At 70.7% G+C, this 176,177-nt stretch carries 132 protein-coding genes, 1 tRNA gene, 1 rRNA gene, 3 pseudogenes and 1 riboswitch; of the genes and pseudogenes, 45 read left to right on the top strand and 92 right to left on the bottom strand.

Translation table 11 applies throughout. The features are described 5' to 3' along the window. Positions 1 to 337: 337 nt before the first annotated feature. From ACIBK3_RS40500 to ACIBK3_RS40465, 8 genes and pseudogenes are all read right to left on the bottom strand, one after another. Positions 338 to 877, bottom strand: a pseudogene (locus tag ACIBK3_RS40500) (transposase); the annotation flags it as partial. Further along, positions 766 to 1,206 (bottom strand): helix-turn-helix domain-containing protein, encoded by a 441-nt coding sequence (locus ACIBK3_RS40495; protein WP_399373064.1) that lies wholly within the window; start codon positions 1,204 to 1,206, stop codon positions 766 to 768. The gene ACIBK3_RS40495 and the pseudogene ACIBK3_RS40500, both read right to left, overlap by 112 nt. Positions 1,207 to 1,492: 286 nt before the next feature. Next, on the bottom strand, positions 1,493 to 2,869 hold the full coding sequence (locus tag ACIBK3_RS40490; RefSeq protein ID WP_399373063.1) for an IS1380 family transposase: 1,377 nt from the start codon (positions 2,867 to 2,869) through the stop codon (positions 1,493 to 1,495). A gap of 274 nt (positions 2,870 to 3,143) precedes the next feature. After that, entirely contained in the window at positions 3,144 to 4,046 is a 903-nt protein-coding gene (locus ACIBK3_RS40485; protein ID WP_399373061.1) for an SDR family NAD(P)-dependent oxidoreductase, read from the bottom strand. Between the two features lie 74 nt (positions 4,047 to 4,120). Continuing rightward, positions 4,121 to 4,684 carry a TetR/AcrR family transcriptional regulator gene (locus tag ACIBK3_RS40480; protein ID WP_399373060.1) on the bottom strand — a complete coding sequence of 188 codons (564 nt, stop codon included), beginning with the start codon at positions 4,682 to 4,684 and terminating at the stop codon, positions 4,121 to 4,123. A gap of 212 nt (positions 4,685 to 4,896) precedes the next feature. After that, positions 4,897 to 5,188, bottom strand: a pseudogene (locus ACIBK3_RS40475) (IS1380 family transposase); the annotation flags it as partial. Between the two features lie 1,227 nt (positions 5,189 to 6,415). Then, complete coding sequence (locus ACIBK3_RS40470; protein ID WP_399373058.1) at positions 6,416 to 7,768, bottom strand: class I SAM-dependent RNA methyltransferase; 1,353 nt, start codon at positions 7,766 to 7,768, stop codon at positions 6,416 to 6,418. Positions 7,769 to 7,868: 100 nt separating this feature from the next. Then, entirely contained in the window at positions 7,869 to 9,917 is a 2,049-nt protein-coding gene (locus ACIBK3_RS40465) for an APC family permease (RefSeq protein WP_399373056.1), read from the bottom strand. Between the two features lie 557 nt (positions 9,918 to 10,474). Between ACIBK3_RS40465 and ACIBK3_RS40460 the strand changes: the two genes are divergently transcribed. Then, a complete protein-coding gene (locus tag ACIBK3_RS40460) occupies positions 10,475 to 11,146 on the top strand; it encodes a TrkA family potassium uptake protein (protein WP_030680944.1) in 672 nt (223 codons plus the stop codon). Then, a complete protein-coding gene (locus ACIBK3_RS40455) occupies positions 11,146 to 11,823 on the top strand; it encodes a potassium channel family protein (protein WP_399373055.1) in 678 nt (225 codons plus the stop codon). Before ACIBK3_RS40460 ends, ACIBK3_RS40455 begins: the two co-directional genes overlap by 1 nt. A 183-nt stretch (positions 11,824 to 12,006) precedes the next feature. Here ACIBK3_RS40455 and ACIBK3_RS40450 read toward each other — a convergent pair whose 3' ends face one another. The 7 genes from ACIBK3_RS40450 to ACIBK3_RS40420 all read right to left on the bottom strand — a co-directional run bounded on the left by ACIBK3_RS40450 (position 12,007) and on the right by ACIBK3_RS40420 (position 18,567). Beyond that, positions 12,007 to 12,774 carry a DUF3159 domain-containing protein gene (locus ACIBK3_RS40450; protein WP_399373053.1) on the bottom strand — a complete coding sequence of 256 codons (768 nt, stop codon included), beginning with the start codon at positions 12,772 to 12,774 and terminating at the stop codon, positions 12,007 to 12,009. 3 nt (positions 12,775 to 12,777) lie between these two features. Beyond that, the gene (locus tag ACIBK3_RS40445; protein WP_399373052.1) at positions 12,778 to 13,176 is read right to left on the bottom strand and encodes an OB-fold nucleic acid binding domain-containing protein; all 399 of its coding nucleotides are present in this window, start codon (positions 13,174 to 13,176) and stop codon (positions 12,778 to 12,780) included. Positions 13,177 to 13,221: 45 nt separating this feature from the next. After that, complete coding sequence (locus ACIBK3_RS40440; RefSeq protein WP_399373050.1) at positions 13,222 to 13,905, bottom strand: response regulator; 684 nt, start codon at positions 13,903 to 13,905, stop codon at positions 13,222 to 13,224. Continuing rightward, entirely contained in the window at positions 13,902 to 16,448 is a 2,547-nt protein-coding gene (locus ACIBK3_RS40435) for an ATP-binding protein (protein ID WP_399373048.1), read from the bottom strand. Before ACIBK3_RS40435 ends, ACIBK3_RS40440 begins: the two co-directional genes overlap by 4 nt. Positions 16,449 to 16,659: 211 nt before the next feature. After that, positions 16,660 to 17,424, bottom strand: coding sequence for a DUF3710 domain-containing protein (locus tag ACIBK3_RS40430; RefSeq protein WP_399373047.1), 765 nt, complete (start codon positions 17,422 to 17,424; stop codon positions 16,660 to 16,662). A 1-nt stretch (position 17,425) separates the two neighbouring features. Further along, entirely contained in the window at positions 17,426 to 17,986 is a 561-nt protein-coding gene (dut, locus tag ACIBK3_RS40425; RefSeq protein ID WP_399373046.1) for a dUTP diphosphatase, read from the bottom strand. Continuing rightward, positions 17,983 to 18,567, bottom strand: a complete 585-nt coding sequence (locus tag ACIBK3_RS40420) for a PaaI family thioesterase (RefSeq protein WP_399373045.1) — start codon at positions 18,565 to 18,567, stop codon at positions 17,983 to 17,985. Before ACIBK3_RS40420 ends, dut begins: the two co-directional genes overlap by 4 nt. 285 nt (positions 18,568 to 18,852) lie before the next feature. On the opposite strand from ACIBK3_RS40420, the gene ACIBK3_RS40415 reads away from it, so the two are divergent. Further along, positions 18,853 to 19,314 (top strand): DUF3093 domain-containing protein, encoded by a 462-nt coding sequence (locus ACIBK3_RS40415; protein ID WP_399373044.1) that lies wholly within the window; start codon positions 18,853 to 18,855, stop codon positions 19,312 to 19,314. Positions 19,315 to 19,375: 61 nt separating this feature from the next. Here ACIBK3_RS40415 and ACIBK3_RS40410 read toward each other — a convergent pair whose 3' ends face one another. From ACIBK3_RS40410 to ACIBK3_RS40395, 4 genes are all read right to left on the bottom strand, one after another. After that, complete coding sequence (locus ACIBK3_RS40410; protein ID WP_399373043.1) at positions 19,376 to 20,284, bottom strand: hypothetical protein; 909 nt, start codon at positions 20,282 to 20,284, stop codon at positions 19,376 to 19,378. Positions 20,285 to 20,297: 13 nt separating this feature from the next. Then, positions 20,298 to 20,594: a DUF4193 domain-containing protein gene (locus ACIBK3_RS40405; RefSeq protein WP_005481602.1), complete on the bottom strand. Its 297-nt coding sequence runs from the start codon at positions 20,592 to 20,594 to the stop codon at positions 20,298 to 20,300. 405 nt (positions 20,595 to 20,999) lie between these two features. Continuing rightward, on the bottom strand, positions 21,000 to 22,232 hold the full coding sequence (locus tag ACIBK3_RS40400; RefSeq protein ID WP_399373041.1) for a sensor histidine kinase: 1,233 nt from the start codon (positions 22,230 to 22,232) through the stop codon (positions 21,000 to 21,002). A gap of 4 nt (positions 22,233 to 22,236) precedes the next feature. After that, positions 22,237 to 22,890 (bottom strand): response regulator transcription factor, encoded by a 654-nt coding sequence (locus ACIBK3_RS40395; protein ID WP_030605557.1) that lies wholly within the window; start codon positions 22,888 to 22,890, stop codon positions 22,237 to 22,239. A 426-nt stretch (positions 22,891 to 23,316) separates the two neighbouring features. Here ACIBK3_RS40395 and ACIBK3_RS40390 point away from each other — a divergent pair, with 426 nt between their 5' ends. Further along, entirely contained in the window at positions 23,317 to 23,487 is a 171-nt protein-coding gene (locus ACIBK3_RS40390; protein ID WP_399373040.1) for a hypothetical protein, read from the top strand. A 78-nt stretch (positions 23,488 to 23,565) separates the two neighbouring features. Here ACIBK3_RS40390 and ACIBK3_RS40385 read toward each other — a convergent pair whose 3' ends face one another. Next, on the bottom strand, positions 23,566 to 24,381 hold the full coding sequence (locus tag ACIBK3_RS40385; protein WP_399373039.1) for an inositol monophosphatase family protein: 816 nt from the start codon (positions 24,379 to 24,381) through the stop codon (positions 23,566 to 23,568). 8 nt (positions 24,382 to 24,389) lie between these two features. Next, on the bottom strand, positions 24,390 to 25,517 hold the full coding sequence (locus tag ACIBK3_RS40380) for a ferrochelatase (protein ID WP_399373038.1): 1,128 nt from the start codon (positions 25,515 to 25,517) through the stop codon (positions 24,390 to 24,392). Between the two features lie 224 nt (positions 25,518 to 25,741). Between ACIBK3_RS40380 and ACIBK3_RS40375 the strand changes: the two genes are divergently transcribed. The 3 genes from ACIBK3_RS40375 to sepH all read left to right on the top strand — a co-directional run bounded on the left by ACIBK3_RS40375 (position 25,742) and on the right by sepH (position 29,830). Further along, positions 25,742 to 26,980: an MFS transporter gene (locus ACIBK3_RS40375; protein ID WP_399373037.1), complete on the top strand. Its 1,239-nt coding sequence runs from the start codon at positions 25,742 to 25,744 to the stop codon at positions 26,978 to 26,980. Beyond that, complete coding sequence (locus tag ACIBK3_RS40370; protein WP_399373036.1) at positions 26,940 to 28,259, top strand: D-arabinono-1,4-lactone oxidase; 1,320 nt, start codon at positions 26,940 to 26,942, stop codon at positions 28,257 to 28,259. The genes ACIBK3_RS40375 and ACIBK3_RS40370 overlap by 41 nt, the downstream gene beginning before the upstream one ends. 530 nt (positions 28,260 to 28,789) lie before the next feature. Then, positions 28,790 to 29,830, top strand: a complete 1,041-nt coding sequence (sepH, locus tag ACIBK3_RS40365) for a septation protein SepH (protein ID WP_399373034.1) — start codon at positions 28,790 to 28,792, stop codon at positions 29,828 to 29,830. Between the two features lie 78 nt (positions 29,831 to 29,908). Here the strand turns inward: sepH and ACIBK3_RS40360 are convergent, their stop codons facing one another. Next, positions 29,909 to 30,760 (bottom strand): sulfurtransferase, encoded by an 852-nt coding sequence (locus tag ACIBK3_RS40360; RefSeq protein ID WP_399373032.1) that lies wholly within the window; start codon positions 30,758 to 30,760, stop codon positions 29,909 to 29,911. A 360-nt stretch (positions 30,761 to 31,120) separates the two neighbouring features. Here ACIBK3_RS40360 and ACIBK3_RS40355 point away from each other — a divergent pair, with 360 nt between their 5' ends. From ACIBK3_RS40355 to ACIBK3_RS40345, 3 genes are all read left to right on the top strand, one after another. Further along, complete coding sequence (locus ACIBK3_RS40355) at positions 31,121 to 31,978, top strand: VOC family protein (RefSeq protein ID WP_399373031.1); 858 nt, start codon at positions 31,121 to 31,123, stop codon at positions 31,976 to 31,978. A gap of 311 nt (positions 31,979 to 32,289) precedes the next feature. After that, entirely contained in the window at positions 32,290 to 33,213 is a 924-nt protein-coding gene (locus ACIBK3_RS40350; protein WP_399373029.1) for a hypothetical protein, read from the top strand. Between the two features lie 133 nt (positions 33,214 to 33,346). Then, positions 33,347 to 35,950, top strand: a complete 2,604-nt coding sequence (locus ACIBK3_RS40345) for an NACHT domain-containing protein (protein WP_399373027.1) — start codon at positions 33,347 to 33,349, stop codon at positions 35,948 to 35,950. A 4-nt stretch (positions 35,951 to 35,954) separates the two neighbouring features. Here the strand turns inward: ACIBK3_RS40345 and ACIBK3_RS40340 are convergent, their stop codons facing one another. The 10 genes from ACIBK3_RS40340 to ACIBK3_RS40295 all read right to left on the bottom strand — a co-directional run bounded on the left by ACIBK3_RS40340 (position 35,955) and on the right by ACIBK3_RS40295 (position 51,078). Then, positions 35,955 to 38,204 carry a hypothetical protein gene (locus ACIBK3_RS40340; protein WP_399373026.1) on the bottom strand — a complete coding sequence of 750 codons (2,250 nt, stop codon included), beginning with the start codon at positions 38,202 to 38,204 and terminating at the stop codon, positions 35,955 to 35,957. A 3-nt stretch (positions 38,205 to 38,207) separates the two neighbouring features. Continuing rightward, the gene (locus ACIBK3_RS40335; protein ID WP_399373025.1) at positions 38,208 to 39,638 is read right to left on the bottom strand and encodes a hypothetical protein; all 1,431 of its coding nucleotides are present in this window, start codon (positions 39,636 to 39,638) and stop codon (positions 38,208 to 38,210) included. Between the two features lie 5 nt (positions 39,639 to 39,643). After that, positions 39,644 to 40,732 (bottom strand): hypothetical protein, encoded by a 1,089-nt coding sequence (locus ACIBK3_RS40330; protein WP_399373024.1) that lies wholly within the window; start codon positions 40,730 to 40,732, stop codon positions 39,644 to 39,646. A gap of 11 nt (positions 40,733 to 40,743) precedes the next feature. Beyond that, positions 40,744 to 43,371: a hypothetical protein gene (locus ACIBK3_RS40325; protein ID WP_399373023.1), complete on the bottom strand. Its 2,628-nt coding sequence runs from the start codon at positions 43,369 to 43,371 to the stop codon at positions 40,744 to 40,746. A 28-nt stretch (positions 43,372 to 43,399) separates the two neighbouring features. Next, complete coding sequence (locus tag ACIBK3_RS40320) at positions 43,400 to 44,974, bottom strand: Hsp70 family protein (RefSeq protein WP_399373022.1); 1,575 nt, start codon at positions 44,972 to 44,974, stop codon at positions 43,400 to 43,402. Positions 44,975 to 45,083: 109 nt separating this feature from the next. Next, positions 45,084 to 45,578, bottom strand: coding sequence for a nucleotide exchange factor GrpE (locus ACIBK3_RS40315; RefSeq protein ID WP_399373020.1), 495 nt, complete (start codon positions 45,576 to 45,578; stop codon positions 45,084 to 45,086). A 111-nt stretch (positions 45,579 to 45,689) separates the two neighbouring features. Then, the gene (locus ACIBK3_RS40310) at positions 45,690 to 46,340 is read right to left on the bottom strand and encodes a thymidine kinase (RefSeq protein ID WP_399373018.1); all 651 of its coding nucleotides are present in this window, start codon (positions 46,338 to 46,340) and stop codon (positions 45,690 to 45,692) included. 49 nt (positions 46,341 to 46,389) lie between these two features. Further along, on the bottom strand, positions 46,390 to 47,592 hold the full coding sequence (locus ACIBK3_RS40305; protein WP_399373017.1) for an alkaline phosphatase family protein: 1,203 nt from the start codon (positions 47,590 to 47,592) through the stop codon (positions 46,390 to 46,392). Beyond that, positions 47,592 to 48,188 (bottom strand): DUF5998 family protein, encoded by a 597-nt coding sequence (locus ACIBK3_RS40300; RefSeq protein ID WP_399373015.1) that lies wholly within the window; start codon positions 48,186 to 48,188, stop codon positions 47,592 to 47,594. Before ACIBK3_RS40300 ends, ACIBK3_RS40305 begins: the two co-directional genes overlap by 1 nt. A 52-nt stretch (positions 48,189 to 48,240) precedes the next feature. Further along, positions 48,241 to 51,078: a GNAT family N-acetyltransferase gene (locus tag ACIBK3_RS40295; RefSeq protein ID WP_399373014.1), complete on the bottom strand. Its 2,838-nt coding sequence runs from the start codon at positions 51,076 to 51,078 to the stop codon at positions 48,241 to 48,243. Positions 51,079 to 51,264: 186 nt separating this feature from the next. On the opposite strand from ACIBK3_RS40295, the gene ACIBK3_RS40290 reads away from it, so the two are divergent. Continuing rightward, positions 51,265 to 51,546, top strand: a complete 282-nt coding sequence (locus tag ACIBK3_RS40290; RefSeq protein ID WP_016432192.1) for an HPr family phosphocarrier protein — start codon at positions 51,265 to 51,267, stop codon at positions 51,544 to 51,546. 145 nt (positions 51,547 to 51,691) lie between these two features. On the opposite strand, the gene ACIBK3_RS40285 is transcribed toward ACIBK3_RS40290, so the two are convergent. The 4 genes from ACIBK3_RS40285 to ACIBK3_RS40270 all read right to left on the bottom strand — a co-directional run bounded on the left by ACIBK3_RS40285 (position 51,692) and on the right by ACIBK3_RS40270 (position 56,497). After that, complete coding sequence (locus ACIBK3_RS40285; RefSeq protein WP_399373012.1) at positions 51,692 to 52,387, bottom strand: GntR family transcriptional regulator; 696 nt, start codon at positions 52,385 to 52,387, stop codon at positions 51,692 to 51,694. 188 nt (positions 52,388 to 52,575) lie between these two features. After that, a complete protein-coding gene (locus ACIBK3_RS40280) occupies positions 52,576 to 53,340 on the bottom strand; it encodes a M23 family metallopeptidase (protein ID WP_399373010.1) in 765 nt (254 codons plus the stop codon). 13 nt (positions 53,341 to 53,353) lie between these two features. After that, a riboswitch (cyclic di-AMP (ydaO/yuaA leader) is annotated at positions 53,354 to 53,520 on the bottom strand. Between the two features lie 191 nt (positions 53,521 to 53,711). Beyond that, positions 53,712 to 55,100, bottom strand: coding sequence for a M16 family metallopeptidase (locus tag ACIBK3_RS40275; protein WP_399373008.1), 1,389 nt, complete (start codon positions 55,098 to 55,100; stop codon positions 53,712 to 53,714). Beyond that, positions 55,097 to 56,497, bottom strand: coding sequence for a M16 family metallopeptidase (locus ACIBK3_RS40270; protein ID WP_399373076.1), 1,401 nt, complete (start codon positions 56,495 to 56,497; stop codon positions 55,097 to 55,099). Before ACIBK3_RS40270 ends, ACIBK3_RS40275 begins: the two co-directional genes overlap by 4 nt. 820 nt (positions 56,498 to 57,317) lie before the next feature. Between ACIBK3_RS40270 and ACIBK3_RS40265 the strand changes: the two genes are divergently transcribed. Continuing rightward, on the top strand, positions 57,318 to 59,774 hold the full coding sequence (locus ACIBK3_RS40265; RefSeq protein ID WP_399373006.1) for a DNA topoisomerase (ATP-hydrolyzing) subunit A: 2,457 nt from the start codon (positions 57,318 to 57,320) through the stop codon (positions 59,772 to 59,774). Between the two features lie 7 nt (positions 59,775 to 59,781). Here ACIBK3_RS40265 and ACIBK3_RS40260 read toward each other — a convergent pair whose 3' ends face one another. After that, positions 59,782 to 60,870, bottom strand: a complete 1,089-nt coding sequence (locus ACIBK3_RS40260; protein WP_399373074.1) for a CobW family GTP-binding protein — start codon at positions 60,868 to 60,870, stop codon at positions 59,782 to 59,784. A gap of 501 nt (positions 60,871 to 61,371) precedes the next feature. Between ACIBK3_RS40260 and ACIBK3_RS40255 the strand changes: the two genes are divergently transcribed. Then, a complete protein-coding gene (locus tag ACIBK3_RS40255) occupies positions 61,372 to 61,926 on the top strand; it encodes a DUF6082 family protein (RefSeq protein ID WP_399373004.1) in 555 nt (184 codons plus the stop codon). Positions 61,927 to 62,123: 197 nt separating this feature from the next. Continuing rightward, positions 62,124 to 62,360: a hypothetical protein gene (locus ACIBK3_RS40250; RefSeq protein WP_030931634.1), complete on the top strand. Its 237-nt coding sequence runs from the start codon at positions 62,124 to 62,126 to the stop codon at positions 62,358 to 62,360. A 174-nt stretch (positions 62,361 to 62,534) separates the two neighbouring features. Here the strand turns inward: ACIBK3_RS40250 and ACIBK3_RS40245 are convergent, their stop codons facing one another. Further along, on the bottom strand, positions 62,535 to 62,783 hold the full coding sequence (locus ACIBK3_RS40245; protein ID WP_399373002.1) for a hypothetical protein: 249 nt from the start codon (positions 62,781 to 62,783) through the stop codon (positions 62,535 to 62,537). A gap of 105 nt (positions 62,784 to 62,888) precedes the next feature. On the opposite strand from ACIBK3_RS40245, the gene ACIBK3_RS40240 reads away from it, so the two are divergent. The 3 genes from ACIBK3_RS40240 (at position 62,889) to ACIBK3_RS40230 (ending at position 66,385) form a co-directional block, all read left to right on the top strand. After that, positions 62,889 to 63,860 carry a sucrase ferredoxin gene (locus ACIBK3_RS40240; RefSeq protein WP_399373001.1) on the top strand — a complete coding sequence of 324 codons (972 nt, stop codon included), beginning with the start codon at positions 62,889 to 62,891 and terminating at the stop codon, positions 63,858 to 63,860. A gap of 174 nt (positions 63,861 to 64,034) precedes the next feature. Next, positions 64,035 to 65,708, top strand: coding sequence for an ATP-binding protein (locus ACIBK3_RS40235; RefSeq protein ID WP_399373000.1), 1,674 nt, complete (start codon positions 64,035 to 64,037; stop codon positions 65,706 to 65,708). Next, positions 65,705 to 66,385, top strand: coding sequence for a response regulator (locus tag ACIBK3_RS40230; protein WP_399373072.1), 681 nt, complete (start codon positions 65,705 to 65,707; stop codon positions 66,383 to 66,385). The genes ACIBK3_RS40235 and ACIBK3_RS40230 overlap by 4 nt, the downstream gene beginning before the upstream one ends. Positions 66,386 to 66,533: 148 nt before the next feature. Here the strand turns inward: ACIBK3_RS40230 and ACIBK3_RS40225 are convergent, their stop codons facing one another. From ACIBK3_RS40225 to ACIBK3_RS40200, 6 genes are all read right to left on the bottom strand, one after another. Further along, a complete protein-coding gene (locus ACIBK3_RS40225; RefSeq protein WP_399372999.1) occupies positions 66,534 to 68,126 on the bottom strand; it encodes a cation acetate symporter in 1,593 nt (530 codons plus the stop codon). Next, positions 68,123 to 68,683 carry a DUF485 domain-containing protein gene (locus ACIBK3_RS40220; RefSeq protein ID WP_399372997.1) on the bottom strand — a complete coding sequence of 187 codons (561 nt, stop codon included), beginning with the start codon at positions 68,681 to 68,683 and terminating at the stop codon, positions 68,123 to 68,125. The genes ACIBK3_RS40225 and ACIBK3_RS40220 overlap by 4 nt, the downstream gene beginning before the upstream one ends. A gap of 69 nt (positions 68,684 to 68,752) precedes the next feature. Then, complete coding sequence (locus ACIBK3_RS40215; RefSeq protein WP_399372996.1) at positions 68,753 to 69,433, bottom strand: response regulator; 681 nt, start codon at positions 69,431 to 69,433, stop codon at positions 68,753 to 68,755. After that, positions 69,430 to 70,581 (bottom strand): sensor histidine kinase, encoded by a 1,152-nt coding sequence (locus ACIBK3_RS40210; RefSeq protein ID WP_399372995.1) that lies wholly within the window; start codon positions 70,579 to 70,581, stop codon positions 69,430 to 69,432. Before ACIBK3_RS40210 ends, ACIBK3_RS40215 begins: the two co-directional genes overlap by 4 nt. Further along, positions 70,578 to 71,102 (bottom strand): DUF1453 domain-containing protein, encoded by a 525-nt coding sequence (locus ACIBK3_RS40205; protein WP_399372993.1) that lies wholly within the window; start codon positions 71,100 to 71,102, stop codon positions 70,578 to 70,580. The genes ACIBK3_RS40210 and ACIBK3_RS40205 overlap by 4 nt, the downstream gene beginning before the upstream one ends. Before the next feature lie 905 nt (positions 71,103 to 72,007). Beyond that, positions 72,008 to 74,131, bottom strand: a complete 2,124-nt coding sequence (locus ACIBK3_RS40200; protein ID WP_399372991.1) for a type IIA DNA topoisomerase subunit B — start codon at positions 74,129 to 74,131, stop codon at positions 72,008 to 72,010. 439 nt (positions 74,132 to 74,570) lie between these two features. Between ACIBK3_RS40200 and ACIBK3_RS40195 the strand changes: the two genes are divergently transcribed. Further along, on the top strand, positions 74,571 to 74,801 hold the full coding sequence (locus ACIBK3_RS40195; protein ID WP_030670407.1) for a hypothetical protein: 231 nt from the start codon (positions 74,571 to 74,573) through the stop codon (positions 74,799 to 74,801). 99 nt (positions 74,802 to 74,900) lie between these two features. Here ACIBK3_RS40195 and ACIBK3_RS40190 read toward each other — a convergent pair whose 3' ends face one another. The 7 genes from ACIBK3_RS40190 to ACIBK3_RS40160 all read right to left on the bottom strand — a co-directional run bounded on the left by ACIBK3_RS40190 (position 74,901) and on the right by ACIBK3_RS40160 (position 86,250). Next, a complete protein-coding gene (locus ACIBK3_RS40190; protein ID WP_399372990.1) occupies positions 74,901 to 75,773 on the bottom strand; it encodes a S1 family peptidase in 873 nt (290 codons plus the stop codon). A 151-nt stretch (positions 75,774 to 75,924) separates the two neighbouring features. Continuing rightward, entirely contained in the window at positions 75,925 to 77,463 is a 1,539-nt protein-coding gene (locus ACIBK3_RS40185; RefSeq protein ID WP_399372989.1) for an RNA polymerase sigma factor, read from the bottom strand. Positions 77,464 to 77,888: 425 nt separating this feature from the next. Then, the gene (locus tag ACIBK3_RS40180; protein WP_399372988.1) at positions 77,889 to 78,776 is read right to left on the bottom strand and encodes a FadR/GntR family transcriptional regulator; all 888 of its coding nucleotides are present in this window, start codon (positions 78,774 to 78,776) and stop codon (positions 77,889 to 77,891) included. Positions 78,777 to 78,938: 162 nt separating this feature from the next. Continuing rightward, complete coding sequence (locus ACIBK3_RS40175; RefSeq protein ID WP_399372987.1) at positions 78,939 to 80,813, bottom strand: ATP-binding cassette domain-containing protein; 1,875 nt, start codon at positions 80,811 to 80,813, stop codon at positions 78,939 to 78,941. A 161-nt stretch (positions 80,814 to 80,974) separates the two neighbouring features. Beyond that, on the bottom strand, positions 80,975 to 81,733 hold the full coding sequence (locus ACIBK3_RS40170) for an NUDIX domain-containing protein (RefSeq protein WP_399372986.1): 759 nt from the start codon (positions 81,731 to 81,733) through the stop codon (positions 80,975 to 80,977). Between the two features lie 129 nt (positions 81,734 to 81,862). Next, a complete protein-coding gene (locus ACIBK3_RS40165; protein ID WP_399373070.1) occupies positions 81,863 to 83,779 on the bottom strand; it encodes a glycogen debranching N-terminal domain-containing protein in 1,917 nt (638 codons plus the stop codon). A 794-nt stretch (positions 83,780 to 84,573) separates the two neighbouring features. Then, positions 84,574 to 86,250 carry a DUF4192 domain-containing protein gene (locus tag ACIBK3_RS40160; protein WP_399372985.1) on the bottom strand — a complete coding sequence of 559 codons (1,677 nt, stop codon included), beginning with the start codon at positions 86,248 to 86,250 and terminating at the stop codon, positions 84,574 to 84,576. Between the two features lie 142 nt (positions 86,251 to 86,392). Between ACIBK3_RS40160 and ACIBK3_RS40155 the strand changes: the two genes are divergently transcribed. Both ACIBK3_RS40155 and ACIBK3_RS40150 read left to right on the top strand, forming a co-directional pair. Beyond that, positions 86,393 to 88,564 carry a RecQ family ATP-dependent DNA helicase gene (locus ACIBK3_RS40155; protein WP_399372983.1) on the top strand — a complete coding sequence of 724 codons (2,172 nt, stop codon included), beginning with the start codon at positions 86,393 to 86,395 and terminating at the stop codon, positions 88,562 to 88,564. 299 nt (positions 88,565 to 88,863) lie between these two features. Continuing rightward, positions 88,864 to 89,499 (top strand): hypothetical protein, encoded by a 636-nt coding sequence (locus ACIBK3_RS40150; protein WP_399372982.1) that lies wholly within the window; start codon positions 88,864 to 88,866, stop codon positions 89,497 to 89,499. 418 nt (positions 89,500 to 89,917) lie between these two features. On the opposite strand, the gene ACIBK3_RS40145 is transcribed toward ACIBK3_RS40150, so the two are convergent. The 3 genes from ACIBK3_RS40145 to ACIBK3_RS40135 form a co-directional block, all read right to left on the bottom strand. Beyond that, positions 89,918 to 90,559 (bottom strand): hypothetical protein, encoded by a 642-nt coding sequence (locus tag ACIBK3_RS40145; RefSeq protein WP_399372980.1) that lies wholly within the window; start codon positions 90,557 to 90,559, stop codon positions 89,918 to 89,920. Positions 90,560 to 90,627: 68 nt separating this feature from the next. Then, the gene (locus tag ACIBK3_RS40140; protein WP_399372979.1) at positions 90,628 to 91,329 is read right to left on the bottom strand and encodes a ribonuclease HII; all 702 of its coding nucleotides are present in this window, start codon (positions 91,327 to 91,329) and stop codon (positions 90,628 to 90,630) included. Between the two features lie 82 nt (positions 91,330 to 91,411). Continuing rightward, positions 91,412 to 92,032 carry a TetR/AcrR family transcriptional regulator gene (locus tag ACIBK3_RS40135; RefSeq protein ID WP_399373068.1) on the bottom strand — a complete coding sequence of 207 codons (621 nt, stop codon included), beginning with the start codon at positions 92,030 to 92,032 and terminating at the stop codon, positions 91,412 to 91,414. A 184-nt stretch (positions 92,033 to 92,216) separates the two neighbouring features. Between ACIBK3_RS40135 and ACIBK3_RS40130 the strand changes: the two genes are divergently transcribed. Next, complete coding sequence (locus ACIBK3_RS40130) at positions 92,217 to 93,764, top strand: MFS transporter (RefSeq protein ID WP_399372977.1); 1,548 nt, start codon at positions 92,217 to 92,219, stop codon at positions 93,762 to 93,764. 376 nt (positions 93,765 to 94,140) lie between these two features. On the opposite strand, the gene ACIBK3_RS40125 is transcribed toward ACIBK3_RS40130, so the two are convergent. The 3 genes from ACIBK3_RS40125 to ACIBK3_RS40115 form a co-directional block, all read right to left on the bottom strand. Next, positions 94,141 to 95,046: an ADP-ribosylglycohydrolase family protein gene (locus tag ACIBK3_RS40125; RefSeq protein WP_399372976.1), complete on the bottom strand. Its 906-nt coding sequence runs from the start codon at positions 95,044 to 95,046 to the stop codon at positions 94,141 to 94,143. 12 nt (positions 95,047 to 95,058) lie between these two features. Further along, positions 95,059 to 95,718: a histidine phosphatase family protein gene (locus tag ACIBK3_RS40120; protein ID WP_399372975.1), complete on the bottom strand. Its 660-nt coding sequence runs from the start codon at positions 95,716 to 95,718 to the stop codon at positions 95,059 to 95,061. A 115-nt stretch (positions 95,719 to 95,833) separates the two neighbouring features. After that, positions 95,834 to 96,439 carry a YdbC family protein gene (locus tag ACIBK3_RS40115; protein WP_399372974.1) on the bottom strand — a complete coding sequence of 202 codons (606 nt, stop codon included), beginning with the start codon at positions 96,437 to 96,439 and terminating at the stop codon, positions 95,834 to 95,836. A gap of 152 nt (positions 96,440 to 96,591) precedes the next feature. Between ACIBK3_RS40115 and ACIBK3_RS40110 the strand changes: the two genes are divergently transcribed. Then, complete coding sequence (locus tag ACIBK3_RS40110; protein WP_399372972.1) at positions 96,592 to 97,125, top strand: TerD family protein; 534 nt, start codon at positions 96,592 to 96,594, stop codon at positions 97,123 to 97,125. A gap of 272 nt (positions 97,126 to 97,397) precedes the next feature. Here ACIBK3_RS40110 and ACIBK3_RS40105 read toward each other — a convergent pair whose 3' ends face one another. Both ACIBK3_RS40105 and nrdR read right to left on the bottom strand, forming a co-directional pair. Continuing rightward, positions 97,398 to 100,301, bottom strand: a complete 2,904-nt coding sequence (locus ACIBK3_RS40105) for a vitamin B12-dependent ribonucleotide reductase (RefSeq protein WP_399372971.1) — start codon at positions 100,299 to 100,301, stop codon at positions 97,398 to 97,400. A 161-nt stretch (positions 100,302 to 100,462) separates the two neighbouring features. Continuing rightward, complete coding sequence (gene nrdR, locus ACIBK3_RS40100; RefSeq protein WP_399372970.1) at positions 100,463 to 101,038, bottom strand: transcriptional regulator NrdR; 576 nt, start codon at positions 101,036 to 101,038, stop codon at positions 100,463 to 100,465. A 563-nt stretch (positions 101,039 to 101,601) separates the two neighbouring features. On the opposite strand from nrdR, the gene lexA reads away from it, so the two are divergent. Continuing rightward, positions 101,602 to 102,381 (top strand): transcriptional repressor LexA, encoded by a 780-nt coding sequence (lexA, locus tag ACIBK3_RS40095; protein ID WP_030670359.1) that lies wholly within the window; start codon positions 101,602 to 101,604, stop codon positions 102,379 to 102,381. Positions 102,382 to 102,535: 154 nt separating this feature from the next. Here lexA and ACIBK3_RS40090 read toward each other — a convergent pair whose 3' ends face one another. The 4 genes from ACIBK3_RS40090 to ACIBK3_RS40075 all read right to left on the bottom strand — a co-directional run bounded on the left by ACIBK3_RS40090 (position 102,536) and on the right by ACIBK3_RS40075 (position 110,674). Then, positions 102,536 to 104,530, bottom strand: a complete 1,995-nt coding sequence (locus ACIBK3_RS40090; RefSeq protein ID WP_399372969.1) for an ATP-dependent DNA helicase — start codon at positions 104,528 to 104,530, stop codon at positions 102,536 to 102,538. A gap of 418 nt (positions 104,531 to 104,948) precedes the next feature. Continuing rightward, on the bottom strand, positions 104,949 to 105,776 hold the full coding sequence (locus ACIBK3_RS40085; RefSeq protein ID WP_399372968.1) for a GNAT family N-acetyltransferase: 828 nt from the start codon (positions 105,774 to 105,776) through the stop codon (positions 104,949 to 104,951). Positions 105,777 to 106,054: 278 nt separating this feature from the next. Then, complete coding sequence (locus ACIBK3_RS40080; protein WP_399373067.1) at positions 106,055 to 108,277, bottom strand: IucA/IucC family protein; 2,223 nt, start codon at positions 108,275 to 108,277, stop codon at positions 106,055 to 106,057. A gap of 846 nt (positions 108,278 to 109,123) precedes the next feature. Then, positions 109,124 to 110,674, bottom strand: coding sequence for a diaminobutyrate--2-oxoglutarate transaminase family protein (locus tag ACIBK3_RS40075; protein WP_399372966.1), 1,551 nt, complete (start codon positions 110,672 to 110,674; stop codon positions 109,124 to 109,126). Positions 110,675 to 111,279: 605 nt separating this feature from the next. Here ACIBK3_RS40075 and ACIBK3_RS40070 point away from each other — a divergent pair. Continuing rightward, a complete protein-coding gene (locus tag ACIBK3_RS40070) occupies positions 111,280 to 112,503 on the top strand; it encodes a trypsin-like serine peptidase (protein WP_399372964.1) in 1,224 nt (407 codons plus the stop codon). A gap of 129 nt (positions 112,504 to 112,632) precedes the next feature. On the opposite strand, the gene hflX is transcribed toward ACIBK3_RS40070, so the two are convergent. From hflX to miaA, 6 genes are all read right to left on the bottom strand, one after another. Continuing rightward, the gene (hflX, locus tag ACIBK3_RS40065) at positions 112,633 to 114,126 is read right to left on the bottom strand and encodes a GTPase HflX (RefSeq protein WP_399372962.1); all 1,494 of its coding nucleotides are present in this window, start codon (positions 114,124 to 114,126) and stop codon (positions 112,633 to 112,635) included. A gap of 195 nt (positions 114,127 to 114,321) precedes the next feature. Beyond that, a complete protein-coding gene (locus ACIBK3_RS40060) occupies positions 114,322 to 115,812 on the bottom strand; it encodes a M1 family metallopeptidase (protein ID WP_399372960.1) in 1,491 nt (496 codons plus the stop codon). A 161-nt stretch (positions 115,813 to 115,973) separates the two neighbouring features. Next, positions 115,974 to 118,187, bottom strand: coding sequence for a RelA/SpoT family protein (locus ACIBK3_RS40055; RefSeq protein WP_399372958.1), 2,214 nt, complete (start codon positions 118,185 to 118,187; stop codon positions 115,974 to 115,976). Between the two features lie 209 nt (positions 118,188 to 118,396). Continuing rightward, positions 118,397 to 119,266 carry a diaminopimelate epimerase gene (dapF, locus tag ACIBK3_RS40050; RefSeq protein WP_399372957.1) on the bottom strand — a complete coding sequence of 290 codons (870 nt, stop codon included), beginning with the start codon at positions 119,264 to 119,266 and terminating at the stop codon, positions 118,397 to 118,399. A 364-nt stretch (positions 119,267 to 119,630) separates the two neighbouring features. Beyond that, a complete protein-coding gene (locus ACIBK3_RS40045; RefSeq protein ID WP_399373066.1) occupies positions 119,631 to 120,149 on the bottom strand; it encodes a hypothetical protein in 519 nt (172 codons plus the stop codon). A gap of 108 nt (positions 120,150 to 120,257) precedes the next feature. Further along, a complete protein-coding gene (miaA, locus tag ACIBK3_RS40040; RefSeq protein WP_399372956.1) occupies positions 120,258 to 121,196 on the bottom strand; it encodes a tRNA (adenosine(37)-N6)-dimethylallyltransferase MiaA in 939 nt (312 codons plus the stop codon). A gap of 183 nt (positions 121,197 to 121,379) precedes the next feature. Between miaA and ACIBK3_RS40035 the strand changes: the two genes are divergently transcribed. Both ACIBK3_RS40035 and ACIBK3_RS40030 read left to right on the top strand, forming a co-directional pair. After that, positions 121,380 to 121,688, top strand: coding sequence for a hypothetical protein (locus ACIBK3_RS40035; RefSeq protein ID WP_399372955.1), 309 nt, complete (start codon positions 121,380 to 121,382; stop codon positions 121,686 to 121,688). Positions 121,689 to 121,711: 23 nt separating this feature from the next. Beyond that, positions 121,712 to 122,008: an antitoxin gene (locus ACIBK3_RS40030; RefSeq protein ID WP_399372953.1), complete on the top strand. Its 297-nt coding sequence runs from the start codon at positions 121,712 to 121,714 to the stop codon at positions 122,006 to 122,008. 128 nt (positions 122,009 to 122,136) lie between these two features. On the opposite strand, the gene ACIBK3_RS40025 is transcribed toward ACIBK3_RS40030, so the two are convergent. The 3 genes from ACIBK3_RS40025 to rutA all read right to left on the bottom strand — a co-directional run bounded on the left by ACIBK3_RS40025 (position 122,137) and on the right by rutA (position 126,108). Beyond that, positions 122,137 to 122,898 (bottom strand): class III extradiol dioxygenase subunit B-like domain-containing protein, encoded by a 762-nt coding sequence (locus tag ACIBK3_RS40025; protein ID WP_399372952.1) that lies wholly within the window; start codon positions 122,896 to 122,898, stop codon positions 122,137 to 122,139. Positions 122,899 to 123,067: 169 nt separating this feature from the next. Then, positions 123,068 to 124,597, bottom strand: coding sequence for a tRNA (N6-isopentenyl adenosine(37)-C2)-methylthiotransferase MiaB (gene miaB, locus ACIBK3_RS40020; protein WP_399372951.1), 1,530 nt, complete (start codon positions 124,595 to 124,597; stop codon positions 123,068 to 123,070). Positions 124,598 to 125,025: 428 nt separating this feature from the next. After that, positions 125,026 to 126,108 carry a pyrimidine utilization protein A gene (gene rutA / locus ACIBK3_RS40015; RefSeq protein WP_399372950.1) on the bottom strand — a complete coding sequence of 361 codons (1,083 nt, stop codon included), beginning with the start codon at positions 126,106 to 126,108 and terminating at the stop codon, positions 125,026 to 125,028. A gap of 168 nt (positions 126,109 to 126,276) precedes the next feature. Here rutA and ACIBK3_RS40010 point away from each other — a divergent pair, with 168 nt between their 5' ends. Then, positions 126,277 to 129,192: a SpoIIE family protein phosphatase gene (locus ACIBK3_RS40010; protein WP_399372949.1), complete on the top strand. Its 2,916-nt coding sequence runs from the start codon at positions 126,277 to 126,279 to the stop codon at positions 129,190 to 129,192. Positions 129,193 to 129,247: 55 nt separating this feature from the next. Here ACIBK3_RS40010 and ACIBK3_RS40005 read toward each other — a convergent pair whose 3' ends face one another. Both ACIBK3_RS40005 and ACIBK3_RS40000 read right to left on the bottom strand, forming a co-directional pair. Beyond that, the gene (locus ACIBK3_RS40005) at positions 129,248 to 129,901 is read right to left on the bottom strand and encodes a response regulator (RefSeq protein WP_399372947.1); all 654 of its coding nucleotides are present in this window, start codon (positions 129,899 to 129,901) and stop codon (positions 129,248 to 129,250) included. Further along, a complete protein-coding gene (locus ACIBK3_RS40000; protein ID WP_399372946.1) occupies positions 129,901 to 130,851 on the bottom strand; it encodes a HAMP domain-containing sensor histidine kinase in 951 nt (316 codons plus the stop codon). Before ACIBK3_RS40000 ends, ACIBK3_RS40005 begins: the two co-directional genes overlap by 1 nt. A gap of 305 nt (positions 130,852 to 131,156) precedes the next feature. Here ACIBK3_RS40000 and ACIBK3_RS39995 point away from each other — a divergent pair, with 305 nt between their 5' ends. The 3 genes from ACIBK3_RS39995 (at position 131,157) to ACIBK3_RS39985 (ending at position 134,005) form a co-directional block, all read left to right on the top strand. Then, on the top strand, positions 131,157 to 131,642 hold the full coding sequence (locus ACIBK3_RS39995; protein WP_399372945.1) for a cation:proton antiporter regulatory subunit: 486 nt from the start codon (positions 131,157 to 131,159) through the stop codon (positions 131,640 to 131,642). A 4-nt stretch (positions 131,643 to 131,646) separates the two neighbouring features. Beyond that, complete coding sequence (locus tag ACIBK3_RS39990; protein ID WP_399372944.1) at positions 131,647 to 132,879, top strand: cation:proton antiporter; 1,233 nt, start codon at positions 131,647 to 131,649, stop codon at positions 132,877 to 132,879. A 127-nt stretch (positions 132,880 to 133,006) separates the two neighbouring features. Next, positions 133,007 to 134,005 (top strand): TAXI family TRAP transporter solute-binding subunit, encoded by a 999-nt coding sequence (locus ACIBK3_RS39985; RefSeq protein ID WP_399372943.1) that lies wholly within the window; start codon positions 133,007 to 133,009, stop codon positions 134,003 to 134,005. Positions 134,006 to 134,153: 148 nt separating this feature from the next. On the opposite strand, the gene ACIBK3_RS39980 is transcribed toward ACIBK3_RS39985, so the two are convergent. Beyond that, positions 134,154 to 135,545, bottom strand: a complete 1,392-nt coding sequence (locus ACIBK3_RS39980; RefSeq protein WP_399372941.1) for an ATP-binding protein — start codon at positions 135,543 to 135,545, stop codon at positions 134,154 to 134,156. 9 nt (positions 135,546 to 135,554) lie between these two features. Further along, the gene (locus ACIBK3_RS39975; protein ID WP_399372940.1) at positions 135,555 to 136,241 is read right to left on the bottom strand and encodes a response regulator transcription factor; all 687 of its coding nucleotides are present in this window, start codon (positions 136,239 to 136,241) and stop codon (positions 135,555 to 135,557) included. Between the two features lie 321 nt (positions 136,242 to 136,562). Between ACIBK3_RS39975 and ACIBK3_RS39970 the strand changes: the two genes are divergently transcribed. The 8 genes from ACIBK3_RS39970 (at position 136,563) to ACIBK3_RS39935 (ending at position 143,429) form a co-directional block, all read left to right on the top strand. Then, entirely contained in the window at positions 136,563 to 137,339 is a 777-nt protein-coding gene (locus ACIBK3_RS39970; protein WP_399372939.1) for an amino acid ABC transporter ATP-binding protein, read from the top strand. A 76-nt stretch (positions 137,340 to 137,415) separates the two neighbouring features. Next, complete coding sequence (locus tag ACIBK3_RS39965; protein ID WP_030670274.1) at positions 137,416 to 138,330, top strand: glutamate ABC transporter substrate-binding protein; 915 nt, start codon at positions 137,416 to 137,418, stop codon at positions 138,328 to 138,330. Positions 138,331 to 138,479: 149 nt separating this feature from the next. After that, positions 138,480 to 139,127 (top strand): amino acid ABC transporter permease, encoded by a 648-nt coding sequence (locus ACIBK3_RS39960; RefSeq protein WP_399372938.1) that lies wholly within the window; start codon positions 138,480 to 138,482, stop codon positions 139,125 to 139,127. Next, positions 139,124 to 140,071: an amino acid ABC transporter permease gene (locus ACIBK3_RS39955; protein WP_399372937.1), complete on the top strand. Its 948-nt coding sequence runs from the start codon at positions 139,124 to 139,126 to the stop codon at positions 140,069 to 140,071. The genes ACIBK3_RS39960 and ACIBK3_RS39955 overlap by 4 nt, the downstream gene beginning before the upstream one ends. Positions 140,072 to 140,541: 470 nt before the next feature. After that, positions 140,542 to 142,167 carry an FAD-dependent monooxygenase gene (locus ACIBK3_RS39950; RefSeq protein WP_399372936.1) on the top strand — a complete coding sequence of 542 codons (1,626 nt, stop codon included), beginning with the start codon at positions 140,542 to 140,544 and terminating at the stop codon, positions 142,165 to 142,167. A 98-nt stretch (positions 142,168 to 142,265) separates the two neighbouring features. Next, positions 142,266 to 142,352 carry a putative leader peptide gene (locus tag ACIBK3_RS39945; RefSeq protein WP_398661230.1) on the top strand — a complete coding sequence of 29 codons (87 nt, stop codon included), beginning with the start codon at positions 142,266 to 142,268 and terminating at the stop codon, positions 142,350 to 142,352. 79 nt (positions 142,353 to 142,431) lie between these two features. Beyond that, positions 142,432 to 142,974, top strand: coding sequence for a cysteine dioxygenase (locus ACIBK3_RS39940; RefSeq protein WP_399372934.1), 543 nt, complete (start codon positions 142,432 to 142,434; stop codon positions 142,972 to 142,974). Positions 142,975 to 143,003: 29 nt separating this feature from the next. Continuing rightward, positions 143,004 to 143,429 carry a rhodanese-like domain-containing protein gene (locus ACIBK3_RS39935; protein ID WP_399372933.1) on the top strand — a complete coding sequence of 142 codons (426 nt, stop codon included), beginning with the start codon at positions 143,004 to 143,006 and terminating at the stop codon, positions 143,427 to 143,429. A 166-nt stretch (positions 143,430 to 143,595) separates the two neighbouring features. Here ACIBK3_RS39935 and recX read toward each other — a convergent pair whose 3' ends face one another. Both recX and recA read right to left on the bottom strand, forming a co-directional pair. Further along, complete coding sequence (gene recX / locus ACIBK3_RS39930; protein ID WP_399372931.1) at positions 143,596 to 144,495, bottom strand: recombination regulator RecX; 900 nt, start codon at positions 144,493 to 144,495, stop codon at positions 143,596 to 143,598. Positions 144,496 to 144,497: 2 nt separating this feature from the next. Beyond that, positions 144,498 to 145,625, bottom strand: coding sequence for a recombinase RecA (recA, locus tag ACIBK3_RS39925; protein WP_399372930.1), 1,128 nt, complete (start codon positions 145,623 to 145,625; stop codon positions 144,498 to 144,500). 314 nt (positions 145,626 to 145,939) lie between these two features. Here recA and ACIBK3_RS39920 point away from each other — a divergent pair, with 314 nt between their 5' ends. Together ACIBK3_RS39920 and ACIBK3_RS39915 are read left to right on the top strand one after the other, a co-directional pair. Next, on the top strand, positions 145,940 to 146,332 hold the full coding sequence (locus tag ACIBK3_RS39920) for a hypothetical protein (RefSeq protein ID WP_399372928.1): 393 nt from the start codon (positions 145,940 to 145,942) through the stop codon (positions 146,330 to 146,332). A 71-nt stretch (positions 146,333 to 146,403) separates the two neighbouring features. Further along, positions 146,404 to 147,138, top strand: coding sequence for a hypothetical protein (locus ACIBK3_RS39915; protein ID WP_399372927.1), 735 nt, complete (start codon positions 146,404 to 146,406; stop codon positions 147,136 to 147,138). 56 nt (positions 147,139 to 147,194) lie between these two features. Here ACIBK3_RS39915 and ACIBK3_RS39910 read toward each other — a convergent pair whose 3' ends face one another. Both ACIBK3_RS39910 and ACIBK3_RS39905 read right to left on the bottom strand, forming a co-directional pair. Beyond that, on the bottom strand, positions 147,195 to 148,535 hold the full coding sequence (locus tag ACIBK3_RS39910; protein WP_399372926.1) for an AI-2E family transporter: 1,341 nt from the start codon (positions 148,533 to 148,535) through the stop codon (positions 147,195 to 147,197). A 93-nt stretch (positions 148,536 to 148,628) separates the two neighbouring features. Next, complete coding sequence (locus ACIBK3_RS39905; RefSeq protein WP_030670239.1) at positions 148,629 to 148,823, bottom strand: DUF3046 domain-containing protein; 195 nt, start codon at positions 148,821 to 148,823, stop codon at positions 148,629 to 148,631. A gap of 80 nt (positions 148,824 to 148,903) precedes the next feature. On the opposite strand from ACIBK3_RS39905, the gene ACIBK3_RS39900 reads away from it, so the two are divergent. From ACIBK3_RS39900 to ACIBK3_RS39885, 4 genes are all read left to right on the top strand, one after another. Next, entirely contained in the window at positions 148,904 to 149,848 is a 945-nt protein-coding gene (locus ACIBK3_RS39900; protein WP_399372925.1) for a hypothetical protein, read from the top strand. 381 nt (positions 149,849 to 150,229) lie between these two features. Further along, positions 150,230 to 155,308 carry an ATP-dependent helicase gene (locus tag ACIBK3_RS39895; RefSeq protein WP_399372923.1) on the top strand — a complete coding sequence of 1,693 codons (5,079 nt, stop codon included), beginning with the start codon at positions 150,230 to 150,232 and terminating at the stop codon, positions 155,306 to 155,308. 136 nt (positions 155,309 to 155,444) lie between these two features. Continuing rightward, positions 155,445 to 156,338: an Fpg/Nei family DNA glycosylase gene (locus ACIBK3_RS39890; protein WP_399372922.1), complete on the top strand. Its 894-nt coding sequence runs from the start codon at positions 155,445 to 155,447 to the stop codon at positions 156,336 to 156,338. A 36-nt stretch (positions 156,339 to 156,374) separates the two neighbouring features. Then, positions 156,375 to 157,139, top strand: a complete 765-nt coding sequence (locus ACIBK3_RS39885) for an SDR family NAD(P)-dependent oxidoreductase (RefSeq protein ID WP_399372919.1) — start codon at positions 156,375 to 156,377, stop codon at positions 157,137 to 157,139. A gap of 184 nt (positions 157,140 to 157,323) precedes the next feature. Here the strand turns inward: ACIBK3_RS39885 and ACIBK3_RS39880 are convergent. From ACIBK3_RS39880 to ACIBK3_RS39840, 9 genes and pseudogenes are all read right to left on the bottom strand, one after another. After that, positions 157,324 to 157,554, bottom strand: a pseudogene (locus ACIBK3_RS39880) (hypothetical protein); the annotation flags it as partial. Between the two features lie 311 nt (positions 157,555 to 157,865). Then, entirely contained in the window at positions 157,866 to 158,246 is a 381-nt protein-coding gene (locus ACIBK3_RS39875; protein ID WP_030683643.1) for a helix-turn-helix transcriptional regulator, read from the bottom strand. Positions 158,247 to 158,355: 109 nt separating this feature from the next. Next, a complete protein-coding gene (locus ACIBK3_RS39870; RefSeq protein ID WP_399372917.1) occupies positions 158,356 to 158,913 on the bottom strand; it encodes a CinA family protein in 558 nt (185 codons plus the stop codon). Continuing rightward, the gene (gene pgsA, locus ACIBK3_RS39865) at positions 158,910 to 159,860 is read right to left on the bottom strand and encodes a CDP-diacylglycerol--glycerol-3-phosphate 3-phosphatidyltransferase (protein ID WP_399372916.1); all 951 of its coding nucleotides are present in this window, start codon (positions 159,858 to 159,860) and stop codon (positions 158,910 to 158,912) included. The genes ACIBK3_RS39870 and pgsA overlap by 4 nt, the downstream gene beginning before the upstream one ends. Beyond that, the gene (gene rimO / locus ACIBK3_RS39860; RefSeq protein ID WP_399372914.1) at positions 159,857 to 161,353 is read right to left on the bottom strand and encodes a 30S ribosomal protein S12 methylthiotransferase RimO; all 1,497 of its coding nucleotides are present in this window, start codon (positions 161,351 to 161,353) and stop codon (positions 159,857 to 159,859) included. Before rimO ends, pgsA begins: the two co-directional genes overlap by 4 nt. A gap of 87 nt (positions 161,354 to 161,440) precedes the next feature. Continuing rightward, a complete protein-coding gene (locus ACIBK3_RS39855) occupies positions 161,441 to 162,283 on the bottom strand; it encodes a helix-turn-helix domain-containing protein (RefSeq protein WP_399372912.1) in 843 nt (280 codons plus the stop codon). A gap of 234 nt (positions 162,284 to 162,517) precedes the next feature. Beyond that, positions 162,518 to 165,238 carry a DNA translocase FtsK gene (locus tag ACIBK3_RS39850; protein WP_399372910.1) on the bottom strand — a complete coding sequence of 907 codons (2,721 nt, stop codon included), beginning with the start codon at positions 165,236 to 165,238 and terminating at the stop codon, positions 162,518 to 162,520. Positions 165,239 to 165,450: 212 nt separating this feature from the next. Beyond that, positions 165,451 to 166,137, bottom strand: a complete 687-nt coding sequence (locus tag ACIBK3_RS39845; RefSeq protein WP_399372908.1) for a two-component system response regulator — start codon at positions 166,135 to 166,137, stop codon at positions 165,451 to 165,453. Positions 166,138 to 166,455: 318 nt separating this feature from the next. Further along, positions 166,456 to 171,945 (bottom strand): HAMP domain-containing protein, encoded by a 5,490-nt coding sequence (locus ACIBK3_RS39840; protein ID WP_399372906.1) that lies wholly within the window; start codon positions 171,943 to 171,945, stop codon positions 166,456 to 166,458. 376 nt (positions 171,946 to 172,321) lie between these two features. Here ACIBK3_RS39840 and ACIBK3_RS39835 point away from each other — a divergent pair, with 376 nt between their 5' ends. Further along, a complete protein-coding gene (locus ACIBK3_RS39835; RefSeq protein WP_399372904.1) occupies positions 172,322 to 175,075 on the top strand; it encodes a SpoIIE family protein phosphatase in 2,754 nt (917 codons plus the stop codon). Between the two features lie 69 nt (positions 175,076 to 175,144). On the opposite strand, the gene ACIBK3_RS39830 is transcribed toward ACIBK3_RS39835, so the two are convergent. From ACIBK3_RS39830 to rrf, 3 genes are all read right to left on the bottom strand, one after another. Then, positions 175,145 to 175,220 (bottom strand) — tRNA-Thr (locus tag ACIBK3_RS39830). 95 nt (positions 175,221 to 175,315) lie between these two features. After that, positions 175,316 to 175,978 carry a DegT/DnrJ/EryC1/StrS family aminotransferase gene (locus ACIBK3_RS39825; protein ID WP_399373065.1) on the bottom strand — a complete coding sequence of 221 codons (663 nt, stop codon included), beginning with the start codon at positions 175,976 to 175,978 and terminating at the stop codon, positions 175,316 to 175,318. 114 nt (positions 175,979 to 176,092) lie between these two features. Then, positions 176,093 to 176,177, bottom strand: a 5S ribosomal RNA gene (gene rrf / locus ACIBK3_RS39820); the annotation flags it as partial.

The following is a 176,177-nucleotide window of genomic DNA, read 5'->3' as shown; positions in this document are numbered from 1 at the left end:
AGCCTGGCTCCATCACTACAATCACCACCGCCCCCACACCGCGACCGGCGGCAAACCGCCCATCACCAGGTTGACCAACCTGCCTGGGCAGTACACCTAGTAGATCGTCGCGGCTTAATTTTGCTGTGTGGTTGGGTAGAGGTGGCGCAGTTTCACGCGTCGTCGTCGGTGGTGAAGTGCCAGTCGACTTGGCGCTGGTTGCTGTTGGTGTGCTGCTGGCAGGCGGCGAGTTCGGTGTTGAGCACGGCGAGGTCGTCGATGCGGCGGTCCAGGCACTGGCGATGTTGAGCCAGGACCCGTGCTTGGGGGTGTAGTGGATCTCCAGGCGCTGGGCCAGTGCGAAGGCCTTCCCCGGGTCGAACGCCTCGTAGAGCGAGGCGGTGGTGTGGGTGTTGAGGTTGTCCATCACCAGCACCACCGTGGCGGCGTCGGGATAGTCCACGGTCAGCAGGTGCTCGACCTGGCGCGCCCGGTCGACCCTGGTCCGGCGGGGCCGGGCGTCCACGCGCCGCCATCCGCGCAGCGGCTCGACCCAGCAGAAGATCGAGCAGGTCCCCGAGCGGACGTACTCGTTGTCCTCGCGCCGGTCACGGCCCGGTCGCGCGGGAAGCGGATCGCGGACGTGGCCGAGCAGTTGGTAGGGCTTCTCGTCCATGCACACCACCGGGCGGGCCGGGTCGAGGGGGCGGCGGTAGACCGCCAGGACGTCCTCCATCGCCGCGGCGAAGGCCGCATTCGCAGCGGGCGGGATGGTCCAGCACTTCTTCAGGTGAGGACGCAGTTCCGTTTTTTTAACACCCGGCCGATCGTGGAGTGGTCCAGATCCGGGATGTCCTCGACCAGCGCGACGTGCTTCTCCAGCAGTCGTAGCGACCACCGGGCATGTCCCTTGGGCGGCGCCGAGCAGGCGAGCGCGATCAGCCTCGCCTCGACCTCGCCGGTCACCGGGGAGGGCACCGGCGGGCAGGCGCGTTCCTTCCGGCCGACCGTGGCCCCCACATCGCCGCCGGTCTCCGCGTACCGCTTCGAGATCAGGCGGACCGACTCGCACGAGACCCCGACCCGCTCCGCGATCACCGCCCGCGGATCGACCTCGCCGACCGACGTGTCCAACGCGAGCAGCACCTGTGCCCGCCTGATCATCGACGCGCTGCGGACCCCCGTCGTCGTCACGCCCACCAACGCCAGACGATCTTCGGCACTCAACGCAACCGGATACTTCTTCTGTGAGGACACGGCACCCCTGCCCGGCCGAACGGAAGCGACAAGGGGAGCTTGCCCGACCCCAACTCCACCAACCAGAACAACACTTAGCCTCGACGATCTACTAGCCTCGAAGTTTCGTGACGGTCCGCCGACGGAGTCGGTGGACCGTTTTCGGGCCGTGGGCTGAGGCTGTGCAGGCCGAAGACCCGAGTGTCGCCTCGGGATGGCGCCGGGTTCCACTGCTCCGGGTGTTGAGGTGCTGTCGTAGGGACGGGGAATCTGCTGGTCAGCCAGGGTCGAGCAGTTGGGTGAGCCGGTCGAGGGCTGCGATGATGTGACCGGTCCAGGGCCAGTGGCGCGCCAGGCGGAGGATTCGCCGACGGCCGGTGGTCACGAGCTGTCCGGCCGCGCTGAACAGGCGGAGCCGTAGTCGGCGGGGCTCCCAGAGCCTGGCATTGCCGGTCAGGGCGAGCATCGGCATCCAGGCCAGCAGGTCGAGAGCGATCTGGACGATCTCCAGCCAGATCCGGTTCTTGGCGGTGCGGTGCAGGGGCAGGTTGCGCAGGCCGGTGGCCCGGGCGGCGCGGATGCGGTCCTCGGCCCGGGCCCGCAGCCGGTGACGGAGCTCGAGCTCGGCGATCGGCCGGCCCACGGTGTTGGTGGCGAAACAGGTCAGCCGCATGCCGTCCGCGTCCGTGAGCCTCAACTGGGCCCCAGGGTGTGGTCGTTCCTTCCTGACGATCAGCCGCATGCCCTTGGGCCAGCCGTCCAGAACGTTGCCGGTGAGTTCGGCGACCCAGGCTCCGTCGCGGATCTCGCCGTCCGCCTCGACGGCCGCCGTCCAGGCCGATGCGGGAACCTTCAGCACATGCTGGTGGATCGCCTCGGTGACTACCATGCCGACCGAGTAGGACAGCCACCGTCCCCGCTGGGCGAGCCAGGCGACGAAGTCGTGGGTGCCGCCCGCGGAGTCGGTGCGGATCAGGGTCCGGCGCCCGCGCCGGTACTTCTTCGGCAGCTGAGCCAAGGCCAGTTGGGCGGCGGTGATGTGGTCGGTGGCCGTGTTCGATCCCGCGTTGCCTGGTCTGAGCAGGGCCGCGACCGGTTCACCCGTGCCGCCCGGTCCGTGGTCGACGAACCCCATCAGCGGGTGGTGGCCGTAGGTTCGCTTCCACGTGGGTGCGGCGTCCTCCTTGTGCGAGTGCGCGATCACCAGCACTCCGTCGAGGTCCACGGTCACCGTCCCGCCTGCATCAGGCGCTTGTCCGTGGGCCAACCGCCAGACTCGCTCACGTACTTCGGCCCGCGCGGCACGGATGGCCCGCAGGGCCTTCTTGCCGGAGGCTGCGAGGGTGTCGATGAGGCGGGAGACCGTCGGGTCGGAGGCCACCGGCCCGAACACGGCCGGCTCGGCCCGCAGCATGGCGACATCCGCGAGGCAGTCCCCGCCCAGCGCGACTGCCAGGACCACGTCCAGCGGGATCTTGCCCGGGTCGTGCACCGCCCGAGACTTCCGCCACGGCGTCAGCGCCGCTGATATCGCGGTGTCCAAGCCGGCCTTGCGGACGGTCTCGACCAGCAGCGCGCCGCCGGCCTGCGAGACCACCGCCCGGCCGCCGCCCTCGATGCGGACACGCGGGTACGACCCGATACGCTTCTTCACCTGGAGAGTGCTTCTTTCCTGCGACGACCTGGACCCTGGACACGTCGCACCGTTGCAGGCCACGAGCACTCCTCGCGTTTTTGATCACCCACCCGACACCCTGCCGCGTAAAAGCGCGTGGCTAACAGGTGTTGCTGGACCGGTTGCGGGAGGCTCACCGGCTGGACTTCTCTCGCGACACGCTCGATGCCTTGCAGGTGCAGGCCAAGCGGGGGCGAAGCCATCCGAACGGTGGCCCGAGTCCGGTTGCCCGGGGGCCACCCGAAGTCCTTCCTCAGACGTGCACTGTCCCCAGTAGTGCACGGGTCTCGGCGACTACCCGCGCGTTGAACGCCGGGTCGTGCACCTGTGCGGAACCCCGCATTGGCCGTCCTTTCTCGTCGTAGTAGACGCCGGTGGTGTCCGATTCGTCGGTGAGTATCCGGGTGATCATGCGAGCAGCGGTGCCCGGGTTGGTCCAGTACTTGATGAGCGGGGCCAGTGGCGAGAGCACGTACTTCGACAGCAGACGCAGGAACAGGCTGGCGTCACGGCCGAGATTCGTGCCGGGAGCGAAGCCGGGCTCGATGGCGTTGAACCGCAGTCGGGGTGTTTCGCGGGCGAAGGCAAGCACCGTTGCCAGGTTGCACTGTTTGGACGTGGCGTAGGCGTCTCCGCCGGGCAGTTTCGAGCCGCCGGGCTTCCACTCGCCACGGGTGCTCGCCTCGGCGGAGATGTACCGGGCGCCGCGGAAACCGGACATGGTGGCGGCCTTGCGCTCCGGATCCTCCACAGCCGAGACGATGAACACCACCTGTGTGCCGTCTTCGAGGTGGGGCACGAGCGTCTCGGTGAACACGAAAGGCCCGATGTGGTTGGTCGCGTAGGCGATGTCCCAGCCGAGGGCGTTCGTGCCGGGACGGTTGGGGAATATCCCGGCGTTGTTGAGCACGCCAGTGATCGGAAGGCCGAGCTCGGTGATCTGAGCGACGGCGCGTCGCACGCTCGTCAGGTCCGAGAGGTCGCAGAGGACGGACACGGCCTTTCCACCTCTGCCTTCGATGCTGCTGCGCACGTCGTCGAGCTTGGCGGCGTTGCGCCCGACCAGCACGACGGTGCCATGCTTGGCCAGTTCGATCGCGGTGCGGCGGCCGAAGCCGGAGGTCGGGCCGGTGATGACGTACACCTTGTCGGGCATGACGCTCCTTAGCTGTCTGACTAGTCAGTCATTAACGGGTGTGCGTGAGTGCGAGGAAGTGGGCCCTGGGCGGGTCAGCCGATCATGCGCCAGAGTGCGTCGAAACCGGACTGCTTGTGCTCGTCGGCGCGGTCCGGGTCGCTGATGATGTAGTCGATGGTGCCCTCGGCCAGGGCATTGGACAGCGTGAACACCAAAGCCGCCGGGGCATCGCGCATCGGGCCGTTCGCCCGGCTGCGCTCCAGGATCTCTCCGATGCCTGTCATGGTCCGGTTTGCGGACTCATGGGTGGACGCCGTGATCTCGTCGGAGACCTGGAGCTGGGCCAGAGTGCGGCGCTTCAGGGGATTGGCCGTTGCCCAGTCCATCCATCGTGACCACATGTGCAGCATCTGGGTGCGCGCATCGGCTGCGGGCAGGTCGCCGAGTGCGGCTGCCCCCATCTCGCCCTTCAGCTCCAGGTAAAGCTGGTTCAGTAGATCCGCTTTGGTGTCGAAGTAGGTGAACAGTGACCCGTTCGAGACGCCGGCCTCCTTCGCGATCGCCGCCGTCGCCGCCCCCAGCCCCTGAGCAGCGATGATCCGCGTGGCGGCGGCCATGATCGCCGCGCGCTTGTCGTCGCTCCTCGGTCTGGGCATGAGGACAGCATGTAGGAGAGTGATCGGTCAGTCAAATATAGGGGGTCACTCTTCCCTCGACGTATACCGCAGCAGGTATCCACGCAGCCACCCGCTTGAGCTTCGGTCGGCTCAGGGCGGTTGGTCTTGGTCACGGCCGAGACCAAGGACCGCCCACCTGCCGCCGCCGGACCTTCAAGCAAGGGGAACCGGGTTCTTATTTCCTTGTCGGTGTCGATGAGACGGGAGACGGTCGGGCAAGAGGCCACCGGCCCGAGCCGGTCCCCCACGCCGACGTCGGCCAGGCAGTCTCGCCCGAGTGCGACGGCCAGGGCCGCGTCCAGCAGGATCTTGCCCGGATCGTGCACGGCCTGCGGTTTGCGCTACGGCGCCAGTGCCGCAGACATCGCGGCATCCAGGCCGGACTTGCGGACCGTCTAGACCACCAGCACCGAACCAGTCCAGCCCCCCATGGCCGCCGCCTTCGGCACGGACAGGCGGGTACGACCCGCTGCCCTTCTTCATCTGGAGAGTGCTTTCCCGTTGCAGCTGACAGGACCCTCGACAAGTCCTGTCGTTGCAGTTCAGGGGCACTCTCCGTTTATTTGATCCAGCATCGGACAACGCGCCTCGTGAAAGCGCGAGGCTAGGGCCTGTTGCGAAAGTGGCCTCGTCGCCCGGAGGGCGGCCGCGCGGCGTCCGGTGCGTGCTCTGGGGGTCCCCCCGGCCGAAGGCTGGGGGAGTGCCGCCCGGAAGCCCTCGTACTGGGCGTACTCGGGCTTTCGGGCGGTGCGGCGAGAGTGCGTGCCGGGCGTCGCGCGGCAGAGGCCACTTTCGCAACAGGCCCTAGGCCCGTCCACACCGGCCACTGCTCGGCCGCCTGCCACAGACCGCTGACCCCGGCCAGGGCAGCCACGCCCCACACCCACCAGGGAAGCGCAGCCCATCTCCCTGACTCCGCCAGCGCCGCATCAGATTCCCGACCCGAAAAGCGCCCACATACCGAATGCAAGACCGAACAACGCAAGTCCCGCCAGGTCGGTGATCGTGACCAAGGTGAAGGCATGGTCTCGGCAGCGCGCGAACAGCCCCCTGCATCTGCGGCGACACGGCCGGTGTAACGCTGTCGGCCCCCCGCAAGGCGACACCAGCGTGACCCCACCGATCACGAGTAACGCCATGACAAGCAGCATCGGGCCCCCGTTCCCCGACCAAGCCTTTATGAATACCGGGAAAGCTTCCGTCCCGACCACTACCTCTTCGGCCGAACCATCTGAGAAGCAGGGCACAAAAGGAGTGTTGACAACGGTCGCCCATTCCTCGTGTGTCGTGTCCCCTCGGGCCGACGGATGCGACGTAGTGGCCGGTGCTGCGCGCCCTCGTCGGTCGTACCGTGCGCGCCGATGGGGAAGGCGCCTCCCCAGCTCGCCTCCCGCATCCGGGCAGCCGCGTGACGGACATGTCGGAGCTGCACACGCGACTCATGACGGATGTGGTTGACGGCCGACCTGACCGGACCGAGCGCGGTCGACACTGTTCTGACAGACCATCAGAGCGAGCGTCATCCGAGCGTCAAGACAACCTGCCGCCGTGCTGGCCTGCACCGAACGAGGCGCAGCCGCCGTCCCCGTAGTGCTCGCAAAGCAGCAGGTCAGTGACGCTCAGGCGCATCGGACGTGGTTCACGTCATGCATTCCGGGAAACTGATCGAGCGCACAGGTCACGCCTGAGGAATCTACAAGAACCCGCAGGTCAGAGCCCCTTCGCCGCAGGCTCTAGAATCGCCACGCACTCCACGTGTGACGTCATCGGAAACAGGTCGAACACCCGCAACGTCCGCACCCGGTACCCCCCGTCCCGGAAGTACCCCAAGTCCCGCGCCAGCGCGGCGGGATCGCAGGCTACGTACGCGATCCGGCGCGCGCCCAGGGTCGACAGGTGCGCCACCGTCTTCCGGCCGGCGCCCGCGCGCGGCGGGTCCAGGACGATCAGGTCGACCTCGGTGATCCCGGTGCGCGGGAGGACCGATTCCACCTTGCCCTGTTCGATCCGTACCCGGTCGAAGTCGGCGAGGTTGTGCCGGGCGTCCTCGACCGCGCGCTTGCCGGACTCGATTCCGAGGACCGCGCCCTGCTCGCCGAGGCGGTCGGCGAGGGCGCCCGCGAACAGGCCGACGCCACAGTACAGGTCCAGCGCCATGTCGCCCTTGCGGGGCAGCAGGCCCTGCATGACGGCCGTCACGAGGGTGTCGGCCGCCTTCGGATGGACCTGCCAGAAGCCGCCGCTGCCGACGCGGTGGGTACGGCCGTCGGCACGCTCGCGCACGAACGCGCGGCCGTGGACGCGGTGGATGCCGCCGTCCTTCTCCTCGACCCGCATGACGGAGACGGGCCGGTCGAGTTCGACCAGGGGCAGGCGGGCACCGGGCCGCGGCTCCAGGATCACCATGCGGTCCTGCGAGCCGGTCGCCGCGATCGCCTCGACGGAGGCCATGCCCGTCCAGTCCCGCTTCTCGATGCCCAGTTCGCTGACGCCCTCGGCGGCGATCATGCAGTGGTCGATCGGCTCCACCTCGTGCGAGCGGTGCCGGCGCAGCCCCGCCTGCCCGTCCTCGGTCACCGCGTACTGCACGCGCGTCCGCCACTGCGGAACCTGGCCCGCCGGGACCTTGTCGCCCTCGGCCGGCATCACGGTGCCGTCCCAGCCGGCCTCCTCCGGGGTGAGACCGGCGAGCCGCTGGAGCTGCTCGGCGACGACCTCGCCCTTGAGGCGGCGCTGGGCGCCCGGCTTGGCGTGCTGCCAGTCGCAGCCGCCGCAGCGGCCCGGACCGGCGTACGGACAGGGCGCCTCGATCCGGTCCTTGGAGGCCGTCAGCACCGACACCGCGTCCGCCCGCAGGTACCGCGCCCCCTCCTCGCCCTCGGTCACCCGCGCCACGACCCGCTCACCGGGCAGCGCGTGCCGGACGAACAGCACCTGCCCCTCGTCCGTGCGGGCGATGCAGTGACCGCCGTGGGCGACGGGGCCGACCTCGACCTCGTACTCCTCCCCCACCAGCGACACCGCCGACGGACCCGCCTGCGGTTGGTTCGGTTCTGCCTGCATGGCGGGGTGACTCCACAACGTCAAAGAGATACGGCCGGACAACAGCCCACCAGTCTACGTGCTGAGCAGACAGACCAGTTCTACGTGCTGAGCAGACAGGTCAGTTCTTCGCGCTGGGCTCCTTCGGCCGTTCCTGCGCCGGCCCGCGCCGCACCGCACCCGGAGCGCTCCAGTCCTGCCGCCTGCGCGCCCGGTTCCGCGCCACCTCGGAGGACTCCAGCTGGTAGGGCACCGACGTCACCATGACACCCGGCGTGAACAGCAGCCGGCCCTTGAGCCGGAGCGCGCTCTGGTTGTGCAGCAGTTGCTCGTACCAGTGGCCGACCACGTACTCGGGGATGATCACGGACACCGCGTCCCGCGGCGACTCCTTGCGCAGGCTCTTCACGTACTCGATGACCGGCCGCGTGATCTCCCGGTACGGCGAGTCCAGCACCTTCAGCGGTACGTCGATCCCGCGCCGCTCCCACTCCTCGCGCAGCGCCTTGGTCTCCGCCGGGTCCACGTTGACGCTGAGCGCCTCCAGGGTGTGCGAGCGCAGCAGCTTGGCGTACGCCAGCGCCCGCAGGGTCGGGCGGTGGATCCTGGAGATCAGCACGACGGAGTGCACCCGGGACGGCCGTACCATGTCGTCGCTCGGTCCCTCGGGAGCGGCGATCTCCTCGGCCACCCGGTCGTAGTGCTTGCGGATCGCCGTCATCGTCGCGTAGAAGATCATCATGCCGAGCAGCGCGACCCACGCGCCGTGCGTGAACTTGGTGACCAGGACGACCACCAGCACCAGACCCGTGAAGAAGGCGCCGAAGGTGTTGATCGCGCGGGAGCGGACCATGTGGCGGCGCTTGACCGGGTCCTTCTCGGTGGCCAGGTGGCGGTTCCAGTGGCGGACCATGCCGGTCTGGCTGAGCGTGAACGACACGAACACACCGACGATGTACAGCTGGATCAAGCGGGTCGAGTCGGCGCCGTAGATCACGACGAGCATCGTGGCCGCGCCCGCCAGCAGCACGATGCCGTTGGAGAAGGCGAGCCGGTCGCCGCGGGTGTGCAGCTGGCGCGGCAGGTAGCGGTCCTGGGCGAGGATCGAGCCGAGCAGCGGGAAACCGTTGTACGCGGTGTTCGCGGCCAGGAACAGCACCAGCGCGGTGGCGGCGGCGAGCACGATGAACAGGAAGCTGCCCTTGCCGAAGACCGCCTCGGCGACCTGGGAGATCACCGGGTTCTGCACGTAGCCGGCGCCGAGCGGGCTGCCGTTGTGGACGAGGTCGACGGCCGGGTTCTCCGCCATGCGCACCTTGGACACCGCGGCCAGCACGATGATGCCGCAGAACATGGTGACGGCGAGCAGGCCCATCATCGCGAGCGTGGTCGCCGCGTTCTTCGACTTGGGCTTGCGAAAGGCCGGGACGCCGTTGGAGATCGCCTCGACGCCGGTGAGCGCGGCACAGCCGGAGGAGAAGGCGCGCAGCAGCAGGAAGACCAGGGCGAAGCCCGCCAGGCCCTGGTGCTCGGCCTTGATGTGGAAGTCGGCCGTCGGTGCCCGCAGGGTGTCGTCGAGCACCAGTCCGCGGAACGCACCCCACGCGATCATGAGGAAGACGCCCGTGACGAAGACGTACGTCGGAATCGCGAACAGCGTGCCCGACTCCCGTACACCCCGCAGGTTCATCAGGGTCAGCAGCACGATCACCGCGACCGCGCAGAGCACCTTGTGCTGGACGACGAAGGGAATCGCGGAGCCGAGGTTCTCGATGCCGGAAGCGATGGAGACGGCGACGGTCAGGACGTAGTCGACGAGCAGGGCGCTGGCGACCGTGAGGCCCGCCTTGGGTCCGAGGTTGGTGGTGGCCACCTCGTAGTCGCCGCCGCCGCTCGGGTAGGCGTGCACGTTCTGCCGGTAGGAGGCGACCACGGTGAACATCAGCACGACGACCGCGAGCGCGATCCAGGGGCTGAAGTGGTACGCCGACACGCCCGCGATGGAGAGGACCAGCAGCACCTCTCCCGGCGCGTACGCCACGGAGGACAGCGGGTCGGAGGCGAAGACCGGGAGGGCGATGCGCTTCGGCAGGAGCGTTTCCCCTAGCCGATCACTGCGCAGTGCGCGCCCGATCAGGATCCGTTTGGGCACGTCGGTCAGTTTGGACACAACAGAGGATCGTAAGGCGTCGAACAGGCAAGCGCCCACCCTCCCCCACCCTCAATACGCGAACGCCGCGGAACCCCGTCCGCCGTCTGCTTCTCATCGGGCTCGGATCTGCCTCTCATCGGCCCCGGATCTGCCTCGTATCTGCCGCTGCCCGGCCCCTGACCGGCCTCTCATCTGCCTCACGGGTGAAATAACAGGGGAAATAGCAAGGAGCACGCTGCGGATTCCGCCCCCGCGACCGTCCCTATGTCTATATGACAAACCCCGATGGCAAACCCGATGCGAGACCCCGATGACGAACCCGCCTGTTGCCGCCCCTCACCGCCCTGGAGGTTCCATGCACGCGACCGCAGAGCTGATCGGCGCCGCAGCCGCCCTCGTCGGCCTCGGACTCCTGACGCTGGCCAGCGTCCGCAGCATCGGCCGCCGCTGACCCTCTCCGCGGGCAGGCAACCGTGCACGGGGGTGCCGTCGTCCTACCGCGCGTGTGTAGCTTGGGCGTCGGTCTGAGACCCTGATGTGGCTGGGCAGTAACTATTGACACCGGAAGGACGGTCGTGCACATCGTCATCATGGGCTGCGGCAGAGTGGGTTCCGCTCTCGCCCAGACCCTGGAGCAACAGGGGCACACGGTCGCCGTGGTCGACCAGGACCCCACCGCCTTCCGACGACTGGGCTCCGGGTTCGGGGGCCGCCGCGTCACCGGCGTCGGCTTCGACCAGGACACCCTGCGCGAGGCGGGCATCGAGGAGGCCGGCGCGTTCGCCGCGGTCTCCAGCGGCGACAACTCGAACATCATCGCCGCGCGCGTGGCCCGCGAGATGTTCGGCATCGAGAACGTCGCGGCCCGGATCTACGACCCCCGGCGGGCCGAGGTGTACCAGCGCCTGGGCATCCCGACGGTGGCCACGGTCCGCTGGACGGCCGACCAGATGCTGCGCCGGCTGCTGCCCTCGGGCGCGGAGCCGCTGTGGCGCGATCCCACCGGTGGGGTGCAACTCGCCGAGGTGCACGCCTCGGCCGCCTGGGTCGGCCACAAGATCAGCAGGCTGCAGGAGGAGACGGGCGTCCGGGTGGCGTTCCTGACCCGGCTCGGCGAGGCGATCCTGCCCAGCTCGCAGACGGTGCTGCAGGAGGGTGACCTGGTGCACGTGATGATGCGCACCGACGAGGTCGACAAGGTCGAGGCGGCGTTCGCCAAGGGTCCCGAAGAGGAGGGCGGTCACTGATGAGGGTCGCCATTGCCGGTGCCGGCGCGGTGGGCCGCTCGATCGCGGGCGAACTGCTGGAGAACGGCCACGAGGTCCTGCTGATCGACAAGGCGCCGACCGCGATCTCGGTGGAGCGCGTACCGCAGGCGGAGTGGCTGCTCGCCGACGCCTGCGAGATCACGTCGCTGGACGAGGCCGCGCTCCAGCGCTGCAACGTCGCGATCGCGGCGACGGGGGACGACAAGGTGAACCTCGTCGTCTCCCTCCTCGCGAAGACGGAGTACGGCGTCCCGCGCGTCGTCGCCCGCGTGAACAACCCGAAGAACGAGTGGCTGTTCAACGAGTCGTGGGGCGTCGACGTGGCCGTCTCCACCCCGCGTCTGATGTCGGCCCTGGTCGAGGAGGCGGTCAGCGTGGGCGACCTGGTCCGCCTGCTCCGCTTCAGCCACGGCGACGCCAACCTCGTCGAACTGACCCTGCCCGAGGAGTCGGCCCTGGCCGGCACCCAGGTCGGCGACGTGGAGTGGCCGGAGGACACGTCCCTCGTCACGATCATCCGGGGCACCCGCGTCCTCACCCCGTCCCAGGAGGACTCCCTGGAAGCAGGCGACGAGCTGCTGTTCGTGGCCGCCCAGGCCCGGGAGGAACAACTGGAGGACCTGCTGTCGGTCCGGCGCGAGGAGGCGCCGAGCTGAGCCCTGCGGGGCGTGTGACGGCGAAGGGCGCCCTGAGAGTTCAGGGCGCCCTTCGCCGTCACACGGGGTCGTATGTCCCCGCCGTGCGGGGTCGTACGGCGTGAACGCGGGCCTCGCCGCCCTCGGCCGGCCCCGTCAGGACCCGGCGCGCCGCCCGATCGGCAGGATGCGCACCTGCCGACGTCAGGCCTCGCGGCGGTGACGTCCGGCCGTCTGGGACTCTCCCTGTTCCCTGGGGTCCCTGGCCTGCGCCGCCTTCCGCTCCTCCTCGGCCTTCTCCTCCGCCTCCATCTCGGCGAACACGTCGATGGGCGCCGGCGCCTTCGCCAGGAAGACCCAGGTCAACCACACGGCCAGCAGGAACGGCGGGATCTTCAGGGCGATCAGGACCCAGCCCAGCTGTGCGGTGTTGGCCCACCAGTACAGCGGGAAGAGGATCGCGCACTTGGCGAGCAGGATCAGTCCCCAGGCCCAGCTGGCCTTCGCGTATGCCTTCTTGCGGCCCGGGTTGCGGGTGCGCCAGGAGAGGTTCTCCTTGAAGACGGGGCCGAGGATGAGGCCGATCAGCGGGACGCCGCACAGCGTGGTGATGATGTACGCCAGCCCCAGACCCAGCGTGTAGAGCATGCCGGGCAGATAGAAGTCCTTGGCGTTGCCGGTCATCATCGCGAAGACGACGCCGAAGGCCACGCCGAAGACACCGCTGAAGGCGTGTTTGACGGTGTCGCGCATCACCAGGCGGACCACGACCAGCAGCAGGGACACCCCGAGCGCGGCGATCGCCGACAGGTGCAGGTCCTTGTTGATCGTGTAGATGGTCACGAACAGGAGGCCCGGCAGCACCGTCTCGACCATGCCCCGCACGCCGCCGAATGCCTCGAACAGCGCGGCCTCCGTCACCGCCCGGGCATCCTGCTCCGTTTCTTCGGTCGGCTTGTCGAGCGACGTCACCGGCTACTCCCTACCGAGGGGTCTCAGTTCGTATTTCGGGTTGAACAGCACCCGGCGGCCCCGGCTCATCGAGATCCGGCCCGATGCGATCAGCTTGCGCCCCGGTTCTATCCCCACGATGGAGCGCCTGCCGAGCCACACCACGTCCAGTGCGGCGGAGCCGTCGAACAGCTCGGCCTCCAGGGCCGGGACGCCCGCGCGCGGCCGCAGGGTGACCGTGCGCAAGGTACCAGTAACCGTGACGACCTGGCGGTCGTGACAGTCACCGATCCGAACGCAGCCGGTGGTGTCCGCGTCCTCGCGCAGTTCCTCCGACTCGAGGTCCTCCTGCGACGAGGAGAGCCGCTCGAGCATGCGCCGGAACCGGCCCACCGGCTTCTCGGAACGAGGAACAACACTCATGTCTGAAGCGTACCGGGGCCCACCGACAGCTACGTACCCGCGCTGCTAGCGCTCGAACCGGTAGCCCATCCCGGGTTCGGTGACGAAGTGCTTGGGATGCGAGGGGTCCGCCTCCAGCTTGCGTCTGAGCTGGGCCATGTAGACCCGCAGGTAGTTCGTCTCCGTCCCGTACGACGGCCCCCACACCTCCTGGAGCAACTGCTTCTGGCTGACCAGCCGCCCGGTGTTGCGCACCAGCACCTCCAGCAGATGCCACTCGGTGGGCGTCAGCCGTACGTCCTTCCCGTGCCGCTGGACCTTCTTCGCGGCGAGGTCGACGGTGAACTCGTCGGTGTCCACCAGGACCTCGTCCTCGCCGCCCCCGGTGGGCTCGGCGCGGCGGACGGCGGCGCGCAGCCGGGCCAGCAGTTCGTCCATGCCGAAGGGTTTGGTGACGTAGTCGTCGGCGCCCGCGTCGAGTGCCTCGACCTTCTCGTCGGAGGAGTGCCGGGCGGACAGCACCAGGATCGGTACCCGGGTCCAGCCGCGCAGTCCCCGGATCACCTCGACGCCGTCCATGTCGGGCAGGCCCAGGTCGAGCACCACCACGTCCGGGTGGCGGGCGGCGGCCAGCTGGAGGGCGGTGGCGCCGTCGTGCGCCGCGTCGACCTCGTACTTGCGTGCCCTGAGGTTGATCACGAGGGCGCGCACGATCTGCGGCTCGTCGTCGATCACCAGCACCCGGGTCATGTGACCTGCCTCTCCGGTCGTACGGGGTGGAACGGTTCCTCGGGGCGGGGTCCCGCCGCCCGGAGGGTGAGCACCATGGTGAGGCCTCCCCCGGGCGTGTCCTCGGCGTTGAGTGTGCCGTTCATGGCCTCGGCGAAGCCACGGGCGACCGCGAGGCCCAGCCCCACGCCCGCCCCGCGCGGAGCGTCACCGTAGCGCTGGAAGGGCTCGAAGATACGTTCCTTCGCTTCGTCGGGGACGCCGGGTCCCCGGTCGACCACCCGGACCTCGACCCGCTCGGCGATGGCACTGGCCGACACCAGGACGGGCCGGCCGTCCGGACTGTACTTGACGGCGTTCTCCACCAGGTTGGCCACCGACCGCTCCAGCAGCCCTGGGTCCACCGCGACCATGGGCAGCGTCTCGGGGATGTCCAGGTCGGCGGTGCCCTCTGGCACCCCGCCGAGCGCCATCGGCACCACCTCGTCGAGGTCGATCTCCCGGATCAGCGGGGTGACCGTGCCGGTCTGCAGCCGGGACATGTCGAGCAGGTTGCCCACCAGGTGGTCCAGCCGGTCGGCGCCCTCCTCGATGCCCTCCAGGAGCTCCGCCTGGTCCTCCTCGGACCAGTCCACGTCGTCGGAACGCAGTGAGGACACCGCCGCCTTGATACCGGCGAGCGGGGTGCGGAGGTCATGGCTCACGGCGGCCAGCAGCGCCGTACGGATCCGGTTGCCCTCGGTCAGCGCCCGCGCCCGGTCGGCCTCCTCCTGGAGCCGGCTGCGGTCCAGTACGACGGCGGCCTGGGCGGCGAACGCGGCGAGCACCCGGCGGTCCTCGGCGGGCAGCACCCGGCCGGTCAGCGCGAGCGCCATGTGGTCGCCGACCGGCATGTCGACGTCGGCCTCCTCGGGCCGCTCCACGGGCCGCCCGAGCCCGACCCGGCCCGCGCAGGTCCACGGGTCGACGTCGCTCGCCCGTTCCAGCAGGGCCGCCGACTCCATGCCGAAGGTCTCCCGGACCCGCTCCAGCAGCTCCTCCAGGCCGGTCTCGCCGCGCAGCACGTTGCCCGCGAGGAAGGAGAGGATCTCCGACTCGGCGCGCAGCCGGGCGGCCTGGTGGGTACGGCGGGCGGCGAGGTCGACGACGGAGGCCACCGAGATGCCGACACCCACGAAGATCACGATGGCGACGATGTTCTTCGGGTCGGCGATCGTCCAGCGGTGCAGGGGCGGTGTGTAGAAGTAGTTGAGCAGCAGGGAGCCGACGGCCGCCGAGGCCAGCGCCGGCAGCAGCCCGCCGAGCAACGCCGCCGTCACGGTCACCGCGAGGAACAGCAGCATGTCGTTGGCGAGGCCGAGGTCCACCGTGCTGAGCAGGAACGCCATGGCCGCCGGGCCGATCACGCCGACCAGCCAGCCCCACAGGATCCGGGCCCGGCCGAGCCGCGCGCCCCGGGTGACGGGCAGTCCGCGCCCCTTGGCGACCTCCTCGTGGGTGACGATGTGCACGTCGAGGTCGGGCCCCGACTCCCGGGCCACGGTCGCGCCGACGCCCGGACCGAAGACGTACTGCCAGGTCTTGCGGCGCGAGGAGCCGAGGATGATCTGGGTGGCGTTCACCCCGCGGGAGAAGTCCAGCAGCGCGGCCGGTATGTCGTCGCCCACCACATGGTGGAACGTTCCGCCCAGGTCCTCGACGAGGGCGCGCTGGACGGCCAGTTCCTTCGGGGAGGCCGAGGTCAGCCCGTCGCTGCGGGCTATGTAGACCGCCAGCACCTCGCCGCCGGCGCCCTTCTCCGCGAGCCGCGCGGCCCGCCGTATCAGCGTCCGTCCCTCCGGACCGCCGGTCAGCCCGACCACGATCCGCTCGCGCGAACCCCAGATCTTCGAGACGCGGTGCTCACTGCGGTACTGCTGGAGGTACTCGTCGACCCGGTCGGCCACCCACAGCAGCGCCAGCTCGCGCAGCGCGGTGAGGTTGCCGGGCCGGAAGTAGTTCGACAGGGCCGCGTCGACCTTGTCGGGCTGGTAGATGTTGCCGTGCGCCATCCGCCGGCGCAGCGCCTGGGGCGACATGTCGACCAACTCGATCTCGTCCGCCCGCCGCGCCACCTCGTCCGGCACCGTCTCCCGCTGCCGTACGCCGGTGATCGACTCGACGACGTCCCCCAGGGACTCCAGGTGCTGGATGTTGACCGTCGAGACCACGTCGATCCCGGCGGCCAGCAGCTCTTCCACGTCCTGCCAGCGCTTGGCGTTGCGGGAGCCGGGGATGTTGGTGTGAGCCAGTTCGTCCACGAGGGCGACGGCGGGCGCCCTGCGGAGTACGGCGTCGACATCCATCTCGGTGAAGACCGAGCCCCGGTACGCCGGCTCCGCGCGCGGGATCTGCTCCAGCCCGTGCAGCATCACCTCGGTACGCGGCCGGTCGTGGTGCTCGACGAAGGCCACCACACAGTCCGTACCGCGTTCGACACGGCGGTGTCCCTCGGACAGCATCGCGTAGGTCTTGCCGACGCCCGGTGCCGCACCGAGGTAGATCCGAAGCTTGCCGCGTCCCATGGCCTCATTGTCTTCCGGTCTCCGCTGCCCACGCAGCGTCGACCCTACGGCCCACAATGGCGACAAAGGGGGCTGTGAGCACCCGGGGGCCGACTTTGACGCAACCCTGACGCCGGGTCAGGCGCCGGGCACACGAGAAGGGCCACACCCCAGAGGGTGCGGCCCTTCTCGTGTGCTGTCGTGCTGTCTTCGCGAATGCTGTCGTGCTGCCTCAGCGGACCTCGGTGATCTCCGGTCCGCGCTGCAGCTGACCCATGCCGCCGGCGAAGCGGGAACCCTCGTCCTGCTGCTGAACGCCCTCGGGAACCATCTGCGCGTCGTTCGGCAGCTTCAGGACGATCGGGTCGCGGGGCGCCATCGGGCCCTCGCCGCGCACCACGACCGTGTCCCGGAAGATCTGCTCCAGCAGACCGGCCGCCTGTGGCTGCACCGCGCCCTGACCGGAGATCACCCCGCGCAGGAACCAGCGGGGACCGTCGACACCGACGAACCGCACCACCTGGAAGCCGCCCGTGCCGTCCGGCAGCTGCACCGGAACCTGCGCGCGCAGCTCCCAGCCCAGCGGGCCCTCGACCTCGTCGACGATGCCGCCCTGCTGGGTGATGCCGGAGCCGATCTCCTCGCGCACCTCGCCCCAGATGCCCTCGCGCTTGGGCGCGGCGAAGGCCTGCAGCTGGATGGCGCTGTCGCCCAGCACGACCGTGGCGGCGACGATCGCGTCGCCCGCGACCTCGACCCGCAGCTCCATGCCGTCCACGCCCGGCACGAACAGACCGCCCAGGTCCACCCGGCCCTCGGCCGGGTCACGGACCTCGGTGCTGTCCCAGGGCCCGTCCGGCCGCGGCTCCGGTTCGAGCCGCACGCGCTCACGCGTGTCCTCTGCCTCGTCCGCCTCAGTGTCGACACTGTCGACGACCTGCTCGGCCTCGCCGGCCGCGTCCTCGGCGGCACCCTTCTTCTTGCGACGTCCGAACACGTCACTGTCCTTCCCGGTCGGATACGACCGAAGCGTATCGATTCCCACCCGTCGCGCCGCCCATGGCGGCATGACCGCTTGCGCCGCCTCCGTCGTCCACCGCGGCATGGCCGCCGGTGGACCCGAAGCCCCCCTCGGCCCGTGCCGAGCCGGGAAGCTCCGCGACCTCCTGGAAGCGGACCTTCTCGACCTGCTGGACGACCAGTTGGGCAATCCGGTCGAAGCGCTCGAACCGCACGGTCTCGCGCGGATCGAGATTCACCACGATCACCTTGATCTCCCCACGGTACCCGGCATCAACCGTCCCCGGGGCATTCACGAGAGCGACACCGCAGCGGGCGGCGAGACCGGATCGTGGGTGCACGAAGGCCGCGTACCCCTCCGGCAGCGCCACAGACACCCCCGTGGGCAGCACGGCCCGCTCGCCCGGCTTCAGTTCACAGCCCTCGGTGGTCCGCAGATCGGCTCCCGCGTCACCGGGGTGCGCGTACGACGGAAGCGGTACGTCCGGGTCGACGCGCCGGATCAGGACGTCGAGCTCTTGGCGGGGCTCACGGCTCACGGGTTCACCTCGAAGGCACGGGCACGCCGGACCTGGCCCGGGTCGTTCATGGCGGCCCGGATCTCCTCCGGGCGGCCGTTGTCGATGAAGTGGTCGACCTTCACCTCGACGAAGAGCGCGTCGGCGCGGACGGCGACGGGCCCGTCGGGGGCGCCGATCCGGCCGGTGGCGGTGGAGTAGATCTTCCGCCCGGCCACGGCCGTCACCTCGGCCTCCAGATACAGCACGGTGCCCACCGGGACCGGCCGCATGAAGTCGGTCTCCAGCCGTCCGGTCACCGCGATGCTCCGCAGCAGCCTGTTCAGCGAGCCGATGGTCTCGTCGAGGGCGGACGTGAGCACCCCGCCGTGCGCGAGGCCCGGGGCCCCCTGGTGGGCGGGGCGCACGGAGAACTCGGCGGTCACCGTCACCCCCTCGCCGGCCCGCGCCTGGAGGTGCAGTCCATGGGGCTGCTCGCCGCCACAGCCGAAACACTGGCCGTAGTGCGCACCGAGCAGCTCACCGGGCGCGGGGGCGTCAGGATGACGCACCGGTTTCACGGCGTCGGCGGGCGGCTCAACGCCGGCGGAAGTACGACTCACAGGCGCAGACCTTACCCGCCCACCCGTCTCCCACCGCCACCCTGCCCGACAGCGCTCCGCGCCGACTCCCCCTGATCCACCCGTCTCCCACCGCCACCCTGCCCGACAGCGCTCCGCGCCGACTCCCCCTGATCCACCCGTCTCCCACCGCCACCCTGCCCGACAGCGCTCCGCGCCGACTCCCCCTGATCCACCCGTCTCCCACCGCCACCCTGCCCGACAGCGCTGCGGCACTGACTGCCCCTGACAACGGCCCGATACCGACACCGTGCCAAGCTTGGATCCATGCAGCTCTCCGCCGCCCCGTACGAAGAACGTCTCACCACCCCCCGCACCTGGTGGCTGATCTCCTTCCTGGTCGGGGTCTCCATGGCCCTGATCCTGCTGCCCTTCGGCACACTGCCGATGCTCGGCGGCCTGGTCGGCGGCACCGCCGTGGCGGCGATCGTGGCCAGCGCGTACGGCGCGCAGCGGATCCGGGTCGTGGGCGGCTTCCTGATCGCGGGTGAGGCGAAGATCCCGGTGTCGGCGCTGGGCGAGGCGGAGGTGCTGGACGCGGAGGAGGCGCGCGCCTGGCGCACGTACAAGGCCGACACCCGCGCCTTCCTGCTGCTGCGCGCCTACATTCCCACCGCGCTGCGCGTGGAGGTCACCGACCCCGAGGACCCGACGCCGTACCTGTACCTGTCGACCCGTGAGCCGGAGCGGCTGGCTCAGGCGCTGAAGACCGCGCGGACGGCGGCCTAGCCACCGGGGCGGGGCGTCCTCCGAGTTCTCGTCACCCGAGTCCTCTTGTCCGGAGTTCTCGTCACCCGAGTTCTTTCGGGCCGTCCCCCAGGGTCAGCGGATCCGCCGGTTTCTCCAGCGGCGGCAGGGCGGGCAGGGCGTCCCACGGCACCTGGACCCGGCGCAGGTCGGCCCGGATCCGCTCGGCGAGGCGTCTGGTGTCCCGGCGGTTCATGACCGCTCCGACGGCCGCGCCGACCATGAACGGCATCAGGTTCGGCAGATCGCGCACCACGCGCTTCATGATCTGCTGCCGCAGCTGCTGCTTCATGCGGCTGTTCAGCGCGCCGCTCACCGTCGACGGCTTGCTCACGTCGATCCCGCGCTCCCCCGACCAGGAGTTGAGGTACGCGGTGGAGCGCTGCTTGAGAGTGCCCGGCGGTCGTACGCCGTAGACCTCGTGGAGTTCCGCGATCAGCTTCAGTTCGATCGCCGCCACGCCGGTGATCTCGGCGGCCAGCTCCGTCGGCATCGCGGGCGGTACGGGCATCATCGCCGCCGCGCCGATTCCCGCGCCGACGGTGGCGGTGGCGGTGGCGGCACCCGCCACGAGTTTGTCCGCGAGCTGCTCGGGCCCGAGGCCGGGGAACTGCCTGCGGAGCGCCGCGAGGTCGCGTACGGGGATCCGCGGGGCGATGTCGATGATGCGGTCGGCGAGGTGCCCCAGGGCGGCCCTGGCGCGGTTGCCGCCCTTGCGGACGCCTTCCCGGGTCCTGTCCCGGATCACCGCGACCCGCCGCCGTGCGACGGGCGCGGGCGTGTCGGCCCGCACCGGGAGATCGGCCCGGTCGGCCGCCGGTTCGAGCGAGGCCGACCCGGAATCGGATGAGCCCCGCTCGTCGTCACGCGCGCCGTGCCGTCGTTGGGACGGCACCGAGTCCGCTTCCCCTTTCAGGAAGCGGCGCTTCCGGGGAGGGGTCGAGCCAGTCACGGCCGACCCGTCCTCAGTCGCAGTCGCGGCAGATCGGCTGACCGTTCTTCTCCCGGGCCAGCTGGCTGCGGTGGTGTACCAGGAAGCAGCTCATGCAGGTGAACTCGTCCTGCTGCTTCGGCAGCACCCGGACGGCCAGCTCCTCGTTCGAGAGGTCCGCGCCGGGCAGTTCCAGGCCTTCGGCGGCCTCGAACTCATCGACGTCCACGGCGGACGTCGACTTGTCGTTCCTCCTGGCCTTCAGTTCTTCAAGGCTGTCCGAGTCGACGTCGTCGTCGGTCTTGCGTGGGGTGTCGTAGTCGGTTGCCATGTCGCTCTCCCCCTCTGGGTGTCTGTGGTGTCTCCAGCGCACGTAACGCGTGAGAGGCCGGACTTGTGCCCGACCTGAGGCGGAGATTTTGCCTCACATCAAGGTCTGTTACTCAATCGACACTCAACCGGACCCCTCATGAGTGATCGGGTTGGATGGCGATCGGGACCGTACACGGTCCGAATCCCGCACTTCAAAGGCGTCTCACCGTGTACTTCCCGTGATCAAGACCCCGGAAAACCCGGATTTTCCCGGCTTTCCGGTCGTATCCATGATCACGGAGAGTAGATGGCTGGAAAATCGTCCTTGTGATCGATCACACACGGGGTCGGTCGGTCGGCGCCTCGAAAATTCCGCGCAAAGCGAACATCCCTGTGTGTCGATCCGTGTGCGGGGGTCATGGTCTCAGACAGGGAGGGTCACCCGCATCACGAGCCCACCTCCTTCACGCGGTTGGGCCGAGATATGGCCGCCGTGCGCCCGCGCCACGGACCGCACGATGGACAGGCCGAGGCCCACTCCCTTGTCGCTGCCGGTGCGCTCGGTACGCAGGCGCCGGAACGGCTCGAAAAGGTTGTCGATCTCGTACGCCGGCACCACGGGGCCGGTGTTGGAGACCACGAGCACCGCGTGGCCGTGCTGGATCTCCGTGGTCACCTCGACCCAGCCGCCCTCGGGCACGTTGTACCGCACGGCGTTCTGCACCAGATTCAGGGCGATCCGCTCCAGCAGCACGCCGTTGCCCTGGACCACCGCGGGCTTCTGCTCGCCCCGGATCAGTACGCCCTTGGCCTCCGCCTCGGCGTGCACCTGGTCGACGGCCTGCTCGGCGACCTCGGCAAGATCCACCGGCTTGCGCTCGACGATCTGGTTGTCGCTGCGGGCGAGCAGCAGCAATCCCTCGACGAGCTGCTCGCTGCGCTCGTTGGTGGCCAGCAGGGTCTTGCCGAGCTGTTGCAGTTCCACCGGCGCGTTCGGATCGGACAGATGCACCTCGAGGAGCGTGCGGTTGATCGCGAGCGGCGTCCTCAGCTCGTGCGAGGCGTTGCCGACGAAGCGCTGCTGGGCGGTGAAGGCCCGCTGCAGCCGCTCCAGCATGTCGTCGAAGGTGTCGGCCAGCTCCTTGATCTCGTCGTCCGGGCCGTCCAGCTCGATACGCCGGGACAGGTCCGAGCCCGCCACCGCGCGCGCGGTGCGCAGGATGCGGCCCAGCGGCGACAGGACACGGCCGGCCATGGCGTAGCCGAAGGCGAACGCGATGATCGCGAGGCCGAGCAGGGCCAGGAGCGAGCGGCTGAGGAGGTTGTCCAGGGCGTGCTGGCGCTGCTGGTTCACGCACTCGTTCATCGCGTGGTTCATCTCGGTGGGCGACATCTGGGGGGAGAAGTTGCAGATGTCGCTGGCCACTTGCCCCGAGAGGACCTTGAAGGGCAACTCGCTGCCCACGTTCAGCGCGTTCGCGGCGAGCAGGTAGATGATCGACAGCAGCAGGATGCCCGCGATCAGGAACATCCCGCCGTACAACAGCGTCAGCCTTATCCGGATGGTCGGGCGCAGCCACGGGAAGGGCGGCTCCGGCCTGCGGGGGTCCCAGGTGGGCTTCGGGGGCGCCTGGGGAGGCGCGGGTGTCGCGGCCATGGGATCAGATCCGGTAGCCGGAGCCGGGGACGGTCACGATCACCGCGGGCTCGCCCAGCTTGCGCCGCAGGGTCATGACGGTGACGCGTACGACATTGGTGAACGGGTCGGTGTTCTCGTCCCAGGCCTTCTCCAGGAGCTGCTCCGCGGAGACGACGGCGCCCTCGCTGCGCATCAGGACCTCCAGCACGGCGAACTCCTTCGGCGCCAGCTGGACCTCCTTTCCGTCGCGGAAGACCTCGCGGCGGTTCGGGTCGAGCTTGATCCCGGCGCGCTCCAGGACCGGCGGCAGCGGCACGCTGGTGCGCCGGCCGAGGGCACGCACGCGTGCCGTCAGCTCGCTGAACGCGAAGGGTTTGGGGAGGTAGTCGTCGGCGCCGATCTCCAGACCCTCCACGCGGTCGCTGACGTCGCCGGACGCCGTGAGCATCAGCACGCGCGTGGGCATGCCGAGCTCGACGATCTTGCGGCAGACGTCGTCGCCGTGCACGAGCGGAAGGTCCCGGTCCAGGACGACCACGTCGTAGTCGTTGACGCCGATGCGCTCCAGGGCGGCCGCGCCGTCGTACACGACGTCGACGGCCATGGCCTCCCGGCGCAGTCCGGTGGCCACCGCATCGGCGAGCAGTTGCTCGTCCTCGACGACGAGTACGCGCACGTCGCTTGTCCTTCCTGTGTCCACCCGCGTAGCGCTTCGTAGCCGATCTCGGCCACGCGAGCAGGGGGTTTCGTTGAGTGTGTGATCCCCATCCTGCCCTTTTCGGCCATAAGTCGGCTGTAAGGCGGGTGAGCACCGTCTGAAGGACAGGTGTGAGGCCCGGGAATGCGAGATTTTCTCGCCGGGTTGAGGTTTCCGTGGAAGGGAGCGGGGGGAGGACGGCTTTACACCCCGCGATCACGCTCTGCATGTGCCGCACCACCATGCGGCACTTCGCGATCCGCTTCCGCAGAGTGGGCGTGGGTGTCCGGCACCGTCGCCGCCCAGCAGGGCAGCGCGCTGGGCATCTGCAGGAGACGTGATCGCCCCTTCCGAACGGCACACCCCCGTGCCACCGACCCACGACCCAGGACGAGGGGGCGCAGCATGGACGCATTCACCGCAGGACTTCTGCAGCGCATAAAGGCGACCGAGTCCGATCTGACGCGGGCTCGCGACGAGGGCGACGACTTCCTCGTCGAGGTGGAGCAGGCCGAGCTCGACGACCTGCGCCGCCTCGCCGCCGAGCACGGTGTGGAGGTCAGCGCGAGCGTCTGATCAGGAGCGTTACGCGGCACGGCGGGACCCCCGGCGAATCCAGCGCCGGGGGTCTCGCTGTGTGCCGGTACGGCCGGGTCAGTCGTGCCAGGCGCCGAAGTCCTCCAGGAGGCGCTGGAGGGGCTCGAAGACGCCCGGAGTACCGGCGACCGTCAGAGCATGTGCGGGACGCTCTGAGGGGCGTCCACCGGTCAGGGCGCCCGCCTCACGGGCGATGAGGTCGCCCGCCGCGAGGTCCCAGGGGTGCAGACCACGTTCGTAGTAGCCGTCGAGGCGGCCCGCGGCGACGTCGCACAGGTCGACCGCGGCCGAGCCGCCCCGCCGGATGTCGCGCAGCAACGGGATCAGCTTGCGGACCACCTCGGCCTGGTGGACGCGGACCTCGGTGACGTAGTTGAAGCCCGTCGAGACCAGGGCCTGCTCCAGGGGCGGCGCGGGGCGGCAGGCCAGCTCGCGCTCGCCGTCCCAGGCGCCGGTGGCCCGGGCACCCTCGCCGCGGACCGCGTGGAACGTCTCCCCTCGCATCGGGATCGCGACGACGCCGACGACGGTCTCGCCGTCCTGCTCGGCGGCGATGGAGACGGCCCAAGTGGGCAGGCCGTACAGGTAGTTGACCGTGCCGTCGAGCGGGTCGATCACCCAGCGGACGCCGCTGGTGCCCTCGGTGGCGGCGCCCTCCTCGCCCAGGAAGCCGTCGTCCGGGCGGTGTGCGGAGATCAGGTCGGTGATCAGCTTCTCCGCCGCTATGTCCATCTCGGTGACCACGTCGATCGGACTCGACTTGGTCCTGGCGACCGCGAGGTCGGCCGGACGGCCGTCCCGCAGCAGCGCGCCGGCGCGCCCGGCGGCCTCCTGGGCGAGGGCGAGCAGTTCCGAGTGCAGGGGGTCGGTCACGGGGTTCCTCACGCGTAGGGGCTGTCGGCGCCCGCGGCGGCGGGATGCGGGGCGCGGGCCGGGCAGCAGCCGACCGGGCAGAGGTGGTGGCTCGCGCCGAGCGCGCCCCGGGCGCAGGGCGTGACCTGCTCCGCGCGCTCGACGGCGGCGCGCTCCAGCACGAGGTCGCGGACCGCGGCGGCGAACCGGGGGTCCGCGCCCACGGTGGCCGAGCGGCGCACCGGCAGGCCCAGCTCCTCGGCCTTGGCCGTTGCCTCCGTGTCGAGGTCGTACATGACCTCCATGTGGTCGGAGACGAAGCCGATGGGCGCCATGACGACCGCCGGGGCCCCGGCCGCGTGCCGCTCCTCCAGGTGGTCGCAGATGTCGGGCTCCAGCCACGGGATGTGCGGGGCTCCGGAGCGGGACTGGTAGACGAGCTGCCAGGGGTGGTCGACGCCGGTGCGCTCACGGACGGCGTCGGCGACCAGCCGCGCCACGTCCAGGTGCTGCTTGACGTACGCGCCGCCGTCGCCGTGTTCCTCGACCGGGCCGGAGGTGTCCGCGGAGGCGATCGGGATCGAGTGGGTGGTGAAGGCGAGGTGGGCGCCGTCCCGGACGTCCTCGGGGAGGCCGGCGAGGGACTCGATCACCCCGTCGATCATCGGCTCCAGGAAGCCCGGGTGGTTGAAGTAGTGCCGCAGCTTGTCGACGGCGGGCGGCCGCAGGCCCTCGGCCTGGAGGGCGGCCAGCGAGTCGGCGAGGTTCTCTCGGTACTGACGGCAGCCCGAGTACGAGGCGTAGGCGCTGGTGGCGAGGACCAGGACGCGGCGGCGGCCGTCTGCGACCATCTCGCGCAGGGTGTCCGTCAGGTAGGGGGCCCAGTTGCGGTTGCCCCAGTAGACCGGCAGGTCCAGGCCGTGTCCCGCGAAATCCTTGCGCAGGGCGTCCAGCAGAGCGCGGTTCTGGTCGTTGATGGGGCTGACCCCGCCGAACAGGAAGTAGTGCTGCCCGACTTCCTTCAGGCGTTCCTTGGGGATTCCGCGCCCGCGCGTCACGTTCTCCAGGAACGGGACGACGTCGTCCGGCCCCTCCGGGCCGCCGAACGAGAGCAGGAGCAGGGCGTCGTAGGGGGTGGCATCGAGCGCGTCTGGCATGGATCGATCCTGTCATCAGGTACTGACAGCCGGGAAACGGCGGGGTGACCACCCGGGTTCCCGGCCCGTCCGTCGGGTGCGTCAGGGCCACCTGACTCGTAAGCTGTATCGGCGATGTACGCGCCTTACTGAGCCGCCGCGTCCACGCTGTGCCGAGCCGGTCGACGAGCCCGGCCACCGAGCCGACCACCGAGCCGACCCGCTCCCGCCCGACCGGAGACCCCGTGCCCAGCCCCTACCGCGCCCTGTTCGCCGCCGCCGGCTCCAGGGGGTTCTCCGCCGCGGGCCTCCTCGGCCGGATGCCGCTGTCGATGATGGGCATCGGCGTCGTGACCATGGTGTCCCAGCTGACCGGGAGGTACGGACTGGCCGGCGCGCTGTCGGCCACCATGGCGCTGGCCGCGGCGGTCGCTGGACCACAGGTCTCGCGGCTGGTGGACCAGTACGGCCAGCGGCGGGTGCTGCGGCCGGCGACGATGATCGCCCTTGTCGCGGCGGCGGGACTGCTGTGCTCCGCGCACTACGAGTGGCCGGACTGGACAATGTTCGTGTTCAGTGCCGGCGTCGGCTGTGTGCCGAGCGTCGGTGCCATGGTCCGGGCCCGGTGGGCGGCCCTGTACCGGGGCACCCCGCAGTTGCACACCGCGTACTCCTTCGAGTCCGTGATCGACGAGGTCTGCTTCATCTTCGGGCCGATCATCTCCATCGGCCTGTCCACGGTCTGGTTCCCGGAGGCCGGTCCGCTGCTGGCCGCGTGCTTTCTGGCGGTCGGCGTCTGCTGGCTGACCGCCCAGCGCGCCACCGAGCCCGCGCCGCACCCGCGCGCGCAGCACGGCGGTGGTACGGCCCTGCGAGCGGCCGGTCTCCAGGTCCTGGTGGGGACCTTCGTGGCGACCGGAGCGATCTTCGGGGCGGTCGACGTGGTCACCGTGGCCTTCGCCGAGGAGCAGGGCCACAAGGGCGCCGCGAGCGTGGTCCTCGCGCTGTATGCCGCGGGCTCCTGCCTCGCGGGGATCGTGTTCGGACTGCTGCACTTCACGGGGGCACCCGAACCTCGCTGGCTGCTGGGCATATGTGCGATGGCCGTGAGTATGATCCCCCTCCTACTGGTCGGAAACTTGCCGTTCCTGGCCGTGGCGCTGTTCGTAGCGGGCCTGTCCATCGCTCCCACGATGATCACGACGATGTCCCTCATCGAGCAGCACGTACCTCGCGCGCAACTGACCGAGGGCATGACCTGGGTGAGCACCGGGCTGGCGGTCGGGGTCGCGCTCGGCTCCTCCGTGTCCGGCTGGGTGATCGACGCCGTCGGCGCGCGGGCCGGGTACGGGGTTCCGGCGGTGTCCGGGGCCGTCGCGGTCGCGGTCGGTTTCCTGGGGTACCGCCGGCTCAGCAGGCCGGCTCCGCGTCGGGGAGGCGTCGTTGAGCAGCACAGCGAGCGGGAAGAACGGCACGTGGCGTAACTGGGGAGGCAACGTCGCCGCCCGTCCCGCGCGGGAGGTCACGCCCGCCTCGGTCGAGGAACTGGCGGACGCCGTCCACAAGGCCGCCGAGGACGGGCTGAGGGTGAAGGCCGTCGGCACCGGGCACTCCTTCACCGCGATCGCCGCGACGGACGGTGTGCTGATCCGCCCTCAACTGCTGACCGGCATCCGCGGCATCGACCGGGACGCCATGACGGTCACGGTCGAGGCCGGGACCCCGCTCAAGAGGCTCAACATGGCCCTGGCCCGGGAAGGCCTGTCGCTGACCAACATGGGCGACATCATGGAGCAGACGGTCTCCGGGGCCACCAGCACCGGCACGCACGGCACGGGCCGCGAGTCGGCCTCCATCGCCGCCCAGATCAGGGGCCTGGAACTGGTCACCGCCGACGGCGCGCTCCTGAGCTGCTCGGAGAAGGAGAACCCGGAGGTCTTCGCCGCCGCGCGGATCGGCCTGGGCGCGCTCGGCATCGTCACCGCGATCACCTTCGCCGTGGAGCCGGTCTTCCTGCTCACCGCTCGCGAGGAGCCGATGTCCTTCGACCGGGTCGTAGCCGAGTTCGACCAACTCTGGGCCGAGAACGAGCACTTCGAGTTCTACTGGTTCCCGCACACCGGCAGCACCAACACCAAGCGCAACAACCGCAGCGCGGGCCCGGAGCAGCCGGTGGGACGGCTGGCGGGCTGGTTCGAGGACGAGTTCCTCTCCAACGGCGCCTTCCAGGTGGCCCAGTGGGTCGGCCGCGCGGTCCCGGCCACCGTCCCGGCCATCGCACGGATCTCCAGCAAGGCCCTGTCCGCGCGGACCTACACGGACATCCCGTACAAGGTCTTCACCTCTCCGCGCCGGGTGCGCTTCGTGGAGATGGAGTACGCCGTCCCGCGCGCTGCGGTGACCGAGGCGCTGCGCGAGCTGAAGAAGACGGTCGACCGCTCCGGTCTGCGAATCAGCTTCCCGGTGGAGGTGCGCACCGCCCCGGCCGACGACATCACCCTGTCCACGGCCTCGGGGCGGGACAGCGCGTACATCGCCGTCCACCTCGTCAAGGGGACGCCCTATCAGGCGTACTTCAGCGCGGCCGAGCGCATCTTCACGGCGTACGAGGGCCGGCCGCACTGGGGCAAGGTGCACACCCGCGACGCCGAGTACTTCGCCGGCGTCTACCCGCGCTTCGCCGAGTTCACCGCGCTTCGGGACCGGCTCGATCCGGACCGGCGGTTCCAGAACGACTACCTGCGGCGGGTGTTGGGGGCGTAGCGGAAGGGCTCCGGGTGAACTCGCCGGGAGCGGAGGGACGTACGCGAGTCGGTCCAGGAACACACGGGGGAACGTACGGGACATCTGCCGACGAAGCGGACGAGACCAGCGGGCTGAGCCCGGACCGGTCCATTGGTTCCGTGTCCGGCGACTGCCTGGAACACGCCACGCCCGAGATCCCGAAAACCGCTCGAGGACGGCCCAGCGCCGCGGGCCGGAAGAAGTCGGACGGCGTGGCCATCCACGCACGTGGCCCGAATGGAGTACTGTTGCGAGCCCTGGGTCAGGTCTCCCGCCAGGGCGTCCGTGACCTTCAAGGACCGCCGGGAGGGGGCTAGTTGCACAGGGTGACGGAGTTGGTCACTTAGCGTTGCGAATAGGTAACCGTGCCATAACGGCGATCCAGGGCCCGTGCCCGACACGCCGGGCAACTCGGCAAGGTTGTGGCAGGCTGCACCCGGGCAGGCCACACTCGACTAGCGGAAGCAGCGACGCACGTGACGTCGGCAGGCACCACCCGGGAGGTCCCCATGCCCGAACTGCGTGTCGTGGCCGTCTCCAATGACGGCACACGGCTGGTGCTGAAGGCTGCCGACGCGACGGAGTACACGCTTCCGATCGACGAACGCCTGCGCGCCGCCGTGCGCGGCGACCGTCCCCGTCTCGGCCAGATCGAGATCGAGGTCGAGAGCCATCTCCGCCCCCGTGACATCCAGGCGCGTATACGCGCCGGTGCGACCGCGGAAGAGGTCGCACAGATGGCCGGCATCCCCGTCGATCGCGTACGGCGCTTCGAGGGCCCCGTGCTCGCCGAGCGCGCCTTCATGGCCGAGCGGGCCCGCAAGACCCCGGTTCGCCGCCCCGGCGAGAACGCCGGACCCCAGCTCGGCGAGGCCGTACAGGAGCGGCTGCTGGTGCGCGGCGCCGAGAAGGACACCGTGCAATGGGACTCCTGGCGCCGCGACGACGGCACCTGGGAGGTCCTGCTGGTCTACCGGGTCGCGGGCGAACCCCACTCGGCGAGCTGGACGTACGACCCGCCCCGGCGGCTCGTCCAGGCCGTCGACGAGGAGGCGCGCTCGCTGATCGGCGAGTCCGACGACCTCGCCGCCGCCCCCGAGCCCAGCTTCCCCTTCGTCCCGCGCATCGCACGTCTGCCGCGCGACCGGCCGCTGGACCGCGCCCTCGACCGGGAACGGCCGAGCCTGCCCGGGCCGTCGCTCGACGAGCCCGCGGAGGAAGAGGCCGGTGAGCGGGACTCGCTGACCAGCCTCCTGGAGGCGGTGCCGAGCTTCCGGGGCGACCTGGTGGTCCCGGAGCGCCCGGCGGAGACCGACACGGAGGAACCCTCCCCGGAGCCCGAGGAGGAGGAGCCCCCGGCGCCCGCGGCTTCGGCGGGTTCCGCCTACGCGGACGTCCTGATGCCCCGTTCCGTCGGCAGCCACCGTGACCGGCTCATCGGCGCCACCGACCGTCAGGCCGAGGCGGACGGCGTCCGCCCGGGCCGCCGGGCGGCGGTCCCGAGCTGGGACGAGATCGTGTTCGGGACGCGGCGGAAGAAGCAGGAGTAGTCCGTCGTACGACATCAGGAGGGGCCCGGGCGTGCGGTGCGTCGCCGGGGCCCCTCCTGTCGTGTGTCTGGTGTGTGCCTACTGAGGGTCCGGTCCCACGGCGACCGGCCGTTCCGGGTCCGACGACCACTCCGACCAGGAACCGACGTACAGCGCGGCCGGAATGCCCGCGACCGCCAGGGCCAGCACCTCATGGGCGCCGGAGACGCCGGAGCCGCAGTAGACACCGACGGGCGAGGCGTCCGAGACGCCCAGTGCCTTGAAGCGGGCGGCCAGTTCCTCGGCGGGGAGGAAGCGGCCGTCGGCCCCCACGTTGTCGGTGGTGGGCGCCGACAACGCGCCGGGGATGTGTCCGCCGACCCGGTCGATGGGTTCCACCTCACCCCGGTAACGCTCCCCCGCGCGGGCGTCCAGCAGCACTCCGGAGCGGGCCAGCGCCGCCGCGCCGTCCGCGTCGAGGAGCCCCGCCGCGGCCGGCGCGGGCTGGAAGTCGCCCTCGGCCGGTTCCGGAACGTCCGTCGACAGTTCGCCCTGCCAGGACGTCAAACCACCGTCGAGGACTGACACGTTCGGGTGACCCGTCCAGCGCAGCATCCACCAGGCACGGGCAGCCGCCCAGCCCTGTCCGCCGTCGTAGACGACCACCGGGGTCCCGGCCGAGACACCCGCGCGGCGCATGGCGGCGCCGAACTCCGCGAGGCCGGGCAGCGGGTGCCGGCCGCCGCGGCCGGGGGTGGCGGCCAGCTCCCGGTCCAGGTCGACGAAGACCGCGCCGGGGATGTGCCCGGCCGCGTACTCGGCCCGGCCGTCGAAGGACGGCTCCCCGGTGGCCTTGGCCACGCTCAGCTGCCAGCGGACGTCGAGCAGGACCGGCGGGTGAGCGCCCGCCAGATCGCTCGCCAGTTCGGATGCGGAGATGATGGCGTTCATGGCCACCATCCTCGCGCACGGGGTGGCCGCATCGCCCACCGACGGCTACTCTGCTCCGCCGGGCAGGCCCGATCACGAGGTGTACGGGATCGGGCACCTGCTGTACAGCCGATCGACGCCCGTCGGCCGTCGCACGGCAACGGACGGGACGGCGCACCACGGGCATTCTCCGGACCGGGGAGCCACCGCGCGGCGGGGCGCCCGGAGCGCGCGGCGCCCAGGGGGTGCGGGAATCGGCACGGGCCCGTGAGAACGGGGCCGTACGCGCGGAGTCCGACAGCACGAGTCCGTCCGCACGAGGGCCCGTCGGAGCGGAAGCGAACGACACGGCCACGGTGAGCGGCCGAGAAGAGGGTGACGATGACCGAGGCAAGGGGGCCGGCCGGCCCGCCCGCCCGGCGGGCACCAGGAGCACCGTGCTGGGTGAGCCTGATGGTGCACGAGGTGGCCGCGACCCAGGAGTTCTACGGTGCGCTGTTCGGCTGGGAGTTCCGGGCCGGCCCGCAGCAGCTCGGTCCCTGCGTTCGGGCCCTGCTCGGCGGGCACGAGGTGGCGGGCATCGGCCAGTTGCCGGCCGACCGTCGTCTCCCCGTCGCCTGGACGCCGTATCTCGCCTCCGACGACGTGGACCTGACCGCCGAAACGGTACGCCTGTGCGGCGGCACGGTCGGGGTGGGACCGCTGGACGCGGAGGCGAGCGGGCGGTTGGTGATCGGCTCCGACCCGTCCGGCGCGGTCTTCGGCGTCCGGCAGGCGGCCACGCACCTCGGAACGTCCCCCTCCGGGACGCCCGGCACACCCGCCTGGCACGAGCTGCTGACCTTCGAGACCGCGAGCGTCGCCAAGTTCTACGAAACGGTGTTCGGCTACGACGAGGAGCCAGTGGTCTCCGCCGACGTCGACCACGTGACGCTGCGCCTCGGTGACCGCCCCGTCGCCGGCATCCACGGTGTCGGCAACACCCTGCCCCGCGACCGGGGCCCGCACTGGATGACGTACTTCGAAGTGGCCGACACGGACCAGGCGGTCGCCCTCCTCGTCGGTCTCGGCGGTCATGTCCTCAGGCCTCCGCACGACTGCGAGCACGGAAGGGTGGCCACCGTGACGGATCCCGAGGGGGCGTGGTTCTCCCTCATCCAAAGTCCGCGCTGGAACGGTGAGGAGGGCGGCGGCCGAGGGCGGACGGGCCGTTTCCCGAGGGCGCCCAGGTGGTCGTAGGCGACGTCGACCAGTCGGACGCCGTCGGCCACACCGCCCACCGGCGCCGCCATCGGCCGCCGCACCCGTCAGACTGCCTGACGTCAGGCAGGAGATCGGCTTCCAGGGCCGCGCGGGCGCCGATCTCCAGCGCATCGCAGCCCATGCCGGCATGACAAGCGCGCGTTGTTCAGAACACCGAGCAGGGGCTGAACCTCAAACCCCGCTCATCTCCGACCAGTTGAGCGTCGCACACGCATGCCGCACCGCTTCGTCCGCGCTCAACCGCGCACCGTACGCGAACGCCTGGTCCGGGACTATCGTTACTGACCATGTGGTTTCGAGAGCCGCCACGGGACGATCAGAACCTTCACGGCCAGAACCCCTACCAGCAGCCGAGACAGCCGCAGCCGCCCGGCGGCGGGGGCCACGGGAATCGGGCGAAGGCCGTCGCCGTCGCTGCCGCCACGACCGTGGTCGTCGCCGGCGTCACCGGTGTCCTGATCCTGGGCGGCGGCAAGGACGACAACGCCGACGGCGGCAGCGGGAACACGAAGGCGTCGGCGAGGGGCTCGAAGAGCGCGACGGCCTCGGCGCCGGCGTCCGACAAGCCGCCCGGCGGCAAGGCCGAGCGGCCGACCGTCCGGGGTTGGAAGGTCGTCGTCAACCCCGACTGGGGCACGGCCTTCGACGTGCCGCCGGACTGGGAGGTCGAGTCGTCGGACCTGCTGCTGGGCTTCACGGACGACAGGCTCGACTCCGGCGATCCCAAGAACTGGGGCAAGACCATCACTGTCATAGGCGCACCGGCAGTCCTCAAGGACGGCTGGTGCCTGGCCGACGACAACAAGGACGGGCTTGTGAACAACACCCCTCTCGCGGCGGTGGGCACCAAAGGCGAAAACGGCGCCACGAGCACCGGGTATGCCGCCCTGAGCGAGGTGAAGCGGTTGGTGTACGGCGGTTACACGCAACCCGACAAGAAGAGCATCCTCCGCGACAGGACGGCGAAGCCGTACACGACGAAGTCCGGCGTCAAGGGCAGCATCGCCTGGGCCCGGTCCCGGAACACACCCCGCGAGGGCAAGTGCGCGACCGACGGCAAGGCCATCACGTTCGGCTTCAAGAACTCCGCGGGCGGCTTCGTCGCGTGGTGCCTCGTCGGCGCCACGGGCGTGAAGGACGAGCTGCCGGACTCGACGATCATGAAGATCCTCAGCACGGTGCGCCTCCACGGGGACCCGACGGAATCCTGAGCCGGGCAGCCGAAGTGCCTTGACACGGCTCCGTGTCCGAGGCGGGCCCGGCCGCACCGGAGCGGTTGGTCCTGGGCTGCGGCCGCGGGACGGATGCGTACAGTGGGCAGGGCGACAACGGGGGCGGACACACATGACGAGGGACTCCGGCGGTGGGCCGCACATCACCAACACCGCGGTCGACTGCACAGCCGATTATCTGATCCAGATCGGGATCCTCGAAGGCGATCTGAATGTGACGCTGTCCGTGGGGCAGCCTCCGCCCGATGACGACGCTCCGCTGGCCGCAGCCGAGCGGAGGCTCGCACGGAGTCTCCTGTTGCGATGGCGGGCCGAGGCCGACGCCTGGGACATGGCGGATCCGGAGCCGCTGCCCGTGCGCTGGACGCCCAGCCGACGCGTGGCGTCGGCAGGGGAGTACGTGCCCGTGGGCTCCGGGGCCGACACCATCGCCGGGACCTTCCTCAGGCTCCGGCCCCGTCGGCGGCTGGTCGTGCTGGGCAACGCCGGGTCCGGCAAGACCGTGCTCTCCGTGCTGCTCACCCTCGAACTCCTCGCCCGGCGGCTCACCCAGGGCGAGAACGACGTGCCGGTCCCGCTCGTGCTGTCGCTGGAGTCCTGGGACACCCGGCGGCAGTCGCTCACCGAGTGGCTGGTGGACCGGCTGCGCCAGGACCACCCCGGTCTGCCGCCGGTGGACGGTGTCCACCCGGCCCGCCGGCTCGTCCTCGAACGGCGGGTGCTGCCTGTCCTCGACGGCCTCGACGAGCTGCCCGGACACCGCCGCGCCGAGGTCCTCGACGCGCTCAACGCAGGCCTCGGCGGCACGGGAGACGCGGTACTGGTGTCCCGTACGGCCGAGTACGAGCACCTTGACCAGGAAGGCAAGGGGCTGCGGCACGCGACGGTGATCGAGTCGCTGCCGCTGCGCCCCGACGAGGTGGCGGACTATCTCCGCCGGGCACGGCCTCCGGCCCGCGCCGCCGTCTGGGCCCGCCTGCTGGAGACCCTCCGGAACAAGCCCTCCGCACCGGTCGCCTGGGCCCTGACCAGTCCGCTGATGGTGTGGCTGGTACGCCGGACCTATGAGCGGCATCCGGCGGATCCAGGAGAGTTGGCGGACCGGGAACGGTTCCCGACCCGTCATGCCGTCGAGGCCCACCTGCTCGACCGGATCGTGTCCGCCGCGTTTCCTCCGCGCCCCCCGGACCCCGGCCGGCTGCACCCACCCCGCACCTGGGACGCCGAACGAGCCGGTGCCTGGCTGTCGTACCTGGCACTGCTGCTGAGCCGTCGCGAGGAGTCCGAACTGGCCTGGTGGCGGCTGTACACGGCACCGCTGCCCCGGCTGCTCGCCGGACCCGCGCTCCTCGTGACCGGCATCCTGCTCTCCCTCGTCATCAAGGCGGGCATGTCCGGCTACGCGGAGGACGCCGTGCTGGGCGACCTGAGCGTGACGCTCGATGTGAGCGCGGGGGTGCTCTTCGCCGCCCTCGCACGGTCGGTGACCGCGTCCTGGTTCGGCCAGCGGCTCGCCGAGCCGCGACGCAGCGCCAACCCGCTGTTGTTCATCGGCGCCCTGCGCTCCCTGGACCGGCACACGCGGGTGGGTCCTCTGGTGCGACTCGCGGCTCTCGGGGGCGGTCCCGCCCTGGTCGTCCTCCTCCTCTTCCTGTACGTCTTCGTGACGCCGGACCCCCTCCTGGTCTGGCTCTCCGTCGGCGGCGTGCTGCCCATCCTGCTGATGATCGTGTACGCGGCTCCCGCCGACACCGTGGACGCCGCCACCCCCGACGAACTCCTGCGCGGCGAGCAGAGTGCGCTCGTCACGACGCTGACACTGGTGGCCCCGCTCATCGGGGCCGGCGCGGGAGCGTTCTTCTGGCTCGGCCGCGGCAGTGGCGACTGGGGCGCGGCAGTCGGCGCCTGGGCGGGCGCCTCCGCGACGCTGGTGCTGCTCAGCCCGTGGAGCCGCTGGGTTCTCGCCAAGTGCTCCCTCGCGGCCACGGGCCGGGTGCCCTGGTCGCTGATGACGTTCCTCAAGGACGCCCGCACGGCGGGGCTGCTGCAACTGTCGGGCGGCACCTACCGTTTCCGCAACCGCAGGCTCCAGGAGCATTTCGCGGGGCGGCACGCTCAGGAACAGGGAAGGGCTTCGCCCGGCCCCGAGGCGACCGCCGTCCCCGCGCTCCTGCAGTCCCGTGACGTCACGGTGGAACACACCGCGGACCACTACCGCCTCAGCGGCCGGTCCCGGAGGCTGCCGCTGGCCCACTGGGCCGTGTTGGGCACGATCATGGGAGTCTTCGTCGTCCGGTTCAGCGTGACCGGACAGTGGCAGGACCCGGCCGTCTGGCTGGCCCTGCTCGTCTGGCCCTTCATCGGCGCCGTGATCACCGTGACCGGGTTCCTCATGCCGCCGCGACGGCTGGAACTGGAGCTGACGCGGGACGGCGTCACCTCCGTGATCGGACGCAGACAAGTCTGCTACGCGTGGCGGCACGTCGAGGAGATCACCGTGCGCCGCGCGATCGTCCGGGGCCGGGACGCGCGCTTCTACGCGCTCCAGGTCCGGCTGCTCGCCGGCGCCCCGCGCCCGCCGCGCCGCTCGCGTATGGGCGAGGGCTGGTTCTACGTCCTTCCGCTCGGCTTCTCCTCGCAGGTGGATCCGCAACTGGGCGCGGCCCTGGCCGACTTCGCGGGGCCGCGCTGGACAGCCTCCTCCGGCGGCCGTTGAGCCCTCAGCACAGCGGCCGGGTGTCCGCGGAGACCGTGAGGAGGGCCAGACAGCGTGCCGTCACGGTCCGGTCGTCCTCGCTGATGTCGACGGCGTAGGCGATGGGAGCGCGGGCCCTGGTCCCCCGGGGAGCCGTGATCCGCCAGCGCGCCTCGTACGTGTCGTGCGCCCTGAGTGTCCGGGACGGCCGTCCGACGAGGGTGGCCCGCCAGCCCGCGGGCAGCAGAGGCGGCCGTACGGTGATGGCGAGGTCGCGTGCGGTGGCGTTCTCCACGGCCAGCCGGCCGCCGTCCGCCGGGTGCAGGCGCACGGCGTCGGAACTGAACCAGCGGACATTGAACTCGCGCAGCTGAAGCTGCTGTTCGTCGTCGTCCTTGTCGAATGAGGAGCCCAGGCCGATGCGGACGGAGTCGACGGGCTCCGGGACAGAGATGTCGTAGCCGTACGTCTTGCTGAGAAAGGCGCCTTGCTGCTGCTCGTGAAGGCGCCCCGTCGGCAGCCGGACCTCGCGGGCGCCGACCTGGCCCTGGAAGTCGACACCCGGCGCGAACGTCGACTTGACGCTGTCAGGGTCGAAGTCCACCGACACCTCACTCAGCGGCAGCGGCATTCCGAAGTCCATCCGCAGCCAGTTGCTCTTGCGCGGGGATCCCTTGACCGACCAGTAACCCGCGTGGCCCGGCAGAGCGGCGGACGGCGGATGTCCCGGCGCCGAGTAACTGGTGCTGAGCTTCGGCCAGTCCCGGGTGGCGGCCGCGGTGAGGTCGACCTGGCGGACCGAACCGGTCAGCGGATGCCGCCACTTGTCGTACCTCCCGGGCAGGCCGAAGAAGGCGGACGGCGGCAGCACACCCGCCTGCAGGAGAACCAGGACGAGCGGTACGACCAGGTACCCGGCGAGGTGGGTGAGCAGGAGCGAGTGCCGGGCGACGCGGTGCCGGGGGAGGTGGAGCGTGGCGTTCCCGGGTCGGCGCGCGGGCTCAGGCGCCATGCTCTCCCCGGAGCCCGCGACACCGGGCATACCGGCCAGCCACCACGCCGTCCCCGCGAGAGCCGAGGCCGGAACGCAGCGCACCGCCATGCCCGTGGCGTCGAGCGCGCGCAGCAGATGGCCGCCGCCGGCCGCCTCCAGCCGCGCGCGCACGGCGGTCTCGTCGCCCTGTACGGCTCGGGTGTACAGCAGTGCGAAACGGTGCCGCCGGCGGCGCGCGGGCAGGGCGGTGAGCACGTGCAGGACCCGGGTCACGGCGTGCACGGTATCGCTGTGCGCGGCGGGGTCGTCCACCACCAGCAGCAGCCCGTGGGCCCGGCGCACCACGTCCAGCGCGCTCACCGACTCCTGACTGCCGTACGCCCCGGCAGGCGGGTCGGACACCAGGACGGGCGTCTTGCCGATGCGTACGAGCGGCGGCTCCGCCCCGGACGTGCCGCCCAGCTCGGCCAGCACCTGGGCGTGCACGGCGGCGCGTTGCGTGCCCGCGCCCCCGACCAGCACGACGACCCGCGCCCGTTCGTATCCGGCGGGCAGCGCCTTCCCGCAGTGCGGGCAGCACGCCTCCAGGCGGCGCACGCCGAGGACGGCGGGCAGGTGGGTGCCGCAACGGCAGCGGTGGGAGAAGGCGCCGTACCGGTTGGGCACCAGCTGCCGGTGTCCGGCCCGGCACGTCGGGCACAGCCTGAGCGGGCGGTGGATGGTACGCCCGCAGCCGGTGTACGGGCACGGCGCCGGCCCGCCGCGCACCGCACGCCCCGTCCGCGCGACGGCCGCCCAGACCGCCCACCACGCGGCCCACAGGGCACAGCCCAGCGCCCATGCCAGCAGCGCGAACAGAAACGGAAGGATGGTGAGTGCGGTCGCGGTCAGTACGACGGCGACGGCCGTCAGCAGGAAGGCCGGGCGCAGGAAGAGCATCAGGCAGCCCTGCCCGCCGGTCCCGTGCTGTCGCGACCGGCGGAACGCGTCGCTCACCCGGTCGACCAGGAACCGCTCGGCGTCGCCCATCAGCCGTTCGTGCCGCTCGAGTCCGTCCCACCAGGTCGCACGCAGGTCGCGGGCGGCTGTGACGCGGAGGTAGGCGGGGGTGGCCGGCTCACCGTGCGGGTCGGGTGGCGTGGCCGCCGCCCGGCCGAAGGTCCGCCAGACGGTGTGCAGTTGGGTCCACACCAGCTTGGGCAGGGTGATGAGGACGCCGTGGCCGACCACCAGGACGACGAACAGGACGATGGCGAGGAGCAGCATCACGGGGTTGGCCACGGCTCACTCCCGCTCCCGGGCCGGCCCGCGTCGCCACAGCAGCCGTGGCGTCCGTTCCGGCTCCTCGGCCCGCATCAGGTCGCGCAGGGCGTCGTAGGTCTCCGTCTCCTCCCACAGCCCTTGCCGGAACAGCCGCAGGATCCGCAGCGCGGCCGGCCGCGGCTTTCCGGGGGCCCGGCGCAGCACGTGCAGCGCGGTGGCGGGGGTGGCTGCGAGCACGTCCGGGGTTTCGTCCGCGAGGGAGACGAGACAGGCGCACGCCTGCGCGTCCAGGGCGGCGGTCCGCAAGCCGGCGGAGGCTTCGAGGGCGGCGAGCAGTCCGGCGAGGACAGCCGCCCGGTACGGTTCGGGCAGCGGAGCGAGCGCGGCCCGTACGTCGCCGAGGGGTGCCGTCCCCTCGGCGAGATGGCGTGCGGCGGCGTCCCTCAGGTGCTCGGGCGCCAGTCCCGCCTTCTCCGGCCGCAGCTGGGCGAGCGCACGTACGAAGCCGGCGAACCCGGCGCCCTCCCCGCGGAAGGCTTCCGCATCGCCGTCCGGCGCGAGCAGCGCGCACCCGGCCCGCAGCCGCCGTACGCCTGCCTCGACGCCGTCCGCGGGGACCGCGTCCCACAGGTCCGCGACGGCGTCCAGGACGTCGAGGCGCCCGTTTCCCAACGCGCCCGCGAGGAACCGCGCCGTCGCGCTCGGCTCCGGACAGCCGTCCCCGGTCAGTCGGTCGAGGTGGAACACCGGGCCCGGTGCCCGCTCCCCGGTCTCCGGCAGGGTCCCCGTCAGATGGCGGTGGTCGTCCTGCGGCCGCGCGGTGTACGTCGTGAACGTCAGCCGGGCGGCCAGTCCGGCGGGCAGGGTGTAGGAGACGGCGGCGATCCAGTCGACGACACGGTCCGCGTCCGCGGAGACCAGGGTGGCGCCGGGACCCTCGCCGGCCAGCGCCCGCAGGGCCGTGGTGAGCAGCCGCTCCAGGAGGCGCACGCCAGGGTCGCCCAGGCCGGCCAGCGACCGGGCCACCCGGTCGGGTCCGACGGCGCTGCCGGGGACGAGTGGGGTGAGATCGGGCAGGTCATGGCCGTCGTCGGGCGCCGGCGTCGGGGCCCAGTGAGGGGTGTCCCACAGCTCGACGGGGCGCAGACCGGCCAGTTCGTCGGGAGTGGCGTACAGGACGTGGCAGAAGTGGTTGCCCCAGCGACCGGTGTAGTCCTGGCCGGACAGGCGGGTGCGGGTCAGCACGGCCGCGCCGTCGTCGGGGCGGTCGTAGGCGAAGGCCACGGGCAAGGGGCGATCGCGGTCCATGCCCGCGGGCAGCGGGTACCCCGTCAGCGGGCGCAGGGCATCGAGTGCGGGGCGGGCCGTCGGGGAGACGGCGGTGAAGCGGAAGCCGCCGTGGGGTGCGTCGGCCGCGGGCGGGGCGGACGTGTAGTGCGCCTGTCCTGCCATACGCGTCACCCCCGTCCCCGGTCGAGGGCGCCGAAGCGGTGCAGCAGCCACATCAGGGGATCCTCCACCCGGTGCGGGCGTACCACGCCGCCGAGTCCGAGCTCGCCGCCCTGCCGGGGCGCGGTGCCGAGCGTGGACAGCGCGAACAGCTGGTAGTCGGTGCAGAACTGGTCAAGCCGCGCGTCGAGTTGGTGTTCCTGCCAGCGCCGCAGCAGGGCCCGCAGCTCGGCGTGGACGGCCGCTCGGTCGTCGGCGTCGAAGACGGGGCCGGGACGGCGGGTCCGGTGCAGCGGGGAGTTGTCCGGCAGGTGCGGCCACAGGAGGTCGGCCTTGGTGAGCGCGACCGCGACCGGCACGGTCACCTTCCCGCCTCCGCCCACGTGGCCCAGCACCCGGGCCAGTACGTCGCCCGACCGGCCCGGCACCCCGTCGCCGCCCTTCACCGGTGCGCCGGGCAGATCCTGCGGGTCGACGAGGACGACGACGGCGTCGGCCGCGAGGAAGTAGCGCAACTCGGTCTCCATACGGTCGCGCGAGGCGAAACGCTCCCCCGCGGTGTCGAGGAAGACCAGGGTCAGCACCCGCTTGCCTGCGCGTCCGAAACGGCCCCGCCGGGTGCGGCTGAGGCGATGCACGAGGGGGCGGCCCGCGTCGTGCTCGGCGGTCTTGGGGACGGTCTGCTGCTCGTCGTACAGGTGCCGTTCGTAGCGTTCGTGGTAGTCGGCCATCGTGTCGTCGTCGCAGGGCAGCAGCGCGGCGTCGAGTTCGGCGCCGAGCCGGTGCAGCAGTTCGTGCACGAGGACGCCGATGTAGGTGCTCTTGCCGGAGCTGACCGGTCCGGCGAGCGCCACCAGCTTTCCGGGAGTGCGCAGATAGCCTTCCGGCAGCCTGCCCGCGCAGGCGGTGCAGCGCAGCCGGGTGGTGGTGCGGCCGCAGGTGCCGCACTCCGCCGAACCGGCCCGTGGGTTGGCGGAGGCGAGGCGTCGGTCCTCGGCACAGGCGGCGCCGCTCGCGCAGACGTACGCGATCTGCGCCCTGGAGATGCGCCGGAAGCAGTGCGGGCACACCCAGGTGCGACGCCACGGCAGTCTCACGTCCACTCCCCCTAGGTGACCTTGAGCGTGTGCTGCGGCGGATCGCGCAGCACGAGTGCCTCGCCGACGGCGAAGCAGCGCAGCCGGCCGCTCCGGCCGCGGGCCAGGCGCGCCGACAGCTTCATGTCCCGCCCCGGGGCGAGCGTCACGTCGGCGGCTTCCGCGAGGACGTCCCCGTCGGCGGGCTCCAGCGGCCAGAGGGAGCCGCGTGAGCGGACCAGCAGCAGCCGCTCGGCTCGTACGGTGGTGCGCGCCGTGAAGACAGCGGTGACCGTGCGACGTCCAGGCAGGCCGTGCCGCTCCAGCCGGTAGTCGACCTCGGCACGCGGCGGCAGTACCGCCGTGCTCGGCGGACCGTATGCGGGCAGCCCGCCGAGCAGGGCGATCGGCCGCACCTCGACTTCCACCCCGGCGCCGTCCGCGACCGGCAGCCGTACTCCAGCCTCGTGCCGGTATTCGGCACGGGTGACGGTGCGCCGCCGCTCGCCCGCCCCGCCGGGGGACCGCCAGGTGACCTCGACCTCGTCGCCGCTGTCCGGCGGCCAGTCGAAGAGAACGGCCACGCCGGTGCCGCCGTGCCGGGTGAACGTGGGGGTGCCGAGCGCCTGCGCGGCGGCCACGGCGTGTGCGCCTGTGACGGCCCGGTCCCCGGCGACCGTGACCGCGAGCACCAGGGTGGGCCGGCCCGGCGGCGGGAACCGCAGCCCCTCCGGGGCGGGTTCCACCACGATCGGACGCCCGGGGAGTTCCGCCGTGCGCAGCCGGGTGCCGGCCGGCCACGGGGGCGCGTCGTCGAAGCCGTACAGGCGCACCTCTGTGTCGGGCAGCGGGTCGAGTCGGGCCAGGAGGTGATCGTCCACGAAGCGGATGTCCAGGTCGGTGACAGGCTCGGGCGGCGCGAGGGGCGTGGCGGTGCGCCGGACGCCCTCCGTGCGCACGAGCGCTCCGTCGTCGGTGCGGTAGACGGCGCGGATGCGGTAGCCGTACGTCGCCCCGTTGGTGAGCCCGTGGTCCGTGAAGCCGTCGCGGCGGGTGGCGATCGGCACCGCCTCGCCGTCCGCAGCGGTGCGGAGGACCTCGACGGACCGGGCGCGGTCCGGGCAGGTCCAGTCGGCGGTGATCCGGCGGTCCCCGGGGCGCAGGTGGGCGTCGGCGACCTCGGGCCAGTACACGACGGGCCCGGCCACGGCGAGCGGCGAGGTCGGGCTGCCGGGTTCGGCGGCCCGGCGCACGGCGACCGCGTAGTGGAGCGGGACGCAGGGCGGGGGCGAGCCGTCCACGTACGAGGTGGCACGCGGCGAGGCCAGCGGCAGCGCCGTGCCGTCGGCCACGCCGCGGGGCGGGCGCCGCTCGGTCCGCAGCAGCACGTACTCGGGCTCGCCCCTCGTGGACGGTGAGTGCCGCCACTGGACGGTGACGCCCGCGCCGTCCGGGGTCGTGGTGAGGCCGGACACCGGGTGGACCGCGAGGCTGCGGCGCACGGTGTCGATTCCCGGCAGGTCGCGGACTGCCGCCTCCGCCTGTTCCAGCAGGTCCCAGGCCCGGTCCGCCTGGGTCGGCGGCAGTCGGCGCGCATGGTCCACCAGGCCGCGCGCCTCGACGAGTTTTCCGCGCACATGCTCGGCCAGTGCGCGCACGTCGTCGGCGAGCGAGCCCGTGGGCAACCGGTCCGCCACGGCCGCGGCCTCGGTGAGCCGCCCGTCCGCGGCCAGGCGTCGCAGCCGCTCCGACACCGGGTCCCCGGCCGCCTCGTGCAGCACCGCGAAGACCAGTCGGCGCGCGTCGTCCTCGGCGACCGACAGTTCCTCCACGGCGTGGGCGAGGAGCGTGGCCGGGGTCGCGCGGGCGGCATGCCGCGTCCGGAGAGGCACCGCCAGTTCATGGAGCAGGATTCGGGCGAGTCCTTCCGGGCCCTGCTCGGTCAGCACGCCACGGACGGCGGCGATCACGGCCTGGGCCGCTGTGTGCGCGGCGCCGTGCGGCAGCCGTCCCCAGCGGCGCGCCGCCGCCTCGACGCGCGGCCGGTCGGCCGGGTACGCGTCGAAGACGTGTACGGGCCGCTCGGTCCGCCCGCCGAGTGTGCCCGTCGCGAAGAAGTCGCCCAGGTGCCGCAGCCCCAGCACCTCCAGGTGGCCGGCGCAGCGCGCGTACGCGGGGTGCGGCACCGACCGGGGCAGTGGGTCGGGCTCGGCGACACGCAGCCCGAGGGCGGGCAGCAGGTCCCGTACCCGTTCCTCGTTGACCCGGTGGGCGGCGGCGATCTCCGCGACCGTGGACTCGGCGAGCATGCCGAGCCCGCCCGTGGCCTCCTCCAGGGCCGCGCGCAACCGGGCCCGATCGGATTCGGCGCGTCGGCCGTGCGCTTCGAGGGCGGCCCGCAGTGGTCCCGGATCCCCGGCGGCGGCCGCGTCCAGCAGTGGCCGGTGGATGAGGTACCCGGCCTCCAACTGCTCGATGACGGCACGGTACTTGAGCCTGGACCGACTGCGGCGCCAGCAGGCGCGGACCGCGGCGACCGCCTCGGCGACCGTCGGCCCGTCGAGGCGCTGCGGCAGCTGGTAGCGCGTGCGCAGGTCCTCGGTCACGGGCAACCCGGCGTCGAGCACCTCGCGCCGGTAGCGCGCCTCGTCGAAGGCCACCTGCCTTGTCCCCCCGTCCTGCCCGTGATCAGCCGATCCGCTGGCGGCTCATCGCGACCCGCGCCTCGTCCACCGCCTCCTGGGACAGGCCTCCGATCTGAAGGGAGATCTCGATCTGCTCACCGCTCTCCCGTTCGGTGGCCACGACGGTGAGCAGTCCGGAGGAGTCGAGCGTGAACACGCATTGGAAGGGCCAGCGCGCGGGTTTCGCGGGCGGGATCTTCAACGTGCCTTGCGCGACCTCGGTGTTGTGCTGCAGCTCCTCCGACTCCACCGCGCCCGCCTGTTCCATCACCCGGATCCGGACCAGTCGCTGGCCGTCGCGGATGGTGTAGAAGTCGTCCGTCACGGACGCCGGCAGGGTGTCGTTGGCGTGCACGAGATGGGTGACGTAATCCCGGCCGGTGTCGACGTCCGTGACCTGGATGCCGTAACCGCGTGAGGCGACGGTGGAGATTTCGTACGGGCGGTGGGTGAGGCCGGTCTCCGGCACGTCCGGTTCTTGTTCGGCCGGGAGTTCGCCGCTGGAGAGGATGTACGTGGCCCGGTCGAGGGCGTACAGCGCGGCGCCGCGGGCCACCGCGAGGTCGGGGTTGTGCAGCCTGGGCTCGAAGCCGAACTGGGCGCGCAGGGCTGCGGCGACCGCGGGCATCTTGGTGGCGCCGCCGACGAGCAGCACATCGTCGAAGGACGACACGCCCCGCTCCGCGGCCAGTTCCACGGTGCGGCGGGTGATGTCTACGGTGCGGTCGAGCAGGTCACGCGTCAGCTCCTCGATCAGCTCCCGGGTCAGCTCCACCGGTTCGACCATGCCCTGGTGCATGACGCGGACGACGTAGCGCTCGCGGAAGGACAGCGCCTTCTTCGCCTCCTCGGCGTCCTTGCGCAGCTGTGTCTCGGACTGGGGGTCGGACAGCGGGTCGTCGACGTCCGGGAAGCGCTCACGGAACCGCTCCGCCATGTGCGCGACGATGCGGTCGTCGAAGTCGCTGCCGCCCAGCTCCTTCGCTCCGTCCGTGCACAGCACGGTCAGCTCGCGCCCGCGCAGGGTGAGCACAGTGGTGTCGAACGTGCCGCCGCCCAGGTCGTACACGAGGATGGAACGGTCCCCGCGCTCCTCGTCTCCTTCCAGGGCCCCGTAGTCGAGTGCGGCCGCGATGGGCTCGGCGACAACGTCGAGGACGCGCAGTCCGGCGATCTCGCCGGCCTTGCGGGTGGCGTCCCGTTCGGCGAGCCCGAAGTAGGCGGGCACGCTGATCACCACGTCGTGCGCCTCGTCGCCGCTGACCGCCTTCGCGTCCTCGACGAGTTTGCGCAGGATGCGGGCGGAGATCTCCTCGGGTGTGTAGGTGCGGCCGTGGAACTCACGCGGCACCACATCGCCCATGTCCCGCTTGATGAGCTGCACGACGTGCTCGGGGTCGAGGACGGTGGCGTCCTTGGCGCTCTGCCCCACGACCACGCTGTCGGCGCTCTCGAAGTAGACGACGGACGGCGTGGTGTCCGCCCCTTCGAGGTTGCGCAGCACCGTTGCTCTGCCGACGTCGTCGATCCGTGCCACGCACGAGTAGGTCGTCCCCAGGTCGATGCCGTATACGGCCATACGGTCTCCCGCCGCCGGGACGGCCGCGCGTCGCGCCCGTCCCGCTGTTGTCCCGCCAGTTGTCCTTGCTGTAAGCCATGCACTTGGAGCCCGCCGGAGACGGCGACGTTCATGGCGTATCCGGTTCCCACCGGGAAACCACGACGTCGGCCTTGCGTACGACCCGCTCCCCCTGAACGAATCCGGCCGCCACGACGCGCGCCACCGTCCGGTCCGCCTCAGGCCCTTCCGCGGCGACGCGGCCCACCGGGCGCTGCGACGCCATGTCGAAAGCCTCGCCGGGCCGGGGGACGTACCGCTGTACGCCGGTCCTGGCCACGGTGTCCGCCGCCTCGTCGGCCAGCGCGGTCAGCAGAGCCCGAAGTTCGTCGACGTCGAGCGGGCCGGTGACGTGTTCGGCCTGGCGCAGGATCTGGTCGTGGAGCCGGATCAGGGAGTGGCGCACGAGATCGAGCGCCATGTCGAACTCGCCTCGGCGCAACCGCTCGACCTCGTCGTGCAGCCTGGTGACGATCTCCTCACGGCGCTCGGCGAGTTGTTGCTGACGAGCGAGTGCTGCAGTGAACTCACCTGCAAGCGAACAGGGTTCGACGCATTCCGGCACAGCGCTCACAGTAGAGCAAAGAGGGGCGGGGTGTCAGCGGAGCGTGCCGCGGTCATCTGCCGGGCTGGAACAGCCGCGTTGCCCGGCTCGTGCTCGGGAGGGATCTCGCCGTCAAGCGGATGTGACCGGCAGGACGTCGGGGGACAGCGCGCCCGCGCGGGCTGAAGCAGCAGTCATCCGGCGGAGGTGGTGCCTGCGGCACAGGACCTCGTAACCGATCTCCTCCGCCGGGCGGTTGACGTCCCCGACGACCACCTGAGCACCCTCGACCACCATCTCACCGCCCACCGTACGGGCGTTGTGCGTTGCCCGGGCGCCGCACCAGCACAGGGCCTCCACCTGGAGGGCCTCGATCCGGTCGGCGAGCTCGATCAGCCGCTGCGAACCAGGGAAGAGCCTGGTGCGGAAGTCGGTGGTGATACCGAAGGCGAAGACATCGAGGCCGAGGTCGTCCACGACACGGGCCAGTTGGTCTATCTGATCGGGCGCCAGGAACTGCGCCTCGTCGGCGATCACGTAGTCGACCTTGCCGCCCTTGGACAACTGATCGACCAGGTACCCGTACATGTCCATCCGCTCGGTGACCTCCACAGCCTCCGTGACCAGGCCCAGTCGCGAGGACAACTTCCCCTCGCCCGCCCGGTCGTCCCGCGTGAAGATCACGCCTTGGAGCCCCCGGGCCGAGCGGTTGTGTCCGATCTGGAGGGCCAGAGTCGACTTCCCGCAGTCCATCGTTCCTGAGAAGAACACCAGCTCGGGCATGGTGGGTCGAGCACCTTTCGATGTGCGGACGGAGAGGGGCCCTCAGGCGTCAGGAGCGTACTTCGAGGAGCGGGACCAGCTGTTCGGCGGGGGTCATCGAGCCGTGGTTGCCGACCATCGCCGACTCCTTGGGCTCCCGCTCCGAGGCGATGATGAGGACGTCGTCGCGCGCTGCCGCGACCACGTCGCCGATCCGGTCGTACACCCGCCGCTCGACCTGCTCGGGCGGTCCGAACCAGCCCGCCGCGATCGCCTCGTCCCGTGACGCCACCCAGAACTGCTCGCCGAGGACCTCGCGCCAGCAGGTCAGCACGTCGTTCTCGGCGCCCGGCACCGCGTAGACGTGGCGGGCGCGGCCCTCGCCGCCCAACAGAGCGACCCCTGCGCGCAGTTCCCAGTCGGCGTCGAAGTCGATGCGGTGGTCCTCGTCGAAGGGGACGTCGATCATGCCGTGGTCGGCGGTGACGTAGAGCGCGGTGCGCGGGGGCAGTTGCTCGGCCAGCCGCTGCACCAGCCGGTCGACGTACATGAGGCGGCCGCGCCAGGTGTCGGAGTCGATGCCGAAGCGGTGGCCGGCACCGTCGACCTCGGCGTAGTACGTGTAGACCAGGGAGCGGTCGCCGGCGGCCAGTTGCCCCGCCGCGAGGTCCATGCGCTCCTCACCGGTCTGCCGCCCGTGAAACGTTCCTCCGCTGAGCGCGACCTTGGTCAGCGGGGTGCTCTCGAAGGTCGGGGAGGAGACCTGGGCCGCGTGCACACCCGCCTGTTGGGCCCGCTGGAAGACGGTGGGGTACGGCTGCCAGGCAGCCGGTGACGTCCACGGCTGCCAGCGCAGCTGGTTCATCAGCTCGCCGGTGGCCGGATTGCGCACGGTGTAGCCGGGCAGGCCGTGGGCGCCCGGCGGCAGCCCGGTGCCCACGGAGGCGAGGGAGGTGGCGGTGGTCGCCGGGAAGCCGGTGGTCAGCGGCTGTCCGGTGCCGCCGCGCGAGCTGCCGAGGAGCGAGGTCATGAACGGGGCCTCGTCCGGGTGCGCCTTGAGCTGCTCCCAGCCGAGCCCGTCGATCAGGAACACGCAGTTCCGGTCGGCGGGGGTCAGCTCGGGGAGGGTCGCGGTGGTCCCGGGCACGGCCATGCCGGCGGCCAGGGTGGGCAGCAGGTCGGCGAGGGACCCGGAGCCGTACGCGGGGACGGGCGCGGAGTCGAGGGCGAGGGGTTCCGGATGGTGGTCCCAGGCGGAGGCGGGATGCGCCATCAGCGGGTGACGTCCGCGGTCGCCTCGGAGATGGCCTGCGCGAAGGCGAGCGCCTGGCGCACCGTGTCCGGGCCGTCCCCGGCCTCGCTCACCCGGAGGCTGAGGTCGTCCGCCGTCGAGCTGCCGGTGTAGCCGTGGTCGGCCTCGCAGTTGGGGTCGCCGCAGGCGGCGGGCTCCAGGTCGATCCGGGAGACGGCGCCCCAGCCGATGGTCAGCACGACCTCGCGGGGCAGGGTGCCCGGCCGGTACTGCTCCGGGTTGGCGACCACCCGGCTGACCACCACCGAGGAGATCCGGCCGATCTTCACGGACTCGGTGGAGGTGGTGGCGTACGGCGTCGGGGAGGTGGTGTCCTCGGCCTGCTCGTCGGTGTGGCTGACGATGAAGCGGGTGTCGGTGAGGACGAGGACGGTCACATGCCGCCGCACCTCGTTCTGGTCGAACGTCGTCTCCTGATGGACCAGGTACGACCGGATGGGCTCGCCGCCCACAGCGGCCTCCACCGCCTCGGCCACGAGGGCCGGGTAGTAGCCGCTGCGCTCGATCGCCGCTCGCAGCCCCTGGGTCGTCGTACTGGTCTTGGCCATGAAGTCCATCCTACGGTGGCGCACCGACTGCGAGGCACGCTCACGGGGGTCTCGGTTCGTCTCAGTACGCGGGAAGCGTCCGCGGGCCGAGATCGTCGCGGGCGGGCGGGGGTGCCAGGCGCACGGAGGCGCCGAGGACGCTCAGGCCGCGCGGGGCGACGACGACCGGCTCGAGGGTGACGGCGACGACCTCCGGGTGGTCGTCGACCAGCCGTGACACCCGCAGCAGCAGTTCCTCCAGCGCGGGGGTGTCGACGGGGGTGGAGCCGCGCCACCCGAAAAGGAGGGGCGCCGTCCGGATCGACCGGACCAGTGAGGTGGCCTCCCGGTCGGTGACGGGGACGAGCCGGTGCGCCATGTCCCCGAGCAACTGGGAGGCGGCCCCGGCGAGCCCGAACGACAGGACGGCTCCTGCCGCCGGGTCGATGACGGCCCTGACGACGGTGTCGACTCCCCGCGGTGCCATCCGCTGCACCACCGGCCGCAACTCCTCCGGCGTCCCGAACAGCTCGGTCAACTCGGCGTACGCCCGCCGCAGTTGCTCCTCGTCCGCGAGATCCAGGCGTACGCCGCCCAGGTCGGCGCGGTGGCGCAGGTGCGGGGCGGTGGCCTTGAGGGCGACCGGGTAGCCGAGGTCGCGGGCGGCCCGGACGGCGTCGTCGGGGGCGGGGGCGGACAGCGCCCGGTGCACCCGTACGCCGTACGTGCCGAGCAACTCGCAGGTCTCCTCGGTGCCGAGGGTGAGCCCCTGCCCACGCGCGAGCAGCCCGTGGATCAGCGCGGCGGCACCCTTCTCGTCGATGTCCTCGTAGGCGGGCACCCTGCCGGGCTCGGCGGCGTCCCGCCGCCACTGCGCGTACCGGACCACTTCGGAGAGGGCTCTGACGGCACGTTCGGCGGCCGGGTAGGCGGGGATGAGGCGGGAGCAGTTCTGGGGGGCGGGCACCTCGTCCGTCGTCTTCGTCGCCAGCCTGTCCAGGGGGCGGAGCGGGTGGGGGCGTACGGCGGCGCCGGACGTGGTCGAACCCGCCTGCGGTGCGGTGCTCGCCGCGGCCGAGAGGGCTTCCGCCAGCCCCCCGAGTTCCACGTGGACCACCAGCACCGGCTTGCCGGGGGCCCGCTCGGCGGCGGTCCTGAGGGCTTCGGCCAGCTCCCCGTCCCCGGCCGAGCCCTCCCCCACCGCCGGGATCGCCGTCACCACCACCGCGTCGCACGCGTCGTCCGCCAGCGCCCTCGCCAGGGCCCCGTGGAAGTCCGCCGGCGAGGCCGCCGTCGTCAGGTCCAGCGGGGGCAGCGGTCGCAGGCCCTCGGAGAGACAGGCGTCGTACGTGAGCAGGCCGAGCGACTCGGAATTGCCGAGGATCGCCACTCGGGCGCCGCCCGGCAGCGGCTGCCGGGCGAGCAGCAGCCCCGTGTCCACCAGTTCCGTGATCGTCTCCACCCGGATCACCCCGGCCTGGCGCAGCAGCGCGGAGACCGTGGCATGCGGCAGCCGCGTCGCCCGTACGGCGTGGCCCTGCGGAGCGGAGCCCGCGCCCTGCACCACGACCAGCGGCTTCGCCGCGGCCGTCCGGCGCGCGAGGCGGGTGAACTTGCGCGGGTTGCCGATGGACTCCAGGTACATCAGTGCGACGTCGGTGTCCGGGTCGTCGTACCAGTACTGAAGGACGTCGTTGCCGGAGACGTCCGCCCGGTTGCCGGCCGACACGAACGTCGACACACCGGTCACCCCCGTGACCCCGCCGCCGCGCCGGTGCAGCCGGGACAGCAGGGCGATACCGATGGCGCCGGACTGGGAGAACAGCCCGATACGGCCTGGCCGGGGCATCTCGGGGGCGAGGGAGGCGTTCAGCCGTACCTGAGCCGAGGTGTTGATGATCCCGAAGGCGTTCGGACCGATGATCCGCATGCCGTACGCGCGCGCGTGGCGGACGAGTTCGCGCTGGCGCTCGCGTCCCTCGGGTCCACCCTCGGCATATCCGGCGGAGAGCACGACGAGCCCCTGCACGCCGTGCCGGCCGCATTCCTCGACGACCTGGGGGACGTGCTCGGCGGGCACGGCGACGACGGCGAGGTCGACCGGCCCGTCGATGTCGCGCACCGAGCGGTGGGCGGGTACCCCGTCGATTTCCTTCTGTCCCTCGGGCAGGGACCTGTTCACGGCGTGCAGGCGACCCGTGAAGCCGGCGCCCCTGAGGTTGGCGAGGACGCTGCGGCCGACCCCGCCGGGCGTACGGCCGGTCCCGACGACGGCGACGGATCCGGGCATCAGCAGTCGCTGCACGGACCGCCCCTCGGCGCGCTGTTCGCGCGCGTACTGCACGGCGAGCGAGCGGTCCGTCGGTTCCAGGTCGAACTCCAGGCGTACGACGCCGTCCTCGAAGCTGCGCTTCTGGGTGTACCCGGCGTCCGTGAACACCTTGATCATCTTGTTGTTGGCGGGGAGGACCTCGGCGGCGAACCGGCGGATGCCCCGCTCGCGGGCGACGGCCGCGATGTGTTCGAGCAGGGCGGAGGCGACCCCGCGCCCCTGGTGGGCGTCCTGGACGAGGAAGGCGACCTCGGCCTCGTCGGCCGGCGCGGAGGCGGGCACTCCGTCGGGGCCGATGCGGTCGTAGCGTACGGTGGCGATGAACTCGCCGCCGATGGTGGCCGCGAGTCCCACCCGGTCCACGAAGTCGTGGTGCGTGAAGCGGTGGACGTCCTTGGCGGACAGGCGAGGGTAGGGCGCGAAGAAGCGGTAGTACTTCGACTCGTCCGACACCTGCTCGTAGAAGCTGACGAGGCGATCGGCGTCATCGACGGTGATGGGCCGGATGCGCGCGGTACCCCCGTCGCGCAGCACCACGTCGGCCTCCCAGTGGGCGGGGTACTCGTGCCGGTCCGACGAGGTCTGCATGGGCCCCAGAGTACGGCTCGCGTACGACAACGGCGCGAGGCAGTCTGTGGAGGACGACGTCGGACCGAGGCCGCGGTCCGACGTCACGAAGGGGCGGGACGAAGGACCGCTCCGGCATGCCTGGGCATGCTTCATGCTATGGAAAACTGGTCTAGACAACCTTGATACACCGAAGGGCATCATCACATGGCTGAGCGCCGCGTCAACGTCGGCTGGGCCGAGGGTCTCCACGCCCGCCCCGCTTCCATCTTCGTCCGGGCCGCCACGGCCGCAGGTATCCCGGTGACGATCGCCAAGGCCGACGGCAACCCCGTCAACGCGGCCTCCATGCTGGCCGTTCTGGGCCTCGGCGCCCAGGGCGGCGAGGAGATCGTCCTCGCCTCCGACGCCGAGGGCGCGGACGCCGCCCTCGACCGTCTCGCGAAGCTCGTTTCCGAGGGCCTCGAGGAACTTCCCGAGACCGTCTGAACGCAGCTGCCGTAACGCACGACAGAAGGGCTCGTCCGAATTATCGGGCGAGCCCTTCGCATTTCCCGGTGACGCACATTTCCCGATGGCGGGCAGCAGAAATAATCCCCCGCGAATTATCTTCTCTTTGTATACGGCGCCCGTGTTAATGCCGCAGACTCGGCATGTTTACGGGATGTTGCGAGTTCCTCACACGGTCCGGGCGATCCGGCTGCGCAGGAAACCGCAGCCGGTGCACGCCCGTCGAGCGCTCGGTGTGCAGCGCCGTGACCGCCCGCGCGCGTTCGCTGTCGCCGCGCGCCACCGCGTCCACGATCGCGCCGTGCTCCGCCCAGGACTCCACCGGGTTGGCCGGCGCGTCCACCGCGTACATCCAGGCGATCTTGTGGCGCAGCTGGGTCAGCATCGACGTCATCGCGGGGCTGCCGGAGGCCTGGGCGAGTGTCTCGTGGAACCAGCTGCCCAGCGAGCGCAGATCCTCGCTGTTGCCCCGCCTGGCCCGCTCCTGGCCCAGCCGGACCAGGCCGCGCAGCACCTTGAGATGGGCCTCGGTGCGCCGCTGGGCGGCCCGGGAGGCGCCGAGCGGCTCCAGCAGCATCCGCATCTCCAGGAGGTCGGTGCCCTCCTGTTCGGTGGGTTCCGCGACGCACGCGCCCGCGTGTCGCCGGGTCACCACGAAGCCCTCCGCCTCCAGCGTGCGCAGGGCCTCGCGGACGGGGACGCGCGAGACGCCGTAGCGGCGCGCGAGCAGTTCCTCGGTGAGCCGGCTGCCGCGCTCGTAGACACCCGCGACGATGTCGTCCCGGATCGCCGTGCATACCGAGTGCGCCGGAATACGCATGACCGACCTCCGCCTTAATCCCCGTGAAACGTCGACGATTGACGTGTGTTCAGTGACTCTATTGCAATGAGCCGGAATTTCCGATGGCGGGCCGGAATCCATGGATATTTTTTGGACAGGCGGGCTTCTGAAACGCCGAAAGCCCCGGCTCGGGGAGCCGGGGCCGCAGCTTGTCTCGCCGTCCGTCGTCAGACGTTCACGCCGTGCGAGCGGAGGTAGGAGACCGGGTCGATGTCCGAGCCGTACTCCGGGCTCGTGCGGGCCTCGAAGTGCAGGTGCGGGCCGGTGACGTTGCCGGTCGCCCCGGAGAGGCCGATCTGCCGGCCCGGGGTGACCGTCTGGCCCACGGAGACAGCGATGGACGACAGGTGGCCGTACTGGGTGTACGTGCCGTCGTTCATCCTGATCACGATCTGGTTGCCGTACGCCCCGCCCCAGCCGGCCTCGACCACGGTGCCGGAGCCGACCGCGTGGACGGACGTGCCGGTCGAGGCGTGGAAGTCGATGCCGGTGTGGCTGCCGGAGGACCACAGGGAACTGCTGGACTGGTAGCCGGTCGAGACGTACGAGCCGGAGATCGGGGCGACGTAGGCGTTGAGGCGCCTGCGCTCCTCCGCACGGGCGGCGCGCGCCTCGGCCTCGCGGGCCTTCTTCGCCTCGGCGACCGCCTTCTTGTGCGCGGCCTCCTCGGCCTTCTTCATCGCCTCGGCCTCGTCGGCGGCCTGCTTCTGGGCCGCGGCCTGGGCGTCGATCTCGTCGGCGATCGAGTCGCCGATGGTGATCACGGGGGTGAGACCGGTCTGTTCGGCCGCGGGCTCGGCGGCGAGGGCCGGGGCGGCCAGCGCGCCGAAGACGCCGGTGGTGGTGAGGGCCGCGACGCCGGCCGCGCGGGCGGTGCCGCGCTTCATCCGGCTGGGACGACGGTGCTTCCCGGTGGCGCAGGTGAACGCCATGTGGTGGCTGATCCTTTCCTTCCTTCTCGCCTACCGGGTTAGCTGACGGGTTCGGAGCAGGAAGGTCTCCTACGGACCCCCTCGCGGTGCGCGCGGGCGTCCGATTCACCCCAGGGACTTCTGGTGTGGGTCCCCGGCTCCCCTGGCTCGCGCCATGTGGGGACTCGGCGATGACTGTCCGGTGCCGCTGGTGCGGCGCGGTGCCTGACGGACAGCCCGGATGACGCTAAACGTGGCACGTTTCAATCCCCAAACCGATCACAGCTTTTGTAGCGCACACCACAGGGCAGACAGGCAACCTCTCCCTCAATTCGGACATCAGGGAGCCCTGGTGACTCACCGGTCACCAGGGCTCCCGCGCGCGCGTGCCGCTACTCGGCCGACACGACCGTGACTTGGCCGATGCCCAGGGCCTCGACGGGCTCCTTGATCTGCGCCGCGTCACCGACGAGGACGGTCACCAGACGGTCCACCGGGAAGGCGCTGACGACCGCCGCGGTTGCCTCCACGGTGCCCGTCGACGCGAGCTGCCGGTACAGCGTCGCCTGGAAGTCGTCGGGCAGGTGCTGCTCGACCTGGTCCGCCAGCGTGCCCGCGACGGCCGCCGCGGTCTCGTACTTCAGCGGCGCCACCCCCACGAGGTTCTGGACGGCGACATCGCGCTCGGCGTCGGTCAGGCCCTCCGCGGCGAGCGTGCGCAGCACCGTCCACAGGTCATCCAGGGCGGGACCGGTGTTCGGGGTGTCGACGGAGCCGCTGATGGCGAGCATCGCGGCGCCCGAGCCGTCGGGGGCCGAACGCAGGACCTGCCCGAACGCCCGTACGCCGTAGGTGTAGCCCTTCTCCTCGCGCAGGACGCGGTCCAGACGGGAGGTGAGGGTGCCGCCCAGGCAGTACGTGCCGAGGACCTGCGCGGGCCACACGCGCGCGTGCCGGTCGGGACCGATGCGGCCGATCAGCAGCTGCGTCTGGACGGCGCCGGGACGGTCCACGATGACGACCCGGCCGGTGTCGTCGGCGGTCACCGGAGGCACCGGGCGGGGCTGGGACGAGGAACCGGTCCAGGCGCCGAGGGTGTCGCCGAGCAGCACGTCCAGCTCGACACCGGTGAGGTCGCCCACGACCACGGCGGTGGCCGTGGCCGGACGGACATGCTTCTCGTAGAAGGCACGTACGGCCGCGGAGTCGATGCTCTCGACCGTCTCCTCGGTGCCCTGGCGCGGACGCGACATGCGTGAGGTCGCCGGGAACAGCTCCTTGGAGAGCTCCTTGGCGGCCCGCCGGGAGGGATTGGCCAGCTCGTGCGGGATCTCGTCGAGGCGGTTGCGGACGAGCCGCTCGACCTCGCTGTCCGCGAACGCCGGTGCCCTGAGGGCGTCGGCGAGCAGCGCCAGGGCCTTGGCCAGACGGGAGACCGGGACTTCGAGGGAGAGGCGCACCCCGGGGTGGTCGGCGTGCGAGTCGAGGGTGGCGCCGCAGCGCTCCAGCTCGGCGGCGAACTCCTCGGCGGAGTACTTGTCAGTGCCCTCGGAGAAGGCCCGCGCCATGATCGTGGCGACGCCGTCCAGGCCGGCCGGCTCGGCCTCCAGCGGCGCGTCGAGGAGCACCTCGACGGCGACGACCTGCTGGCCGGGGCGGTGGCAGCGCAGGACGGTGAGCCCGTTGTCGAGCGTTCCGCGCTCGGGGGCGGGGAAGGCCCAGACCTTGGGCTCGCCCGCCTGCGGCTGGGGGTGGAATTCCATCGCGGCGAGCTCGGTCACTTGGCCGCCTCCTCGTTCTCGTCGGTGGCTTCCACGGTGGCCGCGGACGCCGGGTCGTCGGCTCCCTCGGCGTCCTCCGCGCTCTGGGCGATCTCGGCCGGGGTGGTGGGCTCGTAGACGAGCACCGCGCGGTTGTCGGGGCGCAGGCGGGCCTTGGCGACCTCCTGGACCTCCTCGGCGGTCACCTCCAGGACGCGCTTGACGGCCGTGAGGGCGAGCTGCGGGTCGCCGAACAGGACGGCGTACCGGCACAGTTCGTCGGCGCGGCCCGCGACCGTGCCGAGCCGGTCCAGCCACTCACGCTCCAACTGGGCCTGGGCGCGCTCCATTTCCTCGGCGGTGGGGCCCTCCTCGGCGAACCGGGCGAGCTCCTCGTCGATGGCGGTCTCGATGACCGGCACCTCGACGTCCCCGGAGGTCTTCACGTCGAGCCAGCCCAATGAGGGCGCCCCGGCCAGCCGCAGCAGGCCGAAGCCCGCCGCGACGGCCGTACGGTCACGCCGCACGAGCCGGTTGTAGAGGCGGGAGGACTCGCCGCCGCCGAGGACGGTGAGCGCCAGGTCGGCCGCGTCGCACGCGCGCGTGCCGTCCTCGGGCAGCCGGTAGGCGGCCATCAGGGCGCGCGCCGGGACCTCCTCCTCGACGACCTCGCGCAGCTGCTCGCCGATGACGTCGGGCAGCGAGCCGTCCCGCGGGGCGGGCTTGCCGTCGTGCGCCGGGATGGACCCGAAGTACCTCTCGATCCACGCGAGTGTCTGCTCCGGGTCGATGTCGCCGACCACCGACAGGACGGCGTTGTTGGGCGCGTAGTACGTACGGAAGAACGCCCGCGCGTCCTCCAGGGTGGCCGCGTCCAGGTCGGCCATCGAGCCGATCGGGGTGTGGTGGTAGGGGTGGCCCTCCGGGTAGGCGAGCGCGGTCAGCTTCTCGAACGCCGTGCCGTAGGGGACGTTGTCGTAGCGCTGGCGGCGCTCGTTCTTGACGACGTCGCGCTGGTTCTCCATCGACTCGTCGTCCAGGGCGGCCAGCAGGGAGCCCATGCGGTCGGCCTCCAGCCAGAGGGCGAGCTCCAGCTGGTGGGTCGGCATGGTCTCGAAGTAGTTGGTGCGCTCGAAGCTCGTGGTGCCGTTGAGCGAGCCGCCCGCACCCTGGATCAGCTCGAAGTGGCCGTTGCCCTTGACCTGCCCCGAGCCCTGGAACATGAGGTGCTCGAAAAGGTGAGCCAGACCGGTACGCCCCTTGACCTCGTGGCGCGAACCGACGTCGTACCAGAGGCACACCGCCGCGACCGGGGTCAGGTGGTCCTCGGAGAGCACCACGCGCAGGCCGTTGGCCAGGCGGTGCTCGCTCGCTGTCAGGCCCCCGGAGCCTGCCTGGGCTGTGGCCGTGTGACCCATGGGCATGTACGTCCCTTCCATCGGGGTCGCGGTCCTGGAAACCGCGGTTTTCCTGCCGGTCCTGCCACTGTATGCAAGCGTGCGGACCCTCGGCGAAGTTCCCGGACGACGTACGCCCTGAGCGAGACCGGGGCGGGCGGGGACTGGGGGGAGACCGGAGGCTGAGGAAGGGTGCGGAAGGACAGGTTGGGGCGGGCGGGGCGGGGCTGGCGGCGGGTGGGTGTCGGAGGGGAAACCGACGCGGGCGGCAGGCCGGGGCGAGGAGAGGCCGAAGCCGACGGCAGGCGAGAGGCCGAGACGCGGACCGAAGACGACGGCAGAAGAGAGGCCGAGACGCTGCACGGCTGCGGGCAGGCGTCGGAGCAGAGACCGAGAATCGGCCGCGGCACGGTCGCGGGCAAGCGCCGGAGCGGAGATCAAGAAGCGGCCGCGGCACGGCTGCGGGCAGGCGCCGGAGCGGAGGCCGAGCACAGAGGAAGGCCGGCGCCGGAGCGGAGACCGGAGCGGGCAGTCGGCGCGGTGCCGTAGCCTGCGGGCAGTTGTGCCGCCGGGGCGGCACACAGCGGCGCGGGCGGCACCGTGCCGGCGCCGGGCCAAGCGGCTTATGTCGGGTCCGGTCCGTCGTTGTCAGTGTCGCGGTCCACAATGGTCCGCGTCAGATCCCGTTCACGCTTCAGCAAGCAAGAGTGAGCCGGAGGGGCGCGTCGGTGCCGAGAGGGCGATCGCGCGAAGGCCCGCAGGGCTGAGCACGGTCGCCCTGTCGGCACCGACGTGAGCACCCCGCAGGCGAGCGACCAGCAAACAGGAGGAGCCGGCAGCGATGGCCCGCCGCAGCACGAAGACCCCGCCGCCCGACGACTCGTACGAGGAGCGGATCCTCGACATCGACGTCGTGGACGAGATGAAGGGCTCGTACCTCGAGTACGCGTACTCGGTCATCTACTCCCGCGCCCTCCCGGACGCCCGGGACGGCTTGAAGCCGGTACACCGGCGCATCGTGTACCAAATGAACGAGATGGGCCTGCGCCCCGACCGCGGCTATGTGAAGTGCGCCCGCGTCGTCGGCGAGGTCATGGGCAAGCTGCACCCGCACGGCGACGCGTCGATCTACGACGCCCTGGTGCGGATGGCCCAGCCCTTCTCGATGCGCGTCCCCCTGGTCGACGGCCACGGCAACTTCGGATCCCTCGGGAACGACGACCCGCCGGCCGCCATGCGGTACACCGAGTGCCGGATGGCCCAGGCCACGAGCCTGATGACGGAGTCCATCGACGAGGACACCGTCGACTTCGCCCCCAACTACGACGGCCAGGAACAGGAGCCGGCGGCCCTGCCCGCCGCCTTCCCGAACCTGCTCGTGAACGGCGCGTCGGGCATCGCGGTCGGCATGGCCACGAACATGCCCCCGCACAACCTCTCCGAGGTCATCGCGGCCGCCCGCCACCTGATCCGCTTCCCGAACGCGGACCTGGACGCCCTGATGCGGCACGTCCCCGGCCCCGACCTGCCCACCGGCGGCCGGATCGTCGGCCTGACCGGCATCCGCGACGCGTACGAGACGGGCCGCGGCACCTTCAAGATCCGTGCGACGGTCACGGTGGACAACGTGACGGCGCGCCGCAAGGGCCTCGTCGTCACCGAGCTGCCCTTCTCGGTCGGCCCGGAGAAGGTGATCGCCAAGATCAAGGACCTGGTCGGCTCGAAGAAGCTGCAGGGCATCGCCGACGTCAAGGACCTCACCGACCGAGCGCACGGCCTGCGCCTGGTCATCGAGATCAAGAACGGCTTCGTACCGGAGGCCGTCCTGGAGCAGCTCTACAAGCTGACGCCCATGGAGGAGTCCTTCGGCGTCAACAACGTGGCGCTGGTGGACGGCCAGCCCCTCACCCTGGGCCTCAAGGAACTCCTGGAGGTCTACCTCGACCACCGCTTCGAGGTCGTCCGCCGCCGCAGCGAGTTCCGCCGCACCAAGCGGCGCGACCGGCTGCACCTGGTTGAGGGCCTGCTCACGGCGCTGATCGACATCGACGAGGTGATCCGCCTCATCCGCTCCAGCGAGAACTCCGCCGAGGCGAAGCAGCGCCTGATGGAGACCTTCTCGCTGTCGGACATCCAGACCCAGTACATCCTCGACACGCCCCTGCGCCGCCTCACCAAGTTCGACCGCATCGAGCTGGAGGCGGAGAAGGAGCGGCTCAACGAGGAGATCGCGGAACTGACCCGGATCCTGGAGTCGGACGCCGAGCTGCGCAAGCTGGTCTCCGCCGAACTGGCTGCGGTGTCGAAGAAGTTCGGCACCGAGCGCCGTACGGTCCTGCTGGAGTCGGCCGGCGCCCCGGCGGCCGCTGTGCCGCTCCAGGTGGCCGACGACCCGTGCCGGGTGCTGCTGTCCTCGACGGGTCTGCTGGCCCGTACGGCGAACGGCGAGCCGTTCCCGGAGGACGCCGACGCCAGGCGCACCAAGCACGACGTGATCGTCTCGGCGGTGCCGGCCACCGCACGCGGCGAGATCGGCGTGGTGACATCCGGCGGGCGCCTGCTGCGGGTGAACGTGGTCGACCTGCCCCAGCTCCCGGACACGGCGGTCGCGCCGAACCTCTCCGGCGGTGCTCCCATCGCGGAGTTCGTCTCCCTGGAGGGGGATGAGACGGTGATCTGTCTGACCACTCTCGACGAGTCGTCCCCGGGGCTCGCGATCGGCACCGAACAGGGCGTCGTCAAGCGCGTGGTCCCTGACTACCCGGCCAACAAGGACGAGCTGGAGGTCATCACCCTCAAGGAGGGCGACCGGATCGTCGGGGCGGTCGAGCTGCGCACCGGCGAGGAGGACCTGGTCTTCATCTCGGACGACGCGCAACTGTTGCGCTTCCAGGCCTCACAGGTCCGCCCCCAGGGCCGTCCGGCCGGCGGCGTGGCGGGCATCAAGCTGGCGGAGGGCGCGAAGGTGATCTCCTTCACGGCCGTGGACCCGGCGGTGGACGCGGTGGTGTTCACGGTCGCCGGCTCGCGCGGCACGCTGGACGACTCCGTGCAGACGACGGCCAAACTGACCCCGTTCGACCAGTACCCGCGCAAGGGCCGCGCCACCGGCGGTGTCCGCTGCCAGCGCTTCCTCAAGGGCGAGGACTGCCTGTCCCTGGCCTGGGCGGGCGCGACCCCGGCCAAGGCGGCCCAGAAGAACGGCACCCCGGCCGACCTCCCCGAGATGGACCCGCGCCGCGACGGCTCGGGCGTGTCGCTGGGGAAGACGGTGGCGGTGGTGGCGGGACCGGTGTAAGCCCGGTTCAGGCCGGCCCAGGTTCGGGGCTCTCCTGGAAACCCTCCTCCTGCGGGTCCTGTACGTAGCGCAGGACGCCCCACATGCCGTATTCGTCGGCGTGTGGGGCGTCGCTCTCGCACGCCTCCAACTCCTTGCCGAGCGCGGCGGCGTCGATGCCGGAACCGATGAGCACGAGCTGCGTGAGGCGGGCGTCGGCGGCAGCCCACGGCTCCGGACAGAACCGGAGGAACCGCCCGACGGCATGCACGGCGTAGCGGTTGCGGACGTCGTACGGCCCGAAGTCGACGTACCCCTTGATCCGGTACAGCCCTTCGGGCCTGCTGTCGAGGAACCGCATCAACCGGCGCGGGTCGAGGGGGACTTCGGAGGTGAAGGACAGGCTGTCGTAGCCGGTGTGCAGATGGCCGGCGTGTTCGTCCCCCTCCCCCTCCGGATGAGCGCGCAGATCGTCGAAGGACAGCTGCCCGACGCGCTCCTCGCTCGGCCTGCAGTCGAACAGGAACTCGGGGTCGATACGGCCGTAGCGGGCGGGCACGACGGCGGCCCGGTCGGTCAGCGAGCGGACGAGGTCGAGGACGCGTCCGGCATCCGGAGCCCTGTCCAGCTTGTTGACGACGACCAGGTCGGCGAGGGCGAGGTGCCGGTCGATCTCGGGATGCCTGGCCCGGGTGTTGTCGAACTCGGCGGCGTCGACGACCTCCACGAGCCCGCCGTACACGATGCCGGGATGCTCGCTGGCGAGCACCATGCGCACGAGTTCCCGGGGCTCGGCGATCCCGCTGGCCTCGATGACGACGACGTCGATACCGGCGGCGGGGTGAGCAAGCCGTTCGAGATGGACATCGAGCTCACTGGTGTCGACGGCACAGCACAGGCACCCGTTGCCGAGGGACACGGTGGAGTCCCCGAGCGCGCCCGCGACGGCCATCGCGTCGATCTCGATGGCCCCGAAGTCGTTGACGATGGCGCCGATACGGCTGCCGCCGCTGTGGTGGAGCAGGTGGTTGAGGAGCGTGGTCTTGCCGGAACCCAGGAACCCGGCGAGCACGATGACGGGAATCTGACGCGGGCGCGGGCTCGGGCTCGGGCAGATGCTCGTCCCCTGGTCCAGGTCCAGGTCCGGGCCGCCGTACGACTCCGCGGCCGCGGTCGGGTGCGGGGCGGTGCCTGTGCCGGCGCCGCCGGCGGGACCGGCACAGGTGCCCGTGTGAGGTGGGATGCCGGTTCCGGGATGCTGGCCTGCGCTCGGATGCGGGCTCGGCTGGCTCAACGTGCGACCTCTCTCACACCTGCGCGCGCACCGGCTCACGGCTCGGGCGCACGTACGAGGATTGAATGCCGCCCCAGGATACGAGCCGGAAGAATCACCGCGAAGTGAACGATTGTTAGCAGCATTTAAGGGGCAGACGTTGGGCAAGGCGCCGGTTCGTGCGACCCTCGCTTCACTCCGGGCGCCTCCTCTCCGCCTCCCCTGCCGATCAGAGCCGCTCGGCAGCCTGGGAGACGGCAAGCGCCGCCCACCGCTCGCCGGTCCCCTACAGTCGACCCGCACCCCGACGACCGGCGGACGCCGCCTGATTCGGGGGTTGTTGACATGGCCGCACGGAACTTCGGAGTACAGAGCCTGGGCTCCGTCGCGGCGGCGGGCCTGATGCTCGCCACCGCCACGCTGACTCTGGCCTCACGTCAACGGCGCCTCGAAGAGGCACGCCTGCAGATGAAGCGCCTGGAGTTGGAGGAGCGTGCATCCCGGCGCCGAGCGCTGGCGCATCAACAGCGCATGCACTGGGAGTTGCTGGTCAAGGCGATCGACGATCCCTCCCTCGCCGAGGTGATCGACACCTACGACAAGAGCATTCCCGCCGCGAAACGGCGCCAGTACTTCTACGCCAACGCCTGGTACGTCAATCTGTACCACCTCTACCGCGCGGGCATCCTGGACCAGGAGGAGCTGTACGGACACCTGCGCGAGCTGTTCCAAAGCCCTCTCCTGCGGGAGTACTGGGAAGCCTCGAAGGGCCAGCGCGCGACGCTGAAGAACGCCTCGGACGAGGCCAGTATCGGGCGTATGGTCGACAGTCTCATCAAGGACCTGGACGAGGCCGACACGGACGAATGGTGGGTGGTCGGCAATCCGCCCACCACGTGATCGCCGGCGCTCGCGCACCCGGCCTCGACCTCCGACGACCCGGCCCGGAGACGGCGGCGGCCGTGTCCACGCGGTCAACACCGTCCCGGAAAACGACACGGCCAGGTGGTCTTTACAGATGCGGCCCCGTATGCAACACAGGCCCCTATACGCTGCTGCCACCACTCTGCCCACATCATCGTTAAGGACCCGTACCCTTGAAGATCGTGCGCCGCATCGGTGTGCCTCCGAGTGCCCGCGGCAGTGCCTCAGGAGCCAACTGCCCGGACCTGTTCGAGCTGAGCGACGGCAATTTCGCCGTCATCGGCACCGAGGCCACCGAGGCGCTGGAGCGTGAACTCCCCGCCGATGCCTCCCGTGGCGACTACGAGCGCATCGTCATCGTCAGCCGGGAGACCCTGATCCGCGCCAAGGCGGACATCCCCGACGCCTGACCTCCTCCAGCGGGCACGCGTCGACCACCGGACTCGTCCCGTCCAGCCGCTCCCGGCCGCCCAGAACCGCTGAGCGCGCCGGGCACCGACGAGCGAGCAGGCCGTCACCCCGTCCCCTGCTCGGTCACCACCCGATGAGGCCTGGCGCCAGAACGGCACCAGGCCACACGCATGTCAGACAGCCTGCGGGACCTTCGGCACCGACCAGTACCACTTCCGGGCGTCGACGCGACCGAGCCTGCCGCCCGCCACTCCTACGAGGAGGTCGCCGGGCGGCCGTGGACCGGGCAGCCGCGCCGCGGCGCCGCCTTCACCGCACCGGAGGCCGCCGTCACCGCCGCCCGAGACCGTCTTCGCGGTGGGCCGTACTGCGGGCCGGCTCGCGCCCGCCCGGGAGGAGTACGGGAAGCGTCCGCCGCGCATGCGCGCCGGCCACCACGTGGGCCCGAGGACACCACAGCCACTGCCGGAGCAGCACGCGTGCCCCGTCAGAAGGCGCCCGCCCGAAGTCAGGTTAGGCTCACCTCTGTGAGTACGTGCTCAACCGTCTCCCGGGACCTCGACGAGCCCATTTCCGGAACAGCGGCCACGGCGACGACCTGGCTGCTGCTGGAACAGCCCGGTCCCTGGGGTGCCAAGGCGCTCACTTCGAGCCACCTGGACCCCGCGCTCGGCCGTGCCCTGGAGGCAGCGGCCCAGGACACGGGGGTACGGATCGCACTCATCCGCCGCCCCGGCCGGCACGCCGACAGCGGCACTCCGACCGCGCGCCAGGTGTACGTGGCCCACACCGTGCCCGGGAACGTGTGGCTGCGTTCCGCCATGATCTGCGACCCGCGCCGACTCCTCGACGTCGACTTCACCGCGCTCGGCCGCGGGGACCACGGCAGCTTCGACTCGGCTGTCGGCGGGCGGCCGCACACCGGTGATCCGCTCGCGCTCGTGTGCACCAACGGCAAGCGCGACCGCTGCTGCGCCCTCCTGGGCCGCCCCCTCGCGGCGGAGCTGGCCGCCTCCGGCGTCGAGGGCGTCTGGGAGGTCACCCATCTGGGCGGTCATCGCTTCTCCCCGACGCTGCTCGTCCTGCCGTACGGCTACGCCTACGGCCGGGCCGAGGCCCACGCGGTCAAGGAGGTACTGCACAGCGTCAAGGAGGGCCGGATCGTCGTGGAGGGGTGCCGCGGGAGCTCCGCCTGGGAGCGACCCGGCCAGGCGGCCGAGCTGGCCGTACGCAGGGCCGCGGGCGAGTACGCCGCCCAGGCACTGACCGTGATCCGTACGGAAGGCGCCGCACCTCGCTGGGAGGTGACCGTCGCCCACACCGACGGACGCCGCTGGCGCGTCGTCGTGACCCAGGGTGCCTCGCTGCCGGCCAGGCCGGAGAGCTGCGGGGCCTCGGTGCTCGGCGCACCCGCACGGATGGACGTGGTGTCGGTGCACGAGCCGGCGACCACGACGGCGCTCGCGGGCCGAGGCCACCGCCGTACACCGAAGGCCTGAGGTTCGTCCGCTCACGCTCACAGGCCCGCGTCCCGGGCGGCTGGTTGGACTGCGTCCCCGGGCGGCTGGTTGGCCTGACGTCCCCGGCGACCGGCCGGCGTCTCATATGTCGATCAAGTAATCCATGCCACACCCCCTGCGGCAGTTCCGGTCTCCCCACGTACCGTCATGGGTATGCGCCCCACTCCCCCCGCCCGCCGCCTGCGCCTCGGACTACCGCGGCGCATGTTTTCGCAGGTGCTGCTGATGCAGCTGGCGATCGCCGCGGGAGTCGCGGTGCTCGCGACCGGACTGTTCCTCGCTCCGCTCAGCGACCAGCTGGACGACCAGGCCATGCGCCGCGCGCTGGCGATCGCGCAGACGGCCGCCGCCGAACCGGGGATCGCCGAGGAGGTCAAGGCCACGCAGCCGACGGCCGGCGGGCCCGTCCAGCGGGAGGCGGAGCGGATCCGCAGGGCCACCCAGGCCGAGTACATCGTGGTGATGGACCGGCGGGGTGTGCGCTGGTCGCACCCCACCGCGAGCGAGATAGGCAGGACCGTCTCCACCGACCCCAGCCAGGCCCTGGCCGGCAAGGAGGTCATGGAGATCGACAACGGCACCCTGGGCCGCTCCGCCCGCGGCAAGGTTCCACTGCGTGACAGCGAGGGGAAGATCGTCGGCGCGGTCTCGGTGGGCATCGCGTACGACAGCGTGCGGGCGCGGCTGATCCACGCGATCCCGGGACTGCTCGCGTACGCCGGCGGCGCGCTGGCCGTGGGCGCGCTGGCCGCCTGGCTCATCTCCCGCCGGGTCCAGCGGCAGACCCGGGACCTCGCCTTCTCGGACATCTCGGGGCTCCTCGCGGAGCGCGAGGCGATGCTGCACGGCATCCGGGAGGGCGTTGTCGCCCTGGACCGCACGGGCCGCGTCCGCCTGCTCAACGACGAGGCGCAGCGGCTGCTGGGTATCGGGGACGAGGCCGTCGGCCGCACCCCCGACGAGGCGCTCGGCGAGGGTCGGACCGCCGACGTCCTGGCGGGCCGGGTGACCGGCACCGACCTGCTCACCGTGCGCGGCCAGCGCGTCCTGGTCGCCAACCGCATGCCCACCGACGACGGGGGCGCCGTCGCCACCTTGCGCGACCGCACCGAACTGGACCAGCTCGGCCGCGAGCTCGACTCCACGCGCGGCCTGATCGACGCCCTGCGCGCGCAGGACCACGAGCACGCCAACCGCATGCACACGCTCCTCGGACTGCTCGAACTGGAGATGTACGACGACGCCGTGGAGTTCGTCGGAGAGGTCGTGGGCGACCACCGAGCCACGGCTGAACAGGTCACGGAGAGGATCCAGGACCCCCTGCTCGCCGCGCTGCTGGTCGGCAAGGCGACCGTCGCCGCCGAGCGTCAAGTGGCGCTGTGGGTCTCGGACCGGACGCATCTGCCGGACCGGCTGGTCGACCCCGGCGGACTGGTCACCATCCTCGGCAACCTGGTGGACAACGCGCTGGACGCCGTCGCGGGGACCCCGCACGCGCGCGTGGAGGTCGAACTGCGCACGGAGGGCCGTACCGCCGTCCTCAGGGTGCGCGACACGGGACCGGGAATCCCGCAGGAACACCGCGAGTTGATCTTCACCGAGGGGTGGTCCACGAAGAAACCGCCCGCCCACCGGGAGCGCGGCATCGGACTCTCGCTGGTCCGCAGGCTCGCCGAGCGGCAGGGGGGAAGCGCGACCGTCGACGACGCGGGCGGCGGGGGCGCGGAGTTCACCGTCGTCCTGCCCGACGCCCTGGAACCCGAACCGGAGCCCGCCCTGACCGCGCCGCGGACCGCACAGCCCGCCACCGAGGAGGAGTCGTGTTGATCGAGGTCCTGATCGTGGACGACGACATCCGGGTGGCGCGCGTCAACGCCGCCTATGTGGCGAAGGTGGCGGGCTTCCATGTGGCCGGTGAGGCGCACAGCGCGGCGGAGGCGCTTCGGCAACTGGAGGTGCTGCCGCACGTGGACCTCGTCCTCATGGACCACTACCTGCCCGACGAGACGGGCCTCACGGTCGTCCAGGAGATGCGCCGGCGCGGCCATCAGACCGACGTGATCATGGTGACGGCGGCCCGGGACGTCTCGACCGTGCAGGCGGCGATGCGGCACGGCGCGTTGCAGTACCTGGTCAAGCCGTTCGCCTTCGCGGGCCTGCGCGCCAAACTGGAGGCGTACGCCGAGCTGCGCCGCACCCTCGACGGCGGAGGCGAGGCGGAGCAGGCCGAGGTGGACCGCATCTTCGGCGCCCTGTCCGCGCCCTCGGAACCCGAACTGCCCAAAGGCCACTCCCCCACCACGGCGGAGCTGGTCCGCCGCTCCCTGATGAACGCCGAAGGCCCCCTGTCGGCCCAGGAGATCGCCGAACGGACCGGCGTGAGCCGCCAGACCGCCCAGCGCTATCTGAAGCTCCTGGAGCGCACGGGACGGGCTCGCCTGACGCTCAAATACGGTGACGCGGGCCGCCCGGAACACCGTTACGTGTGGGCGACCCGCGCCTGAGGACACGGCCCGTGACGGCGGGGAAGGAACCGTGCCCGCCCTTGCACACGGATGTCGGCCCGCCTTCTTCGCGAACTCGGTCGTGCAGGTCTTCGGCAGGGCATCCGGGTCCCGTACGACGATGACGGCCTCGGCCTGTTACGTGGGCCTATGCGGCCCCCGCCCCGGTCAGCGACCGCACCTCGGTTTCCGCGTGCTTGGCCTCGTCGGGCAGTTCCGCCGAGGTGACCGTGCCGAGCCAGCCCGCGAGGAAGCCAAGCGGGACCGAGACGAGCCCGGGGTTCTGCAGGGGGAAGTACTGGAAGTCGACGGTGGGAAACAGTGACTCCGGGCTGCCGGACACCACCGGTGACAGCACCACGAGCAGCAGGGCCGGGATCAGCCCGCCATAGACGGACCAGACGGCGCCGCGTGTGGTGAAGCCGCGCCAGAACAGCGAGTACAGCAGCACCGGCAGGTTGGCGGACGCGGCGACCGCGAAGGCCAGGCCCACCAGGAACGCCACGTTGAGATCCCGCGCCAGCAGGCCCAGGGCGATCGCCACCGCGCCGATACCGACCGCGGCGGCACGTGCCACGGCCACCTCGCTACGCGGCTTGGTGTGCCGGCGACGCAGCGAGGCGTACAGGTCGTGGGCCACCGACGCCGAGGAGGCCAGCGTGATCCCGGCGACCACGGCGAGGATCGTTGCGAAGGCGACCGCGGCGACGACGGCGAAGAGAACCGCTCCTCCCGTGGAGTCGGCCCCGCCGCCCAGGTCGAGCGCGAGCAGCGGAACGGCCGTGTTTCCGGCCGCGTTCGATCCGCGTACCGTGTCCGGCCCCACGATGGCCGCCGCACCGAACCCCAGGACGATCGTCATCAGGTAGAAGCCCCCGATGAGCCCGATCGACCAGATGACCGAACGCCGTGCGGCCCGCGCGGTGGGCACGGTGTAGAAGCGGGACAGGATGTGCGGCAGCCCGGCCGTCCCCAGCACCAGCGCGAGGCCCAGACTGATGAAGTCGAACCGGGCCGTCCAGTCCCCGCCGTACCTCAGGCCCGGCGCCAGGAAGGCCTTGCCATGACCACTGCGCTCCGCCGCCGTGAGCAGCAGCTGGTCGAAGTCGCCGTGAAAACGCACCAGGACGAGCACGGTCAGGGTGACGGTACCGCCGAGCAGCAGGACCGCCTTGACGATCTGGATCCAGGTGGTGGCCCGCATCCCGCCCAGCGACACGTAGATCACCATGAGCGCGCCGACCACGACGACCGTCCAGGACTGCGCCGCCTCGCTGGTGCCTCCGAGAAGCAGTGCGACCAGGCTGCCCGCGCCCACCATCTGCGCCACCAGATACAGAACGGACACGGTGACCGAGGAGGTTCCCGCCGCGATCCGCACCGGACGCTCGCTCATCCGTGCCGCGACCACGTCGGCGAGCGTGAACCGTCCGCAGTTGCGTACCAGTTCGGCGACAAGGAACAGAACCAGGAGCCAGGCCACGAGGAACCCCACCGAGTACAGCAGCCCGTCGTACCCGAACAGGGCGATGAGTCCGGAGATGCCGAGGAAGGAGGCCGCGGACATGTAGTCACCCGCGATGGCAAAACCATTTTCCATCGGAGAGAAGAGCCGTCCGCCCGCGTAGAACTCCTCCGCCGAACCCTGGCGGTGCCGACTCACCCACGTCGTGATGCCCAGGGTGACGGCGACGAACGCGCTGAACAGCAGCAGCGCCAGCGGCTGATGGTTGCCGGTCATGATGCACCGCCCCTGATGCCGCGTGTCAGTTCCTGGGTGTCCCACCGCAGTTCGAGCGCCGCCCGGTCCCGGCGCAGCCTGGCATGCCGTGCGTACGCCCAGGTGAGCAGGAAGGTCGTGAGGAACTGACCGAGCCCGGCCAGCATCGCCACGTTCACGGCGCCCGCCACAGGCCGCGCCATCAGAGCGGGCGCGGTGGTGGCGGCCACCACGTAGGCCAGGTACCAGAGGGAGGACCCCGCGACCGCCGGCACCACGAACCCTCGGTAGCGCCTGCGCACCTCCTGGAAGGCCTCGCTGCGCTGCACCTCCAGGTACACCTCGGCCGCGGCCGCCGCCGGGGCGTCGTACTCCCGGCGCGCCGACGACTCCGCGGACACGGGCGTCCGGGTACCTGCCGACTCGCCCCAGCCGGAGGCGAGTGCGTCGTACCAGGGGTCCTCGTACCTCACGCCTCCGGCCACCTCCGCGGACACCGGATCATGAACGTCATGGTTGTCGGCCGAACTCTCGGCACCACCGCCGCCTCCGCGGGGGCGACCGTTGCTTGACTGCATGCCCAAGGATGGACAGAACGGGAAGATCCGTGACTCTTCTTCTCCCTGCTCTTCACCCCATCAGGTGACTCAGCCGGTCGGCGGCCGCACCAGCCCCTTCGCGTATGCGTAACGCACCGCCTGTGCCCGGTCCTTGAGCCCCGTCTTGGCGAAGAGATTGTTGATGTGGGTCTTCACGGTCGCCGTGGACACATGCAGCTTGCGAGCGATCTCCTGGTTGCTGAGTCCGTCCGCGATCAGCAGCAGTACCTCCGTCTCCCGTGTGGTGAGCCCGTCCGGCGCTTCGATGGGCGCCGGCGGCTGCGGCTCGGGATCCGACAGTCTCTCCAGCAGCCGCCGTTGGATGCTCGGTGCCAGTCCCGCGTCCCCGGACAACACACTCCTCACGGCCCGTACGATCTCTTCACCTCCCGCGTCCTTGGTCAGATAGCCACGCGCGCCCGCTCTCAGCGCGGGGAACAGCGACTCGTCGTCCGCGAAGGTCGTGAGCACCACCACCTGCGTCCCGGGGTGCTCCGCCCGGATGCGCCGGGTCGCCTCCAACCCGTCGCAACGGGGCATGCGCAGGTCCATCAGCACGACGTCCGGAGCGAGTTCGGCGACGAGTCGCACCGCCTGGTCCCCGTCCCCCGCGGAGCCGACGACGTCGATTCCGGGGAGCAGCCCCAGCAGCATCACGATTCCCTCGCGGACCACGGTCTGGTCGTCCACGACCACCACGCGCGCCGGACTCTGCTCATCCTCCGTCATACGGGCACCTTCAGCGACACCACGAATCCCTCCTCGTCCGGCCCGGCCTCCAGCGAGCCGCCCAGCAGTTCGGCACGCTCGCGCATGCCCAGCAGACCGTACCCGGCGCCCGCCGCGCCGAGTTCGCCCGGCGACCCTCCCGAGTCACGTACGACCAGCGTCACTTGATGCTCGCCGTAGTCGAGCCGTATCCGTACATTGGCCCCGGGAGCGTGCTTGCGGACGTTGGTCAGCGCCTCCTGGGCCACCCTGCGCACGGCCTGGGACGCCTCCGCCGGCAGGGGCCTGCGGTCACCCGTAATGGTGGCCTCGGCACCGTCGGCCGTACTGACCAGCTGGGTCAGGAAGTCCTCCAGCGGAGTCAGCTCGCCGCGCAGTGCCGACAGTGCCTGCCGGGTCTCGGAGAGACCATCGCGGGCCATTCCACGTGCCGCCACGACCCGTTCCAGGATCTGCTCCCGGTCGGCACCCCGCTCGATCAGCAGCCGGGCCGCCTCCAGGTGCACGAGCTGTGCCGAGAGGCTGTGCGCCAGCACGTCGTGGATCTCCCGCGCGATGCGAGCCCGCTCCCCCAGCGCCGCGGACTCCGCCTCAGCGGCCCGCGCGGCGCGCTCCTGGGCGAGCAGCCGCTGGGCGCTGCCCCGGGCCTCGGCGTCCAGCCTCAGCACGTATCCGGCGAGGGCGAGGCCGCCCGTCGTGGCCGCGGTGGTCAGCCATACGTCGTCGTTGACCGCGGCGTACGAAGCGAGGGCGACCGACGCGACCGGCAGGGCGGCCGCCACGGGCAGTCGCTCCAGAGCGGTGATGGCGCACCCGCACCAGATGACCAGAGCGGGGACTCTGAAACCCACGGCCTGGGCGACGACCGCTATCGCCAGCAGCGCGGTCATGAGCGCCAGAGACGGCAGGAGCCGGTGCTCGAGGGTGCTGCGATAGAGGGCCCAGGCCAGGAAGGCGGCCAGCACAAGCCCCGCCACGGCCGCGACCGCGCCCCAGCCGTGCACGTGGCGGCCGGTGAAGGCACTCCACAGCAGCATGCCGAGGACCAGCCCTCGCACCACCCAGCCGAGCAGTCGCCGGGCGCCCGAGGACTCCGCGCGCCCGAGAGCCTCGCGTGAGGGCCAGCGTGTCCAGGCGTTCTCCGTCACACCCGTTCCTTCCACGTGGGCCGGGACATGCTGTCACCGTATGCCGTGCCCGTCGCGGCAGCCGGGCGCAGGAACTTGGCCCGCCAGGCCAGGATGCCGGAGCGCACCAGCAGCGTGGCCGCCAGAGCCAGCAGCAGCGCGGAGGAGTCCTGGTGGAGGCCGAGCGCCGCGCCGAGCGCGAAGAGGCCGACGCGCAGTCCGACGCCCACCGCCCAGACTCCACCGCTCGCCTTGGTGCTTCTGCTCCACACCGCGCCGTCCGGCTCCACCCATATGCGCGTCGTCCAGGCCCAGGCGGCTCCAGTGGCGAGGCCGGTGAGCAATTCGGCAATCAGCAGGACGACCGACGCCGTGTGGTGGTGGGCGTCCACTATCGCCGGCTCACGAAGCGCCACGACGGCCAGGATCACGGGCAGCAGCCACCAACGCCTCTCGGTGTCGATCCGGCTCGCACGGAACTGCCGGACGATCACCAGGACGAGCACAGCCGCGATCACCAACGTGTTGACGAGCCCGGGCATCAGAGCCTCCGTAGCGAAGAGGGCGAGGCCGACAGCGAGCGCTGCCGACGCCTATGAAGCTACGGAAATCCGCAGGTCGACAGATCGGAGCGGGGGTGGATCACGGGTGGATCCTCCGCCGTCGGTGATCTCCACCCCCGGGTGGAGACACCCAGTCCCACCGGGACAGGCGGACAGGCGACGTGGACAGCGGGCCAGCGGACAGGTGATGGGGTACGAAGCGGGGCCGAGAACGGCGGCGTGGGCCGGGCCACTGGACAGGCGACGCAGGCCCATGATGCCGACAGGCGGTGGGGTCCGGTCTGCGAGCCGGCGGACGACCGGCGACGCACGCCCAGTGCCGGACAGGCGGTGCGGGTCCGGTCGGCGGCACCGATCGGCGCCCGGCGCCCTGAAGCCGAGAGGTGGAACCGGCGTCGACAGACCCCGGAGCCGGATCTGCCTTCCTCCACATGCGTCCTTCTCGGACCCCTCCGCTGCCCGTCCCAACCGGCACCGGCACCGGCGCGCCGTCCCCCGTCAGACGCCGACCACGGCCCATCCCACGCGAAAGGTCGCCGCGACCCCAGCCGCTCGGGCCCCAACCACTCACCCGGCCACATCGTGACCCGAGACGCACGCCCCGTCGCGGCCCGAACCCGGCCGAACACACCACTGCCGGTTGACCCGAACCTGGCTCCACCAGGCACGGTCCATGCCACACCACTGCCTGAGCCCGACTCGAGCCATCCGCAGCCCACCAGCCCATGAGACCCAGCCGGAACCAAACGCCTCCGCCCGCGCCGGCCGGCTGCCTCGCCCGAGCGCAACCGAGCCAGAACGAGCCAGAGGGAGCGGCCGCGACCGGACCCGCCCGGCATCCGCCCCGCTTCCGCCCCCGCCTCGCCCAAAGCCGAGCGCTGCGGCTACGCGTCGATACGCGACCGGTCCAGCGTCGCCGCCGAGCCGGAGATGAACTCCTTACGGGGTGCCACGTCGTTGCCCATCAGCAGGTCGAAAACCTGCTCTGCGGCCTCCAGGTCGGCGAGGTTGATCCGGCGCAGGGTGCGGTGACGCGGATCCATGGTGGTCTCGGCCAGCTGGTCGGCGTCCATCTCACCGAGACCCTTGTACCGCTGGATGGAGTCCTTGTACCGGACCCCCTTGCTCTGGAACTCCAGCAGCTTGTCGCGCAGCTCACGGTCCGAGTACGTGTACACGTACTTGTCCTGGCCCTTCCTCGGCTGGACCAGCTCGATGCGGTGCAGCGGTGGCACCGCGGCGAACACCCGGCCCGCCTCGACCATGGGCCGCATGTAGCGCTGGAACAGCGTCAGGAGCAGGCACCGGATGTGCGAACCGTCGACGTCGGCGTCGGTCATCATGATGATCTTGCCGTAGCGAGCCGCGTCGATGTCGAACGTGCGGCCGGAACCGGCTCCTATGACCTGGATGATCGCGCCGCACTCGACGTTCTTCAGCATGTCCGTGACGGACGACTTCTGGACGTTGAGGATCTTGCCGCGGATCGGCAGCAGGGCCTGGAACTCCGAGTTCCGGGCGAGCTTCGCCGTACCGAGCGCGGAGTCGCCCTCGACGATGAACAGTTCGCTGCGGTCCACGTCGTCGCTGCGGCAGTCGGCGAGCTTGGCGGGCAGCGACGAGGACTCCAGAGCCGTCTTCCGGCGCTGTGCGTCCTTGTGCTGACGGGCGGCGATACGCGTCCGGGCGGCGGAGACCGCCTTCTCCATGACCACCCGGGCCTGTGCCGCCGCGTCGCGCTTCGTGGACGTGAGAAACGCCTTGAGCTCCTTGGAGATCACGGTGCTCACGATCCTGCGCGCGGCGGACGTACCGAGGACCTCCTTGGTCTGACCCTCGAACTGCGGCTCGGCGAGGCGGACGGTGACGACCGCGGTGAGCCCCTCCAGGGCGTCGTCCTTGACGATGTCGTCCTCGGCGACGCGCAGCAGTTTCTTGGCGCGCAGCACCTCGTTCATCGTCCTGACGACGGCCTGCTCGAAGCCGGCGACATGCGTACCGCCCTTGGGCGTGGCGATGATGTTGACGAACGACTTGAGGGTCGTGTCGTAGCCGGTGCCCCAGCGCAGCGCGACGTCCACGCCGAGCTCACGGGTGACCTCGGTGGGCGTCATCTGGCCGTCGTCGTCGAGGACCGGGACGGTCTCCTTGAAGGTGCCCTGGCCGGAGAAGCGGAGAACGTCGCAGACCGGCTTGTCGGTGGCCAGGTACTCGCAGAACTCGCTGATGCCGCCGTCGAAGCGGAACGACTCCTCGCCCTTGCTGCCACCCTCACCGAGGCCGTACTCGTCGCGGACGACGATGGTCAGCCCCGGGACCAGGAAAGCGGTCTGCCGGGCTCGCTGGTGCAGGTTCTCGAGGGAGAGCTTGGCGTCCTTGAGGAAGATCTGCCGGTCGGCCCAGTACCGCACGCGGGTGCCGGTGCGGGTCCTGGGGATCTTCTTTGCCTTGCGCAGGCCGCCCTTGGCCTCGAACTTGGCGTCGGGGCCCATCGCGGCGAAGGCTCCCGGGACACCACGCCGGAAGCTGATGGCGTGCGTGTGGCCGCTGCGGTCCACCTCGATGTCCAGGCGGGCCGACAGAGCGTTCACCACCGACGCGCCCACACCGTGCAGGCCGCCGGAGGCCGCGTAGGAGCCACCGCCGAACTTGCCGCCGGCGTGCAGCTTGGTCATGACGACCTCGACACCGGAGAGGCCGGTCTTGGGCTCGACGTCGACCGGGATGCCCCGGCCGTTGTCCCGGACCTCGACCGAGGCGTCGTCGTGGAGGATCACCTCGATGTGGTCGCAGTAACCGCCCAGGGCCTCGTCGACGGAGTTGTCGATGATCTCCCACAGGCAGTGCATCAGGCCACGGCTGTCCGTGGACCCGATGTACATGCCCGGGCGCTTGCGCACGGCTTCGAGCCCTTCAAGGACGAGCAGGTGCCGCGCGGTGTAGTTGGAACCGTCCCGGTCTGCTCCTGCCAGCAGCGCTGTGGACGGCACGGACGTCTCGGCGGTCACGCGGTTCGCTCCTCGCTGAATTTCAGGTGGGGCCCTTGTGGGTAAGGGCACGGCTTCGGTCGCCGCTCAGAGGGTACCGAGGCCTGGTAGAGCCGATGTAACGCCACCCTCGTCTGAAACTCACACTAGTCCACTGTCGTATACTTGTTCGATCCCTCGATGGAGTGAAGTACACATCACGTTCCCTTCCAGGCATGAACCATTTAGGCTCCGGGCACGTCCTCATGAACAACCGGCAACCCAGCCGGCGGACCGACCCCCGACCGACAGCGCGAACCCGTAAGACACAAAGACACGCAATACGGCACATTCGCCGCCAACCGGCAGCAGCCAGCCGCCCGGAGAGATTTTTCCAGGAATAGCCACGAGCGGGAACGTTTTCGGGCTGCTTGGATGTTGACCCTGGTACGACAGCTCGTCGAGCTAGAGAAGAGGCGACGTGACTACTGTTCTGACCCCCGCGAGCCACCTGACGGCCGCCGATCGCTGCGACCGCTGCGGCGCCCAGGCATACCTGCGCGTCGTCCTGCTCAGCGGCGGAGAACTGCTCTTCTGCGCCCACCACGGCCGCAAGTTCGAGCCGGAACTCAAGAAGATCGCCGCTGAGATACAGGACGAGACGGAGCGACTGACTGCCGCTCCCGCATCCGCCTCCGAAGAAGAGCGCTGATACTCGCGTCCCACGACGAGCCAGCTCCGGCACAGGCCGGTTGACGGGCGGGTGCCCCTTTTTCCAGGGGCACCCGCCCGTGCTCGTACCACGCGCCCGTCAGCCGCCGGACGCGGTCCCGCGGCTTCCGGCGTCGGCGCCCCCGCGGTCCCCGTTCAGCGCCGGGAGGGCGTCGGACACCCGCGTATAGACGCCAGGGCTGCCCGCGCGGCCACAGCCGCTCCCCCAGGACGCGAGGCCGATCAGCTTCCCCCGGGCGACCAGCGGCCCCCCGCTGTCCCCCTGGCAGGCATCGTGGCCCCCCTCCTCCTCCCCCGCGCACAGCATGGTCTCGGCGAGGTACATCCCGCCGGTACTGCCGGGGTAGGCCTGTTCGCACAGCGCGTCAGGCAGCACATGCACCTGTGCGGCCCGCAGACTGCGCACATAGTCCCCGCCGCCGGTGGTGTCACCCCAGCCGTACACCACGGCCCCCGTCCCCGGTTCGTACGCCGGATCGCCGGCCGCCGCCATGGCGAGAACCGAGCCCTGTGGCAGCGGCTCGGCGAGGGTGAGCACAGCGAAGTCCCCGGAGTTGCTCACCTCGTCGTAACCCGGATTGACCCAGGCGTCCCGTACGGAGACCTCCTGCCCCTGGTTCGAAAGGAGATCCGTCCGACCCGCGATGACCTTGAGATCGCGCACGGTGTCCGGTGTACCGTCCAGGACGTCCTCGCTCAGGCAGTGGGCAGCGGTGAGCACGGTGGACCGGCCGACGGCCACACCAGCGCAGAACTGCCCCGCGCGTGTACCCCCGAACCGGTCACGACTGGACAGCGCCACCGTCCACGGGCTCTCGGACACATCGACCGGGAACCCACCGACGACGATGCTGTCGGCGGCCGCAGGGACGGCGGAAACGAGCGGTATGGCGGCTACGGCGGTCACCAGGACCAGCGGCCGGGCCAGGGCCCGGGCAATGCGACATCGCATGCGTGCTCCTCACTCCGGGATATTGATCGGATACCCAGAGTCACGCACGCCACTGTTCCTCGCAGCACGAAGCAGGCCGGTCGCCGCGGGCAGCACGAAGGCCCGGTCCCTCGCGGTGGGGGCCGGGCCTTCGACGTCGTACGACAGCGACCTAGTCGAGGTAGTCGCGCAGCACCTGGGAACGCGACGGGTGGCGCAGCTTCGACATGGTCTTGGACTCGATCTGGCGGATGCGCTCGCGCGTGACGCCGTACACCTTGCCGATCTCGTCGAGGGTCTTCGGCTGACCGTCGGTGAGGCCGAAGCGCATCGAGACGACACCCGCCTCGCGCTCGGACAGGGTGTCGAGGACAGAGTGAAGCTGCTCCTGCAGGAGCGTGAAGCTGACCGCGTCGGCCGGGACGACGGCCTCAGAGTCCTCGATGAGGTCACCGAACTCGCTGTCGCCGTCCTCGCCCAGCGGGGTGTGCAGTGAGATGGGCTCGCGACCGTACTTCTGGACCTCGATGACCTTCTCGGGGGTCATGTCGAGTTCCTTGGCCAGCTCCTCCGGGGTGGGCTCGCGGCCCAGATCCTGGAGCATCTGGCGCTGCACGCGCGCCAGCTTGTTGATGACCTCGACCATGTGCACCGGGATACGGATGGTGCGGGCCTGGTCGGCCATGGCGCGGGTGATCGCCTGACGGATCCACCAGGTGGCGTACGTGGAGAACTTGTAGCCCTTGGTGTAGTCGAACTTCTCGACAGCGCGGATCAGACCGAGGTTGCCCTCCTGGATGAGGTCCAGGAAGAGCATCCCGCGGCCCGTGTAGCGCTTGGCCAGCGAGACCACCAGTCGGAGGTTGGCCTCCAGGAGGTGGTTCTTGGCGCGGCGGCCGTCCTCGGCGATGATCTCCAGCTCGCGCTTGAGCTTGGGGGCGAGCTTGTCGGCGTTGGACAGCTTGTCCTCTGCGAACAGACCGGCCTCGATGCGCTTGGCGAGCTCGACCTCCTGCTCGGCGTTGAGCAGGGGGACCTTGCCGATCTGCTTGAGGTAGTCCTTGACCGGGTCCGCAGTGGCACCGGCGGCCGCGACCTGCTGCGCGGGCGCGTCGTCCTCGTCCTCGTCGGAGAGGACGAAACCGGCGCTCTCGGTGCCCTCGGGCTCCTCGCCGGGCTTGGCGGACTCCTCGAGGACCTCTTCCTCGACCAGCTCGGCGTCGTCCTTCTTGGCGGCCGTCTTCTTGGCCACCGTCTTCTTGGCCGCGACGGTCTTCTTCGCGGCGGTCTTCTTGGCGGGCGTCGCCTTCTTGGCGGCGGCCTGCTTGGCGGCCGTCTCGTCCTCGATGGAGGGCTCGGCGGCAGGCTCCGCAGGCGTGGCGGTGGCGGTGGCCTTCTTGGCAGTCACCGTCTTCGCCGCGACCGTCTTGGTGGCGGTGCGCTTGGCCGGACTCTTCGCTGCGACGCTCTTTCGGGTGCGCTTGGGCTCCGCGGCACTGACCATCAGCGTCACACCCTCTTCCTCGAGGATCTGGTTGAGGCTGCGCAGTACGTTCTTCCACTGAGTGGCCGGAATCTGGTCAGCTTCGAAGGCCCGACGCACGTCATCGCCGGCGATCTGCCCCTCAGCCTTTCCCCGCTCAATGAGCGCCATGACAGAGACGGACTCGGCGATCTCCGGCGGGAGCGTACGGGATGTGCTGGCCGACACGAACAACCTCTCGGAACGTTGGAAAACGGCTTCCGGCCCCGTCCACGGCGGACAGGAGCCGACCACCGGCCTGGGGATGGACCGACGGTGCGGGCGGGGGCCGGGAAGATGCACAGCGCCTTGAACGGCGTCCGTATTCCCTCCGCGGCTGTCACCTCTTAGGTCATCGCGCTGCTCCCACGAGCGTTACGCCCAATCTGCGTGGCCCGAGTCACATCCCGTAAGCACTCAAAAACGGTCAGATGCGGGCAGAGGCGGCCAGCCACAGCCTCGACCTGGACGCGTCAACGAGCCCGTCGGCTCGTCGTGCCGCCGGACCCCACAGGATCCCTGAAGATTCCGCGAGGCCCGACGGGAGGCGGTTCGGCAGCCGGACGCCACCCCCGGAGAGGGAGATGTTCTCGGCCGCACCGCCCATGGTGCGCTCAGTGCTCGCGCGGCGCGGGCACCACGCGCTCCACCTCGGGATGGACGGTGAGCAATTGACGCATGGCCGCCTCGGCCGCCGGGCCGTCACCGGCGGCGAGGGCGTCGGCGATCCGGCCGTGGTGCGCCAGTGAGGCCTCGGTCGGCCGGTCGCAACCTGCGACCGGGCCGCCGGAGACCTGGAGGGCGGCCGACACGATCCCGGAAAGGTGCTCCAGCATGCGGTTGCCCGCGACCTGGATGAGCAGGGAGTGGAACTCCGCGTCGGCGCGCGAGAAGGTGAGACTGTCACCCTGCGCCATGGAGTGGCCCATGATCTCGACCATGTCGGCAAGCCGCTGCTGGACGTCCTCACGCCCGTGTCCCGCGGCGAGCCGGGCGGCGAGCGGCTCGATCGTCCAGCGCAGCTCGCTCAGCTCGCGGCGCTGGTCGTCACGCTGCGGACCGAAGGCCCGCCACTCGATGATGTCCGGATCGAGGAGATTCCAGTCGCTGACGGGGCGCACCCTCGTGCCGACGTTCGGTCGGGCACTGACCAGGCCCTTGGCCTCCAGGACGCGGAGCGACTCGCGGACGACGGTACGGGAGACCTCGAAGCGCTGGCCGATCTCCTCGGGCACCAAGGGACGGTCGGCGCCCAGGTCGCCGGAAACGATCATCTGGCCGAGCTGTTGGACGAGTTGGCCGTGCAGTCCGCGTCCGCGGTTGCCGGCGGCGCGGCGGCCCACGCGGCCCATCTCGGGGTCCACGCCGTCCCAGACGGGGGCTCCGACGCGGTCGACGGCGGCGGCCTCCGCGTAGGGGTAGCGGTCGAGTTCGCCCGGGCCGGCGAGGCCGGAGTCTGCGGAGCGGGCGGCGGTCATCATGGTGTGCGCAAGGGTACTCACGGATCCTTTGTCGGCGCCGTCTCCAACTCCCTTGAGGTCTTTGGTGAAAAGCACACGAAAGGGTGATCGCTCACCCCGTCGCAATTGACGCCTTATCGGAAAGAAATGGGCTTTCCCCGGGAAGTTGTGTGCAGGGCGGGACCGGAAGGGCCTGGACGGTCGTCAGCGGGCCCTGCTGCGCAGGGTCGTGAGCAGATATGCGCAGAGCAGCGCGCTGAGCGACAACGTCAGCGCGCTGCCGACGGGTTGGACGAGCACGCGCGCGACGGCGGACAGATAGCGCTCTCCACCGAAGGGCCACTGCAGCAGGAAAACTTGGCGCAGCCGCATGGGAAACCCTGCCGCGGCCCGCACGGACGCCCCCTCCAAGGCCTTTTGTACGAGAGGCACGACGACAACGGGTACGGCAACCACCGCGGCGAGCCCGGCCGTGGTGGACCTGAAGACGCCGGCGGCCAGCACACCCGACCATGCGCATCCGACAACGAGCCCGATCCAACCCACGCTCAGGGAAAGCCAGTCGGCGGGAACATCCGCCATCTCTCGTCCGTAGACGAGATAGAGCACTTCGGCGTCGCAGCCCACCGTGAGAAAGGCCAGCGACAGCGCGGTAGCCCCGGTGACGAGAAGTTTCGCGGCAAGCAGTCCCAGTCGGCGGGGCACGGTGCCGCGGTCCGCCGCCAGGGCGGGGTGGCGGAACTCGTCGCCGAAGGCCAGCGCCCCGAGCAGTCCCGCCCCGAGGGCCGCCGGCGGCAGTGGCAGTTCCCGCGGCCACGCGGCCAGCAGCCGCGGCTGCGGGGTGTGTCCGACACGGGCCAGGAGTACGGCGGTGACGGCGGACGTGACGAGGACTGCCGCAGCGGTGAGGAAGCCGGTACCGATTCCGGCGGCGCGGCGCAGTTCGTAGCGCAGCGGGCGCAGCGGGCTGGGTGCGGAACGGACAGAAATGGGAGGCGGGAGGGGGGACGGCGGATCGGCGGCCTTGAGCTCTTCGGCGGAGCGTGCGTCTTCCCGGGCGCGCCCCTCGGCCTGGACCACGGCGACTGGCGGCTCGGCGTCATCGGCCGCGGGAACAGCGCTTCCGGTGGATTTCGATGCCGCCGCACCGGGCTGCGTCTCCTCCGGCGCGTGCCGGGCCTCCCAGGGGAACAGTCCGGCCGCCGGCCCCATGTCCCCCGTCTCCTCCGCGAGTTGATGGACGAGGACGCCGTGCCGGAAGGCCGTCTCCCCGACTTCGGCGCACGTACTGCCGTACACGGACAGGCGATTGCCGCCTTCCCGTACGACCTCGACGGAGCGCTGGGCGGTGCGGGCCTCCTTGGCGATCAGGGCCGCGAGGCGGGCGGCGTGGGGGGTGCGGACGGCAACCCGGGGGCGCAGCCGGGTGCGGGCGAAGTCCGTCGCGTCCTGGTCGGCCACGAGCCTGCCCTTGTCCAGGGTGACCACGTGGTCGGCGGTGCGTGCGGCTTCCTTGGGATCCGCCGTGGTGAACAGGACCGTGCCGCCGTGAGCGGCGTGGGAACGCAGCATGCCGTGCAGCCAGTGGCGCTCGCGGGTGGAGAGTCCGTCGGTGGGATCGTCCAGCACGAGTGTGTGGGGGTCCGGCAGCAGCGCGCAGGCCAGGCCGAGGCGGCGGTCCATGCCGCGCGAGAGGGTGCCGAGCCGTTCGTCGCGCAGGCCGACGAGGCCTACCACTTCCAGGACTTCGTCGGCCCGCCGGACCGGGACGCCCGCCGCGGCGCACAGCATGCGCAGGTGGCCGCGCACGGTACGGGCGGGATGGCCCGGCACGTCGCCCAGCAGCACGCCGACTTCGCGTGACGGATGGGCGATGCGGTGCAGTGGACGACCTCTGAAGTAGGTGATGCCACGGCCCTGTTGCATCTCGAGCATCAGCCTGAGCGCGGTCGTCTTGCCCGCGCCCGCAGCTCCGAGGAGTGCGGTGAGTCTGCCTGCGCGCGCTTCGAAGGACAGGTCGTCGACAGCGGGCGGAAGATCCTTGCGGGAGTTGCTGGTCAGTCCGAAGGCCTGGATCACCTGAAGCAAGATAGCGCCCTATGTCCGGTTTTCCAGGCATTCCAAGGCCCGCTCGGCGGCGGACGAGCGTCGCCTCCGGATCCCTGTTCGCCCGTTCGGAACAGAGGTCGCCTCATGGCGACAGCACGGGCGGCCGGCCGCCCGTCGCATGTGCGCCGGCGTCACACCTCGGGGCGCAACATCGGCGGGTTGAGCAGGGTCGCTCCGCCCGCGCGGAAAAGCTGGGCAGGTCGTCCGCCCTGACGCGTGGTCGTTCCGCCTGTGGGGACGAGGAAGCCGGGGGTGCCGGTCACCTTGCGGTGGAAGTTGCGAGGGTCGAGCGCCACGCCCCACACCGCCTCGTAGACGCGGCGCAGCTCGCCGACCGTGAACTCGGGCGGGCAGAAGGCCGTGGCCAGCGAGGAATACTCGATCTTCGAGCGGGCCCGTTCCACGCCGTCCGACAGGATCTGGGCGTGGTCGAAGGCAAGAGGCGCGACCGGCTCGCCGTCACGGCCGTAACCGCCCTGCTGCAACAGTTCCTCGACGGGTGCCCAGCGCGCGTTGCTCGCGTCACCGCCCGCCCGGGGAGCCGGCAGGTCGGGAGCGAGGGCGAGGTGGGCGACGCTGACCACGCGCATCCGGGGGTCACGCTTGGGATCGCCGTAGGTGGCGAGCTGTTCCAGATGGGCACCGTTGCCCTGGACGGGGACGGACGGGTCGTGAGCGCGCAGCCCGGTCTCCTCCGCCAGTTCCCGCGCCGCCGCCTGCGCCAGATCCTCGTCGGCCCGCACGAAGCCGCCGGGGAGCGCCCAGCGCCCCTGGAACGGTGGTTCCCCCCTGCGCACCGTCAGCGCGCACAGGGCGTGGCGGCGCACGGTCAGCACGACCAGGTCCACGGTGACGGCAAAGGGCGGGAAGGCTGACGGGTCGTAGGGCATGCGGCGATCATAGTCGTCTGCTTGACGATAAACACTCCCTTCGTCGGCCGTGCGCGGGCGTGGCCCACTGCGGTCCGGCAGCGCTTCCTGGTCGCTCACGGGCGTCGTCCGGTGGCATGTCGTCCGAGGTCACGCCCCCAGCTGCAGTCCCTCGGCCGCCTCCTCGACCATGGCGAGGCCGAGTCGGCTTACCCGTACGGAGAGGGGGGCACCCGCGATCCTCAGTCCGGTCAGTCCGAGCTCGCCGAGGGGAGCGCTGCGCACCGGGCGCAGGGTGACCTTGCCCGCCGGGGCGTCCGGACGGATGCCTGCGAGCGTCGTCAGCAGCAGGACTCCGGCGGCCGCTGCCGTGGCCGAGGGACGACAGGCAGCCGGATGGGGAAGTGGCGCACTGCCCTCGGTGCGCTGCTCTCCCGCGTACATCTCGGGAAGCCGGTGACCGAAGGTCTCGGCGGCCGCCAGGACCCCCCGCAGCAGCGAACTGGCCTCCTTCTCGTAACCCGCGGCGGTCAGTCCGGCCACGGCGACCGCCGTCTCGTGAACCCGTACGGCTCCGGAGCGGTGGCCGAACGGGCTGTAGCCCGGCTCCTTCACACCGAGTCCGCGCAGGCCCCAGCCGGAATCCAGCGCAGGGCTCCCGAGCAGCCGGGCGAGCTGTTCGGTCTGCACCCGGTCGAGCAGACCTGGCGCCTGGTCGCCTCCGCCCAGCAGCCCGGTGTCGAGCAGATGGGCGGCCGCGGAGCCGAGGTGCGGCACGAGGCATCCGTCGGGGGCGAGGGCTGCCGCGGGCCGGCCACCGCCGCGGTCCTCGACCCAGAACTCCTCACGAAAGGCTGTCCGCAGTTGCCTGGCCCAGTGCCGCAGCTCCGCACCGCCCGGTCGGCCGCACGTGTCGAGCAGATCGGCCCCGAGGAGCGCCGCCCGGTGGGCGTGGGCCTGTGTCTCGCAGCGAGCGAGGCCACCTGGGTGGGTGTCGCCCAGATACGTGCCGTCGCCCACAGTGGTGCGCAGCCAGGTCAGACAGCGCTCCGCCGCCGGCAGCAGTTCCTCCGTCTCCTGCTGGGAAAGACCCCAGCGGCGAGCTTCCGCGAGCAGCACGGGAAAAAGCAGGGTCGCCTCCGCGCCTGTACAGCTGGGCGGCAGATGCGGTCCGGCGTCCCGTCGCGGGCCGGGAATCATGCCCGCCTGGGGTACCGGGCCTCTGAGTTGCGTACGTGCGAGGGTGCGCAGTGTGCCCGCCGCGAGGCGGGTGCCCAGAGGCAGCGTCATCCGGGATGCGGCGAGCGCCTCGGCGGGGGCCATGCCGCAGCGCCAGGGCACTCCGGCCGCCAGGTGTGTGTCGTCCGGGTGTGCCGGGTCGCGCAGCAGCAGGGCCTGGAGGTCCTCGACGCTCGTGTGCAGCAGCGCCCGGACGCCGGGGTGGTCACCGATCGCGCGGGCCGTAGCAAGGGGGCTCATCGCCACCCGCCGCGCGGCCCGCACAGGTCCGGCGCCCTCGACCTGTACGCGCAGTTCCACACCTGCAGTGCCGCCCGGGGGCAGGTCGAACTCCCAGCGCAGCAGCCCTGCGGAGGCCAACGCGTCCATGGGCGGCGGGTCGGCCGCCACCGACGCGCTGCCGCCGAGACCGGACCACCGCAGGCCGGAGCGGTGGACGCTGGCGGACAGTTCGGGCCCCGCACGGCCGGACGCTATCGCTCTCAGGTCCGCCAGGTCCGTGCCCAGCGCGACCTCCACCGGTAGCCGGAGCGGGCGGGGAGCCGTGCTGTGCAGGGTGATGCGTTCGGTACCGTCCGCGTGCCGGATGCGTTCGACCACGACATCCGGATCCGGGCCGGCGCCGGGCGACGCGCTCAGCGTTGCCACGAAGCGGGCGCGGTCCGCCGCGGTCGTCCGGGCCTGGATGGGGGTCGGTTCGCGTCCGGCGACGCGGACCTGGCAGCGCGAGAGCACGCGTCGCCCCGCGCGGTAGAACCCCTCGAGTCCCTGCCCGGTCAGTTGCCCCTGCTCCGTGGAGATGGCGAGGCCGGGGAGCGCGACGCAGATGAGGACGGTGTGGGCCGGGGGGAAGCAGCCCGAACGGTGGGGAGCCGGGACAGGCACCGGGTGGCCCTGCACGGCGGATGGAGGTGGGCGGCGCCCCACGGTCCTGGTAGGAGAGGGAGCTCCTTCCAGGGGCGTCAGCGAGCCGCCCTGGGCCCTTGGCGACCGCCCCTGAGCGGTCGGCGGACTCGGTCGGCGAGACTGGTCCGAGTGCGGGGGCTGGTTCTGGCCCGTGGGCACGGACGGGCGCCGCACCGGCTCCTCCCAAGGGGGCGGCCGCTGAGCCTGCCCGGTGGGCAAGTGCCCCTGATTCACAGGCTGATCCGCCTGCGGCCGCCTCGCCTGGCCTGAGGGCAGGCAGGTGGACTCGTCCGGCGGGGTGCTGCCTCCTTTCCGGGGCGGTGCCGGCGTACCGACGGGCGGACGGTCGTTGCCGATTGCGGAGGGCGGAGTCGGCTTATGCACGGGCGGCTTCCTCTGCGCTCTGTGGGCCTCGTGGGTCGTAGGCACGGGGGCTTTCGAGGGACAAGGGCGGTTCGGCGGACCGGTACGGTCAGGCGTTCCGCCACTCAGGTGAACGGGAAGCACCTCCGCGGAGTCACGCCCCCGACCCGGGAAGCCGACCGAATGGCGGCGGGACGGACGGCTGCGGATTTTCTCGCCGCCGCCCGCTGTCGGCCTGAGTCCACTGCCCCCTGCACGTTGGCGCTCGCCCGCGGTCTGTCGTTGTCCACACACCGCGTGCCGCAGCCGGCAGACGACCCGGTCGAGCAGGCCATTGCTCCACCGGAGGCCGATCACGGCGTCCCCTCGGTGTCGTCACCTCCCGACACCACGCCATCGGAGCAGGATCCCGAGCGCCGCGGGTTTTCCCTTTCCGAGGGCCGGGGGCGTGTCCCTCCCGCACGCCGGGCGCCGGGATGTGTACCGGCCGTCGGGCGGGTACGGCCTCGGGACTCGTCCGTGCCGAACGGTCGTCCTCCTGCTTCCGCGAGATGAGGGCGGCCTTCCGGACGTGAACCGCCACGTGCCCGTCGTCGGCGACGGGAGGCCGCGTCCGGTGCAGGCGACGAGGTCTCCGCGTCGCCGTGGCCGCGGGAGACAACCTGCTGCGCGACGGTCTGGGGTTCTTGATCGCCGGTTACTTCGGTACGCCCACGGGGTGGTACCTCAGCTTCCCCCGCAGAATTCGTCTCTCCTTCGGCGGTGCGCGCACGCTCCTTCCGCGCCTCGCGTTCCGTGCGGAGGCAGGAGCGGATCGACTCCGGGTCCAGGCCCTCGTTGCAGGCCTGGTGCAGGAGCCGGGCGAAGAGGTAGTCGGGGTCGGCGCCCAGCGCCATGGCCAGGGCTTCCCTTGCCTCGATCTCGTCACCGGCCGACCATGCGACCCAGCCGACGAGAGTGAGCAGGGCCGCCGCGTGTTCGCCGTACGGCCCGACGCAGCGGCGGGCCAGGGCACGCCACAGACGAAGAGCGGGGCCTGCTTCGGCACCCTCCATCCACTCGGCTGCCCGATCGCGGGTCGTGCGGTCCTGGAGGCCGAGGATGAGCGTGGCTGCTTCCTCGTGTCCGAGCAGCTCGTCGTCACGCAGGTCCGCCTGCAGGGTGCCGGAGACGGGCGGAGCCTCCGCGAGCCGGGTCATGATCCGCCCGGCGAGCTCCACCGTCTCCTCGGCCACTGCCAAGCGGCCGGCTTCGTCGAGCATCCTGGGAACCTGCGCCATGCTCGCGGTGTCCAGAACGATCTCCTGTTCCAGCGCCGCCGCGGTCTCCCAGGGCTGCAGCCTGGCCCGCAACTCGCGCAGTGTGCCGCGCACTTGCAGCCCGGCATAGGTCGCGGCAGCCGCCAGCACGGACGTGCCGGGCAGCCCCATCGGGACTCCCTCGACGGGGCAGCATCCCTCGCTCGGGCAGCAGTACGACCAAAAGCGCCCGCCGGAGATGCACAGCGCCTCGATCACGGGCACGTCGAGCCGGCCACACTCCCTGCGCAGTTGCCCGGCGAGGTCGGCCAATCGCTGCATGACCTGCTGTCCGGACTCGCCCTGCGCCGGTTCCTGGCAGAGGTAGGCGACCATCTGCTCCGGCTTGCCGCCCCTCCGCTCGCTGCCCGTGATCAGGCCGTGGGCGAGCTGCCGTGCCGCGGACTCCCAGTCGTCCTCGTTCGTGGGAATGCCGAGCCGGGCCCGTCCACCGAACCGGCCGCGCCCGCCCCGGTCATGCAGGGCGACCAGGACGATGCTGTCCTCGGGCCGGTACCCGAGGAGATACGGCAGGGCATCGGCCAGTTCGCCCGGCGTACGCAGGGTGATCTGGTGATCGCTGCCGTGCGCGTCGTACGTGACGCACTCGACGTGCTCGCCGGCTCCGGTGCTTCCGCCGCCGGAGTCCCGCGCTCCGTGGGCCTTGTATCCGTCTCGTCCGCCGATGTCGCCGTTACCGGCGGATCCAGTCGTTTCGCTGTGATTCGTCATGCGCAGACGATCTCGCGGATCGCGAGGTTGCGCTTGGGCCTGTGGATAACTCCGATCAGGGGCACGTCAAACAGAGCTCGCGGCGCTGACCTTTCCACAGGCGCGGATCCGGTCTGTCAGAGCCGTCCTGTTGTATGGACGCATGACGCACACGAGCAACGCGGAACTGCACGCGGCAGCCGATGCGGTCCTCGCCCGACTCGTCGGGGACAGCACCGGCTCGGCCCGGCTGCGCGAGGACCAGTGGCGGGCGATCGAGGCACTGGTCGCCGACAAGCGCCGGGCCCTCGTCGTGCAGCGCACGGGCTGGGGCAAGTCCGCGGTGTACTTCGTGGCGACCGCCCTGCTCCGGGAACGCGGAGCAGGGCCGACCGTGATCGTCTCTCCGCTGCTCGCGCTCATGCGCAACCAGGTGGAAGCGGCCGCCCGGGCGGGCATCCGCGCCCGGACGATCAACTCCTCCAACACCGAGGAGTGGGAGACCGTCCGCGCCGAGGTCGCCGCGGGCACGGTCGACGTCCTGCTGGTCAGCCCCGAGCGCCTGAACAACCCGGACTTCCGCGACAACGTACTGCCCGAGCTGTCCGCCGCCACCGGGCTCCTCGTCGTCGACGAGGCCCATTGCATCTCCGACTGGGGCCACGACTTCCGGCCCGACTACCGGCGGCTGCGCACCATGCTCAGCGATCTCCCCTCGGGCGTTCCGGTGCTCGCCACGACCGCCACCGCCAACGCACGGGTCACCGCGGACGTGGCCGAGCAACTGGGCACGGGCACCGGCTCCGACGCCCTGGTACTGCGTGGCCCCCTGGACCGTGAGAGCCTGAGCCTCGGGGTGCTACAACTGCCGGACGCGGCCCACCGGCTGGCGTGGCTCGCCGATCACCTGGGCGATCTGCCGGGATCCGGGATCATCTACACCCTCACCGTGGCCGCCGCCGAGGAGGTCACCGCCTTCCTTCGCCAGTGCGGGCACACGGTCTCCTCGTACACGGGCAAGACGGAGAACGCCGAGCGGCAGCAGGCCGAGGAGGCCCTCCTCGGCAACCGGGTCAAGGCCCTGGTGGCCACCTCCGCACTGGGCATGGGATTCGACAAGCCGGACCTGGGCTTCGTCGTCCATCTCGGCTCACCCTCTTCCCCCATCGCCTACTACCAGCAGGTCGGCCGCGCCGGACGCGGCGTCGAGCACGCCGAAGTGCTGCTGCTGCCCGGCCGCGAGGACGAGGCCATCTGGGCCTACTTCGCATCCGTGGCATTTCCGCCCGAGGAAACCGTCCGTCGCACTCTCGACGTCCTCGCTCGCGCGGACCGGCCGCTGTCGCTGCCCGCGCTCGAACCGCTCGTCGAACTGAACCGAACACGCCTGGAGACCATGCTCAAGGTCCTCGACGTGGACGGCGCCGTCCACCGCGTCAAAGGAGGCTGGATCGCCACAGGCACCCCGTGGTCGTACGACACGGAGCGCTACGCATGGGTCGCCAAGCAACGCGCCACCGAGCAGCAGGCCATGCGTGACTACGTCACCACGACCGGCTGCCGGATGGAGTTCCTGCGGCGGCAGTTGGACGACGAGGAGGCCGCTCCCTGCGGCCGTTGCGACAACTGCGCCGGTCCTCGCTTCACGGTGGACGTCTCCCCCACCGCCCTGAACACCGCCGACGGCTCGCTCGCACGGGCCGGCGTCGTGGTGGACCCGCGCCGTATGTGGCCGACGGGTCTGCCCGCCATCGGCGTCAACCTCAAGGGCCGTATCCCGCCGGGCGAACAGGCCATGCCGGGCCGGGCTCTGGGCCGGCTCTCGGACATCGGCTGGGGCAACCGCCTCCGTCCGCTGCTGGCGCCCCGGACTCCGGACGTCCCCGTCCCTGACGACGTCGTGACCGCCGTGGTCACGGTCCTGAGCGACTGGGCCAAGTCACCGGACGGCTGGGCTTCCGGTTCGCCGGACGCCCCGCCGCGCCCCGCGGGGGTGGTGACCATGCCCTCCCGCACCCGGCCGCAGCTGATCCAGTCGCTCGGCGCCAGAATCTCGGCGGTCGGCCGTCTCCCCCTCCTTGGATCACTGGCGTACACGGACGACGCCGCGGATCTGGCGCTGCCCCGCTCGAACAGCGCCCAACGCCTCCGGGCCCTCAGCGGGGCGCTCACGGTGCCTCCAGCGCTGCAGGCGGCCCTCCAGACAGCCGAGGGCCCCGTGCTGCTCGTCGACGACATGACCGAGACCGGCTGGACCCTGGCCGTGGCCGCCCGCCAGCTCCTGAGGTCCGGCGCGCAGGGGGTGTTGCCACTGGTGCTGGCGGTACGAGGCTGAGTCCTCGCCCCAGTCGGCAGTCCCGCACCGTCTCTCGAGTGCCGTCCCGCCGGACGGACGTGCCGTGCTCGCATGTGCCGTGCGTCGCCGTCCAACCCACTGGGTAGGGATATAGAGAGCAATTCGTTCAATAAGGGTCGACGGGCCCAATTGCTCGTTGCCGCAACGAAGTTCGACAGGAAGAATTGAAGTCCGCTCCCCGCACGGCTCGCCCGTGGTCCGGTAGGGCTTCGCTGCGGTGCGCGCTCCCCCGAATCCGACCCTGCCCGCAGTGCGGGCGCGTAGCCGAAGGGAGGACCGTGACCTTCGGATTCGCTCCGTCCTCGGCGGCGTCGACGTCGTCCTCTGCCGATCTGTCCGCCGCACCCGCCAACCCTCTGGCTCGTCTGCTCGAACCCTCGGAGTGGGCCGCGGCAGGGATCCCCCTGCTGCGCAACCCTCGTGAGGTCGTCAGCGGGCTGCACACCCGGCACCACCCCAAACCGGCGACGGCGGTCGTGGCGGTCCTCGATCCCGACGAGCGGCTTGCGGCGAGCGCATCATTCACCCGCCGAGCGGCACCAGCGGACGGCTGGATGTTCCGCAACGTGCTGCTCGCCCAGCTCCGCCGGGTGATCCCTCATGACCTGCGGCGCCGGACACCGGTGCGCACCGCCGTGCTGCTCTACTGCCGCGAGGGCGACGCGCGTTGGACGGAGGAGGACGGCGCGTGGATGTGGGGACTGCGTGACGCCTGTACCTTGCACGGACTGCGCTGTGGGGCGTACATCACGCTGACCCGAGACGGTTGGCAGGTTCTGGGCGAGGGTCGAGGCGGGCGCCGCCCGAACGCGGACTCCGCACCCGAACCCTTCGGTCTGTCCGAGGCGCCGCCGCCGGTACCGCGCACGGGCGGCGCCGCGTCGGAGGTCCTGCGCCGCGCAGCGGCCCGCTGACGCCGACAGGGATCGCCGCTCGAACTGGCCTTGACGGTCGCGCTCCCCCGCAGTCCCGCGGCTCTCCATGGCGACGCGGGCACGGTCCCACGGCGGCTCGGGCACGGTGGCGGCTCGGGCCGTTCGCCAGTACGGGCTTGATTCGGCCGTCACGCCCTTGATCCAGCCCTACGGCAACCAGTTCGCCCCCGCGACGGCCCCGTGCGCCGCACGCACGGGAACGCCCCGCCTGCCTCGCGACGGCGGGGAGTTCCGCAAGGGGCCAGCCCTCCACGATGCGGACTCAAACCACCCCGCCTTCCGCCCGCACCAAAGCACGGACGGAGCGCATGCGCGCAGGCCTGAGCATCCGCCGTGCAGGTGCCGCCGTGACGGCACCTTCGTCGGCCCCGGCGCCTGCGGACGTACCGGTTACGGGTCAGACGCCCGCGCCCAGCACCGAGTTGATCTGCTGCGGGTCACCACAGACGATCAGCAGGGCACCGGCCCGGGCGTGAGCCAGCGACAGGGCGTCGGCGGCAGCCGCACCGGGACCGCCGTTGACGGCGACCACGACCACGGGCCGGGACGTGGCACGGGAGGCGACGGCGGCGTCCGTGTAGAAGACGTCGTCACCCGCGTCGTGCTGCGCCCAGTAGGAGGTTTCACCGAAGGACAGTTCATGGGCGGCCCACGGGTGCTGTTCGCCGGTGGTGATCACCAGCACATCACCGGGGGCACGCCCGGAGTCCAGCAAGAGGTCGACGGCTTCTTCGGCAGCATCGAGCGCACCCTCGGCGGAGGCCGGGATCAGCTGGATCTGCGGGGCAGTCGCAGCGGGAGCGGCGGCGGCAGGGGCGGCGGGGCCCGACGGTGCGGGCTTGGCCACGGCCACGTCACGCGGCGTACGTTGCACCGGCGGCGTCGGCCGCAGCGGGCCGGGGCGACCGGGGCGAAGGTGAGCCGCGGGGCGGGGACCGGGTACAGGACGGGGGGTCGGCGCGGTACGGCCACTGGCCGGGGTCGCGCGGGGACCCTGGGCACTCTCGTGAATCTGAGGCTCCTCGGGAATGAGAGGCATGGGCTGATATTTATCAAACGCTGGTACGGCTCGGGTCGGCGGGTGGCACATGAGTGCCGGCGGAGTCGTCAGAAATCGAAGCCGAGCTGACCCTCGATCTCCGGAACGCTTCCGTCCGCCCAGCTGCGGACCTTCTTGAGATGCCGCCACTGAGGCAGCGCATCAAGATACGCCCACGTCAACCGGTGGTACGGGGTGGGGCCCCGCTCCTCCAGTGCGGCCTTGTGCACGGGCGACGGATACCCGGCGTTGGCCGCAAAGTCGAAGTCTGCATGGTCGATACCCAGTTCGGCCATCATTTTGTCGCGCTGGACCTTGGCGATCACGGAGGCCGCCGCGACGGCCACACAGGAACGGTCGCCCTTGATCACCGTACGGACGTTCCAGGGCGAACCCAGGTAGTTGTGCTTACCGTCGAGGATCACCGCATCGGGACGTACCGGCAGGGCTTCCAGGGCACGCACGGCCGCTGTACGCAGGGCCGCCGTCATCCCCATCTGGTCGATCTCCTCGTGAGAGGCATGCCCCAGGGCGTACGACGTCACCCATCCTCGCAACGTCTCGGCGAGCTCTGTGCGCCGCTTGACGGTGAGCAGTTTGGAGTCGGTGAGGCCTTCGGGAGGCCGGCGCAGTCCGGTGATCGCCGCGCAGACGGTGACGGGGCCGGCCCAGGCGCCGCGCCCGACCTCGTCGACACCGGCGATGATCTTCGCTCCGGTCGTGGCGCGGAGGGAGCGCTCGACGGTGTGAGTAGGCGGTTCGTACGGCATGGCGCCCTCAGCCTACGCCGCCGGGATCATCCTCCGACACCCCGGTTGCCCAGAAGTGCTTCACGGGCACCGCGGGTCTCGCTCAACCACGCGTCGGCCGCAGCAGCGGAAGCATCAACTGGTCGATCATCTCCTCCAGATCTTGATCATTCCATTCGCTTGCGCACATCTTGGAGCGGTACATCATCATCGCCGGGATGGCGTCGAGGACATAGCCGTTCACAGCGTCCGATGGCACCTCACCCCGCTCTATTCCGTGGTTGATGACCTCACCGAGCAGCTTGACGGTCGGTTCCACGACCCCCTTGACGATCACGTCATGGAGGCGCTCCGCCTCTGCGGGATCACATTCGTGAATCACCGCCCGGAGAGCGAATCCGGGCCGGGAGAACATCGCCTCACGAACCCACCGGCACAGCGCGACCAGGTCCGCGCGCACGTCGCCCAGATCGGGCGCCTCCTCAAGACGCGGCAGCCCGGCCTGCAGGGCGTCCGCGACGAGGTCCTCCTTGGAGGGCCAGCGACGGTAGACCGCAGCCTTGCCCGTCTGGGCCCCGGCGGCGACCCCCTCCATCGTCAGCCCCTTCCAGCCGACCGTACCGAGCTGGTCCAGGGTGGCATCGAGGATCGCGCGTTCGAGCACGGCGCCACGTCGGCGAAGCGAGGCCTGGGCGGGGGCAGCCGTCCAGTGCGAGGTAACCATCTGAGCGTCTCCAGCAAACAGGGAAGCGGGGATTCCGGGGAGGGACAGCACCGCGCTGCACCAGAGGGGGATGTGAGGCGCGGCGACAAGACGAGTGAACGCTTGCGTTCTCTAGTAGAGACTCACTACCGTTGTCGCGACAGTGAACGCAATCGTTCACTAAGGCATTTGTGGGGGACCCATAGTGACAACCTCTCAATTGATCCATGATCAGAAACCAGGTGCGGCCCGCCGGGAAGGGCATCCCGGCATCGCGCTCACCGTCATCGCGGCCTGCCAACTCATGGTGGTACTCGACGCGACGATTGTGAATATCGCTCTCCCGCACATTCAAAACGCTCTCAAGTTCAGCACCACCGACCTCACCTGGGTTGTCAGCGCCTACACGCTCACCTTCGGGGGCCTGCTCCTCCTGGGCGGCCGCGCCGGCGACATCCTCGGTCGACGCCGGGTCTTCATGACCGGCATCCTGCTGTTCACCTTCGCCTCGTTGCTCGGCGGATTCGCCCAAGAGCCCTGGCAGTTGCTGGCCGCCCGTGTCCTGCAGGGCGTGGGTGGCGCGATAGCGTCGCCCACCTCGCTGGCGCTGATCACCACCACGTTCCCCGAAGGGCCGGAACGCAACCGGGCCTTCGGTGTCTTCGCGGCGGTCTCCGCAGGCGGCGGTGCCATCGGACTGCTCGCCGGAGGCATGCTCACCGAGTGGCTCGACTGGCGGTGGGTGCTCTTCGTCAACGTACCGATCGGCGTCCTGATCGCCGTGCTCACCCCGCTTTACATCAGCGAGTCCGAACGGCACACCGGCCGCTTCGACATCGCGGGCGCACTGACCTCGACGTCGGGCATGGCCCTGCTGGTCTACGGTTTCATCCGCGCGGCCGACGACGGCTGGCGGGACAGCCTGGCCATCGGCTCCTTCGGGGCAGCCCTGGTCCTGCTGCTGGCCTTCGCGTTCATCGAATCCCGCGCCAAGGAGCCGATCACCCCGCTCAGGATGTTCGCCGACCGAAACCGCTCGGGCACGTACGTGATCATGCTGAGCCTCGCTGCGGCGATGTTCGGCATGTTCTTCTACATCGTGCTCTTCGTGCAGAACGTGCTGGGGTACAGCCCGATCAAGGCCGGCCTCGCCTTCCTGCCGGTGACGGTCGTGATCGCGCTGGGCGCGGGCCTGTCGCAGCGGTTCCTTCCGGTCCTCGGACCCAAGCCGTTCATGCTGGCGGGCTCGGCGCTCGCGGCGATCGGGCTGGCCTGGCAGACCCTCATCAGCTCCGACAGCTCCTATGCCGGCGGGGTCCTCGGGCCGATGTTGGTGTTCGGCTTCGGGATGGGGCTGAACTTCGTGACGCTGACGCTCACCGCGGTCTCCGGAGTTGCCCAGCACGAGGCCGGTGCGGCGTCCGGACTGCTCAACGCCACGCAGCAGGTGGGGGGTTCGCTCGGCCTGTCCATCCTGACGACGGTGTTCGGCTCGGCCAGCAAGGACGAGGCGGAGAAGCAGGTGCCGAAGTTCCTCGCCGACGGAACCGCGGAGCAGAAGGCGGAGTTCGCCAGGACGCACCAACTGCCCTCGCCCTGGGGCCATGAAGTGCTCGCCCAGGGCATCTCGACGGGCTTCATCGCGGCCGCGGCGATGGCCGTACTCGCCCTCGTGACCGCCTGGTTGGTGATCAGGGTCCGCAAGAGCGACCTGGAGGCCCTCGCCGGCACGGCCGGGCCGGGCCTCGGCTGACCCGGGCAGCCCCACGAAAGGCCGCGGATGGCCGGATCCCGTCCGGGGGACCGATGACCAGGACGTCGGTCCGGTCATCCGCATGCGGGTCGCTGTAACCGCCGACAAGGCCGTCACGGCGAGCCCGGCCAACAGCACCATGAGACCCAGCGACACGTGCATGATCACCTCCTGCGACTCCTCGTGTCAGTCACCTGCAGGAGCTCATGCCCCACACAGCGGACGACATGAGAACGCCCGGACGGTCACGCAGAGTTCCCGGCATACACGCAGAGTTTCGGCGCCACTGTCCACCAGGGCCTCGGCGACCAGCCCGCGGAAGAGGGCAGGCCCGCAGAGAGCACCGAGGAAGAGGGCAGGACGGCAGAGGGCTCCGTCACACAACGGCGGTGACCCACGCCGGTACAGGCTCCGTCCGCGCCACCCACTCGACGGGCGGCGTCCCCGCCTTCCCCGACGCGATCACTCCGCCCACGATGGCGCACGTCGTGTCCACATCGCCGCCGACCTGCGCGGTCGTCCAGAATCCCTGCTCGTAGTCCCGCATCGACCGGGCGGCCGACCAGAGCGCGAAGGGCACGGTGTCGTGGGCCGTCGTGCGCCGTCCGCAGCCGAGCACGGCAGCGACGGTGGCCGCGTCGGCGTAATCAAGCATGTCCCTGGCCCGGCGCAGGCCCGCACCGACAGCGCTCTTCGGGACGAGCGCGATGACACCGTCGAGCAGCGCCTCGGCGCTCGGCGGTCCGCCCGGGGCACCGGCCAGCGCCGCGGCCGCGGCGACGGCCATGGCGCCGACCACAGCCTCGCGGTGCTGGTGTGTCGGGTAGGCCGAGATCTCCGCCTGGTGAATCGCCTGCTCCGGATCGTCCGCGTACCAGGCGCCCAACGGCGCGACGCGCATCGCCGCGCCGTTGCCCCAAGACCCCTGCCCGTTGAAGAGCGCGGCGGCGAGCTCACGCCAGTCGCCGCCCTCGCGGACCAGTCGCAGCAGGCGGTCGACCGCGGGGCCGTATCCGCGGTCGACGTCGTGGTGCTCGGCGAAGGAGCTGGCCAGGGCGTCCTGGTCGATGCGGTGGTGGGTGGCCAGGACCGCGACCACGGAACCTGCCATCTCCGTGTCGTCGGTCCACTGCCAAGGGCCGGGCGGCAGCTCGCGTTCCTTCAGCAGCCCGTGGTTCACGGGCATGGAGACCTGCGAGCCCAGCGCGTCCCCCACCGCCACTCCGCGCAGGCTGGCCAGGGCACGGTCCAGGCGGCCGGCGGAAGAGGAGTCAGTGGTCATCGCCCTGCCTCTCTACCCAGTGATCCCGTACGGTTCCGGATCCCGCCAGCGATCGAAAGGCCGGTCCAGCGCGTACTTGCCGTCGTCTCCGAGAACGAGCATTCGCATCTCCGCGTTCCCCGGGTTCGACAGCGACTCGAACTCCGCGACCGTCCAGTGGAACCAGCGCATGCAGAACAAGCGCATGGCCAGGCCATGGGTGACCAGCAGCACGTTCCGCGGGTGATCAGGGGCCTCGAAGCTGCGGTACAGGCTCTCCAGGAAGCCACCGACCCGGTCGTACACATCGGCGCCGGACTCGCCCTGCGCGAAACGGTAGAAGAAGTGTCCGTACGCGTCCCGGTAGGCCTTCTGGAGGCGGACGTCGTCGCGGTCCTGCCAGTTCCCCCAGTCCTGCTCACGCAACCGGGGCTCCTCGCGCACGCGTATGAGCTGTGGATCGAGGTGGAAGGCGCGCAGTGTCTCGTGCGTGCGACGGTACGGGGAGACGTACACGCTGACGCGCTCGCGACCGAAGACCTCGCGGAGCCGTTTTCCGGTCTCCTCTGCCTGCTGCCACCCCCGCTCGGTCAGAGCGAGGGCGTGGTCGGGTTCACGCTCGTACACGGAGTCATCAACATTGCCCGTTGACTCGCCGTGCCGGACAAGGACGATGCGCCGTGGTCGTGCCATGCCAAGACCCTAGATCGGGTGAGGCGCCATAGAGCACTCGTACGGCCCTCATACGGCGTAGGTCACACAGTTTCCGCACCATGGACCGCATCAGGGCACGCGCACAGGTCGAACATCAGACCGTCCAACTCGGTTCGAGCTCCACGATGTCGCCCGTCAGGGAGGCGATGTCCGTCTCCGTCTGGGCCCGCAGGGCGAGCCGCTCCACTCGCTCGATGCGGTACTTGCCGTGCTCGGCGGCCGACCGCCACATCGACAGGACCAGGAACTCGTGTCCCGGCGCCTCGCCGAACAGGCCCCGGATCATGCCGGGCGAGCCGGCCATCGCGGGGTTCCAGACCTTCTCCTGCATCAGCGTGAAGTGCTCGGCGCGATCCTCGTGGACGCGGCAGTGGGCGACCCGTACCAGGTCCGCGTCCGTGAACCGGGGTTCGAAGCCTGTCTTCACATCGAAGCGGTAATCGAAGAGCTTGGCGTGGATGTCCTTGAAGGTGCCCGACTGAGCAGCCGCCAGCCGGTCATGGGATCGGGCCATGAAGGAGTCGTAGAAGGCCCGGCTCTCCCAGAAGGCGAAGGTGTGCGCCACACCCTGTCGCCCCCGGCTCCAGCCGCCCCCCTGTCCCCGAAACCCCGGCTCCCCCAGAAGCCCCGCCCACTTTCGCTGCCCCCGCTCGAAACCGCGGCGGTCCACCACGGTGCAGCGAATCCACTTGACCAGCACCGCGCCATGGTAAGGCCAGGGAGGGTGGCGGTGGTCACAGTCGTGCGGAGTGCTCCTCCGCGGGAGCGCACCGGCGCGTGGCAGGATGGGCAACCTGCCTTGCCTGCCCGGAAGTTCGGGTCGGCACCACCACAGGGGGAAGGGGAAGTCCGGTGAACGGCATCAGCAAGGGGATCCGCAAGGTCGAGATCGCCCTCAAGTGGAACCCGAGTGCGGCCGGGCAGCCACCGACCGATCTGGACCTGGTGGCCGCGACCTATCTGGCAAGCGATCCCTATGGGGATCCCGCGTATGTGGTGCACTTCGACAGCCGCTCCCCCGACGGCACCATCTACCTGAACCGGGACAGCAAGGACGGCAAGGGTTTCGGCTGGGACGAGGTCATGACCGTCGAACTCGACCGTCTCGACGCCCGCTACGCGCGCGTGGTGGTCGGTGTGGTCATCCAGCAGCGCCCGGAGCATCGCACCTTCGTCAGCGTGCTCGATCCGGCTCTGCGCATTCGGGAGGGCTACACCGTTCTGGCAGAGGACGACTTCGGCAGCGTGCTCGGAGCGACGGCGTCGACCGTCGCGGAGTTCGTACGGCAGGACGGCGGCACCTGGGACTTCCACCCCGGACTCCACGGCTTCGACGACGATCCCGCGACCTTCACGTCAACCATGGGTCGGGCACACAAGCCCTGACTGTCGGGCGCGGGAGGCTCGAAGGCCGCGCGTGAACGCGCCGGCCGCGCCGACTCAGTCCGCTCGGCCAAGGCGTGGTACGACTTCTGGGCCTGGTCCGCTGGTTTGCTTCGAGCGGTACCGCTCCTGTTGCCGGCTGTGGCGGGCCGCCGACGAGCTCGCTGCTGTGTCGGACACGGCAGCGAGCCCGTCTCCAAGGCCGAGGGCGGTGGCGCCGGCGAACCGGTTCCACCGCCCTGACCAATAGCTTCACACCCCGAGGGTGCGCGGAATCAGCTGCAGCCGCTGGTCGATCCGCAGCCCTCGCAGATGTAGCAGGAGCCGGCCCGCTGCATCTTCGTACCGCAGGAGAAGCACAGCGGGGCGTCGGCCTGGATGCCCAGCTGCATCTCCACCAGCTCGGCGCTGGTGTGAGCCTGCTGCGGGGCCGGCTTGGCCGCCTCGACCTCGGCCTTCGGCGTGGCGACGGCCTTCAGCTCCTGGGCGCGCGGCGCCGACTGAGCCAGGCCCTCGACGTCGACCTCGTCCTCATTCGGCTCGTACGAACCCGTCTCCAGGTGACGCTGACGCTCCTCGGCGGAGTGGATGCCGAGCGCGGATCGCGTCTCGAAGGGCAGGAAGTCGAGCGCCAGGCGGCGGAAGATGTAGTCGACGATCGACTGCGCCATCCGCACGTCCGGGTCGTCCGTCATACCGGCCGGCTCGAAGCGCATGTTCGTGAACTTCGAGACGTACGTCTCCAGCGGCACGCCGTACTGCAGGCCCACGGAGACCGCGATGGAGAAGGCGTCCATCATGCCCGCGAGGGTGGAACCCTGCTTGGACATCTTCAGGAAGACCTCGCCGAGACCGTCGTCAGGGTAGGAGTTGGCGGTCATGTAGCCCTCGGCGCCGCCGACCGTGAAGGACGTCGTGATGCCGGGGCGGCCCTTCGGGAGGCGCTTGCGGACCGGGCGGTACTCGACGATCTTCTCGACCGTCTCGCGGATGGTCGCCTCGGCCTTCTCCGTGACAGCGTCGGTCGCGGACTTCTCCTTCTCCTTGGTCTTCGCGGAGAGGGGCTGGCCGACCTTGCAGTTGTCGCGGTAGATGGCCAGCGCCTTGACGCCCATCTTCCAGGCCTCGAAGTAGACCTCTTCGACGTCCTCGACGGTCGCCGATTCCGGCAGGTTGACCGTCTTGGAAAGCGCTCCGGAGATCCACGGCTGGATCGCGGCCATCATGCGGACGTGGCCCATCGCGGAGATGGAGCGCTCGCCCATGGCGCAGTCGAAGACCTCGTAGTGCTCGTGCTTGAGACCGGGGGCGTCGATCACATTGCCGTGGTCGGCGATGTGGGCGACGATCGCCTCGATCTGCTCCTCCTGGTAGCCCAGGCGGCGCAGGGCCTGCGGGACGGTGCCATTGACGATCTGCATCGAGCCGCCGCCGACGAGCTTCTTGAACTTGACCAGGGCGAGGTCGGGCTCGAGGCCGGTGGTGTCGCAGGACATCGCGAGACCGATGGTGCCGGTCGGGGCGATGACGGACGCCTGGGAGTTACGGAAACCGTTCCTCTCACCGAGGCGCAGCACGTCCTGCCAGGCCTCCGTGGCGGCGGCCCAGATCGGCGTGTCCAGGTCGTCCATGCGGACGGCCGTGGTGTTGGCGTCGGAGTGCTGCTTCATGACGCGCAGGTGCGGCTGGGCGTTACGGGCATAGCCGTCGTACGGGCCGACGACAGCGGCGAGTTCGGCAGAACGCTTGTACGACGTGCCGGTCATCAGGGAAGTGATGGCTCCGGCGAGGGCGCGGCCGCCGTCGGAGTCGTACGCGTGGCCGGTCGCCATCAGCAGGGCGCCGAGGTTGGCGTAGCCGATGCCGAGCTGACGGAACGCGCGCGTGTTCTCGCCGATCTTCTGGGTCGGGAAGTCCGCGAAGCAGATGGAGATGTCCATCGCGGTGATGACGAGCTCGACGACCTTCGCGAAACGCTCGACGTCGAAGGACTGGTGGCCCTTGCTGTCGTCCTTCAGGAACTTCATCAGGTTCAGCGAGGCGAGGTTGCAGGACGTGTTGTCCAGGTGCATGTACTCGCTGCAGGGGTTCGAGCCGTTGATACGGCCGGACTCCGGGCAGGTGTGCCAGGCGTTGATGGTGTCGTCGTACTGGATACCGGGGTCGGCGCAGGCCCAGGCCGCCTCGGCCATCTTGCGGAAGAGCGACTTGGCGTCGACCTCTTCGATGACCTCGCCGGTCATCCGCGCGCGGAGGCCGAACTTGTCGCCCTGCTCGACCGCCTTCATGAACTCGTCGTTCACCCGGACCGAGTTGTTGGCGTTCTGGTACTGGACGGACGTGATGTCGTCGCCGCCCAGGTCCATGTCGAAGCCCGCGTCGCGCAGGGCGCGGATCTTCTCCTCTTCCTTCACCTTGGTCTCGATGAAGTTCTCGATGTCGGGGTGGTCGACGTCGAGGATGACCATCTTGGCGGCACGGCGGGTGGCGCCACCGGACTTGATCGTTCCTGCGGAGGCGTCGGCGCCACGCATGAACGAGACCGGGCCGGAGGCGTTTCCTCCGGAGGAGAGTAGTTCCTTGGAGGAGCGGATGCGGGAGAGGTTCAGGCCCGCACCGGAGCCGCCCTTGAAGATCATGCCCTCTTCCTTGTACCAGTCGAGGATCGACTCCATGGAGTCGTCGACGGACAGGATGAAACAGGCGGAGACCTGCTGGGGCTGCGCGGTGCCCACGTTGAACCACACGGGGCTGTTGAAGCTGAAGATCTGGTGCAGGAGGGCGTACGCCAGCTCGTGCTCGAAGATCTCGGCGTCGGCGGGCGAAGCGAAGTACTTGTGGTCCTCGCCGGCCTTCCGGTACGTCTTCACGATGCGGTCGATCAGCTGCCTGAGGCTGGTCTCGCGCTGCGGGGTGCCGACGGCACCGCGGAAGTACTTGCTGGTGACGATGTTGACCGCGTTCACCGACCAGAAGTCGGGGAACTCGACGCCACGCTGCTCGAAGTTGACCGAGCCGTCGCGCCAGTTGGTCATGACGACGTCACGGCGCTCCCAGGACACCTCGTCGTACGGATGTACGCCGGGGGTGGTGTGGATGCGCTCGATACGCAGTCCCTTGGTCGCCTTGGTGCCCTTGGCTCGGGAACTCCGTGCCGGACCGCTCGCCGTCTCTGTCATGCCGCCTCCCTGTACGGGCTAAAACGCCCTGAAGTGCCACGATGTTCCGTGACACGGTGTTCTGTCTGGTGTTGCGGGCACGCGCTACGCCCGCAACAGGTCTTTTCATCGCCGCCGCCCGGCCGGATCCGGAGTCAGAGGCTCCGGTCCCGGCCCGCAGGTCAGTCGGCGGCGCGTGCGGGTTCGGGGACGTCAGCAGTCCCTCCGGACCCGCGGTCGTCTTCCTGACCCCCCGCGACAGCACTCTTGCCGTCGGCAGCGTCCTCGCGGTCCTCGTCGTCCGCGGCGGGGGGTCCCGTCTCCCTGAGTTCCGTGATGGCCGCCTCGAAGTCCTCGAGCGAGTCGAACGCCCGGTAGACGGAGGCGAATCGCAGATAGGCGACGAGGTCGAGTTCCTGCAACGGGCCGAGTATGGCCAGCCCCACGTCGTGGGTGGTCAGCTCGGCACTCCCGGTGGCCCGCACCGCCTCCTCGACCCGCTGACCGAGCTGGGCGAGCGCGTCCTCGGTGACAGGCCGCCCCTGGCATGCCTTGCGCACACCGTTGATGACCTTGGTACGACTGAAAGGCTCGGTTACCCCGGACCGCTTGACCACCATGAGCGAGCACGTCTCCACGGTCGTGAAACGACGGGAGCAGTCAGGGCACTGGCGGCGCCTGCGGATCGACGTGCCGTCGTCGGTCGTACGACTGTCGACGACGCGGCTGTCGGGATGCCTGCAGAAGGGGCAGTGCATGATCTTCCAACCCTCCTCACAGCAGACTCAATAGCCTCAGAAGGCCTCCCCGGCCTCATGAAGCAGCCCCAGCATAGGCGATCGTCGAGGGCCTGATGACCCGGGGGACCACAACTTCTGGGCTGCTGCTGCAATCCAACCACTAGATGTGGGGATTGGCCCATACATGCATGCCTTGCGCGCGTGTCACTCCCGTATTGGCATGCGCCGCCGATCCCTGCGTCGCAGCGACACACGGAAGCGCACAGCAGTATCGCTTCGCCACATGCGGAGATACCGTGGGCGCCGCAGGGAGGACGCGTGGGGTTCCCGCAGAGATGGGGGCCGGCTCCCGGTTGACGGGATGGCGGATGGCAAACTGGGGCGGCACCCACGAGGTCGCCACCCTAGCGGCGAAAAGTACAACAATGAGCCCTTTTGCCCGCTAGGCACCGTGTCAGCCATACACCCAAACACATGATCAAGTCGGGTTATTCGCTGTTTTTCACTCGAACGTGTGTTTGGCGCAACCTTTCGAAAGCAACTACCGTTGTGCAGCAGGGAGACCATCGAGAGGGGCCGACGTGACCACCACCGCAGACAGCGCCACCATCACTGCCCAGGACCGCTCCCAGGGCCGACTTGAGCCGGTGCATGCCATGAACGAAGCCGGGAATCCCGAGGGGCACAAGCGCTCCCTGCCGGGCCGACCTCCAGGCATCCGGGCGGACAGCTCCGGACTCACCGACCGTCAGCGCCGGGTGATCGAGGTCATCAGGGACTCCGTGCAGCGGCGCGGCTACCCGCCGTCGATGCGGGAGATCGGCCAGGCCGTCGGCCTTTCCAGCACATCCTCCGTCGCCCACCAGCTGATGGCACTGGAGCGCAAGGGCTTCCTGCGCCGCGACCCGCACCGCCCGCGCGCGTACGAGGTGCGCGGCTCGGACCAAGCCTCGTCGGCCCAGCCCACCGACACCGCCGGCAAGCCCGCCGCGTCATATGTTCCGCTGGTCGGCCGCATCGCCGCCGGTGGCCCGATCCTGGCGGAGGAATCCGTCGAGGACGTCTTTCCTCTCCCTCGCCAGCTGGTCGGTGACGGTGAGCTGTTCGTCCTCAAGGTCGTCGGCGACTCGATGATCGAGGCAGCGATCTGTGACGGCGACTGGGTCACCGTCCGCCGCCAGCCGGTCGCCGAGAACGGTGACATCGTGGCCGCGATGCTCGACGGCGAAGCCACCGTCAAGCGCTTCAAGCGCGAGGACGGCCATGTCTGGCTCCTCCCGCACAACTCCGCCTACGAGCCGATCCCGGGCGACGACGCGACCATCCTGGGCAAGGTGGTGGCGGTGCTGCGGCGCGTGTGACGGCTGCGGCGGGCGGCCCTGGAAGGTCCCCGCCCTCTGACCGGGCCCCGGGACCTCTGCGCCGGTTCCGGGGCCCTGCGCTGTGCGCCACCGGGTGACAGCCGACTTGGATCGGTGGTCGGCCTGTCCCGCGCCGGGACAGGCCGACCACCGATCACTCCGTGTGTGCCTGTTCCGCCTGTTCCGCCTGCGTCGCCGCCGCGTCGATCGCGGCCAGCGACTTCCGGACCTGGTTACGGTCCGTTGTGTACCAGAAGTCCGGCAGTGACGCCTTCAGATAGCTCCCGTACCGCGCCGTGGCCAGTCGCTGGTCCAGTACGGCGACCACGCCACGGTCCCCCGACGCCCGTACGAGGCGGCCGGCGCCCTGCGCCATGAGCAGGGCCGCGTGGGTGGCGGCGACTGCCATGAAGCCATTGCCGCCTGCCTCCTCGACAGCTTTTTGGCGAGCGCTCATCAGCGGGTCGTCCGGCCGCGGGAACGGGATCTTGTCCATGACGACCAGCTGACAGCTGGGCCCGGGCACGTCGACGCCCTGCCAGAGTGACAGCGTGCCGAACAGACACGTCTTCGGATCGGCCGCGAAGTTCTTGATCAGCTCGCCAAGGGTTTCCTCACCCTGCAGGAGGATCGGAAACTCGGGGATACGGGAGCGCAGTTCCTCGGCGGCGAGTTGAGCGCCCCGCATCGAGGAGAAAAGGCCCAGTGTGCGACCGCCGGCCGCTTGGATCAGCTCCGTGAGCTCGTCGAGCATGTCCGCACGGTCGCCGTCCCGCGCCGGGCGCGCCAAGTGCTTGGCGACGTACAGGATGCCCTGCTTGGGATAGTCGAACGGCGAGCCGACGTCGACGCCCTTCCACTGCGGAACGTCCTCGCCCTCAGTGCCCTCGGGGGCGAGGCCCAAGGAGGCGCCGACTCCGTTGAAGTCACCGCCCAGTTTCAGGGTCGCGGACGTCAGGATCACCGAGCGGTCCGCGAAGAGCTTCTCCCTCAGCAGGCCCGAGACGGACATGGGCGCGACGCGCAGGGAGGCGCCGAAGCGGTCGTGTCGCTCGTACCAGACGACATCCCACTCGGAGCCGTTCGTGATCCGCTCCGCCACGTCGTGCACGCTCTCCACCGAGGCCAGCGCCTGCTTGCGGACCGCGTCTTCGTCCTGGACGGATTTGTCGCGGGTCGCGCCGATCCCGGAGATCACGGTCCGGCAGGCGTCACGCAGTGCCATGAGCGCGTAGCCGAGGTCTTCCGGGATCTCTTCAAGGCGGCCCGGCAGCGCCAGCTCCATCAGCCGCTCGAAGCCCTCGGCGGCGGTCTGGAGCTGGTCGGCGGCCTTCTCGTTCACCAGCTTCGCGGCACGGCGCACCGCGCGGTTGACCTGACCCGGGGTGAGCTCGCCGGTGGCCACCCCGGTGACCCGTGAGACGAGTTCGTGCGCCTCGTCGACGATCAGTACCTCGTGCTGCGGGAGGACCGGGGCGCCCTCGATGGCGTCGATCGCCAGCAGTGCGTGGTTGGTGACGACGACCTCCGCGAGCTTGGCGCGCTCCCGGGCCATCTCGGCGAAGCACTCGGCGCCGTACGCGCATTTTGTGGCGCCCAGGCATTCGCGCGAGGAGACCGACACCTGTGCCCATGCCCGGTCGGACACACCGGGCGTGAGGTTGTCGCGGTCACCTGTCTCGGTGTCGTCCGACCAGTCGCGCAGCCGCAGCAGGTCCTGGCCCAGCTTGCTGGTGGGTGCCGCCGCCTCGAACTGATCGAAGAGACTCTCCTCCTCGTCCTGCGGGACGCCCTCGCGCAGGCGGTGCAGACAGAGGTAGTTCGACCGGCCCTTGAGCATCGCGAAATCCGGGCGGCGGCGCAGCAGCGGATGCAACGCCTCGACCGTGCGCGGCAGGTCCCGCTCCACGAGTTGGCGCTGCAGGGCGAGGGTGGCGGTCGCCACGACGACTCGCTCACCGTGCGCGAGGGCAGGCACCAGATAGCCCAGCGACTTTCCGGTGCCGGTGCCGGCCTGGACCAGCAGATGGGAGCTGTCGTCGATCGCGTCCGCGACGGCTTCGGCCATGGTCACCTGGCCGGGGCGCTCCGTACCGCCGACAGCAGTGACGGCAGCATGCAGGAGTTCGGGGAGTGAGGGCTTCGTCATAGCGCGACCACCCTACGGCCCGGCACTGACAAACGGGTGATCAAGGCGCGGGCCATGGGCGGGATCAAGACCGCGTGCTCCTGGGGCAGGGATCGGACCGGTCCGTTGGCGGTTGGTCCTGGCCGGTTCCGGTTCGGGCTGGATCGTTTGAGGGCCGGGATCGCTTCGGATCTGTCCGCCGGTGGGTCCGTAGGACGTGCGTGCGGGCAATGAGGGTGGAGACGGTGCCGGTCAAGGCACCCCCGGCGTGGTCGGTTGCGTGGAGTTCGTGCTGTCACGGCTCGCATCGCGAGGTCATGGCGGACGGGCGTCGGCTCGGCCGGGGAATCGTCCGGCCCGGCAGCAATTCCGTTCGGCGGGAGTGGGAACCGGATCGGCACGAGCGGTGTACCAAAAGTGACGACCCTGCGACGTCGCGTCACAGAAGACGGCGCGGGGACCGGGCTCGGACCATGAGGGCGGCCCGCTTGGCAGGCAGGTCGACCTCGGCGGAGAAAAGGAAACCGGCGCTCAGAAAGGCGGCGATGGAGGGAATGTTGCGCAAGTCGGGTTCCGCGACGACGCGGGCACAGGCGGGCCGCTTGGCGAGCACGAGATCGGCAACGGCTCTGAGCAGAACGCTGCCGAGCCCCCTGCCCCGGTCGGCGACACCGCCGATGAGGAGGTGGATACCAGTGTCGTGGGGATGGGCGGGATAGTGCCGGGCCAGCGGATCGAGGTCCGCGCGGTAGAGCTCCCAGTAGCTCATCGGCGTGCCCTCCAGCACACCGAGGCACGGGACGCTGCGCCCGTCGCCGGCAAGCTGGGCTCCCAGGTGTTCCTCGGTGACGGTCTGAGGCCCGGCAAGTGCCCAGAACTCCGCGACGGCGGGGTCGTTCATCCAGCGGCTGATGAGTGGTAGGTCCCGTTCGATGTGAACGGGCACGAGCTGGAACGCGCCTACGGGAGTGGCCATCGCCCCCCAGCCGGCGATGCGATCGAGCAGGTCCTCAGCCGCCGGGGGGACAGAGGCGGGCGGTGGCGTGCCCTCGGTGCCGAGCCGGGCGGGGCCGGTGTCGGCTCCCGCCTCCCGGAAGAACGCGAGGAGTTCCTCGGGCAGACGCAGGTCCAGCGTGTCATGACTGCCCGGGCTGCCCGCGCGGACGCCCGGCAGGATGCCGCTTTCGCAGATACGGGCTCCCGCGTCGGATCCGATGCCGACCAGGCGGGCGGTGTCGGCGTTGGTGTTCGCGTCGGTGGGAGGCACGGTGACGCTCCTCTCAGGAGGTGGGGTGGGGCATGGTCCTCGGAGATGAAGGGAGTTGGTGGTGGCCGGGGGAGGCGGAGGACCTGTCAGGAAGGCAGGAGGTCGGTGGCCATCAGGGGTGCCGGTCAGGAGGGCAGGAGGTCGGTGGTCATCAGCGGTGCCGGTCAGGAGGGCAGGAGGTCGATGGTCATCAGCGGTGCCAGTCAGGAGGGCAGGAGGTCGATGGTCATCAGCGGTGCCAGTCAGGAACGCGGGGTCGGCGGGGATGAGGAGTGCGGTCAGGAGTGCAGGGGGTTGGCGATGGTCACGTAGACGGACTGGGTGTCCACCGGGCCGACAAGTTCGTCGAGGCCGTGGAGACGGGTGAGCAGGTTGGCCTTGCAGCGCAGCACGGGCGAATCGAGGAGGCGTGAGGGCAGGGTGCTGCTCAGACGGGCCGGGCCGGAGGCGGCCTCGGTGAGGAAGCGGCGGAAGGCGGCGAGCAACAGCCGTTCGTCAGCCAGGCGTTGGGAGCCGAACGCGCCGACGAGTCCGAGGACGTTGTTGATCGCGAGGTAGTACGCGAATCGCTCGTCGGTGACCTCGTCGGAGACAAAGGTGTCGCTGTGCTCACCGATTCCCGGCAGCCGGGCGTCGAGTTCCGCGCGTCGGGACTCGCGGAAGTAGTAACCCTGGTTGTCGCGGTAGCGGCCACCGGCGGGCCAACCGTCGCCGTCCAACAGGACCAGCGTGTTCTGCTGGTGCGCCTCCAGCGCGATCCCCGCCTCCGCGTCGAGCCACAGCACGGGACGGACCACCTGTTCGAGGTAGCGCAGGAACCACTCGGCGGCGACGGCCTCTCGGGAACGGCCGGTCCGGTGGGCGAGGCGTGTGACGACTTCGGCCAGGCGGGACCGCAGAACAGGTCCACCGGTGCCGTGGCTTCCGTCGAACGCACCCGTTGGGACATGGGGCCGGGGCGAGACCAGGCCTGCGACGCAGGAAACGTCGTCCGAGGGGCTGAAGGGGTTGTGGCGGATCACCACGTCGAGTCCGGTCAGGGGGTCGCCGCCCGGTCCGTCGACGGCCAGCCAGGCCGGGTCCCGGACGATGTCGAATCCGGGATGGGCGACGTGCCACTGCCTGGCCAGGCCGCTGCGGAGCAACCGGTGGACCTCGACACCGCGGTGGAGTTCCTTGCGGAGGTTCTCACGCCGGGAGTTGGTGATGTGCAGGCCCAGGGACAACTTGAGCATGGCCGGGGCGTTGGTGCGATGGACGGTTCGCAGGGAGGACGTGGGGTGCCATGGGGCGCCGTGAGTGCCGAGATCCTGGAGGAGTCCGGCCTCGAGCAGGACCGCGGTTTCGTGGCGGTACCGGACCTCACGCAGTTGCCAGGGGTGCAGCGGCAAGGCCGTGTAGCCCTCGGGCAACGGCAGCCCGGCTCCGGCGAGCCGTGCGGTGAGCCGGCCCGCGGCGACGGGGCGGCCGCGTTCAGTCCAGGCCGAGTCGGTGGCGAGTACGGAGGGAGCGACAGCCAGCCAGTGCAAGGGGAAGGATCCGCGCAACTCGGGTGAGTACAACCGGGCTTCGGCTTCGGAGAGGCCCTCGCGGCTCTTCGGAGTCGGGTGGAGGGGGTGTCCGAGCACGAGTGCCTGCTCGGCGGCGAGGAAGAGATCGGGGAGGTCGGCAGGATGTTTCCGGCGTTCGCTGAGGAAGACGCCGGTTCGCCGGACGGAGTCGGCCACGCGCGCGACGAGATCGGCGGCTCCGGTGGCGGACGAATGAGGGTGGGAGTGGACGACGACGGTGGAAGCGGGTGCAGCGCTCGTGGGAGTGACAGTGCGAGTGGTGGGGGCGGTGGTGGAAGTGATCGCGGTACAGGCGAGATCGGGAGCGGGAAGTGAGGAGGTATGCAGCGCCGGTGAGTGATGGGCTTCCGGCCCCTTGATCCCGATGTGCCTGAGGGAGCCGAGGACCAAGGCCGTCTCGTTCGGCGTTTCCCTGGTGAGCAGTGCGGCGACCGTCACGGCGTCCGCAGGCGGTGACTGGTCGGAGGTGCCGACGAGGTACGGGAGACCGAAGCGGTGCCAACCCGTCGGGGACCAGTAGTGGACGGGGACGAGGAGAGCTGTGCCGGTGGCCGGGAGTGGGATGCGAAGGATGCCGTTGTCGGGGGCGGCGAGGAGGTTGGCCTCACGTACCCAGCAGCGGAGCAGGTTCTCCACAGCGGCGGCCTCGGCTGCGATTGTCGGGTCGAGGTGCTCCAGGAGGTCCGGGACGCCGCCGAGATACGACCCGGGAGCCGGGGCGCCTTCCTGGACCGGCGTTGCGCCTGACGTCTGGGGGCTCTCCTCTCCCCCAGGGGAGGCAGTTCCTGCCGGAGCCGAGGTCTCCGCGGGCTGTCGATCGGCCCGAGCGGCGACCGGCGGTGCGGACGGCGCGGCAGCCGGCACGGCGGCCGACTGGAACGGCGGCTGGCGGGACTGGGGGACGCGGTCGTCGTAGGGACCTGGCGACATCGTGCCGGAAGGGCCGCCTGGTGGGAGGGCGGCGGTGTCGGCGTCGGGGGTGAAACTGGCGTTCAAGGCGTGATCCTCAAGATGGTGCCGGCTCGTGCGGCCGGGGTGATTCGACGTCGTGGCGGAGCACTGGCGGGCGCGGGCCGTGGCATTGCGGAAAGGGAAAACAGTGTTCGAGGGGTGCGGTGGAGGTGAGCGATGTTCCGGGCGACCCGATCGGCGAAGGAGGCGGAGCACCCGGGTGCGGACGTCCGGGTGTCCGCCACCGCGCCAGCGCGTCCGCACGGGCCATGCGGACGCGTCATCCGGCGCACACACGCAATCCGGCGCGGACGCCCGACGCGGCGTCGGCTCATGATCCGGCGCGGAGTACGAGTTCGCGTGGACGCCCCGGCAGCCTCTTGGACCCGTGCAGGCGGACCATCACTCGTGGACGCACGAGCCGGCACGGACACGCGAGCCGCACGGGCACACAGCTCGGCATGTCGCACCAGCAGCGTTCTCGCACGTGCGGCGCCGGTGACCCTGAGGTCTCCCCATGAGCGACGGCATGGTCGCACCACGGCCCAGCCGCAGGCTTCCGACCGCGGGCCCCGTCACCCCTCAGGGGCACATCAGCCCGTGCGCGCCCGCAGGGCGATGCCGCGGCACCGATCTGCCGGTACGCACAAGCCCACCGCGACATACCGGCTCGGGTGTACGCACAAGCCCACCGCGACACACCGACCCGCGCATACGCGCGCTCCCATGTCGACACAGACGCCCCACCCCACGCAGACGCACAAGTCGACCCGATCGCAGAAGGACACATGGACACGATGGGGGACATCCTTGGCTCCGCCCTGCTCACCTCTGGTGCTGCTGTTCGCCGTGGGCGTGGTTGCGGGCCACCGTCTCCACCGCGTCGCTCAAGCGGTCCAGTACCGCTGCCGCCTGCTCGTCGCTGATCGTCAGGGGAGGAAGCAGTCGTACGACGCTGGCGTGACGTCCCCCGAGTTCGACGATCAAGCCACGTCGCAGACACTCCTGTTGGACGGCGGCCGCGAGTTCGGGGGCGGCGGGACGAGGAGCGCGGGCATGCTCCGGCGCCTTGTCCCGCCCCGTGAGATCACCAGCGCCCTGGATATCCCCGCCGCGCTCGGCGCCGGTCCGTCCTTCCCCCTCCCTCACCATCTCCACCCCGATCATCAGCCCCCGCCCTCGCACTTCCCCTATCACGGGGAACCGCCGGGCCAGTTCGCTCAGTTGGGTCAGCAGGCGGGAGCCCAGGGTGGCCGCGCGCTCGGCGAGGCGGTTTTCGCGGACGTAGGCCAAGGTCGCCGTTCCCGCGGCCATGGCGAGCTGATTGCCGCGGAAGGTTCCTGCATGGGCGCCGGGCTCCCACACGTCGAGGTCGTCGCGGTAGACCACTACGGCCAGGGGCAGACTGCCACCGATGGCCTTGGAGAGGACCATCACGTCGGGAGTGACCCCGCTGTGTTCCACCGCCCAGAAGGCCCCCGTGCGGCCGACGCCGGTCTGGACCTCGTCGGCGATCAGGGGGATGGACCGGGCGGCGGTGATCAGCCGCATGCGCCGCATCCACTCGTCCGGTGCGGGGAGCACCCCGCCCTCGCCCTGCACGGGTTCGAGGATCATGCCCGCCGGCAACGGGACGCCCGACTTGGGGTCGTCGAGGACGGACTCGGTCCAGCGGGCGGCGAGTTCGGCGCCGCGGGTGCCGCCGACTCCGAAGGGGCAGCGGTAGTCCTGCGGAAAGGGGAGGTGTGCGACCCGCATGTCGAAGGCGTCTCCGGACGCTTCGAAGGCACCGGCGGTCATTCCGTGGTAGGCACCGGTGAACGCGAGCAAGCCGTTGCGGCCGGTGGCGGTACGGACAAGCTTGAAAGCCGCTTCCACCGCGTCCGTCCCGGCCGGTCCGCAGAACTGCACTCGCGCGCGGTCGGCGAGTCCGGGTGGCAGGGTGCGGAACAACTCGGTGGTGAACGCGTCCTTGACGGGGGTCGCCAGATCGAGTGCGTGCAGGGGGGCGCCCGAGTCGAGGACCTTGCGGATCGCCTCCAGGACGACGGGATGGTTGTGTCCGAGAGCAAGCGTTCCCGCGCCCGACAAGCAGTCCAGGTAACGGCGGCCGTCCGCGCCCTCGATGGTCAGCCCGCGCGCCCTCACCGGGACGATCGGCAGGGCGCGCGCGTAGGTGCGCGCCGCCGACTCGCGCGCCGCCTGGCGCTTCAGGATCCCCTCGTACGTGAGACGCGCCCCCGCCGGCGGACCGGCGAGCGCCCCTGCAGCGACACCGGAGCGCCCCACACCAGTTCCACCGCCAGGCGCAGAAGCGGCGACCCCGTCGATGCCGTCCGCAGTGGTCTCCTCGGGCGCTGTCTCGGTCACGGCCACGGTTCTCCCCGTCCTCCCGCTGTCCAGGGGCGTGCGGTTCCTCACGTCCTCGCCCACCCCGACATACGAAACCCCGGGAGTCTTCACTCGAAATCGCCGGGGAATTGGGCACAGGAGACCCGACCGACCACCACCGGCAGCAAGTCCCCACCGCTACCAACCCCGAGCCCCTCACCGGGTTACGGGTCGCCTCAAGATCCTTGCCCTGACGGCCCCTTCCGGCAGGGCGCGCGCATGGGTGCGCGGCTTGTCCGCAGGACTACCGCTGCGGGGCGCGCGCCCCACCAAGGGACCTCCGCGGCCGGTATCGCCCGGGCGACCGCGTGCCGGCCGGCCCCGCCGACGGCGGGTCGCTGTCACCGATGCGGACGTCAAATCGGAGGTGTGCCGGACGAGTTGCCAGATCATGCAGCCCGTAGCGAAACCGTCGCCGTCCCGGGGGAAGTCGCCCCCGGCGAGCGCATATCGTGTGAGGCCGTTCCCGAAGCCCGTGAGACTGGTAGGAACTCGGCGTGAGATCAGAGTCAGATCGGCTGGGTTTCGGCCGGGTTCGGCTCGGGGTCACCGCCAGAGCGTCACGTTCGTCCACCCAGGGGGAGTCAGACATGCGATCGATACGGCCGTCCTTCACCGAGCGCCAAGGGAGGAACGCGCGCCGCACAACCTCCCCCGTGCTGGCCGCCGTCGCACTCGCGTCGGCGCTCGCGCTCACCGCCACCGCCTGCGACTCGGGCGGTGCCGAGGCAGGCGGCGAGGCCAGCGCCCCCGCCGCGTCCGAGGGCGACGGCAAGATCACGATCCCGGACGACATCAAGAACAAGCTAAAAGAGCACGGGATCGACATCGACAAGTGGAAGAACGGCGCCTGGAAGAACTGGGACAAGGACGACTGGCTGCGCGAGGCTGACGAGTACATCAACCCGATCATCAAGGGTCTGTGGAATCCGGACCGGATGCGGGACGCCGACGACCCGGACAAGGCCGTCGACGCCGGCGGCCTCACCGGTGACCAGGGAGTGACCGACCCGACGCCCGAGCCGGTGGACGCGAAGGCCGTGTCGCCTACGTACCATGCCAACGTCCCCGAGGCGGGCAAGGTGTTCTTCGACTCCCCCGAGGGCACCATGGTCTGCTCGGCCACCGTCGTGGAGGACCCGGCCCACCCCGGCAAGTCCAACCTGGTGTGGACGGCGGGCCACTGTGTGCACGCCGGCAAGAAGGGCGGCTGGTACCGCAACATCGCGTTCGCGCCGTCGTACAACGACCAGGGCAAGTCGGCCGGGGAACTTCAGAACGCCACCGAGGAGGAGGTCGCTCCGTACGGTGTCTGGTGGGCCGACTGGGCGCAGACCTCCGACCAGTGGATCGAGCAGGGCGGTGAGACGGGCGGTGACGGTGCCTCGTACGACTTCGCGGTCATTCATGTGACCCCGGAGGACGGCGGCAACGGCAAGTCCCTGGAGGAGACGGTCGGTTCTGCGCTTCCGGTGGACTTCAACGCTCCGGCGGTGACCAGCGTCGACAGCATCACGGCGACCGGTTACCCGGCCGCGCCGCCGTTCGACGGACAGGCGCTGTACCAGTGCCAGGACAAGCCGGGACGGCTGTCGATCAACAAGGCGGACCCGACGATGTACCGGATCGGATGCACCATGACGGGCGGTTCGTCCGGGGGTGGCTGGGTCGCCCCGGGCTCGGACGGCAAGCCGGCGCTGGTGTCCAACACCTCGATCGGCCCGGCGACGGCCGGCTGGCTGGCCGGCCCGCGTCTGGGTGAGGTGGCACGGGGCGTGTACGGCTCCGTCAGCAAGAAGTTCGCGGGCCAGTGACCGTGGGGGCGGGGAGACCTCGGCGCCCGGTGGTCCGGACACGCTGAAGGCCTGCCCCCTGCGGTCGGCAGGGGGCAGGCCTTCAGGCCGGCTGTGCTACGCCGACTTGAGCGACGTTTCCACGACGGCTCAGGCGAGCGGTGCCGGGACGTACAACGCGAGGTCCGCCGCCAGTTCCTCGTGCACCCGCGCCTTGAGCAGGGTGCCCTCCGGGGTGTGTTCCGCGGAGATCACCTCGCCCTCGTCGTGGGCACGGGCGACCAGCTTGCCGTGGGTGTACGGCACGAGCGCCTCGATCTCGACCGAGGGTCGCGGCAGCTCGTTGTCGATCAGTGCGAGCAGTTCGGTGATGCCCCGGCCGGTACGGGCCGAGACCGCGATCGAACGCTTCTCGTTCCGCATCAGCCGCTGGAGCGTCAGCGGGTCGGCCGCGTCCGCCTTGTTGATCACGACGATCTCGGGTACGCCGGTGGCGCCGACGTCCCTGATCACCTCGCGTACGGCGGCCAGCTGCTCCTCGGGGTTCGGATGCGAGCCGTCCACCACGTGCAAGATCAGGTCGGACTCGCCCACCTCCTCCATGGTGGAGCGGAACGCCTCGACCAGGTGGTGCGGCAGGTGCCGTACAAAACCGACCGTGTCGGCCAGCGTGTACAGACGACCGCTCGGGGTCTCGGCCCGCCGCACGGTCGGGTCGAGGGTCGCGAACAGGGCGTTCTCGACCAGCACGCCCGCGCCCGTGAGGCGGTTGAGCAGCGAGGACTTGCCGGCGTTGGTGTAGCCCGCGATGGCGACCGAGGGCACCTTGTGGCGCTTGCGTTCCTGGCGCTTGATCTCGCGGCCGGTCTTCATGTCCGCGATCTCCCGGCGCATCTTCGCCATCTTCTCGCGGATCCGACGCCGGTCCGTCTCGATCTTGGTCTCACCGGGACCACGGGTGGCGAGGCCGCCGCCCTTGCCACCGCCCATCTGACGGGACAGCGACTGACCCCAGCCTCGCAGCCTCGGCAGCATGTACTGCATCTGCGCGAGTGCGACCTGTGCCTTGCCCTCCCGGGACTTGGCGTGCTGGGCGAAGATGTCGAGGATCAGGGCCGTCCGGTCGATGACCTTGACCTTGACGACGTCTTCGAGGTGGATGAGCTGGCCGGGGCTGAGCTCACCGTCGCAGATGACGGTGTCCGCGCCCGATTCGAGGACGACGTCCCGCAGCTCGTCGGCCTTGCCGGAGCCGATGTAGGTGGCCGCGTCGGGCTTGTCACGGCGCTGGATCACACCGTCGAGCACCAACGCGCCCGCGGTCTCCGCGAGGGCGGCGAGCTCCGCCAGGGAGTTCTCCGCGTCCTGCACCGTCCCCGAGGTCCAGACGCCGACGAGGACGACCCGCTCCAGGCGGAGCTGGCGGTACTCGACCTCGGTGACGTCCTCGAGTTCGGTGGAGAGGCCCACGACGCGGCGCAGGGCCGCGCGGTCGGAGCGGTCGAACTGGTCGCCGTCCCGCTCTCCGTCGATGTCGTGGCTCCAGGCGACGTCCTCTTCCATCAGGGCATCGGCCCGAAGACCTTCGGGGTGAGACGGCGCGAGGCGCTGCGTGTCCTGGGAAGAAGATGAAGAGGAGGTCATTGGGTCCTTACGTCGATGGGGATTCCGATAGGCGGCGGCAGGGCGGAAGCCGAGCTTCTGAGCTGCTGCGTCACTGTTTTCAACGCACGAGAGCTCCGGGAGATTCCCGTCGGTGCCGTGCCGACCTGATGATGGTCGCACGGCACGGCCCGTCTCGTCACTGTCTTATGTCGCCCCCTGACGCTGGGGCGCGACCTACTTCCAGTCCGGGTGGCCGGGCATGGGCGGGGTCTTCTCCTCGTAGAGCCAGGCCTTGAAGAACCCGCCGAGGTCACGGCCGGAGATCTCGGAGGCGAGGCTGACGAAGTCCTCGGTCGTCGCCGAGGCGTCCTGGTAGCGGCTCACCCAAGCCCGTTCCACTTGTTCGAAGGCGAGGCGGCCGATCTCCTGGCGCAGGGCGTACAGGACCAGCGCGGCGCCGTCGTAGACGTTCGGCCGGAAGATGCTGATCTTTTGGCCGGGGTCCGGCACCCTGGGGGCCGCCGGGGGGCCACCTGTCGCGCGCCAGCGGTCGGAGGCTCGGTACGCCGTCTTCATCCTCGCCTCCAGGGAGCGCTTTGCCTTCTCCTCGGCGTACAGGGCCTCGTACCAGGTGGCGTGGCCCTCGCTCAGCCACAGGTCGGACCAGGTGCGGGGACTGACGCTGTCGCCGAACCACTGGTGGGACAGCTCGTGCACCATGATCGACTCGACGTACCACCGGGGGTGTGCGGGCCGGGTGAACAGGTCTCTCTCGAAGAGAGAGAGTGTCTGGGTCTCCAGCTCGAATCCGGTGTCGGCGTCGGTCATGAGCAGGCCGTACGTCTCGAAGGGGTACCGCCCGACCTTGCCCTCCATCCAGGCGATCTGGCCGGAAGTCTTCTTGAGCCACGGTTCGAGCGCGCGGCGGTCCTTGTTGGGCACGACGTCCCGGAGCAGCAGGTCGTGCGGGCCGGTGCGGTGCAGCACACTGGAGCGGCCGATGGAGACCTGGGCGAGCTCGGTGGCCATCGGGTGCTGGGTCCGGTACGTCCAGGTCCTCAGCCGCCCGTCCCGCTCCACGCCGGTGGGCAGGCCGCTCGCGACGGCGATGTAGTCGTCGGGCGCGGTGACCTGGAAGGTGAACATGGCCTTGTCGGAGGGGTGGTCGTTGCACGGGAACACCAGGTGGGCGACGTCGGCCTGGTTGGCCATGACGAGTCCGTCCGCGGTGCGCACCCAGCCGCCGTCGCGGTTCTGGGCGGGCGTCGGGTCGCTGGTGTGACGCACGGTGATCCGCATCCAGCTGCCTTCGGGCAGCGGGTCCTCGGGAGTGACCACGAGGTCCTCGCCGGCGCTGGTGAAGGCGGCGGGCTCGCCGTCGACCTCGACCGAGCCGACGGTGCCGTGCGTGAAGTCGAGGTTGACGCGGTCCAGTGGGGTCGTCGTCCACGCGTCGATGGTGGTGACCGCCTGCAGCGGCTTGCTGTTGCTGCCGGGATAGGTGAGGGAGACATGGTACGACGCCACGTCGTAGCCGGGGTTGCCGAGGTACGGGAAGAGACGGTCGCCGACACCGAGCGGGGTCACGGGAGCGCTCGCGGCGAGGAGGCAGGCGGAGAGGGCGGAGGCGAGGAGTGCGGTCGCCTTCAGGCGTCCTGGGGTCTTCGGGCGTCCAAGGGGTCTGCGGCGGGCCGGGGGAGCCGGGGAGCAGGGGATGAGCAGCATGCACCACCGCTACCAGCGCATGAGCGCCCGGGGGCGACGGCACGCGATCTGCCCACCCGAACGGGTAGGCCGGTACCCGGCGGGTGACACACTCCGGGAGGCTGCGGGTGATTCGGTCCCGGAACCCCGCGGGTGATCCGGCACTCGGCCCCGTGGGCGACTCAGTCCCCCAGCGCCTGCGGCTGTGCCCGGCTCACGTCGTACACGCCGGGGACGTTGCGCATCGCCCGCATGAGGGCCGGCAGGTGGGCCGCGTCAGGGAGCTGGACCGTGTAGGTGTGCCGTACGCGCTGTCGGCTCGGGGGTTCGACGGTCGCCGAGACGATCTCGGCGCCCTCCAGGGCCATCGCCTCGGTGAGGTCCGCGAGCAGATGCGGGCGGCCGAACGATTCGGCGAACAGGGTGACCCGGCACCCGGTGGTGTCCCCCCAGCGCACGCCGACCTCCGCGCGCCCCGCGCTCTTCATACGCTCCACCGCCGGGCACTCCACGCGGTGGACGGTCACCGCTCCACCGCGCACGACGAATCCGGTCACCTCGTCGGGCGGTACGGGCGTACAGCAGCCGGCGAGCCGTACGCTCGCCCCGGGCTGGTCGACGACGGCGTTCGCGGCGGCGGGACGGTCGGCCGGGGGCCCCTCGTCGACGGGCGCGGCGGCGGGACGGTCGGCGGCGGCCCGGGGAGCGAGACCTTCGGCGCCGGACCGGAAGGCCGTCACGGGCGGCTGGGGGGACGGCCCCGTCTCCCCGTCCAACGGTGCGGCGGGGGTCGGGTGCGTGGCGATCCACCGCTGGATGGCGATCCGGGCGGCGGGCGTGTGGGCGTGCTCCAGCCACTCCCTGGAGGGCTCGGAGGCGGGGTCCTGCCCCATGAGCAGCTGGACGGTGTCGCCGTCCTTCAGCACCGTGCTCAGAGTCGCCAGGCGGCCGTTGACGCGCGCGCCGATGCACGCGTGCGCGTCCTCGCCGTACTGCGCGTAGGCGGCGTCCACACAGGTCGCGCCCTCGGGCAGACCCAGGGTGCCGCCGTCGGGGCGGAAGACGGTGATCTCGCGGTCCTGGGCGAGGTCCTCGCGGAGGGTGGACCAGAAGGTGTCGGGGTCGGGCGCTGCCTCCTGCCAGTCGAGGAGGCGGGAGAGCCAGCCCGGCCGGGTGGGGTCGACCCGCTCACCGTCGCCCGAGACGCTCTGCTCCTCCGAAGGAGGAGCGTAGGGATTGCCGAGCGCGATGACACCGGCCTCGGCGACCTTGTGCATCTGGTGGGTGCGGATGAGGACTTCGACGACCTGACCGTCCTGGCGGGCCACGGCTGTGTGCAGCGACTGGTACAGGTTGAACTTGGGTACGGCGATGAAGTCCTTGAACTCGGAGACCACGGGCTTCATACAGGTGTGGAGTTCGCCCAGGACGCCGTAGCAGTCGGCGTCCTCGTTCACCAGCACGAGCAGCCGGCCGAAGTCGGAGCCGCGCAGCCGGCCGCGTTTGCGTGCCACGCGGTGCAGAGAGACGAAGTGCCGGGGCCGGATGAGGACTTCGGCCTGGATGTCGGCGTCCCGCAGCACCGTCCGCATCTCGTCGGCCGCCTCGGCGAGCGGGTCGTCCGTGCGGGACGCGTTGTCGACGATCAGCTCCCGGGTGTGCTGGTACTCCTCGGGGCGCAGGATCGCGAAGACCAGGTCCTCCAGTTCGGTCTTGAGCGCCTGCACGCCGAGCCGTTCGGCGAGCGGGATGAGGACGTCGCGGGTGACCTTGGCGATACGGGCCTGCTTCTCGGGGCGCATCACACCGAGGGTGCGCATGTTGTGCAGGCGGTCGGCGAGCTTGATCGACATCACGCGGACGTCGTTGCCGGTGGCGACGAGCATCTTGCGGAAGGTCTCGGGCTCGGCGGCGGCGCCGTAGTCGACCTTCTCCAGCTTCGTCACGCCGTCGACGAGGAAGCGGACCTCCTCGCCGAACTGCTCACGGACCTGATCGAGCGTCACGTCCGTGTCCTCGACGGTGTCATGGAGCAGGGACGCCGTCAGCGTCGTTGTCTCGGCGCCGAGTTCGGCGAGGATCAGGGTCACCGCGAGCGGATGGGTGATGTACGGCTCACCGCTCTTGCGCATCTGGCCGCGGTGCGAGGACTCGGCCAGGACGTACGCGTGCCGCAGCGGCTCGAGGTCGGCGTCGGGGTAGTGGGCGCGGTGGGCCTCGGCCACATGGCCGATCGCGTCGGGCAGCCGGTCACGGGCGGTGGGACCGAGCAGCGCGGCCCGGCCGAGGCGGCGCAGGTCGATCCGCGCGCGGGCCTTCCTGCGGGGCACTGTCGGCAGGACAGGGCCTGCTGTCACCGGGCCTGGGCTCGCGGGGTTCGTGGCCTCCGCACTCATGGGCACCTCCGGCTGCGTGGACCGGCGGACGGGGTGCCCCAGGGCGGACACGGCTCAGGGGATGGCATCGGTCCCCCGTCCGGGCCGGTGCTTGATGCTATCGAGCCCATCACGTGCGTCTGACCGCCTCTCGCCGAGCGTGAAAAGGATCACCCATTCGAGCGACGGTTCGGAGGTTTACGGTTTGGCGTCCCATGACTACGGCCGGGTCAGCGGACGGAGGCTTCCAGCCACTCCGCGTCGATCTCGCCCTCGGCGACGATCACGGCGGGACCGGTCATCTCGATCTCGCCGTCGGGCCGCTCGGTGATCACCAGGGTGCCACCGGGTACGTCGACCGTGTATGTCGCCGGGGTGCCGGTGACGGCCGGGTCGGCACCGTCCCTGCGGGCGGCGGCCACGGCGACGGCGCACGCGCCCGTGCCGCACGAGCGGGTCTCACCGGCGCCGCGCTCGTGCACGCGCAGGGCCACGTGACCCGGACCGCGGTCGACCACGAACTCGACGTTGACCCCGTCCGGGTAGGCGGCGGCCGGGCTGAAGGGCGGCGGGTCGTACAGACTGCCCGCGTGCGCGAGGTCGTCCACGAAGGCGACGGCGTGCGGGTTGCCCATGTTCACGTTCCGCGCGGGCCAGTTGCGCTCGCCGACGCTCACGGTGACGTCCCCTTCGGGGAGCAGTGCCCTGCCCATACCGACCGTGATGTCGCCCTCCTTGGCGATGTGCACGGTCTTCACGCCCCCACGCGTGGCGATCGCGAGGTCGCCCTCACCGGCGTACCCGGCGCGCTGGAGGTAGCGCGCGAACACGCGCACGCCGTTGCCGCACATCTCCGCGATCGAGCCGTCGCCGTTGCGGTAATCCATGAACCACTCCGCCTCGGCCGCCATGTCCTTGGCCTCGGGGTGCGCGGCGGACCGCACGACGTGCAGCAGTCCGTCACCGCCGATGCCCGCGCGGCGGTCGCACAGGGCGGCGACGGCGGCAGGGGGCAGGTCGATGGCGTTCTCGGGGTCCGGGACGATCACGAAGTCGTTCTCCGTGCCGTGCCCCTTGAGGAAGGCGATCCGCGTGCTCATTCCTCGATCGTACGGGGTGGCTACGACACCCCGGCCTACGCGGGCGTGGCGCTCGCTACCTGGGGTCGCACGTGATCTGGGCGGGGGCGGCATTCCCTCCGCCTCCGCGCGCGGTCGGACTCGCGGACCGGAGACGAGCATCGTTCGGACGCCAGGTCGACACCCCCACGCGCGGGCGGGACTCGCGGAGGTCGGCGCCCCCTCCGCTCACGGCCCGGAGACGAACATGGTCCGGACGGAGACCCGCACCCCCACGCGCGCGCGTGGCGCTCGCGGCCTGGAGACGCGCGTGATCTGGGCGGAGATCCGCACTCCTCCGCGCGCGTGGACTCGCGCGGGGCGGTCTCCCGGCTCCTGCCCCGCGTCAGCGCAGTCGGGCCACGCGCCAGACGGCGAGGATGACCACCGCGGCGACCAGCACGACGTAGGCGATCACCACCCGCCAGTCAGGTCGGCGGCCGGCGCCGCGCGGCGGCAGCCCGGGCAACGTGTACCCGACGCGGCGGGCGGCCATCATGCCCCAGCCGGCCGAGCACGAGCAGATCAGAAGGCCCAGCATCGCGATCACGGCGCCGCTGTCGCCGAAGTCGAAGGCGAGCGGGAAGGCGAACATCAGGGAGCCGACCGCGGCGAGACTCACGATGGGCGCGAGCTGCCAGATGCGCAGCCGACGCTGTGGACGGAGCTCTACCTCGACCTCCGGGCCGCCCGGGAACATCTCCTCCGGTTCGGGGCCGTCGGCGGTCACCCCGTCCGGCGTCTCGTCAGGCCCGTCGGAACTCAGACGCCCGTCGCTCAGACGGTCGTCGTCCTGCTCCGGTTCGCCGTTCTCCGCAGTGAGGTGCTCGGTGCCTTGTGCGGTGTCGCGAGGGCCGGCCTCCATCGCCACGCGCCCTCCCAACTTGGACTCCACTTGGTCGATCGAAGCTCGATGATGGCACGGCGCCGGAGCCCTCGATGACGGCCGGAGCGTCCCGATGCCATGACGTGATCAGGCTGTAACCGGTCGTTCGACCAACGTCAGTGCGAGCCGCGGAAGTTCTGTGAGATCCGCCGCAGCCCCACTCAACCAGTGCACCCGCGGGTCGCGCCTGAACCACGAATCCTGACGGCGCGCGAAGCGCTTGGTGGCACGAATCGTCTCCGCCTGCGCCTCCTCCATCCCGCACTCCCCGGCGAGCGCCGCGAGCACCTGCTGGTAGCCGAGGGCGCGGGAGGCCGTACGCCCCTCCCGCAACCCCTGCGCCTCCAGTTGGCGCACCTCCTCCACGAGTCCGGACTCCCACATCCGGTCGACCCTGCGCGCGATGCGCTCGTCGAGTTCGGGGCGAGCCACGTCGACGCCGATCTGCAGAGTGTCGTAGACGGAGTCATGGCCGGGCAGGTTGGCGGTGAAGGGCCGGCCGGTGATCTCGATGACTTCGAGGGCCCGGACGATACGGCGGCCGTTGCTGGGCAGAATCGCGTGTGCGGCCTCGGGGTCGGCGGCCGACAGACGGGCGTGCAGCGCGCCGGAACCCCGCAGGGTGAGCTCGTCCTCCAGCCGGGCCCTGACCTCGGGATCGGTGCCCGGGAACTCCAGGTTGTCGACGGCCCCGCGGACATACAGGCCGGAACCGCCGACGAGGATGGGCCAGCGGCCCTCGGCGAGCAGTGCGTCGATGCGTTCACGCGCCAGCCTCTGGTACTCGGCGACGGATGCGGCCACCGTCACGTCCCAGATGTCCAGGAGGTGGTGTGGGACGCCCGCACGTTCCTCGGGCGTCAGCTTGGCGGTGCCGATGTCCATCCCTCGGTAGAGCTGCATGGAGTCGGCGTTGACGACCTCGCCGCCGAGTCGCCGGGCCAGAAAGACGCCCAGATCGGACTTTCCGGCCGCGGTGGGTCCGACGACGGCGATGACACGGGGGGCGGGGGGTGTGCTGCTCACCGCCCCAGTCTCGCAAACCTGCCGCCGTGGCCTCGAACGAGTTACGTGACGGTCCGGGTGCGACGTCGTTCCCAGTTGCGAGGTTCTCCGCCGCCCGTTCACAGAGGCGGCGACCCGGGCGACGCAAACGGACGCACCGGACGGCGCGGGATTTCGCCCGCATGAGTAGCGTATGGAGTGGATATGGGCGTTTTCGCACGACTTCTCAGGAGGAAGAAGGCCACGGAGGAGGCACCCGCCGAGGCGCGGGCCGACGCGGCGACGGCCGAGCCGGGGGCTCAGGAGGCGGCAGAGGCGAAGGGGTCGACGGAGCCGGAGGCGGAGACAGAGTCGAAAGCCGCGGCGGACGCCGAGGCCGAGGACGCGGCGGTGGAGACGGCGGCAGCGGCAGGCGCCGCCGACGACGCCACCGGCGACGGCGTCGAGATCCCCAAGCAGCAGTCCGTCGAAGAGGTTGCCGACAACGAGGCCGGGGAAGGCGCCCGCAGGTAACCGCCCGTCACGGAAGGTGGATCATGGGTCTCCTGGACAATATGAAGGCCAAGCTCAGCCCGGCGAAGGAAAAGGTTTCCGGCCTCGCGCAGCAGCACGGGGACAAGATCGAACGTGGCCTCGACCGGGCTGCGAAGGCAGTCGACGAGAAGACCAAGGGCAAGTACAGCGAAACGATCCACACCGGAACGGGCAAGGCCAAGGACGCCATGGACCGTCTCGCGGGCAAGGAGGGCACGGGTCCGGCCGGTACGGGGCCCGGCGCCGGTCCGAGCGGCGACAGCGGCACACCGCCGGGCTCGCCCCCGCCGGCATCCTGAACGGCACGGCGCATCGACGGACGGCCGCGGAGCATCACGCTCCCGGCCGTCCGCCGTGTCCGGGGCCCTCCGGGATCCTGCGGGTCCTGCGCCGAGCCCTGCCTCGTCCTACCCTCGCGCCGGTCGCGTCACGACCAGCTCGCCACCACGTATCCCACCCCGTACGGCGCGTCCTCGTACAGCACGGCGCCACCGAGGCCCGCTCCCTCGGCGGCGCCGGCCAGGACCTGCCAAGGGGCCCGGCCGGCGGCCTTCAGTTGATACGCCAGATCGGCGTCCAGTGCCCGCAGTGCCGCCACGTCCCCCGCGCCCAGCGCACGTGCGACCTCCGCGTCGAAGGGTGCCGCCCGCTCGTCGTAGTAGCCCGGGGCTTTGAGCGTGCGGCAGGCGCTGGCGTCGCCCATCACCAGCAGCGCCACCCGCTCGGCCCCGGCGGCGATGTCCCTTCCGACGTGGATACACCGCTCGGGCGCAAGAGGTTCCCCCACACCGAGTCCCTCGATCGGGACATCCGACCATCCGACCCGCTCCAGCAGCCACGCGGCCACCGCGAGGGAGGGCGGAAGGGCCCGCCCGGGTGCTCCGCTCCCGTCCCCGCCCTCGACGGGGACCGTGTCGGAGGCGGTGGCGGCGGCGTTGGCCGCGCCCAGGCATACGTCCAAGTCCACGCCGAACCCGCGGAACGAGCCCCTCGTCCCCTCCGGGTGCGGCCCCCGTCCGCTCTCGTCGGCGGGCCCGACGACCACCAGCCGGTCGGGCCGGGCGGCGGCGAGGACACTGAGCGCGTCCGTGCACGCGGCCCGCGCGGCGTCCAGCTCGGAGGCGGCGCCTGCGGCGACATCGGGCACGAGAAGGGGTGGGCAGGGGCAGACTGCGGCGGCGACGAGCATGATCGGCAGCGTAACGCCGTACGGCGGCCGGGCGTCACCCGACCGTCGCGGCGGCGCGGTAACGGCCACCGTCGACATCGGCGCCGCAATCAGTGTCGACATCGGCGCCGCGGCCACCATAGGCGTCGGCGCCCCGGTCGCCCTCGCGTCCGCGTCCGAGCAACCGCCGTCAGTCGCAGCCGCAGCCGCTCCCGGTGGCGACCGGCAGAGGAGCCGGTGCGCCGATCTTCGGCAGGCCCAGCAACACGCCCGCCGGCTTGGCGGCCTTCTCCGCGTTCCGCTTCTCCCAGGCGTCACCCGCGCGCGTGCGGCGCACCCGCAGAGCAGCGCCCTCCGCGAGGAGGTGGTGCGGGGCGGCGTACGTGATCTCTACCGTGACCACGTCGCCGGGGCGGACCTCCTGCTCGGGCTTGGTGAAGTGCACCAGGCGGTTGTCGGGGGCGCGGCCGGAGAGGCGGTGGGTGGCGCCGTCCTTGCGGCCCTCGCCCTCGGCGACCATGAGGTCGAGCGTGCGGCCGACCTGCTTCTTGTTCTCCTCCCAGGAGATCTCCTCCTGGAGGGCGACGAGACGCTCGTAGCGCGCCTGGACGACCTCCTTGGGGATCTGGTCCTCCATGGTCGCGGCGGGGGTACCGGGCCGCTTGGAGTACTGGAACGTGAACGCTTGCGCGAACCGGGCCTCACGGACGACGTGCAAGGTCTGCTCGAAGTCCTCCTCGGTCTCGCCGGGGAAACCCACGATGATGTCGGTGGTGATCGCCGCGTGCGGGATCGCGGCGCGGACCTTCTCGATGATCCCGAGGTAGCGCTCCTGGCGGTACGAGCGGCGCATCGCCTTCAGGATCGTGTCCGAACCGGACTGCAGGGGCATGTGCAGTTGCGGCATCACGTTCGGGGTCTCCGCCATGGCCGCGATGACGTCGTCGGTGAAGTCGCGCGGATGCGGGGAGGTGAAGCGGACGCGCTCCAGGCCCTCGATGGTGCCGCAGGCCCGCAGCAGCTTGCTGAAGGCCTCGCGGTCGCCGATGTCGGAGCCGTAGGCGTTGACGTTCTGGCCGAGCAGGGTGATCTCGGAGACGCCCTCGGCGACCAGGGCCTCGATCTCGGCCAGGATGTCGCCGGTGCGGCGGTCCTTCTCCTTGCCGCGCAGCGCCGGGACGATGCAGAAGGTGCAGGTGTTGTTGCAGCCGACGGAGATCGACACCCAGGCCGCGTACGCGCTCTCCCGCCGGGTCGGCAGGGTGGACGGGAACGCCTCCAGGGACTCGGCGATCTCGACCTGCGCCTCCTCCTGGACGCGGGCGCGCTCCAGCAGGACCGGCAGCTTGCCGATGTTGTGCGTGCCGAAGACGACGTCCACCCAGGGCGCCTTCTTCACGATGGTGTCGCGGTCCTTCTGGGCGAGGCAGCCGCCGACCGCGATCTGCATGCCGGGACGCTTCGTCTTCATCGGGGCGAGCCGGCCGAGGTTGCCGTACAGCCGGTTGTCGGCGTTCTCGCGCACCGCGCAGGTGTTGAACACGACGACGTCGGCGTCGCCGTCCGAGCCCTCGGGTGCGCGCACGTATCCGGCGTCTTCGAGCAGCCCGGACAATCGCTCGGAGTCGTGGACGTTCATCTGGCACCCGTAGGTGCGGATCTCATAGCTCTTGGATGATCGAACGTCCACTGCCGGGCTCCGGTCGCTGCTGCTGGTCATGAACCAAGGGTAGGTGCTCCTGAGAGCGCTGCGCTCAGCCCTTCTTTCACTGCCCGTCCTTCACTGCCCGTCCTTCACCGCGCGTCCGTCACCGCCCGTCCTTCACCGGCGGCCCCGTGGCAGAGCTCCCTGGTCCGGCGGACACCGATCGATGAGGCGTGGGGCTGCGGCTGAGTCCCGTTGTCATCAGGATCCGCGCGAGCAAGGGGAATTGACGGACGCGTGGTTGGAGGGCTTGGCGGTCCTGGTCGCGCGGGCCCACTTGCGGGCGCCGGCGGAAGACGACAGGGCCACCACTGGACGTCCTGGCCCTCGCCGCTTCCGAGGTGTTCCTACGTCGCCTCGGTCAACGGCGAGGTCATGGGCCGGGATCGGCCGGCAGGGGGCACGTGAAGGTGGCCGGCACGCACCCCCCCCGGCCCCGCGGCTCAGACCGCCGCCGACCGCCCCGACCTGGACCTCATCAGCGGCTGGATGCGTGTGCCGAAGTTGTCGAGCCCTTCGAGGAAGTCGTCGAAGACCAGCATGATCCCCTTGGTGCCGGGGACCTCGGCGATCTCGTCGAGCATCGCCGCGACGGTCTCGTACGAGCCGACGAGCGTGCCCATGTTGAAGTTCACGGCACCCTCGGGCAGCGAGATGGTCCGGGCGGTGGAGGAGCCGTCGGACGTGGTGTCCGTGGCGGACTCGCCCGCCATGTACGCCAGCGCCGCGCGGTCGGCGTTGTCGTGGTAGTCCTGCCACTTCGCGCGCGCGGCCTCGTCGGTCTCGTCCGCGATGACCATGAAGAGGGAGAGCGCGCCCACGTCGCGGCCCGTCTCCCGCACCGCGTCCACCAGCGCGGCGGTGGTGTCCGAGAAAGCGAGCGGGGTGTTGACGCCGCTGCCCAGGATGAAGTTGTAGTCGGCGTGTTCGGCGGCGAACCGCATTCCGGTGCTGCTCTGCCCCGCGGCAACGATGTCGATGTGCCCGTCCACCGGCTGCGGGGACAGCACGCAGTCGTCCATCTCGTAGAACTCGCCCTTGAAGTTGCTGACGCCCTCGCTCCACAGCTCCTTCATCACGGTGACGTACTCGACGGCCCGGGCGTAGCGGTTGCCGAAGTGCTCGTCGCCGGGCCACAGGCCCATCTGCGCGTACTCGCCGGGTGCCCAGCCGGTGACGATGTTGACGCCGAACCGCCCCGGGGCGATGGAGTCGACCGTGGTCGCCATGCGCGCGACGATCGCCGGTGGCAGGGCGAGGATCGGGGTGGAGGCGTACAGCTTGATCCGGTCGGTGACTGCGGCCAGCCCCGCCATCAGCGTGAACGACTCGAGGCAGTGGTCCCAGAACTGTGTGTCACCGCCGAAGCCCTTGAGTTTGATCATCGACAGGGCGAAATCGAGTCCGTGCTCCTCTGCCTTCCGCACCACGGCCTTGTTAAGGTCGAAGGTCGGCATGTACTGCGGCGAGCTCTTCGATATGAGCCAGCCGTTGTTGCCGATGGGGATGAAGACACCGATGTCCATGCCGCTCCTCATGATCGCAGGCCTGCCCGTGAACGGCACGCTACACGGGACACGTTTCGACAACTCGCTCCGGCTTCCCCGCTGTTGAGGCATGGAGCAGGCAGGAAGCCGCCGGTGAGAAAGTGTGAAAGAGGTTTCGGGCCAGGACGGGAACGATACGTTCCTGGCATGAACGCACGGCTCGCTCTGCTCCGCACAGTGGCCCCCGGTGTCACGGAGAGCGAGGTCTTCCGGCTGGCGCTGCAGCACGCGGTGGGTGAGCTGTCCGCGCTCGGTGCCACCATGCACCTGCGTGGTCCGATGTCCGCGTTGCGCCTGGTGTCGGCCGCCGGCCTCCCTCCCGCCCTCACCCGCTCCTGGGAGATCATCGACCAGGAAGGGCCGCTGGCCCCCGCCCGCACCCTCCAGCAGGGCAGTGGCGTCTGGGTCCCGCTGGACCCCGCCGCCTCCGGGCCGGAGGTGACCTGGCCCGGCACGGGCCTGGCCTCCCTGCCGGTGTTCAGCGGAAAGCGCGGTATCGGCGCGCTGACCGTCCTGGTGGGCGAGCGGGGTGAGCCGACCCCGCAGCAGTGGGACTTCCTCCGGGACCTCGTCGCCTGGACCGAGGACCGGATGGCCCAGGCGCCGCCCCCGGCCGGGCCCGCGCAGACGGAGCTGAGCGGTGAGCGCCTGCGGCAGGCCCTGAAGGAGGTCCAGGTCGGTTCGTGGGACTGGGACATCCGCACCGGCGAGCTGATCTGGGACGAGGCGGCGCTGGATCTGTACGGCACCCTGCCCGCCGACTACACGGGCGAGATCGAGAACTGGATGCGGATCGTCCACCCCGACGACCTGGCGCCGACGCTGGCGGCGGCCCAGCAGGCGATCCTCGACCACACCGTGTACGAGGCCGAGTACCGGGTACGGCGCCTGGACGGCACGTACGGCTGGACGCAGGCCCGAGGCCGGGCCACGTACGACGAAAACGGCGAACCCCACCGGATGATCGGCGTGGGCTGGGAGAGCAACGAGTCGCGGACCGCCCGGGACGCGCTCAGCCGGGCCCTGCGCCATATGAGCGACGGCTTCCTGGCGGTGGACGAGGAGTGGCGGATCACCTTCGCCAACCTGGAGGCGGAACGTTTCCTGGGCTTCTCCGAGGAGGAACTGTTCGGACGCCTCCTGTGGGAGCTGCCGTCCACCCGGCAGGTGCCCGGTCTGGAGAGCCGCTGCCGGGAGGCCGCCGCCGATGAGAAGCCCACCGGCTTTGACGTGCACATGCCGGACACCAGCCGGCTGTACCACCTGCGGCTGGTGCCGGGCCCCGACGGGCGCACCCTCTACTTCACCGACGTGACCGTGCGGCGACGTCTGGCCGAGGAGCGCAAGGCCGCCGAGCGCGCCGCCTCCGAGCGGGCGAGCCGGATAGCGGAGCTGACCGCGGAACTCGCCACGGCGACGACCTCCCGGGACGTGGTGGACGCGGTCGCCCGCCGGGTGCTGCCCCCGTTCGCCGCCGCCGGGATCCTGGTCCAGGTCATCGAGGGCGACCGGCTCCACAACGTCGGAGCCGTCGGCTATCCGGACGACTTCCTCGAGGTCCTCGACAACCGCCCCCGCACCCTCGGCGACCCGGCCTGGGACGTGATCGCCACCAACGCGCCGCTGTTTCTGTCCTCTCCCCAGGAGCTGACCGTGCGCTCACCCCTGCTGACCGGCCTGCCGGAGCACGCCGGCAAACAGGCGTGGGCATTTCTGCCGCTCACGGCGTCCGGGCGCACGTTCGGGGTGTGCGTCGTGGCCTTCGACCGTCCGCGGCGGCTCACCGACGAGGAGCGCGCGCTCCTGACCACCATCAACGCCCTTGTCGCGCAGTCCCTGGAGCGGGCCCGGCTCTATGACGCCGAGCACACCCGGTCCCGGGAACTCCAGCGCAGTCTGCTCCCCAAGGAGCTGCCCGAGCTGCCCGCGTGCACGGCCGCCGCCCGCTATCTCCCGGCCGGGCAGGGCGCGGACGTGGGCGGCGACTGGTACGACATCATCCCGCTCTCCGGCGGGCAGGTGGCGCTGGTGGTCGGCGACGTCATGGGGCACGGTCTGCCGGAGGCGGCCACCATGGGGCGGCTGCGCACGGCCGTCCACACGCTGGCCGACCTGGAGCTGCCCCCCGACGAGATCATGGGACACCTCAACGACATAGTCGGCGGCATGGGCGAGACGTCGTACGTCACCTGCCTCTACGCGCTCTACGACTCCACGACCCGGGTCTGTTCCGTCGTCCGTGCCGGGCATCCGCCGCCCGCCCTGGTCCATCCCGACGGCACCGTGCACTTCCCTCAGCCGGAGGCCGACCCGCCGCTGGGCGTGGCGGAGCCGCCGTTCGAGACGGTCGAGCTGGAGGTGCCCGAGGGCAGCCTGCTCGTGCTCTACACCGACGGACTGGTGGAGTCGGCGAAGCGGGACATCGACGCGGGCATGGCACAGCTGGCCGAGATGCTGAGCGCGGCGCACGCGGGCCGCGCTGTCGAGACCGTGGCCGATCTTGAGCGCCTGTGCGACACGCTGACGGCCGGCCTGCTGCCCACCGACCAGCAGGCCGCCGACGACGCCGCGTTCCTCGTCGCCCGTCTGCACTCGCTGCCCTCCGACCGGATGGCCTCCTGGCCGCTGCCCGAGGATCCGAAAGCGGCCGGCCAGGCCCGCCGTCATGTCCGCGAACAACTGGCGGCCTGGAACCTGAACGATCTGGCCCCCACCACGGAACTCCTGGCCAGCGAGCTCGTGGGCAACGTGGTCCGGCACGCCCGGGGCCCGGTGAGCCTGCGTCTGCTGTACGGCGACGATCTGGTCTGCGAGGTCTTCGACGGCAGCCAGACCATGCCCCGCATCCGCCGCGCGACGGAGACCGACGAGGGAGGCCGGGGGCTGCAGCTGATCACGGCGCTGTCGGAGCAGTGGGGCGCCCGCTACACCCCGAAGGGGAAGTGCATCTGGACCGAGCAGCCGCTGCCCGATCCGGACGGCGAGCATGAGCCGCCCGTCGACATGGCCGGGCTGTTCCTGAACCCGGCAGACTTCGAGGGGGACTGGGAAGCGCTGCTTTGAAGGCGGTGGTTCACGGGTCGCGGCGAGGGCGGTTCCGGGTCCCGGTGAAGGCCGTTCACGGGTCGATGAGACCGGCCCGTATCGCGTAGCGGGTCAGTTCGAGGCGGTCGCGCATGCCGAGCTTCTGGAGGAGGTTCGCGCGATGGCGTTCGACCGTCTTCGCGCTGATGAAGAGGAGTTCGCCGATCTCCTTGGAGGTGTGCCCCTCGGCGACCAGTTTGAGGATCTCCTCCTCGCGTTCGGTGATGGCCCGCTCGGGCAGTCCGTCGCCCCGGTGCAGCCGCTCCAGGTAGGAGCGGACCAGGGCCCGTTCCGCGCCCGGATAAATGAACGGTTCGTCCCGTACGGCCGCCCGGCACGCCTCGACGAGGTCGCGGTCGGCGACGGACTTCAGGACGTAGCCGCTGGCGCCCGCCTTGAGGGCCTCGAAGAAGTACTGCTCGTTGTCGTACATCGTCAGGACGAGGATGTGCACCCCAGGCAGCCGGCGGGACAGTTCGCGGGCCGCCTGCAGACCGGTCATCCGGGGCATGGCGATGTCCAGCACGGCCAGATCGACGTCACGCGCGCGTGCCAGTTCGACCGCCTCCGCCCCGTCGCCGGCCTCGGCCACCACGGTGAGGTCCGGCTCCCCCTCCAGGATGAGGCGCACGCCCCGGCGTACGAGGGTGTGGTCGTCGGCGAGCAGAACCCGGATCGGGGCCGCCATCAGCGGCTGTCCGCTGCCACGACCGGGATACGCAGCCGTATGTCGGTGCCCCGGCCGGGGGCGGGTTCGAGGCTGAGCGCGGCCCCTATGAGGAGCGCCCGTTCGCGCATACCGCTGATGCCGGAGCCCTCGGGCGCCCCGGCGAGACCCTTGCCGTTGTCGCGTACGAGGAGTTCGACGCCGTCCGTGACCGGCCGCAGCCGGACGTCCGCGCGGTCGGCGGCGGAGTGCCGGGCGGTGTTGGTGAGGCCCTCCTGGGCCACCCGGTAGAGCACGAGTTCTGACTCCTCGGTGAGGTGGGGCAGATCGGCGGGTATGTGATGGCCGACCGTCAGGCCGTGCGCGCTGAACTCGGCCGCGAGCGAGCGCAGGGCGCTGGCCAGGCCGAGTTCCTCCAGCACGCCGGGGCGCAGTCGGCGGGCGATACGGCGGATCTCGTCGAGGCCGGCGCGGGTGGCCTCCTGGGCCTGGCCGACCTCCTCGCGCAGTTCCTCGGGCGCCCGGTCGGCGACACGTTTGAGCTGGAGGAGGACGGCGGTCAGGGTCTGACCGACCTCGTCGTGGAGTTCGCGGGCGATGCGCTGCCGTTCACGCTCCTGGGCGGAGAGCGCGCGCGCCGCGCCTGCGGCCCGCTCGCCCTCCAGTCGGTCGAGCATGGTGTTGTACGTCGTGATCAGCGCGGCCGTCTCGGCGGGTCCGGAGACGGGGGCCCGGGCTCCGGGGCGGCGCAGGTCGGCGGTGGCCATGGCGCGGCCCAGCCGCTGGAGGGGGGCGAGACCGACCCGCAGCACGAGCGCGTTGGCGGCCAGCAGAGCCGCGAGGCCGCCGACGACGGCCAGCGCCTCGCCCGGCAGCACGGGTGTCGACACGGTGACCGGGCCCAGCAGCAGCGCGGCGGCGACGACCAGGCCGAGGGCGTTGAGCGAGAAGATCCGCCAGAACAACGACACGGTCCCGTTTCCGCCCCTCCCGTCCGGTGCACCCGACCCCTTCGCGGCCAGGCTCTCAGCTGTCCGCCGGCCGCGTATATCCGTGACAACACCCATGTCGCCACCGTACGGGTGGGTGACAGCATGCAGACCGGGCAACCGTGATCATCGAACGCCCTCGACCGACCGACCGATGGCCGCTCGTATCGACAAGCCATCCGCATCCGCACGCCACACGCACGACAAGCCATACCCATCCGCACGCCCCACGCACGACAAGCCGTCCGCACCCGCACGCCAGCCGCATCCAAGCAAGGGGAAGAAACGTGTCTGCACCACGTCTGAGGGCGACGCCGCTGCCGGGGATCGGGGTCCAGTACGACCTTGTCACCCGGGAACAACGCCATCTGTCCGTGGTGGCGCACCGCGACGGCGCCCGCACGGTGAGCGTCTACCGGGCCGACGACCCCGACTCCTGTGCGCAGTCCCTGCGACTGACCGGTGCCGAGGCCGGCGCGCTGATCGACGCGCTCAAGCCGGCCCACCACAGCGCCGGCCTGCTCTCCACGACCGAGCTGGGACTGGTCGCCGAGCGGATCGAGGTCGCGGCGGCCTCACGGTGGAACGGACGTGTCCTGGGCGACACGCGGATGCGGACCGAGACGGGCGCGTCCGTGGTGGCGGTGCTGCGGCGGACCGAGGCGATCCCGTCGCCGGCGCCGGACTTCCGGCTCGTCGGCGGTGACACGCTGATCGTGATCGGCACCCGTGAGGGCGTCGACGCGGCCGCGTCGATACTCGGTCGGGAGTGATTCGGTGCACTCCGCGGTCCTTCTGATCGAGTTCGGTTCCATCATCCTCGGCCTCGGTCTGCTCGGCCGGTTCGCCGCCCGCTTCCGTCTCTCCCCCATCCCGCTGTACCTGCTGGCCGGGCTGGCCTTCGGCGAGGGCGGTCTGCTGCCGCTCGGCGCGAGCGAGGAGTTCATCGCGACCGGCGCCGAAATCGGCGTGATCCTGCTCCTGCTGATGCTCGGCCTGGAGTACACGGCCGGTGACCTGGTCACCAACCTGAAGGCCCACTATCCGGCCGGCCTCGTGGACGGGGCGCTGAACGCGGTGCCGGGGGCGCTGGCGGCACTGCTGCTCGGCTGGGGTCCGGTGGCCGCGGTGGTACTCGCCGGCGTCACCTGGATCTCGTCGTCCGGGGTCATCGCCAAGGTGCTCGGCGACCTGGGCCGGGTGGGCAACCGGGAGACGCCGGTGATCCTCAGTGTCCTCGTCCTGGAGGACCTGGCGATGGCGGTCTACCTGCCGATCGTCACCGCGCTGGTGGCCGGGGCCGGGCTGCTGGCGGGCAGCCTCACGCTCGCGATCGCGCTGGGCGCGGCGGGACTCGTCCTGTTCGTCGCGGTCCGCTACGGCCGCCTCATCTCCCGTTTCGTCTCCAGCGACGACCCCGAGAAACTGCTCCTGGTCGTGCTGGGGCTGACCATCCTGGTCGCGGGGATCGCGCAGCAGCTCCAGGTCTCGGCCGCGGTGGGCGCCTTCCTGGTGGGCATCGCGCTGTCCGGCGAGGTCGCGGAGGGCGCGCACACCCTGCTGAGCCCCCTGCGGGACCTGTTCGCGGCCGTCTTCTTCGTCTTCTTCGGGCTGCACACCGACCCGGCCAGCATCCCGCCCGTCCTGCTCCCCGCGCTCGCCCTGGCGGTCGTCACGGCCGCGACGAAGATCGCCACCGGCTACTGGGCGGCCCGCCGGGCCGGGATCTCCGTCAAAGGCCGCTGGCGGGCGGGCGGCGCACTGGTGGCCCGCGGCGAGTTCTCGATCGTCATCGCGGGGCTCGCGGTCAGCGCGGGCATCGAACCGTCGCTGGGCCCCCTGGCCACGGCGTACGTCCTCATCCTGGTCGTTCTCGGTCCTCTCACCGCCCGCTTCACGGAACCGGTGGCGTCTCGGTGGACCCGCCGCTCCGACCGCCGCGCGCAGGCACCCGAACGTTCTTCGTGTACGGCGAAGGCTGAGGCGGGCGCGTCGGTAGGCGGCGACTGAGCCGTCCGGACCGGTCAGCCCTGGCAGCCGGCGGCGGGACCGCCTCCCCGTACTCGCCGTCACCGCCGCGGGAAGCGCCCCAGCCTCCCCTGGTCAGCACCGCGTCCCGGCTGGCAGGATCGCGCGCATGTCCAGAGGCTTCCCCCACATCGGCAGGCGCCGGGCCCTTCAGGGTGCTGCCGCCGGCTTCGTCGCGTTCGGGCTGCTCCTGTGGTGGCTGCTGCCCCTGGGCGAGGAGCCGCCGAGCGGGACGATCACGTTCAGCACGGGGACACCGGCCGGCGTGTACCAGAAGTACGGAAAGTTGCTGAAGGACGCGATCGGCAAGGACATGCCCGCCCTGACGGTCCGCCTGAAGGACAGCGACGGCTCACAGGTGAACGTCGCACGTGTGGCGACCGGGGAGGCCGACTTCACCATCGCCGCGGCCGATGCGGTGAAGACGTACGAACTGGACAAGGGGGCCGACGCCGACAAGCTGCGCGGTGTGGCGCGTCTGTACGACGACTACGTCCAGCTCGTCGTGCCGCGCGACTCCTCGATCCGCTCCGTGGCCCAACTGGAGGGCAAGCGCGTTGCCATAGGGCCGGCCGGGTCGGGTGTGCGGCTGATCGCCGACCGGGTGCTCAAGGCGGCGGGTATCAACGCGCAGAAGGACATCACGCCGTTCCCGGACGGCATCAACACCGGCCCGGGCCAGCTGAAACGCGGCGAGATCGAAGCGTTCTTCTGGTCGAGCGGGCTGCCGACCGAGGGGCTGGAGAAGCTGTCCAAGACCTTCGCCTTCCGGTTCGTGCCGATCGGTGCCGACCTCGTCACGAAACTGCACGACCAGGGCGGCGCGAGCGGCTACTACCGGGCCACCAACATGCCGGCGTCGGCCTATCCCTCGGTGCAGAGGGGATCCACGGTGGCGACGATCGCGGTGTCCAACCTGCTGGTGACGCGCGCGGACATGGACCCGAGACTCACCGAGTGGCTGACCCGGACCGTGATCAGGAGCCGGGACCACATCGGCGACAGAGTTCACTCCGCCCAGTTGGTCGACGTCCGCACGGCGATCTACACGGATCCCTTGCCCCTGCACGACGGCGCCCGTCGCTACTACCAGTCCGTCAAGCCGTAGAGAGCGTGCGTACGCAGTTGACGTGTCGTCACCGCAGGCGGTGGCGTACGGACGCTCGCTCGCCCGCCGTGTGCGGAGTCCTGCGCGACGCCGCGCCGCGCCTCACGCGGACACCGCACGACGGCTGACGAGCACGCCGTACCCCACCTCACGCCGGCGGCCCCGACCGCGGCACCCTCACCGTGACCGTCAGGCCGTGCGGCTCGTGGTGGTCGTAGGAGATCGAGCCGCCGCCCGCCGCCAGCAGGGCCCGGGAGATGGACAGGCCGAGGCCGGAGCCCTTGACGTTCTGGTGGCGGCCGCTGCGCCAGAAGCGGTCGCCGATGCGGGCGAGTTCCTCGTCGCTCAGACCCGGGCCGTTGTCGCTGACCACAACGGTGGAGGTGTCGCCGTCGGAGGCGACCGTGACCTCGACGGTCTCGGCCCTGGGGGTGAACTTCACGGCGTTGTCGATCACCGCGTCCAGCGCGCTGGAGAGGGTGACCGGGTCGGCCCAGGCGGTGGTGGGCAGGCAGTCGCCCACCAGCCGTACGCCCTTGGCCTCGGCGGTCGGCGTCCAGGCGGCGACTCGCTCGGCGGCCAGGGCGCCGATGTCGGTGATCCTCAGGTCCGCCTCGGTGTGCTCGGCCAGGGCCAGGTCGAGCAGATCGTCGAGGACCTGGGCAAGGCGCTTGCCCTCGGTCTGGACGGAGGCGATCTCCTGGTTGCCCTCCGGGAGTTCGAAGGCGAGCAGTTCGATGCGGAGCAACAGCGCGGCGAGCGGGTTGCGCAGCTGGTGCGAGGCGTCGGCGACGAAGGCGCGCTGCTGCTCCAGCACGTCCTCGACGTTGTCCGCCATCTCGTTGAACGCCCGGGCGAGCCTGCGCAGTTCCGGCGGGCCGCCGGCGACCCCGACCCGGGACTTCAGGGCCCCGCTCGCGATCGCGTGGGTGGTGGCGTCCAGGACACGAACGGGCCTGAGCACCCAGCCCGTCAGCCGCAGGGCGGCGCCGACGGCCAGCAGCATCGCGGCGATCTCGCCGGCGCCGATGACCAGCCAGCCGTGCAGGATCCGCGACCGCATCTGCCCGGTGGGCGAGTCGGTGACCACCACCGCGACGACATCGCCGTCCCGGATGACCGGCGAGGCCACCACCAGTCGGTCGCGCTGCCAGGGCCAGACCTGCTTGGGGTCGTGGCTGCGCCGGCTGAGCAGCGCCTCGGCGAACGCGTCGCGCACCACGCCCGTCCCGGGGACGACGAAGTCGGCCGGCGCCTTGGCCATGGCGTTCTCGTTGGCGTAGAAGACACCGGCCTGGATGCCGTAGACGCCGTAGTAGCTGGCGAGTTCGGTGTTCAGGGTCTCCTGGCGTTCGTTCGACGCACCGGGCGGGTCGGTGACGAACTGGGCGAGCGCCGCGAAGCGCGCCGTGTCGTCGATCCGGTCGACGACCACCTTCTGCTGCTGGGCGGCGGCCACGCTCACCGCGAGCGGGACGCCGAGCGCCAGCAGCACGGCCGCCATCAGGACGATGAGCAGCGGGAGGAGTCGTGTACGCACCCGGCCCCGCTAAGCGTCCGGGGCGACGAGCCGGTAGCCCACGCCGCGCACGGTCTCGATCAGGGCCGGCATGCGCAGCTTGGCGCGCAGTGAGGCGACGTGCACCTCAAGAGTGCGCCCCGTCCCCTCCCAACTGGTGCGCCACACCTCACTGATGATCTGTTCCCGGCGGAAGACCACTCCCGGGCGCTGGGCGAGCAGCGCCAGGAGGTCGAACTCCTTGCGGGTCAGCTGGATGACCGAACCGTCCACACTGACCTGACGGGTGGGCAGCTCGATGTGCACCGGACCGAGCCGCAGCCCGCCCTCTCCGCCGCCCTGGGTGTCGTCCTGGACGGTGCGCCGGCTGACGGCGTGGATACGGGCGAGCAGCTCGCCGGTGTCGTAGGGCTTGACCACGTAGTCGTCGGCGCCGAGGTTGAGGCCGTGGATGCGGGAGCGGACGTCGGAGCGGGCCGTGACCATGATCACCGGGGTGCTGGTGCGCTTGCGGATCTTGCCGCACACCTCGTAGCCGTCCTGGTCGGGCAGGCCCAGGTCGAGGAGGACGACGCCGAAGCCGGCGCCCTCCGGGACGAGCGCCTGGAGGGCCTCCTCGCCGCTGCGGGCGTGCGTGACGTCGAAACCGTGGCGCGCGAGGACCGCGGACAGGGCCGCGGCCACATGGTTGTCGTCCTCGACGAGGAGAAGTCTCATCCGGCCCCCTTCGATTCATCGGACGTACCCTCTGAATATGTGCTGAATACATGCTGCATGCGGTCCGAATGCACACAAATCACGCGCACGCGCGCGTGCATGCCGTGAGCAGTCACGCTGATGAATGAGGACGGCGTCAAGAGGGTTCCGGTTGCGGGCGCCTTCCGTTACCCGGCCGATACGGACCCAGGTCGCAAGTGCTACGACAGGTGTCCGATTGCTATCGGATCGTGATGCTCAGATTCCCCTCAGATGTAATGACGCTGGTCGCGTGCCATTACTAGGGTCCTTCGCAACCGAGGAGGACGGAGCCCAAAAGCGATGACCGAAGTATCGGTGGCCAAGGAAGATGTGGCCGCGACCGGCGAACTGGTCGTCCTGAAGAGCGTCAACAAGCACTTCGGCGCGTTGCACGTGCTCCAGGACATCGATTTGACGATCGCCCGCGGCGAGGTCGTGGTGGTCATCGGACCCTCCGGGTCCGGGAAGTCCACCCTGTGCCGCACCATCAACCGCCTGGAGACGATCGACTCCGGCACGATCACCATCGACGGCAAGCCGCTGCCCCAGGAAGGCAGGGAGCTGGCCCGGTTGCGCGCCGACGTCGGCATGGTGTTCCAGTCCTTCAACCTGTTCGCGCACAAGACCGTGCTCGAGAACGTCATGCTGGGCCAGATCAAGGTCCGCAAGGCGGACAAGAAGCAGGCCGAGGAGAAGGCGCGATCCCTGCTCGACCGGGTCGGCGTGGCCACGCAGGCCGACAAGTACCCCGCACAGCTCTCCGGCGGCCAGCAGCAGCGCGTGGCCATCGCGCGGGCCCTGGCGATGGACCCCAAGGTCATGCTCTTCGACGAGCCCACGTCGGCTCTCGACCCGGAGATGATCAACGAGGTCCTGGAGGTCATGCAGCAGCTCGCCCGTGACGGCATGACCATGGTCGTCGTCACCCACGAGATGGGTTTCGCCCGTTCGGCTGCCAACCGCGTCGTGTTCATGGCCGACGGTCGCATCGTCGAAGAGGCTGTGCCGGGCCAGTTCTTCAGCAACCCCCGCAGCGACCGGGCCAAGGACTTCCTGTCCAAGATCCTGCACCACTGACGGCCCCGTCACGCGCCTGAGACCTGCGTCGCGGCCCCTGAGGGTCCGCATCTTTCACAGACAAAGGATGTTCACCATGAAACTCCGCAAGTCCGCCTCCGCGGCCGTCCTCGCCGTCCTCGCCCTGACCGTCTCGGCCTGTGGCGGCGAGTCCGGCAACGCCGGCGACACGCCCGGCGAGACCGGCGGCGCGAACCAGCCGAAGCTTCCGACGTACACCGTCGCCTCGGACGTGAAGGTCGACTCCCCCACTCTGAAGAAGGCCCAGCAGGCCGGCAAGCTCGTCATCGGCGCGAAGAACGACCAGCCGTTCCTGGGCTTCGAGGACACCGACGGCAAGCGTTCCGGCTTCGACATCGAGATCGCCAAGATGGTGGCGGCCGACCTCGGCTTCAAGCCCTCGCAGATCGAGTTCAAGACTGTCGACTCGAACGTCCGCGAGACCACCATCTCCAAGGGCGAAGTACAGCTCTACGTGGGCACGTACACGATCAACGACGAGCGCAAGAAGCAGGTCGGCTTCGCCGGACCGTACTTCCTCGCGGGCGCCGACCTCCTCATCCGCGCGGACGAGAAGGGCATCACCGGCCCCGACTCGCTCAAGGGCAAGACGGTCTGTTCCATCAAGGGCTCCACTCCGCTCCAGGAGATCAAGAAGCCCAAGTACGGTGCCAAGACCGTCGAGTTGTCCAAGTACTCCGAGTGCGTGCAGCAGTTGCTCAACAACGAGGTCGACGCGGTGACCACCGACGACGCGATCCTCAAGGGCTATGCCGCGCAGCGCCCGACGAAGCTGAAGGTGGTCGGCAAGCCGTTCACCAAGGAGCCGTACGGCGTCGGCATGAACAAGGACGACAAGGCCCTGCGCGACGCGGTCAACGACGCCCTCGAGGCGCACGAGAAGAACGGCGACTACAAGAAGGCGTACGACGCGACGCTCGGCCTGTCCAAGTCGGCGTACACGGAGCCCCCGGCCGTCGAGCGTTACTGAGGATCGGTGCGGCGTCGCGACCGGGGAGCCGGCCACGTCCGCCCTCACCGACCGGCCGCCGTCATGAACCGTCCGTCCCGGGCGCCCGCACCCTGCGCGCCCGGGGCGGCCCCTCCCCTGCCCGTACGCCGCCCACGAGGACCTTCTCCGTGAACGTACTGCTCGACCATCTCGCGGAATTCCGCGAGGGGTTCATCGGCACTGTCCTGCTGACCCTGGCCAGCGGACTCCTCGCGATGGTGCTGGGTGTCATCATCGCCGGATTCCGTGTCTCTCCCGTGCCTCCGCTGCGGCTGCTGGGCACCGTCTGGGTCACCCTCTTCCGCAACACCCCCCTGACCCTGCTCTTCCTCGTCGCGTGGTTCGTGGTCCCCGTGATCTTCGTGCCGGGCCTCAGCCCGTGGACGAAGGCCCTCCTGGCACTCGGTTTCTACACCTCGTCGTTCGTCTGCGAGGCCATCCGCTCGGGCATCAACACCGTGCCCGTCGGACAGGCGGAGGCCGCCCGTTCCCTGGGCATGACCTTCACGCAGACGCTCCGCATGATCGTGCTGCCTCAGGCCACGCGCACCGTGATCCCGCCCCTGAGCTCGATCTTCATCGCCCTGACCAAGAACTCGGCGATCGCGGGCGCGTTCAGCGTCACCGAACTGTTCGGCGTGCAGAAGCTGCTCAGCGACCAGGGCTTCGCCATCGCCTGGATCTTCCTGTGGGTGGCCCTCGGCTACCTCGTCATCACTTTCTCCATCAGCGGTCTCTTCCGGCTGCTGGAGCGGCGCCTGGGGGTCGCACGATGAGTTCGAGCGTTCTGTACGACGCGCCGGGCCCCCGCGCCCGGCTGCGCAACCGCCTCTACACGGTCCTCGGTTCCCTGGCCGTGCTGGGTCTGATCGTCTTCGCCGTGTACCGGCTGCACGCCAAGGGCCAGCTGGAGCCCGAGGTATGGGACATCTTCAACAACGCCGGTGTGCGGACCAACCTCCGTGACGGCCTGCTGACCACCTTGAAGGTGTTCGCCGTCGCCGGCGCGCTGTCCCTCGTCCTCGGCCTGCTGCTCGCCGTCGCGCGGCTGTCGGAGCACAAGGCCGTCCGCTGGTTCGCCACGGGGTTCATCGAGGTGTTCCGGGCGGTACCCCTGCTGATCACGATCTACGCCCTGTGGGTGCTGTTCCTCACCTACAAGAACGACCTCGGCGTCCTCGGCACCGACACCGGATTCTGGGGCCTGGTCGTCGGCCTGACCATCTACAACGGTTCGGTCCAGGCCGAGGTGCTCCGCGCGGGAATCAACGCCGTGCCCAAGGGGCAGGTCGAGGCGGCGTACGCGCTCGGGCTGCGCAAGCACCAGGTCATGACCACGCTGTTGGTGCCGCAGGCCGTGCGTTCCATGCTGCCCACGATGATCAGCCAGCTGGTGGTCACGCTCAAGGACACGTCCCTGGGCTACATCATCCTGTATCCGGAACTGCTCTACGCCGCGCGCACGATGGCCGGCAACATCATCGTGAACGGCGAGAACCCGTTCACCGCCGTCACCATCGTCGTCGGCGCGATCTACATCGCGATGTGCCTCGCGCTGTCCTCCCTCGCCAGTTGGATCGAACGGCGCGGACGCCGCGCGAAGACCGGCGTCGCCGTGGCCGCGGCGGCCGAGCCGGCCGAGCAGCCGGGCGTCCTCGACGTCACCGAAGGGCCCCTCGGCCCTGTGGAGGGCGACGAGAACCGCCCGACGGCGAAGTGACGGCGACGCCCGGTCCTGTCCGGCGGCGGGGTCTGCGACACCGCCACCAGCGGCTCCCGGGCAGGACCGGGCACGGTGTCCCGCTTGTCCGCGCCTCGGGGACCGGCAGGACAACCCGTCAGCGGTGACTCCTGCGGCAGGGACCCGCCCCGCTCCCGGAGGCAGACGCCCGCGCCGGCCTCGCGAGGGGCGCGGCGCGGAGGGCGCGCAGGGACTCAGCGCACCGGTGTCCTGCTCCGTCGCTCCGCTCCCGGCCGAGGGCGTCACCGGCTCTGCCGGACCGAGCCCGACACCGGCTCCACCGGCCCAGGGCCGTCACCGGTGAGACACGGTCAGCCCGGCCGCGGCCACCGTCACTTGACGCAAGCACCCGCAATAGGTTGCATACGTTCTGTGATCGTGCACCCTGCTCCACCTGCCTGTTCGCCCACGTCCTCCACGATGTCACCGCGAGCAGGGGGCGCCGCGCCGTGGACCCGGTGATCATCGTGGGGGCGGGGCCCGTCGGGCTTGCGCTCGCCCTTGCGCTGGCGCGTCAGGACGTGCCGTCCGTGGTGCTCGACGAAGGGCCCGGGAAAGACGAACCGCGTCTCGCGCGCACCGTGGTGCTGCGCGAGGACACCGCCGCCCTCATGGAGCGGCTGTCCGGGGTGTCGTTCGCCGACGCCGGTGTCCATTGGGCCGGATGGCGGTCGATGCGGCGCAAGCAGGTGATGCGCGAGGTCACGTTCGGCGCCACCGACCCCGAGGCCGAGCCGGCCGCCGACGCCGGCCCCGCCCCCTTGCACATCGCCCAGCACGTCCTGACCGGGGCCCTGCGCGCCGCCCTGGCCCGCGAACCCCTCGTCAAGATCGCGGTGGACAGCCGCCTCGACAGCATCGAACAGGAACCCTCCGGCGTCACCGCCCACACCCGCGGCCCCAAGGGCACCTGGTGGCGCGGCAGTTACCTGGTCGGCTGCGACGGCACCCGCTCGACCGTGCGCAAGCTCCAGGACATCCGCTTCCCGGGCCGTACCGCCGTCGAACGGCACGCGGTCGCGGCTCTGCGCACGGAACTTCCCCGGCCCGACGAGGCGTTGCTCCACCGGATGCCCCCATGGCGCACCTCCGGCCCCTCCGCCGGTGAGATCACCGCCCGCCCCCTGCCGGACGGGGTCTGGCGCCTGGACTGGCTGCTGCCGCCCGGCAAGGACCTGGTCACGCCCGAGCTGCTGGTGGCCCGCGTCAGGGAGACCCTGGCGGGCTGGACCGGCGGGTCGACGCCGCCGTACGAACTCCTCGACACCGGCGTGCACACGGTCCACCACCGGCTGGCCCGCCGCTGGCGTGCGGGCCGGGTCTTCCTCGCCGGGGACGCGGCGCACCTGCTCGGCGCGCTCGGCACCCAGGGGCTCGACGAGGGACTCCGGGACGCCGACAACCTCGCCTGGAAGCTGGCGCTGGCCTGGCACCACGGGCCGCACGAGGCGCTGCTCGACAGCTACCAGGCAGAACGGCGCGCGGTCGTCGCCGCCCGACTGCGCGCCGCCGACCAGGCCCTGCCGCTGCTGCGCGGCGGCACAGGCCTGCGCGGGTACGTTCCCGGCTCGGCCCGCGGCAACGACGCACTCCTCACGGACGGTCACTTGGGGCGCGGAGTTCTGGGTGCGCCGAGGGCGTACGCCGACTCACCGCTCGCCCCCCGGCAGCTCGAAGGAGAGACCCTCGTCGGCACGGAGCCCGGCGCGCCCGTCACCGATGTGCGGGTGACCGCGGAGGACGGCTCCTTCGTGCGACTGCGCGACCGCCTCGGTCACGGCGCCCTGCTCGTCGTACTGATCGCCCCGGGCACCGGCGTGTGGGAGCGCAAGCACTGGGTGACCGCCGGGATCATGCCCCGGCTGGCGGCGGCGGTGACCGCGCTGCCGCACCCCGCCGAACTGCTGGTCGCCGAGGAGTACCCGGGCGCCGCCCCCCACACGGTCCTTCTCGTACGACCGGACGGTCACCTGGTCACCGCGCTGACCGGCGTGCGTCCGGCCGACCTGTACGCGGCGGCGGAGTCGGCACTCGGCGGCCCCTCGAAGACGGAGGCGCGGGCCGGGTCGCACTGACCCGCGCGCGTGCTCCTCGTCACTGTGCGTCCACCGCTGGGCGTCCACATAGTGACAGTGAGTTGACCGGCCCGGACCCTCATGGTGTACTCCGGATCGTGACCGACACCTGTGTGCGCCTGTGGCGGAGGGTCCATATGGACCTCGTCCGCTATGCGGGCTGCGTGTGTCGCCCGTCCCACTGACTTCGCATCTCTTCCCACCCGCGCGCGCCACCTCGGTGCCTCCGCGCGCTCCCCGCGAACGTTCTCCAGGACGGTACCCGTGTCTGCATCGCCCGCTGTGTCCACCTCCCCCAACGCTGCCGCTGTTTCCGCTCCCACCCAGGCGGACCTCTTCGACTTCGTACGGCGCGCGGCCGTCGACACCGAGCTGATCGACTCGTTGCCGCTCGACCCCGAGGGCCGGACCTGGATCCGGCTGGAGGGGCCCGGCGGCAGCGAGGCCTGGCTGATCGGTTGGCCGCCCGGCAGCGGTACGGGCTGGCACGACCACGCCGACTCGGTCGGCGCCTTCGTCGTCGCGGCCGGCGAGCTCAAGGAGCACTCGCTCGCCGCGCGGCTGCCCACCGACGGCTGGAAGACGCTGGAACTGGCCGAGGACGTGGACCGGGAACGCCGGCTGCCGGCCGGAAAGGGCCGCGCGTTCGGCCGCCACCACGTCCACGAGGTACTCAACGAGTCCACCGAACGGCACGCGATCTCCGTCCACGCCTACTACCCGCCCCTGCCGCAGATCCGCCGCTACAGCCGCAGCGGACCGATCCTGCGCCTGGAGCAGGTGGAGCGCCCGGAGGACTGGCAGTGAGCCCGGCGGGACCAGTGAGTGGGGGCAGTGTGTCCGGACCGCCGGTCGCGCCGGTCGGCATCGACGAGTTGCTGGAGCGGGTGCGCGAGGGCTACGAGCGGATCGAGCCGCAGGACGCGTACGACGCCGTCCGGGCCGGGGACGCCCTGCTCGTCGACATCCGGTACGCGGCCCTGCGTGACCGGGACGGGGTGATCCCGGGCGCCCTCGTCGTCGAACGCAACGAGTTGGAGTGGCGCCTCGACCCGCACGGCAGCCACCGCGCACCCGAGGCCACGAGCCACGACCTGCGTGTCGTGGTCATCTGCAACGAGGGCTACGCCTCCAGCCTGGCAGCCGCATCCCTGCACCAGTTGGGCCTGCACCGCGCCACCGACCTGATCGGCGGGTTCCAGGCGTGGAAGGCGGCGGGGCTTCCGGTGACGCCGCCTCAGGGCAGTCGGGGAGCTGGTTGACCAGGGAACCGGGGTGAGTGCTTTCGGTGAAGGGCTGGGCCAACCACCGAACCGTTCGCCTGCTGCCGTGCGGCCTGGAGCGAGTCCGCGGCAGCGGGATCGAGAACGCGCGCTCCCGGGAACCCGCGCAAGTACCGACGACGGCCAGCACCACCGTCGGCGTCCTTCAGAACCCTTCGTCCTCGAGGAACTCCGTATCCTCGCCCTCCTCATCGAGGGCCTGTCGGACCACTCTCAGGGCCATGCCCTCCGGGTAGCCCTTGCGGGCCAGCATGCCCGCGAGGCGGCGCAGCCGCTTGTCGCGGTCGAGGCCGCGGGTGGAGCGCAGCTTGCGGGCGACGAGTTCCCGCGCGGTCGCCTCCTCCTGCTCGGAGTCGAGCTGAGACACGGCAGCGTCGATCAGGGTGGGGTCGACGCCCTTGGTCCGCAGTTCCTGGGCGAGTGCGCGGCGGGCCAGCCCTCGGCCGTGGTGCCGGGACTCCACCCAGGCATCCGCGAACGCGCTGTCGTTGATCAGCCCGACGTCCTCGAACCGTGACAGCACCTCCTCGGCCACGTCGTCCGGGATCTCCCGCTTGCGCAGCGCGTCCGCGAGTTGCTTTCGCGTGCGCGGGGTCCCGGTGAGCAGGCGCAGGCAGATCGCCCGTGCCCGCTCCACCGGGTCCGCTGGGGGTTCCTCCTTCTCGGCCCTCGACGAGAGGGAGGAACCCCCGGCCTCACCGGACGACTCCTCGCGGCCACGCCGACGGCGTCCGCGTGAGCCGCCCGCGCCACGACTCGCGCCCCTGGGGCGCGAGGTGCCGGCGGACGAGTCGGCGCCGAACTCCGAGCCGCTGTCCGGCCCGTCCTCCGGTCCGTCCGGCCACCGTCCCCCGCCCGGCTCGGCGCCCGCCTCGGCGTCGTACGGCCCCCTCGTACCGTACGACGCCGCGCGGGCGTGGATTTCGTCCGTGCCGTGGGCCGGGGAGCCGTGCCTCGGACCGGCCGAGCCCCTGGTGCCTGGTCCGCCCCGCTCCCGCGGGGCGTCCTGGTAGGTGTACTCGGCCCAGTCGGTTCGCCGTGTCACGGTCAGCTCTTGGCTGCGGCGGCCTTGGTCTTGGCCACCTTGGCCGCCGCGGGGGCGGGCACGGTCTTCGCGGCATCGTCCGCGGGGGCGGAGACCGCCGCGTCCGCGCCCGGCTCGGCGGCCGGCTCCTCCGGCCGGACCCCGACGCCCAGCTTCTCCTTGATCTTCTTCTCGATCTCGTTGGCCAGGTCGGGGTTGTCCTTCAGGAAGTTGCGCGCGTTCTCCTTGCCCTGGCCGAGCTGGTCGCCCTCGTACGTGTACCAGGCGCCGGCCTTGCGGACGAAGCCGTTCTCCACGCCCATGTCGATCAGGCCGCCCTCGCGGCTGATGCCGTGCCCGTAGAGGATGTCGAACTCGGCCTGCTTGAAGGGCGGCGCGACCTTGTTCTTGACGACCTTGACGCGGGTGCGGTTGCCGACCGCTTCGGTGCCGTCCTTCAGTGTCTCGATGCGCCGGATGTCGAGTCGCACCGAGGCGTAGAACTTCAGCGCCCGGCCACCGGTCGTGGTCTCCGGGGAGCCGAACATCACGCCGATCTTCTCGCGGAGCTGGTTGATGAAGATGGCGGTGGTCTTGGACTGGTTGAGCGCGCTGGTGATCTTCCGCAGGGCCTGGCTCATCAGCCGGGCCTGCAGACCGACGTGGCTGTCGCCCATCTCGCCCTCGATCTCCGCGCGCGGGACGAGCGCGGCGACGGAGTCGATGACGATCAGGTCGAGGGCGCCGGAGCGGACGAGCATGTCCACGATCTCCAGGGCCTGCTCGCCGTTGTCCGGCTGGGACAGGATCAGGTTGTCGATGTCGACGCCGAGCTTCTGCGCGTACTCGGGGTCGAGGGCGTGCTCCGCGTCCACGAACGCGACCTGGCCGCCGGCCTTCTGAGCGTTCGCCACCGCGTGCAGGGTCAGGGTCGTCTTGCCGGAGGACTCCGGTCCGTAGACCTCGATGACGCGGCCGCGCGGCAGGCCGCCGACGCCGAGGGCCACGTCGAGCGCGGTCGACCCGGTCGGGATGACCTCGATGGGCTCCTTCGACCGATCGCCCATGCGCATGACCGCGCCCTTGCCGAATTGCCGTTCAATCTGTGCGAGTGCGGCATCAAGGGCCTTCTCGCGGTCGGTACCTGCCATGGGTTCCACCCGATTTGCTTGAGTCGATCGCTTCACGTCAAAGACGCTAACGCCTGCCACTGACAATGCGCCCCGACGCTCGTCCGGCCTGTGGATAACTCAGGCGCTTCTCCACCCAAATCGGGCTGAAGTTCCCATCCAGAGGCTCGTCGGAGCCTCCATAAGAATGGATGTTCGATTTTCGTGTCAAGCGCACCACGCGGCACTCCCGAGACTGCACGGGGCAGTTCGGACCCCGGCTGCTTCCCACGGTGTACGGCGGGTGTCTTCCGCCGGAGGACGACGAGGCGGAGCGTCCTCGCGAGGCTTGAGGCATGGAGAACCCGAAGAGCAACCGAGAAGCGTGCCGGGCCGCCAGGCCCCCTGCCGTCACCGCGACACTGGCCGCGCTGCTCCTGCTGGCCGTCTCGATCGTCGGCCAGATCGCGGCCGGCGCGGACTATCCGGCCGTACCGCCCGGCGTCGTCATCCCGCTCGTGGCCGGCGGCCTGCTGCTGTGGCGCACGAACCGCTGGACATCCGGCCTCGCGCTCGCTGTGGGCCTCCTCATCGGCATCGGCGCGCTCCTGACCCCGAACACCGGGGACCACCTCTCGTCGGGCGACGCCGCACTCCTGACCACAACCGTCGCCGAGCTGGTCGCCCTCGCCGGTCTGGTCGTCGCCGGAGCCGCGGCCACGCTGCGCGGGACGGGAACGCGGGCCTGATGGACGCCGGCCCGACCGACCCGCCCTCGGCACGGACAGTGCCGCCGGCCCTGGGACCGCGAGTGCCCGGCATGCGCCGCCCCGAGCGCCTCTGCCACGCCACCGGGCTCCTCCTGATCGCCTCCGGTCTGGCCCATCTGATGGTGTTCGCCGTCGACGGCGGCCCCTGGGACGGGCCGGTCTCCTGGCGCAAGCCGGTGACGTTCGGGCTCTCCTTCGGGGTGACGCTGATCGCGGTCACCTGGGTCACGTCCTACGTGCGCGTGCAACCACGGCTGCGTACCACCCTGCTGCTCGTCTTCGCCGCGGACTGCGTCGTGGAGGTCGGTGGCATCACCCTTCAGGCGTGGCGCCGGGTGCCCTCGCACCTGGACATGGAGACCCCCTTCGACACCGCGGTGTCCATGACGCTGGCGGTGGGCGGCGGTGTCCTCGTGGTGCTGCTCACCGTGTTCGCGCTCGCGTCCTTCCGGCACCGGCCCGCCGGGCCCCCGGAGATGGTGCTCGCCGTGCGCGCCGGGTTCGCGATTCTGCTCGTCGCCCTGGCCTCGGGGGCCGCGATGATCGCGCGCGGGGTCGTACTCACCCGCGCCGGTCATCAGGAGGCGGCGTACCGCTCGACGGCTCCGCTCAAGCCGCTGCACGGGGTCAGCCTGCACGCCGTCCTGGTGCTGCCGGCCCTGGCCTGGCTGCTGTCGCGCACATCCTGGAGCGAGCCGACCCGGCAGCGGATCGTGACCGCGGCGGTCTGCTGTTACGTGACCGCCGTCGTCGGGGCCGGGACATGGGCCGGCATCACCCACTGACCGCTCGCCCTCACCTGCTCACCACCCGGACCTGCGCGGCGACCGGCCCGCCGGCCTCACGTACCACCGGAGGAGGGTCCGTCGGAGGCAGGACCCGAAGACGGTCCGTCGGAGGCAGGACCCGAAGACGGTCCGTCGGAGGCAGGACCCGAAGACGGTCCGTCGCCCGAGTCCTGTGCCGCCGTTCGCCGCCCCCACGGCTCACGCGCGCGCGTGAGCAGCCCCTCCACCGGTCTCCGTCTCCGGTGCCCATGCACCCGGGGGTCGTCCGTGACGTCGTACCGCTTCACGTACGCCCCGAGGAAGGCCTGGAGCGTGGCGACCGCCGGGATGGCGATCAGGGCGCCGACGGCACCGAGGAGAGCGGTGCCGGCGATGACCGAGCCGAAGGCGACCGCGGGGTGGATGTCGACGGTCTTCGAGGTCAGCTTGGGCTGCAGGACGTAGTTCTCGAACTGCTGGTAGACCACGACGAAGATCAGCACCCACAGCGCGTACCAGGGATCGACCGTGAAGGCGATCAGCATGGGCAGGGCGCCCGCGAGATACGTGCCGATGGTGGGGATGAACTGCGAGACCAGTCCCACCCAGACGGCGAGCACGGGTGCGTACGGCACGCCCAGGGATTGCAGCAGGATGTAGTGCGCGATGCCGGAGATGAGCGCCATCAGGCCGCGCGAGTATATGTAGCCGCCGGTCTTGTTCACGGCGATCTCCCACGCGCGCAGTACCTCCGCCTGCCGGGCGGGGGGCAGCACGGAGCAGATCGTGCGGCGCAGCCGTGGGCCGTCGGCGGCGAAGTAGAACGAGAACAGCGCGATCGTCAGCAGCTGGAACAGCCCGCCGAGGACCTGCGCGGACACGTCCAGGACGCCGGTGGCGCTGTTCTGCACGTAGTTGCGCAGCCAGCCGGACCGGAGCAGGCCCTCCTGGACGTCCACACGTCTGAGCTCGGTGTGGAAGTGCGTGTTGATCCAGTTGATGACCGAGTCGAGGTAGTCGGGGAAGTCCTCGACGATCTTGATGATCTGACCCGCGAGCATCGAGCCGAGCAGCGTGATGAAACCCGCGGTCACGATGAGCACGGCGAAGAACACGAGGAACGTGGCCAGTCCCCTGCGCATGCCGCGCGAGTTCATCCAGCTCACCGCGGGTTCGATGGCCAGGGCCAGGAAGAACGCGATGAGGATGTTGATCAGCAGGCCGGTGAGCTGGTGGAAGGCCCAACTGCCGAGCTGGAAGACGGCGATGAGGGCGAGGGCGAGCACCAGGGCGCGCGGCAGCCAGCGGGGCATACGGGCGCTCGGCCCGGCGGCGCCGTCGTCGGCCGGGGGCCGGGTGGGCGGCGTCGCGCCGAACGGAGATGCGTGCCGGCCGGTCTCGTCAGTGGGTGCCACGGTGCAAGTCTCGCCCACCGGACCGACAATCGGTTGCCCTGGTGCGATCTTCGTGACCGATCAGTGCTTGTCCCGCGAAACGTTCACGGCCGGTCAGTGTTTCTCCCCCGGAACGTTCATGACACTGCAGACCACACGCCAGACGTCCTTGGCGTCCCATCCGGAGTCCAGTGCCTCGTGCACCGTGCGCCCGCCGAGCTCCGTCATCACGTGGTCGCGCGCGAAGGTGTCGGCGTAGCCCGGACCGAAGTGATCCGCCATCCGCTGCCAGAAGACCGTCAACCGCATGCCTCCAGTATCCCGCCCCTGAGGGTGGGCCTGAGCCAGGACCGCTTGCCGAGACCGCTTTCCGCCCTACGGTCTGACGCATGGCCGAAACCGGAGCTTCCCCACTCCTCCCGACGCCCCCGGCGCACTCCCCGCTCGCCCGCGCCGAGCACTTCGTCTGGCTCACCGCGCGTGTGCTGGAGCAGCGCCTCTTCGCGTACCACTTCCTGCGCGGCAGCGCCGACCCTGTGGAGACGGCGCTGGACGCCTACCGCAACACGGACGGCGGATACGGCCACGCGCTGGAGCCCTATCTACGGGGACCCGTGAGCCAGCCACTGCACACCGGTCACGCCCTGCGGGTCCTGGACGCCATCGGACGCTGCGGCGGACAGCGCGTGGAGCGCGTGTGCCGGTACCTGACGTCCGTGACCGCACCGGACGGTGCCCTGCCGGCGATCCGTCCCAGCCAACGCGGCTACCCCACCGCTCCGTTCATCCCGGTCCTGGACGACCCGCCGAGCGACCTCCTCGCCACCGGGCCGGTGGTCGGCCTCCTGCACCGCAACGAGGTGTGGCACGCCTGGCTGTTCAGGGCCACGGATTTCTGCTGGCAGGCGGTGGAGTCCCTGGAGCGGTCCCACCCGTACGAGATCCAGGCGGCCGTGGACTTCCTGGACTCCGCGCCCGACCGCCCGCGCGCGGAGGCGGTCGCCGACCGCCTGGGCCGCCTGGTGCGCGAGCAGCGACTCGCGGTGCTGGACCCGGACCGGCTCGACGGCTACCCGGTCGCGCCGGGATATGCGTCCGGCGAGCACCACTTCCCGTACGACTACGCGAGGACGCCGAGCTCACTCGCGCGCGCGTGGTTCACGGACGACGAGATGTCCCGCTCCCTGGACTTCCTGGCCGACGAGCAGCGGGAGGACGGCGGCTGGCCGATCCGCCGGCGCCTGTGGGCCCCGGGCACCGCCCTGGAGGCCCGCCCCGTCGTGACCATCCGGGCACTGCGCACCCTGGCCGCGTACGGCCGTCCCTTGAGCTGAGCTACCTGCGGGCAACTCGGCGTACCGCCGATACAGGGCCACGCCCCGCACCACGGCGGTGGCCCCGGCCGCCCGCGGCGGAAGCGGACGGGGCGGGGTGTCCGCCCGCAGCGGTTGTCGCGTCAACACCAGCCAGTCGGTCGAAACCCGATCCGCGACGTTCGAGGACGGACACCCCCGCCGGCCCCGATTCGCACGCACCTCAGTCGCTACGCGCACCCCCCGATGCGCACCTCCCCGCAGGCATCACCACGCACACCTCCACCCACCCGCACCGCACACCCACAAGCCACAAGCCACAAGCCACAAGCCACCCAAAGCCTCACCGCGGCATCGTCGCAGCTCAGCGCCATTGTCAGTCCCGAGGTGCAGGATGGACACATGGTCAGCGACGCACACCGAGCCCTCGACGGCTTCTCCCCCGCGACCCGCGGCTGGTTCACGGGCGCCTTCGACGCGCCCACCGCCGCCCAGGCCGGCGCGTGGCAGGCCATCGCAGCGGGTTCGGACGTGCTGGTCGTAGCCCCCACCGGCTCCGGCAAGACCCTCGCGGCCTTCCTCGCCGCACTCGACCAGCTCGCCTCCACACCCCCGCCCGCCGACCCCAAGAAGCGCTGCCGGGTCCTGTACGTCTCCCCCCTCAAGGCTCTCGCCGTCGACGTGGAACGCAACCTCCGCAGCCCCCTGACCGGCATCCGCCAGGAATCCGTACGTCTGGGCCGGCCCGAGCCGGAGGTCAAGGTCGGCATCCGTTCCGGCGACACCCCCGCCGCCGAGCGCCGAGCGCTGTCCACCCGCCCCCCGGACATCCTGATCACCACTCCGGAGTCCCTGTTCCTGATGCTGACGTCGGCCACGCGTGACGCGCTGACCGGAATCGACACGGTGATCCTCGACGAGGTGCACGCGGTGGCGGGCACCAAGCGCGGCGCGCACCTGGCGCTCTCCCTGGAGCGCCTGGACGAGCTGCTGCCCAAGCCGGCCCGCCGGATCGGCCTGTCGGCGACGGTCCGCCCGGTCGACGAGGTCGCCCGGTACCTCTCGCCGCGCCGCAAGGTGGAGATCGTCCAGCCGAAGTCGGGCAAGGAGTTCGACCTCTCGGTCGTCGTCCCGGTCGAGGACCTGGGCGAACTGGGCGGCTCCCCGGTCGCCGACGGCTCCGAGGGATCGAACGGCGCGGACCGCCCGTCCATCTGGCCGCACGTCGAGGAGCGGATCACCGACCTCGTCCAGGCCCACCGCTCGACGATCGTGTTCGCCAACTCCCGCCGCCTCGCCGAACGGCTCTGCAACCGCCTCAACGAAATCGCGTACGAGCGAGCCACCGGCGAACCGCTGGACGAGCACCACGCCCCCGCCGAACTGATGGGCGGCTCGGGTGCGGCACAGGGCGCGCCCCCGGTCATCGCCCGCGCCCACCACGGCTCGGTCTCCAAGGAACAGCGCGCCCTCGTCGAAGAGGACCTCAAGGCCGGCCGCCTCCCCGCCGTGGTGGCCACCTCCAGCCTCGAACTGGGCATCGACATGGGCGCGGTGGACCTGGTCATCCAGGTCGAGTCCCCACCCTCCGTGGCCTCCGGCCTGCAACGCGTCGGCCGCGCGGGACACCAGGTCGGAGCCGTCTCCACCGGCGTGGTGTTCCCGAAGTACCGCGGTGACCTGGTCCAGGCGGCAGTCGTCACGGAGCGCATGCGCACCGGGTCCATCGAGTCGCTGAAGGTCCCCGCCAACCCTCTGGACGTCCTCGCCCAGCAGCTCGTCGCGATGACCTCGATGGACACCTGGCAGCTGGACGACCTGCTGGCGATGGTCCGGCGGGCCGCCCCCTTCGCCTCGCTCCCCGAGTCCGCGTTCACGGCCGTCCTCGACATGCTGGCCGGTCGCTACCCCTCCGACGCCTTCGCGGAACTGCGTCCGCGCGTGGTCTGGGACCGCGTCGCCGGGACGATCACCGGCCGCCCGGGTGCCCAGCGGCTCGCCGTCACCTCCGGCGGCACGATCCCCGACCGCGGCCTCTTCGGTGTCTTCCTCGCCGGCTCCGACCCCAAGAAGGGCGGCGGCCGGGTCGGTGAGCTCGACGAGGAGATGGTCTACGAGTCCCGGGTCGGCGATGTCTTCACCCTCGGCACCAGCTCCTGGCGCATCGAGGACATCACCCGCGACCGCGTCCTGGTCTCCCCCGCCCCCGGTGTCCCGGGCAGGCTCCCGTTCTGGAAGGGCGACCAGCTGGGCCGCCCGCTCGAACTGGGCCGCGCGGTGGGCGCGTTCCTGCGCGAGGTCGGTTCCCTCAGCGAGGAGGACGCCCGTCTCCGCCTCCTCGCCGCGGGCCTGGACGCCTGGGCCGCCGACAATGTCCTGTCCTACCTGGCCGAGCAGCGCGAGGCCTGCGGCCACATCCCGGACGACCGCACGATCGTCGTGGAGCGCTTCCGTGACGAACTCGGCGACTGGCGCGTGGTCGTCCACTCCCCCTTCGGCGCCCAGGTGCACGCCCCCTGGGCACTGGCCCTCGGCGCCAAGCTCTCCGAGCGGTACGGCATGGACGCCCAGGTCATGCACGCCGACGACGGCATCGTCCTCCGGCTTCCCGACGCCGACCTCATGGGCCTGGACCTGCTCGACCAGGAACCGGCGAAGATCGGCACCGAATACGACGCGGACCGAGCCCCCGTCGGCGCGGCGGACGTCGTCTTCGACAAGGGCGAGGTCGACCAGATCGTCACCGACCAGGTCGGCGGTTCGGCCCTGTTCGCGTCCCGCTTCCGCGAGTGCGCCGCCCGCGCGTTGCTCCTGCCCCGCCGCAGCCCCGGCAAGCGCACCCCACTGTGGCAGCAGCGCCAGCGCGCCGCCCAACTGCTCCAGGTCGCCAGCGAGTTCGGCTCCTTCCCGATCGTCCTGGAGGCGGTCCGCGAGTGCCTCCAGGACGTCTTCGACGTCCCCGGCCTGGTCGAGCTGATGGGCGATCTGGAGGCCCGCAAGGTGCGCCTGGTCGAGGTCACCACCCCCGAGCCCTCCCCCTTCGCCCGCTCCCTCCTCTTCGGGTACGTCGCCCAGTTCCTCTACGAGGGCGACTCACCGCTCGCCGAGCGCCGCGCCGCCGCCCTCTCCCTGGACTCGCGGCTGCTGGCCGAGCTGCTCGGCCAGGCGGAGCTGCGCGAGCTCCTCGACGCCGAGGTGCTGACCGAGCTGGAGCGGGAACTCCAGTGGCTCACCGAGGACCGCCGCGTCAAGGACGCCGAGGGCATCGCCGACCTCCTGCGCGTCCTCGGCCCGCTCACCGCCGCCGAGCTGGCCGAACGAGGCGCCGAGCCGCAGTGGGCCCAGGAGCTGGCCGCAGCCCGCCGCGCGATCCGGGTCCGTATCGCCGGCGCGGACCACTGGGCGGCGATCGAGGACGCGGGCCGTCTGCGCGACGCGCTCGGCACAGCGCTCCCGGTGGGCGTCCCGGAGGCCTTCACGGAGCCCGTCAAGGACCCGCTGGGCGACCTCTTCGCGCGCTATGCCCGCACCCACGGCCCGTTCACCTCGGCCACGGCCGCCGACCGCTTCGGTCTGGGCGTCGCGGTCACCGAGGGCGCCCTGCAGCGCCTCGCGGCGACCGGCAGGGTCGTCCAGGGCGAGTTCCACCCGGCCGGGATCGGCCAGGAGTGGTGCGACGCGGCGGTCCTGCGCCGCCTGCGCCGTCGCTCCCTCGCCGCCCTGCGCCACGAACTGGAGCCGGTGCCGCCGCCCGCCCTCGCCCAGTTCCTTCCCCAATGGCAGCACATCGGCAGGGGCCACAGCCTGCGCGGCCTCGACGGTCTGGTGCGGGCCGTCGAGCAGTTGCAGGGCGCGTCCGTGCCCGCCTCCGCGCTGGAGAAGCTCGTCCTGCCCTCCCGCATCGCGAACTACACGCCCGCGATGCTCGACGAACTCACCGCCGCCGGAGAGATCGTCTGGGCCGGAGCGGGCTCTCTGCCCGGCAAGGACGGCTGGGTCTCGCTCTACCTGGCGGACGCGGCCCCTCTGCTCCTCCCACCGCCCCACCCCCTGGAGCTCACCGCCCTCCACCAGTCCGCCCTGGACGCCCTCTCCGGCGGCTACGGTCTGTTCTTCCGTCAGATCGCCGACCAGGTCCGCGCCACCACCCATCCCGAAGCCACCGACCCCCAACTGGCCGACGCCCTCTGGGACCTGGCCTGGTCCGGCCGCCTCACCAACGACACGCTGACCCCCATGCGCTCCCTCCTGGGCTCGGGCCGCACCGCCGGATCCACGGCCCACCCCGCCAAGCGCACCATCCCGCGTGGACGCTACGGCTCCCTGACCGCCGCCGCCCGCCCCGCCTCACGCAGCGGCCCGCCGACCGTCGCCGGCCGCTGGTCCCTGCTCCCGGACCGGGAGGCCGACCCGACCGTCCGCGCCCACGCCCTCGCCCGGGTCCTCCTCGACCGGCACGGCGTGGTGACCCGGGGAGCTGTCTCCGCGGAGGGCGTGGAAGGCGGTTTCTCGGCCGTGTACCGCATCCTGTCCGCCTTCGAGGACAGCGGCCAGGCCCGCCGCGGCTACGTGGTCGAGGGTCTCGGTGCCGCCCAGTTCGCCATGGACGGCGCGGTCGACCGCCTCCGCGCGGTGGCCAACGCCCGCGACCGCGGCGAAGCCCTGCCGCTCCCGCCCCGGACCGACGGCACCCCCGACACCGCCTCCGGCGGCACCGCCCCGTACACCGACTTCGCTCCCGACGCCTTCGGCCCCCTCCCGGACTTCTCCCAGGACGCCTTCGACACCCCCACCCCCTTCGGGTCCGGCGGACAGACCCCGTCCGACGGACAGAGCCCGCCCAGCGGTCGCGCCACCCCCACCGATCCCGACCTCGGCGACGACTGGCCTCCCTTCCCCACCGCACGGAGCGAATGGATCTCCCCCCGCGACCTCACCCCACCGACCGCTCCAGGCCCGGGCACCAGCACCCCGTACGGCTCCGCCCCGTCCGCCCCGGGCACCCCTCAGGGCGGCCCGTACGACCCCTACGGCTCGTACCCCCCGTACAGCTCCGCCCCCACCGGCCGCCGCAACCGCCCCGCCCCCGAATCCCGGGCCGTCGTCCTCGCCGCCGCCGATCCCGCGAACGCGTACGGCGCTGCTCTCACCTGGCCGGAGCCCCCCACCGGCGCCGGACACAAGCCCGGCCGCAAGGCGGGCTCCCTGGTCGTCCTCGTGGACGGCGAGCTGACGCTCTACATGGAGCGCGGCGGCAAGACCCTGCTGGCCTGGCCCTCAGACCCCGACGGCACAGCCACCGACGACCCGCGCCTGAGGGCCGCCGCGGAGGCCCTCGCCGCGGCCGCCAAGGCAGGTTCCCTGGGCACGGTCACCGTGGAACGTGTCAACGGTGCCTCGGCCCTCACGTCCCCCATCGGCACCCTCCTGGAAGCCACCGGCTTCATCGCCACTCCGCGCGGTCTACGCCTCAGAGCATGAAACGACGACACCCCCTCCGCACTCTCACCCAGCCCCCGCAATCACCCCCCGACATCGCCCGGTGTCACGCCCGACCTCCCGCCCGCCAAGGAACCGGAAAACGCACGAACCACCCCCACCGTGCCACTCTTGACTCATGCCCGAAGGAGACACGGTCTGGCAGGCCGCGAGGCGGCTGCACAGCGCCCTCGCGGGCAAGGTGCTGACGCGCAGCGACCTGCGGGTCCCCAAGTACGCCACCGCCGACCTCACCGGCCGCACCGTCCTGGACGTCACCCCGCGCGGCAAGCACCTCCTGGCCCGCATCGAGGGCGGCCTCACCCTCCACTCGCACCTGCGGATGGACGGCTCCTGGAAGGTGTACGCCCACGACCAGCGCTGGACCGGCGGCCCCGCCCACCAGATCCGCGCGATCCTCGGCACCGCCGACCGCACGGCCGTCGGCTACCGCCTCCCCGTGCTCGAGCTGCTCCGCACCGCCGACGAGCACCGCGCCGTGGGCCACCTCGGCCCCGACCTCCTGGGCCCGGACTGGGACCCCGACCTGGCTCTGGCCAACCTCCTCACCGACCCCGCCCGCCCCCTCGGCGAGGCCCTGCTCGACCAGCGCAATCTCGCCGGCATCGGCAACGTCTACAAGAGCGAGCTGTGCTTCCTCCTCGGCGTGACCCCCTGGCTGCCCGTCGGTGCCCTTCCCCACGACCGCGCCGCGCACCTGCCCGCGCTAGCCAGGAGACTTCTGGAGGTCAACCGGGACCGCCCGGTCCGCGTCACGACGGGCCGCCGAGGCCAGGACCTGTTCGTGTACGGCCGCGCGCCCCGCCCCTGCCTGCGCTGCCACACGCCCGTCCGTGTGGCCGACCAGGGCGACGGCTCCCGTGAACGCCCCACGTACTGGTGCCCGACCTGCCAGACCGGCCCCGCGCCGGCACCGGACGCCCACCGGTCACCCCGGGCCCGACCCGTCCGCCCCCCACAGCCCTCCCAGCCGTCCCGGCCAAGGCCGCCCCGTACAGCTCCGCACGACTGATTGACGGGCCGTCAGAAACCCTCGTACCGTCCTCACATGGCCGTCAGCGCGTACGACCTCACCGGACGCACCGCCTTCGTCACCGGCGCCGCCGGCGGCATCGGCCGCGCCTGTGCCGTCCTGCTGGCCCGGGCGGGTGCAGCCGTGCACTGCGCGGATCTCGACCCGCACGGCCTGGACGAGACGGCGAGGAGCATCAAGGAGGCAGGCGGCACCGCCCACCTCCACCACCTCGACGTCACCGACCGGGACCGGCTCCGCCAGGCCGTCGCCTCCTGCGAGCGCCTCGACGTGATGGCCGCGATCGCCGGAATCATGCACAGCAGCCCGGTCCTGGAGACCCGGGACGAGGACCTCGACCGGGTGCTGAACGTCAACTTCAAGGGCGTGCTGTACGCCTGCCAGGAGGCCGCCCGCCTGATGCTCGCCCGGAACACCAGGGGCAGCATCGTCACCATGGCCTCGGGCGCCGTGGACACCGGCGGCCCCGGTCTGCTGTGCTATGGCGCGTCCAAGGCGGCGGTCGTCCAGCTCACGAAGACCTTGGCCACCGAGGTCGGCCGGCACGGCATCCGCGTCAACGCGGTCGCCCCGGGCTGGATCCGCACCCCCATGACGGACCGCCACGACGCCGAGGCCCAGGCGCACACCGAGTCACTGATGGCCCGGATGTCCCCGCTGGGCCGGGTCGGCGAACCCGAAGACATCGCCCACGCCGTGCTCTACCTCGCATCCGACGCCTCGGTCTTCACGACCGGTCAGATCCTCCGCCCGAACGGCGGCGTGACGATGCCCTGGTAGACCCGTCCGCCACCGCCTCACCGGCCCCGTCCGAGGACGCCGTACCCCCATCGGACAACCCGCCACCCCCTCCGCCCCACGGCCGCGCCCCACCTCCCCCACCCGGCGACACCGGACCACCCCCACCGCGCGGCCCCTCACCGCCCGCCCCCGCCACAACCTGCCCACCCGCTACTCCCCAGTCCCTCCCCCACCGCCCCGCGGCCACCACCCCCACAGCCCGCGCCTTGGGCACACAGTGCACCGGCAGCAAACTGAGCCCCCACCCCCCGGCCGCGACCGCCCCCTCCAGCGCCCCCGCGCCCGGCGACAGCGCCAGCCGCAGCACAGCCCACCACCACAGCCCCCCAACGCCCAGAACCGCCCCCCAGGCGCCGCACGCCCGCCAGTCCCGCCAGGGCCGTCGGGCCTCCAGCACCCGCCAGACCCCCCAACGCCCCATCGGCCGTGCCATCGACCCTCCTCCAGCCAGACACCAGTGACCGTCCGCCCCCGGAGGGAGGGCGCACCGACAGCACACGGTCGCGGGCCGGCGCAGAAGGCGGCGCCGCGGCGGCACACCGCCAGGCGGCACACCCGCCACGCCTGCCACGGCTCCACGATGCACGAAGGCCCCGGCCGGCGCCTCTCCAGCTCACCTGTGTCCAGGTACTCCGGAGAAACCCCGGCCGGGGCCTCGCACACGTCTCGGCGCATCGTCAGCTCATGCGCACACCGCCCGAACGATCAGGCGGCAACCACGTCCACCGCTTCGGCGGGCGCCTTGATGGTCACCCGTTCCGGTGGCACACCGGCCACCGAGACAGAACCCAGCATCGGGCGAACCGGCGTGGTCACAGGCTCGCTGGGGGTGGCCGCAGCAGACCGCGCCAGCTCGGCGAGGGCAAGTTCGTCGCTCACTTCCCGCATGAGCTCGGACATCCGTACGTCCAGCGCGTCGCAGATGGCGGAGAGCAGCTCGGAGGAAGCCTCCTTCTGCCCCCGCTCCACCTCGGAGAGATAGCCGAGTGAGACTCGGGCGGACGAGGAGACTTCGCGCAGAGTACGGCCCTGGCGTTGGCGCTGCCGACGCAGCACGTCACCCAGCAGGCGACGGAGCAGAATCATCGGTGGCTCCCTCCTCGGACCGCGTAGCCGCATCCTTCTCGCCCCACCGTACCGCCTTGCGCCGCGGCCGTGCGGGGAGCGATGTCGTGTTCACTCAGGGCTGCAAACATCAAAACCCCCCGTTCCGTTCCGTATCCTGTGCCCGCTCATTCCCGGTCTGTTCGCTCGCAAGCCCCTCCAGGAGCAGTGCGAGTACGCTCCGTACACTCTCCATACGAATTTCCGCCCGGTCGCCGTTCAACCGCAACGCGGTCACTTTCTCGCCTCCGGTCGCCCCGCCGGGCGCTTCGGAATCCGCCGCGGACGGTCCGGCGACGGCCACGAAAACCGTCCCGACAGGCTTGCCGTCCTGTGGCTCGGGGCCGGCGACCCCTGTGGTCGCGATGCCCCAGTCGGCGCCGAGTGCCCTGCGCACTCCGGCCGCCATCTCCGCCGCGACCTGCGGATCCACCGCTCCACGCTCCGCCAGCAGAGTGGCGTCGACGCCCAGCAGTCGATGCTTGAGCTCGGTGGCATAGGCGGTCACCGAGCCCCGGAATGCCTGGGACGCCCCGGGTACCGCCGTGACCTCCGCCGCGACCAGACCGCCGGTGAGCGACTCGGCGACGGCGAGCGTCTCGCCCCTCACCGTCAGTAGTCGTACCACTTCGGTGGCCCCGGAACTCACCCTTCCGTCTCCTCCAACGCCGCCTTGCGCTCGGCGATTCCCTGTCGGCGCAGCACAATGGCCTGTCTCACATAGTCGAGTCCGGTCACCACGGTCAGCACGACCGCCGCCGCCATCACCCAGAACCTCAGGGTGGCCAGCCACCCCGTCAGCGCCAGGACGTACATACCGACGGCCACGCCCTGGATGAGCGTCTTCAGCTTGCCGCCCCGGCTCGCCGGGATGACGCCGTACCGGATGACCAGGAAACGCAACAGCGTGATCCCGAGTTCCCTGCCGAGGATGACCACAGTCACCCACCACGGCAGGTCACCCAGCGCTGACAGACAGATCAACGCCGCCCCCATGATCGCCTTGTCGGCGATGGGGTCGGCGATCTTCCCGAAGTCGGTGACCAGGTTGTACGTCCGCGCCAGATGGCCGTCAAACAGGTCGGTGATCATGGCGATGGCGAAGGCCGCCCAGGCGAGCGAGCGCCACGCGGGGTCGTATCCCCCGTCGGCCAGCATCAGCGCGACGAACCCGGGCACCAGGACCAGCCGGAGCATGGTCAGCAGATTGGCGATGTTCCAGACACTGGCCTGGTTGACGGCCGCGGCCGCGATCTTCCCGCCCCGCAGGGCCTTCGCGTCGGACGCACCATCGGACGCCCCGGCAGAGACCCCGGAGCCGTCCGCGGCATCAGCGGCCCCGAATTCACCTGGGCCACCCGAACCGTCAGAAGAACCGGAAGCATCAGAAGGACCGGAAACACCAGCAACACCGGAAACCCCGGAAGACCCCAGATCACCCGAAGCACCAGAAACACCGGAACCATCAGAGGGACCGGCAGCACCGGGAACACCCCCGGACACGGACGAGGTACCCGAAGCCGCCGCACCCGCACCCGCGGCCGCGCCCTTCGCGGCGGAGGAGCCACCCGCGGCGGACGCCGGTACTCCCGTCATCTGCCCGCCTCCTCACTACCCGCGAGCGAACCATCGAGCGGCTCGGCCACCAGGTCGACACCTTCCGTACCGACCACCTTCGCCTCGACGATACGGCCGACGCTGAGTCCCTTGGCGCTGGTGAGCAGCACCTGACCGTCGGTCTCGGGTGCTTGGTGTGCCCCGCGGCCGTACACACCCTCGACAGGGTCCACCGACTCCACGAGCACGCTGACTGTCTCGCCCACCCGCTCCTCGGCCCGCTGCGAGACGAGTTCCTCGGCGAGCCGGGAGACCCGGGCCAGCCGCTCGGCGACGACGTCCTCGTCCAGCTTGTTCTCGTACGTCGCCGCTTCCGTGCCCTCCTCGTCGGAGTACCCGAAGACGCCGATGGCGTCCAGCCTCGCGCCGTTCAGGAAGCGCTCGAGTTCGGCCAGGTCGGCCTCGCTCTCGCCGGGGAAGCCCACGATGAAGTTGGAGCGCACGCCGGCCTGGGGCGCCTTGCCGCGGATGGTGTCGAGCAGTTCCAGGAAGCGGTCGGTGTCGCCGAAGCGGCGCATTGCGCGCAGCACATCGGGCGCGGAGTGCTGGAAGGACAGGTCGAAGTAGGGGGCGACCTTCGGGGTCGACGTCAGCACGTCGATCAGGCCGGGCCGCATCTCGGCCGGCTGGAGGTAGCTGACGCGGACCCGCTCGATGCCGTCGACCTCGGCGAGTTCGGGCAGCAGGGACTCCAGCAGGCGGATGTCGCCCAGGTCCTTGCCGTACGACGTGTTGTTCTCGGAGACCAGCATGATCTCCTTCACGCCCTGCTCGGCCAGCCACCGCGTCTCGTTCAGCACATCGCTGGGCCGGCGTGAGATGAAGGAGCCGCGGAAGGACGGGATGGCGCAGAAGGAGCAGCGGCGGTCACAGCCCGAGGCGAGCTTCACGGACGCGACCGGGGCGCCGCCCAGACGGCGGCGCAGGGGCGCACGCGGACCGGAGGCCGGAGCGAGCCCCTCCGGCAGGTCGGCGGGGGCGGCAGCTTCCTCAGCGGCCGGCCCGTGGCCCGGCAGTGCGACGGACGCCGCCGAGTCCTGCCGCTGGGCAGGGCTGATCGGCAGCAGTTTGCGCCGGTCGCGCGGGGTGTGCGAGGCGTGGATGCCGCCGTTCAGGATGGTCTGCAGGCGGTCGGAGATGTCGGCGTAGTCGTCGAAGCCGAGTACGCCGTCCGCCTCCGGGAGGGCCTCGGCGAGGTCCTTGCCGTACCGCTCGGCCATGCAGCCCACGGCCACGACGGCCTGGGTTCTGCCGTGGCCCTTGAGGTCGTTGGCTTCCAGGAGGGCGTCGACGGAGTCCTTCTTGGCGGCGTCGACGAAGCCGCACGTGTTGACGACGGCCACGTCCGCGTCCGCGGCGTCCTCCACGAGGGCCCAGCCGTCCGCCTCCAAGCGGCCTGCGAGCTCCTCCGAGTCCACCTCGTTACGGGCGCAGCCAAGAGTGACGAGTGCGACGGTACGGCGTTCAGGCATGGGCTCAAGACTACTTCGTCCCGCTGACACCCCACGTCGACGGGGTTGGCCGATCCTGGCCGACCCCGTCCACACGCAGCCAGGTCCTCAACCGACCTGCGGGTCGCCCTTCGTATACGTGAGCCGCTCCACAGCCCCCGGCTGCCAGTCGTCATCGATCTTCTTGCCGTTCACATACAGCTGGATCGCGCCCGCGTCGCCGAGGACGAGATTGACCTTCTCGTTGTCCTGGAAGGTCTTGGACTCGCCCTGCTTGAGCAGGCCGTCGAACAGGAGGCGGCCGCTGTGGTCCTTGGCCGAGATCCAGCTCTTCCCGTCGGCGGCGCTGACCTGGACGGTCACCTTGTCCTGGGGCGCGGCGGCGATGGCGCTGTCCGACGGGTCGGGTTTCGGCTCCTCGGTCTTGTCGCTCTTCGGGGTGGGCGAGGCTTTTGTACTGGTCGAAGGCTTGGTGCCGTCGGCGACCTGCGTGTTGGTGCCCGCGTCGCTGTCGCCGCCCTTGAACGCGGTGAACCCGACGAAAGCGACCACGGCGACGATCGCGGCGACCATGGCCGCGGTCCAGTTGGGCCCGCGCCGCTCCGGACGGATCCGCTCCGCCTCGAACAGCGGTGCGGCCGGCGTCGGCGCCGGACGACCGCCGTGGTCGGCGTCGTACCGGGCGAGCAGCGGAGCGGGATCGAGGTGGACGGCCCGGGCCAGGGTCCGGATGTGCCCGCGCGCGTACACGTCTCCGCCACACGGAGCGAAGTCGTCCGCCTCGATGGCGTGCACGATGGGCAGGCGGACCCGGGTGGCGGTACTGACGTCGTCGACGGTCAGCCCGGCAGCGATACGTGCCTGCTGGAGGGCACGACCGATCGAGAGGCGATCTTCCTCACGGTCGTCTTCGAACGGACGCTCGTCTTCAGGGGAGTTGCCGAGGGACACGAGGGCGCCTTTCGAGCGTTTTAGCCGCCTGTGCTGGAGGTTCAGTCTATGGCGGGTACGAAAGGGTGGGGCAACCGGTCGGTGGGACTTTGTACGCCATCGGTATGGCCGGACACGCCGATGGCGAGGCAGCAGCCGACTGCTTCCCTCAACTTGACGTACGCCGAAGGGAAACGGTTGCTCAATGATCCCTTACGGATGGGTCACGATCGGCCACCCGCCTTGGGGCTCCCCTTAAGCCTCCCCGCGGATCACCGCGAGCACGCCGTCCAGCTCATCAGGCTTCACAAGAACATCACGAGCCTTTGAGCCTTCACTCGGCCCGACGATCCCACGGGACTCCATCAGGTCCATGAGCCGCCCTGCCTTGGCGAAGCCGACCCGCAGCTTGCGCTGGAGCATGGACGTCGACCCGAACTGTGTGGAGACGACCAGTTCGGCCGCCTGGCACAGCAGGTCCAGGTCGTCGCCGATCTCCTCGTCGATCTCCTTCTTCTGCTTGGTGCCCACGGTGACGTCGTCCCGGAAGACCGGCGCCATCTGGTCCTTGCAGTGCTGGACGACCGCCGCGACCTCCGCCTCGGTCACGAAGGCGCCCTGCATACGGGTCGGCTTGTTGGCCCCCATCGGCAGGAACAGACCGTCGCCCTTGCCGATCAGCTTCTCGGCACCGGGCTGGTCGAGGATGACCCGCGAGTCGGCGAGAGAGGAGGTGGCGAAGGCGAGCCGGGAGGGGACGTTCGCCTTGATGAGACCGGTGACGACGTCGACCGACGGCCGCTGCGTGGCGAGCACCAGGTGGATACCGGCCGCGCGGGCGAGCTGCGTGATCCGCACGATCGCGTCCTCGACGTCACGCGGGGCGACCATCATCAGGTCGGCGAGCTCGTCGACGATCACCAGCAGATACGGGTAGGGCTGGAGCTCCCGCTCGCTGCCCTCGGGCTTCTTGACGGTCCCTTCACGTACGGCGCGGTTGAAGTCGTCGATGTGCCGGTAGCCGTACGCCGCCAGGTCGTCGTAGCGCAGGTCCATTTCCCGCACGACCCACTGGAGCGCCTCGGCCGCCCGCTTCGGGTTGGTGATGATCGGCGTGATCAGGTGCGGGATGCCCTCGTAGGCGGTCAGCTCGACGCGCTTGGGGTCGACCAGGATCATCCGGACGTCCTCCGGGGTCGCCCGCATCATGACCGACGTGATGAGGCAGTTGATGCAGGACGACTTGCCGGAGCCGGTCGCACCGGCGACCAGCATGTGCGGCATCTTCGCCAGCGAGTGCATGACGTAGCCGCCCTCGACGTCCTTGCCGAACGCGACCAGCATCGGGTCGTCGTCCTCCGCGGACTCGGCCAGCCGCAGCACGTCACCGAGGTTGACCATCTCCCGGTCGGTGTTGGGGATCTCGATGCCGACGGCCGACTTGCCGGGGATCGGGCTGATGATCCGCACGTCCGGACTGGCGACGGCATACGCGATGTTCTTGGCGAGGGCGGTGATCCGCTCGACCTTCACGGCGGGGCCGAGCTCCACCTCGTAGCGCGTGACCGTCGGCCCGCGCGTGAAGCCGGTGACGGCCGCGTCGACCTTGAACTCGGTGAAGACGTTGGTGAGCGAGGCGACCACGGCGTCGTTGGCGGCGCTGCGCGCCTTGCCGGGCCCCCCGCGCGTGAGGAGGTCGAGCGCGGGGAGCGCGTACGTGATGTCGCCGGACAGCTGGAGCTGCTCGGCACGCGGCGGCAGTTCACGGGGCGCGCTGGGCGGCGCCTTGGTGAGGTCGCGGACCTCGCCCTTGCGTGGCGTGTCGAGCTTCTCCTGCTTGGGCCGCGCGGCCGGCGCCGGTACGGGGGTCGGCGTCGGCGTGCCCTCCTCGCGGTCCCCCACGCTCACCCCCTGGGTGAGGTCGGCGACGATCGGCGAGGGCGGCATACCGTGCAGCACGGCTCCGTCGAGCGCGGCGGCGGCGGCCGCGGCGACGTCCACGGCGTCCAGGGAGCGGCCCAGGTCGGGCTGTGGCACGGCGGAGCGCCTGGGGCGTCCACGGCGCTTGGAGAGGGCCTCCTGCTCCGCGCTGTCGGGGTCGTACGCCGCCGGGGCGGGAGTGCGCCTGGGGTTGCGGGCGGGCACCGCGTCACGCCACTGGTCGTCGTACCGCTCGTCGTCCTCGGTGAGTTCGTCCTGGACGGGCTCGTGGACGATGCCGAGCTTCACGCCGAGCAGCCGCAGCCGCTGCGGGATGGCGTTGACCGGGGTCGCGGTGACGACGAGCAGCCCGAACACCGTGAGCAGCACCAGCAGCGGTACGGCGAGGACCTCGCCCATGGTGTACGTCAGCGGAGTGGCCGCGCCCCAGCCGATGAGGCCGCCCGCGTCCCTTATCGCCTGCATGCCGTCGCTGCGTGCGGGCGAGCCGCAGGCGATGTGGACCTGGCCGAGCACGCCGATGACGAGCGCGGACAGACCGATCACGATCCGCCCGTTGGCCTCGGGCTGCTCGGGGTGACGGATGAACCGTACGGCGATGAGCGCGAGCAGTATCGGCACGAGCAGGTCGAGCCGGCCGAATGCACCGGTCACCAGCATCTCGACGAGATCCCCGACGGGCCCGCGCAGGTTGGACCAGGTGCCGGCGGCGACGATCAGGGCGAGGGCGAGCAGCAGCAACGCGATGCCGTCCTTGCGGTGAGCCGGGTCGAGGTTCTTCGCGCCCTGTCCTATGCCGCGGAACACCGCGCCGACGGCGTGCGCGAGGCCCAGCCAGAGGGCGCGGACGAGCCGGTAGACGCCCCCGGTCGGGCTGGGCGCCGGCTTCGGAGGTGCGGCTTTCCTCGCCGCGGCCTTCTTGGCGGGCGCCTTCTTCGCGGGTGCCCTTTTCGCGGCGGCCTTCTTCGCCCCAGCCTTCGCCGGAGCGGCCGCCTTCTTGGCGGGCTTCTTGGCTGCGGAGGGACGTGAGGCCATAGGTGTGAGGTTACCGGTGGAGACGACGGTGGACACGCGTGCCCGATGCTTCACCCGTTCGTGTCGCCGTTGACGAGGCGCGGGATTGACGCCGACTCAATCGAGGCCGCCCAAGCCGGGAGAGGGTGGGCGCGGGCACTGCGCCGACGCCGGGCTGCGCGGCCCACCTCGTAGCGAAGGGCCGCGCCCACACAACACACCCCCGCCGGGGGTCAGTTCTGCGAGGGCACCGAATTCGTGCTCCCGGTCCCCGGCTCCAGCGCGTCGAGCGCCCGCCGCAACCCGGTGAGTTTGCGTTCGAGATGAGCTGCCGTGGCCACCGCCGCCGCATCCGCCGACTCGTCGTCGAGCTGCTTGGACAGCGCCTCGGCCTGTTCCTCGACCGCCGCGAGCCGCGCGGAGAGCTCGGCGAGCAGCCCCGCCGGCTCCTTGGCCTCGCCGACCGCGGCCTTGTCACCGCCACCGCCCTCCAACTGGAGCCGCAGCAGCGCCGCCTGCTCTCGCAGCTGGCAGTTCTTCATGTAGAGCTCGACGAAGACGGAGACCTTGGCGCGCAGCACCCAGGGGTCGAACGGCTTGGAGATGTAGTCGACCGCTCCTGCCGCGTACCCGCGGAAGGTGTGGTGCGGTCCGTGGTTGATGGCGGTGAGGAAGATGATCGGGATGTCCCGGGTCCTCTCCCGCCGTTTGATGTGCGCGGCCGTTTCGAATCCGTCCATGCCCGGCATCTGGACGTCCAGCAGAATGACCGCGAAGTCGTCCGTGAGCAGTGCTTTGAGCGCTTCCTCCCCGGACGATGCCCGCACCAGCGTCTGATCGAGCGCAGAGAGGATGGCCTCCAGCGCCAGCAGATTCTCCGGCCGGTCATCGACCAGGAGGATCTTGGCCTTCTGCACCATGGCCCGCCCTCCTCGCCCCGGCGTGGGGCCTCCCCTGTCCGCAGGACTCGGGGTGACGCCGACCGACGTCGCCCCGGGGGACGACTCCCTTGCGCCGCCCGTCCCTGTGCCGGTCATCGTAGCCGCACCCCGCCCGTCGCCACACCCTGTCACCGCGATGTCACTGTGCACATAGCAGAAACGCGGCGAGAGACCAGAAGGTTCCCCGGATCCCGTACTTCTACACGACATCGGCCACCCGAAGTCAGCGACTCCGGGCGCCTGCCGAAGGTTCCCGCCACATGGTCACGAAGCCCGAACATACTCCGACCGTTCCCGTCACTCCCCACGCATCCACTGCTCCATCACGGCCAGCAGGTGATCGGGGTCTACGGGCTTGGTGACGTAGTCGGAGGCGCCCGACTCGATCGCCTTCTCCCGGTCGCCCTTCATCGCCTTGGCGGTCAGCGCGATGATCGGCAGCCCGGCGAACTGCGGCATCCTGCGGATCGCCGTGGTCGTCGCGTACCCGTCCATCTCCGGCATCATGATGTCCATCAGCACGACCGCCACGTCCTCGTGCTGCTCCAGCACCTCGATGCCCTCGCGGCCGTTCTCGGCGTACAGCACGGACAGTCCGTGCTGCTCCAGGACGCTGGTCAGCGCGAAGACGTTGCGGATGTCGTCGTCGACGATCAGCACCTTCTCCCCGCCGAACCGGATGCCGCGCCGCGGCTGCTCGGGCGCGCTCTCCTGCTCCGTGGCCGTCGGCCAGCCCTCCTGCTGCGCGTGCCGCTGTTCGATCTCCGGTACCGGCCTGCGACGGCGCCGGAAGAGCGCGGCCGGACCGTTCTGTGTCTCCCGGTACGACTTCACCTCGGCCGGCGTCTCGATCTCCGCGTCGGACAGCTCGGACGACTCCGGCAGCCCTGAGGCGGACGCCACCAGCTCGCCGACCTCCAGCGGGGGCGCGAGCTGCTGGTAGCCCTGGGGCGGCAGCTCGCTGGGGTGCAGCGGCAGATACAGCGTGAACGTGGATCCACGCCCCGGCTCGCTCTGCGCGTGGATCTCACCGCCGAGCAGCTGGGCGATCTCCCGCGAGATCGACAGCCCGAGGCCGGTACCGCCGTACTTGCGACTGGTCGTGCCGTCCGCCTGCTTGAACGCCTCGAAGATCACCCGCATCTTGCTGGCCGCGATACCGATGCCGGTGTCGGTCACCGAGAAAGCGATCAGGTCGGCGCCCGGGTCGCGCAGCGAACCGGTCTCCAGGAGCTGCTCGCGGATCCCCCTCGGCACATCCCGGCCGACCGGCCGGATGACCAGCTCGACGGCGCCCGAGTCGGTGAACTTCACCGCGTTGGACAGCAGGTTGCGCAGCACCTGAAGGAGCCGCTGTTCGTCGGTGTGCAGCGTGGCGGGCAGCTCCGGCGACACCCGCACGGACAGATCGAGGCCCTTCTCCGCGGTCAGCGGCCGGAAGGTGGCCTCCACGTAGTCGACGAGCTGGACGAGCGCGATCCGCGTCGGGGACACGTCCATCTTGCCCGCCTCGACCTTCGACAGGTCCAGGATGTCGTTGATCAGCTGGAGCAGGTCGGAGCCGGCCCCGTGGATCGTCTCGGCGAACTCGACCTGCTTCGGGGAGAGGTTCCCCTCCGCGTTGTCGGCGAGCAGTTTGGCCAGGATCAGCAGCGAGTTGAGCGGCGTCCGCAGCTCGTGCGACATGTTGGCGAGGAACTCGCTCTTGTAGCGCATCGACACCGCGAGTTGCTCGGCACGCTCCTCCAGGACCTGCCGCGCCTCCTCGATCTCGGTGTTCTTCACCTCGATGTCGCGGTTCTGCTGGGCCAGCAGCTCGGCCTTCTCCTCCAGTTCGGCGTTGGACGCCTGGAGGGCCTTCTGCCGGTTCTCCAGCTCGGCCGACCGCTCACGGAGTTGCTCGGTGAGTTCCTGCGACTGCTTCAGCAACACCTCCGTCTTCGTGTTGACGGAGATGGTGTTGACACTGGTCGCGATCATCTCGGCGATCTGGTTGAGGAAATCCTTCTGGATCTGTGTGAAGGGAGTGAAGGACGCCAGCTCGATGACGCCGAGCACCTTGCCCTCGAACAGCACCGGAAGGACGATCACCTGCGCGGGCGGCGCCTCTCCGAGCCCGGAGGAAATCTTGAGATAGCCGCTGGGCGCGTTCTCCACGAGGATCGTGCGCTTCTCCTGGGCGGCCGTCCCGATGAGTGCCTCACCCGGCCGGAACGACGTCGGCATGGAACCCATCGAGTAGCCGTACGACCCCAGCATCCGCAGCTCGTACCGGTCGTCCTCCTCGGTGCTCAGGTCCTTGCCGTCGAGGAGCGGCATGGCGACGAAGAACGCGCCGTGCTGCGCGGTCACCACCGGCGTCAGCTCGCTCATGATCAGCGAGGCCACGTCCGCCAGGTCGCGCCGGCCCTGCATCAGGGCGGAGATGCGGGCGAGGTTGCCCTTGAGCCAGTCCTGCTCCTTGTTGGCGATCGTGGTGTCGCGCAGGTTGGCGATCATCTTGTTGATGTAGTCCTGGAGTTCCTGGATCTCCCCGGACGCGTCCACGTCGATCTTCAGGTTCAGGTCACCACGGGTCACCGCGGTCGCCACGCGCGCGATGGCACGCACCTGCCGGGTCAGGTTGCCGGCCATCTCGTTCACCGACTCGGTGAGGTCGCGCCAGGTGCCGTCGACGTCCCGCACGCGTGCCTGACCGCCCAGCTGGCCCTCCGTACCCACCTCCCGGGCGACCCGGGTGACCTCCTCGGCGAACGAGGACAGCTGGTCGACCATCGTGTTGATCGTCGTCTTCAGCTCGAGGATCTCCCCGCGCGCGTCGATGTCGATCTTCTTCGTCAGGTCGCCCTTGGCGATGGCCGTGGTCACCATGGCGATGTTGCGCACCTGACCGGTCAGGTTGGACGCCATCTGGTTCACCGACTCGGTGAGGTCCTTCCACGTACCGGCCACCCCCGGCACCCGCGCCTGCCCGCCCAGGATTCCGTCCGTACCCACCTCGCGGGCCACCTTGGTGACCTGGTCGGCGAACGAACTCAGCGTCTTGACCATGGTGTTGAAGGTGTCGGCGAGCTGCGCGACCTCGCCGCGCGCCTCGATCGTCACCGTACGCGTCAGGTCACCGTTGGCGACCGCCGCCGCGACCTGGGAGATGTTGCGCACCTGCATGGTCAGGTTGTTGGCCATCAGGTTCACGTTGTCGCTGAGGTCCTTCCAGATGCCCGTGACACCCGGCACCCGCGCCTGACCGCCCAGCTGACCCTCGGTGCCCACCTCGCGGGCCACCCGGGTCACCTGCTCGGCGAAGGACGACAGCTGGTCGACCATCGTGTTGACGGTGGTGACGAGTTCGAGGATCTCGCCCTTCGCGTCGACGGTGATCTTCTTCGACAGGTCGCCCTTGGCGACCGCGGTCGTGACCTCGGCGATGTTGCGCACCTGGATGGTCAGGTTGTTCGCCATGAAGTTCACGGACTGCGTGAGGTCCTTCCAGGTGCCGGAGACACCCTGCACCTCGGCCTGACCGCCGAGGATGCCCTCCGTACCCACCTCACGGGCCACCCGGGTGACCTCTTCGGCGAAGGACGACAGCTGGTCCACCATTGTGTTCAGGGTGTTCTTCAGCTCCAGGATCTCCCCGCGCGCGTCCACGGTGATCTTCTGGGACAGGTCACCCCGGGCCACCGCGGTGGCCACCTGGGCGATGTTGCGGACCTGGCCGGTCAGGTTGGACGCCATGCCGTTCACGGAGTCCGTCAGGTCCCGCCACACACCGGCGACGCCGGGCACCTGGGCCTGCCCGCCCAGGCGGCCCTCCGTACCCACCTCACGGGCCACCCGGGTCACCTGGTCGGCGAAGGCGGAGAGCTGGTCCACCATCGTGTTGATGGTGTTCTTCAGCTCCAGGATCTCGCCGCGCGCGTCGACGTCGATCTTCTGGGACAGGTCACCCCGGGCCACCGCGGTCGTCACCTGGGCGATCTGCCGCACCTGAGAGGTGAGGTTGCCGCCCATGAAGTTGACGGAGTCGGTGAGCTCCTTCCACGTACCGGACACTCCCGGCACCACCGCCTGGCCTCCCAGCCGGCCCTCGGTGCCCACGTCCCGGGCCATCCGCGTCACCTGGTCGGCGAAGGCGGAGAGCTGGTCCACCATCGTGTTCACGGTGTTCTTCAGCTGGAGCATCTCGCCGGAGACGTCCACCGTGACCTTCTGCGAGAGGTCACCGTTGGCCACCGCGGTCGTGACCTGGGCGATGTTCCTCACCTGTCCGGTGAGATTCCGGAACGCGGTGTTGACGGAGTCCGTCAGGTCCTTCCACGTACCGGCGGCCCCCGGCACCTGGGCCTGTCCGCCGAGCTCACCCTCGACGCCGACCTCGCGCGCCACCCGCGTGACCTCGGCACCGAACGCGGAGAGCTGGTCCACCATCCCGTTGACGGTGTTCTTCAGCTCCAGCATCTCGCCGGCGACGTCGACCGTGACCTTCTGCGACAGATCACCGTTGGCGACGGCCGTCGTCACGGCGGCGATGTCCCGCACCTGGGTGGTGAGGTTCCGGAAGACTGTGTTGACGGAGTCCGTCAGGTCCTTCCAGGTCCCCGCCGCACCCGGCACGTTCGCCTGTCCGCCGAGCTGCCCCTCGGCTCCGACCTCGTTGGCCACGCGAGTGACCTCGTCCGCGAAGATCCGCAGCGTCTCGGTCATCTGGTTGATCGTGTCGGCGAGCTGGGCGACCTCACCGCGCGCCGACACCGTCACCTTCTGCGACAGGTCGCCGCTGGCCACCGCGGTGGTCACCTGGGCGATTCCGCGCACCTGGGCCGTCAGGTTGCCGGCCATGAGGTTCACCGAATCGGTGAGGTCCTTCCACACACCCGCCACACCGGGCACCTGCGCCTGGCCGCCCAGCTCGCCCTCGACACCCACCTCGCGGGCGACGCGCGTCACCTCGGAGGAGAAGGACGAGAGCTGGTCCACCATCGTGTTGACGGTGTTCTTCAGCTCCAGCATCTCGCCTTCGACGTGAACCGTGACCTTCCGGGACAAGTCGCCCTTGGCCACCGCCGTCGTCACCAGCGCGATGTCCCGCACCTGCGCCGTCAGCCGGTACGCCATCGTGTTGACGGACTCGGTGAGGTCCTTCCACGAACCGGACATGCCCCGCACGCGTGCCTGTCCGCCCAGCTTGCCCTCGGTGCCCACCTCGCTGGCCACCCGCGTGACCTCGTCGGTGAACGTCGACAGCTGGTCGACCAGGTTGTTGACGGTCCGCCCGACCCGCAGGAACTCCCCGCGCAGCGGATGCCCGCCCCCGTCCGGCGCCTGCGTCCGCAGCTCCATACGGGGCGACAGATCACCCTCCGCCACCGCCGACAGCACCCGGCCGACCTCGGAGACGGGCCGTACGAGATCGTCCACAAGGGCGTTCGAATTGTCGATCGCAGTAGCCCAGGAACCCTCACAGGCGCCCGTTTCCAGCCGTTCTGTGAGCTTTCCCTCGCGGCCCACCATTCGCCGCACGCGCGACAGCTCACCCGTCAAATGGAGATTCCGCTCGGCCACCTCGTTGAAAACCGCGGCAATCTCCGACACCACGCCGTCGCCGGACACCGTGAGCCGCTTCCGGAAGTTCCCGTCGCGCATCGAGACGAGCGCCACCAGCAATCGGTCCAGGGCAGCCGTGTCCACCGCGGTGGTCCCTCCCCGCGGCTTGCGCTGATTACTCGGGGACTGTCCGCCTTTCGCGCGCGTCTTAGTGCCCCGCGTCGCTGCGCCAGACTCCACTGTGTCCCTCCCGCAGGGGTCGACCGTTACTGCTGTGGTCCGGTACTACTGCTCGGCGTACCAGTTACTGCTGGGTATGCACGTCCGCTGTATCAAGGCCGCACCAGGGGCTGCTGCCCACCACATGCAAACCCCACTCAGCCTGCCGGTACCTTCACCGGAAGCTTGCCCAGTGTTTCACCCCGGCTGAACCAGGCCATAACAGTTCGGCAGCTTCGCACATCGTCCGCACACCCTCCGGACGGAAACACTGCAGACCGGCATCCGGACGGACGGGGAAGGTAAGTAACCTTGCATGCGGCTGTCCAGCCACGCCGGTCCGTCCGGCCTGGGCGGTGGCACGAGAACGAGCGGGCATCGGAGGGCGGCCGCACACATGACCACCGGACTGATCCCGGGGGGACAGACCCCGGACCCCCGGCCGACGGACGCTCTGCCGCAGCAGCGGCACGAGCCGACCGGCCAGGCAGCCCTGCACGCCGACAACAGGCCGAGGAGTTCAGTGATCACCGCGCGCGCGGCCGCCAGCTTCGAGCCCGTCGGGCGATCGGTCGCGAGCGCCCGCGCCTTCGTCCGCGACACCCTCCAGGGTTGGGGCTTCGCCGACATCGTCGACGACGCCGTCGTACTCACCAGCGAACTGGTGACCAACGCGGTGGTGCACGCGGGTACCTCCGCGGACGTCCTGTGCCTGCGCACGGACGACGGCGTACGGGTCGAGGTGGCCGACCGCTACCCGGAGCGCGAGATCCCCCTTCAGGGCCAGGCCGTCAACATGGGCAACCTGGACCGCGAGGGCGGCCGCGGCCTCCAGCTCTGCGCGGCCCTCGCCGCCCGCTGGGGCGTGGACTACACGCCCACCCACAAACAGGTCTGGTTCCAACTCGACCTCCCGGAACGCCCGGTGGGCACCCGCGCCGCGGGGCCGGCTCTCCCCGCCGACCTCCTCCCGCTCGCCGACGGCCGCGTCCGCGTCGCCGTCGTCCAGATCGACCGCACCGGCGCCGTCACGTCCTGGAACGAGGACGGCGAGGAACTCTTCGGCTACTCCGCCGAACAGGTCATCGGCAAGCCCCTGACCGACCTCGCCGCCTGGCCGCACACTCCCGGCACCAGCACCGGCGTCGCAGAGGCCCTCCAACTCTCCCGCTGGGAAGGCAGTTACGGCATCAGGGGCGCCAGCGGGCGCGTCATCTCCGTGTACGCCTCCCACCTCCGCGTCCGCGACACCGGCGGCGAGCCCTCCACCGTCTGCCTCCTCGTACGGGACCACGAACGAGCCGTGCTGCAGACCCCGCTGCGGGTACCGGCCTCGGACACGTCCACCTCCTCCGACGGCCAGAGCACCGACCCGTTCGAGGTGTTCATCGGCTCCCCGGCCCCGGACGACCTCGACGGCCTCCTCCAGCGCACGGTGGAACGCGCCCGCGACATGCTCGACGCCGACTCCGCCTTCCTCCTCCTGGCGACCGACGACGAAACAGAGTTGGAGGTCCGCGCCTCCACCGGCCTGCCCTCCGCCCGCCAGCGCTTCGCCCGCGTCCCCGTCGAGGCCGGCCCCGGCCGCTACGGCTCGGCCCGCATGCCGGCCGTCCACGACGACCTCACGGCCGTACCGGGCGCCGTGCCGCTGCTGAGCGGCACCGGCATGCGCTCGGTCGTCACGGTCCCGCTCAAGGTCGAGGGCCGCCTCACGGGCTCCCTCGGTGTGGCGGCGGAATCTCCGGGCAGATACTCCAACGAAGAGGCCCTACGCCTCCAGTTCGCCGCGGACCGCATCGCGTTGGCGGTGGAGTCCGCCCGCCTCGGCGAGCTCGAACGCCTGCGCAGGGGTTCCCTCAGCTTCCTCGTCGAAGCCTCCGACCTCCTGGCCGGCACCCTGGACCGCGACCAGACCCTCGCCCTCATGGCCCAGATGACGGTTCCGACCCTCGCCACCTGGTGCGCGGTCTACACGATCGCCGACCAGGCCTCCGAGCCGTACCTCTCGTACGTCCTGCACGAGGACGAGGAACTGATCGACGGCATCAAGTCCCTCCTCTCCAAGGTTCCGCCGCCCGACCCGGTGCCCACCCCTGGCGCCCGCGTCTGGTCGGCCCCCGGCGAGGCGGCCCACCAGGCGGCCTTGCGCAGCTCCATGCGCAGCCTGGGCCTCAGCGGCGGCCCGACCCACCAGATCGCCTCGGGTATCGGCCCCACGCTCGCCACCGCGTCGGCGGTGGGCGGCGAAACTGTGGTGCTCCCCCTGGTGGCCCGCAACCGCGTCATCGGCATGCTGACGCTCGGCAAGCCCACCGACGAACACTTCCGCCAGGAAATCCTGGAACTGGCCGAGGACTTGAGCCGCCGAGCCGCCCTCGCCCTCGACAACGCCCGCCTCTACTCCGAGCGCACGGCCATCAGCCAGTCCCTCCAGCGCAGCCTGCTGCCGCCCGAACTCCCCGAGATCGACGGCGTCGAGGTCGAGGTCATCTACCGCGCGGCAGGCGAGGGCAACGAGGTCGGCGGCGACTTCTACGACCTCTTCCCCATCCGCGACGGTGCCTACGGCTTCGCCATCGGCGACGTTTGCGGCACGGGTCCGAACGCCGCCGCGGTCACCGGCCTGGCCCGCCACGCGCTGAGGCTGCTGGCCCGCGAGGGCCTGAGCGGCCCGGCGGTCCTGGAACGCCTGAACTCCGCGATCCTCGACGAGGGCGCCCGCAGCCGCTTCCTGACGCTCCTGTACGGCGAGTTGTGGCCCCAGGAGGACGGCAGCGCCCAGCTGAAGGTGGTCTGCGCCGGCCACCCCCTCCCGCTGCGCCTCCGCCAGGACGGCACGGTCGAACCGGCCGCCGAACCCCAGCCGCTCCTCGGCGTCATGGAGGACCTCGAACTGTACGAGCAGACGGTCACCCTCGATCCCGGCGACGTCCTTCTCTGTGTCACCGACGGCGTCACCGAACGCCGCGAGGGCACCCGCATGCTGGGCGACGACGGCCTCGCCGATGTCCTCACGACCTGCACGGGCCTGACGGCCGGCGCGGTCGCGGCCCGCATCATGCGCGCGGTGGAACGCTTCGCGTCGGACGCCCCGTCCGACGACATGGCGATCCTCGCGATGCGCGTCCCCGGCCTCCACAAGGACTGACCAGAACCGTCGAGAACCGTGGAGGACATGCGAAAGGCCCCCGCCTGAAAAGGCGAGGGCCTTTAGTACTGGAGCCCCCAAACGGAATCGAACCGTTGACCTTCTCCTTACCATGGAGACGCTCTACCGACTGAGCTATAGGGGCCGGTCGCCTTTTTGAGGTTTCCCCCGCGGCAACGGAATAGATCATACCCCGAACACACCCTTGTCCCCAACCGCGCTCACCGAGGGAACGAACCCTCAGAAAGCAGGCTCCAGCAGCCCCCCGAGGGCATTGCACGCACCCACGGTCCGCTGCATGTCCCGCTTGGTCAACGAGGCGTCCACCGGCAGCGCCAGCGTCTCGTCGGCGGCCCGCTCGGTCTCCGGCAGCGACACGCACCGCCGGTACTCCGGCAACCGGTGCACGGGCGTCTTGACGGGCACCCAGCACTCGACGCCCCGGGCCCGCACGGCCCTGGCGAACGCGTCCCGGTCCGGCCGGCCGTTCCCCGGTACCCGTACGACGTACTGCTGATAGGTGTGGCCGACGCCTGCTTCGGGCGTCCGCACACCCCGCAACTTCATGTCGAGATAGGCGGCCCGCTGCCTGCGCTGAGCGACCTCGTCATACGGCGCCTCGGACTCGCCCTCCTGCAACACCAGCAGCCCGTGCCGTTCCCCGACCCCGAGCAGTCGGACCATGTCGGCCGGCCGCCCGAAGCGGTGGACGACGACAACAGCCGCCGTTCGCGGAGTCACGGCCGCCTCGACAGCGGCCACGTCGAGACAGTAGGTGAGCGGGTCTATGTCGGCGAACACCGGAAGCGCCCCGGCCAGCACGACGGCCTCGGCAACCTCCACGTTCCCGAAGGCCGGTACGACGACCTCGTCACCGACACCTACGCCGGCGGCCCTGAGCATTGCAGCAGTACCCATGCCTTGGATGCTGGTTGCGCAACGTGAACTTCAAGTGACGCTGAACAAAAAAGGGTTGGTCCCGGAACCGAAGTTCAGGGCCCAACCCTTTGAATGATTGTTCGGCGGCGTCCTACTCTCCCACAGGGTCCCCCCTGCAGTACCATCGGCGCTGTAAGGCTTAGCTTCCGGGTTCGAAATGTGA

This window comes from Streptomyces sp. NPDC050287 (assembly GCF_044459385.1).
GTDB lineage: Bacteria > Actinomycetota > Actinomycetes > Streptomycetales > Streptomycetaceae > Streptomyces.
Note: the sequence above shows the minus strand (reverse complement) of the source record. Positions and strands in the feature narration are given on the sequence as shown.

Bases quoted from the DNA above. Each gene is read 5' to 3' on its own strand.
- sepH (WP_399373034.1), top strand. From the start codon at position 28,790: ATGCCCGAACTGCGTGTCGTGGCCGTCTCCAATGACGGCACACGGCTG.
- rimO (WP_399372914.1), bottom strand. From the start codon at position 161,353: ATGCCTGAACGCCGTACCGTCGCACTCGTCACTCTTGGCTGCGCCCGT.
- ACIBK3_RS40280 (WP_399373010.1), bottom strand. From the start codon at position 53,340: ATGGCGTTCACCTGCGCCACCGGGAAGCACCGTCGTCCCAGCCGGATG.
- ACIBK3_RS40215 (WP_399372996.1), bottom strand. From the start codon at position 69,433: ATGACGGAGGATGAGCAGAGTCCGGCGCGCGTGGTGGTCGTGGACGAC.
- ACIBK3_RS39825 (WP_399373065.1), bottom strand. From the start codon at position 175,978: ATGCTCAGGGCCGCCGGCGTAGGTGTCGGTGACGAGGTCGTCGTACCG.
- ACIBK3_RS39875 (WP_030683643.1), bottom strand. From the start codon at position 158,246: ATGATTCTGCTCCGTCGCCTGCTGGGTGACGTGCTGCGTCGGCAGCGC.
- ACIBK3_RS40245 (WP_399373002.1), bottom strand. From the start codon at position 62,783: ATGCGCGGCGGACGCTTCCCGTACTCCTCCCGGGCGGGCGCGAGCCGG.
- ACIBK3_RS40390 (WP_399373040.1), top strand. From the start codon at position 23,317: ATGGACGCATTCACCGCAGGACTTCTGCAGCGCATAAAGGCGACCGAG.
- ACIBK3_RS40155 (WP_399372983.1), top strand. From the start codon at position 86,393: ATGACGCACACGAGCAACGCGGAACTGCACGCGGCAGCCGATGCGGTC.
- ACIBK3_RS40295 (WP_399373014.1), bottom strand. From the start codon at position 51,078: ATGCAGACCTCGTCGGACCGGCACGAGTACCCCGCCCACTGGGAGGCC.
- ACIBK3_RS40140 (WP_399372979.1), bottom strand. From the start codon at position 91,329: ATGCCGTACGAACCGCCTACTCACACCGTCGAGCGCTCCCTCCGCGCC.
- ACIBK3_RS39845 (WP_399372908.1), bottom strand. From the start codon at position 166,137: ATGGTGCAGAAGGCCAAGATCCTCCTGGTCGATGACCGGCCGGAGAAT.
- ACIBK3_RS40350 (WP_399373029.1), top strand. From the start codon at position 32,290: ATGTGGTTTCGAGAGCCGCCACGGGACGATCAGAACCTTCACGGCCAG.
- ACIBK3_RS40445 (WP_399373052.1), bottom strand. From the start codon at position 13,176: ATGAGTGTTGTTCCTCGTTCCGAGAAGCCGGTGGGCCGGTTCCGGCGC.
- ACIBK3_RS40010 (WP_399372949.1), top strand. From the start codon at position 126,277: ATGAACGCACGGCTCGCTCTGCTCCGCACAGTGGCCCCCGGTGTCACG.
- ACIBK3_RS40255 (WP_399373004.1), top strand. From the start codon at position 61,372: ATGGCCGCACGGAACTTCGGAGTACAGAGCCTGGGCTCCGTCGCGGCG.
- ACIBK3_RS40265 (WP_399373006.1), top strand. From the start codon at position 57,318: ATGGCCCGCCGCAGCACGAAGACCCCGCCGCCCGACGACTCGTACGAG.
- ACIBK3_RS40400 (WP_399373041.1), bottom strand. From the start codon at position 22,232: ATGGCCGCGACACCCGCGCCTCCCCAGGCGCCCCCGAAGCCCACCTGG.
- ACIBK3_RS40380 (WP_399373038.1), bottom strand. From the start codon at position 25,517: ATGCCAGACGCGCTCGATGCCACCCCCTACGACGCCCTGCTCCTGCTC.
- ACIBK3_RS40120 (WP_399372975.1), bottom strand. From the start codon at position 95,718: ATGGCACGACCACGGCGCATCGTCCTTGTCCGGCACGGCGAGTCAACG.
- ACIBK3_RS40305 (WP_399373017.1), bottom strand. From the start codon at position 47,592: ATGGCGCATCCCGCCTCCGCCTGGGACCACCATCCGGAACCCCTCGCC.
- ACIBK3_RS40355 (WP_399373031.1), top strand. From the start codon at position 31,121: ATGACCGAGGCAAGGGGGCCGGCCGGCCCGCCCGCCCGGCGGGCACCA.
- ACIBK3_RS40190 (WP_399372990.1), bottom strand. From the start codon at position 75,773: ATGCGATGTCGCATTGCCCGGGCCCTGGCCCGGCCGCTGGTCCTGGTG.
- ACIBK3_RS40310 (WP_399373018.1), bottom strand. From the start codon at position 46,340: ATGCCCGAGCTGGTGTTCTTCTCAGGAACGATGGACTGCGGGAAGTCG.
- ACIBK3_RS39890 (WP_399372922.1), top strand. From the start codon at position 155,445: ATGCCCGAAGGAGACACGGTCTGGCAGGCCGCGAGGCGGCTGCACAGC.
- ACIBK3_RS40170 (WP_399372986.1), bottom strand. From the start codon at position 81,733: ATGCCCTACGACCCGTCAGCCTTCCCGCCCTTTGCCGTCACCGTGGAC.
- ACIBK3_RS40160 (WP_399372985.1), bottom strand. From the start codon at position 86,250: ATGACGAATCACAGCGAAACGACTGGATCCGCCGGTAACGGCGACATC.
- ACIBK3_RS39850 (WP_399372910.1), bottom strand. From the start codon at position 165,238: ATGGCCTCACGTCCCTCCGCAGCCAAGAAGCCCGCCAAGAAGGCGGCC.
- ACIBK3_RS40485 (WP_399373061.1), bottom strand. From the start codon at position 4,046: ATGCCCGACAAGGTGTACGTCATCACCGGCCCGACCTCCGGCTTCGGC.
- ACIBK3_RS39905 (WP_030670239.1), bottom strand. From the start codon at position 148,823: ATGCGGTTGACGGTCTTCTGGCAGCGGATGGCGGATCACTTCGGTCCG.
- hflX (WP_399372962.1), bottom strand. From the start codon at position 114,126: ATGACCTCCTCTTCATCTTCTTCCCAGGACACGCAGCGCCTCGCGCCG.
- ACIBK3_RS40045 (WP_399373066.1), bottom strand. From the start codon at position 120,149: ATGGAGGCCGGCCCTCGCGACACCGCACAAGGCACCGAGCACCTCACT.
- ACIBK3_RS39970 (WP_399372939.1), top strand. From the start codon at position 136,563: ATGACCGAAGTATCGGTGGCCAAGGAAGATGTGGCCGCGACCGGCGAA.
- ACIBK3_RS39985 (WP_399372943.1), top strand. From the start codon at position 133,007: ATGTCCAGAGGCTTCCCCCACATCGGCAGGCGCCGGGCCCTTCAGGGT.
- ACIBK3_RS40070 (WP_399372964.1), top strand. From the start codon at position 111,280: ATGCGATCGATACGGCCGTCCTTCACCGAGCGCCAAGGGAGGAACGCG.
- ACIBK3_RS40060 (WP_399372960.1), bottom strand. From the start codon at position 115,812: ATGCTGCTCATCCCCTGCTCCCCGGCTCCCCCGGCCCGCCGCAGACCC.
- ACIBK3_RS40470 (WP_399373058.1), bottom strand. From the start codon at position 7,768: ATGCAGGCAGAACCGAACCAACCGCAGGCGGGTCCGTCGGCGGTGTCG.
- ACIBK3_RS40135 (WP_399373068.1), bottom strand. From the start codon at position 92,032: ATGGTTACCTCGCACTGGACGGCTGCCCCCGCCCAGGCCTCGCTTCGC.
- ACIBK3_RS39920 (WP_399372928.1), top strand. From the start codon at position 145,940: ATGGAGAACCCGAAGAGCAACCGAGAAGCGTGCCGGGCCGCCAGGCCC.
- ACIBK3_RS40415 (WP_399373044.1), top strand. From the start codon at position 18,853: ATGCAGCTCTCCGCCGCCCCGTACGAAGAACGTCTCACCACCCCCCGC.
- ACIBK3_RS40360 (WP_399373032.1), bottom strand. From the start codon at position 30,760: ATGAACGCCATCATCTCCGCATCCGAACTGGCGAGCGATCTGGCGGGC.
- ACIBK3_RS40220 (WP_399372997.1), bottom strand. From the start codon at position 68,683: ATGCAGTCAAGCAACGGTCGCCCCCGCGGAGGCGGCGGTGGTGCCGAG.
- rutA (WP_399372950.1), bottom strand. From the start codon at position 126,108: ATGGACATCGGTGTCTTCATCCCCATCGGCAACAACGGCTGGCTCATA.
- ACIBK3_RS40290 (WP_016432192.1), top strand. From the start codon at position 51,265: ATGGCTGAGCGCCGCGTCAACGTCGGCTGGGCCGAGGGTCTCCACGCC.
- ACIBK3_RS40225 (WP_399372999.1), bottom strand. From the start codon at position 68,126: ATGACCGGCAACCATCAGCCGCTGGCGCTGCTGCTGTTCAGCGCGTTC.
- ACIBK3_RS40055 (WP_399372958.1), bottom strand. From the start codon at position 118,187: ATGAGTGCGGAGGCCACGAACCCCGCGAGCCCAGGCCCGGTGACAGCA.
- ACIBK3_RS40145 (WP_399372980.1), bottom strand. From the start codon at position 90,559: ATGCCTCTCATTCCCGAGGAGCCTCAGATTCACGAGAGTGCCCAGGGT.
- ACIBK3_RS39915 (WP_399372927.1), top strand. From the start codon at position 146,404: ATGCGCCGCCCCGAGCGCCTCTGCCACGCCACCGGGCTCCTCCTGATC.
- ACIBK3_RS40080 (WP_399373067.1), bottom strand. From the start codon at position 108,277: ATGTCGCCAGGTCCCTACGACGACCGCGTCCCCCAGTCCCGCCAGCCG.
- ACIBK3_RS40285 (WP_399373012.1), bottom strand. From the start codon at position 52,387: ATGCGTATTCCGGCGCACTCGGTATGCACGGCGATCCGGGACGACATC.
- ACIBK3_RS40235 (WP_399373000.1), top strand. From the start codon at position 64,035: ATGCGCCCCACTCCCCCCGCCCGCCGCCTGCGCCTCGGACTACCGCGG.
- ACIBK3_RS40035 (WP_399372955.1), top strand. From the start codon at position 121,380: ATGGGCGTTTTCGCACGACTTCTCAGGAGGAAGAAGGCCACGGAGGAG.
- ACIBK3_RS40405 (WP_005481602.1), bottom strand. From the start codon at position 20,594: ATGGCAACCGACTACGACACCCCACGCAAGACCGACGACGACGTCGAC.
- ACIBK3_RS40335 (WP_399373025.1), bottom strand. From the start codon at position 39,638: ATGGCAGGACAGGCGCACTACACGTCCGCCCCGCCCGCGGCCGACGCA.
- ACIBK3_RS40480 (WP_399373060.1), bottom strand. From the start codon at position 4,684: ATGCCCAGACCGAGGAGCGACGACAAGCGCGCGGCGATCATGGCCGCC.
- recA (WP_399372930.1), bottom strand. From the start codon at position 145,625: ATGGCAGGTACCGACCGCGAGAAGGCCCTTGATGCCGCACTCGCACAG.
- ACIBK3_RS40440 (WP_399373050.1), bottom strand. From the start codon at position 13,905: ATGACCCGGGTGCTGGTGATCGACGACGAGCCGCAGATCGTGCGCGCC.
- ACIBK3_RS40005 (WP_399372947.1), bottom strand. From the start codon at position 129,901: ATGGCGGCCCCGATCCGGGTTCTGCTCGCCGACGACCACACCCTCGTA.
- ACIBK3_RS39975 (WP_399372940.1), bottom strand. From the start codon at position 136,241: ATGAGACTTCTCCTCGTCGAGGACGACAACCATGTGGCCGCGGCCCTG.
- ACIBK3_RS39835 (WP_399372904.1), top strand. From the start codon at position 172,322: ATGACCACCGGACTGATCCCGGGGGGACAGACCCCGGACCCCCGGCCG.
- ACIBK3_RS40025 (WP_399372952.1), bottom strand. From the start codon at position 122,898: ATGCTCGTCGCCGCCGCAGTCTGCCCCTGCCCACCCCTTCTCGTGCCC.
- ACIBK3_RS40270 (WP_399373076.1), bottom strand. From the start codon at position 56,497: ATGGGTCACACGGCCACAGCCCAGGCAGGCTCCGGGGGCCTGACAGCG.
- dapF (WP_399372957.1), bottom strand. From the start codon at position 119,266: ATGAGCACGCGGATCGCCTTCCTCAAGGGGCACGGCACGGAGAACGAC.
- pgsA (WP_399372916.1), bottom strand. From the start codon at position 159,860: ATGACGGGAGTACCGGCGTCCGCCGCGGGTGGCTCCTCCGCCGCGAAG.
- ACIBK3_RS39955 (WP_399372937.1), top strand. From the start codon at position 139,124: ATGAGTTCGAGCGTTCTGTACGACGCGCCGGGCCCCCGCGCCCGGCTG.
- ACIBK3_RS40090 (WP_399372969.1), bottom strand. From the start codon at position 104,530: ATGACGAAGCCCTCACTCCCCGAACTCCTGCATGCTGCCGTCACTGCT.
- ACIBK3_RS40320 (WP_399373022.1), bottom strand. From the start codon at position 44,974: ATGGCCGTATACGGCATCGACCTGGGGACGACCTACTCGTGCGTGGCA.
- ACIBK3_RS39885 (WP_399372919.1), top strand. From the start codon at position 156,375: ATGGCCGTCAGCGCGTACGACCTCACCGGACGCACCGCCTTCGTCACC.
- ACIBK3_RS40105 (WP_399372971.1), bottom strand. From the start codon at position 100,301: ATGACAGAGACGGCGAGCGGTCCGGCACGGAGTTCCCGAGCCAAGGGC.
- miaB (WP_399372951.1), bottom strand. From the start codon at position 124,597: ATGACCAGCAGCAGCGACCGGAGCCCGGCAGTGGACGTTCGATCATCC.
- ACIBK3_RS40455 (WP_399373055.1), top strand. From the start codon at position 11,146: ATGAGGGTCGCCATTGCCGGTGCCGGCGCGGTGGGCCGCTCGATCGCG.
- ACIBK3_RS40205 (WP_399372993.1), bottom strand. From the start codon at position 71,102: ATGCCCGGGCTCGTCAACACGTTGGTGATCGCGGCTGTGCTCGTCCTG.
- ACIBK3_RS40300 (WP_399373015.1), bottom strand. From the start codon at position 48,188: ATGGACTTCATGGCCAAGACCAGTACGACGACCCAGGGGCTGCGAGCG.
- ACIBK3_RS40345 (WP_399373027.1), top strand. From the start codon at position 33,347: ATGACGAGGGACTCCGGCGGTGGGCCGCACATCACCAACACCGCGGTC.
- ACIBK3_RS39900 (WP_399372925.1), top strand. From the start codon at position 148,904: ATGGCCGAAACCGGAGCTTCCCCACTCCTCCCGACGCCCCCGGCGCAC.
- ACIBK3_RS40435 (WP_399373048.1), bottom strand. From the start codon at position 16,448: ATGGGACGCGGCAAGCTTCGGATCTACCTCGGTGCGGCACCGGGCGTC.
- ACIBK3_RS39895 (WP_399372923.1), top strand. From the start codon at position 150,230: ATGGTCAGCGACGCACACCGAGCCCTCGACGGCTTCTCCCCCGCGACC.
- ACIBK3_RS40125 (WP_399372976.1), bottom strand. From the start codon at position 95,046: ATGACCACTGACTCCTCTTCCGCCGGCCGCCTGGACCGTGCCCTGGCC.
- ACIBK3_RS40030 (WP_399372953.1), top strand. From the start codon at position 121,712: ATGGGTCTCCTGGACAATATGAAGGCCAAGCTCAGCCCGGCGAAGGAA.
- ACIBK3_RS39965 (WP_030670274.1), top strand. From the start codon at position 137,416: ATGAAACTCCGCAAGTCCGCCTCCGCGGCCGTCCTCGCCGTCCTCGCC.
- nrdR (WP_399372970.1), bottom strand. From the start codon at position 101,038: ATGCACTGCCCCTTCTGCAGGCATCCCGACAGCCGCGTCGTCGACAGT.